Origin of the sequence: Paenibacillus spiritus, assembly GCF_008710135.1 — a bacterium.
Taxonomy (GTDB): domain Bacteria; phylum Bacillota; class Bacilli; order Paenibacillales; family Paenibacillaceae; genus Paenibacillus_AQ; species Paenibacillus_AQ glufosinatiresistens.
The window spans coordinates 109,941-340,626 of the sequence record NZ_VYKK01000004.1; the positions used below are offsets into that span (position 1 = coordinate 109,941).

General features: G+C 49.8%; 236 protein-coding genes, 1 pseudogene and 2 riboswitches (2 of these 239 only partly in view). Of the genes and pseudogenes, 71 read left to right on the top strand and 166 right to left on the bottom strand.

The features are described 5' to 3' along the window. From F4V43_RS02215 to F4V43_RS02450, 51 genes are all read right to left on the bottom strand, one after another. Positions 1-263 carry the 5' portion of a hypothetical protein gene (locus tag F4V43_RS02215; protein WP_150456611.1) on the bottom strand. 541 nt of this gene lie to the left of the window's left edge, so the window shows 263 of its 804 coding nt (coding positions 1-263); its start codon is at positions 261-263; the stop codon falls past the left edge of the window. A gap of 46 nt (positions 264-309) precedes the next feature. Continuing rightward, positions 310-576 (bottom strand): hypothetical protein, encoded by a 267-nt coding sequence (locus F4V43_RS02220; RefSeq protein ID WP_150456612.1) that lies wholly within the window; start codon positions 574-576, stop codon positions 310-312. A 115-nt stretch (positions 577-691) separates the two neighbouring features. Continuing rightward, entirely contained in the window at positions 692-892 is a 201-nt protein-coding gene (locus tag F4V43_RS02225) for a hypothetical protein (protein WP_150456613.1), read from the bottom strand. An 84-nt stretch (positions 893-976) separates the two neighbouring features. Beyond that, positions 977-1,225, bottom strand: coding sequence for a helix-turn-helix transcriptional regulator (locus F4V43_RS02230; RefSeq protein ID WP_150456614.1), 249 nt, complete (start codon positions 1,223-1,225; stop codon positions 977-979). Positions 1,226-1,785: 560 nt separating this feature from the next. Then, complete coding sequence (locus tag F4V43_RS02240) at positions 1,786-2,136, bottom strand: hypothetical protein (RefSeq protein WP_150456615.1); 351 nt, start codon at positions 2,134-2,136, stop codon at positions 1,786-1,788. Between the two features lie 117 nt (positions 2,137-2,253). Beyond that, positions 2,254-2,517: a hypothetical protein gene (locus F4V43_RS02245; protein ID WP_150456616.1), complete on the bottom strand. Its 264-nt coding sequence runs from the start codon at positions 2,515-2,517 to the stop codon at positions 2,254-2,256. 39 nt (positions 2,518-2,556) lie between these two features. Further along, entirely contained in the window at positions 2,557-3,138 is a 582-nt protein-coding gene (locus F4V43_RS02250) for a class I SAM-dependent methyltransferase (RefSeq protein ID WP_150456617.1), read from the bottom strand. Between the two features lie 33 nt (positions 3,139-3,171). Beyond that, on the bottom strand, positions 3,172-3,531 hold the full coding sequence (locus F4V43_RS02255; protein WP_150456618.1) for a hypothetical protein: 360 nt from the start codon (positions 3,529-3,531) through the stop codon (positions 3,172-3,174). 23 nt (positions 3,532-3,554) lie between these two features. Continuing rightward, complete coding sequence (locus tag F4V43_RS02260) at positions 3,555-4,052, bottom strand: hypothetical protein (RefSeq protein WP_150456619.1); 498 nt, start codon at positions 4,050-4,052, stop codon at positions 3,555-3,557. Between the two features lie 74 nt (positions 4,053-4,126). Further along, positions 4,127-5,167: a glycosyltransferase family 2 protein gene (locus tag F4V43_RS02265; protein ID WP_191089442.1), complete on the bottom strand. Its 1,041-nt coding sequence runs from the start codon at positions 5,165-5,167 to the stop codon at positions 4,127-4,129. 150 nt (positions 5,168-5,317) lie between these two features. Then, complete coding sequence (locus F4V43_RS02270) at positions 5,318-5,620, bottom strand: hypothetical protein (protein WP_150456621.1); 303 nt, start codon at positions 5,618-5,620, stop codon at positions 5,318-5,320. A 123-nt stretch (positions 5,621-5,743) separates the two neighbouring features. Then, complete coding sequence (locus F4V43_RS02275; protein ID WP_150456622.1) at positions 5,744-5,935, bottom strand: hypothetical protein; 192 nt, start codon at positions 5,933-5,935, stop codon at positions 5,744-5,746. A 42-nt stretch (positions 5,936-5,977) separates the two neighbouring features. Further along, positions 5,978-6,469 (bottom strand): hypothetical protein, encoded by a 492-nt coding sequence (locus F4V43_RS02280; protein ID WP_150456623.1) that lies wholly within the window; start codon positions 6,467-6,469, stop codon positions 5,978-5,980. A 28-nt stretch (positions 6,470-6,497) separates the two neighbouring features. Next, a complete protein-coding gene (locus tag F4V43_RS02285) occupies positions 6,498-7,187 on the bottom strand; it encodes an HNH endonuclease (protein WP_150456624.1) in 690 nt (229 codons plus the stop codon). 320 nt (positions 7,188-7,507) lie between these two features. Then, entirely contained in the window at positions 7,508-7,759 is a 252-nt protein-coding gene (locus tag F4V43_RS02290; RefSeq protein ID WP_150456625.1) for a hypothetical protein, read from the bottom strand. A 307-nt stretch (positions 7,760-8,066) separates the two neighbouring features. Then, complete coding sequence (locus F4V43_RS02295; RefSeq protein ID WP_150456626.1) at positions 8,067-8,315, bottom strand: hypothetical protein; 249 nt, start codon at positions 8,313-8,315, stop codon at positions 8,067-8,069. 51 nt (positions 8,316-8,366) lie between these two features. Continuing rightward, on the bottom strand, positions 8,367-8,510 hold the full coding sequence (locus F4V43_RS19595) for a hypothetical protein (RefSeq protein WP_191089443.1): 144 nt from the start codon (positions 8,508-8,510) through the stop codon (positions 8,367-8,369). 80 nt (positions 8,511-8,590) lie between these two features. Continuing rightward, the gene (locus tag F4V43_RS02300) at positions 8,591-10,114 is read right to left on the bottom strand and encodes a hypothetical protein (RefSeq protein WP_150456627.1); all 1,524 of its coding nucleotides are present in this window, start codon (positions 10,112-10,114) and stop codon (positions 8,591-8,593) included. Between the two features lie 108 nt (positions 10,115-10,222). Then, complete coding sequence (locus F4V43_RS02305; RefSeq protein ID WP_150456628.1) at positions 10,223-10,564, bottom strand: hypothetical protein; 342 nt, start codon at positions 10,562-10,564, stop codon at positions 10,223-10,225. A 6-nt stretch (positions 10,565-10,570) separates the two neighbouring features. Then, positions 10,571-10,852 (bottom strand): hypothetical protein, encoded by a 282-nt coding sequence (locus tag F4V43_RS02310; RefSeq protein WP_150456629.1) that lies wholly within the window; start codon positions 10,850-10,852, stop codon positions 10,571-10,573. Between the two features lie 41 nt (positions 10,853-10,893). Beyond that, positions 10,894-11,337 carry a hypothetical protein gene (locus F4V43_RS02315; RefSeq protein ID WP_150456630.1) on the bottom strand — a complete coding sequence of 148 codons (444 nt, stop codon included), beginning with the start codon at positions 11,335-11,337 and terminating at the stop codon, positions 10,894-10,896. 41 nt (positions 11,338-11,378) lie between these two features. Then, positions 11,379-11,693 (bottom strand): hypothetical protein, encoded by a 315-nt coding sequence (locus F4V43_RS02320; RefSeq protein ID WP_150456631.1) that lies wholly within the window; start codon positions 11,691-11,693, stop codon positions 11,379-11,381. Positions 11,694-11,738: 45 nt separating this feature from the next. After that, positions 11,739-12,023: a hypothetical protein gene (locus F4V43_RS02325; protein ID WP_150456632.1), complete on the bottom strand. Its 285-nt coding sequence runs from the start codon at positions 12,021-12,023 to the stop codon at positions 11,739-11,741. A gap of 43 nt (positions 12,024-12,066) precedes the next feature. Next, a complete protein-coding gene (locus tag F4V43_RS19600; protein ID WP_191089444.1) occupies positions 12,067-12,243 on the bottom strand; it encodes a hypothetical protein in 177 nt (58 codons plus the stop codon). A 28-nt stretch (positions 12,244-12,271) separates the two neighbouring features. Next, entirely contained in the window at positions 12,272-12,502 is a 231-nt protein-coding gene (locus F4V43_RS02330; RefSeq protein WP_150456633.1) for a hypothetical protein, read from the bottom strand. A 130-nt stretch (positions 12,503-12,632) separates the two neighbouring features. Then, positions 12,633-13,652, bottom strand: a complete 1,020-nt coding sequence (locus F4V43_RS02335; protein WP_150456634.1) for a hypothetical protein — start codon at positions 13,650-13,652, stop codon at positions 12,633-12,635. After that, positions 13,639-14,025: a hypothetical protein gene (locus tag F4V43_RS02340; protein ID WP_150456635.1), complete on the bottom strand. Its 387-nt coding sequence runs from the start codon at positions 14,023-14,025 to the stop codon at positions 13,639-13,641. Before F4V43_RS02340 ends, F4V43_RS02335 begins: the two co-directional genes overlap by 14 nt. A 5-nt stretch (positions 14,026-14,030) precedes the next feature. Further along, a complete protein-coding gene (locus F4V43_RS02345; RefSeq protein ID WP_150456636.1) occupies positions 14,031-14,234 on the bottom strand; it encodes a hypothetical protein in 204 nt (67 codons plus the stop codon). 208 nt (positions 14,235-14,442) lie between these two features. Beyond that, positions 14,443-14,838 (bottom strand): hypothetical protein, encoded by a 396-nt coding sequence (locus tag F4V43_RS02350; RefSeq protein ID WP_150456637.1) that lies wholly within the window; start codon positions 14,836-14,838, stop codon positions 14,443-14,445. Between the two features lie 183 nt (positions 14,839-15,021). Beyond that, a complete protein-coding gene (locus tag F4V43_RS02355) occupies positions 15,022-16,110 on the bottom strand; it encodes an acyltransferase family protein (protein WP_150456638.1) in 1,089 nt (362 codons plus the stop codon). Positions 16,111-16,348: 238 nt separating this feature from the next. Next, complete coding sequence (locus tag F4V43_RS02360; protein ID WP_150456639.1) at positions 16,349-16,780, bottom strand: hypothetical protein; 432 nt, start codon at positions 16,778-16,780, stop codon at positions 16,349-16,351. 119 nt (positions 16,781-16,899) lie between these two features. After that, positions 16,900-17,232 carry a hypothetical protein gene (locus F4V43_RS02365; protein WP_150456640.1) on the bottom strand — a complete coding sequence of 111 codons (333 nt, stop codon included), beginning with the start codon at positions 17,230-17,232 and terminating at the stop codon, positions 16,900-16,902. A 30-nt stretch (positions 17,233-17,262) separates the two neighbouring features. Continuing rightward, the gene (locus F4V43_RS02370) at positions 17,263-17,853 is read right to left on the bottom strand and encodes a hypothetical protein (RefSeq protein ID WP_150456641.1); all 591 of its coding nucleotides are present in this window, start codon (positions 17,851-17,853) and stop codon (positions 17,263-17,265) included. Between the two features lie 128 nt (positions 17,854-17,981). Beyond that, positions 17,982-18,689, bottom strand: coding sequence for a hypothetical protein (locus F4V43_RS02375; protein ID WP_150456642.1), 708 nt, complete (start codon positions 18,687-18,689; stop codon positions 17,982-17,984). 295 nt (positions 18,690-18,984) lie between these two features. After that, the gene (locus F4V43_RS02380) at positions 18,985-19,182 is read right to left on the bottom strand and encodes a hypothetical protein (protein WP_150456643.1); all 198 of its coding nucleotides are present in this window, start codon (positions 19,180-19,182) and stop codon (positions 18,985-18,987) included. A gap of 35 nt (positions 19,183-19,217) precedes the next feature. Next, complete coding sequence (locus tag F4V43_RS02385; RefSeq protein WP_150456644.1) at positions 19,218-19,544, bottom strand: hypothetical protein; 327 nt, start codon at positions 19,542-19,544, stop codon at positions 19,218-19,220. Positions 19,545-20,009: 465 nt separating this feature from the next. Beyond that, positions 20,010-20,258: a hypothetical protein gene (locus tag F4V43_RS02390; protein WP_150456645.1), complete on the bottom strand. Its 249-nt coding sequence runs from the start codon at positions 20,256-20,258 to the stop codon at positions 20,010-20,012. A gap of 246 nt (positions 20,259-20,504) precedes the next feature. Further along, the gene (locus tag F4V43_RS02395; RefSeq protein ID WP_150456646.1) at positions 20,505-20,732 is read right to left on the bottom strand and encodes a hypothetical protein; all 228 of its coding nucleotides are present in this window, start codon (positions 20,730-20,732) and stop codon (positions 20,505-20,507) included. Positions 20,733-20,796: 64 nt separating this feature from the next. After that, positions 20,797-20,946: a hypothetical protein gene (locus tag F4V43_RS19605; protein ID WP_191089445.1), complete on the bottom strand. Its 150-nt coding sequence runs from the start codon at positions 20,944-20,946 to the stop codon at positions 20,797-20,799. A gap of 87 nt (positions 20,947-21,033) precedes the next feature. Further along, on the bottom strand, positions 21,034-21,165 hold the full coding sequence (locus F4V43_RS19955; protein WP_263406087.1) for a hypothetical protein: 132 nt from the start codon (positions 21,163-21,165) through the stop codon (positions 21,034-21,036). Positions 21,166-21,198: 33 nt separating this feature from the next. Next, positions 21,199-21,420, bottom strand: coding sequence for a hypothetical protein (locus F4V43_RS02400; protein WP_150456647.1), 222 nt, complete (start codon positions 21,418-21,420; stop codon positions 21,199-21,201). A 160-nt stretch (positions 21,421-21,580) separates the two neighbouring features. Next, entirely contained in the window at positions 21,581-21,865 is a 285-nt protein-coding gene (locus F4V43_RS02405) for a hypothetical protein (protein WP_150456648.1), read from the bottom strand. Positions 21,866-21,943: 78 nt separating this feature from the next. Continuing rightward, positions 21,944-22,243: a DUF4258 domain-containing protein gene (locus F4V43_RS02410; RefSeq protein WP_150456649.1), complete on the bottom strand. Its 300-nt coding sequence runs from the start codon at positions 22,241-22,243 to the stop codon at positions 21,944-21,946. 84 nt (positions 22,244-22,327) lie between these two features. Continuing rightward, on the bottom strand, positions 22,328-22,690 hold the full coding sequence (locus F4V43_RS02415; RefSeq protein WP_150456650.1) for a hypothetical protein: 363 nt from the start codon (positions 22,688-22,690) through the stop codon (positions 22,328-22,330). A 101-nt stretch (positions 22,691-22,791) separates the two neighbouring features. After that, the gene (locus tag F4V43_RS02420; protein WP_150456651.1) at positions 22,792-24,753 is read right to left on the bottom strand and encodes an LPD29 domain-containing protein; all 1,962 of its coding nucleotides are present in this window, start codon (positions 24,751-24,753) and stop codon (positions 22,792-22,794) included. A 111-nt stretch (positions 24,754-24,864) separates the two neighbouring features. Beyond that, positions 24,865-25,368 carry a hypothetical protein gene (locus F4V43_RS02425; RefSeq protein ID WP_150456652.1) on the bottom strand — a complete coding sequence of 168 codons (504 nt, stop codon included), beginning with the start codon at positions 25,366-25,368 and terminating at the stop codon, positions 24,865-24,867. A 1,628-nt stretch (positions 25,369-26,996) separates the two neighbouring features. Further along, positions 26,997-27,617, bottom strand: a complete 621-nt coding sequence (locus tag F4V43_RS02430; RefSeq protein ID WP_150456653.1) for a hypothetical protein — start codon at positions 27,615-27,617, stop codon at positions 26,997-26,999. 31 nt (positions 27,618-27,648) lie between these two features. Next, complete coding sequence (locus F4V43_RS02435) at positions 27,649-28,848, bottom strand: ParB/RepB/Spo0J family partition protein (protein ID WP_150456654.1); 1,200 nt, start codon at positions 28,846-28,848, stop codon at positions 27,649-27,651. Between the two features lie 471 nt (positions 28,849-29,319). After that, the gene (locus tag F4V43_RS02440) at positions 29,320-29,967 is read right to left on the bottom strand and encodes a helix-turn-helix domain-containing protein (protein WP_150456655.1); all 648 of its coding nucleotides are present in this window, start codon (positions 29,965-29,967) and stop codon (positions 29,320-29,322) included. Further along, entirely contained in the window at positions 29,960-32,224 is a 2,265-nt protein-coding gene (locus F4V43_RS02445) for an AAA family ATPase (RefSeq protein ID WP_191089446.1), read from the bottom strand. Before F4V43_RS02445 ends, F4V43_RS02440 begins: the two co-directional genes overlap by 8 nt. 1 nt (position 32,225) lies before the next feature. Continuing rightward, the gene (locus tag F4V43_RS02450; protein WP_191089447.1) at positions 32,226-33,272 is read right to left on the bottom strand and encodes a tyrosine-type recombinase/integrase; all 1,047 of its coding nucleotides are present in this window, start codon (positions 33,270-33,272) and stop codon (positions 32,226-32,228) included. Positions 33,273-33,478: 206 nt separating this feature from the next. Here F4V43_RS02450 and F4V43_RS02455 point away from each other — a divergent pair, with 206 nt between their 5' ends. The 25 genes from F4V43_RS02455 to F4V43_RS02575 all read left to right on the top strand — a co-directional run bounded on the left by F4V43_RS02455 (position 33,479) and on the right by F4V43_RS02575 (position 55,869). After that, positions 33,479-33,715, top strand: a complete 237-nt coding sequence (locus F4V43_RS02455) for a hypothetical protein (RefSeq protein ID WP_150456658.1) — start codon at positions 33,479-33,481, stop codon at positions 33,713-33,715. A 36-nt stretch (positions 33,716-33,751) separates the two neighbouring features. Continuing rightward, positions 33,752-34,246: a hypothetical protein gene (locus F4V43_RS02460; protein WP_150456659.1), complete on the top strand. Its 495-nt coding sequence runs from the start codon at positions 33,752-33,754 to the stop codon at positions 34,244-34,246. Between the two features lie 16 nt (positions 34,247-34,262). Then, a complete protein-coding gene (locus tag F4V43_RS02465; RefSeq protein ID WP_150456660.1) occupies positions 34,263-36,839 on the top strand; it encodes a hypothetical protein in 2,577 nt (858 codons plus the stop codon). A gap of 8 nt (positions 36,840-36,847) precedes the next feature. Then, the gene (locus F4V43_RS02470) at positions 36,848-37,696 is read left to right on the top strand and encodes a hypothetical protein (RefSeq protein ID WP_150456661.1); all 849 of its coding nucleotides are present in this window, start codon (positions 36,848-36,850) and stop codon (positions 37,694-37,696) included. A 155-nt stretch (positions 37,697-37,851) separates the two neighbouring features. Further along, the gene (locus F4V43_RS02475; RefSeq protein ID WP_150456662.1) at positions 37,852-38,124 is read left to right on the top strand and encodes an HU family DNA-binding protein; all 273 of its coding nucleotides are present in this window, start codon (positions 37,852-37,854) and stop codon (positions 38,122-38,124) included. A 344-nt stretch (positions 38,125-38,468) separates the two neighbouring features. Continuing rightward, entirely contained in the window at positions 38,469-39,125 is a 657-nt protein-coding gene (locus tag F4V43_RS02480; RefSeq protein WP_150456663.1) for a PhoH family protein, read from the top strand. Between the two features lie 101 nt (positions 39,126-39,226). Further along, positions 39,227-39,409: a YonK family protein gene (locus F4V43_RS02485; protein WP_150456664.1), complete on the top strand. Its 183-nt coding sequence runs from the start codon at positions 39,227-39,229 to the stop codon at positions 39,407-39,409. A 4-nt stretch (positions 39,410-39,413) separates the two neighbouring features. Continuing rightward, positions 39,414-40,634 carry a metallophosphoesterase gene (locus tag F4V43_RS02490; RefSeq protein ID WP_150456665.1) on the top strand — a complete coding sequence of 407 codons (1,221 nt, stop codon included), beginning with the start codon at positions 39,414-39,416 and terminating at the stop codon, positions 40,632-40,634. A gap of 72 nt (positions 40,635-40,706) precedes the next feature. Beyond that, positions 40,707-41,291: a ClpP family protease gene (locus F4V43_RS02495; protein WP_150456666.1), complete on the top strand. Its 585-nt coding sequence runs from the start codon at positions 40,707-40,709 to the stop codon at positions 41,289-41,291. A 202-nt stretch (positions 41,292-41,493) separates the two neighbouring features. Next, positions 41,494-42,321 carry a hypothetical protein gene (locus tag F4V43_RS02500; protein ID WP_191089448.1) on the top strand — a complete coding sequence of 276 codons (828 nt, stop codon included), beginning with the start codon at positions 41,494-41,496 and terminating at the stop codon, positions 42,319-42,321. Between the two features lie 2 nt (positions 42,322-42,323). Next, positions 42,324-44,063 carry a hypothetical protein gene (locus F4V43_RS02505; RefSeq protein WP_150456668.1) on the top strand — a complete coding sequence of 580 codons (1,740 nt, stop codon included), beginning with the start codon at positions 42,324-42,326 and terminating at the stop codon, positions 44,061-44,063. A gap of 38 nt (positions 44,064-44,101) precedes the next feature. After that, positions 44,102-45,643 (top strand): hypothetical protein, encoded by a 1,542-nt coding sequence (locus F4V43_RS02510; protein ID WP_150456669.1) that lies wholly within the window; start codon positions 44,102-44,104, stop codon positions 45,641-45,643. Positions 45,644-45,691: 48 nt separating this feature from the next. Beyond that, positions 45,692-47,200, top strand: a complete 1,509-nt coding sequence (locus tag F4V43_RS02515; protein WP_191089449.1) for a hypothetical protein — start codon at positions 45,692-45,694, stop codon at positions 47,198-47,200. Positions 47,201-47,226: 26 nt separating this feature from the next. Then, complete coding sequence (locus tag F4V43_RS02520) at positions 47,227-47,733, top strand: hypothetical protein (RefSeq protein ID WP_150456671.1); 507 nt, start codon at positions 47,227-47,229, stop codon at positions 47,731-47,733. A 31-nt stretch (positions 47,734-47,764) separates the two neighbouring features. Then, entirely contained in the window at positions 47,765-48,874 is a 1,110-nt protein-coding gene (locus tag F4V43_RS02525; RefSeq protein ID WP_150456672.1) for a hypothetical protein, read from the top strand. 72 nt (positions 48,875-48,946) lie between these two features. After that, entirely contained in the window at positions 48,947-49,633 is a 687-nt protein-coding gene (locus tag F4V43_RS02530) for a hypothetical protein (protein ID WP_150456673.1), read from the top strand. 18 nt (positions 49,634-49,651) lie between these two features. Continuing rightward, on the top strand, positions 49,652-50,080 hold the full coding sequence (locus F4V43_RS02535) for a hypothetical protein (RefSeq protein WP_150456674.1): 429 nt from the start codon (positions 49,652-49,654) through the stop codon (positions 50,078-50,080). Between the two features lies 1 nt (position 50,081). Then, entirely contained in the window at positions 50,082-51,389 is a 1,308-nt protein-coding gene (locus F4V43_RS02540; protein WP_150456675.1) for an Ig domain-containing protein, read from the top strand. 11 nt (positions 51,390-51,400) lie between these two features. Then, positions 51,401-51,880: a hypothetical protein gene (locus tag F4V43_RS02545; protein WP_150456676.1), complete on the top strand. Its 480-nt coding sequence runs from the start codon at positions 51,401-51,403 to the stop codon at positions 51,878-51,880. A gap of 1 nt (position 51,881) precedes the next feature. After that, positions 51,882-52,601, top strand: a complete 720-nt coding sequence (locus tag F4V43_RS02550) for a hypothetical protein (protein WP_150456677.1) — start codon at positions 51,882-51,884, stop codon at positions 52,599-52,601. A gap of 51 nt (positions 52,602-52,652) precedes the next feature. After that, positions 52,653-53,405, top strand: a complete 753-nt coding sequence (locus F4V43_RS02555; protein ID WP_150456678.1) for a hypothetical protein — start codon at positions 52,653-52,655, stop codon at positions 53,403-53,405. A 146-nt stretch (positions 53,406-53,551) separates the two neighbouring features. After that, complete coding sequence (locus tag F4V43_RS02560; RefSeq protein WP_150456679.1) at positions 53,552-54,052, top strand: hypothetical protein; 501 nt, start codon at positions 53,552-53,554, stop codon at positions 54,050-54,052. Continuing rightward, a complete protein-coding gene (locus F4V43_RS02565) occupies positions 54,036-54,515 on the top strand; it encodes a hypothetical protein (protein ID WP_150456680.1) in 480 nt (159 codons plus the stop codon). The genes F4V43_RS02560 and F4V43_RS02565 overlap by 17 nt, the downstream gene beginning before the upstream one ends. 39 nt (positions 54,516-54,554) lie before the next feature. Beyond that, positions 54,555-55,601, top strand: a complete 1,047-nt coding sequence (locus tag F4V43_RS02570) for a tyrosine-type recombinase/integrase (protein ID WP_150456681.1) — start codon at positions 54,555-54,557, stop codon at positions 55,599-55,601. Further along, on the top strand, positions 55,591-55,869 hold the full coding sequence (locus tag F4V43_RS02575; RefSeq protein WP_150456682.1) for a hypothetical protein: 279 nt from the start codon (positions 55,591-55,593) through the stop codon (positions 55,867-55,869). Before F4V43_RS02570 ends, F4V43_RS02575 begins: the two co-directional genes overlap by 11 nt. 49 nt (positions 55,870-55,918) lie before the next feature. On the opposite strand, the gene F4V43_RS02580 is transcribed toward F4V43_RS02575, so the two are convergent. Further along, positions 55,919-56,509, bottom strand: a complete 591-nt coding sequence (locus F4V43_RS02580; RefSeq protein ID WP_150456683.1) for a hypothetical protein — start codon at positions 56,507-56,509, stop codon at positions 55,919-55,921. A gap of 170 nt (positions 56,510-56,679) precedes the next feature. On the opposite strand from F4V43_RS02580, the gene F4V43_RS02585 reads away from it, so the two are divergent. The 15 genes from F4V43_RS02585 (at position 56,680) to F4V43_RS02655 (ending at position 84,074) form a co-directional block, all read left to right on the top strand. Beyond that, positions 56,680-63,552: a phage tail tape measure protein gene (locus F4V43_RS02585; RefSeq protein WP_150456684.1), complete on the top strand. Its 6,873-nt coding sequence runs from the start codon at positions 56,680-56,682 to the stop codon at positions 63,550-63,552. 43 nt (positions 63,553-63,595) lie between these two features. Then, complete coding sequence (locus F4V43_RS02590; protein ID WP_150456685.1) at positions 63,596-64,459, top strand: hypothetical protein; 864 nt, start codon at positions 63,596-63,598, stop codon at positions 64,457-64,459. Beyond that, complete coding sequence (locus F4V43_RS02595) at positions 64,459-65,637, top strand: hypothetical protein (protein WP_150456686.1); 1,179 nt, start codon at positions 64,459-64,461, stop codon at positions 65,635-65,637. The genes F4V43_RS02590 and F4V43_RS02595 overlap by 1 nt, the downstream gene beginning before the upstream one ends. 334 nt (positions 65,638-65,971) lie before the next feature. Further along, entirely contained in the window at positions 65,972-67,087 is a 1,116-nt protein-coding gene (locus tag F4V43_RS02600) for a hypothetical protein (RefSeq protein WP_191089450.1), read from the top strand. Between the two features lie 21 nt (positions 67,088-67,108). Continuing rightward, positions 67,109-68,473, top strand: coding sequence for a hypothetical protein (locus F4V43_RS19610; protein ID WP_191089451.1), 1,365 nt, complete (start codon positions 67,109-67,111; stop codon positions 68,471-68,473). 367 nt (positions 68,474-68,840) lie between these two features. Next, the gene (locus tag F4V43_RS02610; RefSeq protein WP_150456687.1) at positions 68,841-71,654 is read left to right on the top strand and encodes a fibronectin type III domain-containing protein; all 2,814 of its coding nucleotides are present in this window, start codon (positions 68,841-68,843) and stop codon (positions 71,652-71,654) included. Between the two features lie 70 nt (positions 71,655-71,724). Next, positions 71,725-71,934, top strand: coding sequence for a hypothetical protein (locus tag F4V43_RS02615; protein WP_150456688.1), 210 nt, complete (start codon positions 71,725-71,727; stop codon positions 71,932-71,934). Continuing rightward, positions 71,921-75,010, top strand: a complete 3,090-nt coding sequence (locus F4V43_RS02620) for a fibronectin type III domain-containing protein (protein ID WP_150456689.1) — start codon at positions 71,921-71,923, stop codon at positions 75,008-75,010. The genes F4V43_RS02615 and F4V43_RS02620 overlap by 14 nt, the downstream gene beginning before the upstream one ends. A 59-nt stretch (positions 75,011-75,069) precedes the next feature. After that, a complete protein-coding gene (locus tag F4V43_RS02625) occupies positions 75,070-75,612 on the top strand; it encodes a phage holin family protein (protein WP_150456690.1) in 543 nt (180 codons plus the stop codon). 97 nt (positions 75,613-75,709) lie between these two features. Beyond that, a complete protein-coding gene (locus F4V43_RS02630; RefSeq protein ID WP_150456691.1) occupies positions 75,710-76,591 on the top strand; it encodes an N-acetylmuramoyl-L-alanine amidase in 882 nt (293 codons plus the stop codon). Between the two features lie 28 nt (positions 76,592-76,619). After that, on the top strand, positions 76,620-77,015 hold the full coding sequence (locus F4V43_RS02635) for a hypothetical protein (RefSeq protein ID WP_150456692.1): 396 nt from the start codon (positions 76,620-76,622) through the stop codon (positions 77,013-77,015). Between the two features lie 67 nt (positions 77,016-77,082). Next, positions 77,083-81,783: a fibronectin type III domain-containing protein gene (locus tag F4V43_RS02640; protein ID WP_150456693.1), complete on the top strand. Its 4,701-nt coding sequence runs from the start codon at positions 77,083-77,085 to the stop codon at positions 81,781-81,783. A gap of 383 nt (positions 81,784-82,166) precedes the next feature. Then, complete coding sequence (locus tag F4V43_RS02645) at positions 82,167-82,406, top strand: hypothetical protein (protein ID WP_150456694.1); 240 nt, start codon at positions 82,167-82,169, stop codon at positions 82,404-82,406. 45 nt (positions 82,407-82,451) lie between these two features. After that, positions 82,452-83,084: a replication/maintenance protein RepL gene (locus F4V43_RS02650; protein ID WP_150456695.1), complete on the top strand. Its 633-nt coding sequence runs from the start codon at positions 82,452-82,454 to the stop codon at positions 83,082-83,084. A 126-nt stretch (positions 83,085-83,210) separates the two neighbouring features. Continuing rightward, positions 83,211-84,074: an endonuclease NucS domain-containing protein gene (locus F4V43_RS02655; RefSeq protein WP_223879752.1), complete on the top strand. Its 864-nt coding sequence runs from the start codon at positions 83,211-83,213 to the stop codon at positions 84,072-84,074. A gap of 163 nt (positions 84,075-84,237) precedes the next feature. Here the strand turns inward: F4V43_RS02655 and F4V43_RS02660 are convergent, their stop codons facing one another. The 19 genes and pseudogenes from F4V43_RS02660 to F4V43_RS02750 form a co-directional block, all read right to left on the bottom strand. Next, a complete protein-coding gene (locus F4V43_RS02660; protein ID WP_150456697.1) occupies positions 84,238-84,942 on the bottom strand; it encodes a hypothetical protein in 705 nt (234 codons plus the stop codon). A gap of 71 nt (positions 84,943-85,013) precedes the next feature. Further along, positions 85,014-85,145, bottom strand: a pseudogene (locus F4V43_RS02665) (sporulation protein YtfJ); the annotation flags it as partial. A gap of 94 nt (positions 85,146-85,239) precedes the next feature. After that, positions 85,240-85,965 carry a DUF2953 domain-containing protein gene (locus F4V43_RS02670; RefSeq protein WP_191089453.1) on the bottom strand — a complete coding sequence of 242 codons (726 nt, stop codon included), beginning with the start codon at positions 85,963-85,965 and terminating at the stop codon, positions 85,240-85,242. Between the two features lie 292 nt (positions 85,966-86,257). Further along, the gene (scpB, locus tag F4V43_RS02675) at positions 86,258-86,869 is read right to left on the bottom strand and encodes an SMC-Scp complex subunit ScpB (protein WP_150456699.1); all 612 of its coding nucleotides are present in this window, start codon (positions 86,867-86,869) and stop codon (positions 86,258-86,260) included. Continuing rightward, on the bottom strand, positions 86,838-87,629 hold the full coding sequence (locus F4V43_RS02680; RefSeq protein ID WP_150456700.1) for a segregation and condensation protein A: 792 nt from the start codon (positions 87,627-87,629) through the stop codon (positions 86,838-86,840). The genes scpB and F4V43_RS02680 overlap by 32 nt, the downstream gene beginning before the upstream one ends. A 147-nt stretch (positions 87,630-87,776) precedes the next feature. Then, entirely contained in the window at positions 87,777-88,241 is a 465-nt protein-coding gene (gene ribE, locus F4V43_RS02685; RefSeq protein ID WP_150456701.1) for a 6,7-dimethyl-8-ribityllumazine synthase, read from the bottom strand. 48 nt (positions 88,242-88,289) lie between these two features. Beyond that, on the bottom strand, positions 88,290-89,543 hold the full coding sequence (locus tag F4V43_RS02690; protein WP_150456702.1) for a bifunctional 3,4-dihydroxy-2-butanone-4-phosphate synthase/GTP cyclohydrolase II: 1,254 nt from the start codon (positions 89,541-89,543) through the stop codon (positions 88,290-88,292). 82 nt (positions 89,544-89,625) lie between these two features. Next, on the bottom strand, positions 89,626-90,291 hold the full coding sequence (locus F4V43_RS02695) for a riboflavin synthase (RefSeq protein ID WP_150456703.1): 666 nt from the start codon (positions 90,289-90,291) through the stop codon (positions 89,626-89,628). Between the two features lie 15 nt (positions 90,292-90,306). Further along, on the bottom strand, positions 90,307-91,437 hold the full coding sequence (gene ribD / locus F4V43_RS02700; protein WP_150456704.1) for a bifunctional diaminohydroxyphosphoribosylaminopyrimidine deaminase/5-amino-6-(5-phosphoribosylamino)uracil reductase RibD: 1,131 nt from the start codon (positions 91,435-91,437) through the stop codon (positions 90,307-90,309). A gap of 203 nt (positions 91,438-91,640) precedes the next feature. Beyond that, positions 91,641-91,817, bottom strand: a riboswitch (FMN riboswitch). 189 nt (positions 91,818-92,006) lie between these two features. After that, entirely contained in the window at positions 92,007-95,621 is a 3,615-nt protein-coding gene (locus tag F4V43_RS02705; protein WP_191089454.1) for a collagen binding domain-containing protein, read from the bottom strand. Positions 95,622-96,008: 387 nt separating this feature from the next. Continuing rightward, a complete protein-coding gene (locus tag F4V43_RS02710; protein ID WP_150456706.1) occupies positions 96,009-96,440 on the bottom strand; it encodes a peptidylprolyl isomerase in 432 nt (143 codons plus the stop codon). A 133-nt stretch (positions 96,441-96,573) separates the two neighbouring features. After that, the gene (gene lysA, locus F4V43_RS02715; RefSeq protein ID WP_150456707.1) at positions 96,574-97,914 is read right to left on the bottom strand and encodes a diaminopimelate decarboxylase; all 1,341 of its coding nucleotides are present in this window, start codon (positions 97,912-97,914) and stop codon (positions 96,574-96,576) included. Positions 97,915-98,029: 115 nt separating this feature from the next. Beyond that, positions 98,030-99,781 carry a spore germination protein gene (locus tag F4V43_RS02720; protein ID WP_150457036.1) on the bottom strand — a complete coding sequence of 584 codons (1,752 nt, stop codon included), beginning with the start codon at positions 99,779-99,781 and terminating at the stop codon, positions 98,030-98,032. Between the two features lie 435 nt (positions 99,782-100,216). Then, a complete protein-coding gene (locus tag F4V43_RS02725) occupies positions 100,217-100,642 on the bottom strand; it encodes a stage V sporulation protein AB (RefSeq protein ID WP_150456708.1) in 426 nt (141 codons plus the stop codon). After that, complete coding sequence (locus F4V43_RS02730) at positions 100,639-101,295, bottom strand: stage V sporulation protein AA (RefSeq protein ID WP_150456709.1); 657 nt, start codon at positions 101,293-101,295, stop codon at positions 100,639-100,641. Before F4V43_RS02730 ends, F4V43_RS02725 begins: the two co-directional genes overlap by 4 nt. Positions 101,296-101,445: 150 nt before the next feature. Further along, positions 101,446-102,429: a DMT family transporter gene (locus F4V43_RS02735; RefSeq protein WP_150456710.1), complete on the bottom strand. Its 984-nt coding sequence runs from the start codon at positions 102,427-102,429 to the stop codon at positions 101,446-101,448. A 153-nt stretch (positions 102,430-102,582) separates the two neighbouring features. Then, a riboswitch (FMN riboswitch) is annotated at positions 102,583-102,738 on the bottom strand. A gap of 120 nt (positions 102,739-102,858) precedes the next feature. After that, positions 102,859-104,355: a carboxylesterase/lipase family protein gene (locus F4V43_RS02740; RefSeq protein ID WP_150456711.1), complete on the bottom strand. Its 1,497-nt coding sequence runs from the start codon at positions 104,353-104,355 to the stop codon at positions 102,859-102,861. A gap of 25 nt (positions 104,356-104,380) precedes the next feature. Next, entirely contained in the window at positions 104,381-105,532 is a 1,152-nt protein-coding gene (locus tag F4V43_RS02745) for an AI-2E family transporter (protein ID WP_150456712.1), read from the bottom strand. A gap of 169 nt (positions 105,533-105,701) precedes the next feature. Further along, on the bottom strand, positions 105,702-106,085 hold the full coding sequence (locus F4V43_RS02750; RefSeq protein ID WP_150456713.1) for a (2Fe-2S) ferredoxin domain-containing protein: 384 nt from the start codon (positions 106,083-106,085) through the stop codon (positions 105,702-105,704). A 115-nt stretch (positions 106,086-106,200) separates the two neighbouring features. Here F4V43_RS02750 and pyk point away from each other — a divergent pair, with 115 nt between their 5' ends. Both pyk and asd read left to right on the top strand, forming a co-directional pair. Beyond that, a complete protein-coding gene (pyk, locus tag F4V43_RS02755; protein ID WP_150456714.1) occupies positions 106,201-107,640 on the top strand; it encodes a pyruvate kinase in 1,440 nt (479 codons plus the stop codon). 144 nt (positions 107,641-107,784) lie between these two features. Beyond that, positions 107,785-108,900 carry an aspartate-semialdehyde dehydrogenase gene (gene asd / locus F4V43_RS02760; RefSeq protein WP_150456715.1) on the top strand — a complete coding sequence of 372 codons (1,116 nt, stop codon included), beginning with the start codon at positions 107,785-107,787 and terminating at the stop codon, positions 108,898-108,900. A gap of 156 nt (positions 108,901-109,056) precedes the next feature. Here asd and F4V43_RS02765 read toward each other — a convergent pair whose 3' ends face one another. Further along, the gene (locus F4V43_RS02765) at positions 109,057-115,083 is read right to left on the bottom strand and encodes an alpha-amylase family glycosyl hydrolase (protein ID WP_150456716.1); all 6,027 of its coding nucleotides are present in this window, start codon (positions 115,081-115,083) and stop codon (positions 109,057-109,059) included. 344 nt (positions 115,084-115,427) lie between these two features. Here F4V43_RS02765 and F4V43_RS20070 point away from each other — a divergent pair, with 344 nt between their 5' ends. Continuing rightward, the gene (locus F4V43_RS20070) at positions 115,428-115,523 is read left to right on the top strand and encodes an IS3 family transposase (protein WP_223879773.1); all 96 of its coding nucleotides are present in this window, start codon (positions 115,428-115,430) and stop codon (positions 115,521-115,523) included. Between the two features lie 70 nt (positions 115,524-115,593). Here F4V43_RS20070 and F4V43_RS02775 read toward each other — a convergent pair whose 3' ends face one another. The 15 genes from F4V43_RS02775 to F4V43_RS02845 form a co-directional block, all read right to left on the bottom strand. Then, complete coding sequence (locus F4V43_RS02775) at positions 115,594-119,274, bottom strand: hypothetical protein (protein ID WP_150456718.1); 3,681 nt, start codon at positions 119,272-119,274, stop codon at positions 115,594-115,596. A gap of 293 nt (positions 119,275-119,567) precedes the next feature. Continuing rightward, complete coding sequence (sigF, locus tag F4V43_RS02780) at positions 119,568-120,320, bottom strand: RNA polymerase sporulation sigma factor SigF (protein ID WP_150456719.1); 753 nt, start codon at positions 120,318-120,320, stop codon at positions 119,568-119,570. A 13-nt stretch (positions 120,321-120,333) separates the two neighbouring features. Next, complete coding sequence (spoIIAB, locus tag F4V43_RS02785) at positions 120,334-120,789, bottom strand: anti-sigma F factor (protein ID WP_150456720.1); 456 nt, start codon at positions 120,787-120,789, stop codon at positions 120,334-120,336. After that, positions 120,786-121,139: an anti-sigma F factor antagonist gene (spoIIAA, locus tag F4V43_RS02790; RefSeq protein ID WP_150456721.1), complete on the bottom strand. Its 354-nt coding sequence runs from the start codon at positions 121,137-121,139 to the stop codon at positions 120,786-120,788. Before spoIIAA ends, spoIIAB begins: the two co-directional genes overlap by 4 nt. Positions 121,140-121,268: 129 nt before the next feature. Next, the gene (locus tag F4V43_RS02795) at positions 121,269-122,450 is read right to left on the bottom strand and encodes a D-alanyl-D-alanine carboxypeptidase family protein (protein WP_411898444.1); all 1,182 of its coding nucleotides are present in this window, start codon (positions 122,448-122,450) and stop codon (positions 121,269-121,271) included. Positions 122,451-122,662: 212 nt separating this feature from the next. After that, complete coding sequence (locus F4V43_RS02800) at positions 122,663-123,994, bottom strand: pyrimidine-nucleoside phosphorylase (RefSeq protein WP_150456723.1); 1,332 nt, start codon at positions 123,992-123,994, stop codon at positions 122,663-122,665. Between the two features lie 2 nt (positions 123,995-123,996). Then, positions 123,997-124,875 carry a purine-nucleoside phosphorylase gene (locus F4V43_RS02805; RefSeq protein ID WP_150456724.1) on the bottom strand — a complete coding sequence of 293 codons (879 nt, stop codon included), beginning with the start codon at positions 124,873-124,875 and terminating at the stop codon, positions 123,997-123,999. Between the two features lie 32 nt (positions 124,876-124,907). Next, the gene (locus tag F4V43_RS02810; RefSeq protein ID WP_150456725.1) at positions 124,908-125,735 is read right to left on the bottom strand and encodes a purine-nucleoside phosphorylase; all 828 of its coding nucleotides are present in this window, start codon (positions 125,733-125,735) and stop codon (positions 124,908-124,910) included. Positions 125,736-125,806: 71 nt separating this feature from the next. Continuing rightward, positions 125,807-126,979, bottom strand: coding sequence for a phosphopentomutase (deoB, locus tag F4V43_RS02815; protein WP_150456726.1), 1,173 nt, complete (start codon positions 126,977-126,979; stop codon positions 125,807-125,809). A gap of 311 nt (positions 126,980-127,290) precedes the next feature. Continuing rightward, positions 127,291-128,184 carry a site-specific tyrosine recombinase XerD gene (gene xerD, locus F4V43_RS02820; RefSeq protein WP_150456727.1) on the bottom strand — a complete coding sequence of 298 codons (894 nt, stop codon included), beginning with the start codon at positions 128,182-128,184 and terminating at the stop codon, positions 127,291-127,293. Between the two features lie 102 nt (positions 128,185-128,286). Beyond that, complete coding sequence (locus tag F4V43_RS02825) at positions 128,287-128,520, bottom strand: DUF4227 family protein (RefSeq protein WP_150456728.1); 234 nt, start codon at positions 128,518-128,520, stop codon at positions 128,287-128,289. Between the two features lie 142 nt (positions 128,521-128,662). Then, complete coding sequence (locus F4V43_RS02830) at positions 128,663-129,133, bottom strand: Fur family transcriptional regulator (RefSeq protein WP_150456729.1); 471 nt, start codon at positions 129,131-129,133, stop codon at positions 128,663-128,665. 102 nt (positions 129,134-129,235) lie between these two features. Continuing rightward, positions 129,236-129,868 (bottom strand): stage II sporulation protein M, encoded by a 633-nt coding sequence (gene spoIIM / locus F4V43_RS02835; protein ID WP_150456730.1) that lies wholly within the window; start codon positions 129,866-129,868, stop codon positions 129,236-129,238. Between the two features lie 116 nt (positions 129,869-129,984). Next, positions 129,985-131,208 (bottom strand): endonuclease Q family protein, encoded by a 1,224-nt coding sequence (locus tag F4V43_RS02840; RefSeq protein ID WP_150456731.1) that lies wholly within the window; start codon positions 131,206-131,208, stop codon positions 129,985-129,987. Further along, positions 131,199-131,789, bottom strand: coding sequence for an NUDIX hydrolase (locus tag F4V43_RS02845; RefSeq protein WP_150456732.1), 591 nt, complete (start codon positions 131,787-131,789; stop codon positions 131,199-131,201). Before F4V43_RS02845 ends, F4V43_RS02840 begins: the two co-directional genes overlap by 10 nt. Before the next feature lie 112 nt (positions 131,790-131,901). Between F4V43_RS02845 and F4V43_RS02850 the strand changes: the two genes are divergently transcribed. Further along, positions 131,902-132,105 carry a hypothetical protein gene (locus F4V43_RS02850; protein WP_150456733.1) on the top strand — a complete coding sequence of 68 codons (204 nt, stop codon included), beginning with the start codon at positions 131,902-131,904 and terminating at the stop codon, positions 132,103-132,105. A 3-nt stretch (positions 132,106-132,108) separates the two neighbouring features. Here F4V43_RS02850 and F4V43_RS02855 read toward each other — a convergent pair whose 3' ends face one another. Continuing rightward, entirely contained in the window at positions 132,109-133,269 is a 1,161-nt protein-coding gene (locus F4V43_RS02855) for a M20/M25/M40 family metallo-hydrolase (protein WP_150456734.1), read from the bottom strand. A gap of 94 nt (positions 133,270-133,363) precedes the next feature. Here F4V43_RS02855 and prli42 point away from each other — a divergent pair, with 94 nt between their 5' ends. Continuing rightward, positions 133,364-133,465 (top strand): stressosome-associated protein Prli42, encoded by a 102-nt coding sequence (gene prli42 / locus F4V43_RS02860; RefSeq protein WP_150456735.1) that lies wholly within the window; start codon positions 133,364-133,366, stop codon positions 133,463-133,465. Positions 133,466-133,602: 137 nt separating this feature from the next. Here prli42 and lipB read toward each other — a convergent pair whose 3' ends face one another. The 9 genes from lipB to F4V43_RS02905 all read right to left on the bottom strand — a co-directional run bounded on the left by lipB (position 133,603) and on the right by F4V43_RS02905 (position 144,463). Beyond that, positions 133,603-134,319, bottom strand: coding sequence for a lipoyl(octanoyl) transferase LipB (gene lipB / locus F4V43_RS02865; protein ID WP_150456736.1), 717 nt, complete (start codon positions 134,317-134,319; stop codon positions 133,603-133,605). Positions 134,320-134,354: 35 nt separating this feature from the next. Then, positions 134,355-135,821, bottom strand: coding sequence for a dihydrolipoamide acetyltransferase family protein (locus F4V43_RS02870; protein WP_150456737.1), 1,467 nt, complete (start codon positions 135,819-135,821; stop codon positions 134,355-134,357). A 633-nt stretch (positions 135,822-136,454) separates the two neighbouring features. After that, entirely contained in the window at positions 136,455-137,441 is a 987-nt protein-coding gene (locus F4V43_RS02875) for an alpha-ketoacid dehydrogenase subunit beta (protein WP_150456738.1), read from the bottom strand. Positions 137,442-137,444: 3 nt separating this feature from the next. Continuing rightward, complete coding sequence (locus F4V43_RS02880; protein WP_150456739.1) at positions 137,445-138,470, bottom strand: thiamine pyrophosphate-dependent dehydrogenase E1 component subunit alpha; 1,026 nt, start codon at positions 138,468-138,470, stop codon at positions 137,445-137,447. 147 nt (positions 138,471-138,617) lie between these two features. Then, entirely contained in the window at positions 138,618-140,039 is a 1,422-nt protein-coding gene (gene lpdA / locus F4V43_RS02885) for a dihydrolipoyl dehydrogenase (protein WP_150456740.1), read from the bottom strand. 142 nt (positions 140,040-140,181) lie between these two features. Continuing rightward, the gene (locus F4V43_RS02890; RefSeq protein ID WP_150456741.1) at positions 140,182-140,589 is read right to left on the bottom strand and encodes a DUF5071 domain-containing protein; all 408 of its coding nucleotides are present in this window, start codon (positions 140,587-140,589) and stop codon (positions 140,182-140,184) included. A 16-nt stretch (positions 140,590-140,605) separates the two neighbouring features. Next, the gene (locus F4V43_RS02895) at positions 140,606-142,459 is read right to left on the bottom strand and encodes an ABC transporter ATP-binding protein (RefSeq protein WP_150456742.1); all 1,854 of its coding nucleotides are present in this window, start codon (positions 142,457-142,459) and stop codon (positions 140,606-140,608) included. Then, positions 142,440-144,239 carry an ABC transporter ATP-binding protein gene (locus F4V43_RS02900; RefSeq protein WP_150456743.1) on the bottom strand — a complete coding sequence of 600 codons (1,800 nt, stop codon included), beginning with the start codon at positions 144,237-144,239 and terminating at the stop codon, positions 142,440-142,442. Before F4V43_RS02900 ends, F4V43_RS02895 begins: the two co-directional genes overlap by 20 nt. 17 nt (positions 144,240-144,256) lie before the next feature. Beyond that, the gene (locus tag F4V43_RS02905; protein ID WP_150456744.1) at positions 144,257-144,463 is read right to left on the bottom strand and encodes a Ni2+-binding GTPase; all 207 of its coding nucleotides are present in this window, start codon (positions 144,461-144,463) and stop codon (positions 144,257-144,259) included. 152 nt (positions 144,464-144,615) lie between these two features. Between F4V43_RS02905 and F4V43_RS02910 the strand changes: the two genes are divergently transcribed. Next, complete coding sequence (locus F4V43_RS02910; RefSeq protein WP_150456745.1) at positions 144,616-145,185, top strand: thymidine kinase; 570 nt, start codon at positions 144,616-144,618, stop codon at positions 145,183-145,185. A gap of 9 nt (positions 145,186-145,194) precedes the next feature. Here the strand turns inward: F4V43_RS02910 and F4V43_RS02915 are convergent, their stop codons facing one another. Beyond that, complete coding sequence (locus F4V43_RS02915) at positions 145,195-145,461, bottom strand: hypothetical protein (protein ID WP_150456746.1); 267 nt, start codon at positions 145,459-145,461, stop codon at positions 145,195-145,197. 18 nt (positions 145,462-145,479) lie between these two features. Beyond that, entirely contained in the window at positions 145,480-145,998 is a 519-nt protein-coding gene (locus tag F4V43_RS02920; protein ID WP_150456747.1) for a DinB family protein, read from the bottom strand. A 145-nt stretch (positions 145,999-146,143) separates the two neighbouring features. Between F4V43_RS02920 and F4V43_RS02925 the strand changes: the two genes are divergently transcribed. From F4V43_RS02925 to sda, 9 genes are all read left to right on the top strand, one after another. Beyond that, the gene (locus F4V43_RS02925; protein ID WP_150456748.1) at positions 146,144-146,812 is read left to right on the top strand and encodes a hypothetical protein; all 669 of its coding nucleotides are present in this window, start codon (positions 146,144-146,146) and stop codon (positions 146,810-146,812) included. Beyond that, entirely contained in the window at positions 146,793-147,317 is a 525-nt protein-coding gene (locus F4V43_RS02930; RefSeq protein ID WP_191089455.1) for an accessory gene regulator ArgB-like protein, read from the top strand. Before F4V43_RS02925 ends, F4V43_RS02930 begins: the two co-directional genes overlap by 20 nt. After that, the gene (locus tag F4V43_RS02935; protein ID WP_150456750.1) at positions 147,314-147,433 is read left to right on the top strand and encodes a cyclic lactone autoinducer peptide; all 120 of its coding nucleotides are present in this window, start codon (positions 147,314-147,316) and stop codon (positions 147,431-147,433) included. The genes F4V43_RS02930 and F4V43_RS02935 overlap by 4 nt, the downstream gene beginning before the upstream one ends. 21 nt (positions 147,434-147,454) lie before the next feature. Next, the gene (locus F4V43_RS02940) at positions 147,455-147,805 is read left to right on the top strand and encodes a LytTR family DNA-binding domain-containing protein (RefSeq protein WP_150456751.1); all 351 of its coding nucleotides are present in this window, start codon (positions 147,455-147,457) and stop codon (positions 147,803-147,805) included. A gap of 187 nt (positions 147,806-147,992) precedes the next feature. After that, entirely contained in the window at positions 147,993-148,661 is a 669-nt protein-coding gene (locus tag F4V43_RS02945; protein WP_150456752.1) for a hypothetical protein, read from the top strand. Continuing rightward, positions 148,642-149,184: an accessory gene regulator ArgB-like protein gene (locus F4V43_RS02950; protein WP_150456753.1), complete on the top strand. Its 543-nt coding sequence runs from the start codon at positions 148,642-148,644 to the stop codon at positions 149,182-149,184. Before F4V43_RS02945 ends, F4V43_RS02950 begins: the two co-directional genes overlap by 20 nt. Beyond that, positions 149,165-149,284, top strand: coding sequence for a cyclic lactone autoinducer peptide (locus F4V43_RS02955; protein ID WP_150456754.1), 120 nt, complete (start codon positions 149,165-149,167; stop codon positions 149,282-149,284). Before F4V43_RS02950 ends, F4V43_RS02955 begins: the two co-directional genes overlap by 20 nt. 23 nt (positions 149,285-149,307) lie before the next feature. Then, complete coding sequence (locus F4V43_RS02960; RefSeq protein ID WP_150456755.1) at positions 149,308-149,673, top strand: LytTR family DNA-binding domain-containing protein; 366 nt, start codon at positions 149,308-149,310, stop codon at positions 149,671-149,673. A gap of 161 nt (positions 149,674-149,834) precedes the next feature. Further along, positions 149,835-150,011 carry a sporulation histidine kinase inhibitor Sda gene (sda, locus tag F4V43_RS02965; RefSeq protein ID WP_223879753.1) on the top strand — a complete coding sequence of 59 codons (177 nt, stop codon included), beginning with the start codon at positions 149,835-149,837 and terminating at the stop codon, positions 150,009-150,011. A 240-nt stretch (positions 150,012-150,251) separates the two neighbouring features. Here the strand turns inward: sda and spo0A are convergent, their stop codons facing one another. From spo0A to F4V43_RS03095, 26 genes are all read right to left on the bottom strand, one after another. Then, positions 150,252-151,076: a sporulation transcription factor Spo0A gene (gene spo0A, locus F4V43_RS02970; RefSeq protein ID WP_150456756.1), complete on the bottom strand. Its 825-nt coding sequence runs from the start codon at positions 151,074-151,076 to the stop codon at positions 150,252-150,254. A 247-nt stretch (positions 151,077-151,323) separates the two neighbouring features. Next, the gene (gene spoIVB / locus F4V43_RS02975; RefSeq protein WP_150456757.1) at positions 151,324-152,433 is read right to left on the bottom strand and encodes a SpoIVB peptidase; all 1,110 of its coding nucleotides are present in this window, start codon (positions 152,431-152,433) and stop codon (positions 151,324-151,326) included. Positions 152,434-152,558: 125 nt separating this feature from the next. Continuing rightward, positions 152,559-154,298 carry a DNA repair protein RecN gene (gene recN, locus F4V43_RS02980; protein WP_150456758.1) on the bottom strand — a complete coding sequence of 580 codons (1,740 nt, stop codon included), beginning with the start codon at positions 154,296-154,298 and terminating at the stop codon, positions 152,559-152,561. A gap of 35 nt (positions 154,299-154,333) precedes the next feature. Further along, on the bottom strand, positions 154,334-154,780 hold the full coding sequence (ahrC, locus tag F4V43_RS02985) for a transcriptional regulator AhrC/ArgR (RefSeq protein WP_150456759.1): 447 nt from the start codon (positions 154,778-154,780) through the stop codon (positions 154,334-154,336). Positions 154,781-154,802: 22 nt separating this feature from the next. Next, positions 154,803-155,270 (bottom strand): hypothetical protein, encoded by a 468-nt coding sequence (locus tag F4V43_RS02990; RefSeq protein ID WP_150456760.1) that lies wholly within the window; start codon positions 155,268-155,270, stop codon positions 154,803-154,805. An 80-nt stretch (positions 155,271-155,350) separates the two neighbouring features. Continuing rightward, positions 155,351-156,214, bottom strand: coding sequence for a TlyA family RNA methyltransferase (locus F4V43_RS02995; protein ID WP_150456761.1), 864 nt, complete (start codon positions 156,212-156,214; stop codon positions 155,351-155,353). A 108-nt stretch (positions 156,215-156,322) separates the two neighbouring features. Continuing rightward, positions 156,323-158,230 carry a 1-deoxy-D-xylulose-5-phosphate synthase gene (gene dxs, locus F4V43_RS03000; RefSeq protein ID WP_150456762.1) on the bottom strand — a complete coding sequence of 636 codons (1,908 nt, stop codon included), beginning with the start codon at positions 158,228-158,230 and terminating at the stop codon, positions 156,323-156,325. Positions 158,231-158,331: 101 nt separating this feature from the next. Beyond that, positions 158,332-159,198 carry a polyprenyl synthetase family protein gene (locus F4V43_RS03005; protein WP_223879774.1) on the bottom strand — a complete coding sequence of 289 codons (867 nt, stop codon included), beginning with the start codon at positions 159,196-159,198 and terminating at the stop codon, positions 158,332-158,334. A gap of 22 nt (positions 159,199-159,220) precedes the next feature. Beyond that, positions 159,221-159,475, bottom strand: a complete 255-nt coding sequence (gene xseB, locus F4V43_RS03010; protein ID WP_150456764.1) for an exodeoxyribonuclease VII small subunit — start codon at positions 159,473-159,475, stop codon at positions 159,221-159,223. After that, positions 159,447-160,829 (bottom strand): exodeoxyribonuclease VII large subunit, encoded by a 1,383-nt coding sequence (xseA, locus tag F4V43_RS03015; RefSeq protein WP_150456765.1) that lies wholly within the window; start codon positions 160,827-160,829, stop codon positions 159,447-159,449. The genes xseB and xseA overlap by 29 nt, the downstream gene beginning before the upstream one ends. 9 nt (positions 160,830-160,838) lie before the next feature. Continuing rightward, positions 160,839-161,696: a bifunctional methylenetetrahydrofolate dehydrogenase/methenyltetrahydrofolate cyclohydrolase FolD gene (folD, locus tag F4V43_RS03020; protein WP_150456766.1), complete on the bottom strand. Its 858-nt coding sequence runs from the start codon at positions 161,694-161,696 to the stop codon at positions 160,839-160,841. Between the two features lie 37 nt (positions 161,697-161,733). Further along, on the bottom strand, positions 161,734-162,195 hold the full coding sequence (gene nusB / locus F4V43_RS03025; protein ID WP_150456767.1) for a transcription antitermination factor NusB: 462 nt from the start codon (positions 162,193-162,195) through the stop codon (positions 161,734-161,736). A gap of 175 nt (positions 162,196-162,370) precedes the next feature. Continuing rightward, positions 162,371-162,604: a DUF2273 domain-containing protein gene (locus F4V43_RS03030; protein WP_150456768.1), complete on the bottom strand. Its 234-nt coding sequence runs from the start codon at positions 162,602-162,604 to the stop codon at positions 162,371-162,373. Between the two features lie 15 nt (positions 162,605-162,619). Beyond that, the gene (gene amaP, locus F4V43_RS03035) at positions 162,620-163,159 is read right to left on the bottom strand and encodes an alkaline shock response membrane anchor protein AmaP (RefSeq protein ID WP_150456769.1); all 540 of its coding nucleotides are present in this window, start codon (positions 163,157-163,159) and stop codon (positions 162,620-162,622) included. A 107-nt stretch (positions 163,160-163,266) separates the two neighbouring features. Then, the gene (locus F4V43_RS03040; RefSeq protein ID WP_150456770.1) at positions 163,267-163,674 is read right to left on the bottom strand and encodes an Asp23/Gls24 family envelope stress response protein; all 408 of its coding nucleotides are present in this window, start codon (positions 163,672-163,674) and stop codon (positions 163,267-163,269) included. 93 nt (positions 163,675-163,767) lie between these two features. Beyond that, a complete protein-coding gene (gene accC / locus F4V43_RS03045; protein WP_150456771.1) occupies positions 163,768-165,111 on the bottom strand; it encodes an acetyl-CoA carboxylase biotin carboxylase subunit in 1,344 nt (447 codons plus the stop codon). A gap of 22 nt (positions 165,112-165,133) precedes the next feature. Continuing rightward, positions 165,134-165,643, bottom strand: coding sequence for an acetyl-CoA carboxylase biotin carboxyl carrier protein (accB, locus tag F4V43_RS03050; protein WP_150456772.1), 510 nt, complete (start codon positions 165,641-165,643; stop codon positions 165,134-165,136). 217 nt (positions 165,644-165,860) lie between these two features. Next, on the bottom strand, positions 165,861-166,745 hold the full coding sequence (locus F4V43_RS03055) for a SpoIIIAH-like family protein (protein ID WP_150456773.1): 885 nt from the start codon (positions 166,743-166,745) through the stop codon (positions 165,861-165,863). Positions 166,746-166,774: 29 nt separating this feature from the next. Further along, on the bottom strand, positions 166,775-167,410 hold the full coding sequence (spoIIIAG, locus tag F4V43_RS03060) for a stage III sporulation protein AG (protein ID WP_150456774.1): 636 nt from the start codon (positions 167,408-167,410) through the stop codon (positions 166,775-166,777). A 31-nt stretch (positions 167,411-167,441) separates the two neighbouring features. Then, positions 167,442-168,200 (bottom strand): stage III sporulation protein AF, encoded by a 759-nt coding sequence (gene spoIIIAF, locus F4V43_RS03065; RefSeq protein WP_150456775.1) that lies wholly within the window; start codon positions 168,198-168,200, stop codon positions 167,442-167,444. Positions 168,201-168,259: 59 nt separating this feature from the next. After that, positions 168,260-169,750 carry a stage III sporulation protein AE gene (gene spoIIIAE, locus F4V43_RS03070; protein ID WP_223879754.1) on the bottom strand — a complete coding sequence of 497 codons (1,491 nt, stop codon included), beginning with the start codon at positions 169,748-169,750 and terminating at the stop codon, positions 168,260-168,262. A gap of 66 nt (positions 169,751-169,816) precedes the next feature. Further along, complete coding sequence (spoIIIAD, locus tag F4V43_RS03075) at positions 169,817-170,206, bottom strand: stage III sporulation protein AD (protein WP_150456776.1); 390 nt, start codon at positions 170,204-170,206, stop codon at positions 169,817-169,819. Between the two features lie 7 nt (positions 170,207-170,213). Then, on the bottom strand, positions 170,214-170,417 hold the full coding sequence (spoIIIAC, locus tag F4V43_RS03080) for a stage III sporulation protein AC (RefSeq protein WP_150456777.1): 204 nt from the start codon (positions 170,415-170,417) through the stop codon (positions 170,214-170,216). 13 nt (positions 170,418-170,430) lie between these two features. Further along, the gene (gene spoIIIAB, locus F4V43_RS03085; protein WP_150456778.1) at positions 170,431-170,949 is read right to left on the bottom strand and encodes a stage III sporulation protein SpoIIIAB; all 519 of its coding nucleotides are present in this window, start codon (positions 170,947-170,949) and stop codon (positions 170,431-170,433) included. Then, entirely contained in the window at positions 170,942-171,946 is a 1,005-nt protein-coding gene (spoIIIAA, locus tag F4V43_RS03090; RefSeq protein WP_150456779.1) for a stage III sporulation protein AA, read from the bottom strand. Before spoIIIAA ends, spoIIIAB begins: the two co-directional genes overlap by 8 nt. 83 nt (positions 171,947-172,029) lie before the next feature. Further along, positions 172,030-172,299: a YqhV family protein gene (locus tag F4V43_RS03095; protein ID WP_150456780.1), complete on the bottom strand. Its 270-nt coding sequence runs from the start codon at positions 172,297-172,299 to the stop codon at positions 172,030-172,032. A 204-nt stretch (positions 172,300-172,503) separates the two neighbouring features. Between F4V43_RS03095 and F4V43_RS03100 the strand changes: the two genes are divergently transcribed. Continuing rightward, entirely contained in the window at positions 172,504-173,370 is an 867-nt protein-coding gene (locus F4V43_RS03100) for a YitT family protein (RefSeq protein ID WP_150456781.1), read from the top strand. Between the two features lie 86 nt (positions 173,371-173,456). On the opposite strand, the gene F4V43_RS03105 is transcribed toward F4V43_RS03100, so the two are convergent. The 4 genes from F4V43_RS03105 to F4V43_RS03120 form a co-directional block, all read right to left on the bottom strand. Beyond that, positions 173,457-174,710, bottom strand: coding sequence for an aspartate kinase (locus tag F4V43_RS03105; protein ID WP_150456782.1), 1,254 nt, complete (start codon positions 174,708-174,710; stop codon positions 173,457-173,459). Between the two features lie 174 nt (positions 174,711-174,884). Continuing rightward, positions 174,885-175,442: an elongation factor P gene (gene efp / locus F4V43_RS03110; protein ID WP_150456783.1), complete on the bottom strand. Its 558-nt coding sequence runs from the start codon at positions 175,440-175,442 to the stop codon at positions 174,885-174,887. A gap of 27 nt (positions 175,443-175,469) precedes the next feature. Then, positions 175,470-176,543 carry a M24 family metallopeptidase gene (locus tag F4V43_RS03115; protein ID WP_150456784.1) on the bottom strand — a complete coding sequence of 358 codons (1,074 nt, stop codon included), beginning with the start codon at positions 176,541-176,543 and terminating at the stop codon, positions 175,470-175,472. Between the two features lie 74 nt (positions 176,544-176,617). After that, on the bottom strand, positions 176,618-177,106 hold the full coding sequence (locus tag F4V43_RS03120) for a YqhR family membrane protein (RefSeq protein WP_150456785.1): 489 nt from the start codon (positions 177,104-177,106) through the stop codon (positions 176,618-176,620). A 216-nt stretch (positions 177,107-177,322) separates the two neighbouring features. Between F4V43_RS03120 and F4V43_RS03125 the strand changes: the two genes are divergently transcribed. Together F4V43_RS03125 and F4V43_RS03130 are read left to right on the top strand one after the other, a co-directional pair. Then, positions 177,323-178,297 carry a DUF1385 domain-containing protein gene (locus tag F4V43_RS03125; RefSeq protein ID WP_408638302.1) on the top strand — a complete coding sequence of 325 codons (975 nt, stop codon included), beginning with the start codon at positions 177,323-177,325 and terminating at the stop codon, positions 178,295-178,297. Positions 178,298-178,304: 7 nt separating this feature from the next. Next, positions 178,305-178,637: an SA1362 family protein gene (locus F4V43_RS03130; RefSeq protein ID WP_150456787.1), complete on the top strand. Its 333-nt coding sequence runs from the start codon at positions 178,305-178,307 to the stop codon at positions 178,635-178,637. A gap of 73 nt (positions 178,638-178,710) precedes the next feature. Here F4V43_RS03130 and F4V43_RS03135 read toward each other — a convergent pair whose 3' ends face one another. From F4V43_RS03135 to mntR, 5 genes are all read right to left on the bottom strand, one after another. Next, entirely contained in the window at positions 178,711-179,631 is a 921-nt protein-coding gene (locus F4V43_RS03135; RefSeq protein WP_150456788.1) for a patatin-like phospholipase family protein, read from the bottom strand. Between the two features lie 86 nt (positions 179,632-179,717). Beyond that, a complete protein-coding gene (locus F4V43_RS03140) occupies positions 179,718-181,376 on the bottom strand; it encodes a family 10 glycosylhydrolase (protein ID WP_150456789.1) in 1,659 nt (552 codons plus the stop codon). A 90-nt stretch (positions 181,377-181,466) separates the two neighbouring features. Then, a complete protein-coding gene (locus F4V43_RS03145; RefSeq protein WP_223879755.1) occupies positions 181,467-182,669 on the bottom strand; it encodes an MFS transporter in 1,203 nt (400 codons plus the stop codon). A 110-nt stretch (positions 182,670-182,779) separates the two neighbouring features. Beyond that, positions 182,780-183,244, bottom strand: a complete 465-nt coding sequence (locus F4V43_RS03150; protein WP_150456791.1) for a MarR family transcriptional regulator — start codon at positions 183,242-183,244, stop codon at positions 182,780-182,782. Between the two features lie 76 nt (positions 183,245-183,320). Next, positions 183,321-183,746, bottom strand: a complete 426-nt coding sequence (gene mntR, locus F4V43_RS03155) for a transcriptional regulator MntR (RefSeq protein ID WP_150456792.1) — start codon at positions 183,744-183,746, stop codon at positions 183,321-183,323. 194 nt (positions 183,747-183,940) lie between these two features. Here mntR and splB point away from each other — a divergent pair, with 194 nt between their 5' ends. Further along, positions 183,941-185,011: a spore photoproduct lyase gene (gene splB, locus F4V43_RS03160; protein WP_408638303.1), complete on the top strand. Its 1,071-nt coding sequence runs from the start codon at positions 183,941-183,943 to the stop codon at positions 185,009-185,011. A gap of 21 nt (positions 185,012-185,032) precedes the next feature. Here splB and F4V43_RS03165 read toward each other — a convergent pair whose 3' ends face one another. The 11 genes from F4V43_RS03165 to adhE form a co-directional block, all read right to left on the bottom strand. Beyond that, positions 185,033-185,746 carry a cytochrome c biogenesis CcdA family protein gene (locus F4V43_RS03165; protein ID WP_150456794.1) on the bottom strand — a complete coding sequence of 238 codons (714 nt, stop codon included), beginning with the start codon at positions 185,744-185,746 and terminating at the stop codon, positions 185,033-185,035. A 24-nt stretch (positions 185,747-185,770) separates the two neighbouring features. Then, positions 185,771-186,571 (bottom strand): metal ABC transporter permease, encoded by an 801-nt coding sequence (locus tag F4V43_RS03170; protein WP_191089473.1) that lies wholly within the window; start codon positions 186,569-186,571, stop codon positions 185,771-185,773. Positions 186,572-186,599: 28 nt separating this feature from the next. After that, a complete protein-coding gene (locus F4V43_RS03175) occupies positions 186,600-187,349 on the bottom strand; it encodes a metal ABC transporter ATP-binding protein (RefSeq protein ID WP_150456796.1) in 750 nt (249 codons plus the stop codon). A gap of 31 nt (positions 187,350-187,380) precedes the next feature. After that, positions 187,381-188,376, bottom strand: coding sequence for a metal ABC transporter substrate-binding protein (locus F4V43_RS03180; RefSeq protein ID WP_411898441.1), 996 nt, complete (start codon positions 188,374-188,376; stop codon positions 187,381-187,383). A 148-nt stretch (positions 188,377-188,524) separates the two neighbouring features. Next, positions 188,525-190,591 (bottom strand): methionine--tRNA ligase, encoded by a 2,067-nt coding sequence (gene metG, locus F4V43_RS03185; protein WP_263406092.1) that lies wholly within the window; start codon positions 190,589-190,591, stop codon positions 188,525-188,527. Between the two features lie 330 nt (positions 190,592-190,921). Further along, positions 190,922-191,194 carry a membrane protein insertion efficiency factor YidD gene (gene yidD, locus F4V43_RS03190; RefSeq protein ID WP_150456799.1) on the bottom strand — a complete coding sequence of 91 codons (273 nt, stop codon included), beginning with the start codon at positions 191,192-191,194 and terminating at the stop codon, positions 190,922-190,924. Further along, complete coding sequence (locus F4V43_RS03195) at positions 191,191-191,658, bottom strand: Fur family transcriptional regulator (protein ID WP_150457039.1); 468 nt, start codon at positions 191,656-191,658, stop codon at positions 191,191-191,193. The genes yidD and F4V43_RS03195 overlap by 4 nt, the downstream gene beginning before the upstream one ends. Positions 191,659-191,842: 184 nt before the next feature. Beyond that, on the bottom strand, positions 191,843-194,068 hold the full coding sequence (locus F4V43_RS03200) for a copper amine oxidase N-terminal domain-containing protein (protein ID WP_150456800.1): 2,226 nt from the start codon (positions 194,066-194,068) through the stop codon (positions 191,843-191,845). Between the two features lie 328 nt (positions 194,069-194,396). Further along, complete coding sequence (gene pflA, locus F4V43_RS03205) at positions 194,397-195,134, bottom strand: pyruvate formate-lyase-activating protein (protein WP_150456801.1); 738 nt, start codon at positions 195,132-195,134, stop codon at positions 194,397-194,399. Positions 195,135-195,265: 131 nt separating this feature from the next. Next, the gene (gene pflB, locus F4V43_RS03210; protein WP_150456802.1) at positions 195,266-197,527 is read right to left on the bottom strand and encodes a formate C-acetyltransferase; all 2,262 of its coding nucleotides are present in this window, start codon (positions 197,525-197,527) and stop codon (positions 195,266-195,268) included. A gap of 253 nt (positions 197,528-197,780) precedes the next feature. Continuing rightward, positions 197,781-200,402 carry a bifunctional acetaldehyde-CoA/alcohol dehydrogenase gene (adhE, locus tag F4V43_RS03215; protein WP_150456803.1) on the bottom strand — a complete coding sequence of 874 codons (2,622 nt, stop codon included), beginning with the start codon at positions 200,400-200,402 and terminating at the stop codon, positions 197,781-197,783. A 515-nt stretch (positions 200,403-200,917) separates the two neighbouring features. Between adhE and F4V43_RS03220 the strand changes: the two genes are divergently transcribed. From F4V43_RS03220 to F4V43_RS03230, 3 genes are all read left to right on the top strand, one after another. Continuing rightward, the gene (locus F4V43_RS03220; RefSeq protein WP_150456804.1) at positions 200,918-201,634 is read left to right on the top strand and encodes a Crp/Fnr family transcriptional regulator; all 717 of its coding nucleotides are present in this window, start codon (positions 200,918-200,920) and stop codon (positions 201,632-201,634) included. Positions 201,635-201,850: 216 nt separating this feature from the next. Then, positions 201,851-203,791 (top strand): NAD(+) synthase, encoded by a 1,941-nt coding sequence (locus tag F4V43_RS03225; protein WP_150456805.1) that lies wholly within the window; start codon positions 201,851-201,853, stop codon positions 203,789-203,791. A gap of 154 nt (positions 203,792-203,945) precedes the next feature. Beyond that, on the top strand, positions 203,946-204,359 hold the full coding sequence (locus F4V43_RS03230) for a hypothetical protein (RefSeq protein WP_150456806.1): 414 nt from the start codon (positions 203,946-203,948) through the stop codon (positions 204,357-204,359). Here the strand turns inward: F4V43_RS03230 and F4V43_RS03235 are convergent. The 5 genes from F4V43_RS03235 to F4V43_RS03255 all read right to left on the bottom strand — a co-directional run bounded on the left by F4V43_RS03235 (position 204,356) and on the right by F4V43_RS03255 (position 207,673). Next, a complete protein-coding gene (locus tag F4V43_RS03235) occupies positions 204,356-205,063 on the bottom strand; it encodes a hypothetical protein (RefSeq protein WP_150456807.1) in 708 nt (235 codons plus the stop codon). The genes F4V43_RS03230 and F4V43_RS03235 overlap by 4 nt on opposite strands. 6 nt (positions 205,064-205,069) lie before the next feature. After that, positions 205,070-205,792, bottom strand: coding sequence for a hypothetical protein (locus tag F4V43_RS03240; protein WP_150456808.1), 723 nt, complete (start codon positions 205,790-205,792; stop codon positions 205,070-205,072). 172 nt (positions 205,793-205,964) lie between these two features. Continuing rightward, positions 205,965-206,285 carry a winged helix-turn-helix transcriptional regulator gene (locus F4V43_RS03245; RefSeq protein ID WP_150456809.1) on the bottom strand — a complete coding sequence of 107 codons (321 nt, stop codon included), beginning with the start codon at positions 206,283-206,285 and terminating at the stop codon, positions 205,965-205,967. Between the two features lie 111 nt (positions 206,286-206,396). Continuing rightward, entirely contained in the window at positions 206,397-206,714 is a 318-nt protein-coding gene (locus tag F4V43_RS03250) for a hypothetical protein (RefSeq protein WP_150456810.1), read from the bottom strand. Between the two features lie 23 nt (positions 206,715-206,737). Next, positions 206,738-207,673, bottom strand: coding sequence for a Gfo/Idh/MocA family protein (locus tag F4V43_RS03255; RefSeq protein WP_150456811.1), 936 nt, complete (start codon positions 207,671-207,673; stop codon positions 206,738-206,740). Positions 207,674-207,812: 139 nt separating this feature from the next. Here F4V43_RS03255 and F4V43_RS03260 point away from each other — a divergent pair, with 139 nt between their 5' ends. Beyond that, positions 207,813-208,409 carry a TVP38/TMEM64 family protein gene (locus F4V43_RS03260; protein WP_191089457.1) on the top strand — a complete coding sequence of 199 codons (597 nt, stop codon included), beginning with the start codon at positions 207,813-207,815 and terminating at the stop codon, positions 208,407-208,409. A gap of 87 nt (positions 208,410-208,496) precedes the next feature. Further along, complete coding sequence (msrB, locus tag F4V43_RS03265) at positions 208,497-209,447, top strand: peptide-methionine (R)-S-oxide reductase MsrB (protein WP_150456813.1); 951 nt, start codon at positions 208,497-208,499, stop codon at positions 209,445-209,447. A 152-nt stretch (positions 209,448-209,599) separates the two neighbouring features. On the opposite strand, the gene F4V43_RS03270 is transcribed toward msrB, so the two are convergent. Beyond that, entirely contained in the window at positions 209,600-210,700 is a 1,101-nt protein-coding gene (locus F4V43_RS03270) for a DUF4349 domain-containing protein (protein ID WP_150456814.1), read from the bottom strand. A gap of 323 nt (positions 210,701-211,023) precedes the next feature. On the opposite strand from F4V43_RS03270, the gene F4V43_RS03275 reads away from it, so the two are divergent. Beyond that, positions 211,024-211,179 (top strand): DUF1540 domain-containing protein, encoded by a 156-nt coding sequence (locus F4V43_RS03275; RefSeq protein WP_150456815.1) that lies wholly within the window; start codon positions 211,024-211,026, stop codon positions 211,177-211,179. 66 nt (positions 211,180-211,245) lie between these two features. On the opposite strand, the gene metE is transcribed toward F4V43_RS03275, so the two are convergent. The 5 genes from metE to F4V43_RS03300 form a co-directional block, all read right to left on the bottom strand. Continuing rightward, entirely contained in the window at positions 211,246-213,567 is a 2,322-nt protein-coding gene (gene metE, locus F4V43_RS03280) for a 5-methyltetrahydropteroyltriglutamate--homocysteine S-methyltransferase (RefSeq protein ID WP_150456816.1), read from the bottom strand. Between the two features lie 229 nt (positions 213,568-213,796). Next, positions 213,797-214,657, bottom strand: coding sequence for an undecaprenyl-diphosphate phosphatase (locus tag F4V43_RS03285; protein WP_150456817.1), 861 nt, complete (start codon positions 214,655-214,657; stop codon positions 213,797-213,799). A gap of 57 nt (positions 214,658-214,714) precedes the next feature. Next, positions 214,715-215,332 carry a DedA family protein gene (locus F4V43_RS03290; protein WP_150456818.1) on the bottom strand — a complete coding sequence of 206 codons (618 nt, stop codon included), beginning with the start codon at positions 215,330-215,332 and terminating at the stop codon, positions 214,715-214,717. 158 nt (positions 215,333-215,490) lie between these two features. After that, complete coding sequence (locus tag F4V43_RS03295; protein WP_150456819.1) at positions 215,491-216,177, bottom strand: YitT family protein; 687 nt, start codon at positions 216,175-216,177, stop codon at positions 215,491-215,493. 330 nt (positions 216,178-216,507) lie between these two features. Further along, the gene (locus tag F4V43_RS03300; RefSeq protein WP_150456820.1) at positions 216,508-217,014 is read right to left on the bottom strand and encodes a Crp/Fnr family transcriptional regulator; all 507 of its coding nucleotides are present in this window, start codon (positions 217,012-217,014) and stop codon (positions 216,508-216,510) included. 137 nt (positions 217,015-217,151) lie between these two features. Between F4V43_RS03300 and F4V43_RS03305 the strand changes: the two genes are divergently transcribed. Beyond that, positions 217,152-217,367: a hypothetical protein gene (locus F4V43_RS03305; protein WP_150456821.1), complete on the top strand. Its 216-nt coding sequence runs from the start codon at positions 217,152-217,154 to the stop codon at positions 217,365-217,367. A gap of 29 nt (positions 217,368-217,396) precedes the next feature. On the opposite strand, the gene F4V43_RS03310 is transcribed toward F4V43_RS03305, so the two are convergent. Further along, positions 217,397-217,891, bottom strand: coding sequence for a general stress protein (locus tag F4V43_RS03310; RefSeq protein WP_150456822.1), 495 nt, complete (start codon positions 217,889-217,891; stop codon positions 217,397-217,399). A 145-nt stretch (positions 217,892-218,036) separates the two neighbouring features. Here F4V43_RS03310 and F4V43_RS03315 point away from each other — a divergent pair, with 145 nt between their 5' ends. Then, positions 218,037-219,134 carry an AI-2E family transporter gene (locus tag F4V43_RS03315; protein WP_150456823.1) on the top strand — a complete coding sequence of 366 codons (1,098 nt, stop codon included), beginning with the start codon at positions 218,037-218,039 and terminating at the stop codon, positions 219,132-219,134. A gap of 135 nt (positions 219,135-219,269) precedes the next feature. On the opposite strand, the gene F4V43_RS03320 is transcribed toward F4V43_RS03315, so the two are convergent. The 3 genes from F4V43_RS03320 to rnhA are packed head-to-tail and all read right to left on the bottom strand — an operon-like array spanning position 219,270 to position 221,088. Next, a complete protein-coding gene (locus tag F4V43_RS03320; protein WP_150456824.1) occupies positions 219,270-219,674 on the bottom strand; it encodes a hypothetical protein in 405 nt (134 codons plus the stop codon). A gap of 45 nt (positions 219,675-219,719) precedes the next feature. Continuing rightward, entirely contained in the window at positions 219,720-220,397 is a 678-nt protein-coding gene (locus F4V43_RS03325) for a uracil-DNA glycosylase (protein WP_150456825.1), read from the bottom strand. Positions 220,398-220,419: 22 nt separating this feature from the next. Further along, on the bottom strand, positions 220,420-221,088 hold the full coding sequence (rnhA, locus tag F4V43_RS03330; protein ID WP_150456826.1) for a ribonuclease H: 669 nt from the start codon (positions 221,086-221,088) through the stop codon (positions 220,420-220,422). A gap of 134 nt (positions 221,089-221,222) precedes the next feature. Here rnhA and F4V43_RS03335 point away from each other — a divergent pair, with 134 nt between their 5' ends. The 4 genes from F4V43_RS03335 to F4V43_RS03350 all read left to right on the top strand — a co-directional run bounded on the left by F4V43_RS03335 (position 221,223) and on the right by F4V43_RS03350 (position 222,814). Then, positions 221,223-221,837, top strand: coding sequence for a hypothetical protein (locus F4V43_RS03335; RefSeq protein ID WP_150456827.1), 615 nt, complete (start codon positions 221,223-221,225; stop codon positions 221,835-221,837). A 147-nt stretch (positions 221,838-221,984) separates the two neighbouring features. Continuing rightward, positions 221,985-222,263 (top strand): hypothetical protein, encoded by a 279-nt coding sequence (locus F4V43_RS03340; RefSeq protein WP_150456828.1) that lies wholly within the window; start codon positions 221,985-221,987, stop codon positions 222,261-222,263. Positions 222,264-222,297: 34 nt separating this feature from the next. Next, positions 222,298-222,501, top strand: a complete 204-nt coding sequence (locus F4V43_RS03345; protein WP_150456829.1) for a hypothetical protein — start codon at positions 222,298-222,300, stop codon at positions 222,499-222,501. 100 nt (positions 222,502-222,601) lie between these two features. Continuing rightward, complete coding sequence (locus F4V43_RS03350) at positions 222,602-222,814, top strand: hypothetical protein (RefSeq protein WP_150456830.1); 213 nt, start codon at positions 222,602-222,604, stop codon at positions 222,812-222,814. Positions 222,815-222,837: 23 nt separating this feature from the next. Here F4V43_RS03350 and F4V43_RS03355 read toward each other — a convergent pair whose 3' ends face one another. From F4V43_RS03355 to F4V43_RS03380, 6 genes are all read right to left on the bottom strand, one after another. Continuing rightward, positions 222,838-224,010, bottom strand: coding sequence for an ATP-binding protein (locus F4V43_RS03355; protein ID WP_150456831.1), 1,173 nt, complete (start codon positions 224,008-224,010; stop codon positions 222,838-222,840). A 10-nt stretch (positions 224,011-224,020) separates the two neighbouring features. Further along, a complete protein-coding gene (locus F4V43_RS03360) occupies positions 224,021-227,434 on the bottom strand; it encodes a response regulator (RefSeq protein WP_150456832.1) in 3,414 nt (1,137 codons plus the stop codon). A gap of 167 nt (positions 227,435-227,601) precedes the next feature. Further along, positions 227,602-228,120 carry a GNAT family N-acetyltransferase gene (locus F4V43_RS03365; protein WP_150456833.1) on the bottom strand — a complete coding sequence of 173 codons (519 nt, stop codon included), beginning with the start codon at positions 228,118-228,120 and terminating at the stop codon, positions 227,602-227,604. Between the two features lie 108 nt (positions 228,121-228,228). After that, on the bottom strand, positions 228,229-229,137 hold the full coding sequence (locus F4V43_RS03370; RefSeq protein ID WP_191089458.1) for an AraC family transcriptional regulator: 909 nt from the start codon (positions 229,135-229,137) through the stop codon (positions 228,229-228,231). Between the two features lie 195 nt (positions 229,138-229,332). Further along, a complete protein-coding gene (locus tag F4V43_RS03375; protein ID WP_150456835.1) occupies positions 229,333-229,629 on the bottom strand; it encodes a DUF6171 family protein in 297 nt (98 codons plus the stop codon). A 3-nt stretch (positions 229,630-229,632) separates the two neighbouring features. Then, positions 229,633-230,686 carry the 3' portion of an alpha-N-arabinofuranosidase gene (locus F4V43_RS03380; protein WP_150456836.1) on the bottom strand. The gene runs 443 nt beyond the window's last position, so 1,054 of the gene's 1,497 nt are visible here — the last part of the coding sequence; its start codon lies beyond the right edge, outside the window — the gene reads right to left on this strand; its stop codon occupies positions 229,633-229,635.

Here is a 230,686-nt window from a genome sequence, read left to right on the forward strand (position 1 = left end):
AATTCTTCGATGTCTTTTTGATTTTGTTTCTCATCTTCTTCTCTTCGCACTTCGTTCTTTTTAATCAGTCTTAACTTCCATGCAGGAAGTTCGCTGCTCCTGTGGTTTCCTTCAAGTTTAACCCGTATATACTTATGTAAGTTGGTAGCTAGGCCCTGTACTTCGCCTATTTGCCCAGCACGGGCCTGACGCTTATTATCAGAGGTTAATATATCCTCCATTACTTCCACTAAATCTCCGTAGTAAAATAAATATTTGTCCATTCAATTCCTCCTCTCATGATAAATCTTGCATTTCACATGGTCGTTCTCACGCAGACAATTTATGACCTAAAAGTCCAGCAATTTTTCCTGCTTGGGATTTGGTAATTGAAAAATCACCAACAATGCTGTCATCTTCGTCCACAAAATCGATTACCACCTCTGGGTCGCCTTTATTCTCCGAAAATTCATTCTTGATACGGTTGAAAATTATTCTCGTCTCGTCCTCAGTGCCAGTATTTAGTGACAGCAATGCCTCAAACTTGTTTTCTACAGTATTGATTTTTGTGAACACTAATCCCCATGTATTATTCATAGTATTACTCTCCTCTTTTTAGTTTTAATAAATCATTCCTTTTACTGTTTCACTCACTACTATACTCTTAAGCAAACGGCCCTACTCATTTTTCCCCATTCCTTACTTATTCATCTTATTCATCTTTACCATACACCACAGCCTCCATATAGGCCATATTTTGAGCGTATGCGAGTTCCCAGCAGTACTTAGCATTCACCTTCAAGCACATTGCCATCTCGTTAAACTCAGCCTCTGTAAGCTGTCTCAATTGATTGATTGTATACAGTTCAGCCATTCTCTGATGAACAGGCAATATATGAGTTGTATATTCCACTTTATCATCTCTCCCTTGTTCTCTTGATGATAAAGTATATGCACAATTAGTTGTGAAATTGCATGTCCACTTGTGCATTTATGGTCATTCTTTTACACGCTGCCATACCTCTTCGATTGTCCAGCGCTTTGAAACACCTGCTTCATCGGCTTGTCCGTTTAAATAGTCAACAATTTTATATGCCAACTCCAAACCAGGCAAAGTCTTTCCCCTGGTCAAATTGGTTACTGTATTACGATGAACTCCCCATATGGTCGCAAGCTCTTCATTTGTAACATCTGATCTCACTTCCAATAAGGCAAATCTCAGATTACACTTTATATTAAATGACATAAGGATCCCCCTTCACCCATTAAACCTAAAAAAGAAGGAAATTGCTTCGGCATTACAAGTTAACCAATCAACCAATTTATTAAAACTTCATTCTTTCTTTTATAAGTCTATATGTATGTTCAAGCTCTCTGGGAAAATATTGAGACATTAGACGACGATAAGATTCTTCATATTTTTTATACAAAAAAATGTTCTTTGACCACTAGAGCCTTCTCCTGAATTTCTTCAAACTGATCTGCTGTAATATCAATCTTATAACCCCGAAATTCTAACCAAGCATGAGTTTTTTGAAAATGGTGTTCTTCTCTGTTTTCAAAATACTCGCCACACACGTAAAAGCAATCAAATCCAAATTCTTCAAGCTGCCACTTTCCCAGTAACTCACTTGTATCTCCACACGTTCCAGATGGAAAGTCAAAACTTAAAGTGGAATTATTGAACTTTCCATCTTGTCTTATTGATTCAATGACATTCCAAAACCGATAACAAATCGCTTCTAATTGTTATTGTTCCTTCATACAGAGGACACTCCTCCACAAGCTTGATAAGGTGGTATTCATTCACTTAGATGAATTAGGATTAATTTTATCAATCACTTTCATCAACTCATGCAAACCAGTCAATGCTTCAGCAGCCTGCTTGGGGTTTTTTATAGCATCAGACATAAAATCTTTAGTGAAATCTGTCTGTGCATTTTTTTCGTAAAGTTTAACTTGAGCATCAAGTTGGCTATTAATTTTATCAATTTCATTTTGGTGTTGAAGTAATAACTTATCGATTTCTAGCTTGTAAATTTTCTCCTGTTTCTTTAAATCAGACTTATACTGATGCCTCAAACCCATGTAGGTAAGACCAGATGTTATTAATGAAACCAGGATAGGTGTAGCGACAGTTAGTGCAGTGTTATCCATGCGGTTCCCTCCCTATAATAGTTATTTGACCATGAACTATTTATCAGTAATTCTTTCCAACTTGTCTAAAATAGTTGTATTCTAGCATGTGTTTGGTCATATAGTGGTCAAGCCTCCTTAATCAATAGTGTGACCGAGCATGGCCGCAATATTAATAGCTGTTGTCTTTGTAACAGAATAATCATCGACAATGTCATCACTTGGATCAAGTAAATCTAAAACAATTTCTGGTTCGCCGTTGTTCTCCTTGAAGCTCTCTTTAATGGATTTGAACAAATCTATTGTCTTTGTTTCGTCTCCAATATTCAGTGACAGCAAAGTTTCAAATTCATTTGATTTCGTATTCACTTTGACAAAATTAAAGCCCCATGTGTTTTCCATAACTAAACATCCCTTCTCTATTTGAAATAGCCACTTCACCTACAACAGTCTGAGATTATTTTTTGCATGATACTCAGCCCAACATTTAATGAACGCATCGGGATTTTCTTTTAGCGATCTTCTGTACTTTAAATACTTTCGTTTAAGTGGCTTCATTTCATTGTTCCAAACGTCGCTGTTAACCCAATCCCAAATATCAAAATAAATCGTATCAAATTTTGTTCCTTTTGGGTGTTCATATGTAAATACATCGCCATGAATAATCCTTACTTTATCATTTAGTTCAAGTTGCTTTCCTACTAATTCAATAACTTCTTCATGTTTTTCTAGAATTGTTATCGTTTTGATTTTTTCGTCTTTTAAAATTGGTATAAGAATCATCCCGATGCCAAGGCCAGCGATAAACACATCTCCATGAGCCTTTCTAACAAATTCTGAATTAGTTCTTTGTTCCATAGGAGTATCGGACATAACGACTTCTCCACTACGAGTTAAGCGCGTATATGTCCCATCAGGAATATAATCTCTCCAGGATCTGTTTTCTTTAGTAATGGTGAATTTACTAAGTTTGAATTTACCCATTTCTCTCTCTTCGAGAAATTCTGCCATAGGCGTAAACATTGTTCTCCTCCTTCTTCTTATAAAGCAGTCATTTCAAACAAATTGAATAGAGATTCCGTCTTCACTTGTCTGAACACTCACTGTTAATTCTACCTGTTTATTTTCTTCAATTTGCTTTAGTACTTGCACTTCATCGTTCGTAAAATTCCCATCAATGAAGAGCTTATAATTGTCTTTTCTCCCTTCAAGTTCATCAACAAGGTATTCGTTTATCCCTTTAACCAGATCTTCGATTTTATCCATCTTATCAATCATAAGAAATTTATCTTCCGAATAAATCATGACCATCGTGACAGGTACACCTTTATAGTCGAAGAAAATATCTCCTTTTTCTTCATTGAAGATTTCAGCCATTGCTATATTCTTTCTTGCTTTCCCTTTAATCAGTCTCATGTTTGCATCTCCTTATAAAATAGTTATTTCAATTTGTTTTTAATACTTTGCAGCCTCAATATCTGTACAACTTCATTTTTGGAAAGTGGTAAACTAAGTGCATGTTGTTCAAGTTCTTGAACTATATCTTCAATAAATCTCACTTCGATATTTTCCTGAGTGAATTTACTTATCCATTTTGAACGGTTTATTGGTTTTCCTAAAAGGCTATACGTAGTGATAAATATCTTCTTGATATGATAGCCATGTGATCCACCCACAATATCTTCTATCTTGTCGTTTCGGTCTAGAGCGTTTAGTTGATTAACAAAATGAAGAAATCCATTCTGTTTGTTCTCACCGCCGCTGATTTTAGTTGAACCAGTTCGAATCTTCACTTCGCAGTCAAGAATTTCCTTGGTCTTGATATTTACCGCAAGGATGTCAATATCAGAATGAAATTGTCCATAATCAATTCCATCTATAATGAAATAATTTTTAGAAGCAAGCCACGCATATACAATTTTCTCATTAACATCCATAATAATCAGCCCCCAAACCGTTCTTTACAATGTATTTCGCCATACTGATCAAATAAACCATTCATTTAGAAACCCTAGATGCCTACAACAGATTTAACCTTACTCTTCATATTTCTGATAATCAACAAAGCATGAAACAATTCAGGAGCAATCAAGTAGGCATCGACTAAACGATTTTTTGATTGTTTTTCCCTTTTCCATGTTCTCATCAATTCCTTCATTTCTTTTGTTGTTCCTGGATATTGAATTTCAATATCCTTAAGGAGCTTGCGAATATATATAGATTTCGCCGATTGCAGGCAACTACTTAAATTGTAGAAATAGTTATCAATCATTTCTCCCTTAAGCAAAGTCATGGCTACCTCCTTGAGATTAGGATTTTTCCCAAGCATAAAGTAACCAGCTCTCTTTAGTGCATCAGCAAAGTCGAATTTTTTAATGTTGTAGTTATTAGTAAGAGATCCTTTGCGCTGGACGTAATAGGAATATACGTCTTGTAATGAAACTACCTTATCGGCTACACTAAGAGCCTTAAAAGCGAACTCTTGATCCTCACCATTTACGCAGCAGGGAGTATATCTGATGTTGTGGTCATTTAGTTGTTTGCGGTTATACAGCCCACTTATAGCGCTTATCATTCGTATTGACTTATCCAGTACAAGTTTTTTAAGTGTCTCTTCTCCGTTCATCATGAGCGTGTTATCATAGGGAAGAATACTATGATAGTCGTTAATAAGTTCTCCTTGCTCTGTGACTTTTCTCCATTTCCAGAATACTAAATCTGGATGTTCGTCTTTAATGACATTGTTAAGAGTTTCAATCAATTTAATCTCTACATAATCATCTCCGTCGAGAAAGTAAACATATTCGCCAGTAGATGCTTCAATTCCTGTATTTCTTGCTACACTTACTCCGGCATTCTCTTGATTGATAATTTTTACGTTATGTAGTTTATTCTGAGCGATGTACTCTGTAATTACCTGTAATGTTGAATCGATAGAACCATCATTGACAATAACTAATTCAAAATTATTATCTGTCTGATTGGCTAATGAATTAAGTGTACGTGTAACGTGTTTCTCTACATTGTAAACCGGAATGATTACAGAAATCACTTGGATACACCCCCAGATAATTTTACGATAGCTGTAAAAAAATATCAATAAATATATTTAGTAAAATTATTATTTTTGTATAAAACTGAAACTAAGGCGGTTTTCTTCGTCTACTACAAAATAACCACCTTAGTTGTTTTTAGTTATATTTTAGTTCTCGTCTGTTTGAAAATACTTTTCATTATTGTTGACAAGTTCTTTGACTAGGATTTCACATTCAGCATCATTCAAGCAATCTATCTTTTCTTTTAATTCTTCTACATCAAAATCTAAACTATCTAAGATATCAATCACGATGAGTAATAAATCTCTTCCTGTATCAACCTCGCTATGAAGTTTCTCGAACTCTTTGGGGTTAGTACTATAAGTTTTAATAACCATAGCTAAATTATGAATCTCGTGTAATTCAAATAAGTCAAGTATTTCCAAGAGACTTCTGCTTTCGCTAGTCATATATATCCTCCTTTTATTGGTTTCCTAGATAAGTGTATACCCAACGAGATATTATTGAAAGAAACGTTTATGCGAACATTCTATGTACCTGATAGAGTTTTTTGGTAAATGACTTATTTCATCTTAATTAATGATTTTTGTTACAATAACTCCATTCACATGTACTTCATTGATGCATTCAAAGTCATATGCTAAGACTTCTTTCTGTATCTCTTCATTGAAATTAAGTAAAGCCTCCTCGTAATTGTCACCAAATACATAGGTCTCATATTTTGCATAAGGCATACTCCAATTAACTTTGAATAAACGTTTCATTTATCACGCCTCCTTTCTTGATCAAATAATCTTTTTATCAACTCATAATAACTGTTTCAGTTGCTCCTTATGTTTAATAACTTGGTCAGCAATTTGAATTCTTAACGTATGACTTAATTTCTCGTCTAAGACAGACATTATTTCATTTCTTTCATTAACGTAATTAGAATAAGCATATTTTCCGTCTTTCCCGATATATATCGGCCCAATATCATCACAATCATTCTCGTCTACATACCCACCAAACTCCTTGACGATTTCGGTCATGATGCGAACAGATTCTCCCCAGTTGCCTAAAATTAATGCAACATGTGGCTTCGAGTCAAATTCAGTTTCGGGTAGTTTATCACTGGTTACACAATAAAATAAGTTCCGTCTATCATCATTATATTTGAAAACAACATTACCTATTTCGCCATCTCTGTCTTCATCAATGTAAAAGTTAGCTTCGCTGTCAAATTTCGTCTGTACCACATTATAAATATCAATAGCTTTTACTTCTTTACTTACGTACCCCTTTGTATCTACTCCCATTTTAATTTCTCCTATTCAAATAAAATATTCATTCTATCGAGACTTCTTTGTATCTCTTGTGATCTTCAGAAATCCATTGAATAATTTTTATATGTCTTTCTTGAGCATAATTTTCATTTCCTTCATTATACCAATCTTCGTACTTACTTTGATGTTTACTTGTATTACACCATAGGCAAGAAGGTAATAGATTCGTAATGTCGTTTGCTCCATTATTCTCAAAATGTTCTTTATGAAAGTCGCTCCATATGTATTTACGTTTTCTTTTAATGAAATGCTCCTCTATTGGGTGATCACAGTAAGCACATCTATAATTAAAATAGTTTTTGCAATTTTCCCATTCGTTTTTTGTTACTTCGTGTTTTTTATGTATATCTCTAAAATTACGATAATCTCGTAGCCTATCTCTATTTTCTTCGCACCACTTAGCATATCGTTCAGCATATACTTCTCTATTTTCTTTTGCATGTTTCTTATATCCCGCCTTTTTCCGTTCTTTTCTTATAGGATCGGCGTGATAGTATTCAAGTTCTCGTACTCGACATTCCTCAATATGTTCCGCCCTGTACTTTGCTTGATATTCATTTTTACAGTCTTTACACCAAGAATCTACTTTATTCTTTACGCCTTCCTTTTTTGTTGTCACCTTATGATAGTAAAAATACTCTTTTGTTGCAGGTTTTTCGTTTTTGCAATTTGTGCATACTTTAAAATCCATTAACTTTATAATCACTCCAATATTTTATTCTTGATTTCCCCTCTAATTATCCTTTTGAAAGAATCATTTTACCAACAGAATTTATTTCGTTACTAACTTGACATGACTTAAGTGGTCTCTTCCAAAACCCCACGTTTCATAATCCGCTTTATTGCGATAATTCCCTACCGTACTATGTAATATGTTGAATGTAAAACAATCCCCCCTTTACCACACACCATACATTCAAAACCAGATTGTCTTCCCATATATTCGGCATCATACTCTTGTCCGTTAACTTCGATTCTGATAATTCCTTTGGGAAATAGTTCTTTTGGCATTTACTTCAACCCCGCCCCCACAACGTATGGCATACATTTATAATCAAATGTCCATTTTCTATCAGTCCATTCACTGAATCCGTAAGGTGCGTATTCATTGAAATGATATACATTTCCTTTAATTTCTTTCTTACAATGATCACATACATGTCCGTTTTCAGAAGAAATATCCATTAATACTAGAGAACGTGGAGTGAATTCATTGTCCATATAGCCCAGGTTGCACATTAGATACTTTTCATACTTCTTCATCCCACATCAACTCCTGATAAAAACATAACTTTATGCGCTTTTGTTATTGGCAGATCGTACAATCACAATTGCGTTATCTTCTCTACATATTTCCACAAACTTGTTCATTTCCCCTTCATTCTCGAAAGAATATTGACTCAAGGCCAACTGACCGTTAACCTTTTCGAATACCGATACTACATACATCTTTAATCCCTTCCTATTCATTATGTATTCCTTATTTCTAATTACATTATATCATAATTATTATTATATTTCCACTAATAAATAAAGAAAACACCCTTCATGGGTGTTAAAAATCAATTAATTACTGGTAATCTTGATAAGCCCAGTAGAATAAACCCGCTGCAATCAAGACACAAATCATCACTAACGGGAAACTGACAAAATGGTTATATGTCCAATTAGCTAAACCTTTTTGTAGTGACATATCGATCTCGTCATCAATAAACTTTGTTTTATTTGGTGTTGTAGCTTTAAGAAAATACAACACTGCACAAATAAACGGATATACCAATGCAATGGCTCCAAAACCCAATTTTTGATCTTTACCCACAATATCACCTCCTATTGTCATTTTACAAGAATAGAAGACAAGTATGTATGACTAAAAGCACATAATTATAATTGCAACAATAAACAATGCAATAGAGAAATCTCTTAGCACTTCAATCAATGACGATGGCTGCTCAGTACTGAGCGAACCAACAATATTGCCGTTTTCATCACGGTATCTAATTATAGTTCTCATTTTATTTTCTCCTATCTACTTATCTGTCTTAGATTAATAGATTAATGTTGTTTATGGCAAGAGGATGCTGGAGCATCCTCTTATAATTTAGATCGGTTAATCTCAAATAAAGCGAGTAACTGTGTATTGACAAAATCATTAAAGGCTGTTTCCAGCATAGGAATGCTGCCTTCTTCCTGAATATACGATGTCCAGTCACCAGTAAGGTATTCACCTTTATTGATTTTGTCTTCAAAAAGAGCATAAATAGATTTGTTCGTTTCGGACATATTTTTCAAGATTCTTTCTAATTCCATTATTGAAATGATTTGAGGCTTTATATCAAATAATTTTAGATCAACATCCTTTTTCTCAAAGTGCTCACTCAAAACATTACTATAATACCAATCACTATTGGCCTGATATAATTGCTTATATGTCACAACGGCAGATATGATTTTCTTGTTTTGAATGTCTCCCACCAAGTCGAAAAAGACTTTATCATTTAATTGTTTTGCTACTGAAGTTAATTGTTCAAATCCTGTGCTAATCTTTTTGCTAGAATTATCGCCCTTCATTGCATATTCAGATGATATATATGCACTATATTCTATACCCTTACATTCGATTAAGAATATATAATCTTCGTAAACAATAACGTAATCACATACTTTTTTATCCGATAATTTTCTTAGTTGATTTTCAGTAATTATCTGCGAGTCATTATTAAATAATCTAATAACTTCGCCCACGTAAGATTCAAAAGAAGCACCAAACTCAAGGCCAAAAACACTGGGTATGTCTTTTTTGCAAATATCAAAAATGCCTTCTAAAACCCTTCTCATCAGCAACTCTTTATGTACGGCGAGATAGTTATCTTGATCATCTAGTTTTAATAATGGTCTTTCAAGAAATGCGCCTTGTAGATAGGTATCATAAAAAAGAGCGTGTATTTCACCAATTTTCTTCACAACATTTGTGTTAAATTCTTTAACTTGGTTTTTGGTTATTGAAAACAATCTGAAGAAGTCATCAATCTTAGCTTCGGTATAAATGTTCTTATCTAATCCGTATAAATATTGTTTAGACAATATTTTCGGGTTTCGTTGAAGCATTCCTGCATAGAGGGCAAATCCCATTGTATACCACTCCAAGAATGACATATTATATGTGTCGATAAAGTATTTTTCGCTTTTCTTAAAGAAATTTGGAATAAATATCTTCAGCGATCTCCCAATATAATCGGACCCATAGCCTTGTTGTAAATAAAATTGCTGGCGTGACATATTAATGAAAAATTCAACTACTCCATTTGGCTGTTGGACTAACAGCCTTTGCGCTATTGGGTCATAATAATTCTTGTAATGCTTCATGATTTTTTGAAAATCTTTGAGTGTAATTTCCTCGTGTCTGTATTCATGATGATATAGAAGATTGGATTGAATTGAATGCAAAATGAAATGCATCGGATAATGCGCCATTCGCCGTCTGTCTTCAAAAACATTTTCGATTATATTAGACGCAAAAAGAGCATATGAAGTCGGATCATATTTTTTTAACATGGCCTGTAATCTCTCTCGAAAGATGTCTGCTTGGTGTTTTAAACGATAATCTGAATCTTCCATATGCTCCAACCTTTCTATTGTTGTTTTCACCTTTAATAGTATAGCATTATTTGACTATAAACTCATAATGACTGTATAACCATTTCATAAAATCAGACTTTTATTAAATTACACAAATCTACCAATCATCGGTTTATCGTAAATCCCGAACCATCTCTGATAATTGTTTTTCACGCTATTAAAGTATTCATCTTCAATTTCTTCAAAATGATCAAAGAAATTATCATTAGCCGTGCATCCTCCAAATCCTTCGCCTATGTAAACTACAATAGCAGAGGAATTCACTTCATGAAGTCTTCTTAGCGCCCTATATGCCACATCATCCATATAAGGCCATGACATTATAAGTATGTCTATCTGATTTCCGTACTCCTCAATCGCTGCAATAGCATCCATTTGTTCTACTTTTGTCACTGTTTCTTTCCATTCTTTATATTCTCCATGATTCATGTTTGCCTAAGAAAAATCATCAGTTGTAATAATATCAACACCTTTTTGGCGCAGCGCATAAGACAAAATTCCCCGTCCAGCCATCACTTCTAAACATCTTCTATTGTCGATCCACTCAACAAACGGATTAATCCATCTCCAAGAAACAAAAGCGAACATTCCTTCTTTGTTATATTTATATCTTGCCTCGAACGCTCCGTCTTGGAAGGGGTTGTTAAAGACTGGCATTGCCTCTGGAATAACATAAGCTGCTCTCACTTTATTCTCTGTGATTTCATATGTACTCATAATTATCATTACTCTCAAATTTTGATAAATTAACTGTTTTATTAACTAAATTGATATTCAGCCCATACATAGCCTTCAGCGTCTCTGTAATTGTCGCTTCTGTCGCCATTCTCTTTTTCCCCAGGCCAATCAATCAACTCGTTTTTAAGTTCTTCCCATGTGTGAACCGTGCCATATTCATCAACGATCTCGTAAACATCTTCATTTTTTGCATAGAAATCCTTCAATTCCTTGACGCTTTTGAATTGAGGCTGTTTTTCAAAAAGTGGCTTCCACCCACCGGATCTTTTACCAATATGAATTTCTTCGTATCCAACATTTGTGAGGCTTTCGATTCTGAATTGTACATCATATATATTTTCTTCCGCCGCATTCCATTCTTTAAGTTGGTTTAAAAAGACATTAATCACTTGGTTTCTTTTGTTCATTTCCTCCCTATGATAAATATATTCTTTTCTATTTCTCAAATAATAATTTGTACTCATTTTGATCACTCCCATTATATTATTCTAATAAAATCCTGCTTTTATGAAGACATCCCCATAAAGTGATAGCCTTCTTCCTTCATATACTCGATATGTGCTCTCAACTCTCCATAGCGGATCTGCTCAGGAGTAAACTTAGCAAGTTTTAAATCGCCTTGATTATCCATGAATCCATACTCAGAAGGTTCTTTGTCTTTAATATCTTCTAACATTTTTTGAAGTTCTCCACTGTTAAAAGCGTCAATCACTTCCAAAGCCATATACTTCTTTTGAGCTTCATCAAAGGTTCCATTATCCCTATTGTTATAATACATATTACACAGTCTAATGAGGCTTTCCACACGCGCCTTTTTCATATATATCGACTCCTATAGGTTGATCAAATACTGTTTTTATTTAATTTACTGTTGAATTAATAGTTTGATTTGTCCTCTGTTAATTATACTTTCCAAGTCAGATACATAATAATGTTCACTTGCGAACCCTTCATACATTGGCTCTAACGTGAGTTTATATCCATCCTCCACTTTGTATCTATCAGTGTTAATTCTGAATAACATTGGAACTTCAGGATCTGAAGAAGATGTGTAAGATATACCTAAGATTGAATTAAGAGGTTTCGCTTTATCCAGAAAAAACACCTTGTCTACACCGTTTTTCAAAATAATCTCAGTTAATTTTTTCATATTAATTCTCTCCTTTTTGGATAAAATCGTTGTTTTAAGTTGTTTATTTCTTCAGGATTTGTTTTGCCTTGTTTCTTTCGGACTCACTATCAAAAATTATTTTAAACAGTCCCGAAACTCCTTCAAATAACACAGTTTCAATATCCCAGTAAGTCCATTCAATACCCGCCTTATCTAATTTTTTCGTGTCCTTGGTAGTCACCAATAGTCCATATTCCATTATAATTCCTCCTAATAAATTATAATTTTTATAACAATAAATCTATTAATTTTGGATCTTTAATTTCTGCCGTATGCTGTTGATGCACATATTCAATATTAATTGGTTTATAATCAACAAAACCATTTTTCATCTCGTACTCATACTTTTCACTATTTAGAATAACATCAATTCTGATAATATCTTTATCTAATACTGCATTGCTCAAATCTTCGTCGTATAGTGCTTTCAGCAAGATGAATTCATTAGTATCAAGCATTCAATTCACCATCCTATATGTATTATTACTTCCTCTACCTTTATTTATATTTTATCATATATTATTATTTTTGTATATACCTTTTTATTCTGGGGCCACAATTCATCTGTGACCCCAACTGAACTATTCATTATTCGCTCCGTTGAGTACTCATATACTCTTCATAAAGCTTTTGGAGGCCGTTAATCCGTCCGTTGATACTATCTTTTTTTGTTGTGCCTCCCTTAGACCATCTACGATATGCATCATCTCGTTTGTTGTTATTGACATAATGCTGCAAAAACGGACGAACATTTTCATTGAAATTGTTATTGATGATGAAGCAGGTTACAACTGGGATGAACACCTTTGTCATAAACTTGGCGTACTCTGGCAATGTGTTTTCAATAAAATCAAAAGCTCGTGATACTTTATCAAAAATGTCCTCATCAACTTTAGTTTTTACGAACAAATCAGTAATGTTTGCCGTTCCATAATCTTTGACTTCGTACCGGCCAACTAATGCCAATGCTTGAAATACAGACATTTGCGGCTCTGACTTTCTAACACTTCCGTCAGCAAAATGAGCAACATTCGTAAACAGCGGATGCCCATTTACTTTTTGCTGGACGAATTCACTTGTTTCCGGCTTCGCGCGAACGATTGCTAGGTGAGAATTACTCATTTTCGCCCCCTTGTTAAGACGATCAACGAGTTTTCTTGAGACTTCCGCCTTATCTTCTCCTTCTTCCAATTCAACCGGACGGATAGCAATTGAAAATGAATTAAATTCTTCTTTTAAAATTTCAGGAAAATCCGAAAACTTCAGCCCTGAGATATCATATTCTTCCCCATCGGCTTCCAAAATAAATGGTTCTACGTTTCCCAATTTATATCCATCATTTTTAAAAGAGTGTAAATATGTAGCCCGTTGTCCACCATCAACAGTATCATATACATTTAACTCTTTGTCACCCACGATTCGCTTTTCTTTAATTGCTGTTAACTCTGGGATAAAAAACGTAAATACAGAATCAATTATTGTTGTGGCGTCCGCATCCGTCCATTGTCCAGAGGGGCGCTGATAGGGATTATCAAAAACAATGGTACCCTTGTCAATCATAGTACACATCTGTTTAACGTTTGTATTAAAGGGACTAACTCTTTTCATTATTTAACCCCCTTTCATCAGCCCCAATTATAGTAAAAAGCACAGTAACTTTATTCAGATATTCCTCTTTAAATTCGGTGACTTTTTTCCCACCAACAGTTATTTGACCATCTAAGAAACGAAGAATTGCATTAATGCGTTTTACTCCGTCCATTACCATTAGACTTGAATTTTCACCCACAGTTGTTGTTGTAAAAGTAAAATCCTTATCTGCCTCAAGATTGTAGAGTAGTGTTCCTACATAAATAGATTGCTCGTCTTCTGTTCCATAATCATCAACTATTTGAAGTGAATTCGAATAGTCAATTCCTAACTGCGTATAAACCTTTGAAAAATTAGTCAATGAAACGGTTTTAATATCAACAATACTCATTGTCGCTACCTCCACTCATAATTGTGTTTTAATTCGTCTAACTCAATACCTAATACCTTGGCAATTCTTAAGAGTTCTTTACCAGTAAATCGATCTGTTGCAATTTTGTCTAGAAAGGTTTTATATTTTATATTGGCCTTCTCGGCCACCCAAGCTTTTATAAAACCCTTTTCTTTTATTATATCTGAAATGTAATTCCCAAGATGCAATTAGTATCACCCCCTCATTTTTTACCTATATTTTAGTACTAATACACTGAAATTTCAGACAAAAGAATAAAATAAAATTCCATAAAAGTAACATTTCAAGCTAATCAATATTATGTGTTGCTCTCTTTTTCATACCTAAATATTACCACTGTATCACTCATAAGTCAATAATTATTTTTGCTTTAAAAGCTACTGACTGCTTTGCTTTTCAGCATCGAATCACAATCGTTTCTCCGTCCTGTTTGCGAATAGTCGCCTGAAACACTCCATTAATACATTCAACTAATTCTAATGCAGATCCCTGGTACCAAAACAAATAATCCTCTAAAACTTCACTGAATTTAACCGGCACACCATCAGGACGGAACCCAGACTTAACGAGGTAACTTTCATCATCAAAATCCGTCTCATATTCTTCAAACCATACGAACCGGCCTTGTTGCATGACAAAAGTAGCCTTAGTATCGGATGGTACATAACCGGCAGCTAGGAAGTAATCTATAGTGTTGTAATCTGCCAATTCTCCTTCTTGCCCATTTTTGACTATATATAGACCACCGTCATCCATTAACTGAATCTTTACTTCCTCGACTACTTTCGTCATAATACTTGCCCCCTATCTCCTACGTTACATCGTAGATTATGGTTCAATAGTAACACAAACACTTGTTCTTATAAAGCGATATTTTTCACTCTTTTAAGTCAATTGTGATTGTTGTCCATTAAACATACAAAAAGAGCACAACCGTATCGTTTACGATTGAGCCCTTTTTGTATTTCTAAACGTTTAGGAAGCTTTCTGAATGGAAACATCAGCGAGTGAGTTTTTACTTTTACCAAATCTAATTAGCTTTCTTATAGGTTCTTCATAGTATCTAAATGATAAAGATGCTAACCCAATCGTCACGATTAAAGAAAGAGAATAATCCAACCAACTAATTAGATTCAACTCATCTATATAATTTAGTACTAGAGCATGCAATATGTAAAATGAGAAACTAATCTCCCCCAAAAAGACTAGAAATCTGTGTGATAACATTTTTGAAATTACTCCCCCTCCATATGCAAAAATGAAAATCATTAATCCCCATACTGGTACATAATATTGACCCTTCATGTTTGGCAAGTTTATATGTCCTGCCAATAATACAAATAACACTAATAAAGCCAAACTTGTAAACTCTAATAAAGTCATATATTTAGATTTTAATTTTATTCCCCTTTCTGATAATTCAATAAAAACATTCCCCAATATCATACCAAATACAAATTCAAAGATTCGCGTGAAAGGAAGGAAATTAAGAATCCACACATAAAAAATATTATCTTGTGTTAATATCAGATTGAAAGTGAATAAAGCCGCCCATGATAAAAAAACTATAGTTACGACTTTCTTTGCATTTCTAGTGAAACTTATTTTTGAAAAAAAGAACATAATAAACGGAAACATAAAATAGAAAAATGCTTCCGCCGACAGTGTCCAAGATACATTATTGAAATTAAACCAGATCCCCGAACTCGGAACATAACCCTGAAGCAACAGTAAATTAATTCCAGAAACAATTACCAGTTTAATGCTATATAATCCATCTGGATGAAAAGTAGATAGAAATAATGGCAACGAGAGAAAGAAAGTGAGTAAATGCATAGGATAAATCTTAGCAAATCTTGCTTTATAGAATTTTTTTACATATTCTTTTTCTAAAGTTCTAAACTTGTTGCTGTAATTATAGGTAAGTATAAAGCCTGAAAGAATAAAAAAGAATTGTACTCCAGCATGTCCAAAACCAGCATTAACGAAAAATGCAACACCAGTATGAAACAAAAAAACCATGAGAGCAGCAATAAATCTAAATGAAGTAAGAGGCTTTAACATCATTCTATCTCCTTTTCGTTCTTAATAGTGAACAGTATATATTGAATATACTATATTTAGGTATTATGTTCCATATAAATATTACAAAAAACACTTGATAAAAGTATTTGTTATGCTATTATAGAGTTGTAAGCAGATAGAATGTTTGTCTCCATCATTTAAGATGGTGTGGATTAAAATAAGCTAAATTTTTTCCTTAATAAAAAAGCCCGAAGGTACCCGCCTTCGAGCTTTTTTATTATTCCGGCAATACCCCTTCTTGCTCTGACGTTGCGATTATTTTTTGCAGATCCTCAAATCGTTTAGCTCCCTCCGCCTTTAACCATTCCAACTGTTTGAAGACCATATTATAATCCTCTCTAATAAACGCTTTATTTAATAGTAAAGCCTGTTCCTCATGCTGTTTCTTTTCTTTATCATCTGGCTGCGCCGCGCCAATGGCCCGCATAACACCAGGAAGCGCATCAAAGCGTTTAAGCCCATCCTTGATTACAAACCCAATGAGTCTATCCAGTAATTGATCATCCCCGGCACGAAGTGCGCGCTCTATGTTCTGCATTGTTTTTTCGTGTTCTTCCTTCCACTCGTTGATCCATAGGAGAGCAAGCTCCTTTCTCCGCTCTGGAGAACTTGCTTTGTTTAATTTTTGGCCGATTGATAATCTCCCCATGTTAATTCCTCCTAAATATATTATGAAGATATGATATCAATTAAATGGAAATAATGCCATGACAAAATTGAGATTTCCGTATGCCTCAGTTTTGTCATGGCATTATTTCCTAGTTACATTTATTTAACTTCCTGAACCAGCGTCTTCTCCGCCAACTCCTTCAGGCGGCGGAATCGAGTGCCCTCCAACATCCGATCATTTCCAGATTTAAGGATGGCATCCAAAGCCTCTTCGTCCGATACCGTCTCGGCCCAATCGCGCTGTCCGTCCCACTGTGTACCGTGAATTAGTACGTACCTGCCATCACGTAACTGCGTGATGCCCAAGTGCGTACCCAGCCCGCCATCCGACCAGTTGCTACCATTCCAGCCGTCGAGATATTCATTATACTCGACGCGTGCAACCACCGGACCCTGCCGCCATGTATTGTCATACACGTTTACTTTGCTCATATTATAACACTCCCGTATTATTATTTTTATTTAAAGAGTAACAAAAGTAAGGTTACCATATGCACTATCTACATAATAGGCATATTTGAAACCCTTTTTATCCATCAGCACCTTAGCCTTGGCGTCTGACACCTTAATAACACGATCATTATAATAGTAATAACCGCCCAATTCATCCAGTTCCTCCACTGTTTTATTAGTCAATAACACATCGACAGCAGCGTCAATTGTTGTGACTTCTGGTTCGATACTACGCTTTTCAAAAGCCCCCAGTATTTCTCCGAAAGCTGTCGAGCTGCCATTTGAATCACTCCATCGAACCAGCAGACCCCCGGCTTGAAGCTTAATGATTTCAAGCTTTCTGCCGCTTGTGGGAGTGATAATATCCACTTCTCTTCTTTCAAAGTGAACACTTGCGGGGATATCCGCATAAGGTTCTTCCGCCCATTTTAGAATCTGCATGTATTCATCAAATAACGGCTGACAATCGCCGTTAACGGCGCTCAAAATATATTCGGGAGTAATATCCCGAAGAGAAGCGAAAGTCGAAGAAAACATCGAGAACAGTTTGATAAATTCTTCGGAATCAACCATCGCTGAAATCTCTGTAATCTTATTCATTATATTATCTCCTTCAGCCCGTCATCTTAATGTGACTGCGGCAATTAATAGCTTGGTAGCCATGTCCCTCGGGCTTTCGATGTTTAAAATGCTAATCTCGGAAAGATATACACTCGCAGGAGCCGGGCTTATTGCTGCGAATGGAAAAAGTCCATAATACGTTGATCGTACTGTATGCGTACAGCCATGTACGAACTGCCCGCAAAGGCCAATTCCACAACCATTGAATTTTTTGAGAATTCAATGAGCCGACAGAGCTGATTAATGCTCAGTACATCTTTATCACCGGGACCGTACCACGTTGAAAGTTCTGTGTGTTCAATTAATAATTTTTCACTATCCAGCCAAATAATGTTGGCTGTATAGTAGTGGTCCTCATCATCCCTTTTATTGAGTTCTCTTCGGATTATGTCATCGGCCACTTGTCGGGCGCAACACTCGTGCAAAGCGTATGCCAGCCCAATATTTTTAAGGAAGAGAGCCGCTTCTCTGCTTTCAAATGTTAGATTGATATCGTCGTAATCGACGACCTCCACCCAATCGGGGTTTCCTAAAAGGTCCCCCATTACTGAAGCGATTTGTATCTTACCGCCTCCCACATCTTTCGCAATATAACGGCTTTTATTCTTAACGGCCTCATCATAACTGGTGGCCTTAAGCTTTTTCAAAAACATTTTGTATTGCGAGTACGTAAATACATACCCGTCGTCACCATACAAATCCGAGTCCAATTCTCGGAACCCTTCTTTTTCTAAATCCTCCCGCTGATACTGGTTTAAAACCTTGACCACAATCCATTCTTCACAATCCTTTTGAAATTTTACCATTTGCTCCATTTCATATCCTCCTTCAGTTTCCGCCTTGTCGCGTATTTATATTTGTATTAATATACTTGTATTAATATCCTTAAAATAAGCATTTTATATAACTTGCCATTCTTCAATGATCATCTCATTCATGTGCATTTTTTGTTTATCTTGTTCGGCTGCCTCTCTGGATGAGTAAATGCTATACAAGGTTTTATTATCATCATCGTAGTAGTATTCAAGCATGTAGAATAAGCAATATACTTTCACAGTACTCCTCCTATGTATTTTTATCTTTAAATGAAACAAGAATTTTATCAACTTTTTATAATACGTAAGTTCTCTGTTCCTCAACTTCTTTAAGAATAAACCCTTGCTTTTTATCACTCTCAGCGGCTGATTCACAATATGCAGACACTCCCCAAAAACGGTTTGGGTAGGTTGTGTTATTATCAGGCGAATAAATTTCATAATACTTTACTACTCCATTGTGATGATTGCAAATCCCCATGCATTCTTTCATTTATAGCACTCCTTTAAATTTTTATTTTAATAAAATCACTCTTTTACCAACAAATTGCGAATTACTTTATCTAAAAAATATTTTTTGTTTGGTCTAATTTCTTGATTCAATGTTACAGGTACTTCAATTATCTTCCCTGTTCCTTCGAGTCCCATTTTGACTACTCCATAATTGGTCTTTTCCATAAATACCGTTCCAATTTCCTTCGTTGGATCATCGCTCATCACATGCACTAAAGCAGCATCGCCTCCTTTGAATGGAGCCTTTAACCACAACCAGTATACTCGACCATCGGAGAGTTTGTAATAATCGTAATCCCCTCCATTTGCTGCCCTGTATTCTTTGATTGTAACTCTGCTCATGTGATATCCTCCAAACTTAATAGAATGAGTATTTGCTGTGTTTTATGTATCTCTCTTATGTATATAATTATACAGCATCGCTTTATATTTGTCAAATATATTATTATCTTTGTATTAAAAAAGAGCGATTATTATTCGCTCTTTTCTCACTTATGATGATTATTAAGAAAGCTAAGTGCATCTTTACCTTTTAGTACTCTACATTCTCCAGTACATATGCCGCATGTACTTTTATTTTTATACAATCCATATTCAATCGCGTAACCATCCTTATAGACAAAAACAGAATAAACACTTTCTCCTTTATATATTACCGGCCTAACTGCTTTATCTAACAGTTTTCTTTCTAGTTCTCTTCTTCTCTCCACAACACAGCGGCCATGTACCGCTGGTTTCCCTAGCTCCCATTCTACCGTATCGCCTATATTAATATGCTTAAAACAATACGGACACGTACTAGCGAACTTAGACTGTATGAGCATGTGGGACAATTAGATCAACAGATATAGAGATGGGGAAGTGCGGAAAACATCTATTCCAACGACTAATAAAATTCATCTTATCCTCTTCGGATGCCTCTACAACGGTATACAGACGATGTGGAGCCATCGCCCATCTAAATACACCATTTGTTAGGCAGTGTTTTCCTTCAGGGTCTTGTACAATAGCTCCAGACCAATTATCCGTTTTAATCCAGTTTTTGATAATGTACATATAAACAACTCCTTATTATTTTTGTATAATAGAAACGCTACACTTTATCAATAGTCCTACAGCAGCCAGGACCAATAGGACTACCATAATGAATTTTGCTCCTGCTGAAAAAGTAGGAGAACATGTTATAAAGAGAAAGAGTGAAAGAAAAACAAGTCCAATTCCCCACATCGGAATGAATATTGTGTTGTCATTGTCGTTATGCTTCATTTGTTTCACTCCTTATGAAATCTTGCTTTTATTAAATTATTGCTCAATAAAATAGCTTGTTGAGAAATAGTCAAAACTAACAATTTTTTCGCCAACTTTTAAACGAAACCCATCCGTTAATCCATTGAATTGAGTAAAGCCCAGAAAATCAACTTTGATTGCATTCTTTCCATTTGACGATTCCCATCCCATGCAGAATTCATCTCTCATGTCTTCTTGTATGTTTCTAGGGACGTTGTTATATCTTACATTGAGATTCTTCATTTGTATTCGCCCTCTTTTTTTGAATAAAATTATCATTTTAAGGGGAGTTGTCTCCCCTGTTTGCTCATCTTCCTTGATAATCTTTCAGATCCCATTCAGATATTTTCGGCCATCCTTCCCAACCGAAATACTGACCATTTCTTTTTGGGAGTTCTGCATTCAGTATTTCATCGATTGTTGCGTTTTCTTTCTTCAAAAGTTCTTCCCATGTCATATGTATTACCTCCGCTTCATTTGATACATTTATTATACATCGGTAATTTTGTTTTGTCAATAATATTATTATATTTGTACTTTTTAATCATCCCACCCATTGGATAAGCACCATGAACCAAACCACAACACAAACGGCAAGAATAATCTTATATTTTGCTGTCCATTGGACCATAGCGACATTATCCTGTTGTTCTTTTTCTTGGATTCTCATTCCCATGTCATTCGCCACCTTTTTTTATTTTTGTATATACTAGATACTAACACGGATCTCGACAGTATTCCCGCAATATGTTACAACGTCTGTTTTGCAACAAGTACAGAGTTCTAACACCTTCATATTGTCCCCTGTTGTTTTAAGAACTAGAGAACCGTCTTTTTTAATAATTTTTATTATTTTTTTACTCTTACTTTTCTTCTTCATCTCTTCGTCGTGCCTTACGGCCTGTTTAATAGTTTGCTCTGTAATAGTCATCTGTAACATCTCCTTTGTTATATGCGTTATGTATTGCTTAGCCTCAATTGAATATTAACATAAAATAATTATATTTGCAATATGAATATGACTCTAAATACAAAATGTTCACTCAAAATTAGAGTGAACTATGTTAATCAATTATAAATTAACCCCTCTCTTATTCCTCTTCCTTTTTACTTGTTAAAAGATTAATCAAATTTACTGCATATTCCTCTAAAAATATCCGAATCTGTTCACTCACCTCCTGCTCGGAGTCAATTGCACCGGCTTTATAAGCTTCAGCCGTTCCCGTCAAATCCTCAAGAGCCAGATCAGTAATACTTTTATATCGGTCTTTATTTGCGTCTGTGAATGCGTTGTTGATTACACTGGACTTATATTGACGGTCGGTAAGCAGCGTAGCGGAAATGACTTCGTTTTTCTGTATTTTATTCTTAGGCATTTCTTAGTCTCCTTTGCGGGTCCAGATTGTTATACTCATTATACGCTAAACTTGAAAATAAAAGCACGGCCAGCAACATTAATAAACCGTAATAATCGACATATATGTATTGTCTCTGCTGTAATTTCTAATTGAGATAACAACATGACGTTTATTATAGCCCTCTACAACATATTTAAATTCTCTTTTGGTGGCATCCCATTCCGCTCTAATCGACTTGGGGTTCTTCAGAATAAACAACATCCGATCCTCGGTAAAGTTGCGGTCACGTTGCCGTAGGCGCTGAAGCGCATGAGTGGTAAATCTGTATTGTGCTTGCTTAGCAAGTTTAGGAATAAGTTTTAAGAGTTCATCATCTGGTATAGGTTTTTTATACATAAAAAACACCTCCCATATAACTATCTTTAGTTATATTATACAGGAGGATGTGCTGTATTTCAAGTATATGTTATTATTTTTGTATTAATTGTAGATTGTTTGATAGAACTCCTCATACAACTCTTTGTTAAAAAATCCAACGGCTTCAACGAAGTCATGAAGTCGATTTTTATATTCTCTTTGTTTGTCAAGATCATTCTGTTCAATGACCCACTTCAAAAAGCCCATATATTTATTAAAATCATTCCTGATTTCATTGTCTGACATTACAACATTTCTTTCATAGTCTGCGGCGACTGACTTTTCAGTTTCGTATTCATCATTTTTAACGCCGAAAGCTTTGCAAATGGTTGCACTCTGAACCATAACGCGCAAGCTTTGCTCTCTGCTGTGCAGTGTTTGAAACATCAATTCTTTAACTTTTTTCATAAGGATAACATTGTTCATTTTAACCGCTCCTTTTATATGAAGTGATTAACTTCTTGATAAAAGTATATCATAATCAAGAGCGGTTTACAACATATATTTATAATATTATTATTTTTGTATTAAACTGCTGTACTATTTTGCTGGTCCTTATTTACTAGATACAGGACAAAGCGCTTTGCATCGGTCAGCGTGTCCGTTGTTTTAAGATTTGATTCAATCTCTCTTCCGTCAAGCGTGAACACTCTAAAGCATCCCCAGGCTTTAGCGATCATGTATTGTTTGTAGATATATACCCGTTTAGTTTCGGTATATCCTGCAACGGTTATAGGTAGTTTATCCGTTTTAAATTGTGCTGAATCAATGTCAGTAATGGAGTTAATTTGATTCTGAATTGCTTGCCGCTCGTCTTTATATATATCACGTTTAGCACGGTCAACGGCCTGTTTCATGTAATCGGTTATTTCAATTGATTCTTTCATGAGTTTATCAATTCTATCCATTTTTTTATTATAGTGGTTTACGTTAACGCCTCCTCTGCCGGTCACGGCAATATTCGGGGTCGCCGCTTTAGCAGTGAGATAGGCAATTTTGTTGGCATGGTATTTCTTTTTAAAGGATTGAAGAGCCTTTTTGAGATAGTAAATAATTCGTTGGTTGTCTGTAGTATTGCAGATATTACTAACCGTTTCGTTCCAACTTGTGAAATAGTCTTGTATTTCCTTTGTTCTGTCCTTTTCTTCGCGCCGAAAAATCCAATTTGAATCATGTTCCCGCCGCTGAAGTTCTTTACTGATTGTATATGTGTCGATATCGTTGATATTAATATCTGGGTACGTGTAAGGCTCTGCACTGCCTTGTGGGGACTCTGTAGGCTCTAAGGAGTTAGCAAAAGCAATAGTATTAGTTGACTGCTTAGCGTACCACATTTTTTGCGGCTTAGACCATCTAAAGCCGTTTGACTTAAGTTGTGCGATCATCTCAGGCGATGGTATAGAGGCGAAGCGGATTTCTACACCGTTGCGCTCGGCGTTTAGCGTAATGGAGACAGTTTCAGGAGTGGACGCAGAAACAGCGTTATAAACCGGCTCGGCTGCTTCTGTGGCTGTCTCGTTGGCTGTGGGCGCTTCTGTTTGTTCTTCTTCTCCCTTTCCCTTTTTATCGGGATCAGAAGAAGAAGAAACGTCATCAAACATGTAAATAGCAAGGATATGTTTAACTTCTGCCGTTTTTTCATCGTCCATTTTATAGACAGAGGTTAACATATTTTTATATTCGTCCTCTGACCATTGAAACGGCCTTTTTAGGCCAGCAATAGACATATAAAAGTTATAAACATGATTGCCGAGTGGGTTAGTATCATTAATATGGCTCTTAGATACGTCTATGCGGCCATCATGAGTGCGGCCATCCGCCCAGGTGATAATAAAGGCTGTTTTGCTGTAACCTTCCTTATATTCGCGCTCGTAGGCGATGCGCTTAATGATTGCGTTCGCTTCGGCAAAAGTGGAGACTGTGGTATTTTCGGCAATTACGGAAGATTCAGCCCAAAGGAATGTAATGGATTGAACTGGGATTTGTGCAGATTGTACAGGCTCAGGATTGACAGGCTCGGCGGAAACAGTGGTAACCGTTTCAGCTTCTGCGGTCTGTTCTGCTACTTCCATAATTTCAGACGTAACCGCTTCTTCTGCCTCCATTTCGGGAGTAGCGGCATTCTGCTCCTCCCAGATTTGCTTAACCGTTTCGCCAAATTTGCGATTGTAGTACATTTTATTTTCAGGAAGCAGATAAAATCCCGGCATACGGGATTCAACTTCAGCGGTAAATTCTGGCGAATATTCGACGTTGCAGAAAACATATGTATTTGCACCGGACAGGATTTCGCCCGTGTGATGATCGTACGATACATTTTTATATTTATCTGTAATGGCCTCAACAGCGGCCACGGAAGGAAGATCCGTCCAGGAAACGTTAATAGCACAACCGGCCGAAGAACGAACCGAGAACTTTGTAAGCGGGAAAGCTTCCTTAAGTGCTTGGCGAAGTGCTTGAGCGGTCAGTGCGATTTGAGTTTTTGCCATTTTGAAAACCTCCTATGAATAATTACTGTTTATTAACTCTATAATTCATTATAACACAATACCGTTTAAATAACAACATTATTATTATTTTTGCACTTATTAATTGTGGTATTAATATACCTTTATCAATACTTCAGCGTTAACAATCACTATTTCCCCTTCATCAAGCGAGTCAATGAAGGTATTGTCAGCTTGATAGCCAGCGACAATATAAAGGTGTTTACACGGAAAATAATCATATACTGTTTTATGAGACATGAAATCCAAGTATGAAGGAATATGATAATTATTTTCACACTTCAAATCCCATACGGACGTTCCAGCCATTAAAGCAGAATTGTTATATTCTTCAGATCCGTATGCAGGGAAATCACGTTCATCAACGCGTTCGATATTATGCCGTGAGCAATCACAAATTTCTCCGGGTTGGCGGTCTTTGTCCTCAAAACGGAATCCGATATATTCATAACTTTGATAGTTGTTAAGAGGAGATGAAATGTTTTCATCATAAAATGTGCGGCAAAATGCGAAGAAGTCAAGAATATTTGTGTCTTTTGTTGGAAGTGGAAGCGAAGAAATGAGTGAAGATGTATTGGATACGTTAAGAGTAGACATATTAATAACCTCCTATTAGTCTCATTTGTTATATATATTATACCTTGTATTTAATTACTTGTATATAATTATTTTTGTGCTAATATTGGAGAGAATTATTCTCTCTTTTGCTTCCTTGACACAAAAGCATATACAAGGCCAGAAAGGGAAATAAGAATAGATAAGGATACAAAGATAATATTAAGCGGCGTAAGAGTCATATATATAGTTGTGATAATGGATGTAAGGAGTAAAAGGACAAAAGTGAAGATTGTCATTTTAGACATGGGATCATCTCCTAATTAATTTTTTAGAAAAAGGATAATTAAACGTTGCATAAAATCATAATACGTGTTATATAATACGTAAGGGATTCAAGAAAGCCCTGTGAAAGCAGCTCTCTTGAATGGAGGCTTTAACGCTGGTGTTTATCCTTTCGCCGAGGATAGACACCTTTTTCATGTTGTAATGATTCTAGTTGTAAGCGTTCAGCCTGTTCCTTCCTTGACTCTCTCCTATCTTTTCTAATATTAAGAATAAGATTAGGAATACCAAGAGCGAAAGTCAGAAGGAAAGTGATTAAAGGAAGGTTATCCTTTAGGAGTCTCATGCTATCACCTCCTTTCCCTTACAAGAATATTATAACATAATAGACTGATTGTGTATATAGGAATGAGGTTAATATTATTATATTTGTGTTAATTAATGTGGCTGAATTGTGTATGATTGAATGTGATTAATAAATAGTTGGATATAGTTGGTTAATGCAAAAATGAAATAGAGTTTCATAGAGTGAAACTATGACAGCGATTTATGTCACTTCGTTATGGAATCGAATATGCGGATTTACGTCACTGGTACATGTGACACAAGGTAAAAATTTAAAATTAAATGTGCATATATGAAAATTTTTTTGAGAATTCAGCATAAAACTATTGACATTTTAGATGTTCTATGGATCATATAGCACCTATCCTAGATGGTATCTAACTATACTAATGTACCATCTATAGGGGGGTATTTTACATCAAAAATTAACTTTTATTTCCATATTATACCCCTAGCACTTCCACTCCCACACTCAACTCAATTTTCACCTCCCTCTAATTTTTATCAAAATCCTCTCCCCCTCCCCATCACTTAAATAAGTCATATTTCCTCTTCATTTCCCCTAATTGTTATCGTAATTGCTATCGTCACACACGATAAAAACTCAACTCCCATCTACACTTTTTCTCTCACTCTTATTTACGCTATCTCAACTTTTGCTCAATTTCATGTACAATTTGACCTAAAACACCTTGCTACGTCTACACTTTTACGATAGCACCTCAACGACAACAGAATTCTCTCGCTCATCTTCTCAATTTGCTATCTATATCAATCCTATTCATTAAGAATTTTTCCCTTGATTTGTCTACCTTTTCTCTACCTTTTTCCCCTTCCCATACATGTTCATTACATCACTTTTACAAATTGTTATCGTCTCAATTTTTTATCACACGATAACAATTCAACACCTATCCATACCGGGGGATATATAAACACAAAAAAGGCAGCATCCATTCAACCTGGATACTACCCTGATATTTTAAACAAATAAAAAGGCGTCCAGATATAAATTCTGAACACCAATTTATTCGTATGTATTAATTCAATAAATCTCTTTCTTCAACATTATTCCCCTTATATTTGTTTTCAATGTAGTTTTCCACAATGCTCTCCATCGTCAACTTATCTTCTTGTTTCAATTCAATTTCAAACTTTTTGATTGCGTTCCATCTAGACTCTTTGTAATATCTATAATCGGCAAGCGAAAGTCCTTTAATGTATTTGATTGCTGATTCAAATTTAATTTTTGGCGTCTCGTCATATCCACAAGCATTTTCATTCACCATATGTCTATAAATGGACCACAACCCTTTGATTACCTTATTCCATTCCTTATAAAAATCTGCACCTTTGGAATAGTCAATTTCGTATGATGGGAAAAGGATCTTAGTTATTAATGTTGCTCTCTGGTGCATTTCTTTTCGGATAGACTTTTTTTGACCTGTTGTTACTCTGTCATCCTGTCTATATTCATTATAAAAGTCAATCATAAAATTCCCAATTGCTTTAACTTGACTAGTATTATGGCGCATCTCATCCCGTAAATTTTTAACCTCATCCAATGTTGAGAGTGAAGATTGTAGCGCGATTTTAAGCGCTGTATGCATAGATTCAAACTCGTCGTCACCATTAGGATTAATCGCAATTACATTACTCATTATTTATTATCTCCTTTGTTTTCCGCTTAGTTTAGTTAATTTCAATTACATTTTTAGTACGAACTACTGTATTGTCTTTGTCTATGAAGTTGATCAAGTTATTAGTATACTCCTCTAGTGCTTTTACGGATTCTAACAACTCTTTTTTCACTCCTCTATCTGCAAAAGACATGGCTCCTTGTAAATATAAGCTTGGTGCAGCTTCTTTTATAAAGTTTTGAATCTTTAATTGTAGCTCAAACATACTCACATGTGTTTTAGACTTTAGGATTTCTTCTTTTCTTTTACTCTCTAACAATTCATACTCTTCAGACTTTATGTACTCTTCTAATCGTTCTTTTTCTTCAATTGTTTCAGACAATGACATTTGAATTGCATTTAAATTTTTTTCATAATTGTTATTTTTGCTTTTAAGAGTTTCAATTTCTGTTTTAATTCTTTCAGGAACAACTTCCTTAACAACTTCTCTATGTATGATTTGTGGCTCTTTATCTTTTAATGACTCAATTGTATCAAGCAGGGTTTTATTTTTGTTTTCTAACTCCTCCTTCTCCTTTCTGTAGAGTTCAATCTGCTGTTCAATTTCTCGGCTTGGTTTCTTACTCAGACCATTTTCACCTAAACGATCAAACAGTTCCTGCTGTTCTTCATCAGACAATTTAGCAATAATCTTATATGCTACGGTACCTTTGATCTTGTTACGTTCAACTAAGTTTTGAATATCTGGAATTAAGTTGAGAAGTTGTTTATAGTTTTGGAGTTGCTGCTGACTAACACCAATTTCAGAAGCAAGTTCGGATTGTGTTTTCAGATTAAAATTATTTGCATCTGATTTTCTATCTCCTCCATTCCTGATCCCATAGATCCGCTCTAACTCCTGAATACATTTAGCCATCTTCATTGGGTTTACATTGCCTACACCACGCTGCATGATGTTGGTGCAGATTAGGTCTTCTAGAATTAAATCTTCCTTGGGATTCCCAGTTTGATCATCAAAATCTGGATAGTGATTCACTCTACATGGTACTGTTAAAATTCCAAGTTCTCTACAGGCATTCACTCGTTGATGTCCAGAAACAATAATCAAATCTTGTGTTACAACAACCCCCTCAACAACACCGCGTCGAGCAATTGATTTTTTAAAGTCATCCCACTTCTCGCCATGAATATCATCGAAGAATTCTTTGTTTCTTGAGTGCTCCTTTAATTTTAATATCTCAATCATTTGCATTTACTTATCATTCCACCTTCAATTTTTTATGATATTCAACCATATCATATTCTCATTATAGTATAATAATATACGAAGTCAATTATTATTTTTGTTTTAATTATAACTTTCTACACACAACATCGTGATAAGTTAGACTTTTACTTTCTGTTATCCTCACTAACAACCAAAGTATCCAAGTATATATATCTAAATTAATAATACTTAATAATTGAAATTGAATAATGTGAAAAAACAAGATAGTGTTCTTTTTTTTCAAAGCGTAAGCGTCTCAGTTTCATGAAAGGGGTAAAGCAGCGTAGCGCGACCCCTTTATAAATACTGTGTTTATTCTTGGTTTAAATGTTTACTTTTATATATACTTATTAGGGGGTAAATCGTCCGGGATAAATTACCTCTCGATCTTGGATATTTTACCCTATGTTCTTGGATATTTTACCCCTACATCTTGGATTTTTTACCTTTAGAAATTTATCCGTAATATTCAAGCATTTTATCAATCTGAACATAGTAGTGATTATTAAACTTTGTTCTGATCAATCTGTCTTCCTCATCATATTGAAGCGTTGTCCCAATCTTATGTTCTTCTACTTTTAAAAGACCTCTGCTCACCAGTGACTTTTTAGCTGTACTAATAGTCTTCGGTGATTTTATTCCTAATTCACTACAGATTAATTCTCTTGAAGGATAACAGAACGCTTTAGTAGGTCTATTTATACGACTTTCTAGGTAGTACAGTATTCTTAATTCTTGTTGACTTAGAGCACTGTCTCGTATCATGTACAAGAGTGTTGATGGAAGCCTGGTGAACCCTGATTCAGAATGAAGTTTGGCGTTGTTTAATTTAATTTGTAAAGCACGACTCTGAATAATATGGTCGTGTACAGGAATACAGATATACCCATGTTCATACAAACTTAAGTAGGACTTCTTTATTGTCTTGTTGTCTTTAATCCCCGTATAAAATTTAGCATGTCCATTATCTATGTCAAACTCAGTACGCTCCTTTCCATTGAATGAAAACCACTTCAAATAGACGAGTAAGCAGAAATCGTTCGCTGTGATTGATGGATCTCTGATAGTTTCATTCTTTATATGTACCCATCTTACCTTACTCATTCGAGTGCTCCTGTTGCCTTAGCAATTCACATAAATGCGTATTTCTTCTCATACTATCAACTTTTCGAATCGCATAGTTCAACGTCTCAGCCTGGGTTAGAAACACACATTTCTGCTTCGCTCTGGTAATGGCCGTATAGATCAAATTTGCCGAAAGTTGAAATTTACATGATTTATCAATAACACATATTGCAGCTTCGCAAGCAGATCCTTGACTTTTGTGAATGGTTAAACTCCATGCGTGAAGCAGTTGATTGGCTAATTCAAAATCAAACCTAACTGTCATATCGTCAAAATCAATAACAATCCCCTTCTTTTGATTCTCCATTAACTCATCGTCTTTATGTTGTTTTTCTTCATCGGTCATTTTAATTTCCTTGATAATCCCAGAATCACCGTTCACAACATCAACTTGAGAGTTATTAATATCTGGTACTGTGTACATATTGGTCGTATTAAGAACAAAATCTCCTACCCTCAAAATATCTTCGCCATAATTAAACTTATGTTCTGCCTTTTCTCCAAACTCATTATCATTAACAATTGACTGTATATATTTATTTATTTGCACTGTTCCTAAATTACTCTTCTTTTTTGGAGTTAGAACCATAATATCTTCAGGATTATATGTATTTAACAGGATTTTATAATAACTTTGATAACCTGCTTCCATGTGTATCTGATCGACACAATGTAATAAAAAATCATTACCGAATAATTGTTTACCTGTAAAATCATCTTTTACGAACCTTTTGCCTTCTCTTATATTTGTTGCAATATCAAGTATTCCACCTTCGCTTTGTCTAAAAACAATGTCCAGTTTAGTCATTGGTATGACTCCACTCTCAATCGCGTCATGTAAAAAATTCCCGGCTTGTATACTCAATAACTGAAAATCGTCGCCTACAAATAGAATTCTTGTTTTTGGATTCTTAATCTTGGATAGGGTTGATGCCAAGATGAAAACATCAGTCATACCTGATTCATCGATAATTACGTACTCTTCGTCGATTTCATGCATGTTATTTTCATCTTTATCCATTCCATATCCAATTTTTCTATGTATGGTTTGTGCATTAACACCCGTATATTTCTTAGTAACTTTAGCCGCTTTAGCAGATGGTGATAGCATTGTGAAAGTGAGTCCTAGTTTATCTAGTAACTCTTTCAAGAATTTTTGTAATTGGCTTTTGCCTGTTCCGGCATAGCCCACTAATAAATTCACAGGATATTTTTGAATGTTTCCAAAGAAATCTTTTTGTTGTTGTGATAGGCCATTTGGGAGAATATCTTTATATTTGTCTTCAATGTACTCAATAAACTCCTCTGGGTTAAATGGTAACTCCCCTTGTCTTTCAAGCATTTGTTTCAAACGTTTTGCTATGTATTTCTCTGTATTGTATGTACGGATCAATGAAACCTTATCTTCAATAAATTTAAGCTCTTCTGTTTTATCTAATATTAAATCAACAAACGCTTCTTCTAAATCCAATTCTTCTGAAGCACTTCTTAGCAATTCTTCACGGTACATAAATGTGTGTCCATTTTGCTGGTTTTTATCAATGGTAAATCTAATACCGTATTTAACTCTATCCTCATTATCATGAGCAACGCCCATTAACTTGGCAACTTTGTCTGCGCGTTTGAATCCCCATCCAGGTAAAACGGTCAAGATATACGGACAGTCTTCAATCTTTTGTATAACTAAATCCTTGCTACCAAACTTTTCTTCTAATTTAATAATCACATCATAATTAATACCGTATTTCGCTAGTCTGCTTAATATGTCTTTGTAGACCAGGTTCTCCATTATTCTCTCTCTAATTCTTTTGTAAACCACAGGACCAAAGTATTTCACTTTCTGATAATCAAATGTATCGTCTACGATTAGCTTAATAATATCTTCGTCTGGATAAGTTTCATATGCTTCTCTTAATTGTATCTCGGTTAACATAGTAGCAAGGAATGCCCTTTGACCTTCCATTGTTTCTGGTATGTCCTGATAAATAGAAAGAACATTATAACTAGCCCCATATTTGGGATCAACTTTGTCTAACTGAATTTGAGCCTGATATTCTATCCCTAATTCAAGTCGTTGCATTACTCCCTTTATAGAAAGATTATCGTAAGAGTTCAGTTCTACATCCATACTATCAGTAGTACATGCATAAATTCTAAAATCATTTTTCTTGGAAGCTTCATTTTTAGGATGTATCATCCTTACAGGGGTCAGTTTTAAATTTATTACCTCACTCAACCTATTCAACACCATCCTTATTATTTTTATTATCGATAATCTTCTTGGCTTCCCTCTTCATCTGGAACAATGCACTTTCATTCTGTGAAAGGATCAAGATAATCAACTCTTCCTTGCTCAATCCTTCAAACACACTGTCGTCAATCTTATCAGCAATTCTCAAACCAATATCACTACTCTTGTTTTTTTTATCTCTTCCATAGTATTTATCTGTTACGACAATGGAGGAATGTTTATAATGTCTTCTCAATTCCTCAAGTGTCCCAAACATGGATGCAAAATTTCTAAAGCTATGGAATCGAATATTTCTTTCCGGTTCAATTTCCAACTTTTCAATGATATATTGCATCATATTTTGGATGGTTGTATTACTCAAATGAAAAATCTTATTATCATTATAGTCATAATAAGCAAGTTCATTGATATGAAGCAGTCTCTTATACAACTCATCCGGAATATCAACAGAATGCTTCTCACCACCTTTAACTGTGGCAGTTACTTTATAGTTTCCGGTTTCATTATTAAAAGAAATATCTTCCCATTTTAAAGATAACAAAGATGCTTTACGAAAACTCGTTACCCAGGCCATCTCACAAAATACGGCCTTTTCATAACCTTTGACGGTTGGTTCAAGTATTCCAGTAATCTGATTTATTTCTCTCTCATGAAAAAAGCCGGCACGTTCAGAATCATCTGGCAGTGGCTTAACCTTTGTTACGGCAGCTTTTACATTGTAATCGTTTCTTTCAAGAAATCCATACAAACTTTGAATAGCAGCAATCATCGTATTGATTGAACTGTTTCCATATTCAATAGGATGATTTTCTAAATACTTTCTATATTTAAGCACATCTGCGTTACGGATGGATAAGTCACCCTTGTTTAGCAACTCAATATCTTTACCTCTGTACCATTTATAGAAGATTCTCAAACTTCGTTCGTAGTTCTCAGATGTCCTTTTGCTTTCAAAGCTTTCAATATGCGTTCTAATGTCTTCCCAAACCGATCTACTGTTCAATCCAACTACATTATGTACAGATGCTTCCATCTTGAATTCCTCCATTCTTATTTTTGATGTCTTCATTATACAGCAGACAATCATTTAATGCAAATATAATTATATATTGACTCTTAACTGTTCTCATGGTATCCTATGGATACAGAAGCACATTACTAATCAATCTATAAAAGGAGATAAGTTATCATGTTTCTGAATTATAAAACAAACATAATTATTAAAGGAGAAGTTAGCAGATGGCAAAGAATCAACCTTTTGAAAGATCATGGCAAGAAAAGTACTATGATGGAGATTATGAATGGGCTTATGAAGGAATGGTGTCTAGTGAAATGAAATCAGGAATTAGCGATTGTATTCGATACATAAATAGTGAAATCGTTGACGATGAGGTATTGTGGATGAAGGAAAATGCTAATACAGGGATTTATTTTAGAGAACCCTTCTGCGATGAAATTGGTTTCGTTAACAATTAGAGATTATAACAATACATAAATAGTTGAGGTAAATACATGAATAAATCTAATACATATATAAGACTATTATCAGACAGATTGAAAGTATTTAATCCCGAGAATATTCGGTTTGGTGACTTCGATAACAAACAACATTTAATGTTTGACGTTTTAATTGAAAATACAATGAAAACCTGTATTGTTCTTGTTGATCTAAGCACAACAAAATACATGATACAAAAAGAGTTAAAGAAAAACTTCCTGCCAAACTTTATTGAAGTATATAAATGGTTAACAGAAACTGACGAAGATGCTGACGATGAAGATATTTACTGGTGCGAAAAAGATGATGAAGAATATGAAAGTATTGATTCTGTAGCAGAGGGATGCGGGTTCTACATTGACGATGATGGACATTGGATTCCATTAGACGATGACATTTTTTCATGGAATGATTGCTATGATGGACCGTTTGAAATCGAATGTATGATTACACTGTCCGACGGCACAAAGAGAAATGCAGTAGAATATAGTACCTTTATTCTATATTAAATTAGGAGGAAAGTTATTGAGTAAAATTTTAATGTATGATGTACTTAAAGTTAGAATTCAAGAAATTATTAAAGAAGAGTTTAACCTGAAATTAAACAAAGATGAGGAATTACCATTTCTAATTAAGCAGCAAGATACCCCTTTGTTTAGACAACTTTGTGAAATTCGCGGTTATGATACTAAAAGAATTAGAGAGTTAATATTTGTAGAAGCTAAACATAATAAAAAAAGAGTTGACGACCTAAAAAGAATAATAAGAGATGGTTTTATATATAATGACACCCATTACGTCCGCTTTGGGAAAAGTTCTTCACAGGCTAAAGATGGAATAACTGTGTTCATCAACAAAGAATTTTACAAGGAAATGATGGAAAGAAGTCAACTGGGAGTTAATATAGATAAGTGTGTCATCTCTAAATATGAAAGCTATCGTTGTTTGATCTTTAGTTCATGTCAATTTGTTAAAGAAGATTTACCATACATAGTTTTGGTTGATGAATATAAGACCGTTCTAAAAAACAAATATGTGCGGTACGCAGCAGAAAAAGATATTGAATACTATGACAAAAACGCCAGAGCGACCAAAGTTTTAAAAAACCAAAAGGTGATTGAGGAAGGGTATCACGATATCGAGCAATCTCCATTTGATGGTTTTGGAGTACACACCAAAGAAGTGGGGGAAAAATTCGCAAAACATATTACAGATAAATATATTCCCATAGGCTTTCAAATCAGACTCCCATTTTTAAAGGGGATGACCGTTCAAGCACCAATTAAAGAATATTATGCAGATAAGGGTATTACAAAAATAAAAGACATTTTTGGAAAGTGGCATAATGTCGCTGACATAGATTGCATATGGAACACTTCTATGTGGAAGGGATATGGGTTCTTTAAAGATAAATTTGGCGAAAATGCATGGGTAGAATACATAAAAAGAGTTAATAAATATCGATATAAATTAGGCATTAGTAAACATAGCCATAATACAGATTATGTAAGTCCTCGTTCAAGGATGAATTTTCAATATCTTCAGTGTCTTGATTTGCTAAATCCAAAATATGTGCAACAGTTCAAAGAGAAAGATAACAAATATAATATCCTAGATAGCAACAACTGGGGGAAGATTATTAAAGTAGCTGTTTACTCTACTGATTTCATTGAAAAAATTATCAAAGGAGACTTACTTTATACACTTAAATTTCTTGGGATTAGAGATTCAAGCATAGATAGTGTAAACAGTAATTATATAGAAGCTATTTTAGCAAATACTGAAATGCTAAAAGACCCAAGCATTAAAAACATGCTTAAACGTAAAGTAGATAAAGCTATAACCCAAATGAAATACGGAAAGATATATGTTGATGGTTTTTATCATACAGTTGTTGGAGATATTATAGGGTATCTTGAATATTGTGCGGGTATTGAAGTTAAGGGGTGCATTCGTGAGGGAGAATTCTATGTAAAGACATTACCTCACGGTGAGTGCTTATCGCTAAGAAGTCCACTTGTAGACCCTTCAGAGGTAAATAGAGTAAGACTTACTGAAAACGATATGACTAAAAAATATTTAAGTTATTTTTTAGACCAAGATATGTGCATGATTAATATGTATGATTTAACATTGCAGCAGCAAGGTGGAATGGATACTGATGGTGATGCCGTTATGCTTTGTAGAGATGAAATACTAGTAAATTCAAGAATTAACGTACCTATTGTTGTTGATATTGAAGACAAAAAATCATCGAGTCCAGTCGAGTATACCATTGATAACATTATTAAATACGAATGCAATAGCCGAGACAGTCGTATTGGCGAAATAACAAATATCGCTACATCTATCCTCAACCAATACACTGAGGACGCAACCTGGAAAAAGATAAATGCAGATAATGTCTCTTTACTGAGATTATATCAAGGAAAAGAAATTGATTATGTAAAGACGGGCTTCAGATGGGTTATTAGTAAGAACTTAAGAAAGTACCTTAAACGTCTACCGCATTTCATCCTATACAACTATCCAAAGAAATTGAGTGTATATAATAAAATAAAACGTATTAACCAACAAAATAGACATGACGATAGAATACCTTATAACTCTTTCAAGTCTCCCTCTCCTCTCAACGAACTTTGTGACTACATATGCCAATGGGAAAGACATAATATTATATGGGATAGAAAAGTAAATAATAACATTGAACTAATGATCGATCATAGTTACGATTTATCGAATAAGCATATCCTAAAGAATATTAAAAGGTTGTATGATGAATTTAAGGTTGAATTTCAGGTGTATTTAGACAATGGCGATACTGATGGAAATGAATTTGACATGTTGTGCGATAAGTATAGAGAAAAATTTAGTGAAATTAGGCTTGACAATAATCTGCTCGCTAATTACGGAATTAAAGTAGCATATCGTTCATTAAGTGAAGATAAACTGCTTTGTTGGACTCTTTTTGGTGATAACATTGTTAAAAACATTCGAAAGAATACTCCTAATAAAACAACTTTTAAAATTTTTGAATCAGATATCACTGACGAGGATTCAAAAGAGTTTCTGGGAAGATACTACAAATTAATCAAGGAGTGATTAACTATTTGTTCTTAAATCAACTTTTAGAGGAATACAAAGAAACTGATGATGAAAAGGAAAAACTACAACTCTTCAAGGAGTTCACAGATCGCTTATGGAAGAGTAAATATTCCTTTAAGAAGTATAAGAAATATCACACTTTTAATGTAAGTGAAACTGCACTTCTGCACAGGCAAGAGTTAATTGAATTATTCAATAAATACAATGAAATCGAATATACTGTTTGTAAAAGCTTTTATAATAAAAGACTGGATAGTATTGATTACATAAGAGTTCATTTGAATAATACATATGGATATTTAGTCGATAAAGATGTTTACTTCAACAAAGAGTATTATAGACTCCTTATTACTCCAAAGAGAGAGTATTTTAAAGTTATTAAAGCACTGAGTAATGGTGAAGTAGTTGATTGCGAAGAGGTAGAAAAAAATATTGTAAGTGCATTGAGTGAGGCTGAGATAGTAAAGATGAAAAGCATAAATAAAAAAATCAGCCTCACCTTCTCCGCTTATAAAAAATTAATTAACTCCTATCTAGAAAGAATTTTTAATAATTACAAACCCGTTCATGAATACGAACAGGAACATGGCTGGGAGATGAGAATTGTTGTTGACGGTTGGAGCGAAGACAACTATATCATTAAGTATTTTTGTAGAAGTTTGACTGGGTATATGAGGGATTATGCTAGGGATCAAAGAGGATTTAAGAAGAAGGATAAAATTATATCGTGTGAAAAATGTGGATCTTTAATAAAGAAAAATAGAAATGTTCACAAGTATTGCTCCCCTTGTGCGAAAAGGATTAACATTTTGAAGACTATTGAGAATCGAAAAAGGAATAAATGTTTGAAATGAACTTAATATTAAAAGGCTTAAATCCCTTGCTGTGCATGACTTCTCGGCTTTCACATCAATTCTATTTATCAGTATGGATACAGCGGAAAATAACTATATACACTAGTAATTAATCCATTGTATTACATCATAACTTAAAAAGGGAGCAAATTAAAATGAATAAAACAGAACTAGTACTGACAGTAAGTGAAAAAACAGGTCTTCAAAAGAAGGATGCAGAAGCAGCGGTTCACGCAGTGTTCGAGTCGATTGAAGGTGCATTGGTTGACGGCGATAAGGTTTCTATTATTGGATTTGGTAATTTCGAAGTTCGGCCTACATCAGAACGCAAAGCCAGAAATCCACAAACAGGTGCTGAAATTATTGTACCAGCGGGTAAGAAACCAGCATTCAAAGCAGCCAAGAAACTAAAAGAAGCCGTTAAATAATATAATAAAACAATGATTTCATCCTAATACATATACTCAATGGCTAATGATGTAGAAAAGGTTCTTTGCGCGCTTACTTTGTAAGTTATCAGAGATGTGGGGTACGCCGACCCACCATTGGCTTTGATGTTACTCGGGTTGCTGAGGTCGGAACAGGCAGCCGACGCCGTTGCTTAGGCAAGTTGGAGATGGAGATTGTCACCTCCCTCAACTCACTCTATTTCATTTCACCGCTTCGCTAGTGGTGCCGTGAAGCATACAAATTAAAGGCTGACGATGGCCGGTAAATATCGTCAATGAGGAGGAATCCCCTCCTCCACTCTACCTTGAAAGGTAAAATGACTATGCCATTACCTAAAGATAATCTTCTATTTGGTTACGCTTCAAAGTTAACTGATGAGCAGCGAAAGTTTGTGGATTCAATTTTCGATAATCAAGTCACTATTGTAAATGCTTGCGCTGGTTCAGGAAAAACCACTCTCGCTGTTGCATGTTCAAAGGTAATGAATAGAGATTTAGTGTATATCTTTTCCCCTGTTGAAGAAAATGTTCTCGGCTATACGCCTGGTGACGTATTCGAAAAAGAAGAAAAATATACAATTCCACTTAAGGATGCTCTATTGGAGATTAATGAAGATCCTTCAAGGGCTATCGTTTCTACAGATAATTTTCAGAATGTAAAGAATGGTACGGCATGGGTAACTCCTATGTCTCACACATTTGCACGTGGTACAAATATTAAAGGTAACAAATTCGTAATAATTGACGAAGCTCAGAATTTTACTCGAAGCGAACTGAAAAAAGTACTCACTAGAATTCATGACTCGGTTCGAGTGGTGATTATCGGTCACGATAAGCAGTGCGACTTAGAGAATCCATTAAAAAGTGGATTTGTACCATACATAAACTTTCTTCAAGACGAGGATTACGTACAGGTGTGTGAACTTACCCATAATTTTAGAGGTAAGTTGGCAACAAAAGCAGATCAAATGAGTTGGTAAAATTATTTTGTACTTTTGACTGTTATTCAATTTGTACATATGGTTAGACTGTTCATCTAATCACTTCTTCATAAACAAAATAAATCAAGGGAGCAATATATATGGCAAAGCGCAATAACTCTATTCAGTTCAAAGGCGAACTTAACGTTGAGACTATGGAAATTACGGAAGAGGATAAAAACGGGGTATTTGTGTACGATCTTCTGAACGAACTCAGATTTTATGATGGAAAGAACGTTACTGTATCAATTAAAGAGGATCTCCCGGTAGAGCCGAAGGAGTGATTGAATGAATCATTCCAACATAGATTTACAACGAAAATCATCCGAATCATTGGATGATTTTTTAATTCGTCTAGGAGAAAATCTAGAAGTTTATGATCTCACATGGTCTGAAGCTGCCGATATTTTAAACAAGGAATCAGACGAAGAATACTCTGAATCACGTTGGCGCAAGCGGTATAAAACATATGTAGAGTTTAAGCCAATCATTCTTGCTAAGTATGCTAATAACGAAGTTGTGCAGGAGATTCAAGATTCCACTTTAGAGCAAAAGAAAGAGCGCTATAAACTTCAGGCTGAAAAAGTTGAATATAATAAACTTCTACGTGAACACGCTAGGGCCGATTTACTTGAAGAGAAAATTATTGAAGCTGTTGAGAAACGTCCAACAATTACTGTTCCTCAAATACATATTAAGAAGAACAACACAAAACGCGACTTCCTCCTCCCGATTTCTGATGTTCATGACGGAGTACAGTTCTGCTTACGCGGATGGGACAATGAAATCCTAAATGAGTACTCTCCAGAAATTATGGAGAAGCGTTTATGGAAACTTCTTGAAGAATTTGTATCTATCAATGATGAACAGACGATTAACCACGTCACTGTTCTAAATCTAGGTGATAGCGTTGATGGAATCCTTCGTATGTCTCAGCTTATGGGGTTAAAACTCGGAGTTGTAGACTCCTCCATTCACTTTGCAGAATTCATGAGCCAGTGGTTAAATGAATTGTCCAAGTATTGCGTTGTTAATTATTACTCTATTTTCGGTAATCACGATCAACTACGACTTCTAACTGGTAAACGTGATGAATTCCCTAATGAGAATGCTCAACGGTGGATTACAAAATTAATTGAGGCAAATCTACGGCATAATAAAAATGTGTCTATTCATAACTGTAATGAGTTTATGTATACAGATGTACTTGGAACGAAAGTTTTAGGTGTTCACGGCGAAAACGAGAGAAATCTTGAGTCAAGTATTAAGGATTACTCCATGATTTATGGTAAACCCGTTGATATTCTTCTAAGTGGACATCTGCATCATTCTCATGAAAAAACTATAGGAATGTCACAGGGAAAAGATATAGAGCATATTCAACTTCCATCTATTATTGGGATTGACCACTTCTCTCTTAAAATTAAGAAAACGGCTAATCCAGGTGCAAAGGCCCTTGTATTAGAAGAAGGAAAAGGTCGCACAGTTACATATAACATCAAACTATAATAAACACACGGTAAGTACACACACCAACTATAAGTGTACCAATGCCTCATATTATTTCAAGGAGGCAAATTTATGGATTTAGTCATTGAACAACCTACTGGTTTATTTGATAAAATTTTTATTGAAGCACTTAAAGAGAGAAAGATTTATCTTAATCAGGAAATTGACGCATCTGTTATTGAAATTATTTGTGCTACCATCAGACAAATCAACTGGGAAGATACTAAGAAAAATATTCCTGTTGAACAGCGTGAGCCTATTGAAGTATATATTAGCTCCCCTGGTGGTTCTTCTTATGATGGATTCGCTGCTGTAAATGCGATTGTAACAAGTAAAACACCAGTACATACATATTGTGAAGGGTACGCTATGAGTATGGGACTTGCAATCTTTGCTGCTGGACATAAGCGATTCGCCTACCCATATACCACTTTCATGTACCATGAAGTTGCAAGCGGAGTATTTGGCAAAAACATTGAAATTGAACGCCAAAATAAAGAGAATAAGCGTATTCAAGGAATGTACGATAATTTACTTATGTCTCGGACGGAAATGAAAAAGACGCAACTGGACAAAGTAAAAAAGGACAGTCTGGATTGGTTCTTTGATGCTGAGGAAGCTTTAAAAATGGGTCTTATTCATGAAATTGTTAAATAAAAAAGAAAAATAAAAAGAATTCCTAAGACGATTCCTTGTTGAGAATCGCCTTTTTTGTTGTTTTTATTTGACATGGGGGGACTCTGCTGTAAGGGTCCTTAAACGGGCATATTTAAGACCACATTGTGGCGCTCCCTCCCACCCCATGTATTTTTATTAAGGGAGACAGATGTATAGGTTCTTCTATGAAGAAGGTGAAATGATGGCATTAAAAAAACAGGTAGCTAAGAATGACGACGATAAAATCAAGTGTATGAGTTGTAGGAAACTAAAGGTTGGTTCATCTCACAATTATTATCTCAATAAAAATCCATTATTTGATTCTGATAAATTTGAAGTATGTAAGGACTGTATAGCTAAGTATATTGGGAACAAAGATAGTGATGGATATATTGATAGGGTGATTTTGGTACTCTCCAATATGGACAAACCTCTTTTAGTAGATATATGGACAAGTAGCGAAAGAGATTGGCCTAGCTATATTAGGCAGATCTCTTCTTTTTACAAGGACCTTAATTTTTCGGATAGCACCTATGACTTCACTAAAGTAAACAACAATAACGTTAATTATAATAATAGTTCATTATCCGAAGACACATTTGATGATCAGCAGAAATTCTATAGTGCAAAGTGGATGGGCGAATACTCTAAATCTGATATCGAGTATTTAGAAAGTTATTATACTGGACTTGATCGAGATTTTAAAATAGTGACCACAAATCATAAAGATTATGCAAAAAAAATTGCAAAAGCAAGTTTACATATGGACAAATGTTTTCAAGATATGTTAGCCGGTTCAAATGGTGCTGATAAAAGATATAAAGATGCTAAAGAAGTGTTCGATACTCTTTCGAAGTCTGCTCAATTCTCGGAAAGTCAGCGAGGACAAAATGATGTGAGCCTTGGGTGTTTCGGAGTTACATTCGATCAAGTTGAACAACATAAGTGGATTCCAAAACATCATGCTTTAGAACAGGATTCATACGATAAAATCATTTCACAATTTGCCACCATTAAGGAATCCGTATAGTCATGAGTGCAAAAAATTTTAGCAAAAAGAGTCGTAGTTACAATGACGGAGCATCGCAGAACTATGATAGTAATTTAAGTTACGACCCAATTAAGAGAGAGTCGATAAATACAGAAAATTGGGAAGAGTTCGTTTCATATTATAGACATTATATTGATGAATTTGCGGTCGATATACTAGGACTAAAACTGTATCCGTTTCAACGTCTAATTTTAAGAGCTATGGCTAAATATCAATACTCCATGCTGATTTGCTGTCGTGGGATAGGAAAGTCATGGCTATCAGCCGTATTTTTTATTTGCGCCGCAATACTTTATCCAGGAATAAAGCTGGGGATAGCCTCTGGTAAGGGACAGCAAGCGAGAAACGTTATTATTCAGAAGGTTAAAGGTGAGTTAGCCAAAAATGAAAATATTGCTCGTGAGATTAGCTTTCCAATTAAGACTGGATCAGATGATTGTGTAGTAAATTTCAAGAATGGAAGCGAGATCAGAGCGATTGTTTTGGGTAATGGTCAAAGCGGCGATTCTGCTCGATCTTGGCGTTTCCACTATTTGCTATGTGACGAGGCTAGAATCATCCCTGACGATATTATCGAAACAATTCTTATTCCTATGACAAAAACAAAGCGACCGATAGCTATTAATCATGGGGAATATGAAAAAGGCAAAGTGATATTCATCTCATCTGCCTATCTAAAGACATCAAGCCTGTATAAAAGATTTATGCATCATTACAAAAAAATGATTGCTGGAGATCCTAATTATTTTGTTTGTACACTTCCCTACCAAGTAGGAGTGGACGCAGGTATTTTCGATGAAGATGACATTATGAGCGAACTTGAGAAGCCAACAATGACAAAAGATAAATTCGATTATGAATATCGAGGCGTATTTGTTGGTTCGAGTGGAGAAAGTTATTACCCTTATGAATTAACCGCGGAATCAAGAACATTAGAAAAGTGTGAACTTGAACAGCCCAAAAAAGCAAAGAGCGAATATATTGTTGTGCATGACGTTGCAACCAGTACAGCTACAGAAGCGGACCAAGCTGTAACAACTGTAATAAAATTAAAACCGAAAGTTAATGGTACTTACACAAAGGAAATAGTTTTTATGAAGGCAAATAAAGGGCTCACACTTCAGAAGCAAAGAGACTTTCTTAGAGAAGTAATACATATTAAGTTCCCAAACACCATTAAACTCGTTATCGACTCCAGAGGGAATGGCGAAAATTTGCCTCATCTATTCTATGAAACATGGGAGTATATAGACGAAAAAACAGGAATAAGAACGGAGTTCCCCCCTTTAGTAAAAGATGATGACGACGACGCTCTAGCCCTTAAAGGAGCAATTCCATTTATTAGAGCCGTCACTGCAACCAATCAATACAATAATATTATGTATCCATACATGAAGAGTTGTTTTGAAGATGGAACACTCCGACTATTGGTTGCATCTGAGCAAACCGATCAACTATACAAAACAAACGAGATCACTGCTGAAGAGTTTGCGGTTTATATTGAGACTGATTTATTGATTCAAGAACTAAGCAATATTAAGCAAATGGAAAGCAATGCAAAAAATATTGTTTATGAGCGTATAGTAAATACCACAAAAAGAGACCGTGTTACGAGCCTTGGTTATGGACTTCATTTCATTTACGAAATGGAGATGGATAACAAATTAAATGCTAATAGAAACGAAGAATTCGATATACTAGATTATTTGTATATTTCTTAACGCATCTCACTAATATTCTAATAGAAAGGATGTGAATAATGCCTAAAGATAATACCAAAACAACTGATAATATTCAAACAGAAGAAGCTAGTAACTATGAAGATTATGCGCTACAGTTCGCTCAGTCATTATCCAGAGCATACTCCAACAATACGCTAATAAATCCACTGTGGCAAAATGAACTTCTCAAAGGTCTCAATATGTCTCCGCGTACATTTGACCGAAGTAGAATTGAAGAAATGATAAAAGATCCAAAGGGAAATGAAGATGCCCTTAAGGACTTGTCTCAATATCTCTGTAATGTTGTAATGCAATTTAATCGTTTGGTTAGTTATTACGCTTCTATACCTACGTTCGATTATTTCTTTGTGCAAACAAATGCCGACGAAGAAGATTTAAAATCTACTGTATTTAAAAAATCTCGTAAAAAAGCCGCAACTATATTAGAGAAAATTAATCCCAAACACACATTCCCGCAAATTTTACGGGGATGTATATTGGAAGATGCTAAGTTCTATTATGTAAGAGAACTTAATGACTCCGTAACTTTACAAGAGATGCCATCAAAATATTGTAAAATTATAAACAGAACTGAATATGGATATCAGTATGCTTTTAACATGTATTACTTTTTACAGTCTGGTGTAGACCTCAATGATTTTGCCCCTGAATTTCTTGAGTATTTTGAGAATTTCAATAACGATAAAAATAAAAAGAATACCTATTTTTATTGGCAGCCACTCGATCCTGTAAAAGCACCTGTATTCAAATTTGATGATACTAGAGCCGGACTCACTCCGCCATTAATGGGACTATTTCTTGACAGCGCTGAGATTCAACATTATAAGAACCTTCTAAAAACAAAAACAGAATTAGAGACTTGGAAAATTATCGTCGGTAAAATTCCAATGAAACAAGATAACAAGGGAGCAGTTGTAGCAAATAACTTCGCTATCGATCCTCATGTGGCTGGACAATATACAGCCATATTACAATCAGGTGTTCCTAAAGGTGTTAAGGTCGCCACCACGCCATTTGAACTAGATACTGTAGATTTTAATCAAACACAATCTCAGAATAGTATTATAGGCTATGGACAAGAGAATTTCTATAACAGTGCTGGCTCTACTCCGGTTTTATTTGGTTCTGGGACAGTCAATGCATCTGGATTACAAGCGAACTTAAAAGTCGATGAAGCCTATGTTATTCATATGTACCGACAATTTGAGCGGTTTTTAAATGCTTATCTAAAAAGTAAAACTGGCCGTTTCCGTTTCAAAACAGTATTTCCAGATATAACAATATTTAATAAAGATGATAAGTTTGAGAAATATTTAAAAGCTGGACAATTTGGTTATTCAAAGACTCTGGTTTCTCTTGCTATGGGCATCAATTCGGAAGACATGCAAAATCTATTGCTATACGAAAATAGTATAAATCTGATTGAAAAATATCTCAAACCCCTCTCCTCTTCACATGTCCAAAACGGAGATAGTGAAACAGGAAGACCAAAAGTATCAGATAGTAAAATATCGGATACCGGAGAAAGAACCAGAGACGAAGACTTGAATAATAGGTAAATGAAATGATTTCACCCTGATAAGGAGGTGAACAAAATAGAGAAAACTATGTTTTTTGAAATTGAAAAGTTCAACTTGGAAATGTTAGAGGATGATAGATTCAGTAAGTTAACAATGTATATCGCTCACGATGGAATTAATAATAATCGCTCGAATATTGACCTATCTGTCCTTGAAGAAGCAGCAAACTCTGTAGTTAATATACCTATCCTTGCTCATATTGAGACAGAAGATAATGACTTTGGTGAGCACGAAATGGAATACGATGAAGAAACGGATAAAATCACATACATAGAAAAGCCAATCGGTCTTATTCCATCATCTAATAATGACTATCATTATGAAGAAATTAATGGTAAAACATATGTGGTTGTCAGTGGATATGTCTGGAATATTTATTCTGAAGATGCTGCTAATATTATTAACCGAGATAAAGATGTTAAACTATCTATCGAAATAGAAATTGATGAAAAATCATATGATAAAAGTTCCAAGATATTGGATATCAAAAAATTTCGATATACGGGCATAACCTTATTGGGAAAAAAATATGGCACTGGTATGGTTAATGCTCATGCTGTTTTGGAAACATTCTCTGACAAAATTTCTGAGTTAAATAACTTTATAATGAAATTCAGTTCTAATGTTTCGAGTGATAATCAATTTAATGAACACTCTAACATACATAAATACCAAAAAAAGGAGGACGATCTTGTGCCCAAAACAAAACAAGATATTGCGGCAAGCTTCAAATTAACCGCAAATCAACTCTACGAAGAGATTCAAAGAGAACTTAGTGAATGCAAATATATTACACAAAATTGGTATGGAGAGACAGTTGAAAGATGTACCTATTATCTAAACGACTATGACGAATCTTTTGTTTACTATACTGATGTTAAAGATGAATGTATCACTAAGAAAGCTCCATACTCAATGGATGGGGATAATGTGATGATTGACTTTAGTAATTCCAAACGAATCAAGTATTCTCCTGTTGATTGGGAGGAAGGAACTGGTGTCGAGGAAGATTCCGAAGGTGACGTTATTGGAGAGTTTTCATCTGTTCTTGAAAAAGAGTCAGTAGAATTTGTCAAGAAATTAACAAAAGAGAATGAAAATATTGTAACCAAGTATACAAAAGAGATTGCTGCCAAAGAAGAAGCAATTATCAACATGAACAAGACCATCGAAGAGTACGAAACTAATTTTTCTGCTACAAAAGAAAACATTAATGAGTTAGAAGCAAAAGTCGATTCACTCACCTCTGAAATTTCTAAATATAAGGAAACAGAAGAAAATGAAAAGATTGATGAGTTATTTGTTGAATATAGCTCCCTAATTTCTGACGAAGAAAAGTCTACTCTACTTGAAAAACGTTCTAAATTCTCTTCTTTCAGTGACTTTGAGCGTGAAGTAAAATCATTTGTTTGTGATCGTATTATTAAAAAAGCAAAAGAAAAAAATATGAATTTTATTTCAATGGGGATTAACCATGAAGATTATAAAGAAGAAAAGCCAAAGTCTCATTGGGATCGCCTTAACGAAAAATACTAATAAATTATAAAGGAGTTTTAAAAATAATGAGTAGTGTAGTTAATCTTAACCTCATGGCAGGTACAAAAGTTGACAGTTTCGTTCAATCTGTACAACTAACTGAAGCAGTAGATAATGGTAGTCTTGTAGTTCTTGGTGGTGTGGTTGCTGGTAATCCAGAAGTTCGTGTAGCCACCAAGGCAACAGATATTGCGACTCAAGAAGTGTTGCTTGTTGCTTCTCCAGAACTAGTGGAGCTAAATGGATATCGTATTGATCTAACAGATCCCACCCTCTTCACTAACAAAGCCAATACACCAGCGCGCGCGTTCCGCCTGAAGATCGGAGATACTTTCACCATTACAGACGATGGCCTAGATGGAACAACGGTTGCAACTCAATATGTCATTCCTCAAAACAACTCTTATAAGGGAGTGGCAGCAGCTACGATTGGCACAGCTCGTCAGGCGTTCCTTGTTCTAGAAAAGACTACTATCTCTATCGGTCGTACTCGCGTTCCAGCAACTAAACTACAAGTAGTAAAAGAAGCCTAATAGGTAAAATACATAGGAGGAAAAATAAATAATGAAGAATTACAGCAATGTTAAGTATTTCAAACTTTCTGAGTCAGAAAAAGATGTTGTTCAAGCGGGTGCTGAAGCTTGGTACCACTATTGTTATCAGACACGTAACAAAGATGGCAAATTTAATAAATATGCTGAATACGCAAATGACGGTGTATCCCTCGAAGCGAAGCAAGACCTATTTACAAAGGGTCTCAAACGGGAAGCATACCGCCTAGCAAATATTCCATCTGATTCTGAGTTCAGTGAATCTATGATCGCCACTAACCCAGTTTTTCAGTGGGCTACATTTGCTCTAGTTGCTCAGACTTTAGATATTATCGTTCCCGAGACAATTCTAGATAGCTTCTATCAATTTGCAGAAGTTAAGAATGTAAACTGGGGGGACCAACTACTCTTCCATGTTGATAGTCCCGATCTGTTCGTTGTGAGCACTAAGGCAAACGGTATTCGTGGCAGCCAACGTCAGCGCGTATTCGGTAAGGACTTCACTCTAACACCGCAGAGACGCTCAGTTGAAATTTATGAAGAACTGTATCGCGTACTTGCCGGTAAGACTAACTGGGGTGCATGGGTAGCTCGTGTCGCCCAGGCAATTGAAACAGACATCACTACCCGAATTTATGGTGCTATTTACAACTCCTTCTCCTCACTTGGAACGAAGTACAAGGAAAGTGCAGCCTTTACAAGTAATGCCTTTAATCAGCTTGTTCAGCGTGTAAGTGCTGCAAATAGCAATGATAACACAGTAGTATTTGGTACTAAACTTGCTCTTGCAAAAATCCTTCCTGAATCCCAGTATCTGCAATTTGCACTTGGTGATGAGTACAATAGAACAGGCCATCTCGGTAATTTCCAAGGAACCCAACTGTTCGAGATTAAGCAGAAACTACAGCCTAATTCTGATGACTTTGCCCTTGCAAATGACTTTGCAGTTGTACTGTCCGCTGGTTCAGATAAACTTGTGAAGATTGGCTTCGAAGGAAATACTGAAGTTGCGATGATTAGACCAGAAGATAATGCAGATCGTACTGTTGGTTATTCTGTTGCACAGCATTATGATGTGCAGCTTATTACTGGCGCTCAGTATGGTATTTATAAGTTTGTATAATAAATAAATATTTAATGGGGATAAGACATAAATTCTTATCCCTCATATTTTTATAGGGAGCGATAATTTTATATGGCACGTACTACTTCTAATACAACAAAAACCAACAATGGCGAAGAAACTGCTCCACCGGTAAAAGAAGAGCAAACCTCTCTTGAACAGCAAGTTTCAGAACTGGCTGCACTTGTACAAAGTCTTCTGAAACAAAATCAGGAATTGAAAACACAAACAGAGAAGAATTCAGAGGATGTCTCCAAAAGTACAACAAACTCTATCTTTGAAAGTACAGAACAGCGTTTAGATATTGATCCTAGAGAGTATGTAAGAATAATTTCACTTACCAATGGTGGATTAAACCTTCAAGGTCTAAACTCAGTCGTTCGTCTTTCTGATTTTGGTTCATCCAAACTGGTGACATTTGAAGATGTTCGCGCTATGGTAGATAATCATCCAAGGCTTGCTCATGAAGGTGGATTCCTAATTCAGAGCGAAAAGGCTGTTAAAGCTCTTTACTTAGACGATGTTTATCAGAAATTCATCAGTAAAGAGAGCATTGACAATCTGTTTAAATTTGATGCAGAAAAAATCATTGAAACACTAGAGAGTGTAACGCCTACACTAAAAACAAATATCATTGAACGTATTGTGGCTTGCGTTGCAGATGAAGATCCTAAATATCAAGATCGAAATAAACTTAGAGCAATTACCGAGTATATTGGAAAAGATATTTATGATCTAGCCAAAGAACTTAATAATTAATGTTAAAGGGGTGAAAGAATGCCTACCCCATATTCAAAAATTTATGAACGATTTCAGCAGAAGATTCAAGATTACACTATTGACGAGATATATGTTGGATCAAAAGATAACTACGAAAACTATCTCTTCGGTTTTTTAAAGTCTGCACTGGTAAAATTTTATCACTGTAGAAAGAATCTTATTACAAGAGATGAAACACAAAGAGAATTTTCAGAAGACTTAACGGAACTAGAACAAGAAATTCTAGCCCAACTTATGCTAATCGAATGGATGGAAAAAGAAGTAAATAATATTCTTGAAATGCGTATGGCTCTCTCATCTTCTGACTTTAAAAAGTACGCAGAGTCGCAAAATATGAAGGAAAAAAGCAGCATACGGGATAAAATGATAGAATCTGCTGATAGTATGAAGATGCAGTATTATTTGATTAATATGGATGTGAAATGATATGCCATATGAATCATATAATGCCTACTTAAGCGTGAATAATAAAACTAACAAGAGTAAAAATTATTCGCAGACAAAAATGGGATTGCTATCTTCATTCAAAGATTCATTGAGTTACTTCCAAGTTGCTATTGATAATGACAATTCCGTAGACTGTTGGATCGTTGATGATAGCGATGTTAAAGACCAGAAAAAAATACTGTCTCCATTATATGAACTAAGAAATGGTGACATCGTAACATGGCAATCAGAAAAATGGATTAACGTTTTAACAGATAACATGTCTGACCTGTATTATCGCGGTACGCTTAAAGTGTGTGTGGGTAGTCTCGTTTGGCAAGATGTCTATGGCTCTATTCATGAGTATGATTTCACGTTTAAATCAGACACTCCTACTAACTTCGGTACTTCAGATGGTCGAATTCTTACTATTGGTAATGAACGTAGAACAGTTTTAATCAAGAACGATGAACAATCAAGTTTGCTTGTAAAGGGACAGCGATTTATCTTTGATAAACGCGCTTGGGCTATTACCTCCCTTGACTCGCTTTCAGTAAAAGGACTCATGTCAATTACTCTAGAAGAAAGCCAGATTGATACCTCTAAGGACAATCTAGAGCTTCGAGTGGCAGATTACAAAGAGCCTAACTATGAAATTATTCTTGATAAAACAAGTATTTCATTACATGTAGGTCGGACTATTCCTCTTGGTATTACGATTAGAAACAATGGAGTAACCCTCCCTTCCCCTACCCTGTCATTCACTTCTTCCGACAATAGCATATGCGAAGTTGATGCTGATGGTAATTTAACATCTATTGCTGAAGGAACTGCTATTGTCACTGTTAAATTTCAAGGCCAAAGTATCACCCTGAATGTAACTGTCTCTAATTCTAATCTTGAAACCAAATATGCCTTACTTATCAATGGTGATGGTTTTATTGTAAGAGGAACAAGCAAAACATTTGCTTGTGAATTCAAACAAATCCTCGATACAAATTATTATCTAACCATTAATAATATGAGAATATCAAGCGAACAAATTTTAAACGGCGTTATGATAAGTCCGAACATGAAATTGTCTGTGGTTGAGAGTTCAGAAGAATCGTCGAATATTTCAGGACAATCGGCAACGTTCTCTATTACTGGATTAGACAATAGTTCAACTACATATGCTTCCCTCATATCTCAAGCAAACAACACATGTGTTATTAAGGGGAATAGTGTTGGTTACGTGTTGCTTCATGTTGTTAGCAATGATGGATCATTAAGTGCTGAGAAGAAGATATGGATTAAATCAGCGATTTAAGGAGGATTGTTTTGGCACGATTTAAGCAGGTTAACGAAAATATTGAGAATATAATGGTTATGCTTGCAGACAATCAAAACCTCTGCAAGCTTCTTTTTTATCCAAGCAACAATCCTTATCAAGAGCCCGAAATAGATGATACTTCTTCTCTCTTCTTCACAAAAATATTCCCCTTTCCTAAAATTCCTGACGTTAAAGACGAAGCTGGTTCATATCTCAGCATATACTTTGATCGCTATAGAATCGGAAGTAATCGGGGAACAAAGGAAGGATGTATAGTCTTTACAGCTATCGTTCACAACAATTTGTGGAGAATGGAAAACACTGGTGAACTTCGGCCCTACTCTTTACTCCACGAAATCGATGAAACCATAAATAGAGAAAGCGGACTTGGAATAAAGAAAATAGAATTTGATAGTATGGAATTTGTTTACGTGAACGAATCATACAGCGGATATAGAATCATCTATCAAATATCAAGCGTGAATTAATATGTCAGAATCATCTAATCTTATTTTTGGCAGACCTGACTACATTGAAGGAGTAGGATTAGTTTATCCTATTCGATTGAAAGATTACGATAGGTTCCAAGAGGTATCATCCGTTCTCTATTACTCAAAAAAACACTTTGGCGAAGAATATGATTCATTTTATCTCCTAGACCTGATTGTTTTGGGTTTACGAGAAGATTCAATAATTCACAGTCTTCAGGATATATTTCGGATTGTATGTAGAAATCCTGATGTTACTTTTTATTGGGTTAGCGATAGTGAATATGGATTTAAAATCGACGAAAATCACGAAATCAATAGAAGCAATTATGAAATCGTAAGAGCAGTAATAATGCACCAAAATATCATGATTGAGCAGAGGGTCTATAAAAGTAAACTTGCTCAGGAATGGGCTGAAAAAGCTTTAAAGGCGAAGTCTAAAAATGGAGTAAAGATACTGTTTGAAGACATAGTATCTACCGTTTCCGTTTATACAGGCAAGCACTATTGGGACTTAGAAAATTATACGATTTATCAATTACAGACTGATTATCATAGAATAAACAAATTAAAAGAGTATGATACTTCAATTCAAATTATGTGTGTAAGTGGTAAAGGTAACTTGGGTCATTTTTCCGAACATGTCGATCTCTTTAAAGATCCTTATGATGATGTGTTTATTGACAAAGAGCAATCAAAATTGGGTAGCGTTTTTGGATAAAGAGCGAAAAGCTCTTTTTTTATTTGTATAAATATTAGGAGGAAATAATAAATGGCACTAATCGCTGACGTTTTTGACGTTATCGTAAAATCCAAAGCAACTGGCGATGTAATTGGTACAACTACTCTATCCGAGGCTGGAATAGAAGTTAGTGTGCAAGAAAACGAAGTTCGCGCTGGTAAGGGTAATGCCCTTATTGCAACACTTCATGTTTCTAGAGATATTCAAATCAATTTAACAGATATGCAGTTTCGGTATGATTGGCTGGCCGCACAATTGGGTCAAGACATTAAGACTGGCGCTGGAGTAGCCTATTCTATGCCTAAGTGGTATACGGTTGCTACAGAATCGAGTAACAAAGTCATTACTCTCGATAACGCTCCAACGAATATTGACTCACTCGTTATTTATGATGCTTCTGGTGCAAAGCTGGTGAAGACAACGGACTTCACTTTGTCAACCAATAAAGTAACTATTCTTAAAGCAGGAATTGCCGCAGGAACAAAAGTTGAAGTACGAACCTATACATACGCTACACCGGCCAATACTCAAACAATTATGATTGACAATTCTGTGTTTGCTAAGGGCGTTGAAGTAATCCTCGAAACTGTTGAGATTGACAGCACAGAAAATATTACAGCTCGTCTGCAATATCAGTTTACTTCTGCGGTTCCAAGTGGCAACTTTACAGTTAGTACTCAATCTGAAAGAAACGCTGCTTCTCAGACATTCAATATGAAGGTTGTTAAGCCAGAAGATTCTACTGTTGTAGGACAAGTTGTTCGTATCCCTGTTGGGGCATGATAAATAAATAATAACCATAGGGAAAGTCGGCAAATTTGCTGTACTTTCCCTATTTTTTTCGATAAGGCATTAATTAGAGTTTTCCGAAATTAGAGACCTGTAATAAGTGTCTTATGACACAAAAATATAATGGGAGTGAAAACTGTATGGCAAAGAAGCTAACAGCGGCAGAGCTTAATAAACTTGGAGCAAAATATAATGAATTTAAAACTGTTACCATTGGTGAATATGAAATCCGTTTGCAGAAACTATTCCAAGAAACCAAAATTGAAAGCATTGTTCTTGAGTATTTAAGCTATCTTCAATTACTCAAAGAGCAACCTGAAGTTGACCTGGATTTGACTAAAGACACTCTCTCCATCCTTCATACCCTTGTGCTACGTGAATTCACAGACATTCCCGTTCCCAAGAAGAACAAAAAGACAAAGCCACTTAGTTATCTCGGATCACTAATTAAAGTTACACACATCTTGATTGATGAAGGGATTTACGTGGAACTGCTTAACAACATTTCAGATGAAGAAATTGCAAAAGTAGAAGCAAAATTGAATGCCACGGCTAAAACTGCCGGTCAGTTACTTGGTGAACTGGCGATTAAGAATGCTATTGAAGTTGAAGATGGTGTAGAAAATGAAATCGTTCAATAGTTTGAGTGAGTTACAAAAATATATTGGGACATCTCAGGGGCAACAGACAGTCATGGGAGATAAAGAAGTAAGAAGATCACTGAATGAAGCTGCGCAACTATTAGAAAAACTCTTATATGAACAACTTCAGGCTTATTATGATAGTTATACTCCAACAGTTTATGAGCGCACATATGGATTGTTAAATTCCCTGCGTATTTCCCCTATTACACAAGTAGGAAATGAACTACAGATTAATGTGTACTTTGATAGAAGTATGGCTACACATCCCTCTATTTTTGATGGTGAAGATGGATATGTAGCGAAGTTGCTTAATGATGGCTGGCAGTGGCGGAAAAATCCGGCTAATATTTATCGACTTTCTCGTTATGAAGGATTTCATTTCATTGAGAAGGCCATCGACGAGTTCAATTCAAGGAATCGTTGGGGATTCAAGATTAGTAAGAACGATGTAGCCAAGTAAATAAAGAGTTATTTTATTAAATCAGAAAGTGTGGTTAGTTTGGGTAGAAAGACATTTAAGAAAATTATCACTGATGAAGAACTAAGTAAACAATTCAATCCGGACAACGTAAAAATGGTCAACAGGTTTATTAAAGACAAAAATATGAAATGCTCGGATGGAACTATAAGGGGTTACGTAAGCGATCTAAATATCTTCTTTACCTGGAATCTCCTACATAACGATAATAAGTTCTTTGTGGATATTCGCAAAATTGAGTTCTCTGATTTTTTTAGCTATGGGATTGAAGAATTGCAGTGGAGTCCAAAACGGTTTGGGCGTATGAAATCTTGTCTAAGCAGTTTTTCAAACTTTATTGAGAATTATTTTGATGATGTGTATCCCAATTTCCGAAATGTGATTTTGAAGTCTATTGAGAATTTAAAGAACAATCCTGTTCGTGAAAAGACAGTGTTACTCGAAGAGCAAGTTGATGGTTTGCTAAATCATCTTGCAAACGAACTTAATAAACCTCAAGAAGCATGTTTGCTTGCTTTGGCAGCTAATAGTGGAGCTCGTGTTTCCGAGTTGCTTCGATTTACAACAAAGCTGATCGACGAGAATAATCTAGCATTTGAAGGCATGTTCCTTGAGACGACTAAAGAAATTAAGACTAAAGGTTTTGGCAAGCAAGGAAAGCTTTTATACAAATATATTCTGAAAGATAAATTCCTCCCCTACTATCGTGCTTGGCTGATTGAACGTGAAAAGATTATGCAGAAGACTGGTAAAACTCACGACTTTATTTTTATTAAGTCTAATGGAGAACCGGCTCAGGTAAGTACAGTTAGGAGCTGGAGCGAAAAATGGGAAGAATACCTTGGCGTTCCCTTCTACTTCCACTCTCTCAGGCACTACCTAGTGACAAACCTAACCCGAATCGGTATGGAGTCTGACTTCATTATTGATCTTGTTGGATGGTCCAGTACTGATATGTTCCGAATCTACAATGACTTGACTGCAAAAGATCGTAAATGGAAAGGCTTAGATAAATTGAAACAGCATGTTACAAAGACCGATGAAAAGGAATCCCCAAATGAAAGCTGAAATATATGGTATTGAAGTTGAAGGAACACCAGAAGAGATTGCATTGTTCAAAACAGAACTGGACAAGCAAAATAGGAATCCGTCTAAAGAAGTCAATGATATACTAAAAATGATATTATCGGAGAAAGACGACTTCAAGGCATACCCTCCATATTTTATCACTCCGTCTATAAATCCAATCATTTATGCTCAAGTTTGGTGTGGAGGGTTTTTAGATAGCGGTAGTGTGACATGTAAGCAAGATTCTAACGCCCAAATGTACAACTAATTAAATATGATAAAACTATCCTTTCACAGAAAAATGGAGAGGGACATTATCACCCCTCTCCTACCTTCTTCTCGTTTCGATTAATAATTACACTCATTATACTATGCCAATGCTGAATATTATCTATTGCCTCTTTGACACACGGATAATTGCTTTTCTGATTGTTGTTTTGTAAGAAGTTTATAATATGCACCGGTTTATTCAAATCATCAACTATAATTCTTAAGCTAAGTGATTTGATAATTGTGTTGGAAGTTTGTGTTCCAGACAATCCTCCAATAACCGCTCCTAATCCTCCGGCTAATACACCACCGACTAAAGCACCTCCAACTTGACTTCCACGAGATGTTTTAGTGATTGATGTATTATCTTGAAGTATTTCTGACTCGACTAAATCTGAGAAATTATACCGGAAGGCGTAGTCTTTGTAAGCAATAGCAATTTGGCTGAGGTTTTCATTAATAGTAATGATAGAGTCAACGGCGTCAAATCTTTGAGTGGAGGGGAAATCAGAGAATTTATTAAGACTGGCTTCCATATTGAAAACTTTTTCATCTCGATCTTTTTGAATACTTTTGCTTACTAAGCCAAACAACCAAACAACAACAAAAAAAGCGATTAAGACAATGATTATGAACATTATGTCTCCCCTTTACGATGAACCAGTTTTGATTACTTTACCATAAATTAACGAAAAAAATTAGTGAGTAATCTCATTTTATTAACTATAGAAAATAAATTCATATAAATTTCAATTGAAGCGACTCAATAGAGTTTGCTTCTTTTTATTTTATTAAGGAGTGAAATCTTGTGGCAAACGAACAACTTGGTATTCGTTTAGTCGGTGCCCTGAATATGGGCTCCAGTATAAAGTCGATTAACGATGATTTAAAGATTTTGGCAAAGCATCCTTCTCTCCAAAAATTAAAAATAAAAATTGATGTAGATCAAACGTTTGTTAAGTCTATTAACTCATTTATAGATGCAGCAAAAAAGTTAAATAGTAATCTAGATGCACAAAATAAAGTTGTAAAAGAAACTATAAATGAGTTTAGAAATTTAGACGGAACTATTACTATAACCACCAATCAATTGCTTGCAAATGGTGAAGTGATTGAAAAAAGTCGCACAAAGCACGATGCCAATAAAAAGGCAATCAATGAAGAGTCAAAAGCTTATGGTGAACAGCGAAAAACTTTAAAAGAACTCGAAGCATCATTAAATGGATATGAAAAATCCGCTCAAAAAGTCAACTATAATAAAAATGGTAAAATCAACAGTATCACAAATACATATAAAAATAACAATATCGGAAAAACCATAACTGTTAATACGGATGCAGACGGCTATGTAAATAATTACGTAAAATTATCAGAATATCTTAAGTTACAAGAAAACGCCTTGAAACATGAGCAGAACATTAATAAAGAAAGAGAACGGGTTTTAAAAGAAGAATATAACATTCGTAAGGCTATAGCGGATAAAAATTTAAAAGAAGAAGAACAACGCACAAAGGACTATATTTCTAACCTAAGAAAAGAGTATGAAGAAGAGCAGTCCCTGCTAAAAAGACAGGAGCTTGAAGATAAAACACATTATCTAGCCTTACAGCAAAATCAAAAACGCGATCAACAATACACGAACACCTTAGTTGAGTTACAGAATAAAATAAACAATGCTCGAGATAAATTAGGTAAAAACCCAATAGCAATTGATAACCTAAATCAGCTAGAAACTAAATTAAAGACAATCAAAAATATTGGCGACTTCAAATCTCCTCTTACTTCCTTAAGTAAAGAGTTAAAAGAAACAATCTCTTCGTTCAGTGAAGTTACAAAACATGCTCACACATTCGGAGATACCGTAAAGAAGGCCTTCAATAATATTTTGATTTACTCGGGTGTAGGTACTATCTTTTATGGACTTAGAGGAGCAATAGAATCCGGTGTTCAATATGTAATTGAATTGGACGGCGCAATGACGGATCTCAGAAAAGTGACGGATGAAACAGGGGATACTTATACTGATTTCATTGGGAGCGCAGAGAAAGTTGCAAACTCTATTGGTGGACTTACTATTAATGTAATTAAGAGTACCACCGAGTGGGCAAGGCTTGGCTATACGCTTTCCCAGGCCAAAACGCTTGCTCAACAGACTCTCGTTTATCAAAACGTGGGAGATATTGATAGCGCAGAAGAAGCCTCTACTCAACTTATTGCATCAATTAAAGGTTTTGGTATTCAGGTTGACGCACAAGGTAAAAATATTCAACATGTGGTTGATGTTTATAATGAAGTTGGAAATAAATTTGCCATTTCTACTGAGGGTATCGGTGAAGCCGTTCAACGATCTGCCTCTTCGTTGTCTGCTGCTGGAAATACGCTCGAAGAATCTGTTGCGATGATCACTGCTGCAAACTCAGTAGTCCAAGATCCTGCAAAAGTGGGTAATGCTTTGAAAACTGTTTCAATGCGCATAAGGGGTGTCTCAGAAGATGGTGAAGATCTCTCCGCCCTCCTTCCAACTCTTGAAAAGAAATTTGCTAACATTGGCTTGACTCTAAAAAAAGATGATAATACATTCAAAAATACATATGAGATTTTTTCGGATTTATCAAAGGTATGGTCAAGTCTAAACGATATTCAACAGGCAGATATCTTGGAACTGGTTGCAGGTAAGCAACAGGGGAATATTGTTTCAAGTATGTTGTCTAACTGGAAAGATGCTCAAGATTCTTTACAAACTGCTTTAAATTCTACTGGGTCAGCAGCCAGAGAAAATGAAAAGTATCTCAATAGTATTCAGGGAAAAATAAATCTATTGAAAAATGCCTTAGATGGTTTTTGGACAAAAAGCATAAATTCTTCGTTGGTTAAAGCAGTAATAGGCTTCCTGACTAATATGATTGAGAAAATGGATAACTTAGGGAATGTAGTCATATTACTCACAGGACTCTTCCTAACATTCAAGGCAAAAGCTATATCTGGCTTGATTACATCATTGGGAACTACTATTAAATCGTTATTTTCTACTACTTCCGCTTTACAAACAACGACCACTGTTGCTGAAGAAGCCACAATAGCAATGTCTGGTTTACAAAGAGCATTGGGGTGGCTTGGATTAGCTGTGACAGGATTTTCGATCCTTTATTCAGTTCTTCACGATTCCGAAACAACTTTAGAGAAGCAAAATAAGTTAATTGAGAAAACCAACAAAAAATATGACGAGCTTGGTAGTCAACTAAGCGATGTTCAAAACTACTATAAGCAAAATTATGACTCAATCAATAAAGATGCCGAAGTAAAGAATAAACTTTTTGAATTACAAAATCAATTGGTGGATTCATTTGGAAGCGAAGCAAAAGGTATTGACCTGGTGAATGGAAAATACGATGAACAAATTTCTAAACTTGAAGAACTCAATGGGAAAAAACTTGATGAAGAAATCAAAGCAAAACAAATAGGCGTAGATTCAATTAATCAAACCAAATACTCTATACCATCGCTTGGTAGTTCAACCGACTTAGGATATCAATTTAAGGATATATTTGGTGAAGCAAGCAAAGAATATTCCGTCCTACCTGGTTCAAGGGAATCAACCCTTGAACTAAAAGAATATTATAATGCTTTGTCTGACTTACAAGAAAAAATAATTAATCATAACACAGAGATTTTTTCTTCTCGGCAACTAATACCAAAAACGCCCAAAGAATGGGCAAATGCACTAAACACAGTTTCTGAGAAATTAGAAGAGATAGAGCCTCTGTACCAACAAATAAATGAGTTAGAGGATTTGAAAAAGAAAAAAATAGCAGAGTCAACGCTTCAACAGACGAAACTAAACGATACACAAAAGCAATTATTTACTTCAGTTAATGCCATCACTTCCAAGCAACCACTCGAATCTTACAGTAAAAACATTGAAGATATCATTGCTGTAGTGTCAAAATATAATGGCAAAAATCTAGCGGATATTATTTCCGATCTTGAAAAGATACCAGAGTTAAAGTCAAATCCTGATTTATACAAATCAATTGATGGCCTGAGAAAAGGATTTTCTACCACTTCAAATGAAGCGCAAACCTTCAAGGAAACAATAAACTCAATTAGTAAGGCAATGAAAACTTTGGAGTCGTCAGCTACTGCCACAGCAGATGAGATGAATAAGTTTTACGAGTCGATTGCTGGTGGACGCGATCAAGTAACTCTTCTCAATGAAGCACAAGCAGAATTAAAGAAAAATGGTTATCTATCTATTGATACGCTTCAAAAACTCACCAAAAACTTTGATGGATTTACTGATGTTCTTGGTGGTGGGACAACAGCTATCCTTTCTTTTCTTGAGGCACAAGAAACAGAAGCAAAGGGTACCATAACAGCCCAAAAAGAAAAAACTCAAGCCTTAATTCAAGCTACTTATGCCAGAATTCAAGCGATGCAATCCGAGATAGAGGCTATTGATACTCTTAATTCTGCTCAAAATCCCGATGATCTTGCTAAAGAAAAGATATCTTCCAAATGGGTCAAAGATGATGCTGTTCAAAAGTATAAAGAATTTGCTAACACTCTTTCCGATCAACTCAAAATTCTTGATTACATTGGCAAGGATTATGACGCTGCCGCGAAGTCTGCCAATGACGCAGATAAGTCCACTGACAAGTTTTCTGATTCAACATCTGATACTGTTGAGGTCCTTACTGAACTCCAAAAGAAACTTGAAGGTGTTAAAGATGCAATTGAAGCCCTAAATAATAAACAAGAGCGGATGAAGAAGGGTTCCCAAGAATACCGTAACTCTCTTCGTGAGGAAAACAAGCTATTACAGCAGCAAATTGACCTCAATAAAAAGGGGATCAAAGACCCTAGTCAACTCGTGTCTACCAAAATTACCACTACCACAAAAACAACTAATGGGTCTGATTCTGTATCTTCCGGTACAGGTGTTGATAGCTTAATAACTAATGCTCATTCTCTTCAGGGTAAGTTCACATATAAGCAAGTCTCGGGTGAGTTCAAGGGAACATATGATGAGTTCGTCGATAATGCTATCTCTGATTGTTCTCAGTTTGTCCAAGAGATGTATAAACAATATCTCAATGTTGATCTCCCACGAACTGCTGCCGAACAAGCAAAGAAAGGTACTCCTGTTAAGAAATCGGATTTACAATCTGGTGACTTGGTATATTTCAACACTACAGGAAAATCCGCTTCCCATGTCGGTATCTATACGGGCAATGGTAAGTTCATTCAGATGGGTAACTCAGGACTCAAAGAATCTGATCTGAACAGTTCTTATTGGGCTGATAAGTACGAGGGCGCTCGGAGGATTGTTGGAAGCACATCGTCTGGTGGCGTTAATAAAACAAAAACATCGACTAAAGGTTCCTCTGTTGAAGTTAAAACAGATGGTCCGACAGCAAAAGAAAAAACAGACGCAGCAAAAGCAGCAGAGAAAGAGAATCAAGATTTACTCAATCAGATTTATCAAAATAATCTGGATGAGATTAATGATTTAAGAAGCCAGTATGATTCGCTAATTCAAATTCAAGAAGATAAGAAACAGGCATCACAAGATAAACAGGCTACACTCGATCCCACTTCTGCCGAATGGAGACAAGAGAACAGTAAGCAAATGAATATCGACTCTGCCATCCAAGGATTGCGTAGTGAAGCTAAAGCCAAGTTAAAAGACTTACTCAAAGAATATGGAATTAGCTCTGCTGAATTTGATCGAATCATTAATCAATTTGGTTATGATAACGCCAACACTCAGATTGAAAAAATGAAGAAGTTGGGTGAAAATCTAAACTCTCAACTCGACTCCTACGACAGCAAGATATCTGATTACGGCAATGAAATTGATGTATCAAATGCCAAGCTTTCTAATATGGTTGAAGGTTCTGCTGAATATCGTAAGGAACTGTTGTCTCAGATTCCGATTATCCAAAAGCAGCAAGATTTACGCTCTGATGAGATCAAATTGATTCAACAACAGTTGGAAAACGACAAGCTGTTAGATGCCGATAAAGCACAACTCAGTGATCGTTTGCAGCAACTCACATTGGATTATGAAAATAATGCTGCTGCAATTAAGAATCTGAATAAATCAATCATTTCATTAGCAAACGATGCCCTATCTTCCCTATTTGACACTCTAAAAGAGTCGATTACACGCGAAGATGTACTCAATATTGACGAGTTTAATGATTCGATTGACTCCATTATTGCTTCACTGGATGCCGCTGATAAAAGTTATCTAACCAATGTTTCGTTTGTAGATACCACCTCCTCTACTCGCTCTTCTTTGGCTGATTATGCTTCAAAGGTTAAAGATATTGCTAATCAGGTTAAGACAGCTCTTAACTACTATCAGGATATGAGTACTGTTACCTTTGGCAATCTTTCCTCACTAGGTAGTCAAATCAATGCGCAGATGAGTATGGCTGCAAATCTAAAGTCACAACTAGAAGACAGCAACAACCAGATTAGAGATACTGAAGCACTTTATAAGAAGGAAGAAGCGGCTCTTGAAAATAACATCAAACTTCAAGAAGAGTACTATGACGCTCAGATTAAAGCACAGCAAGATAAATTAGATGCTCTTGATGAAGAGTACAGTAAAGAAGACCGAATTGCCTCTCTTAAAGAAGCAAACGATAACCTTGATAAAGCTTTAAATGATAAGCGTTACAGTTATATTACTGAAAACGGAGAAGAGATTCTTACCTACAACAAGGAACAAGTTGACGAGTTAACAAAGACCAGGGATGATCTGGTTCAGCAATATGAACGCGAAGACGTAAAGAATGCTATTCAGGATGAGATTGATAGACTAGAAGATGCAAAACAGAAGACGATTGATACTCTTAATGATGAATTGGAGATAACAAAAGAGATTCATCAGGCTAATTTAGACGCCCTTCAGTTGTATCAGTCCTCTATATCTTCAATTTATGATCGTTTGGTAACAGACACACAAGATAAACTTAGTCAGTTTCAAGCGGCTATCACAAAAGGCTTAGAGGATGGAACACTTTCTGCAACGGAAGGAACAACCGCATTAGAGATGGTGGTGACAGGATGGCAATCTACTTCGTTAGCTAACTGGCAATTATACATCCTACAAATCAAAGAAAAAATAGCGCTTATAAAATCTATTTATGCTGATTTAGCCTCTGCTGCTTCTTCTGCTTTGAATAACGTTCCTTCCCCTTCCATGTCTTCTTCAACTCCGCTTGATCCGGCTATTGTAGCCCGAATGGAAGCTGAGAAAAACGCAGTAATCTCAACACCAACTATGATTGAGTATCAGGAAGCCATCAAGAATAAAAAGTGGGACCCCCAGAAGGGACAATGGGTAACTTATCATACAGGTGGATATGCCGGTCAACCTCCACTTAAGCCTGGGGAAGTCCCCGCTGTTCTAAAAGAAGGCGAATTAACTCTAACCGAAAAACTACAACAACGGTTGAAGAGTTTATTTGAAATTCCGTTAAGCATAGTTGATAATGTAAAGCCGATCATTTCTAACTCTCTTGCCTCTGCCAATTCAGCATTACGAAGTGTATCTAGTGGTGGAGTTGCAAGTGCAGATACCAACTATTATCTAAGCGACTTTACAATTGTAGCAAACAACCCTATGGAACTGTTCCAAGGAATTAAACGCCATATTAACTCTAGATAAGAGAGGGTTCTTCCCTCTCTTATTTTATATTGAGGTGAAATAAATGACTGTAATCGGTCTAGATTTTTACGGCACACAATTTTTCCGTTCGCCTGGCAGTGTTTTAAAAAATATTTCTTATGTAGAGATGAAAAATTGTATTGTGGACGAGTTTTCTATTAGAGAGAACACAGAAAATGTTAATACTTCTCCCGATAAGGACGAATGGGATATTGACACTAAAGCTATATTTCAATTTCTTGGTGATCTGGAAGGTGGCAATATCCAGAATAGTGGCCTAAAAATTGTAAGTTTCCAAATCAGACGGAGAAAAGCCAATGAACTAAACGGTTACACTCTTGATACCGTTAAATTCATCAATGGAGAAACTATTGAATACACAGACTACACACAGAGCAACGAAGAATATATATATAGTATCGTTCCATTAGCTGAAAATGCTCTAGATGGTAAAAGTATTAGCATAAAAACTTCTAGTGATTTTACTGGGTTCTGGTTAATTGATAAAACAAATAATATTAGCTTACCATTCGATAAGTCCATTGGCGATGTCGGTGATATTGAAACTTCTTTAAATCAAGGAAGAACAGTTATTGAAACACTATCCAAATATCCGTCCATTTTTTATTCAGAAGGTGAGTTTCATGAGTTCGAGTTAGAAACCGTTATTATCCCTTCTGAATTTGAACGCTCAGGTATCAAATATGAAGAATTCATTAACTCAATTATTAAAGAACACCGTCCATTTCTAATTAAATCTTCAAATGGGAAAATGTTTGTATGTGATGTGCACTCTCCTACATTCTCCACACCTAAAAATACTTGGAAAGGCTATGATTATGGCGTTCTGAAGATTTCTTGTACTGAAATTGGTGGATATGATGAATATATGAGGGGTGAAATCTAATGCTCCCATGTTCTGCCGATTTTTTAAAAGCTTTAAAATCACCAATAAAAGAAGCATATTTAAAATTTGAGTTCTATGATTACAAAATGAATTACATAAACGAGTATACCAAATATGTAACTAAAAATGATTTGGGCTCCATAAGCGTCGATAGCAATCGCTCAGTGACAAGAAACTTTTCCTTTGCGTTAAATAATAAGAAGAATGAGTTTACATTTGGAGAAAATCAACTTGTATTTTTAGATAAACGCTTAAAACTCTTTATTGGTCTTAAATTGAGAAATGGGACGATTGAGTGGATTCCTCAAGGTGTTTATCTATTAACTGATCTTCAGGATTCTCATACTAAAGATGGAAAAATCACGACTATTAGTGGGCAAGATAAGGGTTATCTATTCACAGGTAATCGAGGGAAACTAAAAACACAAACAACATTAGAAGTGGGCTTGAATATTGGAACGGCAATTAAGATGCTTGCGGGAAAAGTTGGAGAAACTATGTTTAATTTTGATACTGTGACTTCAACCGTTCCATATGCACTGACGTATGATGCTGGTAGTGATCTGTGGTCGGCTATAACAGAACTCGCCGATTTAGCTAAATGTAGAGTTTACTATGATGTTTATGGATATTTGAGGCTTAAAAATATTGACTTAAACAGCTTTGAAACAGAGCCTTCAAGCTGGAGCTATAAGTATGGTGACATAAACGAAAAATTCTATGCAGGCAACGTAAGAAAGCTAGACGAATCTAACCTTGCCAATCATATTGTGGTTTATGGTGGTAGCGGGGGAACCGCTAGTTCTCGTTATGAGCTCATTGTAACTGAATCCAATCCACTATGGAAAGATAGTCCCTATACAATTGAGAAAATAGGAGACTTGTTATATGGACACAATGATTTCAATCCAGATCCTTTACTTGATGCAAATAGTTGCCTCTGGAGAGCTAAATATGAATTGATGAAACGTCTTTCATATACAGAGCGCTTGACTCTAAATATCTCTCCTAATTATCTCCATGATATTAATGATGTTATTACTATTGAAGATCATGAAAATAATTTATATGGTGATAAATATTTAATTGAGAGTTTTTCCATTCCTTTAAAGGCTGACATAATGCAAATAGAATGCTTGAGATATAGAAAAGTTATTGAAAACTGGAACTTTATATAACGGGGTGATTGGATTAGATGTCTCTTGATATGGATCAGCAATACGTTATCAATATGGTTAGTAAAATTGTTGAACAAGAACTTGATAAAAGGAATCTTTTAAAAGGTAATTGGCAGCTTGGGAAAGTTGACTCTGTTATATCCTCTACTCGTCTTAAAGTTTTTATTAATGGGTCTTCTGTGTCACAAGAAATTAGCTGCAACCCTGATGTTAACTTTCAGCCGGGGAATCATGTGTGGGTCATCTACGCGAATGGTTCACTTCTCGATAAATTTGTTTTATGTCGAAGGGGAATTTAGCTCTATTAGCTATCAGAAAGGAGAAAATTAAATAAGTGTCAATTCAAAGGCCATATGCCATCAGCATTAGAGGACAAACGATAGATGCTAATGACTCAAACTTAATATCTTGGCAAGTTACTGGCGATCTTAGTTATGCTTATCAGGTAAGAATATATAATAATTATGACAATACTTTGAAATATGATAGTGGTAAGCTAACTTCTTTTTCCATTTCTCATATAGTCCCATCTGCCAGTATTACAAATGGATCAGAGTACAAAATTAATATTACAATTTGGAATCAGTCTGGATTAAGTATCACTAGCGACTCCGAAATATTTCAAACTTCTTCAAGACCGGTGATTACTATCCCCCCTATTCCCTTAATCACCTCCCCCTCTTATTTGTTTAGTGCTAATTATGTTCAAGCGGAAAATTCGCCCTCTCGATCATGGATTGTGTATCTATACAATGACGAGAAGGTGAAGATCGCCGAATCAAATATTAGTACTAAGTCGCCTATAGAGTACATATTCAGTGAACTACAAAGCAATGTTTCTTATTATGTTGAGTTCCAAGTTACATCGGTTAAAGGTCTAACGGGTACAAGCGGCTTAGTTAAATTTACAGTCTCCTACACTCAACCCAATATCAAATTAAATCTGACAGCAGAAAACACTGACGATGCCGGAATTAAAATCTCCTGGAAGACGATTCAAGTATTGGGAAAGACAAAATCGGCCCCGTTCTTTATTAATGGCGAAGAGTTAGACCTTAGAAACAATGTATTCTTTCTTGATGATATCTCCATGTTTAATATTGAGGATGACTTCACACTTAAAATGTGGTTTCGAGATATGGTATTAAATCAAAGTCTCATTGTTTTAAAAAGCAATAATGGAAGCATGACACTTTTATATTCTGATAAAGATAATAGATTTCATTTATTTAAAGAACAAAGTAACTTTAAGTCTCATTATGTAAGCAATTCTCTTCAGGGGAATAGCTTCTTTGTTTGTATCCAGCAAATTTCAGGCGATATGAACATAGTGGCAACCCTTTATAATGATGATTCTGACCACACAGCAAGGATAAATAACCTACAACTTTATTCAGATTCAATCTTAGGGGGAGATGACATTACTCCCAATATCGCTTTAGATGCATAAATAACAGGAGTGATTATATAGATGGCGAATTTATCAAATTTCCCGAGTAGTATTGACCAGTTTGAGTACAGATATGAGATTTCAGCATCCCAAGTTCCAAATATGCTTCGTTTTCAAGAGTTAAAATTGAAAGCGAATCGTTCGACATCAGAAGAGGCAGAGCTTAACTCATTAATCACAACTCTGAGATCATACCTCATCTCATCTGAAGACTGGAACAAGTTTCAAGATGCTTTGGTTAATATGCAGATTTTCATTAAGGATGGCGTTGATGATTACATTCTCGCTAAACAAAACGAGTATAACAGCACATTAGTAACGGCTAAAAATGTGATTCAAAATGAGAAAAATAATGCTCTTGTAGCTATAGATAGTAAACTAAACGCGGTAATTTTATACCTAGACAGCACGGCAGCAGGTTCATTAAGAAATGATATCGGTGTGATGGGAAGCCTTGTCACCAATCAAAAAGAATCCCTTGTGGGAGCAGTTAATGAAGTACAAAGCAATGTGATTTCTGTAGACTCTGCTCTCTCTAATCATTCTGCTTCCAACTCTAAACATGTTCCCCATCTTGGAACAACCACTAATTCAGGCGATGCGTTTTCTATCACTACATCAGAAAACATCGCATCTAATCAGAAATTCACAATCAAATTTAACGTTGCGTCATCATCTTCTCCCACACTGAAAATTAACAATGGAGTTGCTGGTGCAATTAAGAAGCAAAATGGAAACGCAGCTAAATTGTATGCCAGTGTATATACACTATTTTGGGATGGCACAAATTTTATCCTATTGGGTGAAGGAGGTGAGTATGGAAATGTAACTGCTGACAAAGTGCTAGTAGGTAATACTTTTGGCACAGAAAACGGCGTTATTAGTGGAACTATGATTAATCGTAGCATAGAAGGTAACTTGGCAGCGACTAATACGGTTTCTACATCGGCTGGTGGTATATGGCACCTAGTTCCAGAGGGATATTACAACGGGACTATCCGTGTGGGAGCTTCTGATCCTGATCTGGTACCCGCTAATATTCGAGCGGGCACTAATGTATTCGATATCATCGGAACATTAACGCCTAATAGACCCATTCAAGGGGTCACTTCTAGTATCGACATTCAGGCTAATGGTATGTATATTTTAGGAAGTAAATTAACCGATGCTCAGTATGCTGTCTTCGTAATGGTAACGGACAATATTACAGGCAAAAGAAGTTGGGCATTCAAAGCGGATCAAGGCTCATTTTCATCTGTTAGTTTTTATTTGACTTCAGAAGAAAACGCCCCTGTGGAATGGAGAAATACAGGATGGGGTGTTCGCTTGTACAACAATACCAATGTAACTCGCACCGTCACATATATTTCATTGTACAGAGATTAGAGAAGTTAAATTTACCTTTCTTTAAATTAATAAGTATATAAAGAGAAATGGAAAGGAAGAATTTTTATGTCTTATCGAATTGGAAGTGGATTCTTAGCATCACCCGGATTGGAGACATCGGTGGCTAACTTGGAAGTAATCCCCTCTCCTCCTCCTAGTTGGACAGTTGGGTATTCGCTATACAAATTTACACTCATGAATGATGATGATTGTCGTGTCTTATTAAACAATGATCCTAATCCAAAGTTTATTAGAGCGGGACAAGGATTAAATATTTCAGAAATAGACGTACCCATTACATCTTTGAAGTTTATAGAGTCGGGAGTTACGTTTAATTGGTTCGGAGCTTATTAAAGGAGGAAATTTTTTGGGTTTTTTTCTAGGTTCAATGGGCGGTAGCGCTATTACATTTAAGAGAGCATATGATCCTTCACTGGCGTACAAAAAGAATGATACGGTTTCTTTATCGGGTTCGATCTACATATGTATTAAAAACGCACCAGCCGGTATCTCTCCTACTAACAATACTTATTGGGATATTTATCAGGCTGCTGGTTCAGCAAGTACAGCAATTGATGATAGCAATATTAATACAACTGCCTCTACTCTTTCAGCAAGCAAAATAAATGAGTTAATCTCGTCTAAGACAGTGGCACTAGAAGACTTGTCTGATGTTAATACAACAAATAAAACCAACAATAATGTGCTTGCATATGATATGCCTTCTGATTCTTACGTATTAAAAACTCCAAATACTAGTTCATCTATGAGTTCCCTAGAAACAGAGTTTACCATAAAGGACACATGGACAACAGTTGGAATCAGAAATATGCCTCAACCTATGTATCGACTTTTTGTAGTAAACTTAGGTACGGACAAAGTTACGTTTAAGGTAAATGGCATGACCATTAACGTCTTACCAAACGAAGAATTTGATGAAGTACTTAATCCTTTTACTACTGTAGAGATTGTTTCAGGAACGTTTTTCGCAAAAGCTTACGCTCTCCGATCTGGTTCACCATACCCCAAATACGTGTTAAAAGATTACTTTGATGGCGATACTGGACAGGAAAGAATGTTTACTGGGGCCGCATTTAGTCTGACTGTTTGTAATGATGGATACTCTGATCTACTTTTCACAGCCAATGACCTTGTTTTTGTTGTAGCGGCAAGAAGTATTGAGGAAGAATTTTTAGAGGGATTCACCTCTGTTTCAGTGAATTCTAATTCTCCTTATCGCGTGCTAGTCAAAGGTCTTCTAACTGATACAATTTCGGGCTATTTCCCAGATAACACAGCTCCTAATGAAATAACCTATCTCCATTCGTCTGTTGTAACAGCTACCTCAGCTACTATAGAGTGGACATCTTCTAACTCAATTGATATCGATCATTATGAGATATATAGTTATCAAAGTAAAATCGGCACAACTAAAAATAACAACTATACAATCACCGGATTAACCGAAAAAACTTCTTACAATATTACAGTTAAATCTGTTGATAAATCGGGGAATGTTTCGTCTGGAGTTACTTTTACTCTTCTCACTTCCGATATCACTCCTCCGGCCAACGTAACGAATCTAGCTGCCAGTTCAATCACCCAAAATTCTGTTATGTTAAATTGGACAGGGTCAAGTAGCACAGATACTTCGGGATATGATATTTATAATAGTTCTTCGTATGTTGGGACTACTACGGTAACCAATTACACCTTGACCGGCTTAACAGCAGGGACGAATTATACGTTCAATGTAAAAGCTAAAGACTCAAGTGGTAATATTTCTTCGGGTAGTTCTATTTCTGTAACCACTAGTGTGCAAGTAGTTGATTCTACTCCTCCTACATTAACCTTTAATCCTCCACCTGGGCTATATAATGCTAGTAAAACCGTTTCTATCTCTCCAAATGAGTCGTCAAAAATCTACTATACAACAGATGGTTCTACTCCCACAGTATCTAGCACCCTCTATTCTTCTCCAATTAACACTGGAACAGTAGGTCCCTTCTCGATTAAAGCAATCGGCGTAGATGACGCAGGTAATGTAAGTACTGTCTATACTGCCACATACACATTCGATATGGTCGTACCTTCGGTAACATTAAATGCCTCCCCTGGTTGGACTTACAATACGGCAAGTGTCACCGTATCTATGACTTCTAGCAAGGTGGGAGGAGTGATATATTATACACTTGATGGCACAGCACCTAATACATCAAGTTCAATTTATACTAGCCCTCTTTCATTGACAGGCAACAAACCTGTGAAAGCAATTGTAAAAGATCCTGCTGGGAACATATCTTCAGTGGCCTCTAGTTCCATAGTTTATGACATTACTCCTCCAGGGGCTCCCACTGTATCTGATATCTCAGATATTAAAGATACTAGTGCTGTCATTAAATATGATTCATTGGATGCTCGAACGATGTTCATCTATTCAGATTCGGGGTATATTGATGGCACAACACAGATGGTAAGCAATATTAAACAGGCAAGACTTTTAGGATTGCCTAAAAATAATACTACGAATGTTTATCTTAAGTCTGTTGATGAGGCCGGAAACATTTCTTACCAAACTTCGGTTGCACTTACAACCACTAACTTAGGTACAACTCCTACAGATGGTACCGTAAACGATGCTTCTTTGAAAGTCTGGGGAGAAAATTTAAGTGCACTTCCGCTTGGATGCAATTTCTTACATAACCCACAAAACTATTTCGTGGGCAATGGTGACTTTACTTTTACATATACGGGTATTATTCCTAAATACTCAAGCGTACTTCATTATAATTCACCTGTCTCTGGTCTCAATAATACAAATAAATTGTATATTAAAATGGATGGCAGTAGCACGATAAGTTGGTACTTAAAGACTATCGATAATAGCAATAGTACTACAAAAGATTACGGCGGGCAGTCTTCTGTTGTTTCTAATAGCGAAAACGTTCACATCGTCCTACTCCGAAGAGGCACATCGCTTATCTTTAAAGTGAATAACATTATAGTATCATCCCTTACGATTCCCTCCACTCATGAACTTTTCCCTTCAACTACAAATGATTCACCGTGTTTAATCGGAGGCGCTATATTGAGCGGCACCTCTTTGGTCAAACACTTCGCTATTTACAATCGTGGTCTCACAGATACCGAATTAACTCAAAACTATAATGTCTTGAAGTAACCCAAATATTGCGGCGTGTATCTATTTTTTGAGAGAACGCCGCTTTTTAATTAGAAAGGAACTGATATGTATGCCTTCAATTACAAAAAGGATAAAAGATAAGTATTCAATGAATGATTTGACAGGAATTCAAGTACAAGATCCAGCAATAGGAGGCACATTAACTTTATCAAATAATCAATGGGTGGTGTCAAAAGGATTAAAAGTTCCTGTCGTAACAGAGGACCTAACTGATAACAATGTATTGTTCTTTAGGAGTGATTTATATGCTAACTCCTAGAGGTTTTCATCATTTTAATCATAATGGTAAGACTTTAAAAATACCCTATTATTCATTAAATGATTTAACGCAATCTTCACTGCGTTTTCGAAGTAATAATGAATTATTCGCTTATGAATTAAAAACACCAACAAACTCATCATATCTTCGCTTTCGTTCTTCTGGAAATGTTAAAGGTATTGGTGTTGATATAGTGAGCGCACCACAAACACCGCCTGGTGTGGTTACGAATTTGTATGTATCCAGCATCTCTAGAACTACCGTATCTCTTAGCTGGCTACCTTCAACTGGAGCCACTTCCTATGACATTTACAAAGATGGGGTGATGATCGGTAGTACATCGTCATCGAGTTATACGGTAAGCTCTTTAACCGAAAATACAAGTTATTTGTTTGAAATTATCGCAAAGAACAATTATGGCTCATCTGTTTCGGTTTCTATGTCCGTCAAAACACCAAAAAGCGAACAGGGCGCAATCTTCGAATTAAATTTTTCTAATATGAAAAACACCGTGTCGAATGCAATCTATGACAAAGTTAACAATACTCCTTGCACTCTTGTTGGTGTTAATCATAGCGGTCAAGATGGATGGATCAGCGAAAAAGGTTTGACACTATCTCCCGAAGCTTATATTAATGTAAATTCAACCTTCGAACCTTTCTCTAATGCCCTTATTGGATGCAATGAGAGCGGAATTACCATTGAATTCGCCGCCACAGAAGTAAAGGGGGATATATTTCGGAACGAATCCACTAGTTCATATATGTATATGAGCAATATAGCGAATACTAATATTCGGTATATAAACACAAGTGGAGCGGAAAAGTTGCTCAGTCCTAGTACAAGCGCCTGGATAGTTGACGGAGATGTAACAAAAGCCGGAGAAGATATTCATAATGGGAATCAGGAGTTGAATGTATATGTATTGCGACTGCATCCAGACGGGAAAAGCGATTTATGGTTTAACGGGAGAAAGAGTGCAACCAATGTTTCCGTACCCACTGACTTCTCAAAGTGGAATTTCTCTAGTTTAACAACTGGGAAATTATATATTAGACGCAATTTATACAATTTGAATTCAGCCTCTACGACCATTCAATCATTTCGCATATATAATCGTCCTCTCTCAGACATAGAGGTTTCAGAAAGATATTCGTACATAAAATCTAATGAGCCATTAACGACTGTAAATATTTATCCTAATAGCCCTTTAACTATCCCATTAGGTTCTACCCAGGCATTAAGCGTAAAAACGATTCCTAAACTATATGAGACTATGATAAATAACAGTTTTGAGAGCGGCAATGCGGGTTTTGTCATGGTCAATCAAACTGGGACACTTACCGGAATACATGAGGGCGAAACATTGGTAACAATTCAGTCTAAGTTTGGATCTCAAGTCTTCAATAATTCTGTCACTGTGAAGGTGGGAGAAACAGGAGTGGCTGCACCTATATCTAATAGGACTGTTACAGGTGTTGCGATAAATAGAAAGCCAGTAGGCGATCTTTATGTTGGACGAAGCTACGCTGCATGGGCAACAACTCTCCCGTTTGATGTTTATAATGATAATCTCTTGATTTGGGAATCCTCCAACCCTTCCGTATGTACGGTCAACGAGTATGGGGTTATTGATGCATACAGTGCTGGAACATCTATGATCAATGTTTGGGATAGTAGTCGTCAATTCTCTGATAGTTTTATGGTGAAAGTTGTTAATTATACACCAATTACAGTTAGTGAATCTGAAAAATATATAGTAAATCCAAATGATTATGGAATAAAGACAGATAAAACTGACTCACTAGCTACAACAATCGGCATCCAAAATGCTCTTGCTTATGCTAAGTCAAATGGATACAAATCTATTGTTTTCCCTAAAGCAAACTATCTAGTTGTTCCTACTACGAACCGCCCTCTTGGAACATTTAATATTCCCGATCAGACTATTGTTGATTTCTCGGGATCAAGGATGGATATAGAAAAAAGCGGAAGAACATCTACCGGCTATTATCTATTCCTCATGGATAATATTAAAAATAGTATTTTGAGAAATATAAATATTTATGGGGAAGCCGATTCGCTTGCTTCAATCAGTGAGGGTGATGAAGGATGTTTATCAGTACAGGTATATGATGCTTATAAATGCGGTATCGAGAATTGTACCTTTGCAAAATCACCTGGTTTTAATGTGGGGACAGGAGTAAGAAGACAAAAAACAGGTACTACTGGTCGAAACATTCCCAAAATCATCTTTGAAGCGGGCTCAATAAATGATGTCGGCAACGTTGATAATAGCGATACACTAAATAAATTCAGAACTAACACTTTGATTGATATTGCCTCGTTAGGCGACTACTTTATGTTAGGTTACGACTTGGGCTATGCTGGCTATGGATACCTTCGCTCTCGCCTCTACAGTATCTATTTCTACGATAATAATCAACAATTCCTATCGAAGCAAAAGTATAATCTTCAGTTCATGAGTTACCCAAAACCAAACAATGCGAAATATTGTAAACTAGTTATTTATCAAGAAACAATTCCCGATACACAAGATGGTGATTTTAATGCACTAGCCTTTCTTAATACACAAGCAATGCCTATAGACTGCTGGTTTACTAATAATGTCTTCGAGGACAACACTAGTTGTGGTCTAGCAATGTGTGGCGGAGAATCATGGAGGATAGAAGGGAATACTTTTAGAAGGAACGGTAAGAGAGCGCCTGCTTGCGATATAGACTGGGAAGATGGATGGGACATGATGGTAGGTGACATTGTAAAAAATAACTATTTCAATTCCAAAACAGGTGTAACGGCAGCAGCCGGTCAAAGATTAATCTGGACAAATAACACTTTTAACAATTCAAACATTACTACTTGGGGAAGAACACAAAACTGGGCAGCTTACAATAACACCTTTAATGGTTTTGGTACAACCAAAAAGTATAGTTTAAGTTGTCAAGCAGAATCCTATTTTGAACGCAATATTATCAGTGGAGCAACATTGGAAACTTCAGTTAACCATTCTGGCGCTTCATACAGCGTCCATACGGGCAATAACACTATAATTTAATTTTCACTTTATGAGAGGGGAATTATTCCCCTCTTTTTATTTGAGACAGGAGTAAAAAGATGATCTTTAAAGAGATTAAAGAAATAATGCTTGATACAGCGATGTATTTCCAAAAATCCATTGATTTTGTTAAGCCCGTTTGGGTTGGTGTTGTAACTGCCGTATCCTATGTCATTTTCCCAACAGACACTTATATTCCAGCGACAATGGCATTACTGTGTACTCTAGCTTTAGACATTATTACAAAATATATTTCTGTGGCCCATTTAAACGGTGGGCTATATAACGCAATTAAAACAAAGAAATTAACGTCTGAGTCTCTATGGAGAGGCACAAGAAAGAAATTGGTTGGAGTATTAGTTGTTTTAATTCTATGTGGTCTTTCTTATAGAATTTCTCCATTTGATGCAATCCCTAATGTCATTCAGTCTATTTGCTTTACAGTTCTCTTTTTGCGAGAAGGGCAGAGTGTGGTAGAAAATCTAATTGATTGTGGTTATGATGACCTGCGTTGGTTGCTTGTGTTTATGAAGAAGAAAGAAAAAGAACTCATTCCTGATGATGAAGTGGACTCCAATGAAGAAGATAAAACGAATATATAAAGGGCAACTAATTAAACGACTCCCCGCATAAAGAAGTACGATTTAAGTATTTGCCCCATTTAATTGTATCAAAGAATACGCGAAGGGAAAGAGATTAATGTCATTCACAATGAAATATGAGATTATCCCTAAATATCTAACTTGTGGAACAAAACGAAGATCAGGCATTAAAATACCGTCTGTAAAATTTCTTGTTGCTCATGATACTGGAAATCCTAACTCATCAGCATTAGGTAATATTAACTACTATGAAAATTCGAAGAACGATGAATCTGCATCTGCTCATATTTTCTTAGATGATAAGGCTATTTATGAGTGTATCCCCGCTTTAACTGGAACGCCAGAGAAAGCGTGGCATGTGCTTTATAACAAAACAAAAGACAATGAACTCTTTGGTTGCAATGCGAACGATGCTGCTATAGGCGTAGAATACTGCTACGGTTCAAAGATTAACTCTGGTGAGGCATATAAACGTTATGTCTGGGTGCTTGCCTATACGTGTTACAAATTTGGACTAGACCCAGGAAAGCATATTACAGGCCATTTTATCCTTGATCCTGAACGAAAAACAGATCCAAAGTCTGGACTTGCTGCCAGTGGCAGAACATTCGAACAGTTGATTAAAGACGTTGTAAATGAATACAAAACATGTAGTAACTCTGCCACACTCTCTCCCTCTCAATCCATTCCCTCGTCGTCTTCCCCTATTACTATTAAGGCTATTTTCACATCAGATAATTCTATTATTGAGGGAATTCTTAAAGATGGCTCAAGTCACATTCCCGTTTCTTCGCTAAAGGAGAAATTAGGAGATGTGGTTACATGGGACAATGTTAATAAGGAGCTGAAAGTTAATAATATCGTAGTCGATGCTTATCTCAAGGATGGAGTTAATTACATATCTGCATCTGGATTAACTAAACTGGGACATAAAATCACTTGGGATAATGCCAATAAAAAATTGTACATAAGTAAGTGAAAATAATTATATTGAGGGGCAATCGATTATGACTAACTTTTATATAATCGTTTCTGTACTATTAGTAGTTCTGATTGGTGGGTATGTCGCTCTTCCTTATGCAAAATCTAAAGGCTGGATTTCAAAAAAGAGCGCAACAGATATTGCCGATTCGATAGATAGAACGATTGATATTACACAGGCAGCCGTAAAAGCCATAGAACTTAAAAGTATTGACATTAAGGCGGTTAACGCAGTTTTAGATATTGCCAATTACACTACTGACTATGTGTTAGGATTGATTACCGCTAAGAACGACGACGAAAAGAGGGAATTATCTAAAGAAATTATACACGATGTGCTGTATATGTTTGGGATTGTACCAACAGCAGCGCAACAGTCATTAATTGATAAGATTATTGACTATACGATTTCAATGAAATGACTAAAACTACTAAAGGGGAGAAGCATATTGCTTCTCTCTTATTTTTTATACAGAAAGGAATTTATCAATGACCAACACGATAGTAGATGTACAACTCCTTAATGATAAAGGGCAAGTTGTTGAAAATGTCTCACCTAAGACATCTGCTCTCGCAGTGTCTATGGAAAATGGGAACACAGTAGAATATGAAATCAATCAGCTAAAACAAACTGGACTAGTAAACGTAATCAATGACAATACCACCGCTCCAACATCGGTATACAGCTCATCCAAAATAAATAGCATTATTAATGAAATTAGTAGTTCTCTTGATAATAAAGCTTCAGCCATTCATTCACACAACTTTGAAAGTATTGGCGATATTGATTTCACTGACAAAACAGATGGAAATGTTCTGTCATTTGAAAATGGTCAATTCGCTTTAAGACCTCCGTCGGCGTCCACAAGCGTTGGAGATGTAAATCTCAAAGAGTATGGGATATCTGGATCAGGTATAACTACAGTTGGGTCAATAGATGCTGGATCGAAAATACTCACCGTTTCCTCTACTAACAGCTTTTCAGTTGGGCAAGATGTTGCTATTACAAATGCCGCTAAAGAGAAAATGCTCGTATTCCTTAAAGTCACAGGATCTCCTTCAGCATCTGGAAAGTTAAAGTTGACCTCTGGTACCAACACCGCAGAGTACAACTTAGAAGTAAAATATCAAACCTTTGACCTTACTTTTGTGGGACAAGCACCGAATGTAACAACACAGTATGGAATTTCACTTGAGTATAATACGAAGTACGTTAATTTACTCGCTAATGAATCGGCTGCTACTTTTGCGACACGACTAGCGACCGACGGATATTTTACAAACTACTGGCCTGGATGGACACTTAGTAATCCATCTACAGGTGTTTTGAGATTTACCTCTACTACTCCCGGCAGTAGAAAATGGGGAACACAAGTATTTGCAAATCCGTCACTGGGTGCTAATTTTGTTGGGACATTTTCTCAAATTGTCGAGGGAACAGGATCAATCGGCTATGTTAAGGCTTTAATAGATAACGGCTCTTCTCTTCCCGGTTGGTCAAAAAACTCTATTGCTTCTGACACCTTATCCTTTGAATACAATACGGTTGGCCCACAGCCGGATATAATATTTGACAATGGTGGCACTGGAGTAACACTCGAGATCAAGACAGTAAAAACAGGTATTGGAGAGCTAATCAGCAAAATCACTTCAATCAACAAACAAGCTAATAACATAACAATTGAAACATCGGCGGACTATTCTGTATCAAATTCATATGTTAGACACGATGATACTAGGGGTATTCAGAAAGCGATTCTGGATTTGTTTGACACTGGTGGAGGTAAAATATATCTACCAAGAGGCACATATAGAATTACAAGACTATATTTAAAAGATGGAGTCTGGATTGTTGGCTCAGGTCAAACAAGCACAAAATTAATATCTCATGAGCTTGTCTGGTCAACTCTCAGGGCAGTTGGTGAAGGTAGCTGGTGGCAATACGGGAGCAAGGATCAGAGAAATGAATACATAGAACATTGGGGCTTTGAAAGTTTAATGGTGACCACAAGTACCAATGATAAAGCCTCTACTCTTCCTTTCACAAAAGTAGCTCTTGAAATGTTTCTTGCAAATGCCGTTCTATGTAGAGATTTGAATATTACAAAGCACTATATGGGCGTCCTAGAAAAATGCAGTTGGTATACTCACTTTGAAAACATACTGGTCCAGTACTGTCATCATGGTTGGCAAGCGCCATATTTTGAAGTGTCCGCTACTCCCTCTAATCATTACAATTGCACAGTAAAAGATAATAGTGGTCTGGGCATATTTATGGATTCAGTGGATATCTTCAATTTCGTTGGTGGAGCAGTCGAAAGAAACGCAATGGGCGGAGTTAAGATTGTAGGCGGCCAAACAAGAACAGTCACCTTTGACACTGTTAATCTCGAAGCCAATGGCGGGATACCCTTAGAAATCGGAGAAGAATCGGGTACGGCACCACAAAGCATCTCATTTAGAAATTGCAGTTTCAAGAATTGGGATACAACAAATAAACAAGCAATTGGTATCAAGCTAAACAAAGTTGTCGGATTTGAATTGTTTGCGCCAAAGTTCTTTAATTATGAAGTTGCTTTTGATACATCGTCTTCATCCTCTTCATTTACTATTACGCATCCCACCTTTGACAAGTGTACGAACTACTACAAATTTAATGGAGGTGCCTTAAATTCCGATCCCTATCTTATGATTTATGGGGACTGGACAGGTATCATTGGACAAAAGAATTTGGGATGGGAACAAATTACCCCTACTAAAAAGTACCTCAAACTCTTAGAAGTTAACGAGATGCTGGAAGCGTATAAGAATGGAACTCTTGGTGGAAATTCAGGCGGTACTATTACATTCGCACAGCGAGGATATATAAATGCCGTTCTCGACTTTGGGGTAACTGTTAATGATAAGACAGTTGATAACAAGACCGCATTAAGCAATGCAATGGATAAGGCAACCGAGTTAAGAATCCCTCTCTACATCCCTGCTGGAGATTATTATTATACTCCTCCTCTAATCATGACAAGTGCCAATTTTGCAACTACAGGCGATAGGAATGTAATGATTTATGGAGCAGGTGGGACAGCAACAAGATTGCTTCCCTTAAATTACAACGCAGACGCTTTGGTCATCCAGACAGTTCCCAAAGGCGATGATACGGTTGCCGGTTCGGGAATTGCCCCATCTGGTTTTATAAAAGATATCTGTATCGAAGGTACAACAAGCAATGCGACAACTAATAACGTTCGTGGGTTATTACTAAGAGGCATGAGACAATTTGAAGTGAAAAGTGTAACAGTAAGAAGAATGCCAATCGGTTTTGATTTGATAGATAACTGTTACGGAACCACATACTATAATTGTCGGAGTCAACTATGTGGGTTGGGCCTTAACCTTCAACATGGCAGTAAGAGCGGCAGCGATCTAAACTTTTATGGATGTTGGTGGGGTGGAAATCTATCTACGATTAGCATCTCTGGCGGCGGTGGCGGATACCATTTCATTGGAGGACAAATTACTGGAGGGCCTGCCAGAGCAGCAGATGCAGATGACTATGGGGCAGTTATAGTAGGGAAAGACTATTTGACTGGAGATCTGGGTACAACTGGAAACATTATCTTTGATGGTATTGATTTTGAAGGTATCCGTTATATGCATGTAATACGTTCGTATGGAGAAACTTCGATAACAGTCCGTAACTCTAGCTTTCTTCAAACGGATACTTCAACAGCGGGTAAAGCCTCTGCTCCTTTGTCTATTTGGAAAGCAACAGGTGCTTCGCAATCCAAGCTTAGTTTTAATAACAATGGGGTTAAAGGTTATTGGAAAGCACTTAAACTATTTGATATTACGGGGCAAGGAAGCCTTATCGATATCCATGAAGAACTAACTAAATATGAGAATGTTTATTTTAATTCGGCCAGTTGGACTCAATGGAAAGACGCTCCACTTCTCGTACAGTCTCAATGTAATATGGGTCATGCATTCTGGAGACAGGGATTCAATTCTGCTAGATGGCTTCATGGTGGCATCATGTATCGCGAAAATGGAGGAAAAGTTGAACAGTCTACAGATTGGGGAGCAACTTGGACTGGGTTCTCTGTGACATCTCTAATTATCAACGGAGGAACGCCAGTAACAGGAACCTCATCTGTTCTTCTCCCTTGTTACAATCTCACGCAGAACATTCCAAATCTCACTGTTCCTGCTGGCTCCACTTGTGATGTAGATTTTACTGTAAATACTGCAAGCATCGCTGATGATGTAAGAGTGATAATAGATAATATGCCTAGTGGAATTACATGGAGTAGTTGGGTCTCAGATAACGGGAAAGTGAGACTAAGACTTGCCAATTTAACAACCTCCGCTATTGTTCTTCCTCCTACCCACAATGTTCGAATCAGTATTACTAAATACCAAACACCTCAAACTCCGAATCAGATCACTTACACCGTTACCGAAGGCGGAATAGTTGTCCTTTCTTGGCCTCCTGTTATAGACGCTACAAGTTACAATGTGTATCAAAATGGAGTTAAGGTCGCTTCTCCTACATCTAGTTCGGTAAATGTAACGGGTCTAACACCAGGAAACTCATATACATTTGAGATTGGTACAGTTGCTTATGGAGATGCCGAATCTCTTCGCTCCTCCTCTGTTCAGCTAACAGCCAAAATTCCAACTGTCTATATTAAAGATACTTTTACAACCGATGCAGCTTCTCTAGGTAATAGTGATAATGGTGTAGCTTGGTCAGGTGGAATGAAAAAATCCAATGGTACTGCTTATGCGGATAGTTGGACACAGGCAAAAATTAATGCTTCGTCAGCAGACTTCTTAATGAACTGCGATGTTACAAGAGGATCGGCTACTTCTCTGGCATTTGGTTTTAGACAAAGCGGTAACGACGATAGCAATAGATGGGTCTTCACTTTAAGTGGGTCAAACGTTACGCTTGCCAAACGGGTAAATTGGACGGATTCAAACGTAGCTGTAGCAACCAAATCCTTTACTGTGGGAGAAATAGCAAACATCAAGATTCGATGCAAAGGCTCATCAATTCGTTGTTATTACAATGATTTTCTTCTATTCGATGTAACGGATTCAAGCCTCAATACACTGACTTATGTTGGCATTCTACCTAGTAACGAGTCGGTGCAAAGATATGATAATTTCACTGTGATTGAGGCAATTTAACGAGTTGATAAAAGTGTAATTTTATGAAGTTTTTTAGGTGAAAAAACCCTTATATACAAAGGATTTTTAGAGCGCAAAAGTTGAAAAAAGAAGTAAAAATGTGATTTTCATTGATTTTGTGATGAATAATATGATTTTTAAGTGAGACGCTGAAATTTAATGATTTCGGTGTCTCTTTTTGTTTTTATTTTTTAACTGCAAAGTTCAGGGGGAACCGAACCATCTCGGTCAAGTTTCCAGCCCTGCTATCGCAGTTCTGTCAAAATGCCCGACCTGCCGCCGTTCCCACCTCTTGCCTACGGCAATTCACCCCCTTCGCGGCTCGAATCAGAATTTAATCATTTGCAGTTTAATCAAAGAAAATTAAAAGGATGATGTTACTGATGAAGACTTACACGACTAAAGATTTTTACCTCACTGTTCTGTTGATGTGCAATGATTTTGAACTTATTGGTTCTGAAAAAAAGAAAAATGGCGTTCATTTTAATTTAAATAATTATAACGATGAAATCCTAAGAAACCTTATTGATCAATTTATCAATATGGAAGCTCTTATAAATATGAGTCTTATGGTTAAAAATACTGCCCTCCTTAGAAAAGAATTGGATAAATATAAAAATTAATAAATCTTCCTAGATGATGAAATGATGAAAAGGATGTAATAATTGATGCCGAAAATTAAGAAGGAAATGAATAAGAAAACCAAAGAAATAATTGATAATGTTTTTGGAACAGATGTTAACACAATGAAAGACCATGTTGCAAGATTGAATGTTATGAACTATATAAATAATGAGTTAAGAGAACAAGAAGAAAATCAGAGATTGTGTTTCAAGCTTTCAGTAGAAGACCCTGATAAAAAGCATTGGATGAAAAACGAACACTTTTTAAAAATATTCAGTCATGAATTTAGGCATATCGAAGACTACTATAGTGTTTCAAAGACCTGCAAACATTTCTTAATGGATTTAGGCGAATTTTTAAAATGGGAAATGAATATCTTGGTAGATGAATATGATTATCCGTTAAATCAGACAAGATTGGCAGAAAAACTTGGAATTGAAACAAGAACAATACGCAAAAACATGAAAGAACTCGAAGAAAGATGTCTTATACATAAGATAGAAATACATAAAGAAGTCTTCTATATTGTGAACCCGTATCTTATTTTCATTGGACAAAATATCAACTATTGTATTCCAAGGTTATTCGATGAGATTGGATATATCAATAGTGGAATGATAGAAAAAGAAACTAGAAATGATAGAAGGAAAAATCAAGAAAAACGTGTTGAAATCTAAGTTATTTGACAATTATACCGGAATTTCTGCTCCGGTGAGGGAATATAAATTGTAGTAAAAATAAGGACTATTTTTTGGTCATCGGAACGCAAATTCCGGTGACTTTTATATTGAGGAGAGATGATGATGCCAATGATTATAGAAGATCAAGAGATAATAGATTTATATACTGGAGAAATTAGTTTTTTGAAAGATGTTCCACTATCTGATATACCGGATATGGATGAATATAATTGCGTTAATATGATTACTTCTTATGATAGAAGATATAAGACAAATACAAAGGCGTTAAGAGACATATTCGATGAAGGATCATTAAGTTGTGAAGCCCTTGGGTTTCTTGGTCATTTCGGATGGTGCTTGCACTCACCCACGAATTCATTGTTCATTAATAATGAGAATCCCACGCAAGACCAAATGTGCAAATATTTGAATATAGGAAGAACAAAATTAAATTCAGCAATCAAAGAGTTGGAGTCTCATAATATAATCTTGAGAAAAAAGATTAATGGATGCACCATAATATATTTCAATCCAGAACTGTATCATACAGACGATGTTTCTGAAATGACAAAGAACTTGTTTATTGACGCTAAAAGAAATATGGATGACAGGGGATTAGATAAAAATAACTATCTGGAAAAAGATTTAGAGAACTATCTAAAAGACAACCTCTGCCTCGTAGAAGATGGTATGACATTAATAGGGTGTCAATATTCCGTAACTGACGGATATATAGATATTTTAGCAGAAGACATTTTTAGATGTAAGTGTATCATTGAGTTAAAAATCAAGAATGATGACACGTCTTTAGTTTTTCAGTCCGTATATTATCCTTCAGAGTTTAATGAAAAAGTCAGAATGATTACCATAACACCGGGATACGTTCCCCGAATAAAACAATCTCTTGAGTCTCTTAGGTATGTCGAACTTATGGAATACTATTTTGAAAATGATGAATTAAGGATTAAAAAATTAAAGAAACAATAAACAAAACAACAAACCCCCATTTGGATATATTCCATTTGGGGGTTATTTGTTTCTGCATAATCTCAAGTTGTAATAATATGTTTCCCCATAATCAAAATAACCATACCCCTACTTTGGATATTAATCCTCGGTAGGGGTATTTTTTTCACTTTGACTATATTCACTAATTCTCTGTGCTTTGATCAAACTCTTCAATTTTTTTCAATCTTAATTCCCGCATCTTTTCACGATTTCTCTCTCCCCTACATCTGTTACATCTTGTCCCATTTCTAAAATCTTTAATTCTCGTCCTCCCTCTTCCTCCACAAGAACAGTTATATTCAAACGAATAATTAGATCCTTTATATTCTCCAATTAATTCGCAGCCTTCTCTTGCTAACTCTTGACGGATTTCTTCTGTGCTTTTTCTCATTCGTTCCTCAAAACAAAATCGGCATCGTTTCCCCGAGTCCCACTTATTCCAATTCACTTCCCATTCGTGATTGTTGGGGCACAAAACTTTAATTTCAGTTTTATTGGTGCTATATTTTACCTTTCCTTGATTGCTAATAACTTTGTAGCCTTCGGATTCTAGTTCTTTTTGAAATTTATCTGCCATTGCTTGCTGATATTCTTTTCGTGTGACTCCATTTTCTCCGAAGCCTTTGAAGTTCAATCCTCGTTTTTCAAAGTTGCACCTTGGGCATCGGTTCCCCTGCTTGAATTTAACCCATGTGACGCTGTATGAGTGGCCTTTTGGACATGACAGGTCAATATATCCCCTAAAGCCATTCCACGCCTTAGAATGGAGCCTATAGCCCTCAGATTCGATCATGAATTTCATCTCTTCAAACTTCTTTAATTTTTGTTCCTGGTTTAGAGGCGGCATGTTATTCAACTCCCTTACGAATACAGATTATAACATATATAAAATCAATTTTAGGGGTTTAATGTAGCTTTCTTGGTTCTTTTATAAATATCACACCCGTCCGGCGTATTCACCGGATCGCCGACGATCGTGTTGACATCGACCATGGCTTTGATGTTCTCCATTGCGGTCTGCATCAGGCCCTGAATGGGATGGTCACTCATGAATAGTCCTCCTTAATGAGCTGTAATGAACTGTAGCGATCAATTACAGTGTGCGCCCGGACTGGTTCAATTATGTACGCCCATCCTCAAGGGATCAGGCTGCGGGCCGCCGGCTTCCGGCTTCGCTCCGAAGGCCACGCAGCATGCTCTTCCAGTTGCTCCATCCATTCTCCGCAGCCCGCACCCGGCGCAGGAGCTTCCAGCCGGCCGCAGCCAGCTCCGCCACCCGAATCCGGCCCGCCGCTTCCATCTCCGTGACAAAAGACAGCTGGTCGCTGTAGACGGGCTTGACGAACAATCGCGGTCTTTGCTGCAGGCGGACATACCGCGAGAGCCAGCCGACGGCGATCCATTTGCAGCCCCAGAGCGCTCCGGCGGCCACAGCGGTCTCCGCCGCGTCTCCAAGAGAGAAGTCGGTAGCCCAATCCAGCCGGGTAATCCGGACGCGGGAGAGCGTCTCAACCGACCATTCCTTCATCCCGTCGGTTCCCTGCAGCGCCTGCCGGCAGGTGCGAAGCATCCGCTCCACCGCTTCCTTGTCCACGCGCTTGCGCTCCTCTGCCGGTCCGATCAGCTGGTCCATCCCCGACCGTTCGAGCCGGACCTTCAGCCCTTGTCTCAACCCGTCGAATACAATGGACGGAACGGTGTACTGCATGTTGACGAGACCATAGAACGCCTTGACGTCGATCCGGACCCGGTCATTACGGCCGGAGCGGTTCAGGTGAACCTTGAATTCGATGAAAGAGATCAGAATCAGCGCGACAAGCGCTGCCACCGCGGCCAGCACGGCGATCCCCACTATCCATCCTATAGGCATGCTTTCTTCCTCCCGGACATTCGTCATGACTGCCACCTCAGGTAGTATGGCGAATTGAACTGGGAAAAATTCGCTGCGCTCGTTCCTCGTCCGGACCTCCTGCCGCATGAAGAGATACGAAGACAGGCCGAAGCAGAGAACGGCAGCGGCCACCTGAACCGGAGTCTAGGGTGTCCAGCCCGATAGCCGGCAGCTCTAGAGGAACCCAAAAACGCCCGCCGGCGCTTGCCGGAACGTGTCCGGTAAGCGCCAGCGGGCGTTGTCGTTGTCAGAGAAGGAAGACCGGAGTCCGTCAGTCATCGGTCCCGGGACCGACTTCGTCCAGGGTCATCTGCCGGGTATCCAGCTTGTCGAACAGCAGCTGGGTCTCTTCCTCCAGACTGTCGCTATCGCCTCCGGCCGGCTCGGGCAGCTGGTTCAGGCTGGCCAGCCCGAAGCTGTCCAGGAACGCCTTGGTCGTGCCGTACAGAATCGGCCGGCCCACCGCTTCGGAGCGGCCGACCTCCATGATCAGATCCTTGTTCACCAGCGTGTGGATGGCCCGCTCGGCCTTGACGCCGCGGATTTCTTCAATCTCCACCCGGGTAATCGGCTGCCGGTAGGCCACAATGGCCAGCGTCTCCAGTGCTGCCTGGGACAAGGTGGCCCGCGACGGAGAATACGCCAGCCGCTCAAAATAAGGGGCATGCTCGGGCAGCGTGGCCAGCTTGTAGTTGCCCGCAATCTGCACCACCTGAAGTCCCCGTCCCGCCGAAGCGAATTCAGAGCGCATATCGCCCAGCACGCGGCCGATCAGGTCGGGCTTTTGCTCGGTAATCTCGCCGATCTGACGGGTGGACAGACCGTCCTCGCCCGCCAGGAACAGCAGCCCTTCAATAACTGATTTCAGTGTCTTGTAATCCATTCCATTCGTCTCCTCCTCTCCACTCCATGACGATGTCCTCGAACAGCCGCTCCTGATAGCAGAAGATCGCCTTCATCTTCATCAGCTCCAGAATGGCCAGGAATGTGGCCACAATTTCATGGCGGGCCATCTCGTCATGCAGCAGGGACGAGAACCGCAGCCGCCCGCCTTTGCCGAGCAGACGCAGCGACTCCGACACATCGCGGATGCGGTCCTTGACCGATATTTCATCCCGGGTGATCCGGGCGTAGGAGGAACGGCGGGCCGCCTTGCCCAGCGCCTTGCGGAACGCCGCAATCAGGTCGGCGGTATGCAGACCCTTGACGCCCGAGGCTTCCTGCTCCGGCACGAACGGGGCGAGATCGTCGGGTTCCTTGGTGAAGATCAGGCTCCGCTCGCTCTCAAGATCCAGCAGCTGAACGGCAATCGACTTGTATTTGCGGTATTCGATCAGACGCTGCACCAGCTCCGCGCGCGGATCGTACTCTTCATCCTCGTAGAAATCCATATCCTCGAACTCGATCACCGGCGGCTTCGGCAGCAGCATTTTGCTCTTGATGGACAACAGCGTCGCGGCCATGACGAGAAATTCACTGGTCACATCCAGTTCCAGCTCCTGCATCGTCTGCAAATAGTCCATGTATTGTTCGGTGATTTCGCTGACCGGGATGTCCTGGATGTCGATCTCCGCCTTGTCGATCAGATGCAGCAGCAAATCCAGCGGACCCTCAAACGTCTCCAGCTTGTACAAAACCGTCACGCGTCATCCTCCTAGTGGGTAAAAGCCCGGGCAAATGCAAAAGGCAGCGCCTCTGAAGACGCTGCACAAGGGCAAAACGGACTTTTGCGCTTTCTTCCTATATTAATAAATAAGCACGAAAACGACGGCTTCGTCAATAGCCCGGGCTTAAAACAATTTGGACAGGTTGGCCATTTCAATGGCGCTGGCCGCCGCGTCCCAACCCTTATTGCCGGCTTTGGTGCCCGCCCGCTCGATGGCCTGCTCGATATTCTCCGTCGTCAGAACGCCGAAGATGGTCGGCACACCGGTCTTCAGCGCAATTGCCGCTACTCCCTTGGATACTTCATTGCAGACATAGTCATAGTGGGTCGTCGAACCGCGGATAACGGTGCCGAGCGTGACGACCGCATCGTACTTGCCGCTCTCGGCCATCTTCTGGGCAATGAGCGGAATTTCAAATACGCCCGGTACCCAGGCTACGTCGATCTCTTCGTCCTTGACGCCGTGGCGCTTGAACGCATCCAGCGCTCCCGACAGCAGCTTGCTCGTAATAAACTCGTTGAAGCGGCCCACGACCACCCCGTACTTCAATCCATCCGATACTAAATGTCCTTCAAAATATTGCGGCATAATCCCTCTCCCTTTCTCTTCTTCAAATTAGAATCAGACGCGGCCTGTCTAGGATTTAGAATTCTCATCCTGCTCGATATCGTCGAATTTCAGCAGATGCCCGAGCTTCGACTGCTTCGTGTGCAGGTACCCGGTATTGTCCTTGTTCTCGGGCATCTGGATCGGAACGCGCTCGACCACTTCCAGACCGTAGCCTTCCAGCCCTTTGATCTTGCGCGGATTGTTGGTCATCAGCCGGATCTTCCGGACCCCGAGATCCTTCAGAATCTGGGCGCCGATGCCATAGTCGCGCAGATCCGCCGGGAACCCGAGCTTCAGGTTGGCGTCTACCGTATCAAGCCCCTGCTCCTGGAGCTTGTAGGCTCTCAGCTTGTTGACAAGGCCGATCCCCCGGCCCTCCTGCCGCATATAGAGCAGTACGCCCCTGCCCTCCGCCTCAATCTGGCGCAGCGCCGCCTCGAACTGCGGCCCGCAGTCGCAGCGGTGCGAATGGAACACATCGCCGGTGAGGCACTCGGAATGGACGCGGACGAGGACCGGTTCGTCTCCGGAAATCTCGCCTTTGACCAAGGCGACATGCTCCTTGTCATCCACCTCGTTCGTATAGGCTATCGTCTGGAATTCGCCGAAATCGGTCGGCAGCCGGACCGAGACTTCCCGGGTAACGAGATTCTCCTTCTCGTTGCGGTAATGAATCAAGTCCTTGATGCTGATCAGCTTGAGATCATGCTGTCTGGCGATCTCCACCAGGTCCGGCAGCCGGGCCATCGTCCCGTCCTCCTTGATAATCTCGCAGATGGCGGCCGCCGGGTAGGCGCCGCACAGCCGGGCGAGATCGACGGCGGCCTCGGTGTGGCCGGAGCGGCGCAGGACGCCGCCTTTTTTGGCAATCAGCGGGAACATATGCCCCGGCCGGCGGAAATCCGCCGCAGTGGCCTTGGGGTCCATGATCGCCTTCACGGTTAACGACCGTTCATAGGCGGAAATACCGGTTGTCGTATCTTTATGGTCGATCGACACCGTGAACGCGGTGCCGTGGAAGTCGGTATTCCGGCTGACCATCGGCTTCAGATCCAGTTCCTCGGCCCGCTCCGCCGTAATCGGCAGGCACACCAGCCCCCGGCCATGGGTAATCATGAAATTCATAACCTCGGGCGTCGTCCGTTCCGCCAGTGCCACGAAGTCGCCTTCATTCTCGCGGTCTTCATCATCGACGACGATGACGACCTTGCCCCGCATCAGATCGTAGATCGCCTCTTCGATCCGGTCGAGCACACGCTCCTGCCCTTGCGATTCATCCATCTTCTTTTCCTCCTGGCAGGACTCCCGAATTCCGCAGGACGCGTCTTCCGGCAATCCCTTTACTTGGGGCGGGGACAGATTCTTATAGAAATCCGTTCGCCGCCAAAAATTCGCTGCTGATCTTGGATTCGCTGCGCCCCTCGCCTGCCGGTGTTGAGCCGTAATGCAGCAGGTGATCGACATATTTGCCGAGAACATCGCATTCCAGGTTGACGCTGTCGCCCGCATGCTTGTAACCGAGCACCGTCTCGCCAAGCGTATGCGGAATAATGGATACCGTGAACGACGAGCCGGCAGCCTGGACAACCGTCAGGCTGATTCCGTCAATGGTGATCGAGCCTTTCGGGATAATGAATTTGAACAATTCCGCCCGATCCGGCACAATCTCGATCACCACGGCGTTCTGGTCCCGCTTCATCCCGCGGATAATGCCGGTTCCGTCCACATGTCCCTGGACGATATGGCCGCCGAAGCGGCCGCCCGCCGCCATGGCCCGCTCCAGATTGAGCCGGCTTCCCGCGCGTAGCTCCTTGAGCGTTGTATGGCGGTAAGTCTGCGGCATGACATCGACGGTAAAATGCCCTTCGCTTATCGACGTCGCCGTCAAGCATACGCCGTTGACGGCGACACTGTCGCCGATCTTCAGATCTCCCATAATTCTCTTCGCTGCAATCGAGAGAACCATCATTTCGCCGCCGGATGAGACGCCGCGCAGGCTTCCCACCTCTTCCACAAGTCCGGTGAACATAGCCTCCACCTCTCTTTAGGATAATTCCGCCGCATGCTGCGGCCCGAAGGTCCCCGGAATGCCGGTCAGACAGAGATTGTCGCCGAGCCGCTCGACCTCAAGCTCCCGCAGGACAATGGCGTCCGCCATCCGCTCCACACCGCCGAAGCTGAAAGCCGACGGCGCTTCGGCGCCTCCCCCGACAATCTTCGGAGCCAGGAAGAGGACGACACGGTCTACCAGTCCCTCCTCCATCATCGCTCCGTTCAACTCCCCGCCGCCTTCCAGCAGTATGGAGCCGATCTCCATCCGGCCGAGCCGATCCATCGCCTGGTGCAGGTCGACGCGCGAGCCGCTGCCGCAGCGGATGATCTGTACCCCCGTCCGGGCCAGAGCCGCTTCCCGTTCCGGGTCGGCATCCTCGGTCGTCAGAATAATCGTCGGGGCCTGACCGTCCGCAACAACCGCCGCCTCCAGCGGTGTGCGGAGTCTGGAATCGACCACAATCCGGACCGGGTTCAGCCCCGGAACCGGGAGCCGGGTCGTCAGCGAAGGATTGTCGGCCAGAACCGTGCCCACGCCGACCATTATGCCCTGATGGCGATGGCGCAGCGTGTGTACGACCTCGCGCGACTCCTCATTGGAAATCCACTTGCTGTCGCCGGTACGGGTCGCGATCCGGCCATCCAGGGTGCTTGCCGTCTTCAAGGTCACGAACGGCAGACGGGTCAGAATATATTTGATGAATTTCTCGTTCAACCGCAGCGCCCGTTCCCGGAGCACCCCAACCTCGACCTCGACTGCGTGCTCGCGCAGCATGGCAACTCCCCGGCCTGACACCAGCGGGTTGGGATCTTCGCAGGCCACGACGACCCGGGCCACCCCTTCGTCGATCAGCCGTCTGCTGCAAGCGGGCGTAAGGCCCGTATGGCTGCACGGCTCCAACGTGACATAAGCGGTTCCGCCCTTGGCCTGGCCTGCGGCCATATTCAGCGCGTGCACCTCGGCATGTCCGGTTCCCCGCTTCAGATGCGTGCCGACGCCGATTACGGCCCCGTCCTTGACCACCACGCAGCCGACAACCGGATTGATCCCGGTCTGACCTTGGGCCCGTTCCGCCATATCCAGCGCGAGCGACATGTAAAACTCATCATTCATTATATCCATAGAATGGCTGCGACCTCTCCTCCGTGGCATGATAGCTGTTATAAGTATGCATCAAAAAAACCGTCTTGCGCTCCAGGGAGTCAAGACGGTTGAATGCAGAGAGCCATGCACAGCATACAGCTCCGGCCATGCATGTGAAAAGTAACACAAAGCCGCCGGTTACACCGATGCTGCCTTGCCGCCTGCAAGGGCGGCATAGCCGTTCTCTCCTTCTTCCATCCAGACTATACTGTCGGTCCCGGAATCGCACCGGGTCCACCGTTCAGCACGCTGTCTGCAGCGGCCGACCGGGTAGCGGACTTGTCCCGGCCGGGAAGACTCGCTTCGCCGTGCCGTTCATCACCGCCGGTAGGGAATTGCACCCTGCCCTGAAGGATCAATCCATATTCAGTTTCAACATTCTAAAAGTAACACCCTCTTTCAAAAAAGGCAAGCCGCCGCTACCGCCGGATAGCGGCTTGAAGCCATAGAAAGATTCCCCTATCGACAACAACGAAGAGGCGCGGATCATCCGCGCCTCTTCGTCCTGCTATTTCCTGGGGAATGAAGCCCCGGCTATCATTCTAAGTTTAGTGGTCTTTGCGCGTTCGGCTGAAGAACCGGTTCAACAGAATTCCGATCAGAATCAGGCCCAGACCGGCCATATAGATCGGCATCGAACTGGATTCTCCCGTCTTCGGCAGCGACCCTGCGGCTTCCGACGTCGTTCCCTTCGGAGTCGGTTCGTCCGGAATTTCAACGCCGCCTTGAGGCACCGGTTCTTCCTCAATCTGAACCGGCGTTCCGTCATCCCCGGGAACGGTTCCCGGACTGACCGAAGCGGCCGGTGCTGCGGTCGGATTCGCCGTAACCAGGCCACCGCCCGATCCCGGTCCTGCCGGCGTGATGTCATCCGGAATGATGATCTCGCCCGGCGATGCCGAAGGCGTCGGAGCCGTCGTAGGCACGGTCACCGGCGTTGGCGTAGCTCCGGTTCCCGGCGTATCGGTGACAGCAGGCGTCGGCGACGTGCCCGGCGCCGGCGATGCGCTGGTATCCGGAGACAGCGACGCAGTCGGCGACGGCGATGCACTCTCGTTCGGCGACGGTGTGGCGCTAGATGTTGGTGTCACACTCGGCGTCGGCGATGGCGATGCGCTTGGCGATGGTGATGGCGATGCACTCGCCGATGGTGATGCACTCGCCGATGGTGTTGGTGTCGGTGTCGCCGGTACCAGTCTGTCATTGGTTATCGCCAGATCTGCCAATGCCCCCGGATTAACGGTAACCGGATATTCCTGCGTGGAGAGGACGTATCCTTGAGGAGCGGTTTTTTCGATCAGCACGTAACGGCCTGACAGAATTTTGCTAAAGACTGCTCTGCCGTTCTCTCCCGTTGTCTCGGTTCCGAGCAGGAAGCGCTCGTTATCGATCACCCGGTACAGATCAAAGGTCGCACCGGCCAGTACCGTAAGATGATCCCGGGAGTCCAGCTTGCGGACAATCAGCGTACCCCGCACGCCGGTTCCCGTTCCCGAACCGCTGCTGACGCCGACAATAATGCTCTTCGTCGTCTCCTTGACGATCTCGGTCGAATTGGTTCCGCTCAGCTTCACGCCGTTTGTCACGCTCTCGCCGTTGCCAGCGGCAATCAGCGACTTGTATTCCAATACATAGGAAGAATGGATCGCATTCGGGAATGCGAGTACAAAATTCTGGTGTCCTTCGCTGTCCGTAGCGATTTCAAGCGTATAATCGGTACCTTCTGTCAGTTCGGCCGTGCCCTTCACCAGCCGTCCGTCCGGGTCCATCACCGTCGGATAGAGATGGAACGAATCCCGCAGGAACACCTGGTTCGCACTCCCTGTATCGGTGACCTTTGCCTGCTCCAGAGTGGACTGGCTGCGATTGATGTGAACCGTCCAGTCCAGGGTGAGTCCCGATTGGACGCCATCCTTGGCGACCAGATCGCCGCCGTAAGGAATGGTTACCTTGCCGGTCAGCGGGCCGGAGGCCGGTTCCGGGCCGTCATACACATAGGCCGTGTTCGTCAGGCTCGGGGAGCTCAGCACCTTCCCTGCGAGTGAGGTTCGGAAGCCTACATAGAACGGATAATCCGCAGCCTGCTTCAGCGTTACAGTAATGTCCTTGCCGCCGCTGCCGTTGTCGACAACCTTGACCGTATACTTGGACTTGTCGATCTCGCCGAGACGGCTGGTCAGCCCATTATTGCGCATCTGGAACTGGTAGACCTTAATCGAGGATTCGTCCAGTGTCTGTTCCGGGCCAACCGTATCCTTGACCACCGGCTCTTTCAGGGCCCGGTAGCTGTAATTGGCTCCGATATACCAATACACATCTTTGGTAACGGCGTTGTACTGTCCGTATTTGAAGCCGTTGTTCTTCGTTTCGATCCGCGGATCGAACTGGCCGTAGGCCGTCTGCTGCAGCGTCTTGCCGCTGTCGTCGGTCCAGCTTACGGAAGCCTTGTTGCGGAATAATTTATAATTGGCATGAAGAGCGGAATAATCGAAATTCAACTGATAGCGAATCGTCATTTTGCTCTTGATCGGCTCGTTGAATTCTATCACGAACCCGCGGTCCAGATGAGCCGGGTCATAGGTCAGCGTATAACGGGAGGGGTCCAGAACCGTCTTGTCGCCGTCCCGCACTTCTACGCTTCCCGGAATGAGCGTAAGTCCGCCGGACTCAAAGGTGTCGGCAACCTTCACCTTGGCCATCGGGTATCCGTCCTCGTTGACGGTAATCTTCCAGTCCACGACCCGGTCGCGGTAGTTCGCTCCGTCGGCGTTGACCGTCTTGTAGATCACATCCGGCTTGATCTCCTGCTTCGCTTCGGAAGAATAGGTTCCGGTTGTAACGGTATTTGTTACCGTATCCACGGCAAGCACCCGCTCGTTGGCCCGGGTCTTGTATTCAATCAGATACGGAGATTGAAGGTCCTTCAGGAATTGCAGCTTGAAGCCGCTCTTCGCGCCATAGGTCGTCTTCTCGACCGTATAATCGGTTCCCGGAACCAGAACGGCGTCCGGTACCGGCTGCTCCTTCTCGTTCAGCACCACGCTGCGGACCACAACGGAGTCCTCCACCAGACTCTGGCTGCTGTTGAACTGGTCGGTCAGCACCGCATCGCGCTGGGCAATGGCGGCAAAATTATAGTTATACTGGATCGCCCAGGAGATGGTCTGGGTACCCGGATCGTAAGCGGTAACCGTCTTCTTGAGCGCAGCGGCCCGCTTGATCTGCACGGTAGCTGTGGCGCTTGCCGGGTTCAGATTGCCGCCCCGGAAGGTGGCCGTGTTCTTGAACACGGTTGCCGTCGGCGAGCTGACTGTTGTGGCAAAAGAAAGCCGGTACGCGCTGCGGATCGTATCATCGCTGAATTTCAGCCGGAGGGTGCCTCCCTCTGCGGACCAGCTGTAACGGGACGCATCCAGCGCCGCTCCCGGAATGACGGTTCCGTCCAGCTGCACTTCAAGCGAATGGACGGCTACCGAACCGGGGTCCAGCGTAAGGCCGGCCGGAAGCGGATCCGTGATCTCGGCTCCGTAGACGGCATCGAGCGTCTTGTTGACATCGACGTTCCAGGTAACGGTTCCGGCGTTGTAAGCCGGCGCATAGCCCTTCTTGTCTATGGTGGAGCTGACATGGGGTCTGAAATGCAGAACCACGACCTGCGTGTCCCCGTTCACCGGGAACTGGACCGTCTGCGTGGTGCTGCCCGTAATTGTCTGCGTATCGAACTGCGTCTTCAGGCGCAGCGTGCCTTTTACATTCTCATGGTTCGTAATGAAATCGTTGAAGGTCATTACGACCTGGTGCGTGCTTGAGCTTGCGGTAAAGGTTCCGACTTCTCCTTCATCGGAAGCCAGAATGCCGCTGACGTCGTTGTACAGCTTGAAGGCGTCGGGAACCTCGAAGGAAAAGGTATCCCCGGCGGCATAGCCGTGGCCGTTCGGAAGCTCCCAGGTATAATCCAGCGTTACGTTGGAGCCCTGTTCGTAGACGTCTCCCGTGACCGTACTTCCATCCGGCCCGTAGACCGCCATGGAGACGCTTGTGATGATGGTGCCGGCGCGGTCGATTGCAGCCGCCTTGACCGATGGCTGAAAACCGACGCCATAGCTGTACTGGGCAACCAGCAGCAGCACGACCAGCCACATACTGATTCTTCTCTTCAACATGTACGCAACCCCTCCGGTTTCTTGTTCTTCGTGCAGCACGCACTTGCATTGTACCTGGCCGTTCCGGCAAATATGACCGTTCCGGCCACAAAACTTCATCCGCCGTATGCCTGCCGTATGCTTATGTAGGAAGCTCACCTCTCTCGATGCCCGCAGACGGGTATATACCTTATATCACCCTCATTGACACACCCGAGAATCAGCGTTTCTAAAAAAACTTCCTCCAGATGTTCTATATAAAGAACAGTTCTCCTTCATGGTATTCGGCAACCTCTATTCTGTCAACCTGCTTACGTCCTGTTTTCCCGTCGTTTCCTCCACGCAAAAAGGCCCTCGTTCGCCTTAGGGAACGAGGGCCTGTCCGTGTGAGCTGGGGTGTTCCGCGTCTTATGCCTCTACCACTTCAACGGACGCCATCTTGTCGCGTCCCTTGAAAGTATCCACCTGTTCCATCCCCTTGACCACTTTGCCAAAAACGGTGTGCTGGCCGTCCAGATGCGGCTGCGGCGCGTAGCAGATGTAGAACTGGCTTCCGCCCGTGTTGCGGCCGGCATGCGCCATGGCGAGCGTTCCGCGCTCATGCTTGTTCGGATTGATCTCGCAGTTGATGGTATAACCGGGGCCGCCTGTGCCGGTACCGTTCGGGCAGCCGCCCTGGGCTACGAAGCCCGGAATGACGCGGTGGAACACGAGACCGTTATAGAAGCCCGAATTCGCCAGCTTCTCGAAGTTGGCTACAGTATTCGGAGCGTCCTGCTCGAACAGGTCAATTACGATTTCTTCCCCGTTCTCCATTTGAATCTTCGCCTGCTTTGCCATATGTAAATACCCCTTTCCAATGTGGACAATGATTGGTCAAATCTTTTAACAGTGTACTATGAAAGCCGCCCGGACGCAAAGGGGGCCCTCCCGCCGGACGGGAATGCCCCCTTCTGCTGCGGCCGCTTGCGGCCTAGGCTTTCGCTGCCGGCTGCTGCGCAGCAAGCCGTCTCGGAATCACATCGCCGGCCACAATATCGTCCCGGGTCTCCCGGCGCACGACGAGGTCGCTGCGTCCGTTCTCCACGAAGACGACTGCCGGACGGCGAATCCGGTTGTAGTTGCTCGCCATCGAGTAGTTGTACGCGCCGGTGCAGGCTACCGCCAGCAGGTCGCCGCTCTTGGGCTCGGGCAGCTCGACGTCCCAGATCAGCATGTCGCCGCTCTCGCAGCATTTGCCGGCGATGGACACGGTCTCTGCGGCCGGCTCCGCCGCCCGGTTGGCCAGAATCGCTTCATACTTCGATTCGTAGAGGGCCGGACGGGGATTATCCGTCATGCCGCCGTCCACCGCAATATACTTCCGCACACCCGGAATATCCTTGCTTGTGCCGACCGTGTACAGCGTGGTGCCGGCGTCTCCGACAATGCTGCGGCCCGGCTCCACCCAGATTTCGGGAAGAGCGGCGTCGATCCCGGCAAAATGCGTCTTCACCGCACCCGCAATCGCCGCCACATATTCCGAGACTTCCAGCGGCGTATCGCCTTCCACGTAGCGGATGCCGAAGCCTCCGCCCAGGTTCACAACCCGGAAAGACGCGCCGAGCTCTTCCTTCGCCTTGCGGGCAAAAGCCGCTACGCGCTCAACGGCCAGCTGGAATCCTTCCGTCTCGAAGATCTGCGACCCGATATGGGAGTGAACGCCGAGCAGATCCAGATGGGCTGCCGCCTCTGCGGCGCGGACAGCTTCCAGCGCCGAACCGTTGCCGATGTCAAACCCGAATTTGGAATCGGTCTGTCCGGTCGCGGCATAGGCATGGTGTGCGTGCGCTTCGACGCCCGGCGTTACGCGCAGCAGGATGCGCACATTTGCCCCGCGCTCTGCGGCGATGGCTTCAAGCAGCGCAAGTTCGGTAAAATTGTCGACCACGAAGCAGCCGATCTCCGCATCAAGCGCCATTTCAATCTCTTCCGGCGTCTTGTTGTTGCCGTGAAAATGAATGCGCTCCGGCGGAAAGCCCGCCTTCAGGGCGGTATACAGCTCGCCGTCGGAGACGACGTCCAGCGACAGCCCTTCCTGGTCAACCAGACGGCACATCGCCATGACCGAGAACGCCTTGCTGGCATAGGCAACCTGGAACCCGAGTCCGGTCGCGGCAAAAGCATCCATATATTCGCGGCATCTGCGGCGAATGAGCGCCTCATCCATAATATACAGCGGCGTTCCGTACTCCGCCTTCAGTTCGGTCACGTCGCAGCCGCCGATCTCCAGATGACCCGCCGCGTTCAACCGGCTCGTCCCGTGTAGAAACATATACGCCATTCCTCCGCTTTCTGTGGAATTTCCATCCCAGCTGGTTATGGTATTCAGTATAGCAGAGCGGGGGAACGCCAAAGAATGGACTAAAGCGCTGTTGATTTGTATTTTCCTACGATTGTCCCCGATTGTCCGTGGAGTCCGACATCCGGGTATTGTCGCGCGCTTTGTTGAAAGACGGCCGAGTTTTGGCGTACAGCACCGGGGTTCGGAAGAGAATCGAGCCGAGCGCTTTTGCATTAAACGGTATGAACGGCCACAAATATGACGAATTGTACGAGCGGTTCAGGGTCAGCATGACGATCAGCACCGTCGAGCCGATGACGAGGCCCGGCACCTGGAACATCGCGACGAGCACCAGCAGCACCAGCCTGACGATCCGGTTCGCCAGCCCAAGCTCATAGCTTGGAGTCGCGAACATGCCGATCGCGGCGACCGCCATATACAGGATGACTTCGTTGACGAAGAGCCCGGTATCCACAGCGATGTTGCCGACCAGGATCGCCGCGATCAGGCCCATCGCCGAGCCGAGCGGATTGGGGGTATGAACAGCGGCCAGCCGGAGCAGATCGACGCCGAATTCAACCAGCAGGAACTGGGCGATCAGCGGCAGTTTCGCCGACTTTTGCGGACCGAGAAAATCGAACATCGGCGGCTTCAGCTCCGGATGAACCACGAGCAGCAGCCACAGCGGAAGCAGGAACATGGAGGCAAAGACGCCCGCGAACCGGACCCAGCGCAGATAGGTGCCGATAAAAGGAGTCTGGCGGTTCTCCTCGGCATGCTGGCACAGATCGAAAAAGGTCGTCGGAAGCACCACTACGCTCGGCGACGTATCCACGAACAGGATGATTCGGCCCTCCAGCAGCATAGAAGCGACAATATCCGGCCGTTCCGAATAGCGGACCATGGGATACGGATTCCAGCCTGCTCCGATTATCGCCTCCTCCAGCTGTTTGTCGGCCAGCGGAATGCCTTCGATGTTGATGGATTTGATTTTGTCGGTCACGGCCTGGACCTGGGTCTTGTCCACAATGTCGTCGATATAGGCCAGGCAGACGTCGGTTCGGGTACGCCGCCCGACCTGATGCATCTCCAGCTTCAGTCCGGGATCGCGGACACGCCGCCGCACCAGCGCCACATTGCTCAGCAGCGTCTCGGTGAACCCGTCGCGGGAACCGCGGACCACCCGCTCAATCGTCGGTTCGTCGGGACTGCGGGCGGGATAAGCACGCGTATCCATCACGATTACCCGGCTCTCTCCCTCGATGAAGAGCGCGCTGTTCCCTGTCAGTACTTTGTTCACCGTCTCGCTGAGCATATCGCTCAGTTCAACCTGGATATGCGGGATATAGACGTGCATGAAATCGCGGATGACTTCCGCCGACAGATTCTCCGGAGTGAGATAGGTCAGCCGTTTCAGAATCTCGTCCGCAATCGTATCCTTGGTAAAACCGCTGATGCACAGCAGCGCCGTCCGCTTGCCGCCGAAGCTCATCTCCCGGAAAATGACGTCAAAGGTGGAGCCGAGGCCGACCGTCTCCTTCAGCGTCTCTTTGACCCGGTCCAGGCTGGAGTCAATCCGGTCGCTGCCCTGCCAGTAACGGATCGACTCCTCCAGAGAATCGGATTTCTCGGCGTCGCGTTTCTGCTGTCTGGGATCGTCAGACTTGGTTTCGCCAGCGGCCGCTTGGCTTGTATTCTTGGGCTTGCGCTTCGCCTTCGCCTTCCTGCTTCCCTCCTGACCCTCCTCTTTCTCTTCATCCGGCTGCTGTTTATCCTCCCCCGGCTTCTTGGCGCCGGACGGGCTTAAGCCTTCCTCGTCCTCCTGATCTTCCTCTTCCTCGCCGAACCACTTGTCCATCAGGGCTACAAAGCCCTTCCGGCGCGGTTCCCCGCCTTCCTCTCCGCCGGTCCCCGGTTCTTCGGCAGCTTCCATCTCTCCTGCCGCTTTCTTCTTCCCGCCTTTCTCCGGCGAGGAAGAATCCGGCTCGGCCTCCATCCGGTCAGCCCATTCGCCGACATGCGAAGCCGGAGAGCCGGAGCCTCCGTCCGGGCAGGCATCCGCATCCTTGCGGACCTCCTCCGCTTCCTTGCTGAACTCCTCCGCTTTCTTCGTCTCCATTCCGCTCTCGCCCCGGAACGATTCGCTCAGGTCCACAGGCCTGTCTGTTCGATCTTTATCCTCCGAATCCGGCCCGGCGGCATTCGTGCGTTCGTCCTTCTCCGGTCCGTCCGGTTCTTCCATGTGTTCTCCGCTGTGAATATATCGGTTCACCTTGCAGTTCTCCTTCCTTGTCTACGGTCGATACACGAACCAGTCGAACAGCGACCCGGCCACTTTACCCGCCACCATCGCCATCAGAAGTCCGAAGAGATAAGCGGTCATACGAAGCCGTTTCGCCAGAATCGGCAGCACATTCAGCACCTCGGTCAATGCGGCCGCCAGCATGCCGACAAAGACGCCGTCCAGCCAGCCGACCCCAAGCTCCAGCGCCGGGCCGCCCGGCAGCTTCCCGTTCCAGAAATCAAACACCGTTCCGATCAGCGAGCCCGCTACCATCGATCCCTCGTACCAATGGACCTTGTCATATGAAGTGGTCAGCTGGGCCAGACGGGGAACAATGTCCAGTACTACGAACAGGGCAATGACGCCGCCGCCGACGGCAATTCCGCCTGCCAGCCCAAGCAGCAGCGTGATCCCAACCTCAAGCGGCGGAGTCACCGTCGCCGCTTCCGGCCGGGCCCCCGGGACCGGCCCTCCATTTTGCGGTACTCTTCATGAATAATGAACTGGTCCACATTGCTCTGATAAAGGAACATCTCGACTTCCAGCGGCGTCGGCTCCTCATTCCATTTCTTCTTGAAGAGATGGTTGAAGAAGATGACCATACCGAACCCGATGCCCAGCGAATAGGCCGCCTGAAATAAATACGGATGCTCATCGCGCCTTCCGGTCAGCATCTCCACAATCCGCACCTGAACTTCCTGCATATTGACATCCGCGTGGAAATTCATAATCGTCAGCGCCGAGCCGAAGAACATCAGCAGCCAGACCAGTACGAACAGAGCCAGAGAGGGGCGGCGTCCCGCCGAACGTTCCCGCACCTGGACAATCGTCCGCCCTTCGCCCAGCGATTCGATAACGGCGCCGGGAAGCAGGGAACGGACCCGCGGAATGACCGTCAGCATATCCAGCAGCAGCAGGTTGCCGTCGCTGCGGCGCGGTTGGGCCAGCACCAGCTCTTTCAGCGCGCCTTCCCATTCGGGAGGAGCAATCAGGTTCGCGGCGTCCGCAAGCGTAACGCTGGCCCCCTGGGCTACGCTTATCCGCGGCTTCAGCTGGATATACACGGTCGGCATACGGTCTGCTTCCATGAACGAAGCCCCCTTACTGAATTCTCGAATACCGGTAGTATGGGAGATCAGGCTTTATTTTACTCCGGGGCGGTGTCTGCTTCGCACAAAAAAACCGGACCCCAGGGTCCGGCTCTTCTTCTCGTTCAATTGCTTTTAAAGGCGCCTTTGTCAGCGTCCGTCTCCTTCGTTCGGCACAGCGACTTCCTCGCGTCCCCGCTGGCTGGAGATCACGAACAGCGCGCCCCAGATCAGGACGAATCCCAGAAGCTGGGCGGGAGTGACCGCGATGGAATAGACGAACCAGTTAATGAGCACCCCGGTCATGGGGAAGCTGAGTTCGGCCAGCGTTGCATACGAAGCCTTGGTCGTATTCAGCCCTTTGTAGTAGAGCAGCATGCTGAGCAGACCGGGAAGCAGCGCCTGAAGCAGCAGATTCAGCGCGATAAGCGAGGAGGTTCCGATGCCCCCGCCGATATGCCAGGCCGTTCCTTCCACCTGGGTGATGACGAACAGCAGCGGCAGCGCCATCATGAACCGGAGTGAAGTGACCGTCTCGTATTCCAGCGTGCCGAGCAGATACCGGCCCATGACGGTGGAGCCGCCCCACAGGGCAGCCGCTCCCAGCGCCAGCATGCTGCCGACGCCGATGAAGCTGCCCGCATGGCTGAACGGCAGCGTCCAGCCGAAGGTCAGCAGATAAGTTCCGGCCAGCGCGATCAGCAGCAGCGGTCCGAAGTTGCGGGGAAGCCGTTCCTTCAGAATGAGGGCCGCCAGCCCAATCGCGAACAGCGGCTGCAGCTTCTGCAGCAGCAGTACGGAGTTGAAATCGCCGGAGGACAGCGCCTTGGTGAACAGAATGGTCGCCGCAGCCGAGCCGCCCCAGGAGACGAACAGCAGCGCGCCGAGCTGGCGAAGCCGGATACGCTTCAATTCGAAGCGGTGCCGCCACAGCACCGGAGCGGCCGCCAGGAACAGGACCACATGCTCCAGAAGCACAATTTGCGAAGAGGTCATTGATTTCAGCAGAATAATCCGGAACAAGGGATCTACTCCCCACAGCGCCGCTCCCAGCACGACGAGCCAGAACCCTCCGTGCGAACGTCTGGCCGCTGCTGCCGGTTTAGCCGTCGGGTTAGCCGTTAAGTCACTCATGTCTTTCTTCTCCTTCGTCATACAAAACCCCGCAAGAGATCAAAAAGCCCCCGATTTCACGCCTGAAGGCGGCAGTCGGGGGCAGGCAAGAATCGCGCAAAAAACAGGGGCTCCGTCCCAAAAGGAACGCACCGCCCTGCGGCGTGGCTCTTCCATGATCCTCTCCCATCCGGACTTTACCGTCGGCCCTGGATTTCCACCAGATCAGTCCCGTTCGTCCGCCAAGCGGACAACCGGGAGTCGCGGGCTGCGCTTCGCGTGCGAAGCTTCACCGCCGGTCAGGAATTTCACCTTACCCCGAGAATCTTGTATTCTGTTATTTTTTTCACAGCCTCAGATTACACCCGTTTTTATGAAACGTCCAGTGTTTTTTATGAAAAAGCTGCCGCTTTTCTTCGTTGTTTCATCTTTGTTCAACTTTGTTCGCCTTTATTCGTCATCTTTCGCCGTTTGTTCCCGGTTCCCCTCCGTTTCGGGCAGCACCATTCTCCGTCTTGCCGCATCCGGGTCCCGTTCCAGCCGGACCGGCGAACCAAAGATCAGGGTGGCGCGGTCTCCGGGTTCATACGCCGGCCATTCCAGACCGGCCGCAGAAGGATCGCCGGAATGCGCAAAGGCCGCCCAGGCCTTCATCATCGCGGCGGAGACGGAACGGTGCTCCTCTCCGACCGTTCCTCCCAGCCGCTCAAGTTCGCCCAGCGTTCCGAAGACGAAAGGAATTTCGGCGCTGTGCACCGCTCGTTCAAAGTGGGGATGCCCCGGCACACCGGCGTCGAACCGGTACATCCACACCGGCGCGTGGCTGATGCTGCGTTCGCTTAATTCCAGCGCGCCGCGCCAGAAGATCATGTCGGTCAGAATTTCGGGAGCGCCTTCGCCGCGGGAACCGTAAAATTCCGCCTGCTCCGGAGAGTACGGCGTCCCCAGCATGGAGCCGACCAGCTTCAGCGCGTCCGGGACCGGCGGCTGCGGATCGCCCGGCCGGAAGAAGTAGCCGCCCTCCTCGCGGTTCGTGCCGACCATCAGCGGCACTCCCCGCGAGGAGCCGGCCGCCACTGCGGCCAGCGGTTCTTCCGGCAGAACCGACCCGTCAACGACGGGCTGGAACAGCATGCCGAACGGGCCGCCGATCCGGCGGTTCAGCGCGTGGGCGGCGGCCATGATGGCATCCGCCGAGAGTTCCCGCAGCCGCTCCGCTTCTTCGGGCGCAAGACCCAGTTCGGCGAGCATTTCCCGCGCGGCGGCTTCGCCCTGGCTTGCAGGCATCGTCTGGGCCGCCCCGCTCTGCAGAATCGCCCGGGCGAACAGCCCCTGGGCCGCCGGGCAGGCCAGAAGCGCGGCGATGCTCATGCCTCCGGCCGATTCGCCGAACAGGGTGACCCGGGCCGGATCACCGCCGAAAGCTTCAATGCTGCCCTGTACCCATTCCAGCGCTGCAATCATATCCAGAAGACCCAGATTGGAATCGAATGAATCGCCGAGAGCCGCCCAGTGGAGAAATCCGAAGGGACCCAGCCGATAGTTGAGGGTCACAACGACGGCTCTGCCCCGTTCCGCCAACAGCGCGCCGTCGAACTGGGGCTGGCTTCCCGATCCGGTGACGAAGGTGCCCCCGTGAATCCAGACCATGACCGGGAGGGGCTCCCGCTCTTCCTCCGGAGCCCATATATTGAGATACAGACAGTCTTCGGAATGCTCCGGCGATTCGCCTCCGAACCGGGTGCCCCGCCGGTCTGGCGGCTGATGCGAGACCGGGCCGAATCCCCCCGCATCCCGGATGCCCTCCCAAGGCTGCGGCGGCTGCGGAGCCCGCAGACGCCGTTCGCCGACCGGCGGCGACGCATAGGGAATTCCTTTCCAGACCCGAACCGGGCCCTCCTTCCGTCCCTCCAGCATCCCGTAACGGGTCTTGATGACAGTCGGCATGATCTTTCATCCTTCTTTCTGTAATTTAAGCTTGCGGCCCTTCAGGCGTCTCGGGCTCATAGAGGCCCGAACGGAACCGGAACCATTGATAGAGATGGGTAATGAACACTTTCAGGACGGCATACCCGGGAACGGCGAGAATAATGCCGAACACCCCGAACATTTTGCCTGCGAATACAATCACGAAGATAATGGTGACCGGATGAATCCGGAGCGTCTTGCCCATGATCTGCGGCGAAATGAACTTGCCCTCCACCAGCTGAACCACCGTCCAGACAATGACCATCTTGAGCAGCATGAACGGCGAGGTGACGGCGGCGACGATCAGGGCAGGCGTAATGGCGATGGCCGGGCCGAGATACGGCACGACGGCCGTGCAGGCCGCGATAATGGCAAGCACCAGCGAGTATTGCAAGCCGATGATCAGGTAGCCGATGTACAGAAGGGCTCCGATGCAGCAGCTGACGATAATCTGCCCCCGAATGTAGGAAGAGATCTGACTGTTCATTTCCGACATCACCATGCGGGTCTGCGGCTGAAGCGCCGTCGGCACAAAGCGGATCAGATAGTCCGGCAGCCGGTGTCCGTCGCGCAGCAGATAGAAGAGAATGAACGGGGTCGTGACAATCGCAAGCACCGCTTCCGTCAAAGCTCCGACAAAATTGCCGACGCCGTTCACCGCATTGTTAAGGAACGACGTTCCCCAAGCGGTCACACGGCCGGTCACTTCGTTGAGATCAATATTCTCCTGCATCGGCAAGGAATCGAGGAGATTCCCCCGCTTGAGCGCCGGGAATTTATCCTGTATATCCTGGCTGTACTTCGGGAAATTGTCGATCAGATCCAGAAGCTGCGCGCGGATGATCGGGATGACCGTCAGCAAAATGATGGAGATAATGCCGGCGATGAACAGGTACAGGACTACAATCCCGTACGCCCGCTTCACCCGGCTCTTCCGTTCCAGCCGATTCACCAGCGGGTTCAGCAGGTAATAGGCCACCCCCGAGAGAATCAGCGGTCCTGCCACCGTATGCAAGAGAACGCTCAGCGGCTTGAAGATAAAGGGCAGCTTGTGAAAGACCAGAATATTGAGGCCAATCAGCAGCAAAATAAGCAGAACGACCACAAACTTGTTGTTCAGAAATAACTTCCGGAATCGATCCGGCCTGTTGGGCATAAAGTCAGTCACACCGTCCTTTGGTCGCGATGATGTAGAATACTCCGCGTGGAGATTCACTTCCTCTTAGCATAGTAGCCGCAGCGGACCCAAGTCAAATGGCCAAGCCTTGTACCAAAGACAGCCCGTGAACCGGTCTCGAAACCGGGATTCACGGCGCCGGGGGATATTAATCGGGTGAATCCTTCTTCCCGGGCTTGCGCTTGCCTCTGCCGCCCTTCTTGACCGCTGCCTTCATGCTTCCCGCTTCAAAATTATATACGGCATATTCCTCCAGACCGCCGCCCTCCAGCGTGCGGCGGACCAGCTCCTTCCCGGCCTTCGGCGTCAAGCCTCCATACCAGACCCCCTCGGGATACGCAATGGCTACCGGGGCGTCGGAGCAGCGGCCGTTGCAGCGCGTCTCGGTCACATGAATCCGCGCATCGGCACCCTGCTTGCCGATTTCTTTCTCGACCGCCTTCAGCACTTCCTCTCCCCTGCGCTTGCGGCAGCTGCTGCCGCCGCAGACGAGCAGATGGCAGACCGTGCCTTCCAGATTCCAAGTCGTCACAGGCTTCTCCTCCTTTCATACCAACGTTTATACCTGAATGACAGGGGTAAATCAATGAATAACGGCATGTGATTTTGCGGGATTCTATAAATAGTAAGAAAGAGGAGGATTTTAACTGATGAGAACCAAAATTATTTGCACGATCGGCCCGGCCTCCGAATCGGTCGGCACGCTGAAAGACATGATCGCCGCCGGCATGACGGTGGCACGGCTCAACATGGCGCACGGCGAACTGGAGGAGCATTCCGCCCGAATCCGCAATGTGCGCCAGGCAGCGGCCGAGATGGGCACCTTTATTCCGATCATGATGGACATCAAGGGGCCGGAAGTGCGAATCGGCAAGCTGAAGACAGACTATGTCGTTCTGAAGCCGGGGGACTCGCTGACGCTGACAACCGAAGAGCTGCTTGGGGATGAGACCCGCATTTCCGTCAACTATCCGGATATGCCCTCGGTGGTCAAGCCCGGCGACCGGATTCTGATCGACGACGGCCTGATTGACCTTACCGTGACCGACGTTCAGGGCGGTGATATGGTCTGCCGCATTGTCAGCGGCGGCACGCTCAAGCCGCGCAAGGGCGTCAACCTTCCCGGCATCCATACGACCCTGCCCGGCGTAACCGAGCGGGATATCCGGCATATACAATTCGGCCTCGGCGAGAAAATCGAGATGATCGCCGCCTCTTTTGTACGTCAGGGCGACGACATTCGGGAAATCCGGTCCATTCTGGAACGCAGCGGAGCCGGGCATGTCCAGATCATCTCCAAGATCGAGAATCATGAGGGCATGACGAACCTGGATGATATTATTGAAGCCTCCGACGGCATCATGGCCGCGCGCGGAGATCTCGGCGTCGAAGTTCCCGTCGAGAAGGTTCCGCGTCTCCAGAAGGAAATGATCGACAAGTGCAACCGGGCCGGCAAGCCCGTAATCGTCGCCACGCATATGCTGGAATCCATGCAGATGAATCCGAGACCGACCCGTTCGGAGGTCAGCGACGTGGCGAATGCCGTTCTCCAGGGCGCCGACGTAGTGATGCTGTCGGGGGAATCCGCCGCCGGGAAGTACCCGGTTCAGTCGGTCCGCACCATGGCGGCCGCCGCAGCCGAAGCCGAGACGATGATCAGCTACAAGGAACGGTTCATCGCGTCGTTCGACTGGAAGGAGAGCAACACGACGGAGGTGATCAGCCGCAGTGCAGTCAGCTCGTCCCTCATGCTCGGCGCCAAGGCGATCATTGCCGCCACCGAGAGCGGCTATACGGCCCGGATGATCTCCAAGCATCGTCCGGAGGCGCCCATTATCGCCGTCACTCCGAACCGGGAGACGCTCGCCAAAATCTGTCTCTGCTCCGGCGTCGTCCCGGTGCTGGGCAATCCCGTCTCCTCGACCGATGAAATGTTCGAGTCCTCGGTCGCCAGCGCCGTCCGCACCGGCACCGTAGCGGAAGGCGACACGGTGGTCCTCTGCGCCGGCGTGCCGATCTGGAAAGCCGGCACGACGAACCTGATCAAGATCGAACAGGTCCGAACCCGGCAGAACGCGGAGGGCTAACCCCGGACCCAAGCCGACAGGGCCTGCAATCTTTTTGCCGCCGGAGCCTATTCCTGTATTGAACGTTGCCTGCAATTCCTTTATAATTCAGTACAATCTAAGCGGCTGAACGTCAGCCTTCGCGAAAGGAATGGAAGACAAGTCATGACAGAGAAGCTCAGAGCCGGCATTGTCGGCGGCACCGGCATGGTGGGCCAGCGTTTTATCGCTCTACTCGAGAATCATCCGTGGTTTGAAGTGACGGCAATCGCCGCCAGCGCCAATTCGGCAGGCAAGCCGTATGAGGAGTCGGTCAAAGGCCGCTGGAAGCTGTCCACTCCGATTCCCGAAGCCGTGAAATCCATTCCGGTTCAGGACGCCTCCAAGGTGGAGGAATTCGCGCCGCAGGTCGATCTGATCTTCTGCGCCGTGGATATGAAGAAGAACGAAATCCAGGCATTGGAAGAAGCCTACGCCAAGGCGGGCGTGCCTGTCATCTCAAATAACTCCGCGCACCGCTGGACGCCCGACGTGCCGATGGTGGTGCCGGAGATCAACCCGGAGCATCTGGACGTTATCCGCCATCAGCGCGAGCGTCTCGGCACCGCTACGGGCTTCATCGCCGTCAAGCCGAACTGCTCCATTCAGAGCTATGTGCCGCTTCTGAACGCGCTCAAGGAATTCAAACCACAGGAAGTCGTGGCAAGCACGTATCAGGCCATTTCCGGTGCGGGCAAGAACTTCACCGACTGGCCGGACATGATCGACAACGTGATTCCGTATATCGGCGGCGAGGAAGAGAAGAGCGAGCAGGAACCGCTGCGCATCTGGGGAACCGTCGAGAACGGCGAGATCGTCAAGGCCTCCGAGCCGCAGATTACGACCCAGTGCATCCGCGTTCCGGTGACGGACGGCCATCTGGCAACGGTCTTCGTCTCCTTCGAGAACAAGCCTTCCAAGGAAGAAATTCTGAACTGCTGGAGCCGCTTTGCCGGCCGCCCGCAGGAGCTGGATCTCCCGAGCGCGCCGAAGCAGTTCATTACTTATTTCGAAGAAGACAACCGTCCGCAGACGAAGCTCGACCGCGAGATTGAGAACGGCATGGGCATCTCCGCCGGCCGTCTTCGCGAAGATTCGCTCTATGACTACAAGTTCGTCGGTCTCTCCCACAACACGCTGCGCGGCGCTGCCGGCGGCGCGGTGCTGATCGCCGAGCTGCTCAAGGCCGAAGGCTACATTCAGCCGCTCCGCAGCGGCGAAACGGCTGCGAAGCCGGTATAAAATCAGGCTTCAGCGTCCAGACAAATACGGCCTCCCTTGTCGGGGAGGCCGTATTTGTGCATTCCGGTTATTCCGGATTATCGCGGACGAGTTCCGCTGCAAAACCAAGACCCCGGGAAAGTCCCGGGGTCTTGCTGCTTTCTGTCCGCCAAGCGGTTATTTCTTGCCCAGCAGGTTGTAGAGCACCTGCGCCGATTCGGCGCGGGTTGCATGGGCCTTCGGCGCGAAGACATTGCCGGACTGCCCTTGCAGGAGACCGAGCGAGGAGGCCGCAGCTACGTCGCTCTTGGCCCAAGCGCTGACCGAAGCCAGATCGCCATAGGCAGGGTTGCCGGATGCCGGCGCATTCTTGCCGGTCTTCAAGGCATAGGCGCGGACGATCATGGCCGCCATTTCCTCGCGGGTGATCATCTGCGACGGATGGAAGGTTCCCGTGCCGCTGCCTTTGACAAGGCCGCTCTCGTACGCGGCCGCTACCGAATCCGCATACCAGGCTGTGGAAGCCACATCGGAGAAGGAAGCTTTGTTCTTCGCCGTAAGCCCCAGTGTGCGGGTCAGCATGGCTGCAAATTCTGCACGGGTTACGTTCCGGGCAGGCGCAAAGCCTGTGCCGCTGCCTTCCACAATATGCTTCGCGCTCAATACCGACACTGCCTTATGGGCCCAGTGCGCGGCAGGCATATCGCTGTAATTCTTGTTAAACTCGAGTGCCGCATAGCGGCTGAAGTGGGTAACCTTGCCTTTCAGCACGCCGTTCTCTACGGAACCGCCGACATATTCGGCCTTTCCGGCGTCATTCAGATAGTAGACGCCGGTCAAGTCGCTGTCGGCCGAGGCCTTCAGCTTGAAGCTGAGTTCAATTGGTTCCGGGAAGGAAGACAGCGTGACTGCTTTGCCGTCCTTCGCTACGGCTTTCAGTCCGAAATCATACACATCGCCGGCAAGCTCATACACTTCGCTTGCCGATTGGTTCAGCTTCTGGGCGGCAGCCGTCTGGGCGGCCGTATCCAGCTTGCTCACGTTCAGCGAGATCTGGGCGCCTGCAGTCTGTGCAGCGCCAAGCTGCGCTTTCAGGGCGTTCAGCACGCTGATCGGAATGTTCAGCGATACCTGCTCGCCGCTGATGGCGATACGGTTCAGTCCGGTTGCCGAAGCCAGCGCTTCAAGCGGGATCAGCACCTGCTGAGCCGAACCGCTGAGTGCAATCGTTGCCGTTCCGCCGGCCGCAGGCTTGAGCTGATCCGCGGTAACCGTTACGGTTGTCGTAGCAGCTGTCGGCTGTGGCGTTGCGGTTGCAGAACCCGGCGATGCCGGAGTCGGCGTAGCTGGTGCAGGCGATGCCGGAGTCGTGTCGCCGCCCGTCCGGGTTACCGTCAGGGTAATCGTCTTGGTTGCCTTGGCGGCACGGGCCTTGTCTTCATACCAAGGCAAATTCAGCGTCTCGGCAGTCGGTTCGATATGCAGCTTGAACGTATTCACACCGTAGGCAAGCGGAATATCATTGAGCTGCACATTGCCGTAAGCATCCATTGCCGAGGCCGGAATCGGCTGGCCGTTGATCGTGAAGCCGACGCCGAACGGCACGTTGGCTTTCAGATTCATTTTGCTGTCGTCCGTGGTGTAGGCAATATCCTCACCATAGGAAGTACGCGGCAGCGTAATGATCATCGGCATATCTACCCACCGGAGAACGTAATCGTTCACCATCATTTTGTTGCCGCCTTCGTTCTTGATCGTCAGCTGCATATTCGTATTCGTGGAGCTGTACGCCCAGTTACCGGCATCCGTCGTATCGTTGGAGGAACGGATATGGCTGGTAAAAGCCTCCTTGTCCCAGACACCGCGGGTGTACTTATACTGAATGCTCTTGCCGGCCATCATTTTGAAGCTGTATTCCACAATGCTGCGGTCGGTCGCGCCGCTCGGCACCTTCAGTTCATTGCCCGAAGCGTTCCAGCCGTTGAAGTCGCCGGCAATATAGATGCCGTCGGTGCTCGGCGTGTAATTCGGCAGGTGCAGCCGAAGCGTGACATCGACCATGACGATCTTCGGCGTTACGGATTTCTCGCCGGATTCCGAGCGGTTGTACGCCGCGTCGAAGCTGACAATTTTATACGTATACTTCGTATCGTTGCTGACCGTGTAGTCGATGTACGTGCGCGCTGTCTTAATCAGCGTTGCGATCGGCTTGTATTTCCCGTCGCCTTCCTTGCGCATCACTTCAAATCCTTTGACATCGCTGGTATCCGGTATCGTCCAGGCCAGATTCACCATGTTGGATTCCTGGAGAATATCGGACAGTTCAGCCGCCGCCGGCGCCTGGGTATCCGTGGTATCGGCATTGACTACTACCTGCTTCGTAGCGGAGAACTTCTGCGTCTCTCCGTTATTCGTCGAGGCCGAAGCGGTATATTCATAGACGCCTGCCAGAGTCGGCTCAAAGGTTGCGCTGTAGATCTTGCCCAGCTTGTCGTCGCTGTCCGTCTTGTATTTCAGCTTGATCTCCTTGACCAGTTCTTCCGAACCGACCGGGTAGTATTTCAGTTTGACCTGAAGATCCGCCGGTTCCTTGTAGACCAGATCGGTAACGTCGGTCAGTTCCGGAACGCGGACATCGACCAGAATTTCATAGGTGGCCTTGCCGACGCCGACGGTCATTTCCTTCGCTTCCTGGACAATGCTGACCGACTGAACCGGGAGGAACGGAGTTGCCGAGACGTATTCGCTCGGAAGGCTTACGCCTCCATCCTTCACCGCAACCAGTGTGTAGTAATACTTCATTCCATTCACGACGCTCTTATCCGTGTAGGTAGCCGTCGTTACGGTCGCCACCTCCGTCGTCGCCATGCCTTCAAGCGGTGTCCGGTATACCTTATACTCGCTTGCGTCAGCCGCAGGGCTCCAGTTCAGCGTGACGCTGCCCTTGCCTGCCTGTGCTGTCAGTCCGGTTACCTGCGGCACCGTCACCAGCGAGCCGTCCGACAGCATCATGACGCCGGTCATGGCCGGCAGCGTCAGGCTGATAACGCCGTTCGTTACGGTGCCGCTGATCTGGCCTCCAAGCTGGTCAATCAGCTTCATGCCTTCCGGCAGGAATCCGGCTACATCAGCGTCGATCTTGGTCTCGGCGGAGCCGCGGTTGACGGCCACAAGGCCGCCGGCATTCTCGTTCTTGCGGGCATAGGCAATTACATCGCCCTCTGCGTAAGCCACATGAAGATCGCCTGTGCTGAAGACGCTGTTGTCGTGGCGCACATCGGCGGCTTTCTGGTACGTACTGAACAGTTCACTGTAGCGTCCGGTGGCAGAGAAGCTGCCGTCACCATTGTCCTTTACACGTTCCCAAGGGAACGTACGCCGGGAATCCGGGTCCTTCGTTCCGGTTACTCCGACTTCGTCGCCGTAATAGATCGTCGGCGCGCCAGGGTAGCCCATCTGCATGATCGCCGTCAGCGCCTGAAGCTTGATCGCGTTATCCGTGGCCGGATCAGCGACCTTCAGGTTCTCTTCTTCCCAGTCGGGATGATCGTATTTCGTAATCGAACGGGTTGTATCATGCGAATCCACCAGGTTCAGCATCACCTTCCAGGCTTCTTCCGGATAATCCTCGCGGATCGATTCCAGCGCCTGATTCAGGTTCGCCGCATTGCCGGAGATCATGAAGCTCTGGACGGCCGAACGGAACCGGTAGTTCATGACCGAGTCGAATTGGTCTCCGAGCAAGTATTTCGTCGCTACGCCCCATTCTTCGCCCAGAATAATGGGGTCTTCAATCGTTTTGCCGTTGACGTCCTTGCGGCCTTCTACGGATTTGACGGCTTCCCGGAATTTCTCCCAGGTTCCGTTCGATACGTCCGGCGCTACGTCGAGACGCCAGCCGCTGGAACCCATCCACAGCCAGCGCTGGGAGTTCGTAGACTGCATTTGGGCCGAGGCTTCCGTCTCGCTAAGTCCCGTCAGGTCATGGCCGATGACTTCATCCCGGTAAGCCACGTTGTTCCATTCATGCTTGCCGTCGAGCGCCTGGGTATCGGCTTTGTAGAATGGCGTATCTTCCGTCTGCGGTTCTTTCGCATCCATCACAGGCAGGGAATCATAGCCCCACCAGGCATCGTATTTATAATGCTCCATACCGTTGTCGGTTACTTTCGACTTCTCGATAGTGAACCAGGTGGTATATTCAAAGTCTTCTGGATAAGCGTAATTCTTGCCTGTCAGCGGATTGATCTGGCTTGTAAAAGATTTCCGTACGGCAAGTTCCGCATCCGCCTCGCTGATCTTCTTGGCATCCATCATGTCGTAGACTTTTGCCCAGTATTCATAGGCCCCGATTTCGGGGTATTTGGCATAGCGGTCAAAGTAAATGGAATCATCGCCGACGTGGTTGAACACGCCGTCGTTGATCAGGCGCAGACCCTTCTCACGCGCGGCTTTGGCGAAAGCCTGGTACACGCGATCGGATTCTGCCCGAGATGCCGTATAGTCCAACCCCGATTCCGGGTGGTCCGGCGTGTTGTACACCGGCTTGCCGAACATCGGATCCAGATGCTCGTAATCCGTCGCATCATACTTGTGGTTTGACGAAGCCCAGGATACCGGGTTCAGATACAAGGTCGTAACCCCGAGATCCTTCAGGTAATCCAGCTTCTCCTGAATCCCCTTAATGTCGCCCCCGTAGAAGTCATTGGAGTAGACGCCGTCGCTCTTGGCATCCGGGAAGTACGGCTTGTTCTCTTCCGTTATCCGGTTCGGGTTCTCGGGAACATCGCTCCACTCGCCCCATACCTGGTCAGGCGTCGGATCGTTATCTACACCGCCGTCATAATACTGCAGCTTGTATCCGCCCTTGCTGGTCGTATAGTAATCGTAGATCGTTCCCCGGGAGCCGTCCGCCGTCTTGGCGCGGTTATTGGTCGGATCGCCGTCATAGAAACGGTCCGGGAATATCTGGTAGACCACGGAGGTCTTCATCCAGTCCGGCGTTTTGAAATCCGGGTCATACACGGTCAGGTCAAAAGAAAGCGCTCCCGATTCGCTGACCGCACCGCTTCCGCCGCGGCTGGAATCGTCACCGTATTCGACCTTGGTCGTTCCGTCGAGCAGAATAAATTTGTAACCCCATACACCGATCTTGTTGAAATCCTTCTTCGGAACGGTGGCTTCAAAATAATCCTTGCCGTCTACGGAAGTCGCCAAATGCATGGTATAGGCATTGGAGATGCCTTCCGGACTGCTCAATTCCACCTTGGCCAGCTCCACGTCGCCCTGCTTGGCGGCTACGCGGAGCGTCACATCCTCCTGCCCCATCTTGATGGCGCCGAAGGGCTTCTTGAAGGTCAGCGACCGGCTGTCGAACGCAATTGCGTTCTTGTTGATAATGCCGTCGAATTCCGAATCGCTCGGAGCGGCCGGCGCGATCGCGCTGGTGTAGCTCAGAACGCGGGAAGAGGCGGCGTAGTCGATGCTGAAAGTAACGTAGGATTTATCCTCCAGATTCACATTCAGATTGCCGCTGCTTCCACCATAGCTCTCTGTCCAATCTGGCCCAAAAGCAACCTTGGCTTCAAACTCTCCGGCAGGCAGCGTCCGCTGCAGCTTATAAACAGAGCCGTCGAAGTTGTAGTCGACGAAATATTGTCCGGCCTTTGACGGAGACCAATTCTCTTCGCCAAACAACTGTTGAACCGTTCCCACCAGTCTCGGCCATTTGCCCGACTCGAGCTTGGCCTCGTACTGAGGCATTTCGTCAACGCCCGGCAGACTGATTCGGGCCTGGTTGCTCTTCTCGTTTATGTAGAAATTCACCTTGGTAGTCTGGTCCAGGTCGAAAGAGAAATTGCCGTCTTTGCCCTTGGAACTGGAGAAGCCCTCCCAGGTTCCTCCCTTAACGATTTTGAATTCATAATGGCCTTTATTCAGAACCGTGGACAACTCATAGAATCCATCGACCAGATGCTTCATCCGCATGCTCTGGTCCGCATTCTCCCAGTTCTTGATTCCGACGACAATCCAGCCCTCGGCTCGGCCGCCCGGCTGGTCGATCAGCGTATCCGCAACCGGAGCCGCTTCATCGGCCTTGGCTACCGATGCCGGGAACAGCCCGGCAACGAGCTGAAGCACCATGATGACAGCGGTTGCAAGAGAAAGCCAGCGCCGCCGTTCCTTGTTGAACAATGTGGACATGTTCAGTTCATTCCCCCTCAATGTTGTGTGCGAAGTTGCGCTAACGTTTGCACAAATCCCATGAAAAAAGGCTGTCCGCCCCAGCGGTCCATCAACCCATACCACTCTCTTGAGTCAACTTCCCCAACGACCAGCACCCCTGCAAACGTTTTCCCAACTTTCTGAGTTAGATGATAGCACGGCACCGAAATTTTGTAAACGCTTAACTTACGAATGGAAGAATTCGGCGTCAAGGGCAAACTCTCGCAAAGCTACCTGCCTAGATAACGCCTACATCAAATCCCTCTCAAACAGAGAAGTTATAGCTTAACCAGCTTGTGTCAGAAAGCGATATTCATAAATTGGTGGAGGAGTATATCTACTTCTACAACTATCAGCGATTTCAGGCCAAATTAAAACAACGCGCGCCTGTTGACTGCAGGCACGCGTTGGCTGCTTAGCTTTTTTACTTTTCTACTTGACAGGGATATGACCAAGTTTGCTTGTCTTTGTAGCCGAATCAATTAATAATTAGAATGAAGAAACTTTGGTGATTTTTTGGAGGTTCCCGTTATTGTCGTAGTTGTACTCATATTTTTCCCCTGAATCAAGTTCGATAAATTTTAAACGGCCTTTTTCATAGAAATATGTTGCTGAAGAGTTTTCTTTACCAAACTCCCAGACGAATCCTACGTTTCCTGCTTCGTCTGTAGCGTAAACGTATAGCTTTTTATTAGCGGGAAGCTCAACTGGGGTTTTATAATCCAGCCATAGCCCTGTAGTACTTCCAATTTGATATTTCATTGTAACCTTCTCTGCTTCATTTGAGTATGCCACACTCACATGGCGGGCTACATAATATTTAGGATTGTCCGCATTAAAAAGTATTGAGCCTGATGGTGGCGTTTTGTCAATATTGGTTACTGTATATGAAATAATATCTGAAGCAATTCCTGATTCTTTAACGGATCTAATTTCCAGCTTACCATTCTCCTCAAAATCGAAGTACTCAATATCGCCTTTGTTAGTCTTAGTTTTCCAAGATCCATTATTTATACGATATTGCTTTGAATAAGTATCCGCTGGGTAGGCCACGCTGATAATAACGTACTTGTTAGTAAGCTTGTTATCACTGATTGATATAATACTTGGCGTTTGCGGAGCTACCCGATCTATGTTATTGACTGTAAAGCTCGACACGGGTGAGTAATTGCCTGCAGCATCCTTCGCCCTCGCTTCTACTGTCCCATTATCGGAGAAAATTATATTATTTGTATAAGTAGTCCATCTCCCTGAATTTTTTCTATATTCTTTAGTCTCTGCATCCTGCGGATAATCTATTGAGACTACAACATTATTAATTGTGGGAACATGAGGGGAAGCTGAAATTACAGGCTTGATTGGAGGGACTTTATCAATATTATCTATTCTATAGCTGGACACCGACCAGTACCCCATATTGTCCGTTGAACGAGCTTCTATTGTCCCATTGAAGGTAAGTTCTATAGAACCGGTATATATATTCCAATCTTCTTTGTTGATACGGTACTCTTTCTTTACACTAGACTCAGCATATCTGACTGTTATTAAGATATTTTGATTGGTTTGTTGCATATTATTTGAATTAATAATAGCTTTATCAGGACCTACCGCCACATCTATAGAAGAAGGAGATGAAATATTACCAAGTGTGTCAACAGCTCGGGCTTCCAAAGTTCCATTCTCAGAAAAAATAACTGCTGAATTATAGTTAAGCCAATCTCCACCATTTACGCGGTACTCTTTCTTCTCACTATCATTCGAGTAATTAATGACGACCATTTTTTTATTCTCGCTGATTTTGGAGAGGTCAATACTGAAAGTTGGTAAAGTTGGTGGTGTTTTATCAATATTGGTTATTTGAACTGACTTTATTTCAGAGTAGTTTCCAGCTGCATCCCTACTTCGCGCATACACCTCAGTATTCGAATCAACTATCACTGGATTTGTATATGACTTCCAATCATAATTAAGTTTAGTGGTAGTATATTCTCGTATAATTGAATCTTCCGAATATTCGATAGTCGCTTTCACATCCTTGTTGGTAGGCATCATATAGTCTAGACTTATTGTTGGCGTAGTTGGAGGAATTTTATCGATATAATTAATCTCAAAGTTGGACTCCGAAGTATTACCTGCTTGATCTCTTGTTCTCGCATAAATAATAGTATTTGAATCCAGTTCGATATGGGTGTAGAAATCATAAGTATGCCAATCTCCCGAACCTATTTTATATTCGTTAAAGCTCCCCCCGTCTTCCGGATAAATCACACTTAATTTAACTGAGTTGTTTGTAGTAATGGTAGTATTAGGGACAAAAACTGGTCTTTCAGGAGCGATCCGATCAATGTTTTCTACATCCATTCTTTCTGTACTTGAGTTCCCTACTTTATCGGTCGCTTTCGCCTCGAGCTTTACGTTGTTTGTTAAAACAACTGGCCCCATGTAAGTAATCCAAGCTCCTCCGTCAATTCTATATTCTTTTTTAGTATCTCTTGGATAGCTTATCGTTACCGTAACGTTTCCATTTGTCGGAGCTGTAATATCTGCTATTATAGTTGGAATAGAAGGCGGAATTTTATCAATATTATTGATATCGAAACTATACTCTTTGGATTGTACACCCTTAGAATTCATAAATCGTGCCCATAGTAATGTATTTTCACTAATGCGTACAGACGTTAAATAGGTCTGCCATACCCCATCGGATCCTAATTTGTACTGTTTAACATTTGCTTCAAGAGGATATTTTATTGTTACTTCAACGTCTTTATTCGTCAGTTCGGGATTGTCTACACTGAACTCCGGGATGGCCTCACTTCGAGCGTTTAAATCATAAACCTGAATCACAGCGTCTGTTTTCTTTTTTAGGTAAGTTCCATCCAAACGGTACTGTGTATCTCCCACAGCAATATATTTTGTACCTGAGAATAGTAAGGCTCCTGCATAAAAATAATCGTGACCTTGGCTCCCAATAAGATCGAGTCTCAATAACTGCCCCTGAGCATCAAACTCAGCCATCATTCCATCGTTATTTCCTTTATTCAACCCCAGAAAAGGTCCCTCGTTCGAATCACTGCGTCCGGCAGTAGCGTATTTGCCATCAGGAGTTTGTACAATAGAATAAAACTCATCACTATGTCCTACGCCTCCTAATAAGCGGACCCACTCTCTATTCCCATAAATATTATACTTCACCAAAAGTGCTCCATTAAATGAATTTAAAGGATAACCCGATAAATCACCATCAGATGAAGAAGATCTTCCGGCAGCTATAAATCCTCCATCCATTGTTCCAGATATAGTATTAAATGTCTCATAACTTGTTCCGCCAAATGTATTTTTACTTAATAAAATACCACTTTTACTGTATTTAACAGCAATTGCATTGGAATGACCGGTGTCATGAACAAGACCGACAGGCAGATCTCCGTTAACAGAGAAGGAATTTCCAACAACCATTATGTTTCCATCTCTAAGAAATGTAACATCTAAAAAAGAATCCTGAACGGAGCCACCAAAAGTTCGAGCCCACATCAGATTCCCGCTGCTAGAAATCTGGACAATCCAAGCATCGGCCTCACCTTTGTTCATCCCTGCTAGATCATTATCTTTTGATGAAGAATTACCTACGGCAATAATACTTCCATCTTCACCTAAAGCGACTGCGTTAAGGGAGTCGCTCATTGTTCCTCCCATTTCTTTTTTCCATTGTATTTCTCCGCTGCTGTTTAATTTTAAAATAACTCCGTCTTGTTTTAGATAATTATCTCCAACTGCTATAAATCCATCAGGTAAGACAGCAAGATCTCTTATGTAGTAAGTATCATATAGCTTTCTCCATAAGACCTTGTTAGAGCTGTCATATTTAATCACTACACTTCCAACAGATGACAAGGTCCCCAGGCCACCAGCATCTCCATCAATAGAAGTAGTTAGCGCCGAAACTAAAAACCCGCCATCTGAAGTTCCTACGACGGCTCTAGCAGAATCTTCTCCAGACCCCGCAAATCGAATTTGTTCAGATTGTAAAGTATCATTCAAAGCTGAAGCGTTTGTACTCAATAAAAATAGTCCGGCCCAAAGCAAACAGACAGGAAGAATCACACTTCTTTTTTTTTCAGAGTTAATAATAAACCTAGTACCAGGCCATCTTTGTTTACGAAACATCATTTATTTCGACTCCTCGTTTTTACTTTATTTAATAAACCACAAATGGGTTACATAGGTTTTTTCACTCTATTCTAAATTTACACCTCCCTTTTCTACTTAAATTATTAAAACAACATCTATTGTTAAATCCCCTCTTCCATTAAAGTGTTTTATTAGTTTAAATACTAATTATTTTTATCATGAATAGAAAGATTTGTAACGTGAAAGAAATGTGAAAAGACATGCGTCCTTAGAATCACCTCTAAGACCACATGTCTTTATTGTTAAGCGAAATATGAAATCTATACACTTCACTACTGCGCAATCTGTTCCCGAATATTCGCCAGAATCTTCTTCTCCAGCCGCGATACCTGCACCTGGGAGATTCCCAGCCGGCTGGCGACCTCCGATTGGGTCTGGTCCCGGTAATAGCGGAGGTAGACGATCAGCCGCTCCCGCTCGCTGAGCGATTCGATCGCTTCGCTTAGAGCCAGCTTGTCGAACCAGCGTTCCTGGCTCTCGTCAGCGATCTGGTCGATCAGCGTAATGGGATCGCCGTCATTCTCGAATACGGTCTCGTGGATCGACGTCGGCGGCTTGTTCGCCTCCTGGGCGAAGACGATGTCTTCCGGCGTCACCCCGAGCACCTCCGCGACCTCGCCGATGGTCGGGAGGCGGTCCAGCGTTTTGGACAGCTCGTCCCGGGTCTTGCGCACCTTGTTCGCCATTTCCTTCAGCGACCGGCTGACCTTCAGCGTCCCGTCGTCCCGCAGGAACCGCTGAATTTCGCCGATAATCATCGGCACCGCATAGGTGGAGAACTTGACGTCATAGCTGAGGTCGAATTTATCGACGGATTTGAGGAGGCCGATGCAGCCGATCTGGAACAGATCGTCGGGCTCGTACCCCCGGTTCATAAAGCGCTGGACCACCGACCATACCAGCCGGATATTGCAGCCCACCAGCGTATCGCGGGCGGTCGTGTCTCCGGCCTGGCTGAGCGCGATCAGCCGCTTGACCTCCGCATCGTCCAAATAGGTCGGCGGAGCTTTCTTCTCGGCATCCATATGGCTCCATCCCCTAATTGTATAACGCTTTTTTGGATACAATCGTCTTCTTCATACGGACCTGCGTCCCCTGATCCGGAACGGAGACCACCTCGAATTCATCCATGAAGTTCTCCATAATCGTGAAGCCCATCCCCGAACGTTCCAGCTCCGGCTTCGACGTGTAGAGCGGCTGCTGCGCCAGTTCCAGATCCTCAATGCCCCGGCCTTTGTCTTCGATGACGAGCGACACGGTCTCGCCTTCAATCGCAGCGTGGATATGCACCACTCCCGACGGATCGCTGTCATAGCCGTGAATGATGCAGTTCGTGACCGCTTCGGATACAACCGTCTTCAGATCGTTCAGCTCGTCGAGCGTCGGGTCCAGCCGGGAGACAAAGGCGGCCACGGCGACCCGGGCGAACGATTCGTTCTCGGACAAGGCCGCGAACCGGATATCCATGAAATTGCCGGATTGATCGTTTGTCATAACGCAACCTCCAAATCCGAGAGCGCGGCATCCTCATCTTCGTAGACCGGCATAATCTTCAGCAGGCCCGACATATCCATCAGCCGGTGTACGGCCGGGTTCACGCCGGATACCACCATTTTGCCGCCCTTGCCCCGAACCAGCTTGTAACGGCCCAGCAGAACCCCGAGCCCCGAACTGTCCATGAACTGCAACTCCTTGAGATCCAAAACCACGTGCTCGACCTGCCCCCGCAGAATCGCTTCGTCCAGATCCATCCGGACCGCATCGGCCGCATGGTGATCCAGCTCCCCGTACAGGCGGACGACCAGCACACTGCGGCGATGCTCCAATTTGACATGAGAATTCAATCCCGTCACTCCTCTCGCTGCTCTGGAATTACCAACTTCCTACAGCAACGATTCTACGCCTCCAAACGGGAATCCTGCCCTCCGACAAAACTAGAAGAAAACTCCCAATCCTCTACAAAGTACGAGGCCTCAGTCTCTGGAGAACAGCGAGCCCGTCGTCCGTTTGAACAGCTTCCACCAGCCCGCCTTGGCCACCGGTTCGCTGGCCTTCAGCTCGTACTCCTTCACCTTGGCGTCCCCCTGGTAGACCACCAGCTTGCCGACTGTCTGCCCTTTGGCCACCGGCGCTTTTACATTGTCCAACAGCACTTCTTCATGGCGAACGCCGTTCTGGGCAATGCCCTTGCGCAGCAGCAGACTGTAATTCTCCTGCGCGACAAGCGGAATTTCCTTCTTCTCGCCTTTGCGGATCTTGAGCGTAGCCAGAGTATCGCCTTTCTCATGAATCGTGTGGACCTTGTACTGGGCGAACATGTAGTCGAACATACTGGCCACCTCGCTGTTGCGGGTCTTCGTATTCGGTTCCCCGAGCACCACCGCCACTGTGCGCAGACCGTCACGGGAAGCGGTTGCCGAGAGGCAGAACTTGGCTTCGGAGGTATAGCCGGTCTTCAGGCCGTCGGCGCCGGTGTAGAAGCGCACCAGCTTGTTCGTGTTGACCAGCCAGAACGGCTTCTGGCTGTCCTTGCGCAGGTAGTCCTGATAAGAGCCGGTGTATTTGATAATGCGCTCATGCTTCAGCAGCTCCCGGCTCATGACCGCGATGTCGTGGGCCGAGGAGTAATGATTGGCGGCCGGTAGCCCGTTGCAGTTGGCAAAGTGCGTATCCTTCATCCCCAGCTCTTCCGCCCGCTTGTTCATCATCTCGACAAAAGCGCTCTCCGAGCCCGCCAGCTTCTCGGCCATCGCCACCGAGGCATCGTTGCCGGAGGCCATTGCGATGCCTTTGAGCATCTCATCGACGCTCATCTCTTCGCCCGGCTCGAGGAAAATCTGCGATCCGCCCATTGAAGCGGCATACTCGCTCGCCCGGACTTTGTCCGTAAGCTGCAGCCGTCCTTCGTCCAGCGCTTCCACCGTCAGCAGCATCGTCATAATCTTCGTGATGCTGGCCGGAGGCAGCTTGTCATGGCTGTTCTTCTCATAGACAACCGTTCCGGTGGCTGCATCCATCAGAATGGCGGAACGGGCCTGGGGAGCCAGGTCCGGGGCCGTCTGCCCTGCGCTGGAGCCGCTGCGGCTCTCCTTCCCGGCCGGCGCCGGACTCTTCTCGTCGGCGTGCGCTGCCGGGATACAGACGGTTGCCAGCATCGCGCCGAGCACCAGGGCAGCGAATGGTTTGCGAATATTGATCATTGAAGTTCCCCTCCTGAACGTTGGCCTGCGGACGCATACGGCGCAGGTTCTTTGTTCCAGTTTCGTCCAGGAAGGGCAGATTTATTCGCTCGGGGCCGTCATTTACGGTACAAAAAAAGACGGCGCCTCTCCCGGTTGGAAGATGCGCCGTCTCTTCTTCAGCTTCTCTAGAACCGCGTTACGCCGTCCTTTGTTACAATCGCATACACGAGCGGAGGAGCGGCCACCGGTTGGGCGGCCAGGCGATAGGCTTCCAGCACCTTCGCTTCGGCTTCCTCCACCTGGCTTGCGGAAGCGTCATTGATGTGCAGCACCGCGAGCGTATCGCCGGCTTCGACCCGGTCGCCTACCTTGCGGGCCAATACGATGCCGACGCCGAGGTCGATCACCGATTCCTTCGTCTCCCGGCCCGCGCCAAGCAGCATCGCGGCCACGCCGATCTCTTCGGCTTGAATCGCTTCGATATAGCCCCCGGCAGCAGCCTTCACTTCCCGGTGGAGACGCGCGGACGGCAGAAGAGCGGGCTCGTCGATCATCGAGGCGTCGCCGCCCTGGGCCGCGACCATCTCCCGGAACTTCGCCAGCGCGCTGCCGTCCCCGATATGGCCCGACAGGATGGAGCGGGCTTCCGCTTCATCCTTCGCCTTGCCGCCGAGCAGCAGCATCTGGCTGCCGAGAATCAGGCAGACCTCTTCCAGATCCTTCGGGCCCCGGCCGTTCAGGGTCTCGATGCCTTCTTTGATCTCAAGCGCGTTGCCGATTCCATAGCCGAGCGGCTGGTCCATGTCGCTGATAACCGCCACGGTATGGCGGCCAAGCTGCGTACCGATGTCCACCATTGCCTGCGCAAGCGCAATGGAGTCTTCCAGCGTCTTCATGAATGCGCCGCTGCCCGTCTTCACGTCGAGCACGATGGCATCCGCACCGGCCGCGATCTTCTTGCTCATCACGGAGCTGGCGATCAGCGGGATGGAATCCACGGTTGCGGTTACGTCGCGCAGCGCGTACAGCTTCTTGTCCGCCGGCGTAATGTTGCCGGACTGGCCGATAACGGCAGCGCCGAGGCGTCCCACCTGCGCGAAGAAGTCCTCCCGGTCCATCTCGACCGAGAAGCCGGCGATGGATTCCAGCTTGTCCAGCGTTCCCCCGGTATGGCCGAGGCCGCGCCCGGACATCTTGGCTACCGGGACGCCGGCAGCCGCCACCAGCGGAGCCAGAACAACAGTGGTTTTGTCTCCAACGCCGCCGGTCGAATGCTTGTCCACCTTGATGCCGGCGATCGGGCTCAGGTCGATCTGGTCGCCCGATTTAGCCATCTCCAGGGTCAGATCGCCGGTCTCCCGGGCATTCATCCCCTGGAAATAGACGGCCATCGCCCAGGCCGACATCTGGTAATCCGGGATTTCTCCCCGGGTGTACCCCTGAATCAGATAGGCGATCTCGGCCGAAGACAGCTCGCCGCCGTCTCTTTTCTTCTGAATGATATCGACCGCTCTCATGTCTATACCTGCACTTCGCGAACGAATGCCCGGACCAGACCGATGAACTTCGGCTTGGTCTCGTTGGCCACCTTCACCACCTGCTCATGGGTCAGCGGCTCCAGCTCGTCGCCGATGGCCATATCGGTGATGCAGGTCATGCCGAGCACGCGCAGACGGCTGTGGCTGGCGGCAATGACTTCCGGCACCGTGGACATGCCGACGGCATCTCCGCCGAGGAGCGCGAGCATCTTCAGCTCAGCCGGAGTCTCATAGGTCGGACCGGTGATGCCGGCGTATACGCCCTGCTTGAGCACCAGGGATTCCCCGGCGTTGCCCTTGATTTCGGGAGCCAGCTTCTGGGCGAGCTTGATATACTCGGCGTCATAGGCCTGCGACATGTCCGGGAAGCGGACACCCAGCTCGGGATCATTCGGTCCGATCAGCGGGTTGTCGCCGGTCATGTTGAGATGATCCGTAATCAGCATCAGATCGCCGGCCTTAAACGCACGGTTCATGCCGCCGCCCGCATTCGTAATGACCAGCGTACCGACGCCGAGCTTGGCCATTACGTAGACCGGAAGCACAACCTTCTTCATCTCATAGCCTTCGTAGTAGTGAAAACGGCCCTGCATAATGATAACGTCCTTGCCCTCCAGCTTGCCGATGACGAACCGGCCGGCATGGCCTTCGACGGTCGAACGCGGAAAATGCGGAATCTCTTCGTAGGGCAGATAGACGGCATCCTCAATCTGGTCGCCGAGATCGCCAAGGCCCGAACCCAGAATAAGGCCGATAACCGGCGAATAGCCGCCAAGCCGGGACTGAATGTATTCGGCGGCTTCCTTGACCTGTGCGCCGTAGACGGCGGTTGCCGCCGGAGTATTTCCTGTTGGTGTCATATGAAATGTTCCTCCGTTCTAATAGTGGGATGCTACATCTTCGGAATCAGCGCCAGCACCAGACCGAGGAAGCGCTCCCGCACCCGCTCGGCCGTCTCCATGACCTCACCGTGGCTGAGCGGCTGGTCGAGAATGCCTGCGGCCATATTCGTAATGCACGAAATGCCGAGCACTTCAATGCCTGCATGACGGGCGACAATCGTCTCCGAGACGGTGGACATGCCAACGGCGTCGGCGCCCAGCGTGCGCAGCATCCGCACTTCCGCAGGCGTCTCGTAGCAAGGGCCCAGCAGGCCGGCATAGACGCCCTCCCGGAAGGTGAAGTCCTGCTCGGCCGCCGTTTCGCGCGCTGCCTGCAGCAGACGGCGGCTGTACGGCTCGGACATATCCGGGAACCGCACGCCGAGCGCGGCATCATTCGGTCCGATCAGCGGATTGCGGCCGGTCAGATTGAGATGGTCGGTCAGCAGCATCAGATCGCCGGCGGAGAAGCCGATATTCACGCCTCCGGCCGCATTGGTGACGAGCAGGCTGGCTACGCCGAGCTCCTTCATTACCCGGACCGGGAACGCAGTCGTCTCGGGACCGTAGCCTTCGTACATATGGAACCGGCCCTTCATCATGACGACGCGGCGGCCGCGGATCGTTCCGATCAGCAGCTCTCCTTCGTGTCCCTCTACGGTCGATACCGGAAAATGGGGAATCTCCTGATACGGAATGCTGACCTCGTTCTCGATCAGGTCGGCCAGAATGCCGAGACCCGATCCGAGAATCAGGCCGATCTCCGGCGCTACCGTACAGCGGTCCTTGATAAAGACCGCCGCTTCCTGGATGGCGCCTTGGCTGATGATTTCTGTCATGGAAGAATACCTCCGTAAATATGGAATAGGACTTGCAGATACCGGGAATCCGGCCCAGGGCCGGCCGCCTTTTACTTCAGCTCGGACAGGAAGCTCGTTCCGTACTTCGGCGCCCGGGCTCCGAAATTATCGGCGATGGACGCCGCCAAATCCGAGAACGTGGCACGAACCCCAAGGTCCGACGGCGTCCGGAAGGCCGGGCTGTAGACCAGCAGCGGCACGTATTCGCGCGTATGATCGGTTCCGGCGTGGATCGGGTCATTCCCGTGGTCCGCCGAAATAATCAGCAGGTCTTCCCCGGTCAGCGTGCCCACCAGCTCCGGCAGCGCCCGGTCGAACACTTCCAGCGCCCGTCCGTAGCCTTCCGGGTCCCGGCGGTGGCCGTAGAGCGAATCGAAATCGACCAGGTTCGTGAAGAGCAGTCCGTTGAACGGCTTGCGCATCTCTTGGATCGTCAGCTCGATTCCGTGTTCATTGCTCTTCGTCGGATAGGCGGCCGTTACACCTTCGCCGGTAAAGATATCATTGATTTTGCCGACGGCAATCACATCCTTGCCGATATCCGCCAGTGCGTTCATGACGGTCGGCTCCGGCGGCTTCACCGCATAGTCATGGCGGTTCGGCGTGCGGGTGAAATTCCCCGGCTGGCCGACATAAGGGCGGGCAATGACGCGGCCGACCGAGAATTCGGGCGCCATCGTCAGCTCGCGGGCAATATGGCAAGCCCGGTACAGCTCGTCCAGCGGGATGATGTCTTCATGGGCGGCGAGCTGGAAGACGCTGTCGGCCGACGTGTAGACGATCCAGGCTCCGGTCTTCATCTGTTCTTCCCCGTATTCCACCAGAATCTCCGTACCCGATGCGGGCTTGTTGCCGATTACCTTGCGCCCGGTCAGCTCTTCGAACTTCGAGATCAGCTCCTGCGGAAAGCCGTCCGGGTAGACGTTAAAAGGAGTCTCGATCTTCAGGCCCATCAGCTCCCAATGTCCGGTCATCGTATCCTTGCCGACGGACACTTCCTGCATCTTGCCGTAATACGCGGTTGGCTTCGCCACCGGCTGCAGCGGAGGCAGCGGCGCAATATTCGCCAGTCCCATCGCCTGCAGGTTCGGCAGCTTGAGCTGCGGACTGCGCTCCAGAATATGGCCGAGCGTATGCGATCCGGCGTCCCCGAACTGAGCCGCATCCGGCGCTTCGCCGATCCCAACGCTGTCAAGCACAATAAAACAAACCCGTTTGAACATGATCGTCAACTCCTAAAAGTTTACTAGCATCATCTGCTGTGAGAATCTTCGGTAAACTGGCTTCGGAAGCATTCGCTTAGTTTACTAGCATCATCTGCTGTGAGAATCTTCGGTAAACTGGCTTCGAAAGCATTCGCTTAGTTTACTAGCATCATCTGCAGTGAGAATCTTCGGTAAACTGGCTTCGGAAGCATTCGCTTAGTTTACTAGCATCATCTGCTGTGAGAATCTTCGGTAAACTGGCTTCGAAAGCCTATGCTTAGTTTACTAGCATTATCTGCTGTGAGCGTCTGCCCCCACCCCGGCTTCGCCTACCTGGCGCGGGGATGGTGGTTCTCGTAATCTTCCTTCATGCTCCGGCGGGCGATGCCGCTGTACATCTGCGTCGTCGAGATGTCGGCATGGCCCAGCATCTGCTGGACGGAACGAAGATCGGCGCCGTGCTCCAGCAGATGCGCCGCGAAGGAATGGCGAAGGGTGTGGGGAGTGATCTCCTCCCGAATCCCCGCTTCTCTGGCATACTTCTTGATGATCTTCCAAAAGCCCTGCCGGGTCAGCCTCCCTCCGAGGCTGTTCAGAAACAGCGCCGGCTCGTCCTGCCGGGCGCGGAGCAGACGCTCCCGCGCTTCCTCCAGGTAAGCTTCGGCCCATCTCGCGGCGACGCCGCCGAGCGGAAGCACGCGCTCCCGGCCCGAGGCGCCGGCGCAGCGCACGAATTTCAGCTTCGTATCGACGTCGCCGACATTCAGCATGATCAGCTCCGAGACCCGGATTCCGGCGCCGTAGATCAGCTCGAGCATGGCTTTGTCCCGAAGTCCCTGCGGCGACAGAGGGTCGGGCGCCTCCAGCAGCCGCTCGACCTCCGCTTCCGACAGGATCACCGGCGGCTTCTTCACCGGCTTGACCGACTCCATCTCCAGCGTCGGGTCCTGAATGATGACTCCTTGACGGATCAGAAAATGAAAAAAAGCGCGGAGCGATACCAAATTCCGGTTCACTGTCGCCGCCGCCCTGCCGGACTGCTTCAGTCCGGAAAGATAAAGCAGAATATGCGATTTGCGTATTTCGCGGGCCTCCGCCGCTTCCCTTGCGGCGGCAAATTCAAGAAATTGCGACACGTCACGGCCGTAGGAGTCCAGCGTATTCGCGGACAGTCCTTTCTCCTGCGACAAATAATCCAGAAAGGGCTGCAACTCTTTCTCCATTCCACCACGCTCCTGTCCCGGAAAGCGCCGCCAGGGCGCTCCGTACGTTGACGGTGCTGCACTAATTCGACACGGTTTGTTCAAATTCCTGCATTTGTCCGGCTATTCCCCGCTGCGATAGAACAGCAGCAGCCGATCCGCCGGACGCATGGCGTCTTCCCGGCTCCCCAGCTCGCGGAACGCCTTCACCGCGTTGGTCTCGGACGGTTCCGGCCGCCCGGGTCCCGGAAGCCAGCCGCCCATCAGGCCAAGCAGCTCGTGGAACACGCCGCACAGCACCATGAACAGAGCGATGAGCAGAAGCCGTCGTACACTTTTGGACACTACAATCACCATGGACAGTCCCTCCCGTACCACTGTATGATTCCATGTCTCTCTCTATGTATACAGCGAACCGGAAGTAAGTTCTCCTAAGAGCTTAAAAAGCTCCCCCCGGCATGCCGGTGAGAGCTTGTGCAGCTTGCTTGCGCAATCATCGCTATTCGTTGGACGGAGCATCTCCGGGCGTGTTCTTGTCGCGGCAGCGGTGACAGATGCCGTGAAAATCCAGCCGATGGTCCAGAACCGTAAAGTTGTATTCCAGGTCCAGCTTCTCTTCCAGCGGAAGGAGCCAGTCCTCGCGGATCTCGTCCATGCTTCCGCACTGTACGCAGATCAGATGATGGTGATGATGCTTCGCCGTATCCGTACGCAGATCGTACCGGGCGACGCCGTCGCCGAAATTGATCTTCTCCACGACGTGAAGCTCGCTGAGCAGTTCCAGCGTGCGGTATACCGTCGCAAGGCCAATCTCGGGGGCTTTCTCCTTGACCAGCATGAAGACATCCTCCGCGCTGAGGTGATCCTCTTCATTCTCCAGCAGAACGCGTACGGTGGCTTCCCGTTGGGGGGTCAGCTTGTAACCCTGGGATTGAAGCTGCTGCTTGATTTTGTCGATCCGGGCCTCCATAGTCTACCTCCCCTTGAACGAAAACGCACAACCGATCTTCAGGCCGCTCCTATTATTATATGAGGAGATCATTTGAGAAGTCAAACGTTATTAGGCCGCCTCTCAGGCGCCCGGGATCAGCGAAGGGGCGACCCAGCCCATCATGACGGGCGTGACCCAAGTCTCCAGCAGAGCGGCTCCGAGAATCGCTGCCGCAAGGGTCAGCGTAAGCGCCGAATACAGCACGAACGGCCGTTTGACCGCGAGTCCCGAACGTCCCGTCACCCGGCTTCGGATCATCAGCAGCGAGAACGCGATAGCCGATGCACTGGCCACCAGCAGCACCGGAATCAGAATCAGGTTATGCGGAGCAACCGAGACCAGAGCGAAGAGCAAGCCATGCCAGGAATACTGGCTGATCAGGCAGCCGACCGTGAAGCCGACCAGGACGCCCTTCAGGAAGTCCAGAATCAGAATGCCCGGCAAGCCGATGACGGACAGGCCGAGAATCCAGATCAGACCGATCCATTTCAGTTGAAGGCCCGCAATGCTCCAGAAGGCTTCCGGCGAGGTGTCCAGGCCATGCTGATCGACCATAATAAAAAAATTGCCCAGATAGTCAGACAGCTCCTGGACCTGGTCCATCGTCAGCGCGCCGACAATCAGCGCGCCGAATACGACTCCCACCAGAAAGAGTACGGCTACAAATAGATACAGCGGCGTCTGTTCCCGGATCATTCCCCGGAGGCTGTGCATAGGACCTTGCTCCCTTCTCTTCATCTTCTACAGCCTATGAGAGAAAAGAGAAAGGTATACCCTGTCCATCACGGGGTACAGCCAGGCGGCCGCCGGGAACGCGGGGCGATTCCCGATCAATTCAAGGGATTCACTCCGAACTGCGCCCCCGCTTCGGGCGAGACAACCTTCCCGTAGGTGCCGCCGCCTCCGGCGGACAGCTGCAGCGTGCCGCTTCGCGCCGCGGCAATCGCGGATGCGAGCTTGGGACCGACCACGGCGGCAAGCTCCTCCCCGGAAGCCCGGTGGAGGATATTCATCTCCGTACCGAAAGCGTCCAGCAGAAGCTGCATCTTCGCCCGGCCCAGTCCCGGTATGAATTCCAGCGGCACCTGATAGTGATAGGGAGGCCGGTATGCCGGGATGCGTGGCTGCTCCCGGTCCGCAATCGCCAGAATGCGGTCCAGCACGCCCTGGACCAGCTTCAGGCTGCCGCAGTACGGGCACCGCTGCCCGGCAGCCGTGAAGCCGGCTTCGTCCAGAATGCTGCCGCAGCCGCCGCAGTAGGTCCGGTGGTATTTGCCCAGACGCGGATTGAGGCCGTAATTGGCCGAGATCCGCCGGCCGTCCCTGCGCGCGAGTGCGAGCGCGAATTCTTCGAAGCTGGAAGATGCGAGTTCCAGGCGGTTGTACTCGCGGCCGATTTTGCTGAGGGAATGCGCGTCGGAGTTGGTCAGGAACGTGTACCGGTCCAGCTCGGACAAATAACCCGCCATCTCCGAATCGGCGCTTAAGCCCAGCTCCACCGCCGCAATTCCTTCAGAATCGAACAGATCGTCCATATGCTCGGCCGAGGCTCCGTAGAGGCCTTTGTGCGGCGTGAAGATATGGGCCGGGATCAGCAGCCCGCCCCGGTCCAGCACCTCGCGCTGAAGCTCCCTTGAAGGGACATACAGCCGCTGCGAACTGAGATTCACGTTCTTCATGTGCCGGGACAGCCAGGAACTGAAACTCTTCATGGCTTCAAGGTTCGGCATATAGGCCAGCACATGGCATTCCTTCCGCCCCGGCTCGCGGAGTTCAATCTCCGCGCCGAGCAGAATGGTGGTATCCCGGTACCCGATGCCGCCTCCCGCAACCTCGGCCATCTCGCCCTCTTCCAGACATTGGTCAATGTCCCGAAGCACCGCCGGCGAATGGCAGTCGATAATGCCGATCAGCCCGATTCCTTTGCGCTGCGCCGCTTCCCGGGCAATTCCGGCGAAGGTCAGATCACGGCTTCCGCTGATCTTGACCGCTTGTCCCCCGTTCGTTCTCCCGATGTGGATGTGCAGATCGCCGTATACGCTGTTCAGTTCCATTGGCCTGTCAGCGTGAACAGATGCCAGGCATATACCGCCATAATGGTCTTGGCGTCGGCGATTCGGCCGTCCCGGATGCAGGCGTAAGCTTCCTCCAGCGTCAGCTCCGATACCTGGAGGAACTCATCCTCGTCCAGCTTCATCGTTCCGGGCCTCGCATCCGTCGTGACGTAGAGATGAATGACTTCGTCCGCGAACCCCGGAGAGGTATAGAACGAATGGAGCCGGATCAATTCGCCGCCGTGGAAGCCCGTCTCCTCCTCCAGCTCCCGTTTCGCCGCTTCCAGCGGGTCTTCTCCCGGGTCCAGCTTGCCCGCCGGAATCTCGATCTCCGTCCGGCCCATCGGCTGGCGGTACTGCTCGACGGCGAGCATCTTGCCCTCGTTCAGCGCAAGCACCGCGACCGCTCCCGGATGGCGCACGACCTCCCGCAGCGCTTCCTTGCCGTCGGGCAGCGTTACGGTGTCCACCTGAACCTTAATGATTTTGCCGTCAAAAATCGGTTTCGTCGAAACCGTCTTCTCATCCAACTGCGGGTTGGCCGGCCATGCCCGGCCCGGTCCTTCGTTAAAAGCATTCATAATTCCGGTTCTCCTTTGAGTGGGATAAGCATACGTTGAATTACCGGCGGAAACCCGTTCCGGCCGGTCTTGTTCAAGCTGCCAATTAACTTTGGGGGAAAGAAGGAAATCCATGAACCGTTCCCATCCGCACGCCGCCGCTTCGCTCATTCTCCGCCTGTCCGGCTCGCCGGAACAGATTCGGGAGCGTCTGGCCGGCATGATCCGCCGCTTCGGAGGCGATATGCCGCTGGCCTATGTGCTGTCGCTGCCTCCCGGTCTGTCGGGACCGGATGCGCCGGGCAGCGCAGAAGATACGGAGCCCGGCCCGAAATAACGGTCACTGAGGAAGTCGGCCGTCCCCCTTCAGGACCTGGCCTCTGGCCGCTTCCTGAACGAGCGCGACCACCAGTTCTGCCGTCTTGACAATATCGGCTGCCCGGACCCGTTCCTTCGTCGTATGGATGTTCTCATAGCCGACGGCAAGGTTCAGCGTGGGAACGCCCAGCCCGTTGAAGATATTGGCGTCGCTGCCACCCCCTGAATGGAAGGTCCGCGGCGTCAGGCCAAGCGACCCGATGGCCCGGGAAGCCAGCTGAACGATGTCGTCCCGGTCATTGAAGCAGAACGCCGGATACAGCAATTCTCCCCGGAACTTGCCTTCCGCCCCGTATTCGCGCGCCGTCGTCTCCAGCGCCTCGCGCATCGATGCGACCTGCGCGTCCACCTTCTCCTGCACAATGCTTCGCGCTTCCGCCACCAGCTCGACATGATCGCAGACGATGTTCGTCGGCCCGCCGCCTGCGAAGCTGCCGATGTTGGCCGTCGTCTCCTTGTCGATCCGGCCGAGCTTCATCCGGGCAATCGCCTTGCCCGCCACCTGGATAGCGCTGATCCCGTCTTCCGGATTGACCCCTGCATGGGCCGAACGGCCGGTAATCTCCATATGAATCTTCACCTGCGTCGGGGCCGCTACGGCAATGGCGCCGAGCTCGCCGTTGGAATCGAGCGCAAAGCCGAAGTCGGCATCCAGCAGATCGCCGCTGAGCGCCCGCGCCCCCATCAGTCCCGATTCCTCTCCCGCCGTAATCACGAACTGAATCTGACCGTGCGGAATGCCGTTCTCCCGGATCACACGGATGCCTTCGAACAGCGCGGCCAATCCGGCCTTGTCGTCGGCGCCCAGTATCGTCGTGCCGTCGCTCGTAATCCAGCCGTCCTCATGAAGCGTCGGCTGAATGCCCCGGCCCGGAACGACGGTATCCATGTGCGAAGTGAACAGCAGCTTCGGCGCATTCTCCGCGCCCTCGGCCGCCCAGGTCACAATCAGATTGCCTGCGCCGTGTCCCGTGCGCGCCGCCGAATCGTCCTCCTTCGCCGTCAGTCCCAACTCTGCGAATTTCGCTGCCAGCGTATCGGCAATCTGCCGTTCATATCGGGTCTCGCTGTCGATCCGGACAAGCTCCATGAACTCGCGGATGACTCTCTCTTCTTGAATCACCGGACTTCCCTCTCTTTCTCGTATGCGCTACAATAATAAATCATATGTACCCATTGTACACCCAATTCAATAATTCATCCCTAAGGAGTCTCATATGCAGAACAAAAAGTGGTTTCGCATCTTCATCTATGTCATGCTGATCGCCATGGTGGCTTCCATGCTGCTGGTGGTGATTGAACCGTTCCTCGCGGGCTAGGCCCGTCCCGGCCGGACGGAATCGGAAGACTTCCCGCCACAAAAGCAAAAGGCGGGCTCTTCGCCCGCCTTGCCGGATTCCCGCAAGCCCTTGAAGCGGCTCCCTTCCCGGAGCCGCTTGTTTGGCGTGCCCCGGATTCACGCCGACGGAATCTTCTCCAGATCCCAGGCGGCCAGGTTCCCCTGATACGGGAACCGTTCCAGGAAGTACGGCACGAGCTCCCTCGCCACGTCTTCCACTTCCGGCCGCCGGCCGAGCACTTCCTCCAGCGACGTAACGCCGTATTCGGCGATGCCGCAGGGCACGATGCCGCCGAACCCCTGCTCGGAGACGCCGGCATGGATGTTGAACGCGAAGCCGTGGCTGGTAATGAACCCGCGGCGATGCTTGCTGCGGTTGAACTTCACGCCGATTGCGCAGATCTTCGCATCCCCGACCCAGACTCCGGTATACTCCGGCTTCCGTCCGCCTTCAATGCCGCAGCCGGCCAGATAGTCGATGATGACCTGCTCCAGCGTCCGCAGGTAGCCGTGCAGATCGACTCTGCCCGCCTCGCCGATGGCGAGCAGCGGGTAGCCGACAAGCTGACCGGGACCGTGGTAGGTAATATCTCCGCCGCGGTCGATCTGGAACAGCGCGATTCCGCGCTCCCGAAGCTGATCTTCGTTCAGCAGCAGATGCTCGGGATGATTCTGCGAGCCGATTGTGTAGGTCGGCGGATGCTCCAGCAGCAGCAGCCGCTCCGGCCGCAGTCCGGCGTCGATGGCGGCCACCGACTCTTTTTGCAGGTCCCAGGCTGCGCCGTACTCGATTCGGGGAATGTATGAAATATCAAGCTGCCGCAAATCCGTCATGCTTCATCTTCTCCCTTCATGCCGACCTTCTTCGGTCAGTAGAGCTTCGTATCCGGCGTGTAGCCTTCGATATTGTCTTTGACGCGCTGCAGGAAACGGCCGCAGATGACACCGTCAAGAATGCGGTGATCCAGCGACAGGCACAGGTTCGCCATCGAACGGACGGCGATCATGTCATTGATGACGACCGGTTTCTTGACGATGGATTCAAAGGTCAGGATCGCCGCCTGCGGATAGTTGATAATCGGATAGGACAGGATGGAGCCGAAGGAACCGGTATTGTTGACGGTGAAGGTGCCGCCCGTCATATCGTCGGGACGCAGCTTGCCTTCGCGCGTCTTGCGCGCCAGCTCGTCGATCTCGCGGGCGAGACCGGCAATGTTCTTCTGGTCCGCCTTCTTGATAACCGGCGTCAGCACGGAATCCTCGGTACCTACCGCAAGCGAAATGTTAATGTCGCGTTTGACGATGATTTTGTCCACCGCCCAGACCGAATTCATAATCGGATAGTCCTTGATCGCGCTCACAACCGCCTTCATCAGAAAAGCAAGATAGGTCAGGTTGATGCCTTCCTTGCTCTTGAATTCGTCCTTCAGCTTGTTGCGGAGCAGCACCAGGTTGGTCACATCCACCTCGATCATGGTCCAGGCGTGCGGAATTTCCGACACGCTCTGGCGCATCCGGGTGGCAATTGTATTGCGGATCGGCGTAACGTCGATCAGATACTCGGAACGTCCGATTTCCACTTCAATCTCCGGAATCTTCGGCGACTCCGACAGGTGCAGTCCGGAGTGCCGGACCGGCGGCAGCGGCGGCTGGGCGCCGGAAGGCGCCGCCGTGTCAGCCGCATATCCGGCGGACGCAAGCTGGCCCGGCGCCGCCGGAACCGCAGCCGGCGCCATGGTATGTACCGCCGGTGCGGCCTGCGGCTGCGCCGGAGAGGCGGCCTGCGGCTGCGCCGCCGCAGGCGACGGACCTTCCGCAAGGTACGCCAGGACGTCCTTGCGGGTTACCCGGCCGCCCAGCCCGGTGCCCGGCACGGCGGCCAGGTCGATGCCGTGCTGCGCCGCAAGGCTCTGCACGGCCGGGGAGTAGCGCGCCCGCATCGGCGCGCTCGGGTCCGGGGCCGGGGCATACGCGGCCCCGGCCGGACGTCCCGCCGGGCGCGCAGCGCCGGCGGGGGCGTTCTGCGCAGGAGTCACCGGCGCAGAGGCGGCACCGGCGGGCGCAGCCGCCGGGCCGGACGCTGCCGGAGCCGGGACGGCGATCCGGCAGATGATGTCGCCGACGGCTACCGTCTGGCCCTCGGCGGCGAGAATCTCGCCCATCACGCCGTCCACGGTGGACGGCAGTTCGGCGTTCACCTTGTCCGTCAGCACCTCGCACAGAGGCTCGTACTGTTCCACCGGGTCGCCCGGCTGCTTCAGCCATTTGGCGATGGTGGCGGAGACGAGCGATTCCGCAAGCTGCGGCATCGCCACATCGGTCATTGTGTTGGACATGATTTTTCAACTCCTAAACGTTATCCTGACAGTTAAGTCCGAAGCAGGTTCCATCCGGGTCAGGCACACGGTAGCTTCGGCCAATCTGATTCTAGTTTCTCCGCTGTTGCCGCCGCCTCGGGCAAGAAGGCAGCAGCCGATAGGCGCGGCTTAGCCGTCTTTCCCTCTTGTGAGGCGGATCGGACCCAGGAGACCTTATTTGACGATTAACCTGCCCTTTTGCGCCTAAGCGGACATCAGAGACCTTATTGGTTCCAGCAGCTGTATAATACGAGCCTTATAGGACCCATAAGGTCATTCAGGTCCGGTAAATCCCAAAAAAGCGGCGAATTTCACATCATAGCGTCTGTACGGTCCGCTTCCGCCAACCGGGCGGGGTGCCGGTGTGGCAACAACTGCGGTTATCGCTGAGGAACGGCTGTATCTGCAACCGCAACGGCAGCCGCAGCAACATAGGGCATCACGAAACAACAGCCCGCCGGGCGGGCTGTTGTCCGCTCCGTCCTTAGTCCGTGTGTTGTCCTGCCTTAGCCCGTCCTTAGCGTCTTAACTCGTCCCTAAACCTTAGCCGGTCCTTAGCACATTGGCTCATCCTAGCCCGTCCTCAGCCCGCCTCAGCGCCTTGCTTCGTCCTTAGAACTGCGCCAGCCGCAGCATCTCCGCCTTGAGCTTATCCTTGCTCAGCATGAAGAACTTCTCCATCGGCGGGCTGATCGGCATTGCCGGCACGTCCGGGCCGCACAGGCGGGCAATCGGCGCGTCCAGCTCGAAGAGGCACTCCTCGGCGATGATTGCCGCCACCTCGGCGCCCACGCCGCCGGTCTTGTTGTCCTCATGGACGATCAGCACCTTGCCGGTCCGGCGGACAGCGGCAAGAATCGCGTCCTTGTCGAGCGGCTGCAGGGTGCGCAGATCGAGAATATGGGCCGTGATGCCCTGTTCCCGCTCCAGCTCCTCCGCGGCGGCCATCGCAAAATGCAGCGGCAGACTGTACCCGATCACCGTGATATCTTCGCCTTCGCGCAGCACATTCGCTTTGCCGATCTCGATCACATAATCGCCTTCCGGCACGTCTTCCTTGATCAGCTTGTAGCATTTCTTGTTCTCGAAGAACAGCACCGGATCGGGATCGCGGACCGCAGCTTTCAGCAGCCCTTTGGCGTCAGCCGCCGAATACGGGGCGACAATCTTGAGTCCCGGCGTTCCGAAGAAGATCGACTCCGGGCACTGGGAGTGGTACAGCCCGCCGAAGATGCCGCCGCCGATCGGGGCGCGGATGACGACCGGACAGCTCCAGTCGTTGTTGGAGCGGTAACGGATTTTGGCCGCCTCGCTGATAATCTGGTTCGTCGCCGGCAGCATGAAGTCGGAGTACTGCATCTCCGCAATCGGCTTCATGCCGTACATGGCCGCGCCGATCGCCACCCCGGCAATCGCGGATTCCGCAAGCGGGGTATCGAGCACGCGCTCTGCGCCGAACTGTTCCTGCAGCCCCTTGGTCGTTGTGAACACGCCGCCTTTGACGCCGACGTCCTCGCCGAGCACGAACACCGAATCGTCGCGCTCCATCTCTTCCTTCATCGCCAGCCGGATGGCATCAATATATTCCATAACCGCCATGACTTACGCCCCTCCTTCGGTATCCGCATAGACGTGCAGCAGCGTATCCTCGGGCTTCGGGAACGGTGCGCGGTCCGCATATTCCGTCGCTTCCTTGATCTCCAGATTGCACTGGGCGACCAGATCGCGCTCCTTGTCTTCATTCCACAGGCCCAAATCGGTCAAATAGTTGCGGTAATGGGCCAGGCCGTCCTTCTCCCAATTCGCGTCCACTTCCTCCTTCGTGCGGTAAGCCAGATCATTGTCGGAGGTGGAGTGCGGCGACAAACGGTACATCATCGCCTCAATCAGCGTCGGCCCTTCGCCGGCCAGGGCGCGCTCGCGCGCTTCCTTCACCACGCGGTAGACCTCCAGCACATCGTTGCCGTCCACACGGACGCCCGGAAAGCCGTAGCCGAGCGCGCGGTCGCTGACTTTGCCGCCGAGCTGGCGGTGCGCCGGAATCGAGATGGCGTATTGGTTGTTCTCGCACATGATGATGACGGGCAGCTTGTTGACCCCTGCGAAATTGCACGCTTCGTGAAAATCGCCCTGATTGCTCGAGCCCTCGCCGAACGTGACGAACGAGACCGCCTTCTCCCGCCGCATCTTGGCGGCGAGCGCAAAGCCCACCGCATGCGGCACCTGCGTCGTTACCGGGCTGGACCCGGTCACAATGCGCAGCCGCTTGCAGCCGAAGTGGCCCGGCATCTGCCGGCCGCCGCTGTTCGGGTCCTCCGCCTTGGCGAATACGGACAGCATCAGCTCCCGGGGCGTCATTCCAACGGACAGCACAAAGGCATAATCGCGGTAATACGGCAGAAAATAATCGGTCTCGCGGTCCAGCGCGAACGCCGCTCCCACCTGCGCCGCCTCCTGGCCGATGCCCGAGACGTGAAAATTGATCTTGCCCGCGCGCTGCAGCAGCAGACTGCGCTCATCGTACTTGCGCGCAAGCGTCATATATCGATACATGTCAAGCGCCTGGCCGTCGCTGAGGCCAAGCGGCGCATGCCGGTTGACCGTCTGAACCGTACTCTGACTTTCCATAGCGGAGAACCTCCCAAGTCCTGATCTGATCTTAAAACCAGGTACTAAAACCTGATCAGTTCCATTATACCGCCATTGCCCGAGAAAAGAAACGAGAACGAAGGCTCCTATCTTTCCTAGGAGACCCTGGTTCCCGTCGCTGCCCTCTTATATGCCGATGGCCCGGCTGTCCACGGCCAGCATCGCCTCGCCCAGAATCTCCGACAGGGTCGGATGGGCGTGTACCATCTCTCCGACCTCCCACGGCGTCGCGTCCAGGAACTGGGCCAGCGCCGCCTCTCCGATGAGGTCCGTCACATGGGGACCGATCATCTGAACGCCGAGAATATCGCCGCTGGCCTTGTCGGCGACCACTTTGACGAAGCCTTCCTTAGCCCCGTGCACCAGCGCTTTCCCGATCGCCGAGAACGGGAATTTGCCGACCGCCGTCTCCCGTCCCTGCGCCTTCGCTTCCTCCTCGGTAATCCCGACGCTCGCCACCTCCGGTCGGGAGTAGACGCAGCGCGGCACCAGGTGCGCTTTGTACGGATGCGCCGGCTCTCCGGCCAAGTGGGCCGCCGCGATGATTCCCTCATGGCTCGCCGCATGGGCCAGCTGAAGGCCGCCGATGCAGTCGCCGATGGCGTAGATATGCGGCTCCGCTGTCTGCATCATTTCGTTCACTTCAATGACTCCGCTCCCGAAGCGGACATCTGTATTCTCAAGCCCGATGCCCTCGACATTTGCCGTACGGCCGACCGACACCAGCACCTTTTCTGCGGCGAGCGTCTCGGTCTTCCCGCCCCGAAGCACCTCAAGCTCGACGCCGGTACCGACCTTGCGGCAAGCGTCCGCTCCGACTTCCGCGCCCGTAAGCACCCGGACGCCGCGCTTCTTGAGAAGCCGCTCCAGCTCCTTCGCCACCTCGGCATCCTCCCGGGGCAGGAGCTGCGGCCCGGCTTCCGCGATTGTGACCTCAACGCCAAAATCGGCCAGCATCGACGCCCACTCGGCGCCGATCACCCCGCCGCCGACGATGAGCATCGACGCGGGAAGCTCGTCCAGCAGCAGCGCTTCCTCGCTGCTCAGAATCCGCTCGCCGTCCGGCTCCAGGCCCGGCAGCACCCGCGGCTTCGAGCCGGTCGCCAGGATAAGATGGGACGGCACGACCGTCTCCATTTCTCCGTCTTCCAGCTCTACCGCCACCGCTCCGCTGCGGGGCGAGAAGATGGACGGCCCGATCACGCGGCCCTGCCCGCGCAGGACCTGAATTTTATTTTTGCGCATCAAGTACTGCACGCCCTGATGAAGCTGTTCTACAATCGTCTCCTTGCGCCGCTGCACACCGGGGAACACGAGCCGCACGCCGGACGTTTCGATGCCGTACTGTTCGCTCTCCTTCATCTCCGCATACAGCTCCGCGCTGCGCAGCAGCGCCTTGCTCGGAATGCAGCCCCGGTGCAGACAGGTGCCGCCGAGCTTGTCCCGTTCGATCACAACGACTGATTTGCCGAGCTGGGCGGCGCGGATCGCCGCCACATACCCGCCGGTTCCCCCGCCGAGCACGGCCACATCGCATGTAATGGTCATAGCTTGATTATCCTCCAATCCTATGTATCCAGACTCTATCCTCTTTCGCTCTATTATTGTACTCGGTTTTGACGGCGCCACCAAGCGGCGGGTATTCCGGTTTCTCCGGACATGCAAAAGGGCGCCTCCGGCGCCCTTCCTTCTAAATGTCAAACTTGTCGTACTTCTCCATATGCGCCAGAATTTCTGCCGCCTCTTCCGCCGCCAATTCATCCCTTTCGCCCCGGGTAGGATGGAAAGCCAGCCTTCTTAAATCCGGCTCCATCTCCGCCAACACTGCCATCGGTAATTTCTTGACCAGTTCGACAAGGATGGCATATTTCCAACAGTCATCATCAGAGGCAAAGATTTCTCTAAGATAAGGGATCAATTCATGGCCTAAAGGCAGCAATAATTCCCCGATGTCTCGAGCTACCGGCCAATTGCAGTCCTGGGTCCATTCCAACAAATCGGGTACAAGGTCACGAAGGAGACGAACATCCAGGTTCTTCAACTTGTTCACCGAGTCAGTATCCATCTTATCCTTCGGAATAAGTTCTCTTACATCCACTAACGTTCCCACTTTCTTAATGGTGGTCTTCTCCCTGCTCTTCCTCTTCTCCCCCGCTCACCAGCTCCGCATACAGTCCGGGCACTCCCGCCAGCTCTTCATGGGTGCCCTGCTGGACAATCCGGCCGCCCTGCATGACCAGAATCCGGTCCGCGCGGCGGATCGTGCCGAGCCGGTGGGCAATGACGAAGCTCGTCCGCCCCTTCATAAGCGCCAGCAGCCCTTCCTGGATTTTCACTTCCGTTACGGTGTCAATACTGCTTGTCGCCTCGTCCAGGACCAGGATAGCCGGGTCCGCCAGAATGGCGCGCGCGATCGCCAGCAGCTGCCGCTGGCCCTGGCTGATGCCGCTTCCGCCCGTCTCCAGCATATGGTCGTATCCGCCCGGAAGCCGCGTGATGAAGGAATGGGCGTTGGCCGCTATCGCGGCGCGCTCCACCTCTTCATCCGAAGCGTCCAGCCGGCCGTAGCGGATATTGTCCCGGATCGTTCCCTTGAACAGGAACGTATCCTGCAGCACGAACGCCATCTGGCTCCGCAGGCTCTCCCGCGTCACTCCCGACAGGTCCCTGCCGTCTACGGCAATTTGTCCTTTATCCGGTTCATAGAACCGGCAGAGCAGGCCGATCAGCGTCGTTTTGCCGGCACCGGTCGGACCGACCAGCGCCACCGTCTCGCCCGGCTTGGCCTTGAACGTAATGTCCGACAGGTTCTCCCGCTCTCCGTCGTACGAGAACGATACCCCCTGGAAGGAGACCGCTCCCTGAACAGCCGGCAGAGCCGACGCTCCCTTCTCCCAAGCGGCCTCCGTCTCCTCGGCCAGCACTTCAAATACCCGCTCGGCCCCGGCTATCGCCGACAGCAGCGTGTTCCATTGGTTGGCCAGGTCATTGAGCGGCCGGGTGAACTGGCGGGTGTACTCCACGAAGACGAGAATCGTTCCCACCGTCACCGAGCCGTGAACCGCCAGGATGCCGCCGACGCCGGCAACGATGGCGAAGCTGAGGTTGTTCAGACTGTTCATCAGCTTCGGAATAAAGCCCGAAATCACCTGCGCCCAGTAGCCCGACAGCATGATCCGCCGGTTGCGCTCTGCGAAATCCTCAATCACCCGTTCCTCCTGGGAAAAAGCCTTGATCAGCCGCTGGCCTGACAGCGTCTCCTCGATAAATCCGTTCAACTCGCCCATGCTGCGCTGGCGTTCCTTGAAGAGCGGACCGGTGCGGCGGGTAATCCACCGCATCCCGAGCGCCATCAGCGGGACCACGATGAACGTCAGCAGCGTCAGAAGCGGGCTTAACCACAGCATGACCGAGACCGTGCCTACCAGCGTTAAGACGCTGGAGAAAATCTGGATGGCCGAGCTGTTCAGCGTCGAGCTGACGCTCTCGATATCATTCGTCAGCCGGCTCATAATTTCGCCCTGCTGCCGCCGGTTGAAGAACGGAATCGGCAGCCGGTGCAGATGGCGGAACAGGTCTGTCCGCATCCGGTAGACCGTCTCCTGGGCGATGTCGATCATCCAGATGTTCTGGAGCCAGGAACTGACGGCATACCCGACGTAGACCGCCGTCAGCGCTCCGAGGAACCGGGGCCAATGCTCCCCGCCGCCCCCGAGATAGGTATCCACCGCCCGCCCGATCATATACGGGGCCAGCAGAGAGAGGCCCGAGCTTAGAACGACCATGAACAGAACCAGCCCCAGCTTCGCTCTGCGCTTCGCCAGATAGCTCCATATGCGGGCCAGCGTGCCGTTATAGTCCTTGGCCTTGGCTGCCTTCGGTCCTCTCCCCGAAGACAGCCCCCGGCTTTCGCCAAGCGTGAAGGCCGGCCTCGGGTGCCTGAACGGTTCAATCAGTTCCTTGAGCATGGCGCGCCTCCTCTCCCGCCGCCGGTGCCGGAGCTTGGGATTCCCAGATGGTCCGGTACAGGGCGGACTGCTTCATCAAGTCGTCATGCGTGCCTTCGGCTTCAAGCCTGCCGTCCTCCAGCAGAAGAATCCGGTCGCAGGAACGGGTGGAGCTGATTTTCTGGGTAATCAGAAAAGTCGTGCAGGACAGGCTCTCCAGCGCCTTCAGCAGCCTTCCTTCCGTCACCGCGTCGAGCGCGCTCGTGCTGTCGTCCAGAATCAGAATCGCCGGACGGCGCACCAGCGCCCGGGCAATGCCCAGACGCTGCTTCTGTCCGCCCGAGAGGTTCACCCCGCGCTGGCCAAGCCGCGTCTCATAGCCTTCGGGCAGGCTCCGGATCGTCTCCGCAATCTGGGCCGCCTCGGCGGCGCGCCCGATTTCTTCCGGCGAAGCATCCGGCTTGCCCCAGGCGATATTCTCCCGGATCGTGCCGGAGAACAGCAGCGCCTCCTGCGGCGCATAGCCGATCATGCCCCGGAGCCGGGACTCGTCCATGCTCCGAACATCCTCGCCGTTCACGAGCACCCGCCCGGCGGACGGCTCATAAAGCCTCGGGATGAGGGCGACAAGCGACGATTTGCCCGAGCCGGTCGCCCCCATGACTGCAACCCGTTCGCCGGGACGCACCCGGAACGAAATGTCGCTAAGGATTGGAATGTCGCTCCCGGGGTAGCAAAAGCTGACATGCTCAAATACGACCGCGCCCTGGCCCGCTTCGGACTCCACCCGGATATCCTCGGCGGAAGTCAAGGAAGCCGCAGACAGGCCGGAGAGATCAGCACGGTTCTCGCCGCTTCCCTCTTCGGCTTCCATGACCTCGCGGATGCGCTGCACGGAAGCCCGGGCCTTGGAATAGGTCACCACAATGCCCGACAGCGCCGACAAGGCGCCGATGGTCCGCAGGCAGTAGTTCACGACCGCCACGGTCTCGCCGAGCGTTGCGCTTCCGACCTCAATCTGCACCCGTCCGAACCAGAGCACGAGAATGACGGCTCCGTTCATCATCAGCATCAGAATCGGCGCGCTTGTCTCCGTCAGCTTCAGCGCCCGGACACTGCTGCGCATCAGCCCGAGGCTGGCTTCGCCGAAACGGGCGATCTCATGCCCGGTGCGGACAAAAGCGCGGATCAGTGCGATGCCGGTCAGGTTCTCCTGAATCACGCCGTTCACGCTGTCCAGCCGCTCCTGCACCGCCTTGAAGCGGTGTGCGGCCATCCGCATGGAGAGATAGAGAAATCCAAGCAGCAGCGGCACCGTCAGGGCCAGCCAGACGCCGAGTCCCGCGTGGACCACCAGCGCCATGACCACGCTTCCGATTACGACCAGCGGAATCCGGGTCATGAACCGGAGACTCATGAAGAGGGTATCCTGAAGCTGGCCGACATCCCCCGTCAGCCGGGTAATCAGCGAAGAAGTCGCGAACCGGCTGAACGTCTCGTAGCTGAACCGCTGAATCCGCGAGTAGAGCTTGTCCCGAAGATCGAACGCGAACCCCTGGCTTGTGTGCGCAGCGAAGAAGGAGCTCAGAATGCCCGCGGCAAAAGCGACCGCAGCGCTTGCCAGCAGCACTCCGCCCCACATCCAGACCGTTCCGGCGTCCCGCTGCCGGATGCCTTCATCAATAATCTTTGAAATCAGCAGCGGCTGGGACAATTCCACCGCCAGCTCCATCAGCATCATTGCCAGCGAGGCGGCCGCCGCGACTTTGTATTTTCGGATAAAAGGAATGATGACCGACATAGATGCATCTCCCGCAGTTATTCGTACAGCGCGTCCTTCAGACGGGTAGACATGCCGCCCGTCCCCGCCGCCTTCAGCGCGGCCCGCCGCAGCGCCCGGTTGCTTCGTTCGCTCTCGGCCAGGGCTTCCAGCAGCTCGTCCAGCAATTCTTGCGTCTCTTGGCCGAGTGTTTCTCTTTCCTTGATGGAAGCCGCTTTGTCTCTCAAACCTTCCGTTTTGTCCATGATTCTGTCCTGTCCTTCTTTCTTACCTCTGGAATACCCATAATCTTAGCAGATTGCGGAAGCCGGACCAACTGCCGCTTATGGGCTGGCCTCCTTGCCGCCAAATATGGTAGGCTGGATTGACTGCATTTTTTTGAAGGGACCGATGTACAGTGGCTCAGTTGTTTTTTAAATACGGATCGATGAACAGCGGCAAATCCATCGAGATTTTGAAGGTCGCGCACAATTATGAAGAACAGGGAAAATCCGTCCTGATCTTTACTTCCTCGATCGACAACCGCGATGAAGTCGGTTATGTCTCCTCCCGGATCGGCCTGCGCCGGCAGGCCATCGCCGTTGACGAGAAGACGAATATGTATGAGCTTGTGGCCGCCCACCAGCCGAAGCCGCATTGCGTGCTCGTGGACGAGTGCCAATTCTTAAGCAAGCACAGCATTCTGGAGCTGGTCCGGATCGTGGACGAGCTGAATATACCCGTCATGGCCTTCGGCCTGAAGAATGACTTCCAGAACAACCTGTTCGAGGGCAGCCAATATATGCTCATCTACGCGGACAAAATCGAGGAAATGAAGACCATCTGCTGGTTCTGCGAACGCAAAGCCATCATGACGCTCCGCGTCGAGAACGGCAAGCCCGTCTACAGCGGCCGGCAGATCCAGATCGGCGGCAATGAAGCCTACTATCCGGTCTGCCGCAAATGCCATAAGAATCCGCCGCTGTAAAGCGCGCTTCTAATCGTTCCTTCCCCGGCTCGAGCGAAGAGCAGCAAGCGCCCGCTCTTCGTCTTCGGGCCGGACCCGGATCTCGTATTTCTGCTTGATTCCGCTGCCGCCTGTACCGGCGCGCTGGCCGAGCTCGCGCGCAGAAGCTTTCATCAGGGAACGGTGGCCGATGCCGGAAGCAGCCAGCGTATTTTTGGCAGACATATATTGGTCGAGGCTGAATGTGATCAGGACAGTACATCTCTCGGGCGGGATAATGAGGCCAGCCAGCTTCATGAAGAGATTCTTCACCGCTTACACCCCGTAGCGTTCTTCCAGAATACGGATATGATGACGTTCATGCCCGATCAGCATCAGCCACTGCGCTCTTGCCGACAGCGGATTGCCGTTGACGATGCCTTTGTGCATCATCGCTTCTTCCGGCAGACTCTCCGCCAACGCCAGCGCCGCATCCCGAACCGTGCGGTAACGGGCCAGAAGCGTATCCAGTCCGGCTGCGTCGAAGCGGCCTTCCCGTACATAAAGGTTCTCCTCGAACCCCGGAAGCGGCTGCGATTCTCCCCTGGCCAGGCACAAGAGCCGGTAACTGAAGATCTGGACGCTGTCCGTCAGATGCCCCAGCACTTCCTTCACGCTCCATTTGCCTTCGGCATATCGGTATCCGGCCTGCTCTTCGCTCAGTCTCCCGAAACGGGCTATTAATTCGTCCGATTGGCTTCGGTAAATATCCGATAATTCTCCTTCTTCGGTTATTTGTTCCAGATAATGAGCGACAAAAATAGAATATTCATCTTTATCCAGCGCATCTCTCATTCTGCACTTTCCTTTCCGGCCGTTTCCGCCTATGATTTAATGAGAACACCTGATTTCTTGCCTGTTTGTATTGTTGAATTATATGAGATTCTGTATAATGGTGGCAAGATTTCAATTGTTTAATCGGTTCGCGGGAGTGTATCCATTGACTCAGTTTGTCCTGTTCATCCTGTTCTCGATCATTGAAGCATTCGCCCTGTTCTATCTGGCGTTCAAAATCTTCAAGATAGATTTGTACCCGAAGGAAATGGTCTTCGCCACCTTTATCATGGGATTCTTTTCGTATTTTTTGCGTCACGATTACAATCTGATCTATGTAGATATTACGCTTCAGTACACGCTTGCATTCTGTTTTCTCTGGATGCTCTTCCGGATTCATCCGTTCTTCGCCTCCATCATGGTCAGCATGGCTTACCTGGCTTACATGTTCCTTCAGTCGCTGCTGTATCTGGTCATGACCTGGGTAGGCGCTTTCTCGATTGAAGGTCTGGACCCGATGATTCCTTCGTATGTTCTTCAGGTGCTGTCGGCAATTACAGGTGTAGCCTTGGGATTGTTTATCGAGAAGAAGCGCAAGGGCTTCGACTTCGTGCCCGACAAGCCGGATGTTAGGGTTCAGTTTAGCCGGAGGGACCGTATCCTCTTCGCTCTAAGCCTGCCCTCGCTGCTGTTTGTTCTGGCCATTCAATATTTCGCTTCAGATTTGGCCGAGTTCTTCTTCCTGATGCCTTTCTCTTATGCCGCTTTATTGTACGGATATATGTATTTATCTTACAAGAAGGATCGTGGGGACGATGAATACTTTGGCGCATAAGATTGCACTGTCCATCAAACGCTCGAATGCGGAACAGACCGCTTCGGTGGAGGTCATGCAATACGCCCTGGGTATCATCCTGAATACGCTTTTGGTCATAGCCGGCTCCGCCCTTCTGGGCTGGATGTTCGGCTTCATGGCTCAGTCTCTGCTCTGTCTGGCAGCCTTCGTTCTGCTCCGCTTCTTCTCGGGGGGCTTCCACCTTCGGACTGCGGCAGCTTGCAATGTCTCTTCGATCTTAATCTGCGTGGGTCTTCCACTGCTTGTCCCTTACGCAGCATCCATACTCTTCATTCTGAACGCGGCGGCGCTTATCCTCATGCTGGTCTTTTCACCGAATCCGGATATCAACACCCAGATCCCGGCCCGCCTCTACCCGGCAATGAAGGGAATATCGGTGGTATTGGTTCTCATCAACTTCTTCGTCCAGTCGCCTGTGATCGGGCTCGCTTTTCTGGCGCAGTCCTTAACAGTAATTCCCTGGGAAAGGAGGAACACCCGATGATGAAATTAATTGCCAGACAGGCTTCCAGCGTACTTGCCGGCTCGGCGCGTCTGTTCGCTTCTGTCTGCAAGCTGACGCTGCACAGTCCGGAAATTCCGCAAGAACTCCGTAAGTAATCGTATAAGGATGGGGAAAGCATGCGTGTTCTGCTAAACGATGGTTCTTCCCGGGAGATCCGGGAGGAGGAAATATTGTATTTCTCTAACTACAAAAATACAATATTCGTTCATACCAAGGATGGCGAATATGTACTGCCCACGACCCTGTCCGATTTGTATGCCGCATACGGAGGCCATGGCTTTGAACGCCTGGATCGCAGCAACGTCGTTAACCTTGGCAACGTCGAGAATTATGACGCCGAACGCAAGGTCGTGAACTTCCGGAATGCTCCGAAGTTCGCCGTTGTCTCCGAATCCAACGAATCCCGACTGAAAAAATACCTGCTGGCCAGAAGGAAGCCCGATGAACCCCATACCGACACCGACTAGGCATGCCGCCGCCGGCATGTCTTTTGTTTTGCCCTTCCGCTCTCTTTCCCGGTGCCGCTTCCTTTTTATTAAAATTTTCTTTCATATTGTTCCAATTTTTCAATTTGGATATTGTTGAATTATATGGATTTATGTATAATGATGGCAGGATTTCAATTGTTTACTCGGCTCTTGGGAGTGTGTGGAAGTGACGGAGTTTGTTCTGTTTATGGTGTTCTCGGTGGTGGAGACTTATGCCCTCTACTTTCTTGCATTTAGTGTATTTAAGATTGATCAATATCCCTTTGAAATGATATTTTCCAGCCTGATTATGGCTTTCTTCTCTTATATTCTGAGAGAGACTTATGACTTAACCCAAGTGGATCTTTTTCTTCAGTATTTTCTTCTATTTTGTTTCCTTTGGATGTTATTTCGTATAAATCTTTTTTATGCTGCTGTCATGACTGGATTTGCATATCAAGCTTATGCGTCCTTGCAGACAATTACTTATTTAGTTATCAAATCTTTTGGGAGCCTACCTTCCACTTTTGGAGGTAAGGAAAGTATAAGCGTATATTTACTTCAGCTTTTGACCGCTCTCTTTAGTATTTCAATTGGTCATATTGTACAGCGTAAAAGAAAAGGCTTTGATTTTGTTCCAGATAAACAAAGTGCAAGAGTGAAAATTGGAAAAAAAGAAATCGCACTTCTCCTTTTAAATATCCCTTCCCTTATTCTAGTTTCACTAACTCTTCTCATTTCAAATTACTTGAATAGTTTTTATATTATTTTGCCTATGATTTATGTGATATTTCTATTCATTTATCTTCGTATCTCTTATCAGAAGGATAGATGTTATGCAGAAAATGATTACTAAACTTGCGGTTAATATAAAATCTGCAAATCCGGAAGAAACTGCCTCCATAGCCATACTTCAATATGCACTCACGCTAATTATAAATACATTTTTTGTCTTTTTTCTTTCTAATGTAATTGGATTTATCACCGGTAAATTAACAGAAACATTGATTCTATTTATAGTAATTTGTATTTTTCGCTTTTTCTCAGGAGGCAAACACTTCAAAAGCGCCATTGCTTGTAATCTATTTTCTATTGCTCTTTGCACTGTGCTACCCCATATTTCTTCATATACTGAGCATTATATTTGGTTTTTTAACTTTTTTGCTTTAGTAGTGATGCTTTTATATGCCCCAAATCCAGATAAAAATTCTAATTTGCCCTTGAAACTGTATCCGATCTGGAAGGCAATAGCTGTAAACATAGTACTTATAAACTTCTTTCTCCGCTCACCCACATGGGGGCTAGCTTTTTTTGTTCAATCACTTTTTGTAGTTCCTTGGAAAGGAGGGGATTTTCACTATGAAGAAGGCTGTAGCTAAATATGCTTCAAAAGCATTGCTGTCCACTGCTAAAGCATTTGCTTCTGCTCTCAAGCCGCTCTATCACAGCCCGGAAATTCCGCAAGAACTCCGTAAGTAACTGGACAAGGATGGGGAAAACAAATGCGTGTTCTGCAAAAAAACGGGTCTTCTCATGAAATCCATGAGAACGAAATTTTGTATTTTTCTAATTTTAAAAATACAATAATCGTCCATACCCAAGAAGGCGAATATGTTCTCCCCACCACTCTTTCGGATCTGCATGCCGCTTATGGAAGTAAGGGCTTTGAACGTCTGGATCGAAGCAATGTGGTCAATCTGGACAATGTAGGGGATTATGATTCGGTTCGCAAAGTCGTTAATTTCCGTACCGCCCCTTCTTTTGCCTCTGTCTCCGAATCCAATGAGTCGAGGCTCAAGAAGTATTTGGCGTCCAGAAAATCCCCCCAGAGCTCGAGCTCCCTATCAACGGTACTTCCTGATCTTTAAGATATTTGAGCAACAATAAAACGAGTATTATTACATAATACCCATCATTTGTAAAGGGGAATTTAGCGGTTGAATCAGGGAAGACAGAAGGCGCTTCAGATGGTACCATTTGGTAAAAGGCACACCCCAGATTGCCTACATCTGATACAGGAGGAAGCCCTATGAACTATTTCTTCACCCCTTCGCCGCGTCCTTCTTCCCTGGAGATTCTGTCGGACGAGCAGTTAATGGACATCTATGAAATGGCTTTACAAGCGAAGGTCTCACCTGATTTTATAGCTTTGGTTGAACTTGAACTCACTCAGCGGCAATTCGGAGAACTCTCGGAATCTTGTTAGATTACGCTTCAGCCGAACCGTCTTCTCCAAGCCAAAATCCCGCCAGGACATGTGCTGGCGGGATTTCTCTGTTCAGCCATATCATCCACATCGTATAAGCGGCATTTGCGGTTATTGTTGTACTTTGCGCATACTAATCAATTTTAATCGTAGCCAATTCAGCTAAACGAAAAAGGACTCCCTTGTAGGCGAGTCCTTGTCTTATACCCTCAACAGGCACGTTTATTGATCCTTACCCCTTCACGACACCTTATGCTCAATCCGCAGCTTGTCGGCTACCATGGCGATAAATTCGGAGTTGGTCGGCTTGGATTTGGAGATATTAATGGTATAGCCGAACAGGTGGCTGATGGAATCAATATTCCCCCGGGTCCAGGCGACTTCAATGGCATGGCGGATCGCCCGCTCGACGCGGGACGGCGTCGTCTTGAACTTCTCGGCAATGGCCGGATAGAGCGTCTTCGTTATGGCTCCGAGAATTTCGATGTTGTTGTAGACCATCGTAATGGCCTCGCGAAGGTACTGATACCCCTTAATATGCGCAGGAACGCCGATTTCATGTATGATCGAGGTAATGTTGGCGTCCAGATTCTTTCCTTTGGAGAGAGGAACTACATTCGATTTGGCATGGCTGTAGAGGGTACTGCTCCCCGAACCGCCGCCGGTCAGACTGCCTACCGACGGGCCTCCAACGAGCTGCCGCACCCGGTTGGCCAGCACTTCCATATCGAACGGCTTCAGAATATAATACGCTGCGCCGAGCTGCACCGCACGCTGCGTAATATTCTCCTGTCCAAACGCCGTGAGCATAATAATCTTGGGCTGAGACTGCAGGTTCATCTCCCGAATCCGTTCCAGTACACCGAGACCGTCAAGGTGCGGCATGATAATATCCAGAATCAGCACGTCGGGGAGCTTGCGGGCATCCCGCAGCAGTTGGAGCACCTCTTCACCGTTATAGGCAATGCCCGTCACAGTCATGTCTTCCTGCTCAGAGATATACTCGGCAAGCAGATTCGTAAATTCGCGGTTATCGTCGGCCAACAACACTTCAATATTATGCACTCGTTCAGTTCCTCCTTATGGTTGGTTGATGAATTTCGGTTCCTCTGGCGAATGTCGTTTTTGTCTTTGATACATTTTCGACAGATGGGATGAATTTCCTTCTGTCGAAAATTATTTTTCTTTATTTTTTTTCCAGCCTGATTTATAATGAAATATTTTATTCTAAGGTTCGATTCCATTCTTGCCCATTCGACATTTCAGCCAAAAAATAATCTTAAGGCGCTTTGGCCTTAAGATTAGGAATCGGTTAGGCGGCGGCTGCAGCGCCGGAATCATGCAGCATCCACTCGATGAAACAGCCATACCCGGACTTCGGATCATTGACGAACACATGGGTCACCGCTCCGACCAGCTTGCCGTTCTGCAGGATCGGGCTGCCGCTCATCCCCTGAACGATTCCGCCCGTCTTATCAATCAGCCGGGAATCGGTAATGCGCAGTACCATGCCTTTGGTCGCCGGTTCTGACTGCTTGGCTACATGGATAATCTCCACGTCGAACCGTTCGACCTGCTGCCCTTCCACGACAGTGAGAATCTGCGCCGGTCCTTCCTTCACTTCGCTGCTCAGGGCTACCGGGACCGGCTCCTGATACAGACTGTGCCCGGGTGAACGATCCATCCGGCCGAAGATGCCGAAATCGGTATTGCTTCGCACATTGCCGAGCACCCGGCTCTCCTTGAGGAAATGAGCCCGCTTCTCTCCGGGGTCGCCATCCTGGCTTTTGGAAATTGAGGTTACGCTGGACTCGACAATATGGCCGCTGCCGACGACAATGGGCGTTCCGGTGTTGATATCCGTTATCACATGTCCCAGCGCCCCGTAGACGCCCTGCCGGGGATCGTAGAAGGTCAGCGTACCGACCCCTGCGGCCGAATCGCGGATATACAGCCCAAGCCTCCACACGCGGTCGGTTCGGTCATAGGCCGGCTTGAGATCCACATTCCTTACCCTGCCCGAGCGGTTGAACGTAATCCGGAGCGGGCGGTTCTGTTCGCCGGCTTGCTTGACCAAGTCGGCAACCCGGGCCACTCCTCCCAGGCGCACGCCGTCCATGGCAGTCAGCAGATCGCCCGGCAGCAGTCCGACTGCTTCGCCGGGCGATATTTTGGATTCATCGGATACTTCGACCCGATGGTGTCCGACAACGAGTACGCCGTCGGATTTAACTTTGACGCCGATGGTCTGTCCGCCGGGAATAACCCGAGGGGCTGAACCTGGGGACCTGTCTGCGAACGACCGGACGGTATCGGCCTGTCCGGACGCAGCTGGTGCCGGAGCGTCCGTCGAAGCATAGCTTCGCCCCTCATGGACGGCGGCGGTTGCAGTCAGAAAGAAGACAAGAAAAAGGCCTGGCATGGCTTTCCTGAGGTTAGGCTTCAATGGCTGTCACGCTCCCTTTTGCTTCTTTCGCTTGACGAAAAGGTGGTCGCCAATTGCGTACCTATAAGATAACCTTGCCCCCAGGCTTTTATTACTGTCAATCATTGCGCCGCTTGGGCTTCAGCCGCTTTGCTGGCCTCCGCCAGATCCAGCATTTCCTGTGCGTGATGCAGGGTTTTCTCCGTAATTTCGACCCCGCCGAGCATGCGGGCCAGCTCCATAATGCGCCCTTCGGCCTCAAGCGGTTCCACCTCGGTCATGGTGCGGCCGTCTTCGACGATTTTGCGGATCAGGTATTGATGATCGGCCATACAGGCCACCTGCGGCAGATGGGTAATGGAGAACACCTGGCAGGAGGAGGCGAGCCGGTACAGCTTGTTCGCAATCGACTGGGCCGCCCGCCCGCTGACCCCGGTATCCACTTCGTCGAAGATGAGAACGGGAATCTGGTCATGCCGGGCAAAAATGCTCTTCATCGCCAGCATGATTCGCGACAGCTCGCCGCCGGAGGCGATCCGGCCCAGAGGACGCAACGGCTCGCCGGGATTCGGCGAGATCATGAACTCGGCGCTGTCGATTCCCTGGCGGGTCAGCCGGATGCGCCGGCCGTCCACTTCAACGCCCCGCGGGTCCTCCAGCAGCTCCAGCTTGACCTCCAGCTTCGTCCGTTCCATTTGAAGGTCCTTCAGTTCACCCTCGACTTGTGCCGCCAGGTCCCGCGCGCATTGTCTGCGCGCTTCGCTCAGCTTTTCGGCTGCTTCCATCAGCCCGGTCAGAAGAAGATTACGCTTGGCGGTCAGCTTCTCCACATACTCATCCTTGTTCTCCAGCAGCTCGCTTTCCCGGGAGATTTGATCATAGTATGCCAGAATCTGTTCCACCGTATCCCCATACTTGCGCCGCAGTCCGGTGATCAGATCCAGCCGGTTCTCGACTTCCTCCAGACGCTCGGGATTGAATTCAATGTCTTCCCGGTAATCGCGAAGCTGAAAAGCGGCGTCCTCCAGCTGGTAGTAGGAGGATTGCAGCTGCTCCAGCACAGGACGCAGACCTTTCTCGTCGTAACGCACCGCATCTTCCAGCCTGGAAATGACGCTGCCGATCGTCTCCAGCCCTTGTCTGCCGTACAGCAGCTCATAGGCCCCTGATACCGACTCCATCATTTTCTCGCTGTGGGATAGTTTGACCCTTTCTTCCGCGAGCCATTCGTCTTCTCCGGGCTTCAGGGCCGCGGAGGAGATTTCCTCCAGCTGGAACCGGTACAGGTCGAGCATCTGATAGCTCTTCTGGCTCGATTCCTGAAGCTCCCGCAGCTCTTTCTCGGCTTGGGCGAATTCGCTGTACCGCGACTGGTATTCGGTCTTCAGCGGGCCGATGACGGCGTCGCCGTAAGTGTCGAGCAGGCCCAGATGACGTTCCGCCCTAAGCAGGTTCTGATGCTCGTGCTGACCGTGGATATTGACGAGCTGATCTCCGATTTCCCGCAGCATGGTCAGATTGACCATCTGTCCGTTGACCCGGGAAATGCTCTTGCCCTGCGCATTGAGTTCGCGCCGGATAATCAGATGCTCTTCGGGATTGCTGCGGATACCAAGCCGGTCCAGCGTCTCCCAGACCGGGTGTCTCTCCGGCAGATTGAACAGCGCTTCCATTTCCGCTTTGTCGCAGCCGTAGCGGATGGAATCCGCCGATCCCCGGCCGCCGGCAATCAGCGCAAGCGCATCAATGATAATGGACTTGCCCGCGCCGGTCTCGCCGGTCAGCACATGAAAGCCGGAATGGAAATGCACATCCACGCTCTCCACAACCGCCAGATTCCGGATGGATAAAGTCTCCAGCATACGTATTAGCCACCTCCGATGACCCGATTCGTTTCTTAAATATACCCCATAATCTGGGACACGACCGAGCTGCTGTCTTCCGGCCTTCGGCAAATAATCAGAATCGTGTCGTCGCCCGAAATGGTCCCCATGATCTCCGGCCACTCGATGCTGTCTATGAGTGCGGCGACGGAGTTGGCCGTTCCGGGAAGACACTTCATTACGACGAGATTGCCCGAATAGTCCATATTCAGAAAATTGTCTACCAGCACCCGCTTCAGCTTCTGCGTCGGATTGAAGCGCTGATCGGTCGGAAGCGAGTATTTATAACGGCCGTCATCGGTCGGCACCTTGATGAGCAGCAGTTCTTTAATATCGCGGGATACCGTCGCCTGGGTGACCTGGAATCCGGCGCTTCGCAGCGCCTCTACCAGCTCGTCCTGAGTTTCGATTTCCCGCTGGGTAATAATTTCGCGGATTTTGATATGTCTTTGCCCTTTCATTCAAGTCCTCCTGTTCCGTCGCCTAATCGCTCTCGCCGTCGTCCCGGCCAAAAGCGATGGCGCGCACGGTCTCTTCGGCCGTGTTCACATACAGAATTCCCGCCGAGTCGGGATACAGCAGCATATAGGGGAGAAGCGCGTCCCGAAGGCCGCTGCCCGTCCACTCCACGGCCTTGCGGGGCCGGGCCAGAATTACCGGATACCAACCGCCGTCCTCGGCGGCGGCGATGTAATCAATGAACAGGCGGCTGTACAGCTCCTCCCGTCCGTCTATCCGAAACGACAGCGGAATCTTCAGCCTGCCTCCGATTACCTCGTAACCGGCGTCTTCCAGCAGCTTCAGGGCCGGATGGGGCGCAATTTCCCGGTTCAACGGGATCGTCCCGGCGGTCTCGGTCCGCTGAATCCACACATACAGCCGATAGACGAGCCACACTGCAACTCCTACGGCTATCACAGCCATGACGGCCTTGTCCGGGCTCCCCGTCATTGATTACCACCTCGGTAGTGTTATTCGCTCCGGCTTCGCCTAAACCCTGCAACCCCTTGAACCTAAAGAAACTCACCGGTTTAGCGATGAGTTTCAGGATGGGAAGAGGCCCCGAAGGTACTCCCGGCTTCCCGGACGACGTTCTCGGCCAACCGGGCGATTTCGGCTTCCCGTTCCGGAGTAACGGGCGGCGCTTCCCCGGATTCCAGCCGCCAGTGTGCGAGAAATTCAATGTTCCCTTCGCCGCCGGTAATCGGCGAGAAGGTCAGTCCCTTGAGTACATAGCCCAGCTCCTCCGCCATCGTCAGCACCTCCCGCAGCACTTCGCGGTGGACAGCGGGTTCGCGGACCACGCCGGATTTGCCGACCTTCTCCCGTCCGGCCTCGAACTGCGGCTTGATGAGCGCCGCGATATCGGCCGGGCGCTCCAGCAGCGCAAGCAGCGGCGGCAGAATGAGACGCAGCGAGATGAAGGAGACATCAATACTGGCAAAATCCGGCCGCGGTCCTTCCAGATCGGACGGTTCCATATAGCGGAAGTTGGTCTTCTCCATGACGCAGACCCGCTCGTCCTTCCGCAGCGACCAGTCGAGCTGGTTGGAGCCGACGTCAATTGCATACACATAGGAAGCTCCGTTCTGCAGAGCGCAGTCGGTAAACCCTCCGGTGGAGGACCCGATGTCCAGCATCGTCCGGCCCGTCATAGCTATGCCGAACGTCCGAAGCGCCTTCTCCAGCTTCAATCCGCCGCGGCTGACATAGGGGTGAACCGCGCCCTTGACCCGGATCGCCGCTGTGCGCAGCACCTTCATCCCGGGCTTCTCGATCCGTTCCTCGTCAGCCAGCACGAGGCCGGCCATAATGGCGGCTTTGGCTTTCTCCCGGCTCTCGTAATATCCCTGCTCCACGAGCAGGACGTCAATCCGTTCTTTGCGCTGCTCCATATTCATCTCCAGGTTGTCCAAAATAAGAAGCCGGCTCAAGGTCCGGCAAAGACAGAGCATGCCGCCCCAAAACGGGACGGCAGCTCTCTTGCCTTCAGCCGGCTCCGTTTACGACGACGAAGTCGTTTTGCCGAACCGGTACGACCGGACGGCAAGCATGCTTTTGATGCGGGTGCAGAGCGCTTCGGCCGTAAGTCCCGTCTGCTGGCGCTGCTGCTTGATGGAGCCGTGCTCGACAAAGACATCGGGTACCCCCATCAGCCCAACGCTGACCTCATGCATCTCGTGCTCCGCATAGAATTCCAGCACCGCGCTTCCCAGGCTTCCCGCCTGGCTCGCTTCTTCGATCACGATCATCTGGGTACCGGACCGTCCCAGTTCCAGAAGCATCGAATGATCGAGCGGCTTGAGGAAGCGGGCGTTGATCACGCTTACCTTCAGCCCTTCCCGGCGCAGCGTCTCTGCCGCTTCCTCGGCGACCTGAACCATCGGTCCGCAGGCGAGGACGGCGAAGTCATCGCCGGCGCGCAGCCGTTCCCAGCTGCCGATCGGCAGACTCTTCAGCTCCGCGTCCAGCGGAACGCCCGTGCCGTTGACCCGGGGATAGCGGTAGGCGATCGGGCCGTCATTGTAATCGAGCGCCGTCTTCATCATATGCCGCAGTTCATTCTCATCCTTCGGCATCATCAGCACGATGTTCGGAATATGGCGCATGAAGGCAATGTCATACACTCCCTGATGCGTCTCGCCGTCGGCACCGACGAAGCCCGCGCGGTCGATCGCGAACATGACGTTGGCATTATGCCGGCAGATGTCGTGGACAATCTGGTCATAGGCGCGCTGCATGAAGGTGGAATAGACCGCAAAGACCGGCTTCATGCCCTCCATGGCCAGCGCCGCGCAGAGCGTAGCCGCATGCTGTTCGGCGATGCCGACGTCAATCATCCGGCCCGGAAAAGCTTGGGCGAACGGGAATAATCCCGAACCGCCCGGCATCGCGGGCGTCACGGCGACGATTCGCTCGTCCTGCTGTCCCAGTTCAATCAGCGTCTGTCCGAAGACATCCGTGTACATCGGTTCGCCCACGGCTTTCAGGAGCTGGCCGGATTCAATCTTGTACGGTGTAATGCCGTGCCACTTGTAGGAGTCCGCCTCCGCCGGCTTGTACCCTTTGCCCTTTGTCGTCAGCACATGCACGAGCACGGGCCCGGCCACATTGTCGGTCTGATGGAACGCGTCAATCAGTTTGTCGAGGTCATGGCCGTCCACCGGTCCCAGGTAGGTGAAGCCCAGTTCCTCGAACAGAACGCCCGGAACCATCATGTATTTCAGACTGTCCTTCATCTTCTCGGCCGTCTTGGCGAGCTTGCCGCCGATGGCCGGAATTTTGCGCAGCAGCCCTTCAACTTCATCCTTTGCCCGCAAGTAATGGCGGTCCGAACGGATTTTGCTGAGGTAATTGTGCATCGCTCCGACATTCGGCGCGATCGACATTTCGTTGTCGTTGAGAATCACCATCAGCTTGCGACGTTCATGCCCGATATGGTTCAGAGCCTCGAACGCCATTCCTCCGGTCAGTGCGCCGTCGCCGATCACAGCGATGACTTTGTTGTCCTCGCCCTTGAAGTCCCGGGCCATCGCCATTCCCATCGCTGCCGAGAGCGATGTACTGCTGTGGCCTGCTTCCCAGACGTCATGCCGGCTCTCCGAGCGCTTGATAAAGCCGCAGAGACCATCCTGCATGCGCAGCGTGTCAAAGCGGTCTTTGCGGCCGGTCAGTATTTTATGAACATAGGCCTGGTGGCCGACATCGAAGATCATCTTATCCTGCGGGCTCTCATAGCAGTAATGCAGGGCCAGCGTGAGTTCCACCACTCCCAGATTGGAGGCCAGATGCCCGCCGGTTACAGACAGCTTCTCAATCAGGAACCGGCGGATTTCCTCGGCCAGCTCGACCAATTGCGGCACAGCCAGCGATTTCAAATCTTGCGGATCATTTATTTGTGGAAGCAGCACGTGTTCTCCCCGCTTTCCTAGATGTGTGTGTTGGATAATAAAACCCATTATAACATAAAAGAAACGGCTGTCGAAATCCAGCCGTTCATGCGGACGCTCCGCTAATGATCCCGATTCATCAGATAATCGGCGATTCCAAGCAGACGGCAGTCTGCGGAGAACCCGGCGTCCAGCAGGGTGTCCCGCGCCTCCGCGGTCAGACGCGCCGCCTCCCGCCGCGATTCCTCCAGCCCCAGCAGATACGGATACGTCACCTTCTGCTGCTGAATATCGCTGCCGACCGGCTTGCCGAGCTTGCTCTCGTCGCCGACAATGTCGAGAATGTCATCCTGAATCTGAAAAGCAAGGCCCAGCGCCGTCCCGAACCGGCGCAGCGCCGCAAGCTTCTCTTCGTCCGCTCCGGCGACCCGGCCTCCCGCAAGCAGCGAGAAGACGATCAGATCCCCCGTCTTGTGGAGATGAATATAGCGCAGCCGTTCAAGGTCCGTCTCGCCCTGTTCGCCTTCCATGTCGGCCACCTGGCCGCCGACCATGCCCCGCGGTCCGGCCATTGCCGAGAGGTCCTCGACGATGGACAGCACGCTCTCCGCCGGGACGCCGTGGCGGCGCGCCGCCTGAACCACGCTGTAGAACGCATGGGTCAGCAGCCCGTCGCCGGCCAGAATGGCCATGGCCTCTCCGAATACTTTATGGTTCGTCAGACGGCCGCGCCGGTAATCGTCATTGTCCATGGCCGGAAGGTCGTCGTGGATCAGCGAATACGTATGCACCATCTCCACCGCAGCCGCTACGGGCAGCGCGGCTTCCCGGCTGCCGCCGAGATCCTCGCAGGCCGCCACGACAAGAAGGGGCCGCAGTCTTTTGCCGCCGGCCTGCAGCGAATACGTCATCGCTTCAACCAGTGTCTGCGGCACCTGCCAGGTCTCCGGCAGCAGACGGCTCCACGCTTCGTCCAGCGTTCGGGCCATCTCTCCGATATAGCCCGTCAGCTCAGAAGGACTCATCGCCTTCCCCCTCCAGCGAACCGAAAGGCTTCTTGCGAAGCTCGCCGTCCTCTTCGACGATCATTTCGATTTTGCGTTCCACCTGCTCCAGCTTGGCGCCGCACAGCTGCGAGAGCTGCATGCCCTGCTGGAACAGATCAATGGCCTTCTCCAGCGGCACATCGCCGTGCTCCAGCTCGCGGACGATCAGCTCCAGCTTGTCCATTGCTTCTTCAAATCCCAGTTCCGCTTCCTTCGCCATGTTGGCTACCCTCCTCTTTCAATCCCCAGACCTGACAATTCAGCTCGCCGTCCTGAAGCTTCACATTCACCATATCGCCGGGCTGCACGGCGGCCACCGACTGGATGAGCCGGCCGCCCTCCTCGTCGTAGACAAGGCCGTATCCGCGCGCCATAACCTTCAGCGGGCTGAGCGCGTCCAGCTGGCGCAGCTCGGCGCCAAGCCGGTGGCGCCGCCGCTCCACCTGCGCGTCCATCGCGCGCAGCAGATCCCGGCGCGCCCCTTCGGCGCGCCGCTTCGCCAGCGTCACCGCGCCGTGCGGGTGACGCCGCTCCAGGCGGCCGGTCAGCGCCGCCTGAAGCGAATGCGCCCGGGCGGCGCGCGCCTTGGCCGCGCCGCCGAGGCGGCCGCGCAGATGGTCCAGCCTCTGCGCGTGCTGGAGCAGGTACCGGCGCGGGTTCACCAGCACCGGGGACCGCTGCAGCGCGGCCAGCCGCTCGCGGCCGCGCTGGGACCGCCGCTGCAGGCCAAGCCGCAGCCGGCGCTCCAGCGTGCCGAGCTGTGAGCGCAGCTCGGCTGCGCTCGGCACGGCCAGCTCCGCAGCGGCCGTCGGCGTTGCGGCCCGAAGGTCGGCCGCGAAATCGGCGATTGTAAAGTCCGTCTCGTGGCCGACCGCCGAGATGACGGGAATCCGCGACGCCGCGATGGCCCGGGCGACCGGCTCCTCATTGAACGCCCACAGCTCCTCCAGGGAGCCGCCGCCGCGGCCGACAATCAGCACGTCGGCTTCGCCTTCGGCGTTCAGGGCCTGAATGGCCCGCACGACCGAAGCGGCGGCTCCCTTGCCTTGAACCAGCACGGGATAGAGCACAACCGCGGCCGCCGGATAGCGGCGGCGCAGCGTCGTCAGGATGTCCCGCACGGCCGCTCCCGTCGGCGAAGTTACCACGCCGACCGTACGCGGATAGCGCGGGAGCGGGCGTTTGCGGTCGCTGTCGAACAGCCCTTCCTTCTCCAGCTTGGCCTTCAACTGCTCATAGGCCAGATACAGGCTGCCGATTCCGTCGGGTTGCATCTGGGTCGCGTAGAATTGATACTGGCCGTCCCGCTCGTAGACGGTGACATTGCCTCTGGCAATGACGCGGGAGCCTTCTTTCGGAACGAACGGCAGCCGCTGATTGTGCGAGGCGAACATGATCGCCTTGATCCGGCTGGTCTCGTCCTTCAACGTGAAGTACATATGTCCGCTGCCGTGATGCGTGAAGTTGGAGATTTCCCCGCGGATCCACACATCGGACAGGACGAGATCGGAGTCCAGCTTCATCCGGATGTACCGGTTCAGGTCCTTGATCGAGAAAATCTTCCGCTCCGCCATAAGCTTGTCCTACTCCAGCCCGCGGCGGCGCTTGGCCGCCGTCAGCGTGTTCACCATCAGCATCGTAATTGTCATCGGACCGACGCCTCCGGGAACCGGCGTGATATATCCGGCGGCTTCCTTGACGCTCTCGTAGTCCACGTCTCCCGCCAGCTTGCCGTTCTCGAGCCGGTTCATGCCGACATCGATGACGACGGCGCCCGGCTTCACGTACGAAGCGTCCACGAAGTTGGCGCGGCCAATGGCCACCACGAGCACATCGGCCTGACGGCACAGCTCCGGCATATTCTGCGTGCGGGAATGGCACATGGTGACCGTCGCGTTCTCACGCTGGAGCAGCAGGGATACCGGCTTGCCGACGATGTTGCTGCGGCCGATGACAACGGCGTGTTTGCCGGCAAGATCAAGCCCGGTGCGCTTGATCAGCTCGATCACGCCGGCAGGCGTGCACGGCAGCAGGCTGTCGTCGCCGATCACCAGATTGCCGACGTTGACGGGGTGGAAGCCGTCGACGTCTTTTTCCACCGCAATGGCGTCAATCACGGCCTTCTCGTTGATATGCTTCGGGAGCGGAAGCTGGACCAGGATGCCGTCGATCTCGTCGGCGCGGTTGAGCTCCTCCACCAGCGTCAGCAGCTCCTCTTGGGAGGTGGAAGCCGAAAGCCGGTGGACTACCGAATGGAAGCCGAGGCTGAGACAGGTCTTCTCCTTGCTGTTCACGTATACCTGGGAACCCGGATCTTCCCCGACCAGCACGACGGCCAGACCCGGCTTGACGCCGCGGACCGCAAGCCCTTCAACCTGCTTGGCAATATCTACACGAATTTCTTCGGACACAAGTTTACCGCTGATAATGGCTGCTGTCATGACGTTTCTCTCTCCCCTGTATTAATAATGGTTATATTCAGGCACGCTCGCTCTTCAGCTTGTCGAGATCCTGGATCATTTTGCCCAGAACGCCGTTGACGAACTTGCCGGAGTCCTCGGTGCCGAAGTGCTTCGCCAGCTCGATGGCTTCATTGACGGATACCTTGGCGGGAACATCCTCTTGGGCGGCAAAAATCATCTCATACGCGGCCAGACGCAGAACCTGGCGGTCCACCCGGGACAGCCGGCTCATCTGCCAGTTCTTCAGGTAGTGCTCCAGCATCTCGTCGATGGCCGGCTTGTTGGTCCAGATGCCGTTGACCTGCGACAGCACATAATCCTTCATCTCCGGTTCGTTCGGAATGACACGCTCCGTCTCATTCTCCTCCGAGGCTTCGGCCAGCAGCATTTCCACCGCTTCTCCGCTCTCCACCTCATTCATCTCCATCTGATACAGCGTCTGCACGATGATCTCACGCGCGGTTCTCCGTTTTAACATATACTCATTCCTTCCGCTTCAATAGCTGATGGCCTTATGGGCTCTGCCCCTTAGGCCGCTTTGTCTTATCATGCCTGTTTCGGTCTGAAATAAAAAACCGCGACCGCTTTCTTCCGCAGAATCAGCGTATCGTCAGGGTCTGCCAATGCCGCTCTCGGAAAAAAGCTATCGCGGTTCACTTAAACGGACGCCAGCCGGCGGATAGCCGGTCCAGAAGCTCCCGCCAGCCCGGCGAGCCGCTTCGGCCCTCATCCTTTCTCCGGCCCAGCGTATATCCGATGAACACTACCAGTGCAAAGAACAGCATATCCCAGAACCCGCTGATTAAATAAATCAGACCCAAAATGAAACCGAATGCCACACCGGCGATCCGGCCTCCGTGACTTTCCCATACTTCCTTCCAGAACATTCGGGAAACCCACCTCTATTCCACTCGGCTTTTGAAGCTTGGCGCCTGTGTGAGATTGGCAATATAGACCGATACGTCCGCCACCGGAATGCCGGTGGTTTCCTGCACGAATTCATGCACCTGACGCTGGACTTCTCCGGTCAGCAGCGGCAGCGAATGCTCGCCGTCCACTACGCCCCGGATCATGATCTCCAGCCCTGCCTGGGAGACCCGGATGCGGGACTTCAGGTCCCGGATGCCTTTGACACGCCCGGCCGCCTTCAGACTCAGATTCTCAATCGTCTCCATCGAAATCTGGATGTCGCCGTATTCCGTCCGCTGGTCCACCGACAGACTGGAGGTGCGGTCCCGGCGCAGCGAGATGTAGAAGAACCGCAGGCTGAGCAGAAGAAGCACGGCTGCCGCCGCGATCAGGAACGGAACGGCAGCATCCCAGTCCGGCACCAGATCGTCTTCCGACAGGACACCGGTCAGCAGGAGGATGGCGGCTGCCGAAAGAACTCCGATCGAAATGCTGTAAATAAACAGAAGAAGCCTGTCCACAATTTTAGCCAAAAGCCTCTTGCCTCCTTATCGGACGGTCCTGCCGTCCCCATGAGAATATCCGCACCCGCGAAGGCCCCCAGAGCACGCGGCTCGGGGGGCCGGGAAAGATGCGGATATTATTTGACGCGGACGCCCGAATCGGGGTCTTCGATCTTGTCGGCGTTCTTGAACTGGACGTCGTGGATATGCACGTTGACCTCCACCACCGTCAGTCCCGTCATCGTCTCGATGGACCGCTTGACGTTGCGCTGGATCTCGCCTGCGACTTCCGGAAGCCGGTTGCCGTATTCAATAATGACCGATACGTCCACCGCGGCTTCGCGCTGGCCGACCTCGACCTTGACGCCCTTGGAGAGATTCTTGCGGCCGAGCAGCTCGACGATACCGCCGGCAAAGCCGCCGCTCATTCCCGCCACTCCCTTGACCTCGACCGTCGCCAGACCGGCGATGACCTCGATCACTTCAGGCGCGATCTGGATCTCGCCGATCTCCGTCCGTTCAAATTCTGTCGGCATTGTACTCATGTATGCCCCACACCTTTCAAAGTTGGATCACGTCTCTTAATTCATATACTATACCATTTGGCGTACTTTATGACAAACCTTCCGAAGCCCTGGTCAGACCTCGTAATCCTCGAGAAATTTGATGTCGAAATTGCCGTCGAGGAATACCGGATGCTCCAGAAGCCGCTGATGGAAAGGAATCGTCGTGTGGATGCCTTCAATCGCAAATTCGGACAGGGCCCGTCTCATCTTCTGGACGGCTTCTTGCCGCGTGGGGGCCCAGACAATGAGCTTGGCGATCATAGAATCATAGAACGGCGAGATCATGCAGCCGGGATAGGCCGCGCTGTCCACGCGGACGCCGAGTCCGCCGGGAGGCAGATAGAAGCCGATCTTGCCCGGAGAGGGCATGAACCCGCGCGCCGGATCCTCGGCATTGACGCGGCATTCGATCGCCCAGCCCTTGATCTCGATGTCTTCTTGGGTAAAAGAGAGCGGATGGCCTTCGGCGATCGAGATCATCTCCTTGATGAGATCGACGCCGGTCACCATCTCCGTCACCGGATGCTCAACCTGTATCCGGGTGTTCATCTCCATGAAATAGAAGCGGCCGTCGGGTCCCAGCAGGAACTCCAGCGTGCCTGCTCCCGAGTAGTTCACGGCCTGCGCGGCGCGCACGGCCGCCTCTCCCATCGCCGCGCGAATCTCGGGCGTCAGCACCGGGCAAGGCGCTTCCTCGACGAGCTTCTGGCGGCGGCGCTGTACGGAACAGTCCCGCTCACCGAGATGGACGACGTTGCCGTGGTTGTCGGCGATAATCTGAATTTCGACATGCTTCATGCCGGTCAGGAACTTCTCCAGGTACACCCCGGCGTTGCCGAAGGCCTTCTGGGCTTCCTGCTGGGCGGCGGTAATCTGCTTCACCAGCGCCTCTTCATCCTCGGCGATGCGGATGCCCTTGCCGCCGCCGCCTGCGGTTGCCTTCACGATGATCGGATAGCCGATCTCACGGCCAAGCTCCACCGCCTCCGCGATGTCGCCCACCAGTCCGTCGGAGCCGGGAATAACCGGCACGCCCGCCAGCTTCATTGTCTCCTTGGCAACCGCCTTGTCCCCCATCCGCGTAATCGCATCCGGGGAAGGACCGATAAAGGTAATGTTGCAGGATTCGCAGATCTCGGCGAAATCGGCGTTCTCGGCCAGAAAGCCGTAGCCGGGATGCACGGCGTCGCAGTCGGTCAGCGTAGCGACGCTCATAATATTGGTAAAGTTCAGGTAACTGTCCTTGGAAGGCATCGGTCCGATGCAGTAGGCCTCGTCCGCTAGGCGGACATGCAGCGAATCGCGGTCGGGTTCCGAATAGACCGCCACGGTCGAAATGCCCAGTTCGCGGCAGGCCCGGATAATCCGGACAGCGATTTCACCGCGGTTGGCGATCAGCACTTTTTGGATATTCATCTCGTTCCTCCTAAGCGATCTATTATTCCGGTCTCACCAGGAAGAGGGGCTGACCGTATTCCACAAGCTGTCCGTTCTCGGCAAGCACGGACACGATTTCGCCGCGCACCTCCGCCTCCAGCTCATTCATCAGCTTCATCGCTTCGATAATGCATACCGTCGTCTTCTCCGTGACCCGGTCGCCTGCGCTGACGAACGGCGGCTTGTCGGGAGAAGCGGCGGAATAGAACGTTCCTACCATCGGAGATACAATCTTATGTAGCCCGCTGTCCTGCGCCTCTGCCGGCGCTTCCGCAGCGGCGGGAGCCGGCGAAGCCGCAGTGCCTGCGGTCAAAACCGCAGCCTGCGGCGCCGGGGCCGGTGGGTACGGATACGGGTACAGCGGTGCCGCCGGACCGGGAGAAGCGGATTCCTGATGATCGGGCTTGCGGATGGCCAGCTTCATGCCTTCGCTCTCGACCACCAGCTCGTGCACGGATGAGGTCTGATCCAGCAATTTGATGAGTTCTTTGATTTCACTCAGTTTGAACATATCTATCAGTTCACTCCTTCAGCTTCATTCGGTCCGATATTTATGTATTACCAAGTCCCTATTATGCTTCATTTCCCGGCATTTTAAAAGCCCCTTAATTCCCTTCCGGCCCATTCGACGCCATCCGATCTCTCCCGACAAGCCGGGAGAAACTTCCCGCAACGCCCAAAAACCCCGGACCGGCCGGGGCTTTGGAAGGAAGGATCTGGCGTTTAGCTTACTGCTCGGAGACGTGCTGGACACTGATTTTGTCCTGGGTCACATTCAGCTCTTTAATGACGAGATCAATAATCCCGGCCGCCTGCTTGGCGTCAAGCTTGTCGCTCAGCACGACGACCTTATACGCGTCGCCGCCGTCCTCTTTCACGACGGCCTCGCCGAACTGCTTTTGCAGCTTGGACTCAATGCTCTCGATGACCGCCTCGCGGTCTTCCAGCTTGCTCAGCTTCTCGGAGGCAGCCGCGCTCTCGGCCGGCGATTTGTCCATGTCGTTCATGATGGCCATCAGATCGTCGTGCTGCTTGATATTCTGCTGTTCCCGCTCAAGCATGTAGCTCTCGATCATCGCCGAAGCCGAAGCGTTCTGCGAGGCGACCTGGTTCAGCACCTCGGCGTCGCTCTTGCCGCCGCTCTTGGCGGTTGTGTCCGCTGCGCTCTTGGAAGCGTCGTCGCTCTTCGCCGTCTGATCCGCCGCAGGGTCAGCCGCCTTCTGCTCTCCGGCAGCCGCGGCTTCCTTCGCGGCGGCCTTGTCGCCGCTTCCTGCGGCTGCCGTATCGCCCGCTGTCTGCTCCTCCTGGACAGCCGGGCTGTCTGCGGTGGCCGGGTCCTTGACCGCTGCCGGATCGGCGGCGGGATCGGCAGCAGTGCCGTCCGTGACGCCGGCATCGGCGGCGTCGGTCACTTCCGTGGCCACGGCGCCGTCTCCGGCTGCGACCTGGGGCAGCGCATCGGGCGCATTTTTGACGGAATCGACCTGAATGGTGCCCGCCGTCTCCTTGGGCGCGGTAGAGCCCGAATCCTCCGTGAACAGGTAATACGCCGACAGCACGACCATCAGACTGAGCATGGACACCAACCAGATTGTTTGTCTTTTGCCGTTCATTTGATTTCCTCCTTAATTATAGATCGCTATTATTCCTGCTTGCGCGGGACAACGGAAATCCGGTAGCCCGGCACGTTGAGCCCTTTCTCGACGGCGTCGATGATCAGGCTCCGCACCGTCCTGTTCTCTGCTCCCTTGGCGACGATCAGCACCCCGCGCACCTGCGGCTTGATCTTCTTGGTGACGATAGGAGTCTCCTCGCCGGACTGGCTGTAGGTCACGATGCTGCCGTCCCGGGTGTACTGCGTCGTATGCCGCTTGCCGCCGTTCGCATCCGTCTCGTCGCTGAGCTGCTGCGAGTCGTTCATGTTGCGCTGCACCACAATCTCTTCCGTAGAGTCCACCGTCACCATGATATCCACGGTTCCGACACCCACGATCTTCTCCAGAATCTCCTTCGTCCGGTCCTCCAGCACCTGCTCGATCGATCCGAAGCTGTCGGGGCTTCCGCCTTGTGCAATCGTTGTCCGGGCTTCCGCCGCAGGCGGCTCCCGCCCCGTATTCTCGCTGTCCAGCTTCTTGACATGCACGAAGGAATTGAACAGCATAATTGCCACGCCGAGCAGTCCGATAATAATGAGCCAGCGGAAGACCGAAGAGCGCTTCGGATTGCCGTCTCCGCCGCCGCCCGCCCATTGCTCGATCCGTTTCAGCCAGTTCCCCATGCCCCGCCCTCCTTCATCTGCTCCTTCTCTCCTACAAACGCCGGGAAGCCGCCTCCTCTTCTCCGGCGCCGACCACCTTCACCACGCCCGGCCCAAGCTCCCAGTCTTTCTCCAGCAGAGAGGCGACTTCCCGGGCTTCGCCGTCCTCCTCCGCTGCGCTTCCCGCCGGTCCGGCGGCCGGGACCGATTTCTCGTCCTCTCCGATCCGCACCGTTTCTATGGGAGCCACTTCAATCGGCGTCCCGTAGGAGCCCGCCTCCCCGCTGTCTGCGCCGCCGGAACCCGGCTCTCCCTCTCCGCTTCCGGCCGGGCTTCCGGCCGTCGGGGCCAGTACGACCCGAACGGAAGAAATGACCGGGACCTCCGTTCCCGAAGCCCCCTCCTTCTGCACCGACAGCGCCACCGTGACGGTTACGCGGCGGCGGTCGGTTCCGGCGGCAACAATGTCTTCCTTCATCCGGACCGCCACTTCGGATGCAGCGAGCTTCAGACTCTCCCGCTGGCGTCCGGCGGACAGCTTCTGTCCTTCCGCCAGAATGGCCGCCAGATCGCTGCCGTCTTCCCGGCGCGCCGCCGCCGTCTCCTGTCTGGAGATCGCCTCCCCGAGCTCGGCGGCGGCGTTTCCCTTCAGCAGATCGACGATCGGACTGAGCATGGTCAGCAGCACCAGCAGGCTCAGGACCAGCCGGGCATACCGCTGCATGGCTTTGCCGGGCAGCAGCATTTCGACAAAGGAAGCCATCAGGACGATCAGCACCAGTTCCCGCAGCCAGCCTCCGAGCCAGCTCATATCCGTTCCCCCTTCTGCATGAGCGGGTCAGGTCAGGCCGAAGGACGGCTCCGCTCCCGCTATCTCATCATTACCGTGACATTGCCGGCGGCCAGCAGAATCGTTACCGCGAGGAAGAACATCAGCGATACGGCGGCCAGCGCCGCAAAGACGTACATCATGCTTTTGCCGATGGTCTGCAGGCAGCTCACGATCGGCGTTCCGCCCAGAGGCTGCATTACCGCTCCGGCTACGTTGTAAATGAGCGCCAGCACCAGAATCTTGATTGCCGGGAAGGCGCAGAGAAAGATGATGATGACGACGCCGGAGAGACCGATGGCGTTCTTGACGAGCACCGAGGCGGAGACGACGGTATCGGTGGCGTCCGCGAACATTTTGCCGATAACCGGGACGAAGTTGCCGCTGATGTATTTGGCCGCCCGCAGCGTCACGCCGTCGGTGACCGAGCTGGTGATGCCCCGCACCGAAATGACGCCGAGAAAGACGGTCAGCAGCACGCCGAGCATACCCGATCCGAGACTGCGCAGCAGATTGGCCAGCTGGGTCAGCTTGTACTTGTCGGACATCGAGCTGACCAGATGCAGAATGGCCGAGAAGAACAGCAGCGGGAACACCAGCGTGTGGATCAGCGTCCCGACCGTATGGATCATGAAGACGATCAGCGGATGCGTCACCGAGACGGTAACCACGTTGCCCATGGAGGCCAGCAGGGCGAACAGCAGCGGGATCATCGCCAGCATAAAGTCGATCATTCGGTCAATGGCGTCTTTGGCGTATCCGATTGCAATGCTCACACTGTTGACCGCGATCACCAGCACGACCATATAACAGAGCCAGTAGGCGACCTGGCTGACCGTCTTGCGTTCAAAGGCGCTCTGCAGCGTCTCCAGAATCATGCTGAGCACGCTGATCATAACGATGGTTACCAGCAGCTTGCCGTTGTACATGACTTCATGCCAGGCGAAGTTCAGCAGTCCCGAGACCATCCGGCGGAAGCTGAGGCCGTCGCCCCCCGGGAGCAGCATATCCATCAGCGAAGGCGTGGCTCCATCCGGAAAAAATCCCCCGTAGTCCTTCATCAGCTGGTCCCAGTACTGCTCCACCTTGTCCTTGGGCAAATCGTCGATCTGCCCCTTCACCCATTCGTTGACGACCGATCCGCTGCCGCCCGCTCCCCCGGAAGACTCCGGCGCGTCCGAGGAGCCGCCGGTTCCTCCGGCAGCAGCGCCGCCTTCGCTATCGGTCCCGTAGACCGAGTCGCCGGCGGCTCCGTCTTCGCTGCCGGCGCCGGAACCGTCGGCGCTGCCCGTCCAGTCCGCCGCATAGGCCGCCCGGACGGCGGCGGCAGGTTCCGCCGCGTAAGCACCGGCCAGGCCCGTCCCCGGGGGGCCGGTGCCCGCCGGAAGAGCGTTTGCTCGGGCGCTTGCCGCCCCCGCCCCCAAGAGGAGCATCGGGGCCGATAGGAGCGCTGCGAAGAGCACAACCAGAACCGCCGGGCGCACAGGAGGAAGACGGAGTCTGATCCGGCGGGCACCTATCCGCATGTCCAAATCCGCTTCCCTCCTCTCCTAAAGCTGTGGCGGCATGCCCTTGCGGCCTTTTCGGCTCCCGGTCCTTCAGGCCGGCAGCAGCTTCATCACGGTTTCGATAATGATGCTGATAATCGGCACCGCCAGCGTCATAATCAGCACTTTGCCTGCGAGCTCGATTTTGGAAGCGATGGATTCTTGTCCGGCATCCCTTACAATCTGGGCGCCGAATTCTGCGATGTAGGCGATCCCGATAATCTTGAATACCGTCTTCAGATAGATCAGGTTCATGCCCGAAGATTCCGCCACCCGCCGAAGTGTATCGAGAATGACCTCGATCCGCCCGATCAGGAACAGGAAGATCAGGAGGCCTGCCGTTACGGCCAGCAGAAAGGCGAAGATCGGCTTCTGTTCCTTCAGGACCAGAATCAGCACAGTGGCGAGCAGCCCGATTCCCACAATTTGAATGATCTCCATGGGCGCCCTATTGGAACAGGAAGATGGACTTGATTTCGGTCAGCAGGCCGTCCAGCATGCGGATGACCATGAACAGCACGACTACGAAGCCGATAAGCGTTACCCAGTGGGCGATATCTTCCTTGCCCATCTGCTTCAGAACGGTATGAATCATGGCAATGATGATGCCGATCCCGGCGATCTGGAAGATGGCGTTGACATCTATGTTCATGTGCGGCACCTCGCTAAAAAATCAGGATGACGATCAGCGCTCCGAGCAGGAGCCCCAGGCTTCTGCACATCTTCTCGTATTTGCTCTGGTCCTCGCGGGCCGATATCTCTTCCTGGCCGAGCTGCCGGAGAGCCATGGCGATATGGCTCGTCTGATCGGCGCGGTCGCTGGTGCCGAGCGTGCAGCCGAGCTGGCGCAGCACCTCCCGCTCCGGCGCCTTCATCGCCGTCGTCTTCCAGAGCGCCTCCATCGCCAGCTCCAGTCCTTCCTGGGCGGATGCGCTTCGCGGCGGATTCATCTCCGACGCCGCCCGGCTGAAGAAGCCGCGCAGCGGTTCCCGGCACTGCTGGGCAATCCGCCGCATCGCTTCGGGCAGCGGCGTGTATCCGTAGCGGATCTCGGTCTCCAGCCGCTGCAGGGCCGCGATCAGGCCGCGGATCTGGCGGGGACGATCCGCATACTGCCTCGCCTGGGCGAAGCCGGCCAGCGTGGCCGCCAGCAGCACAAGCGATGCGCCCAGCAGCTTAAGCATCGGGCCGTCCTCCTCCGGAGCCCGCCGCCCGCGGCTGGAGAAGCGGGCGCCTCCGGCCGTCCAGCACCTGCCAGGCCAGTCCACGCGCCGTCCGGTTCAGAATGATGTAGCGCTCGAACAGCCCCTGTTCGATGATCCGGCCGAGCGCGGGACGGCGGGCCAGCTCCGCGATCTCCCGGCCGTGGGCCGTCGCCAGAACGGAGATGCCGGCGTGAAGCGCCTCGGTGATCGCCTCCGCATCCTCGTGCCGCCCGATCTCGTCAGCAATCAGCACTTCCGGGGACAGCGAGCGAATCATCATCATCATGCCTTCCGCCTTCGGGCATCCGTCGAGCACATCGGTTCGCGGCCCCAGATCGAAGGCGGGAACGCCCCGGCGGCTGCCGGCGATTTCAGAGCGCTCGTCCACGATGCCGACCTTGAATCCCGGCCTCCCGCCGGCGGCAGCCGGTCCGCGCTCCCCGGCCGAAATCTGCCGGGCCAGGTCGCGGAGCAAGGTGGTCTTCCCGTGCTGCGGAGGCGACAGAATGAGCGTATGCAGAATTCTCGCGCCCCCCCGTTCTACCAGATGGGGGAGCACTCCGCTTCCCAGGCCCCGTACCTCGCGGGCAATCCGGACGTTGAAGCCGGTAATGTCGCGGAGATAGGCGACGCTTCCCCCTTCCAGAACCGCCCGGCCCGCCAGCCCGATCCGGTGTCCGCCCGGAATGGTAATGAAGCCGCGGCGCAGTTCCTCCTCCATCGTGTACAGCGAGTGGTTGCTGATAAGATCCAGCATCCGCCGGCTGTCCTCGCGGTCCGACCGGAACGCCTCCTCCGGCACATCGGTCAGGCTTCCGGCGGGAGTGACAAAATGATAGGCTCCGGAGAGATTAATCTCCAGCGGCCTGCCTTCCCGGAGGCGGACCTCCTCGGTGCGGGCCGACAGTTCTCGGGGAAGCCGGGCAAGAATCGCCCGCACTTGCTCCGGCAGCAGTTCCATCCATTCTTCGGCCATATTCGGTACCCCCAAACTCTCCTCTGTGACAAGCTGTAATTCATTTCTATGCTTGTACGCCGCCGATCATGACTACCAATCTATCATTTCTTCAGAATTCCGTATAAAAGACAGGCGACCCCGGCGCCGATCCAGCCGAGCTTCCCCCAGGATAGCTCCTGGGCCATTCCGGTCAGACCGACGGCCGTTGTCAGGATCAGCACGGTCGGACCGACCAGCGCCAGACCCGAGTTGACCGCCAGCGCCTTGTCGACCTGGTTCAGCCTCAGCATGATCAGCGCCGCTGCAATCTCGATGCTTCCCGAGATCATGCGGAGCGCTGCCATCCAGCTCACATACTTGTCCACTTTCATCCCTCCTTGCCTCGAAGGCCCCTTATCCTTGCCACTCTCAACCATATGCCGGTCCCTGCGACTTTAGACGGCGGAATTCGGGACATACTAGTGTGAAAGAAATCATAGTCCAGGACTATATAAAAAAATATCATCGGTATGATAAAATAATTTTGGCCTTATCGCGCCGGATTCAAGTCAAAAGAAGGAAAGGGTTAAAATCAGATGAATATGCGTCAGCTGGAAAGCCGGGTAGCGGCCAATGCCGCAGCCAGAACCGCCATGGAAATGTGCGTCGTCGTCTTCTCGGCTTTTCTGGTCGCAGCGGGGCTGCGGCTGTTCCTGATCCCGCATCAGCTCCTGAGCGGAGGAGTAGCAGGCACCGCTTCCGTCATCGGGTATCTCACCAATCCAAAGTACATTTCGCTCTTCTACTTCGGAATCAATTTGCCGATTCTGCTGTGGGGACTGGTCGCGGTCGGCAAGAAGTACATTTTCTTCAGCATGCTGTCCGTCGCCTCGACGACCTGGTTCCTGAACGTCATCCCGCTCGTGAAGCTGACCCAGGACCCGATCCTGGCCAGCATCTTCGGCGGCGTAATCATGGCCGGGGGCATCGGCCTCAGTCTGCGCGCGGGCGGCTCCACCGGAGGCTTCGACATTCTGGGCTCGATCATTACCCGCAAGCACGACGTGCCCATGGGCACCGTACTGTTCGTGATGGACGGACTGGTGATTCTGACGCTCGGCTTTATGAAGAGCTGGGATTCTGCCCTGTACGCCATGCTGTGCACCTTCGTCAAGACGCGGGTAGTGAACATGATTTATATCCGTCATGTGAAGCTCACCTGCTTCATCGTGACGAAGCACAGAGAGGAAATGCTGGAGCGGCTGAACCGGCTGCCGCACGGCGTCACCGTCGTCAATGCCGAGGGCGGATACAGTCATGAGGGAAATACGATGCTGATGACCGTTACAACGCGCTATGAGCTTGCGGAGCTTCGTAAGGCGATCCGGGAGATCGACTCGTCGGCCTTTGTGAACGTGCTGGAGACGGTCGAGATTATGGGGAGATTCCGGAGGCTGGCCTGAATCAAGTCCGGGGCCGTTGGGAAAAAGGGGACACATAGAGAGAAGGCCGACTCTCTCGAGTCGGCCTTCTCTCTATGAATGACTGTTTAGCGCCGGTCCTGCGGTCCGCCCACAAAGGCTTTCTCGCTGGTATCGAGACCGTAGGCGGTATGCAGCGCCTGAATAATCTCGTTCAGACGGCCCGCTTCCACGACGCAGGATACTTTGATTTCGGAGGTGCTGACCATCTTGATGCTGATGCCGAGTCTGGAGATGACATCGAACATTTCGGCGGCGACGCCCGGATGGCTGACCATGCCGGCGCCGACGATGGAGATTTTGACCAAATGGTCTTCGGAAGTAACTTCCCGGTACGGCAGCTCCGCGCGGATCTCGCGGATTACATCCATAGAACGCTGCATCTCATCCAGCGCTACGGTGAAGGAGAAATCGGCTTCGCCGTCCTGTACCCCGCTCTGTACAATAATATCGACGTTGATTCCCTCTTCGGCCAGCTTCCCGAATACCTTGGCAAGTACCCCCGGCGTATCGGCTGCTCCGAGAATGCTGATCCGGGCCACGTTCTTGTCGTAGGCGATGCCGCTGACGGCCACACCCTGTTCCATGCTTGCTTCCTCCTTCACCACTGTGCCTTCCGTTTCATTGAAGCTTGACCGCACGACCAGCTTGACCTGATAGCGCTTGGCATATTCCACCGCGCGGGGATGCAGCACGGCGGCCCCCAGATTGGCCAGCTCCAGCATTTCATCATAGGAAATCTCATTCAACTTGCGGGCGGTCTTCACGATCCGGGGATCGGTGGAATACACGCCGTTCACATCGGTATAGATCTCGCACACATCCGCCCGGATGGCCGCCGCCAGCGCAACCGCCGTCGTATCGGAGCCGCCGCGTCCGAGCGTCGTAATCTCGCCTTCCTCCGTCATGCCCTGGAATCCGGCCACAATTACGATCCGGTCCTTCTCCAGCGCCTCGAGCACGCGGCGGGGTTCAATCTCTTGAATCCGGGCCTTGCCGTGGGTGCCGTCCGTGCGGAACCCGGCCTGCCAGCCCGTATAGGAGACGGCGGAGCGTCCCAGACCGTGCAGCGCAATCGACAAGAGAGCGACCGAAATCTGCTCCCCGGTCGTCATCAGCATGTCCATCTCGCGCGCGGGCGGCTGCGAATGAAGCAGCTTCGCCTGGTCGATCAGATCGTCCGTCGTATCGCCCATCGCCGAAACCACGACCACGCACCGGTGGCCCTCATCCTGTTTCGCCGCGATGCGCCGTGCGACGCGCAGCATCCGTTCGGTGTCCCCGACGGAGCTCCCCCCGAATTTCATGACATAAAGTGACAAGCCTCTCTCACTCCCAACTTCATTCTGTACAGCGGTGGCCATGCGGTTTCCCGCTTTAAACCAGTATAATACGAAAGTGACCGAATGCGTTAACCTTTTCCGAATATTCTCCACACAAAAAACCGCCCGGAGCTGTATGCTCCGGGCGGTTCGCCATCCGTATACGCAGCAGAACTACGCGCGCGAGACGTATTTGCCTTCGCGGGTGTCGATCAGCAGCACGTCGCCTTCGTTGATGAAGAGCGGAACCTGAACGCTGTGGCCGGTCTCCAGCTTGGCGTTCTTGGTAGCGCCCTGAGCGGTATTGCCCTTCACGCCCGGCTCGGTCTCCACGACCTTCAGCTCAACGCTTGTCGGCAGGTTGATGCCCAGAATTTCGCCCTGGTAGCTGACGATATTCACAGTCATGTTCTCCTTCAGGAAGTTCAGCTCCCACTCCAGCTGCTGGGCATCCAGCGTGAACTGATCGTAGGTCTGGTTATCCATGAAGACATGTTCCTGGCCGCTGGCATACAGATACTGCACGCCGCGGTTCTCGATGATGGCGCGGCCGATCGTTTCGCCCGCACGGAATGTGCGCTCTACGGTGTTGCCGTTGCGCAGGTTCTTCAGCTTGGAGCGGACGAACGCCGCGCCCTTGCCCGGTTTGACGTGCTGGAAATCCAGTACGGTGAAGATATCGCCGTCGACCTCGACGGTCAGGCCTGTTTTGAAATCGTTAACTGAAATCACGAATGAATCCCTCCTGAAATAAGTGGTCTACAGCACGGTGTATTCTTTGGAAGAGCGGGTCAATCTTCGCACGCCGGTATCGGTGACCACCACATCGTCCTCGATGCGGACGCCGCCGATCCCTGGTAAATAAATACCCGGTTCTACGGTCACCACCATACCCGGCTGCAAAATATCGTCGCTCATCTTGGACAGGCGCGGCCATTCATGCACTTCCATGCCCAGTCCGTGTCCCGTACTGTGGCCGAAATACTCGCCGTAGCCGTACCGCGTGATGATATCGCGCGTCAGCGCGTCGCATTCGCGCCCGGTCATGCCCGGCTTGATCTGCTCCAGCGCGTGAAGCTGGGCCTCCAGCACAATATCGTAAATCTCCTTGAGCTTCGGAGCCGCTTCGCCCACCGCCACCGTCCGGGTCAGATCGGAGCAGTAGCCGTCCAGGAGCGCGCCGAAATCGAAGGTGACCAGATCGCCGGATTCGATCACCTTGCCGCTGGCTACGCCGTGCGGCATCGCCGAACGGACGCCGGAGGCGACAATCGTATCGAACGAGGACGAAGTCGCGCCGCGGCTGCGCATGTAGAATTCCATTTCCAGGTCCACATCGCGCTCGGTCATGCCCGGCTTCACAATCCCCAGGATATGACGGAAGGTGTCGTCGGCCAGGTCCGCCGCCCGCTGCATAATCTCCAGTTCCGAATCGTCCTTGATCATGCGCAGATCTTCGACCAGCTTGGACGAAGGAACCAGCTTCGCCGCTCCTTCCAGCGCCTCGGCATAAGCGGCGTAAGCCGCATAGGTCACGTCGTCCTGCTCGAAGCCGAGCAAGGCGGATCCGCCGCCGGGCAGCAGGGAACGAACCGTGTCGATGAACCGGGGAGCGTGCTCCACGATTTTGAAGCCGTCCGTCTGATCCGCCGCCTGGGTCATATAGCGGAAGTCGGTCAGAAAATAGCTGTCGTCAGGCGTAATCAGCACATAGCCCGACGAGCCGGTGAACCCGGTCAAATAGCGGCGGTTCACGCCGCTTGTAATCAGCATTGCTTCCAGCCCGCGGTCCTGAAGGGCCTGGCGAAGCTTGGAGACACGATTGTTGCCCATCTACAATTCTCCTCTCGCAAATAGCCACATTGTATTTTAACATAGGGCCATGTCCTTGAGAAGTTTTTTGTCGGTCATGCGATGCTGGTCCGGGTCTCCCGCTTGCGCTCATCGGTGAACTCAATCGCAGCCGTGTATCCGATGAACAATCCCCACAGCAGATAGAGGCAGAATTCGCAGATGACCGAGTTCCAGGGCAGGCGCATCGGCGGCTGCAGAAGAAAGATCCGGGAACCTGCGAGAAAGAGAATCGCCCACCACAGAATTCCGTAGCACATCCCCGGCCAAGGCCCTTTCAGCTTGCGGAACACAAGCACATACAGAAAGGTGGCGGCGACCGAGAAGAGAATGAATAACAGATACCCGGCGAGCTGGCCCGCGGTTGTCTTCAGAAAGTCATGCCGCAGGAACGGTTCTCCCAAGTATCCCGGCACCACGCGAGTGAACTTCAGCGCCGCCATCAACCAGTGCACCCCGCCCCAAATGAAGCCTGCAAAAAAACCCACTTCCAGAGAGAATGCCGCAATGCCGGTCTTCTCCCGTCTCTGGCTCCTACTGGACATTATGGAACCCCGCTTTCGCATCATAAGTATCGTCTCTCCGGAGAACCGGAAAGACCGGATAAATACAGTATGTGCAGGAAGCCCCCGATCCAACTAGAAAAAGGCACAAAAATTAGATACAATGGTTCCTGTAAGCATTCATTAATCTGCGGGAAGGTGAACCGGTTGTCCCAAGAAACTCCGAGTTACGGCGGTCAAGCCGTCATTGAAGGCGTTATGTTCGGCGGCAAGCACGTTAATGTGACGGCTGTGCGTCGGAAGAGCCAGGAAATTACGTTCTTGGAGGTGCCAAGAAGCGACCAGCGCTGGGTGACCAAGCTGCGCCGGATTCCGCTGCTTCGCGGCATTGTCAGTATTATAGATTCCAGCGCCAAGGGCTCCAAGCACCTCAACTATTCGGCCGAAGCCTATGCCGAGGACGAAGTAACCCCCGAAGAGAGGGCGCAACGCGAGCTCGAGAAGGCGAACGAAGCGAAGAAGAAGGAAGCCAAGGAGAAGGAAGAAGGCTTCAGCATCGGCATGATGCTGGGCGTGGCGGTAATGGGCATACTTTCCTTTGTAATGGGCAAGCTTATTTTTACACTCGTTCCGGTATTCGTAGAGAACTTTCTGTTCAAAGACGCTTTCGACGGTTATATTCTTCATAATCTTGTCGAAGGCGCCATCAAGCTGATCCTGCTGCTGGTCTACCTGTGGATCATCTCCCAGACTCCGGTCGTCAAGCGCCTCTTCCAGTACCACGGAGCGGAGCACAAGGTCATCAGCGCCTTTGAAGCCGGCGATGAGCTGACCGTGGAGAACGTGCAGAAGCATAGCCGGCTGCATTACCGCTGCGGAAGCAGCTTCATGATGCTGACGATTGTGCTGGGCGTCGTTATCTATTCGTTCGTTCCCTGGGATAACCTTTGGGATCGGATCATTCAGCGCCTCGTGCTTCTCCCGGTCGTGATCGGGGTGTCTTTTGAAGTGCTGAAGGGAACCAACGCTCTGCGCGATGTCCCGGTGCTGCGCTATCTGGGTTACCCGGGACTGTGGCTGCAGCTTCTGACCACGAAAGAGCCCAAAGACGATCAGGTCGAGGTCTCGATTGCCTCGTTCAACCGGATGAGAGAGCTGGATGCGGCTTACGAGCAGGGATTAATCAAGAACGAAACCGTAACTGGAGGCATTTTGGACCCCGTGAAAGGATGAGTCTCCGATGAAAAAGCATGCTGCGGTTTTTTGGACCACCATAACGCTGGCGGCAATCGGTCTGATCGCTGGACTCGTGAACAATCCGTACGATTTGCTGCGCGCGCTGCTTATCCCCGCCGTTCTGACGGCGGTGCTGTTCCTGCTCTATAAATATCCGCCCCGGCGGTATGCCGGAGGACGTTCGTCCAAGATCAAGGTCAAGCCTTCTCAGAAGACGATGGCCAAGATGGCCGGCATCCGCAAGACATCCGCTCCGACGAAGCGGAAGAGCTATCCGTTCCAGGTGATTGAGGGCAGCAAGGGCAAGAACGACGAGCAGCTTCCCAAATACCATTAAAAGACGCCGCGGCCGATGAATTCCGCCAGGCGCACCGATCCCCTCCCGCTGCCCGGGAGGGGTTTTTTTGAGGTCAGCACGGATAACGCCATCCCCGGAAGAATGCCGCCCCGGCCTCGTACCCGGCAGCATACAGGGCGCTGCTCTCTTCGGAAGTCAGCTCGAATTGGACCGTGCGGATGCCCAGGGTCGGCACCTTGACGGTGTGCATCCGCTTCTCCTGTTCGATATAGCGCTCGTCGTGGGCGGACAGCATCGTTCCGACCATCGCCTGAAGCATGCTGAACGGGCCCCGAATCCGGTGTGCGGCCGGTTCGGGACGACCGACCATCTGGAAGCCGACCGGCGGAATGCTGCCACCGTCCTCCTCCACCCCCTCGAACAGCCAGATTGGGAAATTGCTGAGGAGACCGCCGTCCACCATATAGACGAGCTGATCGGCAAAAGATCGCCCCTTGGCGGCATCGCCGCTGCGCCGAAGGACGACCGGATCAAAGAAATACGGAATGCTGCAGCTGATCCGCACCGCTTTGGCTACCTCGAAGGCATCGGGATCGATGCCGTACGCCCGCAGCCCGTCCGGGAGAACCACCAGGCGGCCGTCACTGATATCCGAAGCAATAATTCGCAGTCGGTCCTTCGGCAGATCACGGAACGTCACCACCCCTTTTTTCCGGAGAATGCCTCGAATCCAAGCCTCCAGAGCTTCGCCTGAATACAATCCTTTCTTCAGCATGACCCGGAGCGCCGGGCCTAATAGAGCGGTATTGAAGATCGGGGCCCGGCGCAGAAAGGAGCGAAACGACGTCTGCCGGATAATCGTTCCCATCTCCTCTCCCGTGTACCCCGCAGCGAGCAGCGAAGCCACAATGGAACCGGAAGAGGTTCCCGCGACGCGGTGAAAGACGCAGCCGGCCTCTTCGCAGGCCTGCACCGCTCCCGCCAGGGCAATCCCCTTGACCCCGCCCCCCTCGAACACCCCATTGATCCTCATAAATAAGCCCAACCTCCCGTTCCATAGACACTACTGCTTATCTATGACGCGGGAGGCGGGCTTTATGCTTGATTTATTGCCGCCGATCAGGACTGAAAGTAGGCTTTCAGCAGATCGGAGATGCCGTACGGATTGCGGGTGACCAAATCCCCGGCCCGGAACAGAATGCTTCCGGCTACCCCTTCCTTGGAGGCATTGTACTGCAGCTGGCGGATCAGTTCATCCGGGTTCAGCCAGGCTTTGTCCGAGTCGGCTCCTATCTTGTAGGCAGCCATGCCGATATACAGCTTGACCCCGGTTCCTTCGACTTCCTGGGTCCACCAATCGACCAGCTTGTCGTACCGGACCGCGCTGTTGGTGAGACTCCAGTACACCTGCGGAGCCACATAGTCGATCCATCCCTGACGGATCCAGGTCCGGACATCGGCATACATGCTGTCGTAGGCCGTCACGCCGGCTGCAGTATCCGAACCGGTGCTGTCGGTCTTGGCATTGCGCCAGACACCGAAGGGACTGATGCCGTATGCAATGTCCGGCTTCAGTTCATGGATCTGCCGGCCGAGGTCCCGGACGAATCGGTTGATATTATCCCGCCGCCAATCGGCTTTGAGCGCAATCCCGTCCGGATTGTAGGCGGCGAAGGCCGCATCGTCCGCAAAGGCGGCCCCGGACGGATAGAAGTAATCGTCCAGATGGACGCCGTCGATATCATAGCCCCGCACCGTCTCCAGGATGGTATCGATGATATGCTGGCGGGCAGCCGGGATGCCCGGATTGATATACATCTTGTCGTCGGCCTTCACGATCCATTCGGGATGGGCATTCACGACATGAAGACTGGACAGGGCCGACAGCGTAGCCGCCTTCGTGTCGGTCGTCGCCCGGAACGGGTTGAACCAGGCATGGAACTGCATGCCCCGTTCATGCGCCGCCGCCACCATGAACGCCAGAGGGTCATACCCGGGCTCAACGCCCTGCTTGCCGCTTAGCGCTTTGGACCACGGCACGATGGTGGACGGGTACAGCGCATCGCCCGACGGGCGAAGCTGAACGAAGACGGCGTTGAAGCCGACGGCCTTCAGCTTGTCCAGCATGGCGGTGAATTCCTGCTTCTGCCGGTCCGGATTGCCGGCCGTCCCTGCGGACGGCCAGTCCAGATTGAAGACGGTCGATATCCATACCCCTCTCAGCCCGTCCGCTGCCCCTCCGGCGCTTCCCGTCGTCGGACGGGAAGGCGACGGGATGCTCGGTGCGCTAGGAGCACTCGGCACTGGAACCGTCGGTGCCGATGGCTGCGCCGTCTCGGCGCCGGAGTAGAGCCGGACGGTCCGCGCCGCCTTGTCCCACACCACCTGCATGCCCAGCTGCTCGGAGACGAAGCGAATCGGCACCATGATCCGGCCCTGCCGGATCACCACCGAGGTGTCGAGGGCAATCCGGTCTCCATCCACGAGAGCGGTCTTTTGGCCGCTTGTCAGACTCATCGCCGTGCCGTTCTTCGAGATCGACACCGTCTTGGTCTGCTGATTCCACTGGACCCCGGCTCCCAGCCCGCGGCTGATGACAGCCAGCGGCACCATCGTGACGTTGGACGAAGTCAGATAAGGCGGAACATCGCTCTCCAGCCGGCTTCCGTCCAGTTCAAGACCGATAACGGCCGAAGCCGCCCGCGCCCCTCCGGCAGACAGCGCCGGCAGCACCAGCGCCAGCAGCAGAAGCGGCAGCAACCATTTTCGTATACGCAAGATACAGTCCTCCCATTTGGTATAAACTACATGTTTGGACGTCCCGGAGGCCAAAAGGTTGCGATACGAGGCCAACTTGGGCAGCATGGATCAGATGCCGTTCCGCCGCATGGGAACAAGTGCCCCCCGATACAGAACGGCAGCAGCTGCTGCAATCAGGACCACACCCATGAGACCGGGAGTCGCATGGCCCAGCGCCGCATACAGCTGCCCGCCGGCGAGCGGCCCGGCAATCCGGGCCAGAGCTTGTATCGACTGGCTGCCGCCGAGCACGCTTCCCTGTTCTCCGGGACCGGCGGTTTTGGAGATCATGCCGTTGCAGGAAGGTCCGTAGATCGAATCGCCGAAGCCGTAGACGAAGATCCCGAGGATAACCAGCCCGTACGAGGAGAACCAGGCGGACGCGGCAATGAAGGCGTATCCGGCGATTTCGGCCCCCATGCCCAGCACCGCAATCGGCGCATCGCCGAGCTTCTTCAGCAGCTTCGGCATCACAAGGCTCTGGGAGAGAATATCCTGTATTCCGATAATCGAGAGAATCAGTCCGATTCGGGCAGGCGGCCAGTGAAACGTATCGAGGGTAAATTGCGGGAAGATGGCCTGCAGAGATCCGCTCGGCACCCAGACGAGGAAGGCGGAGAGCAGCAGCAGATTGAGGGGTCTTACGGACAGGACTTTGCCAAGCCGGTTCAGCGGATTCAGCTGAGAAATCGCCAGACGCGGGCGCCGGTTCGTCCGGTCCAGGCTCTCCGGCATGAAGAAGAAGCCGACGGTTACATTCACCAGGGTAAGTGCTGCCCCCGCGAACATCGGCGCCGGATAACCGAGACCGGCGATCAGGCCGCCGGCAACCGGACCGATGGCAGAGCCTGCGCCCGCAGCCGCACTCACCCACCCGAACGTTCGGGTGCGCTGCTCGCCGGGCGTGATATCGGCAAAATAGGCGAAGAGCATGCTGATGCTCCCGCCGGCCAATCCTTCAATGATCCGTCCGGCGAACAGGACCCACAGCGCTCCCCCGATGCCGATCATCAAATAGCCGATTGCGGAGCCGGTCAGACAGAGGAGCAGAACGGGACGGCGGCCATACCGGTCGCTCAGCGCTCCGAGTCCGGGAGCGGCCATAAATACGCAGAACGCATAGACGGAGGTCAGCAGCGTCACCGCGATGGCCTGGTCCCCCGGACGGGTGACATAAGGCTCTACCAGGAACGGAACGACGGGCATTACGATGCTGAAGCCCATCCCGCACAGGAACACAGAGACGAGACCGAACAACCAAGCCTTGGACATATTCATTCCCCTTTGTTTGACAATATTGTTTCCTTGGAAGCAATATAATCCTAACATCATTTTGCTTCCTCGGAAACAATAATTTCACCATAAAAAAACAGCCCTCTCATTCAAGTGGGCTGTCCCTGCTTCTTGATCTCCGCATCCAAATGGCTGCTGTACTTCTCGATGAACCGCAGCATGCCGTCGAACTGTTCTTCCGTCACCTCTTCAAATACCGCCTGATCCCGCTCCCGGAACTCGCGGTGAAGCTCCTCGTGTATCCGGTAGACTTCCTCTCCCTGCCGGGTCAGCCTGAAGTAGATCTCCTTCTTGTTGTCGGGCTTGCGGTAGCTTTCGATCAGCCCCTTCTGCAGAAGCTTCTTCGTAATCTTGCTTATTGCGCCGCTGGTCATATAGAGAGATTCCGCCAGCCGGGTCACGTTGGAGTCGGCATGTCTTCCTATGAACTCCATACAGTGAACCTCGGAGGGCTTGTGTCCCTCCAGCTGGATTTCCATCTTCGTCTTGTTCAGCCACACCATCTTGTTGAACAAATCCCGGAAGCCCGTCATCACCTGTTCTTTCTTGTCCACTGCCTTCCCCCCTGTCAAAAAGGCGGCCCTTCGGCCGCCGCTGTCGATCGTTATCCGTTTAAGCGGGCAGGCCCGCTCAGTTCTCGCTGCCGATCTCTCCGTGAAGACTCCGAAGCGCCTGCACCCTCGCTTCGTCCTGGCGGAAATACTCCACCAGCGTCTCGATCCGGGTGATGGAATCCCAGCTTAAGTGATGCTCGATCCCCTCTACATCCCGGTAAATATTCTCCTCGTGCACGCCGATCATGGTCAGGAATTCTTCAAGAAGCTGGTGGCGGTCCACCAGACGCTTCCCTACTTTCTTGCCTTTGCTCGTCAGAATAAGCCCGCGGTATTTCTCATAGATCAAATACTCGTCCTTATCCAGTTTTTGGATCATTTTGGTGACGGAAGAGGGATGCACCTCCAGCCCCTCGGCGATATCCGAAACCCGCGCATAGCCCTTCTCGTCGATGAGCTTATAGATGCGCTCCAAATAATCCTCCATGCTGGGTGTTGGCATGCCCTTAACCTCTTTTCTCATAGTTGCCGCAGCGCCCCGGCGCGGCTTGACTCTATTCATGATACATGTTTCTGACGGCCCTTGGCAAGTCGGCGCCTGTCCTGCAGCCTCTGGCGGGCATTGCCATGACTGCTTGCCGGAAGGCTGCGGGACACTATAGCCATCTTCTCGCGAAGGAGCTGATCCCCTTGTCCATTCTTACGCCAAGCCGGCCTCCGGCCCGCAAGCCCCGGCCCACCGCGCCTTTTGTTCCGGAGCTGGTGTACTTCGAGCCGGATGCGCTCCAGTACCCCAAAGGCGAGCGAATTTTGAACTGGGTCCGTGAGCAGGGCATCCCTTACCGGATGACCACCTCGCATAACCGGATTACCAATCTGCCGGGGGAGACCGAGAGCGAGCAGTACAAAATCGCCAAACGGACCCTGGTGGTCGGCCTCCGCAAAACGCTGGAATTCGACCAGTCCAAACCGTCCGCCGATTATGCCATCCCGATCGCCACGGGCTGTATGGGCCACTGTCATTACTGCTACCTGCAGACAACGCTTGGGGCGAAGCCTTATATCCGCGTCTACGTCAATACGGACGACGTCATAGCAGCCGCGAAGCGCTACATCGAGCAGGGCGCACCGAAGATCACCACCTTCGAGGCAGCCTGCACCTCGGACCCGGTCGGGCTGGAGCATATTACCGGGTCCCTGGCGGAGCTGATCACCTTTATGGCGGACGAGCCGCTCGGCCGGCTGCGTTTTGTCACGAAATTCCCGCATGTCGATTCGCTGCTCGGCCTCAAGCACAACGGCCATACCCGCATCCGGTTCAGCATCAATGCCGATTATGTCATCCGCAATTTCGAGCCCGCCACCTCGCGGTTCGAGGAACGGCTCGAAGCCGCAGGCAAAGTCGCCCGCGCCGGTTATCCGCTCGGGTTCATTATCGCCCCGATTATTTGGCACGACGGCTGGGAAGAAGGCTACGGCGAGCTGCTGTCCCGTCTGGCACTCGCGATGCCGCCCGGAACGACCGGCAAGGGACTGACCTTCGAGCTGATCCAGCACCGGTTCACCAAGACGGCCAAATCCGTGATCGAGAAACGATATCCGAAGACCAAACTCGAGATGGACATCGAGAAACGCAAAAAAAAATGGGGACGCTGGGGGCAGAACAAGTACGTCTATCCCGACGAGCAGCAAAACGCCCTGCGAGAGTTCCTCACAGAGCGGATTTTTGAACATTTTCCCGAGGCGGGCATCGACTACTTCACCTGACGTCCGCTTAGCAGCCGGGCTTCAGAATTTCAGCCATCCCGGAGTCATGCTCTGCAGCCAGACCGTTATGCGGAACAGCCGGTCCGTCAGCAGCAGAGCGCCGATGGCAACCATCAGCCCTCCTCCGGTTCGCATCAGCGGGACCGAATACTTCAGCAGCCGCCGGGCGCCGCCGATGAAGAACGACAACAGCAGAAAAGGCAAGGCGAATCCGAGGCAATAGCCGGTCATCAGCGCCGCCCAGGAGGCCGGCTCCTGCACGGACAGGGCCAGAATGCCGGACAGAATCGGACCGACGCACGGCGACCAGCCGGCGGAGAAGCCGACGCCCAGCAGGAAGGAACCCGCATAACCCGCCGGCCGCCTGGCCATGGCCAGCTTGCGTTCCTTCATCAATGCCCCGGGGCGAATCAATCCGAGCAGCACCAGCCCCATCACGATCATCAGAATCGCCGAGAGCTGGCGGATCAGTTCGCGCTGGTCTCCCCACAGCCGGCCGAACAGACTGGCCCCGAGACCAAGGGCATAGAAGACCGCCGACAGACCCAGCGCAAAAGCCCCTGTATGCAGCAGTATTCTCAACCGGACCCTCGCGGTCCGGTCTTCCGTGCGGAGTTCGCGGACCGACAGACCGGTGATATAGGAGAGATAGGAGGGATACAGCGGCAGGCAGCAGGGCGAGACGAAGGAAGCCGCGCCGGCCGCCACGGCCAGCCCCAGATTCACTTCGCTCACAGGCAGACCTCCAGTCGGTTAGGTCTAGCTTACCCCTTTTTTGCCGATCAGAGTCACGATGAGCAGCGCGATCAGCAGCAGCACGATTGTAGCCCCGGGCGCAAGGTTCCAGACGCCGGCCACGACCAGACCGCCGATGACGGCGATCTCCGCCACCACGACCGCCAGAACGACGGTCTTCTTGAAGCTGCGCGCCAGCAGCAGACTGATGGCGACCGGAATGGTGAGCAGCGCCGACACGAGCAGCGAACCGACGATTTTGATCGCGGTGCTGATGACGAGGGCGGTCATGACGGTCAGCAGCAGATTCAGCATACGAACCGGAAGGCCGCTGACGCTGGCTGCATCCTCCTCGAAGCTCAGCAGGAAGAATTCCTTGAAGAAGAGAATAATGACAGCAACCACCAGAACCGTGACGATGCCGACCACGATCAAGTCCGCCGAATTCAGCGTATAAATGCTGCCGAACAAATACCCCATGACATCTGCATTATAGCCTTTTCCCAATGTAAAAAAGAGCGAGGCGAGCGCAACGCCGCCCGACATTATAATCGCAATCGACAGCTCGGCGTAGCTCTTGTACGCCTTGCGCAGCTTCTCGATGGCGAACGAAGCCGCCACCGCGAACACCAGCCCGGCTCCCAGCGGATAGAAGCCGGTCAGAAATCCGAGCGCCACCCCGGCAATGGTAACATGCGCCAGCGTGTCTCCGATCATCGACAGCCGCCGCAGCACAAGGAAGACGCCGATCAGCGGCGCCGTAATCCCGATCAGCAGGCCGCCCGCGAGCGCCCGCCGGAAAAAATCGCTTGTTAGGATATCCAGCAACTTAAATAATCTCCTCCCGTTAGGCCTAGATCAGCGTATGCCGCAGATTATCCTCGGCGCAATCCTGGGCTTCGTGCGAATGGCGGGAATAAAAATGTACGCCGCCGCATTTCTGAACCGGCTCCGGACCGAGGTAATCGTGGATCATATCCAGGTCATGGGATACCATCAGCAGGGTCATATGATGATGGGCGTGCATATGCGTGATCAGCTCGAAGAAGCCTTTCTGCGTCTCGGCGTCGATGCCGACGGTCGGCTCATCGAGAATAAGCAGATCCGGATGGTTGATCAGCGCCCGGGCCAGGAAGACCCGCTGCTGCTGGCCGCCGGAGAGCTCGCCGACCCGTGAATTTGCAATGGACGTAATGCGCATCACTTCCATCGCATCCTCGCATTTGCGCTGCTCGGCCCGCCCGACGCGGCGAAGCAGACTCTTGTTGTTGTACAGACCGGACTGGACCACTTCGCGGACCGTTGCCGGAAAGAGCGGATTGAGCGCATTCTTCTGCGGAACATACCCGATCCGTTCCCAGTCCTTGAACCGGCGGACCGGCTGGCCGAACAGCCGAATCTCGCCGGCGGTCGGCGTCAGCAGACCGACAATCATCCGCAGCAGCGTCGTCTTCCCTGCCCCGTTTGCTCCGATCACACCGACAAAATCGCGTTCCCGCACCTGATAATTCAGATCGCGGATAACGTCTCGTCCTCCGTAGTTGAAGGACAGATTGTCCATTTCAATAATATGCTGATGACAATCCGCAGATGTCGGGAGCATTTGTCCGCCTCCTTTCACTGGCGCTTTTCTTTTATTGTAAGGCGAGTACCAAATTTTGCAAATTGGACGACATCAGCGTGAAGTACGTATCCCCGTTCTTCTTCTGCTTGTCTGTCAGGCCTTCCACCGGATTCAGAACCAGCGTCTTCACCCCGGCTTCGCCCGCCAGCGTCTTGGCCAGCCGGTCCGATACAAGCTCCTCGAAGAAGATATACCGGATCTTCTCTGCCTTGACCTTCTTCGCCAGCTTGACGAGATCCTGAGCCCGCGGCTCGGCATCCGGCGACAGCCCCATGATCGCATGCTGGGTCAGACCGTAATCCCGGCACAGATAGCCGAACGCCTGATGGGAGACGACAATCTCCTTCTTTGGCAGCCCGGACAGCGTGCTCGCGAACTCGGCATCCAGCGCCTTCAGCTTGCTCTCCAGAACCTGGTACCGCTGCTCATAGCCGCCGCGGTGAGCCGGATCGGCCTTAATCAGACTGTCTTTGATGTTGGCCGCCATAATCAATGCGGATTTTGGACTTACCCAGGTGTGGGGGTCGGTATGAAGCGTGTCCGTACCGGTATGCGCCGCATCCTCCGCTTCCCCGCTCTCATGGTCATGCCCGTCGTCTTCGCCGGACGTAATCAGCTCGATGCCCCGGCTGACCTCAACCGCCTGTACCCAGCTGTCTCCGCTCAGACCTTTAAGAAAATTCGGCACCCAGCCTTCCAAGCCTGCCCCGTTGTACAGAAAGAGCTGCGCCTTGGACGTATTGGCGATGTCCTGGCTGCGCGGCGTCCAGTCATGCGGTTCTACGCCCGTCGGCAGCAGATTGATAATATGGGCATCGTCTCCGCCGATCTCCTTGGCGAATTCATAGATCGGATAGAACGTCGTGACAACATTGACCTTGCCTTCCACAATGGCGCTCCGGCTCCCCGCCCCGCAGCCCGGCAGAACCAGCACCAGCAGCAGCAGCAGCAGAACCGGCAGCGCGCCGTACTTCCACCCTTTACCCTTAAATAGTTGTTTCATCATTGTTCTCCCGTAATCGTAAAATTTACTATTTGAATTATAATAGTAATAATTACGATAAGTCAACCGCAAGATGCGCCAGACGGCCAATCCTGCCCGGATTGGCCGTCTCTTATTCTGCGGCGGTCAGCCGCTGGCGCCTGACCGTCTGCTATTTAACAATGGCGCCATTCGGCATGCTGTCCGGCACGCTGACCAGACTGAGCTGATCGCCCTTTGAAGCGGCAAGAATCATGCCCTGCGACAGTTCGCCGCGCAGCTTCACCGGCTTCAGATTCACGATGCAGATGACCTTGCGGCCCACCAGCTCTTCCGGCGTGTAGAACTTGGCGATGCCCGATACCACCTGGCGCTGTTCGTATCCGAGGTCAAGCTGCAGCTTCAGCAATTTGTCGGCCTTCTTGACCGGCTCAGCCGCAATAACCTGGGCCACGCGAAGTTCCGTCTTGGCAAAATCGTCGATGCCGATCTCGTCCTTGTGCTCTTCGGCCGGCTCCGACACAGCCGCTTCGGTCTTCGGCGCATCCGCCGCTTCCTCCGCCTTCTTGCCGCCGCCCATCGCCCCCGCGATGTAGGCGACTTCCTGCTCCACATCCAGCCGCGGGAAGATCGGATCGCCCTTGACGAGCCGGGTGCCGGCCGGAATCAGGCCGAACGTTCTGCCGCTGTCCCAGGCGGTCAGCTCTCCGGCTTCGATGCCGAGCTGCGTCCAGATCTTGGCCGGCGCCTGCGTCAGGAACGGCTGGAGCAGAATCGAGGCCGTGCGCAGCCCTTCGGCCAGATGCCGCATTACCGAGGCCAATTCGCCTCTTTGGCTCTCATCCTTGGCGAGCACCCAAGGCTGGGTCTCGTCGATGTATTTGTTCGTGCGGCTTACCAGAGCGCCGATGGCGGTCAAGGCGACGGAGAACTCCATTTTCTCCATGGCTTCTTCCACCTTGGCATAAGTGGCGGCGACCGCTTCCTCCAGACTGCCGTCAAACGCCGTGACCTGACCCTCATAAGCGGGAAGCACGCCATCAAAATATTTCTCAATCATCGCTACCGTCCGGTTCAGCAGATTGCCGAGGTCATTCGCCAGATCATAGTTGATCCGGTCCACGAAGCTCTCCGGCGTGAAGGTGCCGTCGGAACCGAAAGGAACCTCCCGCAGCAGATAGTAACGCAGCGCATCCAGACCGTAGCGGTCGATCAGCGTTACCGGGTCCACCACGTTGCCCTTCGACTTGGACATCTTGCCGTCCTTCATCAGCAGCCACCCGTGGGCGAACACCTTCTTCGGCAGAGGCTCGCCGAGCGCCATCAGGATAATCGGCCAGTAGATGGTATGGAAGCGGACGATTTCCTTGCCGACAATATGCACATCGGCCGGCCAGAACTTGTCGTACAAGCTCGTGTTCTCGCTGCCGTAGCCAAGCGCCGTAATATAATTGGTCAGCGCGTCGATCCAGACGTAGACCACGTGCTTCGGATCGCCCTTGACCTTCACCCCCCAGTCGAAGGTCGTCCGCGATACGGCGAGATCCTCCAGCCCCGGCTTGATAAAGTTGTTGATCATCTCGTTCTTGCGCGATTCCGGCAGAATGAATTCCGGGTTCTCCTCATAGAACTTCAGCAGCCGGTCCGCATACTTGCTCATCCGGAAGAAATAGCTTTCTTCCCGCACCAGTTCGACCGGGTGGCCGCTGTCCGGGCTCTTGGCCGCAACGATTTTGCCGGAAGCATCCCGCTCGATATCGACGAGCTGCGTCTCCGTATAGAACGTCTCATCGGGAATGCAGTACCAGCCTTCGTACTCGCCCTTGTAGATATCCCCCTGCTGAAGCAGCCGGTCAAAGATATCGGCCACCACCTTCTTGTGGCGCTCCTCCGTGGTCCGGATGAAGTCGTCATTGGAGATCTCCAGCTTCTTCCACAGTTCCTGAATGCCGGCCACAATATCATCCACGAACTGCTGCGGGGTCTTGCCCGCCTGCTCCGCCTTCTGCTCAATCTTCTGGCCGTGTTCATCCGTTCCCGTCAGATACCGGACCTCATAGCCGCGCAGCCGCTTGTAACGGGCCATCGCATCGCCGGCCACCGTCGAATAGGCGTGCCCGATGTGCAGCTTGTCGCTCGGATAATAAATGGGGGTTGTCAGGTAAAACGTCTTCTTCTCGCTCATGTCTCCATCCCTTTCCTGGTTAAAAGAAAAACAAAAAAAGCTCCGCCCCCATATGGGGCGAGAGCTTCTGCTCACGCGATACCACCCAACTTCCCGTCCTCTTCGCAGAGGGCGGCTCAGCCGGTCCCCAGGGGACCGTTCCCTTAACGCGGGTTCACGCCTCCGGCTTGCCGAGTCTCCCGCTTCACGCAGGGATCTCGCCGCTCACCGGCGGTTCCTCCCGGACCATCTTCGGCCGCCAGCGCCCAGACCGGCTTGCACCTGACCCGGCTCTCTGCTGCTGGTGCTGCGGCGTACTCATCCGTTCCTCGGATTATATACTGCAATCCCAATATTCTGCGCATGGCGCTTATTATTAATCATAGCGAATCCGGCGGGTCGAAGTCAAGCCTGCCCCTGTCCGCCCGGGCTACCTCCCTGCCGGCGCTTCGGCTTGGCCGGAGGCACCGGGTCCAGGCCGCCGGGATGGAACGGATGGCAGCGGGCGATTCGCCGGGCTGCCAGCCAGGCTCCTTTCAGCGGGCCATGAACCTCAATTGCCTCCATCGCATAAGCCGAGCAGGTCGGGTAGAACCGGCACGTAGCCGGCTTCAGCGGGGAGATCACACGGCGGTAAAAGACGATGGGCGCCTGCAGCGCCCGGGTTCCAAGCTTCATCTCGGCCGGTCCCCTTCCCGGTTCGACGCCGGGGCCGCCTCTTCTTCCCGCGCTTCTTCACACTCGCGGCAGTAGCCGAACACTTCGAATTTGTGCTTCACAACGCGGAATTGATCCGGCGTATCCGTCAGGTTCATCGGACAGAATTGGATCGGATACGTCTTCTCGCACTGCAGGCAGATCATATGATGGTGGTGATGCTCCGGATTGCAGCTTCCCTTGAACTTCACGCCGTCCTCAAAAACAATCTGTTCCAGCACCCCGAGCTCTTCCATTACTCTCAGGTTGCGGTATACCGTATCGAAACTGAGGCCGCTGTATTTGCGGCCCATATGTTCATACACGTCCTTGGCCGATAAATAGCCGGAGCTCTCTCCGAACAGCTTGGCCAGCGTCCGGCGCTGGTCGGTGATCCGAAGTCCCTGCTTCGACATAATGTGCAGAATCTGATCGGTCGACAGCATAGGCTCATCTCCCCTGATTAAATGCTTCATGAATGCCATCTCCCTAATAATGACGCAAAAGACGGGGACCGTCAATTGCCGGTCCGCCCTCTCCCTTGCCGCCGCTCTCTCCGCAGCGCCGGAACCCGAAAAAAAACCGGAGGCCGCAGCCCCCGGTTCTATTATGGGATTATTTCGGGTTCCTCTACTTCTTCGGCGGAAGCGGCTGGAACAGGATGTTGACCGGCAGGTTGCTGCCGGAAGCCGCCGTGAACTGAATTTCAACCGACTGCTCCACATCTCCCGTGCGCCAGAGCACGCTGTTCTGGTTCGGGGCGTCTACAGCGCCGGCATTCGGCGCTTGCACAAGAGTTCCATTGACCAGAAGCGGTCCCTGGTACTTGCCGCCGCGCGGATTCAGGGTAATGAGCGTGTTCGGAGCAACGCGGTTCAGCGTAATTTTGTATATGACCCCGAAGTTCCCCGAGTTGGAGGCATCGGTGCCCGAAAGAGCGTCGGTGCCGGTCAGGTTCGGGTCATCGGCGTTGTAGCCCAGCACCAGACGGGAAGGACTGAGGCCCAGCAGATCGTTGACTACGAGATTCCGGTTCGCGTCCGGGTACGTGCCGCGGTTATGCACACCGTCCCGGTCAAGCAGCGGAAGCGTCGGCAGAACGGCCAGCGGGTCCTTGTTCGAATCTACCATAATAACCGAATACTGCAGCGGATAGTCGCTGAATACGTCGGCCAGCATCGAGATGACCTGACCCGGCTTCATGGTCACATTGTTGATAGTCGTCAGAACGGCCTTGCTCTCGCCCGGCTGCAGGACGATATTGCTCGCCGCGCTGCCGGTCTGCTTGCTCTGGAAATACGTCTCGATTGACTTCTTGCCGGTAGCCGTCGGAATATCAATCGGACCGCCGAAGCCGAGCGCCTGGGTATTCAGCGAAGCGGCATACAGATTATTGTTGGTGGCAATTACGTACATCTTCATGTTCGTGCTCATCGAATTCTTGTGGTGAACCATGATCCGGGTGTTGCCCATAGCCGTCTCCCGGTACACGATGCCTTCCGAGTATACCGTCTCGGGACTGTTGCTCCGGATCAGGGTTACCGGCTCCGACGAAGAAGTATAGGTGACCTTCGGCCAGTTCGGAACGGCTGCGCCGTTAATGACATAGAGATCGCCCAGCGGAACGAACAGCTTATTGAAATCTTCCTGATTATACATAACTTCGCTCGTAATATTGATAATCTTCTCATAAGTGCTGCTGAGCCCGTGGCTGTCGGTAACCGTCAGCTGAATCGGCACCTGGCCCGGGTTGAAGAAAGCGAGCGCCCGGTTAGACCAGCTCTCGGTCAGCGTATCGCCGTCCGGATCGGAGCTGGTATTGGTAATGGTAATCGGCTCCCCGATTTTGTATTCGTCTTTGTCTGTCGTGAACATAGCTACAGGCGGCCGGTTCGGGGTCTGAACCTGAATCGTTAACGTGTACGGATCGCTCCACTCCCCATTGGAATCCTGCACCCAATAGCTGACCGTGTAAGCGCCGGGCTGAGCGAAGACATCCTGTCTTCCTTCCCAGCGTTCATTTGCAATAACGGCGCCGTTCGAGGCCGAAGAGGACGTTGTGTAAGTCACCGTCGTTTCGCCGGCGAAGATTTCACCCGGCTGTACCGTGAACGAGGCCTTCGGCTTGCTGGAGAGCGTCAGAATAACGCGCTTCTGCACATTGTCTACCGTATAAGGTATGCCCAGCGCCTGGGTGATCGAAGTCAGCGGCACCATGAAAGTATTCTTGTATTGGTAAGCCGGGCCTTTCATCGCGGTCGGCTTGCCGTTCACCGTGTACATTTTGCTGTTGGTCTTGAACCGCAGCTCGTTGCCGTCCTTCTTGATAATCGTTTCCTTGGTCTTGTAATCATAGGTGAATTGCAGATTCAAGCGCTCGACCAGGGCACGAATCGCTATGTACGAGACGCCGTTCTTCACGGCCATCGGCTGGCCGGCCAGATACAGAGAGCCGTTCAGGTACATTTTGTTGCTGTTCATCATCAGCACAAGCTGGCCGCTCGCTGCCGAAGCCGCCGGCGTCACCGCATAAGGCGCTGCAGCGGGAGATGGCGCAGCCCCGGGAGAGGCGGACGGAGTGGCAGTAGCATTGACCGGCGCCGACGCGGATGGCGAGGCCGTGGCTGACGGCTCGGCGGACGAAGTGGCAGCCGGGCCTTCTGTTGCAGTTGGCGTTGGAGACGGAGAGACCGAGGCTTGCGGAGATGGACTGGCTTCCGTTCCCGTGACAGCAGCGGTCTGGAGACGGTCCGATGTGGACGAGGCTCCGGGTTCGGCCGCTGCGACCGCCGTAAGCGACACTGCGGTTTGTGAGACAACTAGTGCGGCAATGAGGGCAAGATTCTTCAGTTTCATGGTATGACTCCTTCTGCTCCTAAAATATATAGGAACGATGAGGCCGGCGCTTATTGGCGCGTTGTTCGTTCTGGCCTTTATCGTTCCCTCAAAAACGCTGCCGCCCCGTTACAGGGCGGCAGGCCTTTTTTGACATCAGATTTCCAGACCATGCAAAATCATAGTATTAGACGCTGGAAACAGGAAAAAGTTTCAGTCTCCCGGAAAATTGTCCCTACGCAAAAAAAGGATGGCTCCCATCCTGGCAGATGGTTACCATCCTATAGCATTGTCGGTGAAGCAGCAAATCTGCGGTTCGGAGAGCAGCATGACTACGGCTGCCGCCCGCTTAGACCAAGGCCGTCTGTCTGCGGCCCTCTTCAATCAGCCGGTATGCCCGCTGGACTTCCTCTTCGGAAGGAGACGGCACGCCTTCCAGTTCATAGGTGCGGCCAAGCATTTCCCACTTATAGATGCCCATTTGATGGTAGGGAAGAATTTCAAACTTCTCTACCCCGTTCAGGGTACCGATGAACCGGCCAAGGTTAAGGAGGTCTTCCTCTTTGTTATGAATGCCGGGAACATAGACGTGGCGAATCCACATTTTGCGGCCGTGGTCGGACAACCACCGGGCCAGACGCAGCGTCCGCTCATTCGACTTCCCGGTCAGCTTGATATGGGCTTCATCATCGATATGCTTCAGATCCAGCAGCACAAGGTCCGTAACATCCAGCAGGTCCGTAATCTTGTCCCCTTCATTGTACCCGTTGCTGTCCAGGGTGGTATGCAGGTTCCAGCGCTTCTTGACTTCGCGGAAGAGCTGCTCGACGAACTTCGCCTGCAGCGTCGGTTCGCCCCCGGATACGGTCAGACCGCCGCCGGAAGATTTGTAATAGTGAATATATGGTTCAATTTCCTTGACCATCTCATCGAGGGTAACTTCTCTTCCTTCATCCAGACCCCAGGTATCCGGGTTGTGGCAGTATTGGCATTTCAGGAGACAACCCTGCATGAACAGGACAAAACGGATTCCGGGTCCGTCAACGGTACCAAAGGTTTCAAGCGAATGAATACGGCCTTTAATCATCGGAGGTCATCCTTTCTGGACAATTCGCTGCTGATATCTAAAATTTTAACCAAATCACAACAAGACTTTACCGCCCTTGCCTGCAAGGGCGGTATCCTCTTGGTTCATTCTATGAATGGCCGAACGGCTTCTTACATCTGGCCGTGGAAAGTACGGTTGATAACATCCAGCTGTTGTTCGCGGGTCAGCTTGATGAAGTTAACTGCATAACCCGATACACGGACAGTCAGCTGCGGGTAGTTCTCCGGATGATCCATGGCGTCCATCAGCTGTTCGCGGTTGAACACGTTGACGTTCAGGTGATGTCCTTTGCTGTGGAAGTATCCGTCCATCATCGCTACCAGGTTGGCCTTGCAGGATTCGTCATCCTTGCCCAGCGCCTTCGGAACGATCGAGAAGGTGTTGGAGATGCCGTCCAGGCTGTCTTCATACGGCAGCTTGGCAACGGAGCTCAGCGAGGCAAGAGCACCCTTCTTGTCGCGGCCGTGCATCGGGTTAGCGCCCGGTGCGAATGGTTCGCCCTTCTTGCGTCCGTCAGGAGTCGTACCGGTCTTCTTGCCATATACGACGTTGGAAGTGATTGTCAGCACCGATTGAGTCGGCAGGGAATCACGGTAAGTCTGGTGCTTGCGGATCATGCCCATGAAGGACTCAACCAGTTCAACGGCGATGCTGTCAACGGCATCGTCATTGTTGCCGTAGCAAGGGAACTCGCCTTCGGTTTCGAAGTCGATGGCAATGCCTTCTTCGTTGCGGATCGGTCTCACCTTCGCGTACTTGATTGCGCTCAGGGAGTCGGTAGCAACCGACAGACCGGCGATACCGCAAGCCATTGTACGAAGGATATCGCGGTCATGCAGCGCCATCTCGATGCGTTCGTAGGAATACTTGTCATGCATGTAGTGGATCACGTTGAGTGTATTGACGTAAGTCTTAGCCAGCCATTCCATCATCGGCTTGAAGCGTTTCATGACTTCTTCGTAATCCAGCACGTCGGAAGTGATGCGCGGATATTCAGGACCTACCTGAGCGCCGGACTTCTCATCCACACCGCCGTTGATTGCGTACAGCAGCGCTTTGGCCAGGTTGGCGCGTGCGCCGAAGAACTGCATCTGCTTGCCGATCCGCATTGCGGATACACAGCAGGCGATACCATAGTCGTCGCCATAGATCGGACGCATCAGATCATCGTTCTCATACTGAATAGCGCTTGTTTCGATGGATACCTTGGCGCAATATTTCTTGAACGCTTCAGGCAGCTGTTCGGACCAGAGGACTGTCAGGTTCGGTTCCGGAGCCGGGCCCAGGTTGTACAGCGTGTGCAGGAAGCGGAAGCTGTTCTTCGTTACGCGAGTTGTACCGTCAACCGACATCCCGCCGATCGATTCCGTAACCCAAGTCGGGTCGCCGCTGAACAGATCGTTGTAATCAGGAGTACGAAGGAACTTGACGATCCGAAGCTTCATTACGAAATGGTCAACCAGTTCCTGAGCCTGTTCTTCTGTCAGTGTGCCTTCTTCTACATCACGTTGTACATAAATGTCCAGGAAGGAAGATACGCGGCCCAGAGACATAGCGGCGCCGTTCTGTTCCTTGATGGCTGCCAGATAGCCGAAGTATACCCATTGGAAGGCTTCCTTGGCGTTAGTAGCCGGCTTGGAGATATCGAAGCCGTGCATAGCCGCCATTTCTTTCAGTTCGCCCAGAGCGCGAATCTGCTCGGACAGTTCTTCGCGGAGACGAATAACGCTCTCCGTCATGGAATCCACTTCAAGGTTAAGCAGTTCCTGCTTCTTGTCTTTAATAAGGAAATCAATTCCGTACAGAGCCACGCGGCGATAGTCGCCGATAATGCGGCCGCGGCCGTAAGCATCCGGAAGACCGGTAATGATGCCGGCTTTGCGGACGGCTCTCATCTCGCTTGTATATGCATCAAATACGCCTTGGTTATGCGTTTTGCGGATATTCGTGAACATGTCGACAATGCTGCTCGGAAGTTCAAAGCCATAGGCCTTGGTAGCGTCGATCATCATCTTGATGCCGCCGAACGGCTGGATGGAACGTCTGAACGGAGCGTCCGTCTGAACGCCTACGATCTGTTCCTTGTCCTTGTCGATGTAGCCCGGCTTGTGGGAAGTAATCGTGGATACCGTGTTGAGGTCCACATCCCATACGCCGCCTCTTTCTCTTTCTTCCTTGCTCAGCTGGGAAATAATCTTCCACAGTTCCTTTGTATTCTCAGTCGCGCCTGCGAGGAAAGCTTCGTCGCCATGGTACGGCTTGATGTTCGCTGCGATAAAATCGTTAACGTTAACTTTCTTGGACCATTTTCCTTTGACAAAACCGCGCCAGCCCGGTTTGACATCCTGTACTTCTTTTTCAATCACCGACATGCTAAATCCCTCCATATATTTATATGATTTGTAGAGTACGCGGGCTTGAAGGAAAATCCCGTGTCTCGCGATCCCACGTTGTAACAAATTTCACAATAACTTTTCCAATCGGGACCTTATATAAACATTTTAGTTTACTTTCCCAGTGAAGACTGTGATAAATATCACTATTATGCGATTTTTAGTGATATTTATCACGCCTTTTTGGGTCCCAATGGAATTGGCGCCCGAAGGCGCCAATCAGTGTGTCAGTTTAGTTCTCGAATCTTCCGTAGAAGGCATTGCGGTATACGTCAGCCAGTTCGCTAACAAGCGGCAGCTTCGGATTTGCAGTCGTGCATTGGTCTTCAAATGCGCGGTCAGCCAGGTAATCTACACGCGATTCAAAGTCTGCTGCATCAAAGCCCAGAGCCTGGAACGACTCTTCAATGCCGAGCTTCTTGTTCATTTCGCGGATGGCGTTGATCAGGCTTGTTACGCCTTCTTCCGTTGTACGGGCCGGCAGTCCCAGGATACGGGCGATTTCGGCATACCGTTCGTCGGCCACGAAGTGGTTGTATTTCGGGAACGAAGCGAACTTCGTCGGTTTCTTCGCATTGTAGCGGATAACATGCGGCATCAGGATGGCATTGGTACGGCCGTGAGCGGTGTGGTACTGGCCGCCCCACTTATGAGCCAAGCTGTGGTTGATGCCCAGGAATGCGTTCGCGAATGCCATACCGGCCAGGGTCGAAGCGTTGTGCATCTTCTCGCGGGCTACGCGGTCACCGGTCAGAGCCGATTTCTCCAGATTGGCGAATACGAGCTGGATGGCTTTGATAGCCAGACCGTCCGTGTAGTCGCTGGCCATTACGGATACGTAAGCTTCGATGGCGTGTGTCAGAACGTCCATACCGGTATCGGCAACGGCGTTCTTCGGCAGGCTGTATACGAACTCCGGATCAATGATGGCTACGTCTGGTGTAAGCTCATAGTCAGCCAGCGGATACTTGGTGTTGCCTCCGCCAGTCTTGTCGGTAATAACTGCGAAGGAAGTTACTTCCGAACCTGTACCCGAAGTCGTCGGAATAGCTACGAATTTCGCCTTAACGCCGAGCTTAGGATACTTGTAGACGCGTTTGCGGATATCCATGAACTTCTGCTTCAGGTTGTTGAAATCTTCGTTCGGGTATTCGTAGAACAGCCACATGCCCTTGGCAGCGTCCATCGGCGAACCGCCGCCCAGTGCGATGATGCAGTCCGGCTGGAACCGGTTCATCATGGCAGTTCCCTTCTCAACCGTTGTCGTCGAAGGATCCGGTTCAACTTCGGAGAACACTTCGATGGCAACCGGAGTCTGCCGCTGACGGAGATAATGTTCTACTCTTTCTACATAGCCCAGTTTAACCATCATCGGGTCAGTGATGATTGCTACACGGGTAATGTCAGGCATTTTGGCGAGATATTGAGTGGCGCCTTTTTCAAAGTAGATTTTGTCCGGTACTTTAAACCATTGCATATTCACGGTACGACGATTCACCCTTTTCACGTTGATCAGGTTGATGGCAGTAACGTTCTGCGATACGGAGTTGCGTCCGTAAGATCCGCAGCCCAGGGTCAGCGAAGCGATGTTCGTGTTATAGATGTCGCCGATGGCACCGTGTGTCGATGGCGAGTTCACGAGAATACGTCCGGTCTGCAGACGGTGGGAGAACTTCATGATTACTTCTTCGTTGTTGGAGTGGATCGCGGAGCTGTGGCCCATGCCTCCGAATTCAACGATCTGTGCCGCACGCTCAATACCCTGATCGGCATTCTTGACTTTGTAGCAAGCCAGTACCGGGCTCAGCTTCTCGGCGGACAGCGGGAATTTCGGTCCTACGCCTTCCAGTTCGGCTACGAGAATCTTCGTTCCGGCCGGAACCTGGATGCCGCACATTTCGGCGATCTTGACAGCGGATTGACCGACGATAGCCGGGTTAACGGCACATTTCTCGGCGATCATTGCGCCGCTTGTCAGCTTGGCAGCTTCTTCCTTGTTCACGAAGTAGCAGCCGTTCGCAATCATCTTCTTCTTCACTTGGTCGAAGATAGCTTCTTCAATAATAACAGCCTGCTCGGATGCGCAGATCATGCCGTTGTCGAATGTCTTGGACAGGATAATGTCGGTAACCGCCTGGTCGATGTCGGCGCTCTTCTCAATGAAGGCCGGAACGTTGCCGGGGCCTACGCCGAGAGCCGGTTTGCCGCAGCTGTAAGCGGCCTTGACCATTGCCGAACCGCCAGTTGCCAGAATCAGCGCAACGTCCTTGTTGTTCATCAGGGCGTTGGTCTTATCCATGGTCGGCATTTCGATCCATTGGATACAGTTCTCAGGAGCGCCGGCCGCTACTGCTGCGTCATGCAGGATCTTCGCTGCTGCCGCGCTGCACTCTTGCGCCGACGGGTGGAAACCGAATATAATAGGATTACGTGTCTTAGCTGCAATCAACGCCTTGAACATCGTGGTGGATGTAGGGTTGGTTACCGGTGTGATACCCATTACAATGCCGACCGGCTCGGCAATCTTCTGGAAGCTGTCGTAAGGGTTATCTTCAATAACGCCTACTGTCTTGTCGTACTTGATGCCGTGCCAGATATATTCCGTTGCAAAGATGTTCTTTGTGATTTTGTCTTCGTATACGCCGCGTCCCGTTTCTTCAACCGCCAGTTTCGCCAGATACATGTGCTTGTCGAGCCCGGCCAGTGCCATAGCATGTACGATCTTGTCGACTTGCTCTTGATCCAGGTTCATGTAGGCTTCCTGCGCCACCAACGCTTTATCTACCAAAGTCTGAATATACTCTTCAGCGGTAGGCTGCTTTACTTGGGCGGCCACTTCATTCTTAACTGCCATGTCTCTCGTCCTCCTGTAAATTTGTGGTTGTTTCTCTCTACACATTGATCATAACACAGCTTCTCCGTCTTGTATAGTGAAATCTTTCACAAAGTATAAAATTTTTTTGCTTTCTTTTCAAAGCGCTTACATTTTAGTTCCGATACGTTTACTTCTTCCTCTGCAACGGCAGCGTATGATAACTCTTCCGGCTCGGCCCTTCTCCAGCGTACCTTATCGGGGTGTTCCATAGTACGCTCCCGGTTCCCAGGCATTCCTCTCATCCGTGGTTGCATCGTCTTTCGGCCACCCTGATTTTGCACCCTTATATAGAAGACAAAATCCTGTTCATGCGTTGGCGGGGGAGATTCAACTCGACAGAATGGCCGGTCACCGCGCCCTGCATTAGTGAAAATAATCACAATGTTGAAAAATCGACACTTTTTCCGTGTCTTTTGTCACCCATTATGAGGAATTTCATGTATAATTAATTTAAAATTTACTGAAAAACTGAGGGAATAAAGGGGATGTCGATTATGAACGACCATTATAATGTTATCGAAGCCCACGGAAACACCAACTGTTTCTCCGAACAGAACTTCAATCGGCTGCTGGTTACCATGAAAGAACGCGTCGTACCGGAAGGCTCCCACCTGTTCTGGGAAGGCGATTATTCCGATAAGCTGTTCTATATCAAGCGGGGGCGCGTCAAGCTGACCAAGTCAACCGACGAAGGCAAGGAACTTATTCTGTATATGTACCAGACCGGCGATATGGTAGGCCAGGCCGATCCCTTCTTCAGCACCAAGCACAGCTTCACGGCCGAAGTGATTGAAGAAAGCGAAGTCGGTGTGATTGAGCATAAGGATCTGGAGATTCTGATCTGCCAGCACTGCGATTTTGCCATCGACTTCATGAAGTGGATGGGCATTCATCACCGGCTGACGCAGACCAAGTTCCGCGATCTGATGATGTACGGCAAACCGGGAGCGCTCTGCTCCACGCTTATTCGCCTCGGCAACACTTATGGCGAGAAGAATGGCGACTCCATCCTGATCAACAAAAAGATCACGCATACGGATCTCTCCAACATGATCGGAGCCACGCGCGAAAGTGTGAACCGGATGCTCAGCGACCTCCGCAAGAAGGACGCCGTCGAGTATGAGAACGGCATGATTGTCATCAAAGACCTTGGGATGCTCCAGGATATCTGCCACTGTGAACTTTGTCCCAACGAAATTTGCCGCATCTAGTTCTTTCGGTTATTACCCCCTACTCACCTCAGTGAAACGGACCGTTTCAAAAAAATTCGGCGCCCTTATCGGGCGCCCTTTTTTTGTCCGGTTATTTCCCCTCCTTAACGGGGTACTAAGAATAGAAAAGAGCCTTTGATTTATGCTAAATTGGATAAAGCGTCAAAAGACCGACCATCTTAATCTGCGGACTATGAAGAAGAGGACTGGTGAACCATGCATAATTACGATTTCTCCCGAGTCGCCGCCGCATCGCCTGAAATGCGGGTCGCCGACTGCGAGTTCAACACCGCACACATTCTGGAAGTCATAGACCAGGCCGAAGCCCGCCAGGTCGAATACCTGGTCTTTCCGGAGCTCTGCATCACCGGCTATTCCTGCGGGGATCTGTTCATGCAGCGGAGACTGCTTGACTCCGCCAAGGATTCGCTGGTGCGGATTGCCGAGGCAACCGCAGGCAAGTCCATGATCCTGGTAGTCGGACTTCCGCTTGAAATCCGCGGCCGTCTGTTCAACAGCGCCGCCGTGCTCCAGAACGGCTCGATCCTCGGGGTCGTGCCGAAGACCTGCATACCCGGCTACAGCGAATTCTACGAGCCTCGCTGGTTCGCCGGAGCGGAGGAGCTGGAAGCCTCCGAGCTGCTGATCGGCGGCCGCCGGATTCCGATCGGCGCGGATCTGCTGTTCGTCTGCGAGAATGAGGCCAATCTGGTCTTCGGCGTGGAAATCTGCGAAGACCTCTGGGTGCCGATTCCGCCGAGCAGCCGGCTGGCCCAGGCCGGCGCCGTCATGGTCTTCAATCCCTCGGCCAGCAATGAGCTGGTCGGGAAGGCGGACTACCGGCGGCAGCTGGTGGCCAGCCAGTCCGCTTCCTGCGTGGCGGGCTATGTCTATGCCGCCAGCAACACGGGCGAATCGACCACCGACGTCGTCTTTGGCGGTCATTCCCTGATTGCCGAGAACGGCCAGATGCTGGCCGAATCGGACCGTTTTACCCATGAGAGCCGTCTGACCGTAGCCGATCTGGATATTTCGCGCATCCACTTCTCCCGGATCATCATGGGGACCTTCCGCGGCGGCTACGGCAGCGGAAATTACCGCGAGATCGGGTTCGCCGATCCGTCCGTCCGGAATGCCGAGCCCCGCAAGCTGGAGCGCCGCGTGGTGCCGAATCCTTTTGTGCCGGGCAATCCGGAACTGCGGAATGAACGCTGCCAAGAGATTCTCGCCATTCAAACCTCGGGCCTCATGAAGCGCATCCGCCATATCGGAACGAAGCAGGCCGTCATCGGCATTTCCGGCGGTCTCGATTCCACGCTTGCCCTGCTCGTAGCCGTCCGGGCAATGGAACAGCTGGGCCGCCCGGCAAGCGATGTCCTTGCGGTTACCATGCCGGGCTTCGGCACCACGAACCGGACCTATGACAACGCGGTCGGCTTGATCCACGCGCTCGGCGCGTCGATGAAGGTGGTCGACATCAAGGCAGCCTGCCTCCAGCATTTTGCCGATATCGGCCATGATCCCGATGTGCATGACCTGACCTACGAGAATGTCCAAGCCCGCGAACGCACACAGATTCTGATGGATCTCGCCAACAAGAACGGCGGCATCGTAGTGGGAACGGGCGACCTCTCCGAGCTCGCGCTCGGCTGGTGCACGTACAATGGCGACCACATGTCGATGTACAGCGTGAACTCCGGTATTCCGAAGACGCTGATTAAATTCGTCGTTCAGTGGTACGCCGACTACGAGGCCGACGAGACGGCTCGCAAGTATCTGCATGATATTATCGCGACCGGCATCAGTCCCGAACTTCTGCCGCCGTCCGCGACGGGAGAAATCGTTCAGCTGACCGAGAACATCCTCGGGTCCTACGATGTGCACGATTTCTACCTGTACTACATGCTGAGAACAGGCGCTCCGCCGGCCAAAATTCTTTATCTGGCCGAGCATGCCTTCGAGGGCACGTTCCCCCGCGAGCAGCTTGTCGAATGGATGAGGGTGTTCTACAGCCGCTTCTTCTCCCAGCAGTTCAAGCGTTCCTGTCTGCCGGACGGGCCGAAGGTCGGTACGGTCAGCCTCTCTCCGCGCGGCGACTGGCGCATGCCAAGCGACGCTTCGGCTGCGCTGTGGCTTAAAGAGATCGAGGCGCTCTAGAGGTAAGGGTGCTCTAGAGATAGAGATGCCGGCATCTCCGCCCGCAACCTCAAAGTCCAAAAAGATCCGCATCTTCCCGAGGGAAGATGCGGATCTTTTGCATGCAGAGCCGTAAAGATCAGGTATACTGGCAGGGAAAGGAGAATGGATCGCAATGAAAATATTTCTAAAGCTGAATGGCTTGGCTCTTCTCTACGGAATCGGGTGCTGGATTCCCGCCGAATTGTTCGTCAATGTGTACCGTATCCAGCGGATTTGGAAGCTCCAGCATACTTATTTATTCATCTGGCTCCTGGTGATTTCGGCTGGTCTCGCAGGAACTCGGCTGGTCTATGCGCTAACCAAGCGCTGGCTCGGCCACACCCGGCTTAAATATCTGCTGATGCTGCTCTGGATTCCCTATTTCATCCTCCTGATTCTGGGCTTCGCCGAGCTGTATCCCATTCATGATCCCGCCGAGGTTCCCCTTCCGGCCATCGGCCTTGTCCTTATCGCCTGGTGCATGGTTTACCCGTTCTGCATTGCGGCAGTCAACGCGGCTGTCGATATCCGCCGAAGCCAAGCTTAACGCTCCAATAGAGCAATCTCCACTTCATCCTGCGGCATCAGCTTCATGTCGATGCCTCCTGCCAGCAGCAGCTTGCCGTTGACCTTCAGCTTCCAGGCCCACTCTCCGGTTGGCATATAGCCCTCGACTTCACCGATGCCCCGGCCGTTCTCGTCCAGGTTCACCTCACCGCTATGAAGGAGCAGGCTGCGAACCGTCATCTCTTCCGCATACGGGTACACGTAGCTGTGGCTAAGCTCCTGACGCTCCCTGCCGCCGCTGACGGAGAGCAGCACGTACTGCCCGGTAGAACCGGAGTTCTCCGGTTCGGCAGACAGCGTCAGGTGATCGCCCGGCGCCAGCTTGCGGTCCCAATCGTCCGCTTTCAGCGGGTCGCCGTTCAGCTTGAGGCGCCAGGAGAGGCCGGGAACCAGAGTGATTTTGCTGACCCCCGCAATGCTTCGGCTGTCATTCGAGAAATGGGCAACCCCGCTCTCGGACAGCAGGTCGCGAACCGTCATGCCTTCCCGGTACAAGTCGCCCGGCCGCAGGCTCCCGCTCTCTTTCAGTGTGCTTCCGTTCACTTCGTAAGAGAGGGTCGGGCGGATATTTCCCGCCGAGCCCGTCCCTTCGTTCTTGTTCGTATCGTTCAACGAGCAGCCGGCTGCCCCCAGCAGCAGAAGCACCAAAAGGCAGAGGCCGGCAGTCTTCCGTATCGGGTTCATCTCTGGTCACCTTCCTACAAAGACCGGATCCAGATAAATCCGCTCTCCTCCCGAAGGCTTCAGGTAGGCGCCAAGAGCGATGAAATCCAGTCTGCGCACGTATACTCCCGTCATCCATCTGACCTGCACGCTCCCTCCCTCCGATTCATAGCGAACCGTAGGCGCCGGGAGCCATTGCTGAAAAATCCCAATTCCGCGCGTACTCCGCGGACGGCACTCATAGGGACGGTCATGGAGTCCGCTTCTACTCCAATAAGTCGGAACCAAATAAGCGGCGATATCGGCCAGTTCCTCCCCGTTCCAGAACAATTCGTCCCGCAGGAGCGGGTGAAGCAGCATCGTCTTCTCGAACTGCGACCACACGGAAGCCTGAAGCGCCAGGCTGCACAGCTCTACCGGGCTGGAGAGCGGGTCTCTCTCAGGAACGCCGGCTCCGTCAGGGCCGATGGGCGGTGCGGCGATCCCGCAGCCGATGCATTTCCAGCCCAGGCTGCTCTTGATCCACTTCTGAAGCAGTGTTCCGGGTTCTTCACTCCCCGCTCCGTACAGACGCCGGATGTCTTCGAGCCCAAGACCGGTAGAGGCCTGCCACCAGCCGTCGGGGTAATACCCGCTCAGAAGCGCGAACGCTTTGCTGTATATGCGCTGCACCCGAACGGAGGCAGTCCGAAGCTCTAAGATGTCCTTCTCGGCATAGCGGATATCGGCTGCTGTCAACAGGGTATTCATACGGCATCGCCTCCCAGTGTCGTTGTTACGGCAGGGACCAATTTTTGGTAAGCGCTTCCACGTTTAGTTGTACTTTTAACTATCTCATGATTTGAACACGGGCGCAACTGCCCGGCTGAAGAAACGGCGCAACTCCGCAATCCCCATCCTCCAACCGGGCGCACTCCCGCCCCTATTTAATCCACTCTTCCGCCCAAAGCTGAATCTGACTCATGACCGGCTTCAGAGCACGACCCTTGTCCGTCAATTCGTATTCGATCCTTACCGGCGTCTCGGGATAGACGTGCCGAACCAGGATGCCCTCGCACTCCAGGTCCTTCATCCGCTCGGAGAGCATCTTGTCGCTCATCGAGGGAATCAGACCGGATATATCCTTGAACCGTTTCGGGCCATCCATCAGCGACTGAATAATCAGCCCGTTCCAACGTTTGCCCAGAAAGGAAAAAGCCGTCTCGAACCGGGGACACATCTTCGTCATATGCGGTTCTGCCATTCCATTTCACTCCTCTTGTCCATCCAAAACTTACGTTTAGTTAGTATATATAATTTTAACATATTTTGGCCCTGCTGAAAACGGCTTGCGCAAAAAAAGGCGATTCCAGATTCAGGCCTGCTTCCCGGGGCCGGCTGCGATGGCTTCGCTGACGACAAACGCCAGATCGTCATTTCCGAACAGCGACAGCACGCCCAGCACGGTATCGTTGGAAATATCCCCCGCCTCGTCCGCCGGAACCGTCAGCGCCAGAGCCCTGTCCAAAGCGGGATTCTCCCCTTGATTGGGATAGGCGCGCAAGTAGAGCTCCTTCGGGTCCAATCCCCGATTGACGCACCACTGGGCAAAAACCAGAATCATCATCTCTTCTTCCTGCCGGTACGTCTCAATGATCCGCTCTTCTACAGCTTTGCGGGTCTCGTCTTCCATCTGCCGATTCCTCCTGAAGTTCATTATCCGCGGGACAGCCGGTCCGCCAGCTTATGCGCTGCCAGCACACGGCCCGCCCCGATGCTGCAGCCCGAGGGCTGCCCGATGTGATCCAGAAAATGCGCAACCGCACCGCTGAAGCCCCGTCGGTCCAAAAGGGTATCCCAGCTGCCGCAGCCCAGCGTGCGGGCCGGACGGCTCTTCTCCTGAAGAATAGCCTGTTCCATATCCTGAACGATCGCCGAACGGCCCTCTCCGTGCAGCTCCAGCCGCTCGGCATCGGCTCCGCTGTCGCGGGCCATCCCGAATTGTCCAAGCGCTCCCTGCCATTCCAGCGAACCCGAAACCCGGAGCAGCCGTCCTTCCCCGTCGCGGAGCAGCCGGGCGCCTTCCAGCGCCGCCTCGTCGCCGCCCAGCCACAGCAACAGATCCAGCATGTGGATCAGGTCGTCATGTACCGTCTCTCTGGCCGTGAGCGGCTGCAATCCCGTGCGGTGCTTGTAAGCAGTCAGGAAGCCGGGACGGCCCGCCTGTTCCACCCACTCTCGGGCTTGAAGGTACAGAGGGGCGAACCTGCGGTTGAAGCCGACGGCAAGCAGCAGGCCCTTCTCTTCGGCGCTCTGCGCCATTTCGGCCGACTCTTCGAGCCGGTAGGACAGCGGCTTGTCCACATACACGGCTCTGCCCCGTTCCAGACATTTCATAACCATATCATAATGGGCGGGCGTCGGGCTGTGAATAAATACGGCGTCAATCTCCCAATCCAGCATTTCTTCCAGCGATACGGTTCCCCGGGGAAGCCGGTACTGCTGCACCGTCCGCTCCACGGTGGCCGGCGAAGAACTGAGCACGCCCGCGATCTCGACACGGCGAAGCTGCGACAGGAGCGGCAGGTATACTTTGCGGGCGATATCGCCCAGGCCTGCGATTGCAATGCGTATAGGTTGATTGGGTACCATTCTTATCGACCTCCGGCTGATGCGCCTCTTTCTTACCAGCATAGTATAAGAAAGCCCCTTCTGTACACCTGAACCGCTTCAAAAAGCAGGCGGCGTCCGGTATGATGAGGGAATGAGAACCCTTAAGAACGAGTCTTCGATGAGACCATGGCTCGCTGTCCTTGTTTATGTTATGGTGCTGGGCGCGGCGTTTATGTACAGACATCCGATTTTGGACTGGCTGGAGCGGGGGCATCCTCCGCTGCTCGGGCTGGCCGCGGCGATTGCCCTGGCGCTGTTTCCGATAATGCCCTATAAAGCGGTTATCGCCCTGTTCGGCTATGCGTACGGCAGTCTCGTCGGCGGACTGCTCTGCTGGCTGGCGACCACCGTATCGTCGACCGCGTTCTACGCCTTTGCCCGCTGGCTGCTACGCAGCCGGGCGGAGGCGTGGCTGGAGAAGCGGCCGCGGGTGCAGCGGTGGTCGGACGCGGCGCGCCGGCGTCCCTTTGCCTCCCTGGTTGCTGCCAGGCTATTGCCTTTTATTCCCCAAATTGCCGTCAATGTCAGCGCCGGGGCGGCGGGCATCCCGTTCGTTACTTTTCTCGTCGCCTCCGGCATCGGCAAGCTTCCGGCCATTGCCGCATTCGCCCTGCTCGGCGGAACTGCCCGCCAGCATCCCGGCACGGCGGCTGCGGTGCTGGCCTTGTATGCGGCTGCGGCAGGAGCGGTGATTCTGTCACTCCGGCGGCAATGAGAGTTGGAAATTCGCAATTTAATGGTCTACAATTAATTCTGACAATGTGATACACTTCATTGACTACAGAGCTTGGAGGGATTAGCAATGAGCGAGAAAGCGACATTCGCGGGCGGCTGCTTCTGGTGCATGGTGTCTCCGTTCGAGGAGCTGCCGGGTATTCTGGACGTGGTGTCCGGCTATACCGGCGGGCATACATCCAACCCGACCTATGAAGAGGTCTGCTCGGAGACCACAGGACATGTAGAAGCGGTTCAGATTACGTTTGATCCTGCGATTTTCCCATACCGGAAGCTGCTCGAGCTGTTCTGGCAGCAGATTGATCCGACCGACGCCGGCGGGCAGTTCCATGACCGCGGTTCTTCTTACCAGACGGCTATCTTCGTCCACAGCGACGAGCAGCGGCGGGAAGCCGAGGCATCGAAGGCGGAGCTGGAGAAGAGCGGGCGGTTCGACAAGCCGATCGTAACGCCGATTCTTGAGGCGGCGCCTTTCTATCCGGCCGAGGACTACCATCAGGGCTATCACCGCAAAAATGCCGGCCACTATAAGCGCTACCGCAAGGCCTCCGGCCGCGAAGCCTTCATTGAGACCCACTGGGGGCACAAGGAAGATCCGGAGAGCCTCCGGAACCGGCTGACGCCGCTCCAGTATGAAGTCACGCAGAACAGCGCGACCGAATCCCCGTTCCGCAATGAATTCTGGGACCACCACGGCGAAGGAATTTATGTGGATATTGTATCGGGCGAACCGCTGTTCAGCTCCCGGGACAAATACGACTCGGGCTGCGGATGGCCAAGCTTCACCCGGCCGATCCGCGATTACTCCGTCAAGGAGAAGACCGATCTCAGCCATATGATGATCCGGACCGAGGTGCGCAGCCGGGAAGCCGACTCTCATCTGGGGCATGTCTTCCCCGACGGGCCGGGACCGGAAGGCCTGCGGTACTGCATCAACTCCGCCGCCCTCCGCTTCATTCCGAAGGAAGAACTGGAGAAGGAAGGCTACGGCGAGTACAGCGTGTTGTTCCAGGACTAAGCTGTTCCAGAACTATGGCGTTCCACGCCTACCTTCCGTCAAAATCAACGGCAGTCCCCGATCCGCCTCAGGCGAACCGGGGACTGCCGTTTTGCCGTGAACGAGCCGCACACCGGCAGCAGCCGGCGAATTCGCGTCCGCCCGGCCCCTGCCTAGCGCTGACCGTCCTCTTCGGAGCTTCCTTCCCGAAGATCGTCTTCTCCGGAAGGCAGAGGCGGATTGGACAGCGGAATAGCTGCTGCGCCGTTATCCGGGTCCGGGCGCCGGGACCGCTGTTGACCCCGCCGTCTTAGAAGCAGGAAGACCGCCAGAGCCACTCCGGCAAGAAAAAGAAACGGCAGCGCTCCTGCGAAGAAGACGAACAGCCACTGGGCGAATGCCGACAGACCGCTCAGCGTTCCGGACAGAGCATCTCCGGCCCGGCCGACCAGTGACGGGCTCTCCTTCTTCTCCAAGCCGCCGGCCCCGCCGCTCTGATAAAGATGCATTTCAATCGTGGAATACCGGACGTTCTGATCAATATAGCGCATCCGTCCCTTGATCCGTTCGATCTCTTCCTGAACCTTGTTCAACTCATTGGCGAACGCCACCAGATCGGAAGCCTTGGTCGCCTTCTTCATGAAAGCCGCGTACTGCGTCTCCAGCAGTTCTTTGGCCCCGAGTCTCGCTTCCAGATCGACGTATTCCTCCGTGACATCGAAGCCTTTCAGGCTGCGCTCCATGGAGGCATGCGGAATCTTCTCCAGCTTGGCGAGCAGGGAGGAGAACCCTTGGGCCGGCACCTTGAAGGTGAAGGTTCCGCCTCTGGCTTCTTCCGAAGCGCTCTCCGTGAACTGGACGATGTAGCCTCCGGCCGCGCGGACCGTGTCCTCCACCTTAGAGGAGGCCGACTCATAATCCTCCACTTCCATCTCGAAGGAAGCATGATAGACCAGCTTCTTGCTGATTGCATCCGCTTCCCCCGGACCTGCTGCCATCTCTTGGGCCCCCGTGTTCCCGCCCTCCGCTCCAAGTCCGGCTTCGTCCACATCCATCTTGCTTGCCGAATTCCCTACTTCTGCGCTTGCGGCTTTCGCTTCAGGGGCCGCTTCTGTAACCGCCGCCTGGTTGTTGACACCGCCTCCCGCTCCGTCGCCCGAAGCAGCCGAATGGGACCGGGTGTCCGCATCGTTGCCCGAACCGCAGCCCCCGAGCGCCAGGACCAGCATCAGCAATCCTGCCCGTAATCCGTTCCTTAGACCCCGCTTTGTCATTGTAACGCCTCCGCCTCATCCGCGGTCTGTCCGCGTTTAGTCGAACCGGCGATCTCCCGTCGTTCCGTTCTTTGTCTGCAGGCGGAAGAAGAGCTCCGGTTGATCCCCAGACGTTTCCAGCGTCTGGAAGGTTGCGGACTGTCCTCTGATTTTTGAGCCTGGCCGCGGACCGTTCTTCTTGATATAATGAAAGCGTTACCGCGAGGTCAACAAAAAAAAGCCCTTGCATGCTCGGCATGAGGGCGTCCGGGTCTCCCGGGAGTCAAGCTCCACCTTGCTCCCGCAGGGACCGCTGCTATGAATAAGAACAGGAGGTGAAAGACATGGCACAAGGCGTCGTGTGCGAGGTGAACACTTGCACTCACTGGGCAGAAGAGAACAAGTGCAGCGCAGAATCCATCTTCGTTGCGTTCAACGCTCACAAGGAAGCGGCCAACCGCGCGGAGGAGACAGACTGCAAAACCTTTGAAAGCAAATAAGCTATACCTAAGCCATACTTCCGGCCAAGAAGGGACCCTCCACGGTTCCTTCTTTTCATTTTTATTTTAGCAGCAATGAGAATGATTATCAAGATCATTTTGTTGCCGGATCAGCTCGGCCCGGGCCCTGCGGGCAGCCTCCACCATGTGCCGAAGCGAGGCCTCGGTCTCGGCCCAGCCGCGCGTTTTGAGACCGCAATCGGGATTGATCCAGAACTGTCCGGGGGCCAGTACCCGAAGGGCCCGTTCGATGCCGGACAGCATGCTCTCCGTATCCGGCACTTGTGGACTGTGGATATCATAGACGCCCAGGCCGATACCCTTGCGGTAGCGGTTGCCTTCAAAAGCCGAGACCAGTTCTCCGTGGCTCCGCGAGGATTCGATCGAGATAACGTCGGCATCCAGGGCGTCGATCGCATCGATCATGTCGCTGAACTCGCAGTAGCACATATGGGTATGAATCTGGGTAGCCGGCCGGACCGGGCTTGTGGCGATGCGGAAAGCCCGGACCGCCCAACGGAGATAATCCTCCCGCTTGTCCGGCTTCAGCGGCATTCCTTCCCGAAGAGCGGGCTCATCCACCTGAATCATGCCGATCCCCGCTTCCTCCAGCGCGAGCACTTCCTGCCGCAGCGCCAGCGCAATCTGGCCGGCGATCCGCTCGCGGCTGATGTCGTCGCGAAGGAAGGACCAGGCCAGTATCGTAACCGGGCCGGTGAGCATCCCTTTGACGGGAGAGGACGTCAGCGACTGGGCATAAGCGGTCTCCTCCACGGTCATCGGGCCTCCCCAAGCCACGTCCCCGTAGATAATCGGCGGCTTGACGCAGCGGGAGCCGTAGGACTGTACCCATCCCCCGCGGGTGAAGAGGAACCCATCCAGCTTCTCCCCGAAGAATTCCACCATATCGGTTCGTTCAAACTCCCCGTGGACCAGAACATCCAGGCCGATATCCTCCTGTCTGCCGATCGCTTCCCGGATCTGTCCGCGGATGAACGATTGATAGCGTTCGTTCTCCCAATCGCCTCGCCGCCACTTGAGGCGGGCCTGCCGGACGTCCGCCGTCTGCGGGAAGCTGCCGATCGTCGTGGTCGGCAGAACCGGGAGCTTCCAGCGAAGACGCTGCAGCTCGGCCCGCCGCTCGAAGGATTCGCTTCGGCGCTCCGAGGCTTCGGTCAGCCCCGCTTCGAGAGCCGCCACATCGGCCCGGTTCCGTTCAGGCAGCGCCCGCAGAACCGCCAGCGCCGCCCGGCTCTTCCCCTGTTCCGCCGCCTCTCCTCCCCCGGCCGCTTCGCCCAGCTGCCAGAGCTCCTCCAGCTTCTCGTCGGCAAAAGCCAGTGCAGCCCTTACCTCCGGCTTCAGCTCCGTCTCGGTCCGGACGGTGACCGGCACATGCAGCAGGCTGCACGACGGCTGCAGGAGCAGCCTTTCGGCAGGAACCGCCGCCAGCAGCCGCTCCGCGATTGCCGACAGCGCCTCAGGGTCGGCGCGCCAGATTCCTCTCCCGTCAATCACCCCTGCAGCCAATGTTTTGTCTTCCGGCCAGCCGCTGCGCTCTATGAAGCGGAGAGTCGCCCCGCCGTCATGGACCAAGTCCAGGCCCAGACCGGCTACAGGCAGCTTCAGAAGCTCCTCCAGCGGCTCTGCCGCCTCAAAATAGGTCTGAATCAGCAGCTTCAGACCCGGGGCCTCAGCCGCAAGACTGCCGTAGATCCTCTGCAGAAGGCGGAGGTCGCCGGGTGCCAGCCCGGTTACAATCGCCGGCTCGTCGATCTGCACCCATTCCGCTCCTTCTGCCTCCAGTTCCTTCAGTATCCGGGCATACACCGGGAGGAATCGTTCCGCTTGGCTCCCGATTTCTTCCGGCCCGCAGCCCTTGGAGAGCTTCAGGAAGGTATAGAGCCCGACCAATACCGGACGGCCGTGGATGCCGGCCCGCTCCCGGGCGGCGCGGAACGCTTCCAGCGGCTTGTTCCAGAGCAGTTCCGGCTGCGCGTCTCCGAGCTCCGGAACGATGTAATGATAATTCGTGTTGAACCATTTCGTCATTTCGCAGGCAGCCGCTCCTTCGCGTCCGCGGGCCATGGCATAATACAGTTCCCGGCTGACCGGTCTCCCGGGAACAGCGCCGAAGCGCTTGGGGATAACGCCCATCATGACGGCCATATCAAGCATGTGGTCGTAATAAGTGAAATCGCCGACCGGGATCACATCCAGACCTGCCGCCTTCTGCTTCAGCCAATTCTCCGTCTCTCTGGCCTGAAGCCGCTTGTCCAGTTCCGCCTCCCCAATGTCTCCGCGCCAATAGGCTTCCAGCGCCGTCTTCCATTCGCGGTTCTCTCCGATCCGCGGATATCCCAGATTGCCTGTCCTGATCCGGCTTCCCATCTCTCCCACACTCCTCTTGAGAATTGATACAGTACCTATTGATTGACTCAAAAACTCGTTGTTATAAGAATCGGGCTCTTCATACTTCGAGCCTCGCCTTCCTTCCTGTCCGAGAACCGGAAGCGCCCGGGCAGCTCCGCAGCCGGCTTGCTTCCAAGCTTAACGCCGAAGAAGGCCTCCGCGCAAGAGCGCAGAGGCCTTCCAGGTTATACCCGTTCCTTATAGTCGGTTATAGGAAAAAGATATAGACCACGCCCGCCAGCACGATCCGGTAGACCGCGAAGGGGACCAGCTTGATGCGGTTAATGAGCTTCAGGAAGAAGCGGATGGACAGCAGCGCGAACACGAAGGCGCTGATGAAGCCGGCGATGAAGAACGGCAGCGAATCGGCTGTGACGTACTGCCAGTTCTTGGCGATGGACAGCGCGCTCGCGCCAAGCATGATCGGCACCGCCATGATGAACGTGAAGTCCGAAGCGGCCCTGTGGCTCATCCCGAGCAGCACGCCGCCCGAGATCGTGGAGCCGGACCGCGAGAAGCCGGGCCACAGCGAGAAACACTGCACGAGGCCGATCAGCAGCGCCCGGCCGTATGTCATTTGGTCCACGCTCTCGATCCGGGGCTTCTTCGGAGCGAACCGGTCCGCGGCAATCATCAGCAGCGCGCCCAGAACCAGTCCGACCAGCACGGTGCGGGTCGAGAACAGGTGCTCGTCTATGTAGTCTTCCAGCAGCAGTCCCAGCACACCGGCCGGCAGCAGACCGACAATGACCTGGGACAGCCGCAGCCGCCCCCCGGCCTCGGCCCGGGAAGCCGCAGTCGGCGCAGCCTCTCCGGTCGGACGGCTCAAGCGTCCCAGACCGAGAAGGTCCAGGAAGCGGTTCTTGAAGATGATTACCACCGCCAGTATAGAACCGAGCTGAATCACTACTTTGAATGTATTTGCCGGATATTTGCCGAGAAATTCCTGCGAACGCAGCCACATGTCGTCCACGAGAATCATATGTCCCGTGGACGAGACCGGTGCAAATTCGGTCAGACCCTCCACAAGGCCGAGAATGATCGCTTTTAGAATATCAAGAATCGCCATGGTCAGCCTCCCAGGTAGGTAATGGATAAATAAAGTGTGATCGATTGCAAGAAGTTATCAACGCGTCTGTCCGGCACGGCGTCTGCGCAGGAACCAATATCCGATCAGCAGGATCGCGCCGGCAATGGCGGCATAGACGATTCCGGAGTAGATTTCCATGAAACCCGACACATGATGCCAGGATTCTCCAAGTGCGGCGCCGATCAGAACCAGAACCAAGTTCCAGAGCAGGCTTCCCGCCGCCGTTAACAGCATGAATGGTGCGAACTTCATCCCCGACATCCCCGCAGGCACCGAAATCAGGCTCCGAACCAGCGGAATCACCCGGCAGAACAGGACCGTCCAGTAGCCGTAGCGGTCGAACCACGCCTGGGCCTTGCCGATGTCTTCCTTCCGGATGCGAAGCACCCGCCCGTATTTCTCCACCAGCCGTTCCAGCCGATGGCGGTCGAGCAGCCGTCCGACGCCATACAGAATGGCCGCGCCCAGCAGAGATCCCGCCGTTGCGGCAGCCGTAACTCCCGCGATGCTGAGTCCCGATTCGATCGTCATGAAGCCGCCGAACGGCAGAATGACTTCCGACGGAATGGGCGGAAACACATTTTCAAGCGCCAGCATCAGGAAGATGCCGAGATAGCCGAACTGTTCCATGAAGTCCGTAATCCATGACCTCATCCGATCCCTCCCAGTCAAGTTTTTTTCAATTATACCTAGCATAAACCGCTGCCGCAAATTTCTGAAACAAGCAAGCGCTTTCTTGAAAACACAAAAAACAGCCGCTCCAAGAGCGGCTGTCTCATAAGGTCTCCCGCTAATGCGCCGGCAGGGAACGTTCAAGCTTCTCCCGCCGCCGTCTCCGGCAGACCGGGCAAATTGCCCTGCGGCTGTGAAGACGCCCGCTTGGACTGCGGCTTGCGCCGGACACCGAGCGAGGTGATCCATGTAATCATCTGGCCGGCGACAACGACCGCCATGGCCGTGTACAGCGTTTCTCTCAGCGGCATGTACAGCAGGGAGAGAAGAAGAACGCAGACATCCATCAGGATAAATACCGTTCCCACCTTCAGTCCTTTCCATTCGCTGATCAGCACGGCAAAGATATCGTCGCCTCCGCTGGCTCCGCCCGCACGCAGCACCATACCCGCTCCGAGACCCGTGAGCAGTCCCGAGAGCAGCGCCGCCAGCGGCAGGTTGCCGTTCAGGTCAATGACGAGCGTCGAGTAACGCTCCATCCATCCGTAGAATACGGTGAATGCTCCGGCCGACAGCACGGTGCTTCCGACGAATCCTTTGCCCTTAAGCGCCATGGCAATCAACAATACCGGCAGGTCCAGAAGCAGCGTGCTGAGGGACGGAGACAGCCCGAAGATATATTTGCCGAGCAGAGAAAGACCGACAAATCCGCCTTCCGTCAAATGATTCCTGTAGTTGATGTGAAAATACGTAAAGGCCAACAAAAACGTTCCGAACAAAATAACCGTTAACCGAAGCGGATGCCATCCGCTGTGTTGCTTTCTCATACATACTCCCCTTGTCGTGAATGCGGCTGAACGTCAGCAGCTTCTACGGCGCCGGGAAGAACGTCTAATTATGCGCCTTCGCATGTTGTTCCCTTCCTTTGCCGTGGCCGCTGACGTCTGTAGACGGTACGCACCTTCAGGCAAGGAAGCTAAGTATAAGAGAGATCATAACGTTTCCAAATCGTCCTTGGGGATTTTGTCCTTCGGGGACACATGGTATCCTGATCCTTTCCTGGTTGGGATTTGCTTCTCTTCTCATTATACCACGGCGAAGCCGGCGGCTAAACACCCGGGTCAGGCTTTCCAGCAAAATAAATCACGGGCCTGCCTCTACGAGACGCCGTGCCCCCGCAGCAGCCGGTTGACCGTCTCGCGCCGGACGCCGATCAGCTGGCCGATCTCTTCCTGCGTCAGCAGCTCGGTAATGGCTACGCCGTGCGAATAATCATTGAGCCACTTGCTCAAAAGCTCCAGCCGTTCGGCGGGAGAGCCAACGGTGAGATGATCCAGCCGGGTCTGCATGAACCGCACCTTCTCCTGCAGCAGCAGCGCAATCTCCATCGCCTTGCCCGGCTCTTCGTTGACTTCGCGGTACCAGTCGGCTGCCGCCACCGGCTCCACCTCGCTCCGCATCAGCGCCACGGCTGTACCATGCGCTTCCTTGGGCGTGATCAGCGAGTGGTGGGGTACGGTCTCTCCCGGATAAAGAATGTTGAACAGCACGGCATTGCCGTTCTCATGAATACGGGTAACCTTGAACAGACCGCTCCGAATGTGGAACAACTGGCTGCATTCATCTCCCTGGCGGAACAGGATCTCGCCTTTATGCAGTATCACGGGCTTTTGCCCCCTTTGTTCAAAAATAAGTTCGTTCGCCTAATTCCTGCGGCCGGAACCGGCATAAATTGAATCATAGCCTTCTGGAAGTACGGCCCTATAGCCATATCCTGAAATGCAAAGCGGGTGGGAGAACGGTGCCTAAGAATAACGGGAACAACGGCAATCAGAAAGGACGGTCCTCCGAAGAACTGACCCCCGAGGAGTATGCCATCATCGCAGCCGCGCTTACCGCGCTTGCCGACTTCTTCGCCTTCCTCTCTCTGATCAAGGCAAGGGAGAATACCAGCAACGATAATGCCACTTCCTCAACGTCGCAGATCACCGGTTCAAGCGGCGGACGGAGGCGCTGACTGCCCCTTCCGGCCGCAAGGGACCTCCTCTAGACTGCATGGAGCGGTATAGCTTCATGCCGGTCCAGAATTTCACGCACGCCCTTCTCGTCCGATTCCGCTTCTTCGCCCTGCAGAAGGACGAGCACCAGAATGCGCTTCAGGTCTACATGCCGCTCGTACAACTCCGCGTCCTCTGCCGGTATGCCCATGCTCATCAGTGAGACGACCAGCCCGTCTTCGCCGGGATCGTCTCCGAACTCGGCCCCCGCCGCCTTTGCCGCCGCCGCCCCGGACGCTACTGCCGTATCGGGCAGCAGATCAAGCCCGATGGCCAGGTTTCTGGCCGTGCCGAACAGCCCTTCGCTTCCGGGTCCCTCCTGCGGCTTGCGAAGGCCCGTATCCTGGCTGATGATGTCGGCCTCCTGCTTCTCCCTGGCAATCATCGAGATCCTGGCGGACTTGACTCCCTGTTCTCCCAGTTCTTCTATGGCAAGCGACGCGTCGCTCCGATGCCCGAATATGCCGATAATCAGTTTCGTCATCGCGCTTAGGCCCTCCTTCAAAGTGGTTTCCTCTCATTACCCTTTGCGGGAAATGATTGAACCCCGCGATACACCGGGTCGGCCGGGGCCTTTTGTGGTTATATAAGCATGTACATAGCCCAGCTAATAACCGGAGGTGCCGTCATTGCTCCAACATAAATATTACCGCACATGCATTGCCATCATTCTGTTCCTGCTGATCGTCTACCTCGGCTCCAAGGTATCCTTCCTGCTGGCGCCCGTCGGCGCCATTATCAGCCTGCTGCTCGTTCCCATGATGTTGTCGGGCTTCATGTACTATCTGCTCCGCCCGCTCGTCAATTATCTGGAACGGCGGAAGATCAAACGGCCGCTGGCCATTCTGCTGATCTATCTGGTCTTCATCGGACTGTTCGCCATCTTCTGGGTCGCCGTCTGGCCGACGCTGCAGGACCAGGGCAACAATTTTATCAAGAACGCCCCGAATCTGGTCCAGGATCTGCAGAACCAGTTCAACCAGCTGCGCGAGAATCCGACCACGGCCCGCTTCTTCAAGGGAGAATCGGATCTGACTACCCGGCTGTATGAATACCTGAACAACGGCGTGACCTGGGTGACCGACTCCATGAGCAACCTGATCGGCATTGTCTCCAGCATTGTCGTAGTCATCGCTACGCTGCCGATCCTTCTGTATTACATGCTGAAGGACAGCCACAAGCTGCCGGGCATCCTGCTAAGCCTGCTGCCGCGCAAATACCGCAAGGAAGGTCAGGAGACGCTCAACGACATTGACTCCGCGCTCAGCAGCTTCATTGTAACGCGGGTCATTCTGAATGTGATTCTCGGCATCATGTTCTATGTCGGCTTTCTGTTCATCGGACTGCCTTACTCGCTGCTGCTCGCGATCGTGTCCATCCCGCTGAACTTCATTCCGTATGTCGGAGCCATTCTCTCCGCGGTTCCCGTCCTGATTGTCGGGTTCATCGACTCCCCGATGACCGCGGTCTGGTCGCTGGTCATCATCATAGTCGCCCAGCAGATTCAGGACAATCTGCTCACTCCGATTATCTACGGCAAATCGCTCGACATCCATCCGCTGACGACCGTTGTACTGGTGCTGGTCGGCGGAGATTTCAACGGCATAATCGGCGTCCTGATCGCCCTCCCGCTGTACATGGTCGCCAAAATTGTCTTCCTGCGCGTCTATGGGATCATCCTTGCGGGACGCAGCGAGGACAGGCCCGCTTCGGAAGAGATCAAGTAGACGGACACATTGCCCGCAAGAGCAGAGCCAGGAAATGGAACCGGGCAGACGAACAAAGGGGACTTGCAGCTTAGCCGGATAACCGGCGGCGCAAGTCCCTGTCTTGTGTAGTCCGCTTTCCGGCGCTTATCCCGGTTATCCGCGGAGCGACCGGACTACGAATTGATGGTTGCCCTTGATCAGCGTTCGCCCGTCTTCCAGCGTAACCGAGCCCTTCGTGTGGGAGGCCAGCGTCGTATTCAGGGCGATCAGGCGATCTCCCTTCCAGACGGTTACCGCCGACTTGAAATAGACGGCGTTGTCGAACTGCTGGCGCTCGCGCATGCAGTAGCCGACCGGGTTCAGAGCAGGCGGAAGCGCCCGCTCCTTGGGCGCCAGAGCCTTAATCATGACGATCTCCCGCAGGGGAACGCCCGTCTCCTGATGACCGACGACGATGCGGCCCGCCGCGGCGTCCCATTTACGCAGCACGCCCCGGAAGGTGACATACGGCGGTTCGCCGCAGTAGAGAATGACCGGCTTGCCGATCCATTGCCTCATGTCCGCTTCCTCCTTTCTTCCTATCCGTCAGTTGTGTCTCTGCGATTACTGCGGCTGTTGATCCGGTATGCTCCAGTCAATCGGCCTAAGGCCGTGTTCCTTCAGAAAAGCATTGGCCCGCGAGAAGGGCCGGCTCCCCAGAAAGCCCCGGTGCGCCGAGAACGGGCTCGGATGCGGGGACTGGATCACCAGATGGCGGCTCTTGTCGATGAACGAGCCCTTCTGCTGGGCATGACTGCCCCAGAGAATGAAGACCATCGGGTCAGGCCTGTCATTCAGCTTGTCCATTATGGCATCGGTGAACCGCTCCCAGCCCAGTCCTTTATGCGAGTTCGGCTGCCCCTCCCGAACGGTCAGGACGGCATTCAGCAGAAGCACGCCTTCCTTCGCCCAAGAGACGAGCGAGCCGTGGTTCGGTACCGGAACACCCAGGTCATCGTGCAGCTCCGTATAGATATTGCGCAGCGACGGAGGGACCCGTACCCCCGGCTTCACCGAGAAGCTGAGCCCTTCCGCCTGCCCGGGTCCATGATAAGGGTCCTGCCCCAGAATGACGGCCCGCGTCTCTGCGTAAGGCGTCAGCCGCAGCGCCGTGAACAGCAGCTCTTTGGGCGGATACACCTGATACTGCTTGTATTCCCGCGCCAGCGTATAGCGCAGTTCCTGAAAGTAAGGCTGCTGCGTCTCCTCGCGCAGCACCTCGTCCCAGTCGTTCCCGAACATGCTTCTTCCCCCTTCGGAGCGCTTACTTGCGCCCGTAATCCGCCTTGATCTCTCCCCATTCCCGGGTCTGCCATTTCAGTACCCGGTTCGGATAATCATGCGTGCGCAGCCAGTGCTCCGCGCGGTCGACCAGATTCCAGATTTCTTCGGTGGTTCGGTCCCGGGGCAGCGTGGTCGCCACCTTCTTCTGCTTGACCCATTTGATCGCGTTAAGGGAATCGCTGTAGACCGTCTTGGAGCTGCCCTCCCGGTGCAGCAGCGCCAGCGCATGGACGATGGCCAGGAACTCGCCAAGATTATTGGTTCCCTTCGAGATCGGCCCGCAGGCAAAAATCACGTCGCCCGTTCCGGTATCGACGCCCTTGTATTCCACCGGCCCCGGGTTCCCCCGGGTGCCGACATCGACCGAGATGCTGTCGTAGTCGATGCGCTCCGCCGGTTCTCCTCCGGCGGCTCCCGCCCGAGCCGTGCGCCCCGTCCGGGATTTGGCGGCCGCGCCCGAGCCGGACGAGCCCTGGCCCCAGCGGCCTTTCCACCCGCCCCGGTAAGCTTCCTCGGCTTCCTGGCGGGATTCATAGGATTTGTATTTTGCCCCTGTAAATTGATCCGTCTGCCGCCGGCATTCCGCCCACGAACCGTAGATACCCGGTTCCCGGCCCACCCAAACGACGTAGTATTTGGTCTTGGCCATCCTTGTCCACTCCTTGTTTCTGCGGCAAATCCTCATAAACTTCTGATTATGGTTCATACTAACCGACACAACCGCAACTTACAACCGTCAACCGCCGCTCCATACGGCTTCCACCAACCAAGGAGGGTTCCTGAATGATGAACAAATATGCCTTGACCGCCGGTCTGCTCGGCCTCGTCCTGCTGGCAGGCTGCGGCAACAACAACAATGACAATGGCAATAACAGCGCCGGGTCGCCGGCTCCATCCGGTTCTCCTGCGGCGAGCGCATCGCCCAGCCCGAGCGCCGGCGCAGGCGCTTCCGCTTCTCCCGCCGCTTCGGCCGACGCAGTCACCTCCGCCTCTGTCGTAGACAATGAAGAAGCCTTCAAGCACGCTATCGGCAAGGAGGGCACCTGGATCGCCGCTACCCTGAAAGACTTGACCTTCACCGAGGATCTGGTGCTGGAAGGGAAGTTCGTCCATAAAGACGAGACGATCCGCAAAATCGCCCTCTACACCCAGGACGCAGATCACAACATTACGAATTCGTTCCGCCTGACCGCTCCGAAGCTGACCATCCGCAGCGAGAACGCCCGCATTCAGGGCGGCACTTTTGTCGGGGATGTCTATGTGGAAGCCAACGGCTTCAGCCTGGTCAATGCCACGGTTGAAGGCAATGTGCATTTTGCTAAAGAGGAGTATAAGAAGAGCTTCAGCACAGCCGACCAGGGCAAGGTTACCGGCCAGACCGAAGTCATGGCCCATTAGAATTGCCCGGCTTCCGGCGGGAGAACCCGAATTCGCCCTCACGCTCTTGGGATATAACTCGCATCTTCCCTCTGCCCTGTTTCAACACAACGGAGCAGAGGGTTATTTATAGATGCAGGACGTTATAGACCAAGAGGAGGAACCATCATGAGCCCAATGACCCCATCCGCCAAAGCGGACAAAATAGAACGTCTATCCCGTGATATTCAAGATATGCAGGAGGAAGCCCGGCGCATTTCCTACGAACTCTCCGCCGTCCGCAACCGTACCGAGAACGGCTGGGAGTGGGAAGTGACTTTTTATGGCAAGAAGGTCCACATCCGCGCAGACGACTTTCTCCGGTTGGCGCAAGTCAAAGAGAATGCCAGCTCCAGAGAGCTGTTCAAAGAACTGGTCGCCTGGAAGATCCGTTCCCTGTCCATTTAATTCAACCCCCATTGCCCGCGAGAGGAGAATTCCCATGGAAGAACCGCGCAAGGATTTGCTCGACGAGAAACGAGGCAGCGGCGTTGATCCGATTCCGGAGCCCGACAGCCGGAAAGCCGATGCGGAAGGCTCCACCGCCGCTGTCGACGATGCTGTAAGCGGAATGATGGACAAGCTGGAGGAGAGTTTCTTCGGCAAGCCGGAAGAACGCAGCGATTCCGGCCGGAAAACGAAATAAACGGGGCTAATGACGCCCCGCGGATTGACGCTTCTCCTATACCCTCCTATAATACGAAGAAAACTTATGAAACTAACGATCCTTGGAGGAGGAGCCGTCTATGCCGCAAACGTTGGAAAAGAATGTTGATTTTCTGGTAGCCGCTCTGTCCCAGACGTTCATCACTGCTCTGAAACTCGGAGAAGACGGGATGTATGAACGCGTCGGCTTCGGACGGGTAGAGAAATACTCCGGCGATTTGGTCCGTCTCCGCGGAATCGACGGTACTGTGAATCATTTCGAGCGCGGAGCCGTCCGGTTCCAGCGCCGGTAATTCCGCCAGAAATCGGCCGCGTCCTAGACGCGGCCGATTTCGATTGGAACGGTGAAGCGGAAGACGGAACCGCTCTGCTCGGCCGACGAGGCCGAAATCGTTCCGCCCATCAATTCCACTAACATTTTGCAGATTGACAGTCCGAGTCCGGTGCCGCCTGTGTGAGAACGGCTGCCCGCTCCAAGCTGAGTGAACGGCTGGAACAAGAGGCTCTGCTGTTCCTCGGAAATACCGATGCCGGTATCTTCCACGATGCAACGCAGGTCCATCCATTCCCCCCGCTGCGCCGCCTTCTCCATCCTGACAACGACCCCGCCCCGTTCGGTGAACTTGACGGCGTTGCCGATCAGATTTGCCAGAACCTGCCGCAGCCGGTTGGGATCCCCCAGCAGCAGCGCGGGAACGCCCGGATCGAACTCCAGATTCAATCCGATTCCTTTCTCCCTGGCCATCTCCCGGAACAGATCGGCCGTCTCGCCAACGGTCGCGTGCAGATCGAACAGCACACGGTCCAACTCCATTCTGCCGGCTTCCATCTTGGTGAAATCCAGAATGTCGTTGACGACCGACAGCAGCGCCTGTCCGCTTGTATGGATAATGTTCGCGAGGCGCTCCTCTTCTTCTCCCAGCTTGCCGGTTCGGAGCTGCTCGGACATCGCCAGAATTCCGTTCAGCGGGGTCCGGACTTCATGGCTCATCATAGCAAGAAAGCCGCTCTTGACGCGCAGCGCCGCTTCGGCCTTCTCTTTGAGCTGCTCCAGCACCCGGTTGGTCTCTTCCAGTTCCTCGGTCTTGAGCTGCAGCTCCTTGCGAACCTGATACAGCCGGACGAAGCCCTCGATCTTGCTCTTGAGAATGTCCGGCTGAAACGGCTTCGAGATATAATCGATCGCTCCCGCCGAATAGGCCAGCCGGTTATTCTCCAGCTCCGAAGTCAGCGAAGTCAGGAAGATGATCGGAACATCTTGCGATTTCCGGCGCATCTTAATTCGTCTGGCCGTCTCAAAACCATCCATTTCCGGCATCATGACATCCATAATAATCAAGGCGTACTCTTCTTCCAGCAGGTACCGCAGCGCCTCCATGCCGGAGGCCGCACCCACCAGCTCATACGGCGTATCCGTGAGCAGCGCCTCTATCGAGGTATATTCATCCGGGCGATCATCCACCAATAAAATGCGAATAGGATACTCCATAAATCCCCCTCTATCGAATCAGCCAGGCTTTCAGCACGGTTACAAGCTGCGTGGTATTGATCGGCTTGGAAATATAGTCGGAGGCTCCGGCCTCCAGACACTTGAGCCGGTCTTCCTCCATAGCTCTCGCCGTCAGCGCAATCATGACGAGACCGTCGTATTCCGACATCTGCCGGATTCGCTGCATGGTCTCATAACCGTCCATCTCCGGCATCATAATATCCATGAACATCAGCTCTACCGGCCCCTCGCTCTCCAGCAGCGCCAGCGCTTCCTTCCCGTTCTGGGCGAAGCGAATGTCCATATTGTAGCCCTCCAGCACACTGGAGAGAGCAAAAATATTGCGCATATCGTCATCGACGAGCATAATCCGCTTCCCGGCAAACGCCGCTTCGGGATTATGCAGCTTCTCGATCAGCTGCTGCTTGTCCGGCGGCAGATCGCGCAGTCTGCGGTGCAGATAGAGCGCCGTCTCGTCATAGAGACGCTCAATCGACTTGACGTTCTTGATGACAATGTTCTCCGCATAGTGGCGGATCCGCTGCTCATCCGTCTTGGTCAGTTCCTTGCCGGTATAGATAATGACAGGCAGCGTCTGCAGCTTGCGGTTGGTCTTGATCTGTTCCAGCAGATCAAAGCCCGAGATATCGGCCAGTCCGAGATCCAGCACCATGCAGTCAAAATGCAGCGCTCCGAGCCGCTCCAGCGCTTCCCGGCCGGTACCGGCCGCAATCACGCGCACATCGGGACTCTCGATGAATTCGACCAGGCTTTTGCGCAGATCGGCATTGTCTTCAACAATTAGCAGATTCTTCACCCGCCGGCGGATATAGGTCTCAATCTGGAGGAAGGCGGCCTCCAGCTCGTTCTGATCCCCCGGTTTCTTCCAGAATCCGAGGGCGCCCATGGCCAGACTCTGCTGATTCTCATCCGTGGTCGAGATGACATGGACCGGAATATGCCGCAGATCCGGCCGGCTCTTCAGCCGGCTGATGATGGACCAGCCGTCAAGAACCGGCAGATGAAGGTCCAGCACAATCGAGTCCGGCTTATAGGCATGGGCCAGAGCCAGCCCCTGGTCGCCCTGGAACGCCACAATGGCCTTGAAGCCGCGTTGTCGGGCCAGCCGGAGCAGAATACCGGCGAACTCCGAATCATCTTCGATAATCAGCAGCACATGATCCCCCGGCTCCAGGTCGTTCCGATCATCGTCCAGATCGGAGTATTGCAGCAGCTTCGGATTGGCGATGGAGATATCCGGCACGAACGACTCCCGGAAGCCGGGATTTGCGCGTTCGTCTGCCGGCCCGGCTTCGGGCAGCGGCGGCAGCTCCGAAGCTGCGGCCACCAGGGAGACGCCTTCCGGCGGCTCGGCCGCAGGCAGATGCAGCGAGAAGGTGCTTCCCTTGCCCTCTGCCGTCTCCACTTCGATACGTCCGCCAAGCAGCGAAGCCAGCTCGCGGCAGATCGTCAGGCCAAGACCCGTTCCGCCGTATCGGCGGCTGGTCGTGCCGTCCGCCTGCTGGAACGCTTCAAAGATATGGCCCAGCTTGTCCGCCGGGATGCCGATGCCGGTATCGCTGACGGCGAAGATCACTTCTTCTCCGCTCAGACGAACGGAGAGCGTAACGGCCCCCTGCTCGGTGAACTTCAGCGCATTGGTCAGCAGATTGTTCAGAATCTGCTGAAGCCGGTGGCCGTCGGTCATGAGCCATTCGGGCAGACGGCTGTCGCTCTGCGCCTCGAAGCGCAGGCCCTTCTTCTTGGCCTGCTGCTCAAAGTGCCGGAGCATCTGCAGGCGCACATCGGACAGGCGGACCGGCTCCAGGACCGCTGCCATTTTGCCGACCTCCAGCTTGGCCAGGTCCAGAATCTCGTCGATCAGCTGCAGCAAGTCTTTGCCTGCCGAGAATATGGTATGCACATATTCCAACTGCTTGGTTCCCAGGTTCCCTTCGCGGTTCTCTGCCAGAATCTGCGAGAGAATCAGCAGACTGTTCAGCGGCGTCCGAAGTTCATGGGATACATTCGCCAGAAACTCGGATTTGTACTGGGCGGCCATCCGGATCTCTTCCGCCTGGGCCTGAATCTCCAGCTTCTGCGCCTCGGTATGCTCCTTCTCATGCTTCAGCTTCCGGTTCGATTCCAGCAGCTCCTCGGATTGGGCCCTAAGCTCCTCGGTCTGTGCGGCCAGTTCATCGGCTTGGGCGGCAATCTCGAACTTCTGCGCTTCCGTCTGTTCCTTCTCGCGCTTGAGCCCCTCATTGGATTCCAGCAGCTTCTCCGCCTGCAATTTCAATTCTTCCGCCTGAACCCGCAGTTCCTCCGCTTGCGTCTCGATCTCCCGCTTCTGCGCTTCCGTCCGCTCCTGCTCGCGCTTCAACTCCAGATTCGATTCGAGCAATTCCTCCGTCTGTGCTCTCAGCTCTTCGGCCTGGGCTTCAATCTCTTCCTTCTGCGCTTCCAGCTCTTCCGTCTGCGCCCGAAGCTCTTGCGTCTGGGCCTGGAGTTCCTCCGTCTGGGCTTCAAGCTCCTCCTTCTGAAGAGACGTCTCCTTCAGCAGCGAATCGATCCGGGCGACATCGGACAGCGTATTGATCAACGTTCCCATATTGGCGCCCGCCCGTTCGGCGAACCGGCGCTCCCTCTCGCGCAGCGAGCCGGTCAGCGCCAGCTCGGCCACCGCCATGATCCGGTCCTCATGCCGAATCGGCATCAGAAGCAGCGCCTTCGGCAGCGTCTCTCCGAGGCCGGAACGAATTCTGAAATAGTCGGAGGGGAGCCCCTCCAGATAGACCGGCTGGCCATCCAGCGCGCATTGGCCGACCAGGCCGGATCCGAGTCTGAAAGCCTGGCCGGAGAGAGCCTCTTCATCATACGCGTAGCCCGCGCTGAACCGGGCCGCTCCGCCTTCCAGCACGTACAGCGCGCCGAAGCTTGCCCCGACCGCCGAAGCCAGACCGGCCACGAACAGCCGGGAGGCTTCCTGCAAATGCACCGTTCCCTGCATCCGGAGGGCCAGCTCCGATACCCGGTCGTTGATCCAGGCCTGCTCCTCCGCCTTCAGCCGAAGCAGCCTCTCTTCCTCGGTCTTATGGTATAAATCGGCGGCAATGGACTGAAAGGACCGCGCCAGGCCGGCGAATTCTCCCCGGCCTCCATTCAGGCCGTCCAGGCCGTCCGCCGGAGAGAGCGACCCTTCGGCCACATCCCGGGCGATTCCGCCGAGCCGTGTTATTCCCGCTTGAATCGACCCGGCCAGCTTCCCGAGCAGCAGGACTCCCGCCGCGGTCCCGCAGGCCCCGGCAATGACTGCGGCCACCCGCGGCCCCCCCGTTAGATAGAAGATCGAAACGGCAATCAGAACAGCGCCCAAAGCCATGAAAACGGCCGTCGCCAGCCGAATTTGAATTTTAAGATTCATTATGCCCATCCTTGTTGGTCGATTGTACAGAACACTTCCAATTATACTGTTCCCGCCCCGACAATGATAGCCAGCAGCCGGGAAGAAATTGAAGGGGGGCTCTTGCTCTCCTGAATCCTGTCTGTGTCGCCTAAGCTTCTTGGCCGCATAAAAAAACCGGCGCTCGTTCAAGCGCCGGCCTGCCGGTCCTCCGCTGCTTCCGCTCTGCGTGCGGCCTTGCTTGCGGCCAGCAGCTTCTCCATGCAAAGACTGGATGGACAATCCACATATTCTCCGTAGCGGTCAATAGGCAAGTATCCATGCTTCCGGTAGAAGCCCACTGCCTCAGCCTGAGGCTCCCCGGTCTCGAGGCGCATCACGGAGCAGCCGCTCCCCAGCGCCGCCTGCTCCAGACGCTCCAGCAGCGCCCGGGCGATCCCCTGATTCCGGTGCCCCGGCTCCACATAGAAGCGTTTCAGTTCACCGCAGCCGTCGTCCAGACGCTTGAACGCGCCGCAGCCGACCGGTTCATTCCCCAGATAGGCGACCAGAAAGAACATCCGCTGCACGGACGGATTCTGAAAATCGACGGCAAATATCTCCTCCGGCGGATACAGACCGGACAAGTAGACATCCAGCCGGGCAATAAGCCGTGATAAATCCGGATGTTCCGGCGGCACCGGCTCCAGCCGCAGCGTTCGTTCCATGTTCCGGCTCCCCCTTGTCAGCAATTTCAGGTTATTGTACAACCGATGCAGCGGTTCGTCCAGAGGGAGCGGCACAGCTTCGGCTGCGCAGAGCCCCCTCACTCCGCCTTATTCGTTGCAAGCCCCGGCGCGCAGGGAGCGGACGTACTCCGTGGGCGTCATATGCTTGATCCGGCGGAATACCCGGCCAAAATAGGTCAGGCTGGAATAGCCCACCTGCAGGGCAACCTCCTGCACGGTCATCCGGCGAAGCCGCAGCAGCCGGCTGGCTTCATGAATCCGAAGCATATTGATATATTCCACCATGGTGCTGCCGGTGGCGCGTTTGAACAAATTGCACAGATAATTCGGCGTCACACAGCAGATGCGGGCCGCTTGAGCAATGCTGATCGGCTCGCGGTAATGCTCGCTGAGATAGACCAGCAGCGGCTGAACGGCCCCTTCCGGCCGCTCAGGCTGCCGGGGTCGTCTTCGGCCGGCCTGCTGGCTGGCCAGTCCGAGCGAAGAGAGCAGATTCCCTCTTACCAGCTTCTCGTAGCCGGCAGGCCGGCTCTGGCAGCTCTGGATGATCCGGTCCAGACATTCCCGGACCTGGCGCGTCGCTTCCTGCCCCTCCTCGTAGAAGACCGGCAGCTCCGCTTCACTGTCTGGCAACAGACGCAGCCGGAGCTCCTGCGCTTCAACTGCGCCCGCCGCCGTCCCGCTTCCCAGCAATTCCTTGCCGAAGACTACCGCGTAGAGCTCGCTGTCCTCTTCTTCAGGCAGAGCGGCGTGCAGCTGGCCGGAGGGCACGAACGCCGCTTCCCCCGCCCCAAGCTCGCGGGAAGACGCGCCGATCTGCACGCGGAAACGCCCTTTGGCAACGGCGATCCATTCCATCTGCTCCTCCCTCTGGTGGGGCATCAGCACAGGTTCGGGAGGATGGACATGAATCAGCCGGATCGGGAAGACCCGCTCCGAAGTCCCGGCGCGTTCTGCCCCGCAGAGACAGCAGCCGCCATTCTTAGAGTGTTCCATGTGAATTCTCCTTCCAAATATCGTAAAATCGTTCGAGTTCATGGATAGCGAGAGGGCCGCCAGGCAGCCATAAGGCTGACCGCAGCGGCCCTGCTTATTAAGGTGCAGGTTCACGGACAAGGGAGACGTATTTATCGGGCAGCGAAGCAGCCGGCCGGCCCTGCCGGAGCCGGGCAGGGCCGGCTAATGCGCAGCTCAAGACCCCGCAGATACATTCCCGGACGGCACCCGGACGCGCCAGGCGCCGCCGCCGGGCAGCGGGCAGGCCCTCTCCTTCAGCCAGGCGACCACAGGAATGATGCAGCCGCAGGCCCGGCAGGTGACGCCGTTCTCCAGCTTGGGACAGGCCGAGCAGATCTGCAGCCGTTCCCGGTATTCCTCCTCTGCGACCCGCTTGTCGGGTGCGAACATGGAGGTCTTCAGCAGCCGCTCCATCTGGGCATCCGTTACCCGGTAATCTTCGCGGCAGGCCTTGCAGCTCGTATCCGCCATTTTCTATGCCCGTGCCAGCTCCAGCGCAGCGATGGACATGGCCGGCAGCGTTACGGTCAGCCCGCCGCCTTCAAGCCGGAACGACTCGAAGGTCTTCGGAGCTACGCGGTCCGGCTGGTCGAACGTGTTATGCGCATCAATCGCATCTCCGGCCAGCACCGTGCCGCGAACCGTCAAGCCTTCGGTCTCCAGTCCCCGCAGGTCAATGGCCACCTCCGCTTCCGAGCCGTGCTGCAGATTGCAGAGGCTCAGGTGAATCCGGCCTTCCCGGTCGCGGGAAGCGGTGCCGCTTACGGCCGGAATTTCGGTCTTGCCGTCCAGCGTGTAGACGCCCGCTTCCAGATCAAGCGGCAGCCGCTCGGCGTCCTGGTGAACTTTGTAGAGATCGAACGCATGGTAAGTCGGAGTCAACAGCAGCTTCTCGCCTTCGGTCAGAATGACGGCCTGGAGAACGTTCACCGTCTGGGCAATATTCGCCATCCGGACCCGCTCGCTGTGTTTATGGAAGATGTTGAACGTAAGCCCCGCGACCAGCGCGTCGCGGATGCTGTTCTGCTGGTACAGGAATCCGGGGTTCGTGCCGGGTTCGACATTGTACCAGGTTCCCCATTCGTCCACGATAAGACCCACCCGGCGCTCCGGATCATACTTATCCATAATGGTGCTGTGCCGTGCGATCAATTCATCCATATGAAGCGCCCGCCGAAGCGTATGGAACCAGGCCTCTTCGCCGAAGCCCGTCGCATCTCCTTTATCGGCCCACTCGCCGGTCGGCAGCGTATAGTAATGAAGCGTGATGGAATCCATGAAGCGTCCGGCCTCGCGCATCAGCACTTCCATCCAGTTGTAATCGTCCGCATTGGGGCCGCATGCGATCCGGTGAATAACGTTGCCGTCATAGTTGCGGACATAGGTCTGATAGCGCCGGTAGAGGTCGGCGTAGTATTCGGGACGCATGTTGCCGCCGCAGCCCCAGTTCTCGTTGCCCACGCCGAAGTAGCTCACCTTCCACGCTTCATCCTGCCCGTTCCCGCGGCGCAGTTCCGCCATTGGCGAG

What these genes read in the sequence shown, in the direction of transcription:
- ribD (WP_150456704.1), bottom strand. Translation starts at nt 91,437, where the DNA reads ATGGATATAATGAATGATGAGTTTTACATGTCGCTCGCGCTGGATATG.
- F4V43_RS02650 (WP_150456695.1), top strand. Translation starts at nt 82,452, where the DNA reads ATGCCGAAAATTAAGAAGGAAATGAATAAGAAAACCAAAGAAATAATT.
- F4V43_RS03290 (WP_150456818.1), bottom strand. Translation starts at nt 215,332, where the DNA reads ATGAGGTCATGGATTACGGACTTCATGGAACAGTTCGGCTATCTCGGC.
- F4V43_RS19600 (WP_191089444.1), bottom strand. Translation starts at nt 12,243, where the DNA reads ATGGAATATGGACTATTGGTGACTACCAAGGACACGAAAAAATTAGAT.
- F4V43_RS02670 (WP_191089453.1), bottom strand. Translation starts at nt 85,965, where the DNA reads ATGCCTATAGGATGGATAGTGGGGATCGCCGTGCTGGCCGCGGTGGCA.
- F4V43_RS02480 (WP_150456663.1), top strand. Translation starts at nt 38,469, where the DNA reads ATGCCATTACCTAAAGATAATCTTCTATTTGGTTACGCTTCAAAGTTA.
- lpdA (WP_150456740.1), bottom strand. Translation starts at nt 140,039, where the DNA reads ATGACCATTACATGCGATGTGGCCGTGCTCGGCGGGGGAACCGGCGGG.
- F4V43_RS03255 (WP_150456811.1), bottom strand. Translation starts at nt 207,673, where the DNA reads ATGGTACCCAATCAACCTATACGCATTGCAATCGCAGGCCTGGGCGAT.
- F4V43_RS02380 (WP_150456643.1), bottom strand. Translation starts at nt 19,182, where the DNA reads ATGAAAGAATGCATGGGGATTTGCAATCATCACAATGGAGTAGTAAAG.
- spoIIIAF (WP_150456775.1), bottom strand. Translation starts at nt 168,200, where the DNA reads ATGAGCTGGCTCGGAGGCTGGCTGCGGGAACTGGTGCTGATCGTCCTG.
- F4V43_RS02905 (WP_150456744.1), bottom strand. Translation starts at nt 144,463, where the DNA reads ATGGACAAAACGGAAGGTTTGAGAGACAAAGCGGCTTCCATCAAGGAA.
- pflA (WP_150456801.1), bottom strand. Translation starts at nt 195,134, where the DNA reads ATGATTAAAGGCCGTATTCATTCGCTTGAAACCTTTGGTACCGTTGAC.
- F4V43_RS02275 (WP_150456622.1), bottom strand. Translation starts at nt 5,935, where the DNA reads ATGAAACGTTTATTCAAAGTTAATTGGAGTATGCCTTATGCAAAATAT.
- F4V43_RS02365 (WP_150456640.1), bottom strand. Translation starts at nt 17,232, where the DNA reads ATGAGCAAAGTAAACGTGTATGACAATACATGGCGGCAGGGTCCGGTG.
- F4V43_RS02560 (WP_150456679.1), top strand. Translation starts at nt 53,552, where the DNA reads ATGGCAAAGAAGCTAACAGCGGCAGAGCTTAATAAACTTGGAGCAAAA.
- F4V43_RS02425 (WP_150456652.1), bottom strand. Translation starts at nt 25,368, where the DNA reads ATGTCTACTCTTAACGTATCCAATACATCTTCACTCATTTCTTCGCTT.
- F4V43_RS02575 (WP_150456682.1), top strand. Translation starts at nt 55,591, where the DNA reads ATGAAAGCTGAAATATATGGTATTGAAGTTGAAGGAACACCAGAAGAG.
- yidD (WP_150456799.1), bottom strand. Translation starts at nt 191,194, where the DNA reads ATGAAGCTTGGAACCCGGGCGCTGCAGGCGCCCATCGTCTTTTACCGC.
- F4V43_RS19955 (WP_263406087.1), bottom strand. Translation starts at nt 21,165, where the DNA reads ATGGGAATGAGAATCCAAGAAAAAGAACAACAGGATAATGTCGCTATG.
- F4V43_RS03120 (WP_150456785.1), bottom strand. Translation starts at nt 177,106, where the DNA reads ATGTCCAGTAGGAGCCAGAGACGGGAGAAGACCGGCATTGCGGCATTC.
- lipB (WP_150456736.1), bottom strand. Translation starts at nt 134,319, where the DNA reads ATGACGGATTTGCGGCAGCTTGATATTTCATACATTCCCCGAATCGAG.
- F4V43_RS02955 (WP_150456754.1), top strand. Translation starts at nt 149,165, where the DNA reads ATGAAGAAGGCTGTAGCTAAATATGCTTCAAAAGCATTGCTGTCCACT.
- F4V43_RS03195 (WP_150457039.1), bottom strand. Translation starts at nt 191,658, where the DNA reads ATGCTGTCGACCGATCAGATTCTGCACATTATGTCGAAGCAGGGACTT.
- F4V43_RS19610 (WP_191089451.1), top strand. Translation starts at nt 67,109, where the DNA reads ATGGCGAATTTATCAAATTTCCCGAGTAGTATTGACCAGTTTGAGTAC.
- spoIIAB (WP_150456720.1), bottom strand. Translation starts at nt 120,789, where the DNA reads ATGACAAACGATCAATCCGGCAATTTCATGGATATCCGGTTCGCGGCC.
- F4V43_RS03130 (WP_150456787.1), top strand. Translation starts at nt 178,305, where the DNA reads ATGAAAAAGCATGCTGCGGTTTTTTGGACCACCATAACGCTGGCGGCA.
- F4V43_RS02795 (WP_411898444.1), bottom strand. Translation starts at nt 122,450, where the DNA reads ATGCTGGCAACCGTCTGTATCCCGGCAGCGCACGCCGACGAGAAGAGT.
- F4V43_RS02230 (WP_150456614.1), bottom strand. Translation starts at nt 1,225, where the DNA reads ATGTCATTTAATATAAAGTGTAATCTGAGATTTGCCTTATTGGAAGTG.
- F4V43_RS02870 (WP_150456737.1), bottom strand. Translation starts at nt 135,821, where the DNA reads ATGTCCAACACAATGACCGATGTGGCGATGCCGCAGCTTGCGGAATCG.
- F4V43_RS02620 (WP_150456689.1), top strand. Translation starts at nt 71,921, where the DNA reads ATGCTAACTCCTAGAGGTTTTCATCATTTTAATCATAATGGTAAGACT.
- F4V43_RS02280 (WP_150456623.1), bottom strand. Translation starts at nt 6,469, where the DNA reads ATGGGAGTAGATACAAAGGGGTACGTAAGTAAAGAAGTAAAAGCTATT.
- F4V43_RS03040 (WP_150456770.1), bottom strand. Translation starts at nt 163,674, where the DNA reads ATGAGTACAATGCCGACAGAATTTGAACGGACGGAGATCGGCGAGATC.
- F4V43_RS03230 (WP_150456806.1), top strand. Translation starts at nt 203,946, where the DNA reads ATGAAAATATTTCTAAAGCTGAATGGCTTGGCTCTTCTCTACGGAATC.
- F4V43_RS03095 (WP_150456780.1), bottom strand. Translation starts at nt 172,299, where the DNA reads ATGAAAGTGGACAAGTATGTGAGCTGGATGGCAGCGCTCCGCATGATC.
- F4V43_RS02430 (WP_150456653.1), bottom strand. Translation starts at nt 27,617, where the DNA reads ATGAGTAATGTAATTGCGATTAATCCTAATGGTGACGACGAGTTTGAA.
- F4V43_RS19605 (WP_191089445.1), bottom strand. Translation starts at nt 20,946, where the DNA reads ATGACATGGGAAGAACTTTTGAAGAAAGAAAACGCAACAATCGATGAA.
- F4V43_RS02220 (WP_150456612.1), bottom strand. Translation starts at nt 576, where the DNA reads ATGAATAATACATGGGGATTAGTGTTCACAAAAATCAATACTGTAGAA.
- F4V43_RS03005 (WP_223879774.1), bottom strand. Translation starts at nt 159,198, where the DNA reads ATGGCCCGAACGCTGGACGAAGCGTGGAGCCGTCTGCTGCCGGAGACC.
- F4V43_RS02320 (WP_150456631.1), bottom strand. Translation starts at nt 11,693, where the DNA reads ATGAAAAAGGCGCGTGTGGAAAGCCTCATTAGACTGTGTAATATGTAT.
- lysA (WP_150456707.1), bottom strand. Translation starts at nt 97,914, where the DNA reads ATGTTTCTACACGGGACGAGCCGGTTGAACGCGGCGGGTCATCTGGAG.
- F4V43_RS02765 (WP_150456716.1), bottom strand. Translation starts at nt 115,083, where the DNA reads ATGTCCACATTGTTCAACAAGGAACGGCGGCGCTGGCTTTCTCTTGCA.
- F4V43_RS02920 (WP_150456747.1), bottom strand. Translation starts at nt 145,998, where the DNA reads ATGAGAGATGCGCTGGATAAAGATGAATATTCTATTTTTGTCGCTCAT.
- F4V43_RS02590 (WP_150456685.1), top strand. Translation starts at nt 63,596, where the DNA reads ATGACTGTAATCGGTCTAGATTTTTACGGCACACAATTTTTCCGTTCG.
- F4V43_RS02895 (WP_150456742.1), bottom strand. Translation starts at nt 142,459, where the DNA reads ATGCTCAAGGAACTGATTGAACCGTTCAGGCACCCGAGGCCGGCCTTC.
- F4V43_RS02405 (WP_150456648.1), bottom strand. Translation starts at nt 21,865, where the DNA reads ATGCCTAAGAATAAAATACAGAAAAACGAAGTCATTTCCGCTACGCTG.
- F4V43_RS02435 (WP_150456654.1), bottom strand. Translation starts at nt 28,848, where the DNA reads ATGCAAATGATTGAGATATTAAAATTAAAGGAGCACTCAAGAAACAAA.
- F4V43_RS02735 (WP_150456710.1), bottom strand. Translation starts at nt 102,429, where the DNA reads ATGAGTGACTTAACGGCTAACCCGACGGCTAAACCGGCAGCAGCGGCC.
- sigF (WP_150456719.1), bottom strand. Translation starts at nt 120,320, where the DNA reads ATGGATGCCGAGAAGAAAGCTCCGCCGACCTATTTGGACGATGCGGAG.
- F4V43_RS02260 (WP_150456619.1), bottom strand. Translation starts at nt 4,052, where the DNA reads ATGGATGTTAATGAGAAAATTGTATATGCGTGGCTTGCTTCTAAAAAT.
- F4V43_RS02900 (WP_150456743.1), bottom strand. Translation starts at nt 144,239, where the DNA reads ATGTCGGTCATCATTCCTTTTATCCGAAAATACAAAGTCGCGGCGGCC.
- accB (WP_150456772.1), bottom strand. Translation starts at nt 165,643, where the DNA reads ATGTTCAAACTGAGTGAAATCAAAGAACTCATCAAATTGCTGGATCAG.
- F4V43_RS02875 (WP_150456738.1), bottom strand. Translation starts at nt 137,441, where the DNA reads ATGGCGGTTATGGAATATATTGATGCCATCCGGCTGGCGATGAAGGAA.
- F4V43_RS03335 (WP_150456827.1), top strand. Translation starts at nt 221,223, where the DNA reads ATGATGAACAAATATGCCTTGACCGCCGGTCTGCTCGGCCTCGTCCTG.
- F4V43_RS19595 (WP_191089443.1), bottom strand. Translation starts at nt 8,510, where the DNA reads ATGAGAACTATAATTAGATACCGTGATGAAAACGGCAATATTGTTGGT.
- xseB (WP_150456764.1), bottom strand. Translation starts at nt 159,475, where the DNA reads ATGGCGAAGGAAGCGGAACTGGGATTTGAAGAAGCAATGGACAAGCTG.
- xerD (WP_150456727.1), bottom strand. Translation starts at nt 128,184, where the DNA reads ATGGAGAAAGAGTTGCAGCCCTTTCTGGATTATTTGTCGCAGGAGAAA.
- F4V43_RS02640 (WP_150456693.1), top strand. Translation starts at nt 77,083, where the DNA reads ATGACCAACACGATAGTAGATGTACAACTCCTTAATGATAAAGGGCAA.
- F4V43_RS03030 (WP_150456768.1), bottom strand. Translation starts at nt 162,604, where the DNA reads ATGTTCTGGAAGGAAGTATGGGAAAGTCACGGAGGCCGGATCGCCGGT.
- F4V43_RS02635 (WP_150456692.1), top strand. Translation starts at nt 76,620, where the DNA reads ATGACTAACTTTTATATAATCGTTTCTGTACTATTAGTAGTTCTGATT.
- F4V43_RS03340 (WP_150456828.1), top strand. Translation starts at nt 221,985, where the DNA reads ATGAGCCCAATGACCCCATCCGCCAAAGCGGACAAAATAGAACGTCTA.
- F4V43_RS03125 (WP_408638302.1), top strand. Translation starts at nt 177,323, where the DNA reads ATGTTCGGCGGCAAGCACGTTAATGTGACGGCTGTGCGTCGGAAGAGC.
- F4V43_RS03270 (WP_150456814.1), bottom strand. Translation starts at nt 210,700, where the DNA reads ATGACAAAGCGGGGTCTAAGGAACGGATTACGGGCAGGATTGCTGATG.
- scpB (WP_150456699.1), bottom strand. Translation starts at nt 86,869, where the DNA reads ATGGATTACAAGACACTGAAATCAGTTATTGAAGGGCTGCTGTTCCTG.
- F4V43_RS03345 (WP_150456829.1), top strand. Translation starts at nt 222,298, where the DNA reads ATGGAAGAACCGCGCAAGGATTTGCTCGACGAGAAACGAGGCAGCGGC.
- deoB (WP_150456726.1), bottom strand. Translation starts at nt 126,979, where the DNA reads ATGTTCAAACGGGTTTGTTTTATTGTGCTTGACAGCGTTGGGATCGGC.
- F4V43_RS03260 (WP_191089457.1), top strand. Translation starts at nt 207,813, where the DNA reads ATGAGACCATGGCTCGCTGTCCTTGTTTATGTTATGGTGCTGGGCGCG.
- F4V43_RS02710 (WP_150456706.1), bottom strand. Translation starts at nt 96,440, where the DNA reads ATGGCAAAGCAGGCGAAGATTCAAATGGAGAACGGGGAAGAAATCGTA.
- F4V43_RS03250 (WP_150456810.1), bottom strand. Translation starts at nt 206,714, where the DNA reads ATGGAAGACGAGACCCGCAAAGCTGTAGAAGAGCGGATCATTGAGACG.
- F4V43_RS02420 (WP_150456651.1), bottom strand. Translation starts at nt 24,753, where the DNA reads ATGGCAAAAACTCAAATCGCACTGACCGCTCAAGCACTTCGCCAAGCA.
- ahrC (WP_150456759.1), bottom strand. Translation starts at nt 154,780, where the DNA reads ATGAAAGGGCAAAGACATATCAAAATCCGCGAAATTATTACCCAGCGG.
- F4V43_RS02630 (WP_150456691.1), top strand. Translation starts at nt 75,710, where the DNA reads ATGTCATTCACAATGAAATATGAGATTATCCCTAAATATCTAACTTGT.
- F4V43_RS02655 (WP_223879752.1), top strand. Translation starts at nt 83,211, where the DNA reads ATGCCAATGATTATAGAAGATCAAGAGATAATAGATTTATATACTGGA.
- F4V43_RS02460 (WP_150456659.1), top strand. Translation starts at nt 33,752, where the DNA reads ATGAATAAATCTAATACATATATAAGACTATTATCAGACAGATTGAAA.
- recN (WP_150456758.1), bottom strand. Translation starts at nt 154,298, where the DNA reads ATGCTGGAGACTTTATCCATCCGGAATCTGGCGGTTGTGGAGAGCGTG.
- F4V43_RS02845 (WP_150456732.1), bottom strand. Translation starts at nt 131,789, where the DNA reads ATGAATGCTTTTAACGAAGGACCGGGCCGGGCATGGCCGGCCAACCCG.
- F4V43_RS02645 (WP_150456694.1), top strand. Translation starts at nt 82,167, where the DNA reads ATGAAGACTTACACGACTAAAGATTTTTACCTCACTGTTCTGTTGATG.
- F4V43_RS02540 (WP_150456675.1), top strand. Translation starts at nt 50,082, where the DNA reads ATGCCATATGAATCATATAATGCCTACTTAAGCGTGAATAATAAAACT.
- F4V43_RS02530 (WP_150456673.1), top strand. Translation starts at nt 48,947, where the DNA reads ATGGCACGTACTACTTCTAATACAACAAAAACCAACAATGGCGAAGAA.
- adhE (WP_150456803.1), bottom strand. Translation starts at nt 200,402, where the DNA reads ATGGCAGTTAAGAATGAAGTGGCCGCCCAAGTAAAGCAGCCTACCGCT.
- spoIIIAC (WP_150456777.1), bottom strand. Translation starts at nt 170,417, where the DNA reads ATGAACATAGATGTCAACGCCATCTTCCAGATCGCCGGGATCGGCATC.
- F4V43_RS02950 (WP_150456753.1), top strand. Translation starts at nt 148,642, where the DNA reads ATGCAGAAAATGATTACTAAACTTGCGGTTAATATAAAATCTGCAAAT.
- F4V43_RS02595 (WP_150456686.1), top strand. Translation starts at nt 64,459, where the DNA reads ATGCTCCCATGTTCTGCCGATTTTTTAAAAGCTTTAAAATCACCAATA.
- F4V43_RS02245 (WP_150456616.1), bottom strand. Translation starts at nt 2,517, where the DNA reads ATGGAAAACACATGGGGCTTTAATTTTGTCAAAGTGAATACGAAATCA.
- F4V43_RS03370 (WP_191089458.1), bottom strand. Translation starts at nt 229,137, where the DNA reads ATGGAACACTCTAAGAATGGCGGCTGCTGTCTCTGCGGGGCAGAACGC.
- F4V43_RS02940 (WP_150456751.1), top strand. Translation starts at nt 147,455, where the DNA reads ATGCGTGTTCTGCTAAACGATGGTTCTTCCCGGGAGATCCGGGAGGAG.
- F4V43_RS02615 (WP_150456688.1), top strand. Translation starts at nt 71,725, where the DNA reads ATGCCTTCAATTACAAAAAGGATAAAAGATAAGTATTCAATGAATGAT.
- F4V43_RS02485 (WP_150456664.1), top strand. Translation starts at nt 39,227, where the DNA reads ATGGCAAAGCGCAATAACTCTATTCAGTTCAAAGGCGAACTTAACGTT.
- F4V43_RS02800 (WP_150456723.1), bottom strand. Translation starts at nt 123,994, where the DNA reads ATGAGAGCGGTCGATATCATTCAGAAGAAAAGAGACGGCGGCGAGCTG.
- F4V43_RS03365 (WP_150456833.1), bottom strand. Translation starts at nt 228,120, where the DNA reads ATGGAACGAACGCTGCGGCTGGAGCCGGTGCCGCCGGAACATCCGGAT.
- F4V43_RS02440 (WP_150456655.1), bottom strand. Translation starts at nt 29,967, where the DNA reads ATGAGTAAGGTAAGATGGGTACATATAAAGAATGAAACTATCAGAGAT.
- F4V43_RS03175 (WP_150456796.1), bottom strand. Translation starts at nt 187,349, where the DNA reads ATGCTCCCGACATCTGCGGATTGTCATCAGCATATTATTGAAATGGAC.
- pflB (WP_150456802.1), bottom strand. Translation starts at nt 197,527, where the DNA reads ATGTCGGTGATTGAAAAAGAAGTACAGGATGTCAAACCGGGCTGGCGC.
- F4V43_RS02410 (WP_150456649.1), bottom strand. Translation starts at nt 22,243, where the DNA reads ATGTATAAAAAACCTATACCAGATGATGAACTCTTAAAACTTATTCCT.
- F4V43_RS02830 (WP_150456729.1), bottom strand. Translation starts at nt 129,133, where the DNA reads ATGGAGGCCCGGATCGACAAAATCAAGCAGCAGCTTCAATCCCAGGGT.
- F4V43_RS02625 (WP_150456690.1), top strand. Translation starts at nt 75,070, where the DNA reads ATGATCTTTAAAGAGATTAAAGAAATAATGCTTGATACAGCGATGTAT.
- F4V43_RS03360 (WP_150456832.1), bottom strand. Translation starts at nt 227,434, where the DNA reads ATGAATCTTAAAATTCAAATTCGGCTGGCGACGGCCGTTTTCATGGCT.
- F4V43_RS02305 (WP_150456628.1), bottom strand. Translation starts at nt 10,564, where the DNA reads ATGAATCATGGAGAATATAAAGAATGGAAAGAAACAGTGACAAAAGTA.
- F4V43_RS02775 (WP_150456718.1), bottom strand. Translation starts at nt 119,274, where the DNA reads ATGATGTTTCGTAAACAAAGATGGCCTGGTACTAGGTTTATTATTAAC.
- accC (WP_150456771.1), bottom strand. Translation starts at nt 165,111, where the DNA reads ATGAATATCCAAAAAGTGCTGATCGCCAACCGCGGTGAAATCGCTGTC.
- F4V43_RS02565 (WP_150456680.1), top strand. Translation starts at nt 54,036, where the DNA reads ATGAAATCGTTCAATAGTTTGAGTGAGTTACAAAAATATATTGGGACA.
- F4V43_RS03235 (WP_150456807.1), bottom strand. Translation starts at nt 205,063, where the DNA reads ATGAACCCGATACGGAAGACTGCCGGCCTCTGCCTTTTGGTGCTTCTG.
- F4V43_RS02705 (WP_191089454.1), bottom strand. Translation starts at nt 95,621, where the DNA reads ATGTTGAAGAGAAGAATCAGTATGTGGCTGGTCGTGCTGCTGCTGGTT.
- F4V43_RS02325 (WP_150456632.1), bottom strand. Translation starts at nt 12,023, where the DNA reads ATGAAAAAATTAACTGAGATTATTTTGAAAAACGGTGTAGACAAGGTG.
- F4V43_RS03375 (WP_150456835.1), bottom strand. Translation starts at nt 229,629, where the DNA reads ATGGCGGATACGAGCTGCAAGGCCTGCCGCGAAGATTACCGGGTAACG.
- F4V43_RS02335 (WP_150456634.1), bottom strand. Translation starts at nt 13,652, where the DNA reads ATGAAAAGAGTTAGTCCCTTTAATACAAACGTTAAACAGATGTGTACT.
- F4V43_RS02745 (WP_150456712.1), bottom strand. Translation starts at nt 105,532, where the DNA reads ATGCCCAACAGGCCGGATCGATTCCGGAAGTTATTTCTGAACAACAAG.
- spoIIIAG (WP_150456774.1), bottom strand. Translation starts at nt 167,410, where the DNA reads ATGGGGAACTGGCTGAAACGGATCGAGCAATGGGCGGGCGGCGGCGGA.
- F4V43_RS02810 (WP_150456725.1), bottom strand. Translation starts at nt 125,735, where the DNA reads ATGACAGAAATCATCAGCCAAGGCGCCATCCAGGAAGCGGCGGTCTTT.
- F4V43_RS02340 (WP_150456635.1), bottom strand. Translation starts at nt 14,025, where the DNA reads ATGAGTATTGTTGATATTAAAACCGTTTCATTGACTAATTTTTCAAAG.
- F4V43_RS03055 (WP_150456773.1), bottom strand. Translation starts at nt 166,745, where the DNA reads ATGAACGGCAAAAGACAAACAATCTGGTTGGTGTCCATGCTCAGTCTG.
- F4V43_RS02310 (WP_150456629.1), bottom strand. Translation starts at nt 10,852, where the DNA reads ATGAGTACATATGAAATCACAGAGAATAAAGTGAGAGCAGCTTATGTT.
- folD (WP_150456766.1), bottom strand. Translation starts at nt 161,696, where the DNA reads ATGACAGCAGCCATTATCAGCGGTAAACTTGTGTCCGAAGAAATTCGT.
- F4V43_RS02730 (WP_150456709.1), bottom strand. Translation starts at nt 101,295, where the DNA reads ATGGAAGCAGACCGTATGCCGACCGTGTATATCCAGCTGAAGCCGCGG.
- mntR (WP_150456792.1), bottom strand. Translation starts at nt 183,746, where the DNA reads ATGCCAACACCCAGCATGGAGGATTATTTGGAGCGCATCTATAAGCTC.
- msrB (WP_150456813.1), top strand. Translation starts at nt 208,497, where the DNA reads ATGAGCGAGAAAGCGACATTCGCGGGCGGCTGCTTCTGGTGCATGGTG.
- F4V43_RS03285 (WP_150456817.1), bottom strand. Translation starts at nt 214,657, where the DNA reads ATGGCGATTCTTGATATTCTAAAAGCGATCATTCTCGGCCTTGTGGAG.
- F4V43_RS02740 (WP_150456711.1), bottom strand. Translation starts at nt 104,355, where the DNA reads ATGCCGACTGTCATCAAGACCCGTTACGGGATGCTGGAGGGACGGAAG.
- F4V43_RS03320 (WP_150456824.1), bottom strand. Translation starts at nt 219,674, where the DNA reads ATGAGGCAATGGATCGGCAAGCCGGTCATTCTCTACTGCGGCGAACCG.
- F4V43_RS03115 (WP_150456784.1), bottom strand. Translation starts at nt 176,543, where the DNA reads ATGGGCAACAATCGTGTCTCCAAGCTTCGCCAGGCCCTTCAGGACCGC.
- F4V43_RS02240 (WP_150456615.1), bottom strand. Translation starts at nt 2,136, where the DNA reads ATGGATAACACTGCACTAACTGTCGCTACACCTATCCTGGTTTCATTA.
- F4V43_RS03100 (WP_150456781.1), top strand. Translation starts at nt 172,504, where the DNA reads ATGAATATGCGTCAGCTGGAAAGCCGGGTAGCGGCCAATGCCGCAGCC.
- F4V43_RS03350 (WP_150456830.1), top strand. Translation starts at nt 222,602, where the DNA reads ATGCCGCAAACGTTGGAAAAGAATGTTGATTTTCTGGTAGCCGCTCTG.
- F4V43_RS02315 (WP_150456630.1), bottom strand. Translation starts at nt 11,337, where the DNA reads ATGAGTACAAATTATTATTTGAGAAATAGAAAAGAATATATTTATCAT.
- F4V43_RS03325 (WP_150456825.1), bottom strand. Translation starts at nt 220,397, where the DNA reads ATGTTCGGGAACGACTGGGACGAGGTGCTGCGCGAGGAGACGCAGCAG.
- F4V43_RS02580 (WP_150456683.1), bottom strand. Translation starts at nt 56,509, where the DNA reads ATGTTCATAATCATTGTCTTAATCGCTTTTTTTGTTGTTGTTTGGTTG.
- nusB (WP_150456767.1), bottom strand. Translation starts at nt 162,195, where the DNA reads ATGTTAAAACGGAGAACCGCGCGTGAGATCATCGTGCAGACGCTGTAT.
- F4V43_RS02455 (WP_150456658.1), top strand. Translation starts at nt 33,479, where the DNA reads ATGGCAAAGAATCAACCTTTTGAAAGATCATGGCAAGAAAAGTACTAT.
- F4V43_RS02660 (WP_150456697.1), bottom strand. Translation starts at nt 84,942, where the DNA reads ATGCCGCCTCTAAACCAGGAACAAAAATTAAAGAAGTTTGAAGAGATG.
- F4V43_RS02525 (WP_150456672.1), top strand. Translation starts at nt 47,765, where the DNA reads ATGAAGAATTACAGCAATGTTAAGTATTTCAAACTTTCTGAGTCAGAA.
- F4V43_RS02475 (WP_150456662.1), top strand. Translation starts at nt 37,852, where the DNA reads ATGAATAAAACAGAACTAGTACTGACAGTAAGTGAAAAAACAGGTCTT.
- F4V43_RS03355 (WP_150456831.1), bottom strand. Translation starts at nt 224,010, where the DNA reads ATGGAGTATCCTATTCGCATTTTATTGGTGGATGATCGCCCGGATGAA.
- F4V43_RS02840 (WP_150456731.1), bottom strand. Translation starts at nt 131,208, where the DNA reads ATGGAACTGAACAGCGTATACGGCGATCTGCACATCCACATCGGGAGA.
- metE (WP_150456816.1), bottom strand. Translation starts at nt 213,567, where the DNA reads ATGGGAAGCCGGATCAGGACAGGCAATCTGGGATATCCGCGGATCGGA.
- F4V43_RS02495 (WP_150456666.1), top strand. Translation starts at nt 40,707, where the DNA reads ATGGATTTAGTCATTGAACAACCTACTGGTTTATTTGATAAAATTTTT.
- xseA (WP_150456765.1), bottom strand. Translation starts at nt 160,829, where the DNA reads ATGGCGGAGCGGAAGATTTTCTCGATCAAGGACCTGAACCGGTACATC.
- spoIIIAA (WP_150456779.1), bottom strand. Translation starts at nt 171,946, where the DNA reads ATGGCCGAAGAATGGATGGAACTGCTGCCGGAGCAAGTGCGGGCGATT.
- F4V43_RS02395 (WP_150456646.1), bottom strand. Translation starts at nt 20,732, where the DNA reads ATGAAGAATCTCAATGTAAGATATAACAACGTCCCTAGAAACATACAA.
- F4V43_RS03225 (WP_150456805.1), top strand. Translation starts at nt 201,851, where the DNA reads ATGCATAATTACGATTTCTCCCGAGTCGCCGCCGCATCGCCTGAAATG.
- F4V43_RS03145 (WP_223879755.1), bottom strand. Translation starts at nt 182,669, where the DNA reads ATGTCCAAGGCTTGGTTGTTCGGTCTCGTCTCTGTGTTCCTGTGCGGG.
- F4V43_RS02825 (WP_150456728.1), bottom strand. Translation starts at nt 128,520, where the DNA reads ATGGTGATTGTAGTGTCCAAAAGTGTACGACGGCTTCTGCTCATCGCT.
- spoIIIAD (WP_150456776.1), bottom strand. Translation starts at nt 170,206, where the DNA reads ATGGAGATCATTCAAATTGTGGGAATCGGGCTGCTCGCCACTGTGCTG.
- F4V43_RS03295 (WP_150456819.1), bottom strand. Translation starts at nt 216,177, where the DNA reads ATGAGAAAGCAACACAGCGGATGGCATCCGCTTCGGTTAACGGTTATT.
- F4V43_RS03180 (WP_411898441.1), bottom strand. Translation starts at nt 188,376, where the DNA reads ATGATGAAACAACTATTTAAGGGTAAAGGGTGGAAGTACGGCGCGCTG.
- F4V43_RS02505 (WP_150456668.1), top strand. Translation starts at nt 42,324, where the DNA reads ATGAGTGCAAAAAATTTTAGCAAAAAGAGTCGTAGTTACAATGACGGA.
- F4V43_RS02690 (WP_150456702.1), bottom strand. Translation starts at nt 89,543, where the DNA reads ATGGATGAATCGCAAGGGCAGGAGCGTGTGCTCGACCGGATCGAAGAG.
- F4V43_RS02390 (WP_150456645.1), bottom strand. Translation starts at nt 20,258, where the DNA reads ATGTACATTATCAAAAACTGGATTAAAACGGATAATTGGTCTGGAGCT.
- F4V43_RS02500 (WP_191089448.1), top strand. Translation starts at nt 41,494, where the DNA reads ATGGCATTAAAAAAACAGGTAGCTAAGAATGACGACGATAAAATCAAG.
- spoIVB (WP_150456757.1), bottom strand. Translation starts at nt 152,433, where the DNA reads ATGCCAGGCCTTTTTCTTGTCTTCTTTCTGACTGCAACCGCCGCCGTC.
- F4V43_RS02250 (WP_150456617.1), bottom strand. Translation starts at nt 3,138, where the DNA reads ATGTTTACGCCTATGGCAGAATTTCTCGAAGAGAGAGAAATGGGTAAA.
- F4V43_RS02270 (WP_150456621.1), bottom strand. Translation starts at nt 5,620, where the DNA reads ATGACTAGCGAAAGCAGAAGTCTCTTGGAAATACTTGACTTATTTGAA.
- F4V43_RS02400 (WP_150456647.1), bottom strand. Translation starts at nt 21,420, where the DNA reads ATGACTATTACAGAGCAAACTATTAAACAGGCCGTAAGGCACGACGAA.
- F4V43_RS02535 (WP_150456674.1), top strand. Translation starts at nt 49,652, where the DNA reads ATGCCTACCCCATATTCAAAAATTTATGAACGATTTCAGCAGAAGATT.
- F4V43_RS02350 (WP_150456637.1), bottom strand. Translation starts at nt 14,838, where the DNA reads ATGACGAAAGTAGTCGAGGAAGTAAAGATTCAGTTAATGGATGACGGT.
- F4V43_RS02805 (WP_150456724.1), bottom strand. Translation starts at nt 124,875, where the DNA reads ATGACACCAACAGGAAATACTCCGGCGGCAACCGCCGTCTACGGCGCA.
- F4V43_RS02915 (WP_150456746.1), bottom strand. Translation starts at nt 145,461, where the DNA reads ATGAAGCTGGCTGGCCTCATTATCCCGCCCGAGAGATGTACTGTCCTG.
- sda (WP_223879753.1), top strand. Translation starts at nt 149,835, where the DNA reads ATGAACTATTTCTTCACCCCTTCGCCGCGTCCTTCTTCCCTGGAGATT.
- F4V43_RS02990 (WP_150456760.1), bottom strand. Translation starts at nt 155,270, where the DNA reads ATGACGGGGAGCCCGGACAAGGCCGTCATGGCTGTGATAGCCGTAGGA.
- F4V43_RS02695 (WP_150456703.1), bottom strand. Translation starts at nt 90,291, where the DNA reads ATGTTCACCGGACTTGTGGAAGAGGTGGGAAGCCTGCGCGGCGTCTCA.
- spoIIM (WP_150456730.1), bottom strand. Translation starts at nt 129,868, where the DNA reads ATGCACAGCCTCCGGGGAATGATCCGGGAACAGACGCCGCTGTATCTA.
- F4V43_RS02930 (WP_191089455.1), top strand. Translation starts at nt 146,793, where the DNA reads ATGAATACTTTGGCGCATAAGATTGCACTGTCCATCAAACGCTCGAAT.
- F4V43_RS02370 (WP_150456641.1), bottom strand. Translation starts at nt 17,853, where the DNA reads ATGAATAAGATTACAGAGATTTCAGCGATGGTTGATTCCGAAGAATTT.
- F4V43_RS03135 (WP_150456788.1), bottom strand. Translation starts at nt 179,631, where the DNA reads ATGAGGATCAATGGGGTGTTCGAGGGGGGCGGGGTCAAGGGGATTGCC.
- asd (WP_150456715.1), top strand. Translation starts at nt 107,785, where the DNA reads ATGACAGAGAAGCTCAGAGCCGGCATTGTCGGCGGCACCGGCATGGTG.
- F4V43_RS02490 (WP_150456665.1), top strand. Translation starts at nt 39,414, where the DNA reads ATGAATCATTCCAACATAGATTTACAACGAAAATCATCCGAATCATTG.
- rnhA (WP_150456826.1), bottom strand. Translation starts at nt 221,088, where the DNA reads ATGGCCAAGACCAAATACTACGTCGTTTGGGTGGGCCGGGAACCGGGT.
- F4V43_RS02360 (WP_150456639.1), bottom strand. Translation starts at nt 16,780, where the DNA reads ATGGGGAGATTATCAATCGGCCAAAAATTAAACAAAGCAAGTTCTCCA.
- F4V43_RS03245 (WP_150456809.1), bottom strand. Translation starts at nt 206,285, where the DNA reads ATGGCAGAACCGCATATGACGAAGATGTGTCCCCGGTTCGAGACGGCT.
- F4V43_RS03310 (WP_150456822.1), bottom strand. Translation starts at nt 217,891, where the DNA reads ATGACGAAACTGATTATCGGCATATTCGGGCATCGGAGCGACGCGTCG.
- F4V43_RS02995 (WP_150456761.1), bottom strand. Translation starts at nt 156,214, where the DNA reads ATGGAGCAGCGCAAAGAACGGATTGACGTCCTGCTCGTGGAGCAGGGA.
- F4V43_RS03275 (WP_150456815.1), top strand. Translation starts at nt 211,024, where the DNA reads ATGGCACAAGGCGTCGTGTGCGAGGTGAACACTTGCACTCACTGGGCA.
- F4V43_RS03200 (WP_150456800.1), bottom strand. Translation starts at nt 194,068, where the DNA reads ATGAAACTGAAGAATCTTGCCCTCATTGCCGCACTAGTTGTCTCACAA.
- F4V43_RS02375 (WP_150456642.1), bottom strand. Translation starts at nt 18,689, where the DNA reads ATGGAGCAAATGGTAAAATTTCAAAAGGATTGTGAAGAATGGATTGTG.
- spoIIIAB (WP_150456778.1), bottom strand. Translation starts at nt 170,949, where the DNA reads ATGCTTAAGCTGCTGGGCGCATCGCTTGTGCTGCTGGCGGCCACGCTG.
- F4V43_RS02960 (WP_150456755.1), top strand. Translation starts at nt 149,308, where the DNA reads ATGCGTGTTCTGCAAAAAAACGGGTCTTCTCATGAAATCCATGAGAAC.
- F4V43_RS02550 (WP_150456677.1), top strand. Translation starts at nt 51,882, where the DNA reads ATGTCAGAATCATCTAATCTTATTTTTGGCAGACCTGACTACATTGAA.
- F4V43_RS02355 (WP_150456638.1), bottom strand. Translation starts at nt 16,110, where the DNA reads ATGTTAAAGCCTCTTACTTCATTTAGATTTATTGCTGCTCTCATGGTT.
- F4V43_RS02300 (WP_150456627.1), bottom strand. Translation starts at nt 10,114, where the DNA reads ATGGAAGATTCAGATTATCGTTTAAAACACCAAGCAGACATCTTTCGA.
- F4V43_RS02510 (WP_150456669.1), top strand. Translation starts at nt 44,102, where the DNA reads ATGCCTAAAGATAATACCAAAACAACTGATAATATTCAAACAGAAGAA.
- F4V43_RS02255 (WP_150456618.1), bottom strand. Translation starts at nt 3,531, where the DNA reads ATGAGACTGATTAAAGGGAAAGCAAGAAAGAATATAGCAATGGCTGAA.
- F4V43_RS02555 (WP_150456678.1), top strand. Translation starts at nt 52,653, where the DNA reads ATGGCACTAATCGCTGACGTTTTTGACGTTATCGTAAAATCCAAAGCA.
- F4V43_RS02290 (WP_150456625.1), bottom strand. Translation starts at nt 7,759, where the DNA reads ATGAAGAAGTATGAAAAGTATCTAATGTGCAACCTGGGCTATATGGAC.
- F4V43_RS02415 (WP_150456650.1), bottom strand. Translation starts at nt 22,690, where the DNA reads ATGAACAATGTTATCCTTATGAAAAAAGTTAAAGAATTGATGTTTCAA.
- F4V43_RS03240 (WP_150456808.1), bottom strand. Translation starts at nt 205,792, where the DNA reads ATGAATACCCTGTTGACAGCAGCCGATATCCGCTATGCCGAGAAGGAC.
- ribE (WP_150456701.1), bottom strand. Translation starts at nt 88,241, where the DNA reads ATGCCGCAATATTTTGAAGGACATTTAGTATCGGATGGATTGAAGTAC.
- F4V43_RS02330 (WP_150456633.1), bottom strand. Translation starts at nt 12,502, where the DNA reads ATGCTTGATACTAATGAATTCATCTTGCTGAAAGCACTATACGACGAA.
- F4V43_RS02720 (WP_150457036.1), bottom strand. Translation starts at nt 99,781, where the DNA reads ATGGACAAGTGGTTCGGCGAGGAAGAGGAAGATCAGGAGGACGAGGAA.
- F4V43_RS02385 (WP_150456644.1), bottom strand. Translation starts at nt 19,544, where the DNA reads ATGAGCAGAGTTACAATCAAAGAATACAGGGCAGCAAATGGAGGGGAT.
- F4V43_RS02520 (WP_150456671.1), top strand. Translation starts at nt 47,227, where the DNA reads ATGAGTAGTGTAGTTAATCTTAACCTCATGGCAGGTACAAAAGTTGAC.
- F4V43_RS02450 (WP_191089447.1), bottom strand. Translation starts at nt 33,272, where the DNA reads ATGGAAGCATCTGTACATAATGTAGTTGGATTGAACAGTAGATCGGTT.
- F4V43_RS02850 (WP_150456733.1), top strand. Translation starts at nt 131,902, where the DNA reads ATGAACCGTTCCCATCCGCACGCCGCCGCTTCGCTCATTCTCCGCCTG.
- prli42 (WP_150456735.1), top strand. Translation starts at nt 133,364, where the DNA reads ATGCAGAACAAAAAGTGGTTTCGCATCTTCATCTATGTCATGCTGATC.
- F4V43_RS03220 (WP_150456804.1), top strand. Translation starts at nt 200,918, where the DNA reads ATGAACGACCATTATAATGTTATCGAAGCCCACGGAAACACCAACTGT.
- F4V43_RS02935 (WP_150456750.1), top strand. Translation starts at nt 147,314, where the DNA reads ATGATGAAATTAATTGCCAGACAGGCTTCCAGCGTACTTGCCGGCTCG.
- F4V43_RS02880 (WP_150456739.1), bottom strand. Translation starts at nt 138,470, where the DNA reads ATGGAAAGTCAGAGTACGGTTCAGACGGTCAACCGGCATGCGCCGCTT.
- F4V43_RS02515 (WP_191089449.1), top strand. Translation starts at nt 45,692, where the DNA reads ATGTTTTTTGAAATTGAAAAGTTCAACTTGGAAATGTTAGAGGATGAT.
- F4V43_RS02285 (WP_150456624.1), bottom strand. Translation starts at nt 7,187, where the DNA reads ATGGATTTTAAAGTATGCACAAATTGCAAAAACGAAAAACCTGCAACA.